This is a genomic window from Actinocatenispora sera (assembly GCF_018324685.1).
Classification (GTDB): domain Bacteria; phylum Actinomycetota; class Actinomycetes; order Mycobacteriales; family Micromonosporaceae; genus Actinocatenispora; species Actinocatenispora sera.
In genome coordinates, this window is sequence record NZ_AP023354.1 from 4772278 (window position 1) to 5002963 (window position 230686).

Consider the following 230686-nt stretch of genomic DNA (forward strand, 5'->3'; position numbering starts at 1 on the left):
GTCGTCGATGGGCGCCTCGTTGAACAGGAACCGGCGCGCCTCGTCGGAGATCGACGAGTTGGTCGACGACAGGCCGGGCGTGTCGACGACGGTGAGGTCCTCGAGCCGGTCGGAGGTGAGCGTGACGTCGACGAAGGCGACCTCGTCGCGGGGCACGCCCAGCTTCTGCGGGATCATGCCGGACTCGTCCAGCGGCAGGCTGGCCCGCGAGCCGTCCCGGCGTACGACGTCGATCCGATCGGTGGTGCCGTACCGGAACTGGGTGACCAGCCGGGTGCACTCGCCGACCTCGGTGGGGGCCACCCGCCGCCCGATGAGCGAGTTGACCAGCGTCGACTTGCCCGACTTGAGCCGGCCGGCGATCGCCACCCGCAGCGGTTCGCTCAGGCGGCGCGAGATGTCGACCACCGCGGCCTGAGTACTGCCGGCCAGTCGCGGCCCGCACTCGCCGCACAGCGCCTGGACCCGGGAACTGAGGGGACCCGAACTCATCGCAACACCCCGGAATCGCCATGTGTGACGACTCGAACACGGTGTGCCGCGAAACCCTCGGCGCCGTCCATGTCGGTCATGGCCGGTGGTACCTCCTACTACTCTGGTGGCAGGCCTGGTGTGCGTGGCCGACGCCTGCCGGCACTCACACTAGGCATATCCTCACCGACCTAGGATCCCGGATTCGTGCCAGCCCGCGGGGGGAGGCCCACGTGCGTGACGCGACTGCTGGTCAGACCGGCGCCGACGCGCCGAGACCCGACCAGCGGCCGACCGCGCCCGCACCCGACCCGGTCGCGACGGCGGCCGAGCGGTTGGCCCGGCCGGGACTGGTGGTGGTCACCGGCTCGCCCGGTGCCGGGCGCAGCAGCGCGCTGCGCGCGGTCGCCGACCGGTTCGGCGGCACCGTGTTCACCGGCGGCGGGCTGGCCATCCTGCGCGGCGTGCCCGGCCTCGCGCTGTCTCGCGCGGTGCGGGCCCGGCTGCCGGTCGAAGACGGCGCGCTGACCGCCGAGGCGGTCCGCTCCCGGGTCCGCGGCGGGCTGCTGGTGCTCGACGACCTGCAGTGGGCCGACCCGCTCACCCTCGTCACCCTGCCAGGGCTCGCGGCGCACTGCCGGGTGCTGGTGTCGCTGCGGACCCCGCACCGGCTGCCGGCCGCGGCGCTGGCGGCGTTGCGGGCGGCCTGCGACACCTGGCTCGCGCTGCCGCCGCTGACCCCGCAGCAGGCCACCGAGCTGGCCCGGCGCATCGCACCCGGGTTGGGTGCGGCCGGCCTGGCCGAGGTGGTGGCCCGCGCCGGTGGCGTACCGCTGGCGGTGGAGACGCTCGCCCGGCACGCGGTGGCGCACCCGGAGTCGGTGTCGCGGCAGCCGGAGCCCGACGACGCCGGCAGCACCGGCGCGGTGGCGCACGCGGTCGCCGAGGCGCTGGCCGACCTGACCCGACCGGCCCGGACCGCGATGGCGGCGCTGGGCATGCTGCGCCGGCCGGCGGCACGCACCCTGCTGGGTGCCGGCGTCGCCGAGCTGGCCGAGGCCGGGCTGGTGGTCGCGCCCCCGACGACGCCGAGGGCTCGCAGGTCGCCGCCGTGTCGCCGTACGTGGCGGAGGTCGCGGCGGGGCTGCTCAGCCCGGAGGAACGGGCCGGAGTGCACCGCCGGCTGGCCGAGCTGGTCCCCGACGCCGAGGCGGCCCGGCACCTGGCCGCGGCCGGCGACGACCAGCCGGCGTACGAGCGGGCCGTCGCCGCGACGGCCACCGCCGAAACGGCGGGGGAGCGCGCCGACCTGTTGCTGCTCGCCTGCGGATTGGACGGCGCGCACCCGCGCCCCGCGGTACGCCGGGACACCGCTGCGGCGGCGCTCGCCGTCGGCCGGCCCCGCGCCGCGCTGCGTGCCCTGGCCGATGCCGCCGACGCCGACAGCGCCGTGCTGCGCGGTGAGGCGCTGCTGCAGCTGGGCGAGGTGGACGAGGCGGTCGCCGCGGTGACGGTCGTCCCCGACGCCGCGGACCGTCAGGCGGTCGCCGCCCGCGACCGGGTGTTGCTGCTCGGCGCCCTGGCCCGCGACCGGGCCCGGGCCGCGGAGCTGGCCGAGGCCACCGTCCAGCGCCACGGCCGGCCGCCGGAGCACACCGGCCTGCGGGCCGCGCTGGCCGCGGTGGATGCCGCCGCCCGCCACGCCGGCTGGGAGCGCGAGCTGGCCACCGCGGCGGCCGCGGCCGGTGCCGGCGGTGACGCGCTCGCCGCCCGGTGGAGCGCCTGGCTGCTGGTGGAGACGCTCGCCGCGGACGGCCGGCTGGCCGAGGCGGCGGAGAACGCCCGGCTGGCCGCCGACGCCTGCGCGAGCGATCTGGCGTACTCGTGGCAGACCCGGTTTCTCGCCGCGGAGTTGTGGTGCACCGCGCTGCGCGGCGAGCAGCTCGACGACGTGGTGCGCCGCGCGGTGGCGCTGGTCGACCGGACCCTGCCGGCGGTCGCGCACGGCTACGCGACCGCGGCGGCGGCGCTCGCCGAGGCCGACGGTGGGCTGCTCGCCTCGGCGCGGGCCCGGCTGGGGGACCGACCGGCCCGCCCGGTGGCGAGCGTCGCCGGGCTGCTGGACTGGGTTGCGGCCGAGGCCGCCTGGCTCGACGGCCAGCCGGAGGCGGCGACGCCGACCCGCCCGGCCGGCCGGGCGCCGCTGCTGACCGGACTGGCGGAGATCACCGGCCGGTGGGTGGCGTACGACGCCGAGGACGGCCACGGGCTGCCCGCGCTCGACGGCGCCGACCTCGTCGGCCCGGCGCAGGCGACGCTGGCCGCCTGGCAGGCGGTGACGGTCGACCCGGCGAAGGTCGCCGAGTTCGATCCGGCGGCGACCGCCTGGCACGACGTGGCCCGCCGCGAGGAGGTGCGCTGCCTGCTCGCGCACGGGCTGTACGAGACGGACGCGTCCCGCGCGGTGCCGCCGCTGCTGCGCGCCGAGCAGGTCGCCGAGCAGGCCGGGCTGGTGGTGCTGCTGGGCCGCACCCGCCGCGCGCTGCGCCGGCACGCGGTGCGCCGCGAGACCCGCGGCCCGCGGGCCGGCATGGACCTGACCGACCGGGAGCGGGAGGTGCTGCGGCTGGTCGCGCAGGGCGAGCCGACCCGCCGCATCGCCGGGCTGCTGGGCATCTCCCGGGAGACGGTGGAGACGCACATCCGGGCCGGGATGCGCAAGCTCGGTGCGAAGACCCGGACCGAGGCGGCCGGCCTGGCGTTGGAGCTGCTGCAATGACCGTGACCGGGACGAGAAGGGCACGCCGATGAGCGGGCCGGCACCGCGCTACCTGGTCGCCTCGGCGGCGGAGGCGACGACCGTGCTGCGCCGGATGGCGCGCTCCGGCTGGCACACCCGGGAGGGGTTCGCGCTGCCGGAGGCGGCCTGGGACGTGGCCGAGCAGCGGCTGATGCTGTTCGGCCGGGTACCGGACATGGACACCGCGGCGCTCGCGGTGCTGGCCGCGGCGCGGGGCGCGGCGGTGGTGGTCATCGCCGACGAGCGTTCCGAGGCGGGCCGGGCGGTACTGGCGGATCTGTCCCGGATCGGGGCGGTGCTGCGCGATCCCAACGTCGACCCGGTCGACGAGGCCGTGGCGCAGGGCGGCGACGGGTTGCCGCTGACCGACGAGCAGCGCTCGCTGCTGGACCGGCTGGGTGCGGGGGAGACGATCGCGGCGGCGGCGGAGGCGGAGTTCCTGTCGCTGCGGACCGCGAACCGGCGCATCGCCGAGGCGCGCAAGGCGCTGGGGGTGCGTACCACCCGGGAGGCGGTGCTGACCTACCTGCGCGCCACCCGGGACGAATCCGCCTGACCGTTTTCCCTGGTCGGCGCGGCTTTCCGGGCTGAGTTCGAGCGGTTTGACCGGACTGGCGGCCACCCCTCCGAGCCCATTCTCTACGCCGTGTAGAATTTTCTACGTCGTGTAGAAGATATGGTCCGGGGGTACCCGTGGACACACTGGAACTGGCGCGCTGGCAGTTCGGCGTCACCACCATCTACCACTTCCTGTTCGTCCCGCTGACCATCGGCCTGTCGTTCCTGGTCGCCGGGATGCAGACCGCCTGGGTGCGCACCGGCCACGACCGCTGGTACCAGCTGACCCGGTTCTACGGCAAGCTGTTCCTGATCAACTTCGCGATGGGTGTGGCCACCGGCATCGTGCAGGAGTTCCAGTTCGGGATGAACTGGAGCGACTACTCGCGCTTCGTCGGCGACGTGTTCGGCGCGCCGCTGGCCATCGAGGGGCTGCTCGCGTTCTTCATGGAGTCCACCTTCCTCGGGCTGTGGATCTTCGGCTGGGGCCGGCTGCCCAAGCGCATCCACCTCGCCTGCATCTGGCTCGCCGCCATCGGCACCGCGCTGAGCGCCTACTTCATCCTCGCCGCGAACTCGTTCATGCAGCACCCGGTCGGCTACCGGATCAACCCGGCCACCCACCGCGCCGAGCTGACCGACTTCTGGGCGGTGATGACCAACTCCACCAACCTGATCACCTTCCCGCACACCATGGCCGCCTCGTTCCTGACCGGCGGCGGGCTGCTCGCCGCGATCGCGTTCTGGCACCTGCGCAAGCGACGCCGCGACGACGACGCCGCGGCCGACGGCCAGCAGGTCGCCTTCCGGTCCGCGGCGCGGGTCGGCACCGTCACCGTGCTGATCGCGGCGCTCGCGCTGGCGATCACCGGCGACATCCAGGGCAAGATCATGACCCAGCAGCAGCCGATGAAGATGGCCGCCGCCGAAGCGCTCTACCACACCGAGCAGCCCGCGTCGTTCTCGATCGTCACCATCGGCAGCCTGGACGGCAAGCACGAGGTGTACGCGGTGAAGCTGCCGCGGCTGCTGTCGTTCCTCGCCACCGGCAGCCTCGACGGCAAGGTCAAGGGCATCGACAACATCCAGGCCGAGTACCAGAAGCTGTACGGGCCGGGCTCCTACACGCCCATCATCCCCGTCACGTACTGGAGCTTCCGGCTGATGATCGGGCTGGGGATGCTCGCCGCCGCCATCGCGCTGGTGACGCTGTGGGCGCTGCGCCGGGGCCGCACGCCGCGCTCCCGGCTGCTGTACCTGATGATCGTCGCGCTGCCGCTGCTACCGCTCGCGGCCAACTCGTTCGGCTGGATCTTCACCGAGATGGGCCGCCAGCCCTGGCTGGTGTTCGGCCAGCTGCGCACCGCCGACGGCGTCTCACCCGGGGTGTCCGGCGGCGAGGTGCTGACCTCCCTGATCGCGTTCGCCGCCCTGTACGCCGCGCTCGCCGTGGTGGAGATCGGGCTGATGCTGCGCGGCATCCGCGCCGGCGTCGGCGAGGCACGGCCACCAGAACCCGACGACGCCGACACCGACGCCGTCGCGTTCGCCTACTAGAGCACGCATCCGGAGACTGCTGTGACCCTCACCGAACTCTGGTTCCTGATCATCGCCTTCCTGTGGCTGGGCTACTTCGTACTGGAAGGCTTCGACTTCGGCGTCGGCATGCTGCTGCCGCTCGTCGGCCGCGACGAGACCGACCGGCGGGTGGCGATCAACACCATCGGCCCGGTCTGGGACGGCAACGAGGTGTGGCTGATCGTCGCCGGCGCGAGCACCTTCGCCGCGTTTCCTGAGTGGTACGCGACCCTGTTCTCCGGGTTCTACCTGCCGCTGCTGCTGATCGTGCTGGCGCTGATCGTGCGCGCCGTGTCGTTCGAGTTCCGCGGCAAGCGCGCCGAGGCGCGCTGGAAGGCCGGCTGGGACGCGGCGATCATCGCCGGCTCCGCGGTACCCGCCCTGCTGTGGGGCGTCGCGTTCGGCAACATCGTGCGCGGCGTACCGCTGGACGCCCGGCACGAGTTCGTCGGCAGCCTCGGCAGCCTGCTCAACCCGTACGCGCTGCTGTTCGGGCTGACCACGCTGGCGCTGTTCGCCACGCACGGGGCGATCTTCCTCGCGCTCAAGACGCACGGCCCGGTGCGCGACCGGGCCCGCCGCATCGCGCTACCGGTCGGGCTGGTCGCCGCCGTCGCCGCGGTGGTGTTCCTGACCTGGACGCAGCTGCACACCGGCACCGTGCTGTCGGCGGTACTCGCCACCGGCGCGGCGGTGGCCCTGCTGGCCGGGCTGACCGCGAGCCGGATGGGCCGCGACGGCATCGCGTTCGCCGGTACCGCGGCGGCGATCGGGCTGGCGGTGGTCAGCCTGTTCGCCGCGATCTACCCCGACGTGCTGCCCGCCACCGACCCGGCCCACAGCCTGACCATCCACAACGCGTCGAGCACCCCGTACACGCTGCGGGTGATGTCCTGGGTGGCGCTGGCGTTCACCCCGTTCGTGCTCGCCTACCAGGCGTGGAGCTACTGGGTGTTCCGCCGCCGGCTGGGCCGCCACGACATCGCCGGGGCGGCCGAATGAGCGGGGTGAAGCCGCTGGATCCGCGGCTGATCCGGCACGCCCGCGCCACCGCCGGCCACCTCGCGGCGCTGGTGGCGCTGGGCGTGGGTACCGCGGTCACCGTGATCGCCGGCGCGCAGCTGATCGCCGACACCCTCGCCGCGATCGTGCACGGCGCCGCGCCCGGCACGCTGGTACGGCCGCTGGCGGCGCTCGCCGCGGTGTTCGCCGCCCGCGCGCTGATCGCCTGGGCCACCGAGGCCGAGGGCCACCACGCCGCCGCCCGGGTCAAGTCGGCGCTGCGGCGCAAGCTGCTCGCACGCGCCGTGGCGCTGCCGCCCGCCGACCGGCCCACCGCCACCGTCACCACCCTGGCCACCACCGGCATCGACGCGCTCGACGGCTACTTCGCCAAGTACCTGCCGCAGCTGGTACTGGCCGTGCTGGTGCCGGGCGCGATCCTCGCGCGGCTCGCGGTCACCGACCCGGTCACCGCCGTGATCATCGCGGTGACCCTGCCGCTGATCCCGATCTTCATGATCCTGATCGGGCTGGCCACCAGGGCCGCCACCCGCAACCGCTACACCGCGCTGACCCGGCTGTCGCACCACTTCCTGGACGTGGTCGCCGGGCTGCCCACCCTCAAGGTGTTCGGCCGCGCCGGCCACCAGGCGCACACCATCGCCACCATCACCGACTCCTACCGCCGCGCCACCATGCGCACGCTGCGCATCGCGTTCCTGTCCGCGCTGGTCCTGGAGCTGCTCGCCACCCTGTCGGTGGCGCTGGTGGCGGTCGGCATCGGGCTGCGGCTGGTCGACGGGCACATCGGGCTGGCCACCGCCCTGCTGGTGCTGATCCTCGCCCCCGAGGCGTACCTGCCGCTGCGCGCGGTCGGTACCCACTTCCACGCCAGCGCCGACGGCCTGGCCGCAGCCGAGGAGGTCTTCCGCGTGCTCGACACCACCCCCCGCGCCACCGGCGGCACCGCCCCGCCCGACACGATCACCGACATCCACCTCGACGGCGTCAGCGTCACCCACCCCGGCCGGCCCGCCGCCACCCCGCCGCCGGTCGAGCTGCACCTGCGGCCCGGTGAGCTGGTCGCACTGGCCGGCCCGTCCGGTACCGGCAAGTCGACGCTGCTCGCGGTGCTGCTCGGGTTCACCGCACCCACCGCCGGGCGGGTCCTGATCAACGGGTACGACCTGGCCGACTTCGACGCCGACGCCTGGCGGCACCGCATCGGCTGGGCCGCCCAGCAGCCCTACCTGCACCCCGGCACGCTGGCCGACAACATCCGGCTCGGCCGGCCGGACGCACCCGAGGTGTTCGTCGCCGCCGCGGCCCGCGACGCCTGCCTGGACCTGCCGCTGTCCACCCCGGTCGGCGAGCACGGCGCGGGGCTCTCCGCCGGGCAACGCCGCCGGGTCGGCCTGGCCCGGGCGCTGCTGCGCGACACCCCGATCCTGCTGCTGGACGAGCCGACCGCCGGCCTGGACCCGGCCACCGAGGCCGCCGTGCTGTCCCGGCTGCGGGCCCGCGCCGCCGCCGGGCGCATCGTCCTGATCGTCAGCCACCGGCCCGGCGCGCTGGCCGCGGCCGACCGTACCGTCACCCTCGCCGCCACGGCGGTCGGCTCGTGACGCACCGCGTACGGCCACGCCCGGCTCCCCACAGCGGGGAGCGCACGGGAAACAGCGGCGAGCCGCGCACAGGGAACGCCGGCCGGTCGCCTACGCGAAACAGTGGCGAGCCGCGCCCGGTGAACGGCGGCCGGCCGCGCACCGGGGACCGGGGCGGGCCGCTGCGCCGGGTGCTGCGCGCCGGCGGCACCGGCCGCGGCCGGCTGCTGCTTGCCGGCGCCGCGGGCGTGGGCGCTGCCGGGTCGGCGGTCGGGCTGGGCGCCACCGCCGCCTGGCTGATCGCCCGCGCCGCCCAGCACCCACCCGTGCTGTACCTGATGGTGGCGATCGTCGCGGTCCGCGCGTTCGGGCTGTCTCGTGGCGTGCTGCGCTACGCCGAACGGCTCGCCTCGCACGACGCGGCGCTGCGGGTGCTGTCCCGGCTGCGGGTCGGCGTGTACCGGCGGCTCGCCGCGCTGTCGCCGGCCGGGCTGACCGCCGACCGGTCCGGTGACCTGACCGCCCGGCTGGTCGGCGACATCGACGGGCTCGCCGACGTGTGGCTGCGGCTGCTGCTGCCGTACGTGACCGCCGGGCTGGTCGGCGCCGGCAGCGTCGCCCTGGTCGCGCTGCTGCTGCCCGGCGCCGGTGCCGCGCTGGCCGGCACGCTGCTGCTCGTCGCGATCGCCGCACCGCTGGTCGCCACCCGGCACAGCCGCCGCGCGCAGGCCCGCATCGCGCCGCTGCGCGGTGCGCTGTCGGCCGGCGTGGTGGAAACCATCGAGGCGGCCGACGAGCTGACCGCGCACGGCGCCGCCGACGCCGCACTCGACCGGCTGGACGAGCTGGACGCGGCGCTGACCCGGGCCGAGGCACGCTCGGCGGTCGGGCACGGCATCGGCGCCGCGATCGCCACCGCCGCCGGCGGCGCCGCCGTCTGGGCCGGCCTGGCGTTGAGCGCCCCGGCCGTCGCCGGCGGCACCCTCACCGGCATCCTCGCCGTTGTCGTGGTGCTCACCCCGCTCGCCGTGCACGAGGCGTACGCGGCACTGCCGGTCGCCGCCGCGCAGCTGCCGAGGCTGCGGGGCGCCGCCCGCCGGGTGTACGCGGTCACCGACCGTCCCGACCCGGTCGTCGACCCGGAGCGCCCCGCCGCCGACCCGGACGGGCCGTACGACCTGCTGCTGCGCGACGTGCACGCCGGCTGGCCCGGCGGCCCCGACGTGCTGCGCGGGCTGGACCTGCGGGTCCCGGCCGGCGCGCACATCGCGATCACCGGCCCCTCCGGTACCGGCAAGTCCACCCTCGCCGCGGTGCTGCTGCGGTTCCTGCCGGCGCGCGGCGAGCTGCGGCTGGCCGGTACCGCGCTGGCCGAGCTTTCCGGCGACACGGTGCGCCGGCACATCGGGCTGTGCGCGCAGGACGTGCACCTGTTCGACACCACCATCGCGCAGAACCTGCGCATCGCCCGCCCGGACGCCGACGCCGACACGCTGCACGCCGCGCTCGCCGCGGCCCGGCTGGACCGGTTCGTCGACAGCCTGCCCGACGGGCTCGACACGTTCACCGGCGAACACGGCCGGCAGCTGTCCGGCGGGCAGCGGCAGCGCCTCGCGCTGGCCCGGGCACTGCTGGCCGACGTGGACATCCTGATCTGCGACGAGGCCACCGAACACCTCGACGAGGACACCGCCGGCGCGCTGACCCGGCACATCCTGGCCGCCGCGGCCGGCCGTACCGTCGTGGTGCTCACCCACCGGCGCACCGACCTGCACCTGTTCGACGCGGTGTACGAGCTGGTCGACGGCCGGCTGCGACCCGCCGGCGTGTCGGCCTCGCCGCAACCGGTACCAGCCCGTACTTTCGTCCTGTGACGCAACCATCGCGGTGTGGCTGGTGCGGGGGAGAGCTACCCGCCGCCGGCAAACTCGGCCGCCCCCGCCGCTACTGCGGCCAACCCTGCCGGCAACGCGCCTACGAACACCGGCACATCACCTCCCGCGCCGGGCTCGACGACGACGCCGTCGTGGTCAGCGCCCGCGAGCTGCAGGACCTGCAGGACCGGCTGTTCGCGCTGCGCTGCGCGGTCGAGGACGTGCAGACCGCGCTGGCCGAGGACGCCACCCGTCCCGAGCTCGCCGCCACCGTGCGCAACCTCACCGACTCGGTCGGCACTCTGGACCGCATCTGGGTCGCCGCCCGCAACGGCGCACCGGTCAGCCGGACGCCTCGATGATGCGGATGTCGCGGACCGCGGCGTCCCCCAGCACCGTCAACGCGTGCTGGTAGGCCGGGCTACGGTAGGCGGCGACCGCGTCCTCGACGCTGGGAAACTCGATCAGCGTGGTGCGCTCGGCCACCCCTTCCTCGAACGCCGCGGCCGGTAGGCCGCGGGCGAGGAACCGTCCGCCATGGGCGAGCATCACCGCACCACCGAGCTCCGCGTACGCGGCCACCCGGTCGGGGTCGCGAATCACCCGGAACGTGTTGATCCAGTACGCCTTCGGCACCGTTGCGCCCTCCCGCCGTCTCGCACCCGTTGCCGCACCATCGTGACCCACCCCCGCCCTGGGCGACCGGCCGGGCCACCCACACCGCCGCGGACGCCCCCGCGCTGTGGCACGATTCCGGATGTGACCAGCACATCCGCGGCCACGCGGCGCCGCAGCGACCTGGCCCGGCTACGCCGGGTGCGCGACCGCATCGACCGGGAGTACGCGCAGCCGCTGGACGTCGAGGCGCTCGCCCGCGGGGTGAACATGTCGGCCGGCCACCTCAGCCGCGAGTTTCGCGCCGCGTACGGCGAGTCGCCCTACTCCTACCTGATGACCCGCCGGATCGAGCGGGCGATGGCGCTGCTGCGCCGCGGCGACCTGAGCGTCACCGACGTCTGCTTCACCGTCGGCTGCTCGTCGCTGGGTACCTTCAGCACCCGGTTCACCGAACTGGTCGGGGTGGCTCCCAGCGTCTACCGCCGGCAGTACGCCGACGCCACCGAAGGGATGCCGTCCTGCGTGGCCACCCAGGTCACCCGGCCGGTCAGGAATCGAGAAGTACCGGCACCCTCACGCCGCTAGCGTGACCGGCATGGACATCACCATCGCCGAGGCGTTCCTGCCGCACGACGACCCGGACCAGGCGCTCGCGTTCTACCGCGACACGCTCGGCTTCGAGGTACGCAACGACGTCGGCTACAACGGCCTGCACTGGATCACCGTCGGCCCGCCCGGCCAGCCCGGCACCTCGATCGTGCTGTACCCGCCGGCCGCCACCCCCGGCCTGACCGACCAGGAGCGCCGCACTGTCGAGGAGATGATGGCCAAGGGCACCTTCACGATGATCAACCTGGCCACCCCCGACCTGGACGGGCTGTTCGAGCGGCTCGCCGCCGCCGACGTCGAGATCGTGCAGGAACCCATCGAGCAGCCGTACGGGCGCCGCGACTGCGCGGTCCGCGACCCCGCCGGCAACATGATCCGCATCAACCAGCTGCGCTGAACCGCCTCAGAACCTCGCCGCGACACCCAGCCGGCCGAGCGCGGCGACACCCCGTGCGGCGTCCTCGCCGCCGGCCAGCAGCAGGCTGCGCGCCGCCTGGTACCGGCAGCCGGCCGCGGCCAGCGCGGCCGAGGTGGCAAGCACCGCCGCCCGCTCGCCGGCCAGCAGCGCCGCGGCACGCGCCACCATCGCCTCGGCGACCGGGTTGCCGGTCACGATCCGCGCGGCCGCAGCGACCCGGTCCCGGGCCTCGCCGGCGCCGGCGAGCACCGCGGCCTCGGCTCGCAGCGCCACATACCAGTGCAGCCACAGCCACGTCACCCACCGCCACACCCGGTCGGGCTCGGGCGCCAGCCGCTCGGCCGCCGCGGCGGCGTCGCCGCGATGCAGCAGCAGCATCGCGTCGAACACCGCCCCGTAGCCGTGGCTGCGGCCCGGCGCCGCACCCAGCCGGCCCAGCACCGCCCGCCACTCGTCGGCCGCGGCCCGATCGCCGCGCAGGCCATGGATCATCGCCACCCCCGCCACCGCCGACCCCAGCGCCGGCTGCGCCGGGCTGCCGGCCCGCCGCCAGCCGTCGCGGAACCGCACGCTCGCGGCGAGTACCTCGTCGACGTCGACGGCCAACGACCCGGCCACCAGCAGCCGGCTGGTCGCCCGGTGACCGTCCTCGGCCAGCAGCGGATGCGCCGCCAGCCGCCGCGCGAAGCCGCGGGCGGCGGGCAGATCGCCCACCCCGAGGCTCGCCTCCGCCGCCTCACCCAGCGCATCGGTCAGCTCGTGCGCCGCCGCCGGAGTCGCCGCCAGATCGGTCACCAGCACGATCCGGCGCCGGGCGGTGTCGGCCGCAGCGAACGGCGCCCCGTCCCAGCTCTGCGCGCTCAGCAGCGCCTCCAGCGCGGCCGACTCGGCCAGCGGGTCGCCGGTCGCCGCGGCAAGCCCCACCGCCCGGTGTGCGGCGGACAACGCCTCCGGCACCGCGATGGTCGCCGGCCCGTCCGCACCCCCGTACGCGTCGGCAAGCACGCCCGCCTCGGCCAGCGCCACCGCCGCCCGCGCCGCCGGATCACCACCCGCCGACTCCCGCGCCGCATCGACCAGCGCCACCACCCGGGCAGGCTCCGGCGGCCGCACGAACGACCCCGCGAAGCGGTAGGCGTCACTGGCCGCACTCGCCGTGTCCACGGCCGCGGCCGCCGCATCCCCGGCACTGCGCGCCGCCGCCGCGGCGGCCAGCCGCAGCCGGTACGCATCGTCGCCGCGCATCCGGCAACCCGCCACCGCGGCCGCCGACCGCAGCGCCGCAGCGGCCAGCGCCGGATCGTCGGCCAGCGCCGCGGCCTGCTCGTACAGCGCCTGCGACTCGCCGACCAGGTTGCGCCCGAACGTGAGCCCGGCCAGCTCCCGGGCCAGCCGGTACGCCGCCGCGCGCCGCGCCGGCCGCCCCGCCGCCCAGCCCAGCGCCGCCCGCAACTCGTCGGCGACCGCATCGAACCGGGCCCGCCAGCCCGGCCCCACCACCGTCAACTCACCGGCCACCGCCAGACACCAGTCCAGGTGCCGGTCGCGCGCCTCGACCTCCCCACCGGCCTCGGCGAGCCGCCGCAACCCGTACTGGCGGATGCTCGCCAGCGCCCGGTACCCGGTGCCGCCGGCCACGGTCGTGACCTGCAACAGGCTCTGCTCGGCGAGCCGGCCCAGCCCGTCCGCCACCGCACCGGCCGGGGACCCGCACACCTGCGCCGCCGCCGGCACGCCGAACGGCCCGACGAACACCGACACCCGGTGCAGCAGTTGCTGGTCGGCCGGCGCCAGCAGATCGTGGCTCCAGTCCAACGCCGCGGCCACCGAGGCGTGCCGCGCCGCGGCACGCCGGCCGCCCGCGAGCAACCGCAGCTGGTCCGACAACCCCGCCGTCAGCCCGTCCAGCCCCAGCGTCGGCCACCGGACCGCCGCCAGCTCGATCGCCAACGCCACCCCGTCCAGCCGGCCACACAGCGCCGCGATGCCCGCCGCCAGTTCCGGACCCGGCCGCCGGCCGGCCGCCGCGCCAGCCCGCGCCACAAACAGGGCCACCGCCTCGGAATCGGCCCCACCGGCCAACGACAGCGGCGGCACCCGGTACACCTGCTCGTACGGCGCCGACAGCGGCGCCCGACTGGTCGCCAGCACCGTCACCCGCGGGCAGGCCGCCAGCAGCCGCTCCACGAATGGAGCCACCGCCTCGCGCACCTGCTCGCAGTTGTCCAACACCAGCAGCATCCGCCGATCGGCCAGATCCGCCAGCACCGACTCGACCATCCCGACACCAGGCCGCTCACCCAGCCCGCATGCATCGGCCACCGCCGCCGCCACCAGCCCCGGCTCGGTCACCGGCACCAGATCCACGAACCCGACCCCGTCGGCGTACCCGTCGGCCAGCTGCGCCGCCACCGAAAGCGCCAACCGGGTCTTGCCCACCCCACCCGGCCCGACCGCCGTCACCTGCCGGTGCTCGACCAACAGCCCCGCCAGCTCCGCACGCTCCCGGCCCCGACCAACCAGCGAGGTCACCGGCGCGGGAAGCGGTGCCCTGCCTCCCACCGGGGGCGCGTACCGGGCCAACGCCCGCCGGTCCGGCGCATCCAACTTGCGCAGCAGCGACGACACGTGACTTTCCACCGTGCGTACCGAAATGACCAGCCGGGCGGCGATCTCGGCGTTGCTCAGATGCTCGCCGAGCAGCCGCAACACCTCCGCCTCCCGGGCCGACACCGCCGTGTTCACCAGCCCATCCTCCCGTACCGGCGGCCACCGGCCCCGGCTGCGTGGACGAATCCGTGGTCAGCACGGAGGCGCGACACCCCACCGGCCGGCGATGCTGACCGCAGTCCACCGACAGGAGCACCGATGCCCACCATCCGACCGCACAGCGCGGTCCCCGCCGCGTACCGGCCGGTGCTCGCCCACCCGCCCGTACGGCGGCTGCTGGCCGGCCTCGCCGTCTCCGCCCTCGGCGACGGCATGAGCTTCGTCGCCGTCGCCTGGCTCGCCCTCACCCTCGCCCCACCGGCCAGCGCCGGACTGTGGGTCGGCGGCACCGTCGCCGCCTACACCCTGCCCGGAGTCGCCGGCGCGCTGCTGCTCGGCCGCCGCCTGCGCCGGCTCCCCGCCCGCCGGCTGGTCCTCGCCGACGCCACCCTGCGCGCCGCGTTCCTCGGCCTGATCCCGCTGACCTGGCTGACCGGGCACCTCACCCTGCCCCTCTACGCGACACTGCTCGCGATCTCCTCGCTGCTGCACGCCTGGGGCAGCGCCGGCACCTACACGCTGCTTGCCGAACTGCTCCCCGCCGACCACCGGCTCGCCGCCAACACCCTGGTCAGCTCGCTGACCTTCGCCGCCACCATCGCCGGCCCCGCCCTCGCCGGGCTGCTCGTCACCTCCCTGCACCCCGCCCTGGTCCTCGGCCTCGACGCGGCCAGCTACCTCGCCCTCGCCGCCGCCGTCCTGCGCACCCGGCCCGACCACCCCACACCCCCCGCACCCGATCCGGCCACCACCCACGGCGGCGCCCGGCTGCTGCGCACCCACCCACACCTGCTCGGACTGCTCGCCCTCACCTGGCTGTTCAACCTGCTGTACGGCCCCGTCGAGGTCGCCCTACCGCTGCACGTCACCGCCGACCTGCACGCACCCGGCACCCTGCTCGGCACCTACTGGATGCTGTTCGGCATCGGCGCCCTGCTCGGCGGCCTGACCGTCGGCACCCTGCGCCGGCTGCCCCTGTGGCCCACCACCCTGGCCATCGTGCTCGGCTGGGGACTGACCCTGCTGCCGTTCGCCGGCCACCTGCCCACCGCCGCCACCATCGCCTGCTTCACCCTCGGCGGCGCCATCTACGGCCCGTTCGTCCCGCTGTCGGTGACGCTGATGCAGCAGACCGCACCGCCACAACACCTGGCCACCCTGCTCGCCGCCCGCAGCGCCGTCCTGCTCACCGCCGCACCCCTGGGCACCGCCCTTGGCGGACCACTGACCACCGCCCTCGGCCCCGCCGACACCCTCGCCGCCTCCGGCCTCGCCACCGTCACCCTCGGTACCGCCGCCGCCGGCGTGCTGCTGCTCACCCGCCGCCACCGACAGCCCGTCAGGAATCGAGAAGCCCGACCCGCCACCCGCACGTAGCGTCGATACCAGCCCGCCAACCGGCAGCTGACCAGCACAAACAACGAAAGGAACCGATCATGAGCGAAACCCAGGGCATCAAGACCGTTCTGCACCCGGTGACCGACCTCGCCGCCGCCACCAAGGTCTACGCCGCGCTGCTCGGCACCACGCCCACCGCCGAAGCGCCCTACTACGTCGGATTCGACGCCGCCGGCCAGCACATCGGCCTGGTACCCAACGGCGCCGAGCAGGGCATGACCGGCCCCGTCACCTACTGGCACGTACCCGACATCGAAGCCAAGATCGCCGAGGTCACCGCCGCCGGCGCCACGCTCGCCGAAGCCGCGCACGACGTCGGCGGCGGCCGCCTGGTCGCCACCGTCACCGACCCCGACGGCAACATCCTCGGCCTGCTCCAGGACAGCTGACCCACACCAACCAGGCAAGATGGTACGGCCGGCGGCACCGCCGCCGGCCGTACCATCCGCGCACACGCAGGGGGAGACGATGCGCACCGCCACCAGGACAGACCGCACGCCGCCAGCACGACACGTCGCCGACAGCCACGACCTGATCCGGGTACACGGAGCGCGCGTCAACAACCTGCGCAACGTCGACGTCGAGATCCCGAAACGCCGCCTCACCGCCTTCACCGGCATCTCCGGCTCCGGCAAGAGCTCCCTGGTGTTCGGCACCATCGCCGCCGAATCCCAACGGATGATCAACGAGACCTACAGCGCGTTCATCCAGGGCTTCATGCCCACCCTCGCCCGCCCCGACGTCGACGTCCTCGACGGGCTGACCACCGCCATCATCGTCGACCAGGAACGCATGGGCGCCGACCCCCGCTCCACCGTCGGCACCGCCACCGACGCCAACGCCATGCTGCGCATCCTGTTCAGCCGGTTCGCCACCCCGCACATCGGCTCACCCCAGGCGTTCTCGTTCAACGTCGCCTCCATCTCCGGCGCCGGCGCCGTCACCATCGAACGCGCCGGCCAGAAGATGAAGGAACGCCGCAGCTTCAGCATCACCGGGGGCATGTGCCCCCGCTGCGAGGGCCGGGGCAGCGTCACCGACATCGACCTCACCCAGCTCTACGACGAGAGCAAGTCACTCGCCGACGGCGCCCTCACCATCCCCGGCTACAAGGCCGGCGGCTGGAACTACCGCCTCTACGCCGCCTCCGGCCTCGTCGACCCGGACAAGCCGATCCGCAACTACACCAAGAAACAACTGCACGACCTGCTCTACCACGAACCGGTCCGGATGAAGATCGAAGGCATCAACATGACCTACGAGGGGCTCGTCCCTCGGGTCCAGAAGTCGATGCTCGCCAAGGACAAGGAGGCGATGCAGCCGCACATCCGAGCCTTCGTCGACCGCGCCGTCACGTTCGCCACCTGCCCCGACTGCCACGGCACCCGACTGTCCGAACTCGCCCGCTCCGCCACCATCAACGGCACCAGCATCGCCGACGCCTGCGCCATGCAGATCTCCGACCTCGCCGGCTGGGTACGCGACCTGCACGAGCCCACCGCCGCGCCACTGCTGGCCGCGCTGGGGGAGACCCTCGACTCGTTCGTCGAGATCGGCCTCGGCTACCTGTCCCTGGACCGACCCGCCGGCACCCTGTCCGGCGGCGAAGCCCAACGCACCAAGATGATCCGGCACCTCGGCTCGTCGCTCACCGACGTCACCTACGTGTTCGACGAACCCACCATCGGCCTGCACCCGCACGACGTCCAGCGGATGAACACCCTGCTACTCCGCTTGCGCGACAAGGGAAACACCGTCCTGGTCGTCGAGCACAAGCCGGAAACCATCGCCATCGCCGACCACGTCGTCGACCTCGGGCCCGGCGCCGGCACCGACGGCGGCACCATCTGCTTCACCGGTACCGTCGCCGAGCTCAAGGACAGCGACACCGTCACCGGACGCCACCTCGACGACCGCGCCCACCTCAAACCCACCGTCCGTACCGCCACCGGCGCGCTGGAGATCCGCGACGCGCACACCCACAACCTGCGCGGCGTCGACGTCGACATCCCGCTCGGCGTCCTCGTCGCGGTCACCGGCGTCGCCGGCTCCGGCAAGAGCTCCCTGATCGACGGGTCGGTCGCCGGCCGCGACGGCGTCGTCACCATCGACCAGAGCCCCATCAGGGGCTCCCGGCGCAGCAACCCCGCCACCTACACCGGGCTGCTCGAACCGATCCGCAAGGCGTTCGCCACCGCCAACGGCGTCAAACCCGCCCTGTTCAGCGCCAACTCCGAAGGCGCCTGCCCCACCTGCAACGGCGCCGGAGTCGTCTACACCGACCTGGCCATGATGGCCGGCGTCGCCACCACCTGCGAGGAGTGCGAGGGCAAGCGGTTCCAGGCCGCCGTGCTCGACTACCACCTCGGCGGCCGCGACATCAGCGAGGTACTCGCCATGTCCGTCACGGAGGCCGAACGGTTCTTCGCCACCGGCGACTCCCGGGTACCGGCCGCGCACAGGATCCTCGGCCACCTCGTCGACGTCGGCCTCGGATACCTGCGCATCGGCCAGCCGCTGCCCACCCTGTCCGGCGGCGAACGGCAACGCCTCAAGCTCGCCACCCACCTCGGCGAGAAAGGCGGCATCCTCGTCCTCGACGAACCCACCACCGGCCTGCACCTCGCCGACGTCGAACAACTGCTCGCCCTGCTCGACCGGCTGGTCGACGCCGGCAAGTCGGTGATCGTCATCGAACACCACCAGGCGGTCATGGCACACGCCGACTGGATCGTCGACCTCGGCCCGGGCGCCGGCCACGACGGCGGCCGCATCGTGTTCGAAGGCACCCCGACCGACCTCGTCGCCGACCGAAGCACCCTCACCGGCCAACACCTCGCCGGCTACATCGGCACCTGACCGGGCGTTATGTCCGATTTCGCCAGGGGGAGTGGTCCGGGACACGGGGAGCACCAGCCCGCCTGCGTACCAGGACCGTCAACGGCGCGGCACGGCAGGCGAGCGCCCGGCGCGCCCAGCGCGTCGCGTTCACCGGATCGCCGAGAGAACACGAGACCGCCGGGGTTTCGATACCGGGCCGCGCCGGAGCGCCAGCCCGTCCGCACCCCGCACCGACGGCGCAAAGCTCGCTGAGCTGCGAATCGGGGTGCTTCCCCGCACTGTCCCGAAGCGCCGATAATGAACATTATGTCAACTAGAATCGACGGGAGTCACGGAAGGGGCTTCCCCGGGCCGTCATGAACGCACCGCGCGGATCAGGTACGTCCCCGGCCACCGGGCCGCCGCCGGGCCCGCACCGTACAACTCCGGTACCGGATGCTCGACGACCAACTCGATGCGCAGGCCGGCACGCGCCAACGCGGTCACCACGTCACCCAGCGGCCACAGGAACGACACGAACGAACGGTCTGGCACCGCCGCCCGCGGCCGCCGCGTGGGATCCAACCCCGCCACCGGCGTCGAACGCCCGAAGTAGTCGGCCACCGGCCGCAACGCGTCCGGCGCACCGGCCGTCGCCTCCCACACCGGATGGTGCTCGTACAGCAGGAACCGACCGCCCGGCCGTAGCCGACCCGCGACGGTCCGCGCCCAGCGGTCCAGGCTCGGCAGCCAGCAGACCACGCCACTGCTCGCGTACACGACATCGAAACCGACCAGCTCGGCCGGCAGGTCGTACACGTCGGCCGCGACGAACCGGGCGGCCAACCCGGTCTGCGCCGCGCGCTCGGTGGCCAACCGCACCGCCACCGCACTGATGTCCACCCCGACCACCTGCGCACCGCGTACCGCCCAGGACAGCGACTCATTGCCCGACGCGCACTGCAGGTGCAGTAGCCGCTGCCCGGCCACGTCCGGCAGCGCCTCTGTCTCGCAGTCGTCGAGCGTCGACCCACCCGCCGCGAAGAACTCCGCCGGCTCCGGTGCGCGCGCCGGCGCGATCTGGTCCCAGCAGACCCGGTTGTGTTCGGTGTAGCTGCGGGTTCGGTCCATGCGCCGGACGCTAGCGACCGGGATGGCCGCCTGCGAGTGGATTGTCCCGGCGCATGCACAGCCGGGGCCAGCGGTCCAGACCGTGTTCGGCCTCGGTGCGGCGGATGCGCCGCAGCCCCGGCGTCTCGTCGGCTTCCGCCAGGTCGCGGAATCCGAGCCGCCGGTAGTACGGCGCGTTCCAGGGCACGTCGCGAAACGTGGTCAGGGTCAGCGCCGGGAAGCCCGCGGCGTCGGCGGTGTCGATCAGCTGCCGGCCGATGCCCCGGTGGGCGTACTCGGGTCGGACCGAGACCTGTTCGATGTGCAGGCTGCCGTCGACCGGCTCGGCGATCAGGTACGCCGCCGGCTGCGGATCGGCGGCCACCCAGGCGTACCCGGCGGCGCGGTAGCGCTCCAGTTCGTCGATCGACGCCGGCTCGTCGGCGGCGATCTCGGGCATGCCGATCGCGGTGAACTGTTCGCCGGCGGCCCACTCGATGTCGCGCAGGATCGGCAGGTCGTCCGCGCTCGCGGGCCGGATCAGCATCGTCTGCTCCCCTGGGCGATCGAGTCGGGCTGGTCGCCGCAGGCTAGCGACGTCGACGGCACCGCGCGACCGAATTCGATCATGCCGCCATCATGGGCGTATGTCTATTTTGTACGCATAATAACGCTTATGTGCAAATCCTGGATGTCGCGGCCCCCGCCGCGTGGCCTCACCGCCCAACGGCCCCCGGCGGCCCGTCATCGCCGTCGGTGCGGCCATCGTGCCGGCCGGCCCGGGCGAGGTGGTGCCCCTCCCCTACCGGTCCGCCGCGCCGACCTCGTCGGCACGGGGCGCGGCGGTGCAGGACACCGGTCCCCCGTCGTCGTCCGGAGCGGCTCCGGCGTGGTGCGGGTTCCACAGCGTGTCGGCAGTGCCGGCGGCGAGGTGCCGCTCGTACATCCCGATCTTGTACCGGGTCAGCTCCAGCGCGCGGGACAGCTCGGCGAGGCGGTCGAGGACCCGGGCCTCGTGTTCGCGCAGCAGCTCGAGGCGCTCCGTCTCGTTGCCGTCGCCGTCGCGGACCAGTTCGGTGTAGCGGCGGATCTGGTCGACCGGCATGCCGGACGCGCGCAGGCTGACACAGATGGTCAACCACTCCAGGTCGGCCTCGGTGTAGACGCGACGCTCGCCCTGCCGGTGTACCGGGGTGGGCAGGAGTTCCTGGCGCTCGTAGAAGCGCAGCGCGTGCACGCTGAGCCCGGTACGTTCGGCGACCTGGCCGATGCTGAGTCCAGTGGTGTGCTGTCCGGTCATGCGCTCGATGCTAGGGCGTGCCGGTGGAGGTTCCGCTCGGTTGTGGCGCTCGATCGAGATCTGTCCGTGCACCGCTCCCCTGCCGTCGGTGGTCGGACGCCTGTAGTGCGTCGACTCATCGAATACGCAGCTGTGCGGTATGTCGCCCAGAAGGCCGGGCTGAACCGGGCGATCCTGGACAAGGGCCGGCACCGGCTGGAACGTGCCCTGCACAGCGCGGCCCGTTACACCGATCATGCGGACGTGAACGCGGCCAAGAACATCCTCGCGGCAGGGCCTGCCGTGTCAGCCTGTGGAGACCGCGGCGGTGTCCGGTCTGTGCAGCAGGAACCAGCGTCCCCGCGCGGGAGCACGTACCAACCTGCCGCATGAGCGGGTTGGAATCCCCTCGGCTTCAGCCGTGGGGTGGAAGCCAATGTGTCGTAGCCTCCGGCGACGATGATCATGTGACGGTGACGAGCGTGGCGGCGGCGGTGCAGACGTTCTTCGTGGCCCGCGCGCCGCGGAAGGACTCGCCGCACACGACCGCCGCGTACCGGCGGGACCTGGCGGCGGTGTCGGCGATCGTGGCGGAGCAGTTGGGCCGGGAGCCGGTGGTGTCGGATCTGTCGGCGCCGGTGTTGCGGGCGGCGTTCGCGGTGTTCGCCGCGGATCGGGCGGCGGCGTCGGTGGGCCGGGCGTGGTCGGTGTGGCGCACGTTCTGCGAGTTCCTGGTGGCCGAGGAGTTGTTGCCGGGTAACCCGATGTCGGGGGTGGCGCGGCCGCGGCGCCCGGAGCGGGTGCCGAAGCCGTTGCAGGGTGACGGCACGCCGGAGGAGTTGTTGGCGGCGGTGGCGGCCGGGGCGCGGCGGGCGCGGGATCCGTGGCCGGAGCGGGATCTGGCGGTGTTGGCGGTGTTGTTGCTGACCGGGGTGCGGTCGGCGGAGTTGCTGGCGTTGCGGGTGTCGTCGTTGTCGGGGCGGCCGGGTGAGCGGCGGTTGGCGGTGGCGGGCAAGGGCGGCCGGTTCCGGTACGTGCCGGTGGAGGAGCCGCTGGATGTGTTGCTGGCGGCGTATCTGGGGTCGCGGCGCTCGCGGTTGGGTGCGCGGTCGGTGGTGCCGGGTGCGCCGTTGTTCGTGGCGGGGTCGGGTGCCGGGTTGACCCGTAGCCAGCTGCGCTATCTGGTGGAGCAGTGTTACCGGCATGCGGGGGTGCGGGACCGGGTGCAGCGCGGCGCGCTGGTGCATGCGCTACGGCACACGTTCGCGACGCGGTTGGCCGAGGACGGTGCGTCGATCACGGAGATCGCCCGGTTGTTGGGGCACGCGTCGGTGGTGACGAGCGAGTGGTACATCGCGTCGACGGCGGTGGCGCAGCGGGAGGCGGCGCGGGCGAACCGGACGTATCGGGTGGTGGCGCAGTTGTCGGCGGATGCGGAGCGGGTGTCGGACTGAGGGGTGGTCGGGGCGCGGGCCGCGGCGGCGCCGGTGGTACTGGTCACGTACTGTGGGCGCGGTTCGGGGTTGTCGGGCTGGTCGTCCGGTTCGGTGGGGCCCGGGTGGCCGGTGGTGTGCGTGTGGGTACTGCCGGTGGTGGTGCGTTGGTGGGAAGCGACATCGTTGTGGCCGCTGGCCGGTCATAGTGTCACTCTGGAAGGGTTACCGTGCGTCGTGCGCCCCGGCTGGGTGGGGTGTGCCGGCGGGCGGGAATCATTCGACGTCCCCGGTCGTTTCGATCGGTGGATTGTAACTACCTCGGAGGGAAGAGCCGACCATGGGCGAGCGGATGTTGCGCGGCAGCCGCCTGGGAGCCGTCAGCTACGAGTCTGACCGCAACACCGAGCTGGCGCCGAGGCAGAACCGTGACTACGTCTGCGCCAGGAACCATCGGTTCACGGTGCCGTTCGCGGTGGATGCCGAGATCCCGATGACGTGGGAGTGCAAGTTCGACGGCACGGTGGCGAAGCTGGTCGACGGCGAGGAGCCGGAGCAGAAGAAGCAGAAGCCGCCGCGGACGCACTGGGACATGCTGTTGGAGCGGCGCAGCGTGGGCGAGCTGGAGGACATTCTCGCCGAGCGGCTGCAGGAGCTGCGGGCTCGGCGCGGGCGTACTGCCTGAGGGTTTCGAGCGTTCGTCGGGGCGGCGCATCCGGTTTCGGGTGCGCCGCCCCGCTGCGTCTGGCGTCGGTGATATCGGGTCGCTGGCGGCGGGTGGGGCGGTTAGCGTCGTCGGGTCGAGGACCTACGACGTGCAGGGGTGAGACGGATGGCTGTTCGGGTCTCTGCGGCGCCGGTGGCGCCGCAGACGGTGCCCTGTTTCGCTCCTGTTGACGTGAGGAATCCTCGACGTGGATCTGTCCCGTAGGTATCACATTCGTGAGAGCAGTCATCGCATTCACAACCCGTTGACCGATGAGCAGCTGGCGACGTTGGGTCGCGTGTTGCGGTTGGTGCCGGGTAGCCGGCTGTTGGATCTGGCCAGTGGTTCGGGCGAGTTGTTGTGCACCTGGGCGCGTGATCACGGCATCACCGGTACGGGGGTGGACATCAGTACGGTGTTCACGGCCGCGGCGCGGGCGCGTGCGGTGGAGCTCGGGGTGGTTGACCGGGTGCGGTTCGTGCACGACGATGCGGCCGGTTTCGTGGCGGCCGAGCCGGTGGCGGTGGCGTGTTGTGTGGGTGCCACCTGGATCGGTGGTGGCTTCGACGGTACGGTCGCGCTGCTGCGCCGCAGTCTGGCGGCGGAGGGTGTGATCGTGGTGGGCGAGCCGTACTGGCGGCGGGAGCCGGATGCGGAGGTCGTGGCCGGTTGCGGGCTGGGCCCCGATGACGAGTTTCGTTCGTTGCCGGGTCTGCTGCGTCATGTGGGTGAGCTCGGCTACGACGTGGTCGAGCTGGTGGTTGCCGATCAGGACGGCTGGGACCGGTACGAGGCGGCGCAGTGGCGCAACATCCGGGACTGGCTGGTTGCCAACCCCGACGACGAGTTGGCCGCGGAGATGCGTGCCGAGCTGTCGACGCAGCCGGAGGGGTATGCCCGCTACCGGCGGGAGTACCTGGGTTGGGCGGTCGTGGCGATGATGCCGCGCTGATCTGGTGGTGAGCAACGCGCCCGGCACGGTGGTGCCGGGCGCGTTCGTGTTGCCGGGTCGGCCACCACTGACGCGTTCTGTCGGTGTGGTGGGGTGTGATGGTGGCGGGTCCGCCGCCGGGTTGACTTGAAGTTCACATCAGGTTTTAGTGTTGCGCGGTCCGGTCGGGATGCCCGGCCGCCAGCAGTGCGAGGCAGAAGGAGCCCCACGGTGAGCATGGAATCGACCGCCTGGAGCCAGCTGTACCACGTGCGGCACCAGCAGCAGGCCAGACCGTTCTCGGCCGCCACGCTGCGCCGGGTGCTGGCGTTCGCCCGGCCGCACCGGCGGCGGGTGCTGGCCTATCTGGTGCTCAGCGTGGTCACCGCGATCACTGCGGTGCTGACCCCGATCCTGGCCGGCCGGGTGGTCGACGCGATCGTGGGTCATGCGGCGAGCCGGGTGGTGGTGGGGTTGGCGCTGGCGATCGCGGCGATCGCGGTCACCGAGGCGGGTGTGGGGATCGCGTCGCGGCTGCTGTCGGCGCGCATCGGTGAGGGGCTGATCCTGGACCTGCGCACCACGGTGTACGACCACGTGCAGCGGATGCCGATCGCGTTCTTCACCCGGACCAGGACCGGGGCGCTGGTCAGCCGGCTCAACAACGACGTGCTCGGCGCGCAGCGCGCGTTCTCCGACACGCTGTCCGGGGTGGTCAGCAACATCGTCACGCTGATCCTGACGCTGGCCGTGATGCTCACCCTGTCGTGGCAGGTGACGGTGTTGGCGCTGGTGTTGTTGCCGATCTTCGTGCTGCCGGCGCGGCGGATGGGCCGTCGGATCGCGCAGCTGGGCCGGGAGGCGGCCGATCACAACGCGGCGATGAGCAACCAGATGACCGAACGGTTCTCCGCGCCGGGCGCCACGCTGGTCAAGCTGTTCGGCCGGCCGGACCGGGAGTCGGCCGAGTTCGCCACCCGGGCCCGCCGGGTGCGCGACATCGGGGTGCGCACCGCGATGGTGCAGTGGGTGTTCGTGGCGGCGCTGACCCTGGTCTCGGCGCTGGCGTTGGCCCTGGTGTACGGGGTGGGCGGGGTGTTGGCGCTGGCCGGCACGCTGCAGGCCGGTGCGGTGGTGGCGCTGGCGCTGCTGCTGACCCGGCTGTACGCGCCGTTGACCTCGCTGGCGTCGGCGCGGGTCGAGGTGATGAGCGCGCTGGTCAGCTTCGAGCGGGTGTTCGAGGTGCTGGACCTCAAGCCGCTGATCGCCGAGCCGGCGGAGCCGACGAAGCTGCCGGACGGTCCGGTGTCGGTCGAGTACGACCGGGTCGAGTTCGGCTATCCGGCCGCCGACAAGGTGTCGCTCGCGTCGCTGGAGGAGGTGGCCCGGCTCGACGAGCGCGGCGGTGAGACGGTGTTGCACGACGTGTCGTTCACCGCCGAGCCGGGGCAGCTGGTGGCGCTGGTGGGGTCGTCCGGCGCCGGCAAGTCGACGCTGGCCTCGCTGCTCCCCCGGCTGTACGACACCGACGGCGGGGCGATCCGGCTGTCGGGGGTGGACGTGCGGGAGCTGTCGTTCGACACGATCCGCGGCGCGGTGGGCATGGTCACCCAGGACGGGCACCTGTTCCACGAGTCGGTACGGGCGAACCTGCTGCTGGCCGCGCCGGAGGCGAGCGAGGCGGAGCTGTGGGACGCGCTGCGCCGGGCCCGGCTCGACGAGCTGATCGGCTCGCTGCCCGACGGGCTGGACACCGTCGTCGGGGAACGCGGCTACCGGCTGTCGGGTGGCGAGCGGCAGCGGCTGACGATCGCCCGGCTGCTGCTGGCGAAGCCGCGGGTGGTGATCCTGGACGAGGCGACCGCGCACCTGGACTCCACCTCCGAGGCCGCCGTACAGGAGGCGCTGGGGGAGGCGCTGGCCGGGCGTACCGCGATCGTGATCGCGCACCGGCTGTCCACGATCCGCGCCGCGGACGTGATCCTGGTGGTCGAGGACGGCCGGATCGTGGAGCGCGGCAGCCACGCCGAGCTGCTCACCGCCGGCGGCCGGTACGCGCAGCTGCACGCCACCCAGTTCGCCGACGCCACCGAGACGGCGGCCTGACCGCCGGTGGTACGGCCGGTGGCCGGCTCCGGTTGTCCCGGAGCCGGCCACCGGGCGGTCAGGCCGGGGTGTTGACCCGGCTCAGGTGGCGGGGCAGGAACCCCTCGTCGAGGCCGACCCAGCGGATCCGGCGGTGGTCGCCGGGGTTGGCGTGCAGGGTCTTCTCCTCCGAGGCGAACGCGTCGAACAGCTCGATGCAGGACTGCCGGTCGACGTACTGGTCGTCCCAGGGCAGCAGGTACTGCACCGGGACGGTGATCTGGCGGGCCGCGGCGAGCAGTTGCTCGTACACGAAGAAGCCGCCGCCGAAGATCGCCGCGCGGATGCGTGGATCGGCGGCGGTCAGCGGGATCCCGATCGCGGTACCCAGGGAGATGCCGCCGCCGTAGCCGATCGGTGCGTCGGCGCCGATCTCGGGCAACTCCTGGAGGGCGTCCAGGGTGGCCTGCCATTCCGGTACCGCGCGCTGGGCCAGGTCGAGGGTGTAGCGGACGCTGACCGACTCGAACCGGTCGGCGTCTCCGCCGGTGACCGCCTCCCGCATCTCGGTACGGGCCCGCTCGTCGTCGGCGCTGCACGGGCGCTCGCCGTGCCCGGGCGCGTCGATCGCGGCGACCGTGTAGCCGTGCGAGGTGACCAGGTCACGGGCGCGCGCCGCCTGTGCCGGGGTCTTCTTGTGCAGGCCGCCGCCGTGGCCCATCAGGACCAGCGGTGCGTGCGCGGAGCCGGCCGCCGGCGACCAGAGGACGCCGGGGATCTCGCCGACCAGGAAGTCGCGTTCGACCACGCCGTCCGACGAGGTCTCCGCGGTGAAACGAACAGAATGCATGGTGTGGTGCCTTTCGCCGAGTGCCTGAATGTCGAGGCTCCCCGGCGGCGACCACCTCAGCCGCGCGACCGTGACGACGAGGGGAGCACCCACTTCGATCGAACGTTCACGGGTCTCACCTCCTCGCGTGTTGCCACAGTCGTCGGAGAGACTACCACGGGTGCCGGTGGGCCATCGATCAGACCGGCCGCCCGGCACCCGGGCATCGGTCAGCGGCGCCCGGCCCGATCGGCGGGCCGGGGCGCCGGACGGGTACGTGCCGACGCCGACTCGGCGCGGGCCAGGGCGACGATCGAACCGGCCAGCACCACCATCCCGGCCAGGCTCGCCGCGCCGAGCCGTTCGCCGAGCACGGTCACCGCGAGTACCGCCGCACACAGCGGTTCGGTCAGCGTGACCACCGCGGCGGTCGCCGCCCGTACCGCGCTTGTGCCGGCGAAGTACAGCGGGTAGGCCACCGCCGTGGTGACCACGACCACGTAGCCCAGCAGCAACGCCAGTTCCCCCGGATGGGCCGTGTGCGGTAGCGGGCCGGTCAGCCAGGCCAGCGGCGCGAGCAGCACCGCCGCCACCCCGAACGACACCAACGTCAGCGTGTACGGGTCGGCCAGCCGCCGCCGCCCGAGCTCCCGGCCGACCAGGGTGGTCGCCGCGTAGCCGGCCGCCGAGGCGAGCGCGAGGCCGACGCCCGACGCCGCGACCGAGCCCGGCCCGCCGCCCGCGACCAGGATCGACAGGCCCACCACCGCACCGGCCACGGCCGTGACCGCGCCGGCACCGAGCCGCTCGGCGAGCAGCAGCCGGCCGCCGAGCGCGGCCAGTACCGGCGCCGCGCCGAGCGTGACCACGGTGGCCAGCGCGACCCCGGTGTGCTGCACGGCGGCGAAGTAGGCCGCCTGGAACAACGCCATCCCAGTGCCAGCGGCGGCCAGCAGCCCGGTCCGCTGCCGGCTGGTTCCTCGTGCCGCGGGCCGGTGCGGTGCGGTTTCCGGCGCACTCACGGGTACGACACGACGCCGGCGGATCCGGCGCAGGGCGACCACGGGCGCCAGTACCGCGATCGCGCCGAGCAGCCGCCACAACGACACGGCGACCGGGCCGGTGTCGCCGAGCCGGAAGATCAGCGCCACCGCGACGCCGGTGGTACCCCAGCAGGTACCGGCGACGGCGAGCGCCGCGATCCCGCGTCTGGCGCTGGCGGTGGCGGGTGAGGTGGGCAGCGTCGAGCGCCGCCCAAAGGTCGAGGACACGATGCGTTCTCCCGCACGTGAGAAGGGAAGTCTTCACCAGCTGCGGGCACGAACAGGCAGCGCACCGGGGCAAACCGGGTGCGCGTCGAGACAGCCCGCCTCAGCGGGCGGGAGGCGACAGGATGCCGGAACGCATCCCGCCACCCTAGAGGGGCGTCGTCGACGCCAGCCACCCGGTTCGACCGGGCGGAGCCATGGCGAGATCGCCCTGGCCGACTCGCCGCCGGCCTTGTCGGCAAAACGGCTGGACCGCTCGCCGGTGCCCGCCTACCGTCCGGCAGGCGGGCACCGCCCGCCGGACCCTGGCCGCGCTGCTTGCCGAGTGACGCGGACGGCCGCTGTCGCCGACCGGGACGGCCGCGCTGCCGAGGTCGGGGCCGGCCGGTCTCGCCGACGGCGCCACGCCGACGGTTCGCCGCCGTACCGCAGGTGTCGCCGTGGCGGTGCAGCTCGATCGAGGCGGCGTGCGAAAATACCGGCGTCGATGGATTCGCGCGCGGCTGCGCGCCCGGCCGTGGGAGGTGAGACCCGTCAACGCATGGTCCGACAGGGTGCCTCCGCTCGGCACGGCACCGGCCCGGTGACCCCGGGCGGGCACCCGGCTGCATCCACCGGAAGGTCGTCATGCCCGTCCCACCACCGTCCGATCTGATCGCCACCCTCCGCGCCGCCGGCTGCGTGTTCGCCGAGGACGAGGCGCGGCTGCTGTGCGCCGCCGCCGACAGCACCGGCGAGCTGACCACGCTGGTCGCCCGCCGCGTCAGCGGGGAACCGCTGGAACAGGTGCTCGGCTTCGTCGAGTTCGCCGGCCGCCGGCTCGCGATCGCGCCCGGCGTGTTCGTCCCCCGCCGCCGCACCGAACTGCTCGCCCGACTCGCCGCCGACGCCGCCCCGCCCGGGGGCGTGCTGGTCGAGCTGTGCTGCGGTGCGGGCGCGGTCGCCGCGGTGGCCGCGGCCGATCCGAGCCTGTCGATACACGCCGCCGACATCGACCCGGCCGCCGTGGCCTGCGCGCGCCGCAACGTGCCGACCGGGCGGGTGTACCAGGGTGATCTGGACGCGCCGCTGCCAGCCGGGCTGCACGGCCGGGTCGACGTGCTCGTCGCGAACGCACCGTACGTGCCCTCCGGCGAGATCGGGCTGCTGCCGCCGGAGGCGCGCGAGTACGAGCCGCTCGCCGCGCTGGACGGCGGGCCGGACGGGCTGTCGGTCCAGCGCCGGGTCGCCGCGGCCGCGCCGCGCTGGCTGGCACCGGGCGGGCGGCTGCTGATCGAGACCGGCGCGCACCAGTCGGCCGGTACCTCCGCCGCCATGGCCGCCGCCGGCCTGACCACCTCGGTGGTCGCCGACCCGGAGCTGGCCGCCACCGTCGTGGTCGGCGTCCGCCCGTCACACCCCGTAGCGTCCTGATCGCACCGCAGCTCGGTACCACGCCGCTCCCGATCGACCGGCGGCGAGGCACCGGCGCTCGCCGCAGTGGCGCACCGAACCCGCCTGACCGGCCTGTGGTCGGGCGTCCGGAGCCGCACCTGCCAGCAGAGCGGTGACCGGCCCGTCTGCGACCGGCAACCCGTCGGGGGGGGCGCGCAGAATGGTCGGGTGCCCGAGGGAGACACGGTGTGGCTGCACGCCCGGCAGCTGGACGCGGCGCTGGCCGGTGAGGTGCTGGCCGGCACCGACTTCCGGCTGCCGGCGCTTGCCACCGTCGACCTGACCGGCTGGACCGTCCCGGAGGTACGCAGCCGGGGCAAGCACCTGCTGCTCCGGCTCGTCGCCCCGGACGGTCGCCGGGCCACCCTGCACTCGCACCTGCGCATGGACGGCACCTGGCGCATCTTCCGCCCCGGCGAACGGTGGGGCGGCGGGCCGGCGCACACCATCCGGGTGGTGCTGACCACGGCGCGTTCGGTGGCGGTCGGGTACCGGCTGCACGACGTGACGCTGCTGCCCACCGCCGAGGAGAGCCGGCTGGTCGGGCACCTGGGCCCGGACCTGCTCGGCCCCGACTGGGACGCCGCCGAGGCGGCCCGCCGGCTCGCCACCCACCCCGACCGGCCGATCGGCGCGGCGCTGCTGGACCAGCGCAACCTCGCCGGCGTCGGCAACCTCTATCAGTGCGAGCTGCTGTTCCTGCGGGGCGTCTCGCCGTGGACGCCGGTCTCGGCGGTGCCCGACCTGCCCGGGCTGGTCGAGCTGGCGCACCGGACGCTGCTGGCCAACCGGGACCGCTGGGCGCAGAGCACCACCGGCTCGCTGCGCCGCGGCGACACCACCTACGTGTACGGGCGGCGCGCCCAGCCGTGCCGGCGCTGCGGCACCGGAATCCGCCGCGACGGCACCGGCGAGCGGGTCACCTACTGGTGCCCGCACTGCCAGCCGGGCCCCGCCCCGGCCTGATGCACGGTCCGGAGCCGGCCCACGGTCCGCGCCGGTCTGAGCCATGTCCGGCGCGGCCGGCGTCAGGCCGGGGTGCGGCGGCCGGTGCGCAGGCCCAGCAGCAGCACCAGGCCGACGAGCAGGTGCAGGCCGATCAGGGCAGCGACCGTACCGCCGCCAACGGCGCTGCCGACCGGCCCCAGCAGAGAGAGTGCCAGGACGGTCGCGGCGATCACCGTCCATACCGTGCGGGCCCGGCCGGTCAGCCGGTCCAGCAACGCCCGCAGCCCCCACCCGGCGAGGCCGACGACCAGCGTGGCCACGATGACGGCGGCGGCGCCGATGCGCTGCTGCCCGGTACCGACCGTCACGATCAGGTCGAGACCGGCGACCGGGGCGAGTACCGCCCAGCCGAGGACCGCGGCGACGACGGCGGTCGCGACGGTGAGTGCCCGGGCCCGGGCCGGGCGGGTGGTGCTGGCCATGGGTTCCTCCACGATGTCCTGCGCCGGAAGGTCCGGTCGCGACAGCCACCCTCCCCGGCGGCTCGGTCCGCCAGCATCGGCCGGCCGGTACCGGCGGGGCCCCCTCCGGTCGGCGGGCACCGCGACTTTGGTCGGTGTCGGGTGCGCGCGGCCGGGCGCTACGGTCACCGCGTGTGCAACCCGACCTGGCCCGACGAGCTGCCGCCGACCCAGCGCCACCGGATGCCGACCCTGGTCGGGGCCGTGATCCTCGCCGCGGCGATGGCGGTACTGACGGTCGTCACGGTGTGGTCGCGGTTCCTCGCCGACACCGACGCGTTGCGCTGGCTCGACGTGGCGGTCGGGGTGCTGGCGGTGGCCGCGGCACCGGTACTGCTGTGGCGGCCGGTACCGGCCGCGGTGCTGCTGACCGCCCTCGCGGTGCTGTCGCCGGCGGCGACCCCGGCGGCGTCGACCGCCGCGCTGCTGGTGGCCCAGCGGCGGCCGTTCCCGGTCGCGGCCGCGGTCGGGGCCGGCGGGATCGCCGCGCAGGCGGTGCAGGGCGCGTGGCGCCCGCCCGGCGGCCTGACGTACGGGTGGTGGCTGGTGCTGATCGTCGCCGCCTACGGTGCGCTGGTCGGCTGGGGTGCGCTGGCCCGGGCGCGCCGGGCGCTGATCCGTTCGTTGCGGGAGCGGGCCCGCCGGGCCGAGGCCGAGCAGGGTCGCCGGGTGGCCGAGGCGCGGGCCGCCGAACGGGCACGCATCGCCGGCGAGATGCACGACGTGCTCGCGCACCGGCTGTCGCTGATCGCCACCTACGCCGGCGCGCTGGAGTACCGGCCGGACGCGTCCGCCGAGCAGCGCACGCACGCCGCCGGGGTGATCCGTACCGGGGTGCACCAGGCGCTGGAGGAACTGCGCGAGGTGATCTCCGTGCTGCGCGACGACGAGCACCCGGACACCCCGCCGCAACCCACCCTCGCCGACCTGGCCCGGCTGGTCGAGGAGTCCCGGGCGGCGGGAATGCGGGTACGGCTGGCCGACGAGGTCGCCGACGCCGGCGCGCTGCCGGCCGCGACCGGGCGCACCGCGTACCGGGTGGTGCAGGAGGCGCTGACCAACGCCCGCAAGCACGCTGCCGGCGAGCCGGTGCAGGTCACGCTGACCGGCGCCCCGGGCGACCGGCTGGTCGTCGAGGTGACCAATCCGCTGCCGGCGACCCCGGGCACGCCGGTCCTGCCCGGCACCGGTACCGGCCTGATCGGGCTCACCGAGCGGGTCCGGCTCGCGGGCGGCGAGCTGGACCACGGTGCGGCGGCCGGCTGGTTCCGGCTGCACGCCTGGCTAGCATGGCCCCGTGAGCCCACCGGTACGGGTACTGCTGGTCGACGATGACGCGCTGGTCCGCGCGGGGCTGTCGATGATGCTGGACGGCGCGCGCGGCATCCGCGTGGTCGGCGAGGCCGCCGACGGCGCCGAGGTGCCGGCCGCGGCCGACGCGCACTCGCCCGACGTGGTGCTGATGGACCTGCGGATGCCGTGCGTCGACGGCATCACCGCCACCCGCCGGCTGCGGGCCCGCCCGTCGCCGCCGCAGGTGATCGTGCTGACCACCTTCGACGCCGACGAGAACATCCTGCTGGCGCTGCGGGCCGGCGCGAGCGGCTTCCTGCTCAAGGACACCCCGCCGGACCGCATCGTGGATGCGGTCTGCCGGGTCGCCGCCGGCGAGCCGATGCTGTCGCCGGGGGTACTGCGCCGGTTGATGGACCGCGCCGCGCACCAGGCGTCCCGGTACGAGCAGGCCCGCGACGCGGTGGCCACGCTCAGCCAGCGGGAACGTGACGTCGCGGTCGCGGTGACCCGGGGCCGCAGCAACGCGGAGATCGCCGCCGAGCTGTCCATGAGTGTGGCCACCGTCAAGGCGCACGTGTCGCACATCCTCACCAAGCTCGACCTGGACAACCGCACCCAGATCGCGCTGCTGGGCCACGACGCCGGCCTCTGACCAGCCCGAATCGCGGTTGCCCCGGCGGCCGGCGACCACCACACTCCCCCGCGTGGACAGAGCCGACCTTGCCCGTCACTGGGACCTGACCGTACGAGAGCTGGCGCCGCTGGGCGGCGGGATGAATTCGCAGACCTGGACGGCGACCACCGACCAGGGCCGGTACGTGGTGAAGGCGGTACCCGCCGCGCAGGCGACGCCGCTGGCGAACGGCCTCGCGCTGGCGCGCCACGTGGACCGGGCGGGCATCGCGACCGGTGCCCCGCTACGGACCCGAAGCGGTGAGCTGACGGCCCGGCACGACGGTTCGGCCGTGGCGGTGCTTCGCTTCGTCCCGGGCAGGCCGCTGACCGCGGCGGATCAGGACGTCATCGGTACCACTCTCGGACGGGTCCACCTGATGCTGCGCGACGCCGTTGCCGAGTGGCAGCCGTTCCCGTGGCTCGCCGAGGATGCCGGGCACCTGTCGGTGCAACCGTGGATACGGCCGGCGGTGTCCGGCGCCCTGCGCGCGTACCGCGAGCTCGGCCCCTTGACGACCGGCGCGCTGCACGCCGATCCGGCGCCGGAGGCGTTCCGCCTCGATCGCGGCCACTGCGGCTTGATCGACTGGGCGTCGGCCCACCGCGGTCCCCTGCTGTACGACCTCGCCTCGGCGGTGATGTACGTCGGGGGCATGGCCGCGGCCGGCACTCTGATCGCGGCCTACCTCGAAACCGGCGCGCTGGAGCGTCGGGAGGTCGTCGCGGCGTTGCCGGTGCTGTGGCGATTGCGGTGGGCGGTGCAGGCCGACTACTTCGCCCGCCGGGTGTCGACGGGCGACCTGACCGGAGTGGACTCGATGGCCGACAACGCGGCGGGGCTGGCGGACGCGTGCCGGGCGCTCACCGGCTGACTCCGCTTGCCCGCGGCGAAGGGCCGGACCGCCGAGCCGCTCGGGTCACCCGCGCAGCTGGGTGTTGAGGCGGGCGGCCTGCCGGGTGAGGTGGTCGCGCTCGGGCACGTTGGTCGCGGCGCGGGCCGCAGCGGCGTAGAGCCGGGCCGCGGTGGCCGCATTGCCGGCCCGTTCGTGCAGGTAGGCCGCGGCCGCGGGGTACCGGGGCAGGGCCTCGTCGAGGTCGGCCAGGGCGGCCAGCCCGGCCTGCGGGCCGTCCGCCTCACCGACCGCCACCGCCCGGTTGAGCCGCACGATCGGGCTGTCGGTGAGCGCAACCAGCTCGTCGTACCACTCGACGATCTGCACCCAGTCGGTCTCGGCCGCGGTGGCTGCGTCGGCGTGCAGGGCGGCGATGGCGGCCTGCACCTGGTACTCGCCGAGCCGGTCGCGGGCCAGCGCGGCCTGCAGCACGTCGACACCCTCGGCGATCAGTCGGGTGTCCCACCGGCCACGGTCCTGCTCGGCCAGCGGAATCAGCCGGCCGTCGGTGCCGGTACGGGCCGGGCGGCGCGCATGGTGCAGCAGCATCAGCGCGAGCAGCCCGGCGGCCTCCTCGTGCATGGTGCGGGTGGCGAGCTGCCGGGTGAGCCGGATCGCCTCGGCGGCGAGGTCGACGTCGCCGGAGTACCCCTCGTTGAACACCAGGTACAGCACCCGCAGCACGGTGGCCAGGTCGCCCGGCTGGTCGAACCGGACCGTGGCGACCGTGCGCTTGGCCCGGCTGATCCGCTGCGCCATCGTCGCCTCCGGCACCAGGTACGCCTCGGCGATCTGGCGGGTGGTCAGCCCGCCGACGGCGCGCAGCGTCAGTGCGACGGCCGAGGCCGGGGTCAGCGACGGGTGCGCGCACAGGAAGTACAGCTGCAGGGTGTCGTCGGTGGCCGCGACCGGTTCGGCCGGCCGCTGCTCGTCGATGCGTTCCTCCCGCCGGCGCCGGGCGGCGTCGGCGCGGGCCAGGTCGAGGAACTTGCGCCAGGCGACGGTGACCAGCCAGGCCTTCGGCTCCCGCGGCGGGTCGTCCGGCCAGGCTCCCACCGCCTCGATCAGGGCTTCCTGCACGGCGTCCTCGGCCGTCGCGAAGTCTGCTCCGCGGCGGACGAGGACGCCGATCACCGCGGGAACCAGCTCCCGCAGCAGCGACTCGTTCACTCGGTGGTGTCCGCGTGGTCGGCCAGGAACGGGCGCAGCTCCAGCCACTCGTGGATCGGCTTGCCGCCGGCGCCCGGCGCCGCGGACAGCTCACCGGCCAGCTCCACCGCCCGCTCGTAGCTGTCCACGTCGATCACCATCCACCCGGCGATCAGGTCCTTGGTCTCGGCGAACGGGCCGTCGGTCACCGGCGGGCGGCCCTCGCCGTCGTAGCGCACGAACGAACCCTCCGGCGACAGCGCCACCCCGCCGACGTACTCCCCGTCGCGCTCCAACCGCTTCGCGAAGTCGTCCATGTACTTCAGGTGCGCGCTGACCTCCTCGGGCGTCCACTGGTCCATCGGTACGTCGTTGACCGCCGCCGGCGCGCCCCGGTAGTGCTTGAGCAACAGGTACTTGGCCATCGCGTTCTCCTCGATCCGGTACGGCCGCCTCCGGCCGCGTTCACCCCAGGGACGCAGCCGTCCGCGCGATCTCGACATCCACCGCAGAACCTTTCCAACTTTTCACGGCTGGACCTCGTCGAACAGCGCGATGGCCGCGGCGGGGTCCGGGCTCACCAGGCGCTCCAGCCCCGCCTGCGTGATCGTGGCCCACGTGGTCGCCCGGGTCCACATCCGTTCCTCGAACGCCCGGACGGCCCCGTCCAGGTCCGCCGGGTCGGCGGCGATCGCCTCGGCGAGCTCGGCGCCCTCCAGCAGCGCGAGGTTCGCACCGACGCCCAGCGGCGGCATCAGGTGGGCGGCGTCCCCCAGCAGCGTCACCCCGCTCGCGTGCGTCCAGGTGTGGTCGACCGGCAGCGTGTACAGCGGGCGGTGGGCGAACGCGCGGCCGAGCCGCAGCAGATCGAGCAGCGGAGCGGCCCAGCCGTCGAACAGCGCCAGCAGCCGCGACTGTACGGCCTCGGAGTCGGCCGGGTCCAGGTCGGCGTGCCAGTCCTGGACCGCCCGGAACTGCGCGTACACCCTGACGCGGCCGCCGCTGTTGCGTTGGGCGACGATCCCCCGGTTCACCCCGTACACGGCCAGCGCCCCGTCGCCGATCATCCGGGCGAGGTCGGGGTGCCGGCTGTCGACGTCGTCCAGGGCGGTCTCGACCGTGGTGACACCGGTGTAGTGCGGCGTCACCGCCGAGACCGCCGGGCGGATCCGGGACCAGGCGCCGTCCGCGCCGACCACCAGGTCGTACCTCTCGGCCCGCCCGTCCGCGAGCTGCACCACGACGCCCCGGTCGTCCGGGACCGCCCGGGTCACGCCACACCCCCACCGGACGTCGAGGGGGCCGAGCAGCAGGTCACGCAGCTGCCCGCGGTCGATCTCCGGGTTGGCGTCGTCGCCGGGGCGGGGTTGCCAGTCGCGCAGCACGGTGCCGTCCACGTCCAGGATGCGCATGGCCTGCCCCTCCGGACGAGACAGCGCCCGGAAGCGCGGCAGCAGCCCCGCCTTGTCCAGTGCGAGCTGTCCCAGCCCCTTGTGCAGGTCCAGCGTCCCGCCCGGAGGACGTGCGGCGGGGCCGGAGTCACGTTCGAGGACGTCGACCGGGTGGCCATGACGGTGCAGCACGCGGGCGAAGGCAAGGCCGCCCGGCCCGGCACCGACCACGGCAATACGTTGTCTCATTCAATACACTGTATCGGCACGCCTTGGCGCGGCGTTGAGCAGGCGCAGCGGTGTCGGGTGTACGCCGCAGGTTGATCGCTCATTCGGCGATGTTGCCGACGAAAGCGGAAGCTGCGGTGGTTCGGCCGGTACGGGGCCTTGAGACCGTCACGGGTCAGCTCGTCGTGCTGCGGCAGATCCTGTCTATAGTGTCGGCAGTCTGTTGGCCCGGACACCCTTCGGCCCCGGCGGCCAAGCTGCTGGCGGATCCCCGTGGCTTGCGAATCCTGCTCGCAGCCTGTCGTCAGGGGTGTCTGTCATGCTCTCTCGCGGTCTGCTCCGGCTGCTGGCGGTCACCTGCGGTGTCACGATCGCCAACGTCTACTACGCGCAGCCTCTGCTGCACACCATCGCCTCCGGCCTGCGCGTTAGCCAGTCGGCTGCCGGGGTCGTCGTCACGGCGACCCAGCTGGGGTTCGCTGCTGGGCTGATACTCGTGGTTCCGCTCGGCGATATCGTGGCCCGCCGCTCGCTCATCAGTACGCTGCTGGCCGTCGAGGCGGCGGTGCTCGCGGCCAGTGCCGTGGCGCCCAACCTTGGCGTATTGACGGCGCTGGCGGTACCGGTGGGTCTCTGCTCGGTCGTGGTGCAGATGACCATCCCGTTCGCCGCGACGCTGGCCCGGCCGCAGCAGCGTGCCAGCGTGATCGGCACGCTGATGGGCTCGGTGCTGCTGGGCATCCTGGCATCCCGGACGTTCGCCGGGGTACTGGCCGGCGTCGCCGGGTGGCGTGGCGTGTACGGAGCGGCGGCCGGGCTGATGGCGGTCACCGCGATCGTGGTGGCCCGTGCACTGCCGGGCGCTGATTGGGAGGTCAGCATCGGCTACCTCGCTCAGCTTCGGGCGGTGGTACGGCTGGCCCGGAGCGAGCCCGTGTTGCGGACTCGCGCGCTGATCGGCGCTGCGCAGTTCGCCGCGTTCAGCTGTTTCTGGACGACGGTGACGTTCCTGCTGGCCGGCCCGCGGTACGGCTTCTCGCAGGCCACCATCGGGCTGTTCGCGCTGGTCGGCGTGGCCGGTGCGGGGTGCGCATTGGCCGGTGGCCGGCTGCTGGACCGGTACCGGCACCGGCGGTGGGCCTCACCACGGTCTACATGACCACATACTTCCTCGGCGGCGCGCTCGGCACCGCGACAGGGACAGCCGCCTACGCACGGTACGGGTGGGTCGGCGCCTGCGCGATCGCAGCCGGCTTCTGCAGCATCGCGGGCCTGGGGTGGCTGGGGGCGCGGCGTCGTGAACAGCCGAAACCGATCAGGCCCGAGGCTCCGGCCCGGACAGCGGCGCGGTGATCGCCGACGGTCGGCAATGCCACGTCGATCCCGTCACGATGACCGCCTCGTCGTCGCTGTAGGCCACGAACGGGATGTCAGGATGCGCGGCGATCAGCCGGGCGTACCGTTCCTGCCGGCCGCGATTGGCATGCACCAGCGGGAAGAACCGGACCAGGCCCAAGCCGTCGGTACCGTTCACCCTGCCCGGATCGTCGGGCGTGCGATAGAGCTCCAGGTCCGGCGCGGTCAAGATCGCGCCGGCTGAGACACCGGCGTACGCAAGCCTGCCGGCAGACACGGCATTCCGGACCGCGGGAACGAACCCGCTGCGGTGTGCATGCTCCAGCAGGAAGATCGGATCACCACCCGTGACGAACACCAGGCCCACCCGATCCAGCATGGCCTCCACGACGGTCGGTGACGCGCCCTCCAGATCCAGCGTCTCCAACTCCAGTCCACATCCCGTCAGCACGCCGATCGCCACATCCACCCAGGGCGTGGCGGCGATCCGGTTGCCCGCCGTGGGTATCAGAACCGCCCGCTCCGGCCGGCGCGGCAACTCGTCCAACCAGCCCGACAGCGCGCCAAGCCCCTGACTCCCCAGAAACGCCCGCACATCTGACACTCCGACACTGTATGTCCGCGCACCGCGAAACCCGCACCGCCTTCGGGGACGCACATAGACAGTGTCTACGGGCAGCTGGTAGACAGTGTCCATGGAGTCCGAGAGTTCCGTCCGGGACCGCCTGGTCGACGCCGGCGTCGAGCTGGTGTGCGCCGCGGGCGCGGAGTCGGTGGGGCTGCGCGAGATCGCCCGGCGCGCCGGCGTCTCGCACGGTGCACCCCGCCGGTACTTTCCCACTCACCGCTCGCTGCTCGCCGCGATCGCCCGCCGAGGCTTCACCGAGCTCGCCGACCGGATCGCCGAGGGCACCGACCGCTCGGCGGCACCGCGGCAGCAGCTGGCCGCGGCCGCACACACCTACGTGCGGTACGCGCGGGAGCGGCCCGGCATGTTCGAGCTGATGTTCCGGCACGACCTGCTGCACGGCGAGGCGGGCGCGGCCGGCGCCCCGGCGCTGCGGGAGACGAGCATGCCGCTGTTTCGCCACCTGGTCGCGCTGATCGACACGGACCGGCCACGCCACGACGCGCCCGCTGCCACCGTCGCCATCGCGCTGTGGACCAACCTGCATGGCGTGGCGCAGCTCGGCCGCTGGGGCGCCGTCGGTCTCGCGCTCGGCGACGACGACCCGGACCACGCCGCCGCCCAGACCGACCGGCTGGTCGACACGGTGCTGACCGCCCACCTGGGCCCGGACGAGCGCACCGGCCAGGGCCCGCGGTGAACGCCGGCCATCTCGACACCGGGACAGGGCCGCGGTTCGCGAGACCACGCTGGTGGGGGTCGCGGTGACCGCGGCGCTCGCGCGGTCGGCGGCGCTGGTCGCGAGCGTCGCCGGCGCGATGATGGTCGCGCTGGACGGCACGCTGCTGTTGTTGGCGCAGCCGGCCCTGCAGCGCGACCTGCACGCCTCCCTGGCACAGGTGCAGTGGACCGGAACCGGCTACCTCGTCGCGGCGGCCGCGCTGCTGGTGGTCGCCGGCCGGTTCGGCGACCGGTACGGGCATCGGCGGTTGCTGGTCGCCGGGGTGCTGGGGTTCGGCGCCGCGTCCGCGGGCATCGCGGTGGCGCCGACCATCGGCTGGGTGGTCGGGCTGCGGGTGGTGCAGGGCGTGTTCGGCGCGCTGCTGCAACCGGCGACGCTGGCGTTGCTGCGGCTGCGGTACCCGCCGGAGCGGCTGGCCGCGCCGGTCGCGGTCCGGACCGGCGCCATCGGGATCGCTGGCGCCGCCGGACCGCTGCTCGGCGGGGTGCTGGTCGCGCAACTGGGCTGGCGCAGCGTGTTCGTGCTCAACGTGCCGGTCGCGGTGGGGATCGCCGCGGTCGGGTTCGCGGTCCGGGTGCCGGCACAGCACCGTAGAGCGACCCGCGCCGACCCGGGCGGCGCGCTGCTGCTCGCCGCGGTACTGGCGCTCGGGGTGTACACGCTGGTGGGGGTGCCGGCGCACGGCTGGACCGGGCCGACCACGCTGCTCGGCGCCCTCGGTACGGCGGTGGGCGGCGCGGCGTTGCTGGCACACGAGCGCCGGGCCGCCGCGCCGATCGTGTCCCGTACCGTGGCCGCGTCGCGCCCGGTGGTCGCGGCGATCGGGTTGCTGCTGGCCACCGCCGGCGGGCTGTTCGGCGCGCTGTTCGTCGCCACGTTCTGCCTGCAGGGCGTGCTCGGCCTCGACCCGCTGCGGGCCGGGCTGCGGGTGCTGCCGCTGACCGTACTGATGGTGCTCGGCGCCCCGCTGTCGAGCCTGGCGCTGCGCCGGTACGGGCCGCGCCGGGTCGCCGCCACCGGCGTCGTGCTGGTGGTACTGGCGCTGGCCGGGCTGGCCCGGTTCGCGCCCGCCGGCGACGGCGTCGCGGTCGGGCTGACCTGCGCGCTGCTCGGCGCCGGGTTCGCGGCCGTGTTGGTCACCGCCACCGGCACCGTCGTCGGCGACGCACCGGCCGGGTACGCCGGGGTCGTCGGCGGGTTGAAACAGACCGCGATGAACGTCGGGCCGACGGTCGGCATCGCCGTCGCGGCGAGCGTGCTGCAGGCCGGTCGACCCGCCGGCGCCGCGCTGCCAGCCACCGCGGCGACCCCGGCGCTGCTCGCCCTCGCCGGGATCGCCGCCGCCGGCCTGTACCCTGCGCTGCGGCTACCGGCGATCCGCCCGCGCGCGGGCAGGCAGGAGGACACGTGGCGCCGTACGACATCAAGCGCGAGCTGAGGCAGCTCTACGCGCCGCGCAACACCGGCTGGGCGCTCGTGGACGTGCCCGAGCAGCGGTTCCTCGCCGTCGACGGCGCCGGGAACCCGAACACCGCCCCGGCGTACGCGCGGGCGGTCGAGGCGCTGTACGCGACCGCGTACACGCTGAAGTTCGCCGCGAAGCGCACCGGCGACGACTTCGTCGTCGGCCCGCTGGAGGGGCTGTGGTGGGCCGACGACCCGGCGGTCTTCACCGCCCGCGCCAAGGACGCCTGGCACTGGACGATGCTGATCAGCTTGCCCCCGTCGGCGACACCGGAGCAGGTCGAGCACGCCCGTACCGCGGCACTGGCGAAGAAGCGCAACCCCGCGATCGCGCAGCTTCGGCTGCACAGCCTGCACGAGGGGCGCAGCGCGCAGGTGCTGCACGTCGGCTCGTACGACGACGAGGCACCGATCCTGGCGCACCTGCACGACGACTATCTCGACGCGCACCGACTGCGACCGCGCGGCCAGCACCACGAGATCTACCTGAGCGATCCGCGCCGTACCGCGCCGGAGAGGCTGCGGACCGTGCTGCGCCAGCCGGTCGAACCCTGCGACTGACCGCCGCGACCTGCCGCCCGGCCGTGGCGATCACAGCGCGAGGGCCGAGTCGATCGCGGCGTCCAGGTACGCCAGGGTTTCCCGGCGCCGGGCCAGCGGGTTGCGGTAGCCGCGGCGCCCCTCGGCCCCGCCGGTACGCAGCGCCAGGCACTCGTCCACGATGCGGTGCCAGCGCGGCCCCAGCGCCGTCCGTGCGTACCGGCCGGCGCCGGACTTGGAGGTCAGCTCGCCGGTGGCCAGCGTGTAGTGCAGCCGGCTGACCCCCAGCACCGTCCACACCGGGTACCAGCCGGTCAGCCCGACCGCGTACCACAGCGGGCTCGGCCGGCGACCACGGCGCCAGGCGGGACGCCAGTACGAGCGGAGGTTGTCGGCGGTGAACGCGCGCAGCGCGGCCGCATCGTGCCAGACGTCCAGCTCGACCGGCGCCGGGCCGCGCACCGCGATGCCGTGCCGGGCCAGCTCGCAGAACGTCACCGGGTTGATCCCGAACCGCCCGGCCGGCAGGAACCGGCCCGACTGCGAGCACGGCACGTCCGGGCAGCCGTCCGGCCCCGCCGCGAGTTCGTCGACGGTCAGGAAGCAGCCGTCGAACGACGGGCGTGGCTGCCCGGCCGCGAGCCGGGCGTGCGCGCCCGCCAGTACCGCGGTGTCCGCGCCGGTGCGCCGGGACAGCACCGCGACGAAGTCGATATCGCTTGCGGTACCGAGCTGGCCGCGGCCGACCCCGGTCGGCCGGAAGTCGCCCAACGCCACCGATCCGACCAGGTAGAACCCGGTGACCAGGCCCGGTGCCGCCGCATCGACGGTGGCCAGGAACACCGATACCGCCCGCTGCACCTCGGCCGGCAGCTGCTCGTCCGTCATGCGCGGCACGCTACCCGGCGCGACCCGACGCCCGCCCCGGTCGGTGCGATCGGTGCCGGGCGTCGAGCGCCGGCGGGCATGTCGCCGGGCGACCGGGCTACTGTCCGGTACGGCCGTCGATGCACTCGCGGAGCAGGTCGGCGTGGCCGGCGTGCCGGGCGTACTCCTCGACCATGTGCACCAGCACGTCGCGGACGCTGACCGTGTCGTCGCGGCCCAGCGGTACCTCGCGGCCCAGCTCGGCCTCGTCGAACCCGGCGAGCCACGCGTCGGCGCTCGCGATCTGCTGCTTCCAGCTGGCGAACGCCTCGTCCACCACCGCCTGCTCACCGATCGCGCCGTTGAAGTCGGCATCCCGGTCGTCGGCGGTGCGGTACAGCCGGGGTAGGTCGGCATGGCCCTGCAGGACCCGCTCGAACCAGTGGTGTTCCACGCTGGCCATGTGCCGGATCAGCCCCAGCAGGCTCATCGTGCTCGGCGGCACCGAGCGGCGGGCGAGCTGCTCGGGGTTCAGCCCGTCGCACTTCATGCCCAGCGTCAGCCGGTAGTTCGACAGGTACCCCTGCAGCGTCGCCTTCTCCCCCACCGGGTTGCCGTAGTCGCGGGGATCCTCGGCGCCCTCGGCCCACATGTCACTCATGGCGTCGAGCCTGCCCGGTGACGCAACGTGGCCGCAAGCGGATTGGGTCAGCGGCCCGCCGTACCGCGTGGCCGGAACAGGTAGTTGTTGGCGTGCACGCACACCGCGTCGACCGGACGCCAGCCGCGACGCCACGCGTACATCTGGTAGTCACGCTCGGTCAGCCAGGCGGCGACCTCGCCCGCGGCGTACTCGTACCGGGCGGTGTGCCGCGCCTCGATCTCGACCAGCAGCGTCGGCCGGTACCGCTCGATCACCTGCCGGCCGCCGTGCAGGACGTGCAGTTCCCCGCCCTCGACGTCGATCTTGAGGAAGTCCAGCCGGGTCAGGTGGCCGGCCGCGGCCAGCCCGTCGAGCGTCTCGACCGGCACCGGCACGTCCACGTGGTACGGGTACTCGGCGTTGGAGCCCACCCCGTGGGTGTGCCAGTCCAGGAACGACCGGCTGGTGGCCGGGCCGCGGTCGTCGAACGGCACCCGCATCGAGCGCCGGCCCGGCTCCGCGCCGACCGCCGCCGGGTGATGGCACACGTTGCCGCGCCGCTGCGCACCCAGTACCCGCGACCACACCGGATGCGAGAAGGTCACCGGCTCGAAGCTGTGCACCCGGCCGGTCGGCCCGGCCAGCTGCGACATCGCCTGGCAGTACAGGCCGGCCGCGGCACCGACGTCCACGCAGACGTCGCCGGGGCGCACCAGCGCGGGCAGCGTGTACAGCTCGGTGTCCAGGTACGGAGTCCAGCGGGCGAGCAGGTTGGCCACCGTGGCGGTCACGGCCGGCCGGTCGAGGCGGTGCATCGGTCTCCTGACATCGAGGGAACGACCCGGCGTCGGGCCGGCCCGGTACGGGTCGGCAGCGGCGCGGGCCACCGGCGTCCACCGACCGGTCGGGGCTCGACGCTAGGCGCCGGCCCGGTCGCGCGGCATCGGCGCACCGGCGTACGCCTCGCGGGCAGTCGCGGCCCCCCGCGGTAGCCGCCGGGCCGATGCCGCGGTGCCCCGGCGCGCCGCACACTCTGGCAGGTGAGTACGTCGACAGTCGTTGTCCGGCAACGCATCCCGCGCGCCCAGGCCAACCTGACCCGGGCGATCGCCACCGCCGGCCGCCCCTGGCCCGACGGCAGCCACCTCGGACCGCCGCGCCGCCCGGGACCGGTCGAGGTGGCGCCGCAGGCGGTGCACGACTACCTCGCGGCGCTGACCGAGCCGGCGCGACGGCGGCTCGTGGCGCGCTTCCCCGCCGCGGTCGGCGCCCTGGACGGCGCGCCGCCGGCCATGCGGTACGCGGCGAACCGGCGGCGGATGCGGCCCACCCGGTTCGGTACCTGGACCGGCCAGTACCTGCTGTTCGATCCGTCCCCGCCCGGCCGGGTTGCCCTGGTGTACGGGGACCTGACGACCGCCGAGCGGGTCGCGGTGCTGGTACCGGGCGCCGACAGCCGGCTCGCCGACTTCGCCCGCGGCCTCGGCGGCCACCCGCACCGGGCCCCCGCGGTACAGGCGGCGAACCTGTACCGGGCCGCCGACGCGCTGCGCCACCGGGTCGCCGTCATCGCGTGGCTCGGCTACCGTGCCCCGCGCGGCCAGCGCATCGAGGTCGCCCGCCGGCGACTCGCCGCCGCCGGCGCCGCCGACCTGACCCGGTTCGTCCGCGGCCTGACGGTGGTCGCGCCGCACGCGACGATCATGCTGCTGGGCCACAGCTACGGCTCGGTCGTCGTCGGCCTCGCCGCGGCCGCACTGCCCCCGCAGGTACGCGACATCGCCGTGTTCGGCTCACCCGGCCTCGGCGTCGACACCGCCACCGGGCTGGGCGCCACCGCCCGGATCTGGGCGGCCTGCGCGCCCGGCGACTGGACCCGGTTCGTACCCGGTGTCCGTCGCTGCGGGTTCGGCCACGGCCGGCGCCCGACCGACCCCGCGTTCGGCGCCCGACGGTTCTGCACCGCGGGCGTCGCCGACCACGACCACTACCTCGCCCCCGGTACCGGCTCGCTCACCGCCCTGGCCGGCATCCTCACCACCTGACCACCGTTGGCCGACCCTCAGTCGCCGAGGATCCGCTCCCACAGCAGGCCGTCCCGCCAGCGCCCGTCGAGCAGGATCGCGGCGTGCGCGACCCCGTACGGGTGGAAGCCGTTGCGGCGCAGCACTCGTTGCGACGGCAGGTTCTCCAGGTTGGTGGACGCCTCGGCGCGATGCAGCCCGAGCTCGTCCGCCATCACCCGCAGCAGCAGCCCGACCGCCCGCCCGGCGTGCCCGTGGTTCTGCGCCACGCTGCCGATCCAGTAGCCAACGGAGCCGCGGCGCAGGTGCGGTTGCGCCAGGATGCCCCCGACGGTCACCTGCCCGACCACCTGGCCGTCGGCGAGCACCACCCCCGGCCAGACCGTACCGGCCCGGTACCCGGCCAGCAGGCCGTCGATCCGCTCCGCCTGGCCCTGCGAAGTGAAGAAGTCGGCCGGGCGGGCCGGCTCCCAGGGCCGGAAGGCCTCGGCGTCCCGCGCCCGATGCGCCGCGATCGCGGCTGCGTCGGCGGGTTCGATCAGGCGGATCCTGGTACTGCCGGGCATGGTTGATCCTCGTCGCGCGCCATGATGAGACGACCAGCCTAAGCGAGCCCACCGCAGGCCCCGGCAGCCGGCACGGCTACGGCTGGGCGCGGGTGGTGAGGTAGGTGTCGAGGTGGGCGGCGCCGGTGAGCAGGGCCCGGCTGCGCGCGGCGATGCGTTCCTGCCAGGAGTCGAGGAACGCGCGCAGCGGCTCCGCCCCGCCGGCCTCGTGCAGCGACTCGACGAACCGGGCGACCCGGTGCAGCGGGTACCCGCCGCGGCGCAGCTGCCGCGCGATCTCGGCGTCCCGCACGGCGTCCGGCCCGTACCGCCGGTAGCCGGTCGCCCGGTCCCGGTCGGGGTGCAGGATGCCGTCGGCCTCCCAGGTACGCAGCGTCGCCGCGTGCACGCCGAGGCGGCGGGCGAGTTCCCCCACGGTCAGCGGCTGGCCGCGCAGCGGCGCCGGCGTGGTACCGGACAGCTCGCCGAGCGCGGTCGCCACCTCGGCGCGGGTGTCGCGTTCGGCGCCGAGTTCGGCGTGCGCCGCGTCGATCAGCCGGTACACGGTGTCGGTGTCGCCGCGGTTGACCGCACGCATGATGTCGACCGCCGCACGGTGCCCGTGGCCGCGGTGCAGCGCCAGGAACGCCCGGAGCGCCTGGGCGTGCAGCGGGGTGTACCGCCGGTACCCGGTGGCGGTGCGTTCGGTCGGCGGGAGCACGCCGGCCGCGTCGTAGTTGCGGACCGTCTGGGCGGACAGCCCGTGCTCGCGGGCCAGGTCGACCGGTCGCACCGCACACCCCCGATCGAGGCTCCGGCCGAGAGAACCCCGGTGATGTTCCGAGAGCCCACCAGATGCTTCGACGATAACGTCCAAGGCAGAGCCGGCTGGACGGGCGCGGGTCAGCGGCGCACGTGCAGCCCGAAGCCGGTTCGGCCGGCGGGTTCCAGACCGGGCTTCAGGTGCAGCGACGGGATCTCGTAGTCACCGAAGTTCTGCGGCCGGAACGCGATCGGCGCGGTCGACTCCAGCGTGAGCAGCCGCTCCTGCCAGGCCTTCGCGACGTCCGGGTAGTCCTCGGCGGTCATCCGGTCGGCGCCGTACAGCACGAACGGCGGCAGCACCTCGATGCCCGGGTAGTACAGGATGCCGTGCTGGATGGGGAACAGCAGATCGTCGATCGGGCCGTTGATCCCGCGGGGCCCGTAGTGCGACTCGGGGCCGCCCGCGGTCACCGACAGCAGGGCCCGGCGACCGGCGAGGGTACCTTCGCCGAAGCGTTCCCCGTACCGGGTCTCGCTGTGCTCGCCCACCCCGTACGCGAAGTGGTAGGTGAACACCCGGTCCACCCAGCCCTTCAGGATCGCGGGCATCGTGTACCACCACAGCGGGAACTGGAAGACGATCGTGTCCGCCCACAGCAGCTTCTCCTGCTCGGCGACGACGTCCGGGGTGAGTGTGCCGGCGTCGAACGCCCGACCGGAGTCCGCGGCGACCTGCAACCGGCGCACGGCGTCGGTGCCGTAGTCCGTGGCGTCCACGGCCGCCTTCCAGTTCATCGCGTACAGGTCGCTCACCCGGACCTGGTGCCCCACGGACTCCAGGGTGGTCACCGCGAGGTCCTTCAGCGAGCCGTTGAGAGACCGGGGCTCCGGGTGGGCGTAAACGATCAGCGTCTTCACGGGTACTCCTTCGGATCGGCTGGGCTCGATCCTGGCCGCGCCCGCGCCCGCCGTTCAGGGCCGCCGGTACCGTCGGACGCGACTTCCTGGTAACGGCAGGACCACCTTCACCGCAGCCACCGGCGCCATACTCGGGGCATGGACGACCTCGCGGGATTCCTTCGCACCCGGCGTGCCCGGGTCGACCCCGCGCTCGTCGGCATCCCCACCGACACCCGCCGGCGGGTCGAGGGGCTGCGCCGCGAGGAGATCGCGCACCTGTCCGGGGTCAGCGTCGACTACTACGTACGCCTGGAGCAGGGCCGCGCGACGCAACCGTCCGAGCAGGTCCTCGACGCGCTCGCCCGGGTCCTCGGCCTCGACGAGACCGAGCGCGGCCACCTGTACCGGCTGGCCAGGCAGCGCCGGCGCCGCACCAGGACGCCGGTGGGCCGGGTCCGGCCGGAGCTGCTACGGGTCCTGACGCTGGTCGCCGACGCACCCGCGCTGATCATGGACCACCGCCTGGACGTGCTGGCCGGCAACCACCTCGCCGGCCTGCTCTACGGCCAGCCGATGCCGGGTTTCAACACCGCCCGGCACCTGTTTCTGGAGGAAGCCGCCGACGGCTTCTACGCCGACTGGGCGAACTGCACGCTCGACGTGGTCGGCCACCTGCGCCTGGCCGCCGGCAAGTACCCGGACGACCCGCAGCTGGCGTCGCTGATCGGCGAGCTGGCGATGGGCAGCGAACGGTTCCGCCGGCTCTGGGCCCGCGCCGACGTGCGGGCCCGCGGGCACGGGCGCAAGGCGTTCCGGCATCCGCTGGTCGGGCTGCTGGAGCTGCACCAGGAGAACTTCGCGTTGCCGGACGGGTCAGGGTTGGAGCTGCTGGTGCTGTCCGCGGCCGCCGGCAGCCCCGCCGAGGACGGCCTGCGGCTGCTCGCGAGCCTCGATGCCGCCGCCGACGCCGACCGCTGAGCTGGGCTCTGTTGTCCTTCTGCGCACCGCGCCGCGGGCGACGGCGGTGGCGGAGAGCAGGGTCGCGGCGGCCAGACCGCCCCAGAGCGCGACCGCGCCGTGCGGAGCGACCGCGGTGATGACCGCCGGGGAGGCGGCGAGGCCGAAACCGGTGGAGAGCTGGAAGCGGGCGAGGGCGCGGCCCCGGACGCGGGCCGGGGCCAGCGCGGCGACCAGCGCGGTGGCGCTGCCGGCGTAGCAGATCTCGCCGAGGGCGCACAGCACCGACACTGCGGCGACCGCCGGCGGACCCCAGCCGTGCCCGAGGGAGCTGGCCGCGAGGAAACCGAGGTAGGACGCGGTGAGTACCACGCCGGCGATGGCCAGGACGAGCCGGCGGGGGAAGCGGGACATCAGGACGGTGACCGGTACCTGCAGCGTGACGACCAGTACCGTGTTGGCCACGAAGATCACCGCCGACCACACCGGGGAGGCGTGCAGCTGCGTCACCAGTACCAGCGGGAGCGCGACCTCGGTGACGTTGAGGCAGAACGCGTAGATCACGTTGGCGGCCAGCAGGGTACCCAGCCGGGGCGCCGGCTCGTCGCGCCCCGGCGCGGCGGCGGCCGCGGGATCGTCGCGTACCCGGGTCGACCACGCCAGGCTCGCCGCGGCGAGGTAGGCCAGCCCGGTGCCCGCGGCGAGCACCTGCAGGGCCCCGGTACCGCCGGCGAGGCACGCGGTGGCGAGCAGCGCGCCGACGCCCAGCCCGCCGTTGCGTACGGAGCGGCCGGCGGCGAGGGCGGCGTCGCGTTCCCGGCCGTGCGCGACGCTCGACACGAGGGCGGCGTGGGCGGCCGGCCAGGTCTGGTTGCCGATGCCGAGGAACAGCGCCGCGGCCGCGAACAGCCAGACGTTTCGGGTCGGGGCGGCGAGCAGCAGTACCACGCCCAGCACCCGGACCAGCATCGATGCGGCCACGACCGTACTGCGTGCACCCCGGTCCAGCCACCGCCCGACCGCGGGCATGCACACCAGGCCCGCGACGACGCCGATGGTCATCGCGCCGCCGGTGACCGGCGCCGACAGCCGGAGCACCGTCATCCCGTAGAGCAGCAGGAAGGGCCGGAGCAGGCCGGTGCCGAGCGCGTCCACGGCCAGGGCACCGGCGTACCGGGGGCCGCCGGAGGCGCGCAGCAGGGCGCGGGGACGGATTCTGGTCGTGGGCGCCATGGCGTCCACGGTGGAGTCCGGCGGCCGGTGGTGGCACGTCGGTTGACGGACATCGTCAACCGACGCCGTCGGCGGCCGCGGTAGCAGCGATGATGGGGCCATGGCGCTGCGCATCGACATCACCGGGGTGCGGGCCGAGCAGCTGCGGTTCGTCGCCTCCCCGCTGGCCGAGCTGACCGCGATGTTGCACGTGCTGGCCGAGCCCGGGCATCACCCCCGGTTGGCCGTCTGGGCGGGTGAGGTCTGGGCCGGGATGCCGGCGGAGCTGGCCGAGCGGCTGCGGGAGGCGGAGTTTCTCTGGCGCTCCTCCCGGGCCGACTTCCTGGTCCCCGCCCGGCCCCGGCACAGCCTCGCCGAGGAACTGGACGATGTGGACCGGATCGACGACGAGCAGTACGTGACCTCCGCGCTGACCACCACGTGTGGCAGCAACCGGGTCCGCTTCGGCGCTCCGTCGCCGCTGGCCGATGCCGCCGCACGAGAGCGGGCACTGGATCTGGCCCAGGCCCGCGGAGCCGTCCAGGAGGCGTTCGCCGAACGGCTGCTCGCCGACCCGGCCGCCGTCCGAGCCCGGGTACGCCACACCCTCCAGCAGTGCGGCGAGGCGTTCTTCGACGCCGCCTGGACCGGCGTCGCCGCGCACCTGGCCAGCGATCTGCGGCTGAAGAACGAGCTGCTCAAGCGTCGAAGTGTCGCAGCGGCACTCGCGTCGGTCTCCGGCGCGGTGAGCCTGGCGCCGGATGGCGACCACATCGTGGTGGACAAGCTGCAGGACGCCGCGACGACCGCCGACGGCACCGGGATCACGTTCATCCCCAGCGCCTTCGGCCGCCCGCACCTGGTGGCGATCCACGCGCCGGGCTGGCAGCCGGTGGTGCAGTACCCGGTGGCCGAGCCGAGCGCGGCGGATCCGGTACCGATGGAGACGGTCGCGCGCCGGTTGGAGGCGCTCGCGCATCCGGTCCGGCTGCGGCTGATGCGCACCCTGGCCCGCGGCCCGCACACCACCGGCGAACTCGCGCGCGCCTGGGAGCTCTCGTCCCCGGAGGTCTCCCGCCACCTCGCCGTGCTGCGCCGCGCCGGCCTGCTCACCGCGCAGCGGCGCGGCCGCTACGTGCACTACACCCTCGACTCGGCGGAGCTGGCGACGCTGGGCACCGACCTGCTCGCCGCCGTGCTGCGCTGACCGCCGCGGCGCCCGGTCTCGTCCGGTCGCCGGTGTTCGTTCCCTCTGATCTGCGCGTGGGTCGACACCGCCCGGTGATGCGCTGCCCCATCATGCCCGGCACCACATAACGGGAATTATGTGGTGTCGCCCGAGCGCAGTATTTCTGCATATTACTGGTTAACTAGTATTGATAATCCAATAAATAGCAACGGGATTGCCCGAGAGATCCCCGGCAGATTCGTCAGTTACGTAACTGGACGGGTGCTTCGGCACGACTGTTCCGACGCCGTCCCGGACGCGGTCCGGGGTGTCCCGGCGGGTTCGGTCAGTGGCGGACCTCCCGCGGATCCGGCTGTCCGGGGGCAACCATCGGCTGTACCTACTGGTATGTACACTGCGACGGTGGACACGCAGGAGCGGCTGATCGAGAGCACCCGGGAGCTGCTGTGGGAGCGCGGGTACGTGGCGACCAGCCCGAAGGCCATCCAACAGCGGGCCGGCGCCGGGCAGGGCAGCATGTACCACCACTTCGCCGGCAAGCGTGAGTTGGCGCTGGCCGCGATCCGCCGGACCGCCGAGCAGCTGCGGGCCGCGGCCGACGCGGAACTGTCCGCTCCCGGTACCGCGGCGCAACGGATCACCGGCTACCTGCGGCGCGATCGCGAGGTGCAGAAGGGCTGTCCGATCGGCCGGCTGACCCAGGACCCGGACGTGATGGCCGATCCGCTGCTGCGCGAGCCGGTCGAGCAGACCTTCGCCTGGCTGCGTACCCGGCTCGCCGAGGTGCTGGCCGCGGGCCGCGACGCGGGGGAGTTCGATCCCGGCCTCGACCCGCGGGCCACCGCCGCGGTGGTCGTCGCGGTACTGCAGGGCGGCTACGTGGTGGCCCGCGCGGCAGACCGGGACGACCCGTTCGACCAGGCCGTCACCGGCGTCCTGGCGCTGTTGACCCGACCCACCACCTGACCCACCGGAGAGGACTCGATGGACCACCAGCAGCACTCCCCCGCCCCGATCACCCGTACCGTGCTGATCGACCAGCCGCTGCCGGCGCCGCTGCCGGTGCAGCGGGTCGAGGTGCGGCGCATCGTGATCGCCCCGACACCGCCGGCGGGCTGCACCGGCACAACGGCCCGGTGTTCGGCTCCGTAGAGTCCGGCTCGGTGGTGTACCAGATCGACGGGGAACCCGAGACCGTCCTCAGCGCCGGCGACACCTTCTACGAACCGGCGGGGGCGCGCATCGCCCGGTTCGACGCGCTGGAGTCCGGCGTGACGTTCCTCGGGTACTTCCTGCTCACCGCGGGCCAGCAGGCCGAGCTGGAGTTCCTCGATCGCTGAGCGGCCATCGCCTCCGGGCGCGAGTGGACACCGTGGCGTCCGGACTTGTAGCGTTCGGTGGACCGTGACCTCGGCCGGGGAGGTGAGACCCATGTACGCAGCATCGGCGTGGGTGCTCCCCGTTCCCGTCCCGGTCGGCGACTGACGTAGGTGTCGCCGGGAGCGCCCCCAGGTACTCCCGGAAGGCACGACCATGAACCCTGTCGCCGCACCGCGCTCGCCCGACCCCGCCGGGCGCGGTCACCACCCCGCCGGTCGATCGCCAGGCGACCACGACCGGACGCCGATCGACCACGACGTGGTCATCGCCGGCTGCGGACCGACCGGCGCGATGCTGGCCGCCGAACTGCGGCTACACGGCGTACGGGTCCTCGTCCTGGAACGAGACCGCGAACCGGTGCCGGTGGTGCGCATCGTCGGGCTGCACATCCGCAGCATCGAACTGATGGCGATGCGCGGCCTGCTGGAGCGCATCCGGCCACACGCGCGGCAGCGCCCGGCCGCCGGCTTCTTCGCGGCCATCGACAAGCCGGTACCGCCGGGGCTGGACTCCGCGCACGCCTATCTGCTGGGCATCTCGCAGCCGGTGCTCGTCCGCCTGCTCGCCGGGCACGCGATCGGCCTCGGCGCGACGGTACGGCGCGGCGCCGCGGTGACCGCGGTCGAGCAGGACGACGAGGGCGTCACCGTCGTGCTCTCCGGCGGCGAACGGCTGCGTTCCCGCTTTCTGGTCGGCTGCGACGGCGCGCACAGTACCGTGCGCCGGTTGCTCGGCGTCGGTTTCCCCGGCGAGCCCGCGCGCACCGAGACGCTGATGGGCGAGATGCAGCTTGCTGCCCCGCCGGACCTCATCGCCGCCCGGGTGGCCGAGGTCGGCGGGACCCGGCACCGTCTCCAGCTTCGACCCACTGGGAGTGGTACCTACAGTGTCGTGGTCCCCGCCGCGGAGGTCAGCGAGCGCGCGGCACCGCCCACCCTCGCCGACTTCGCCCGCGAGCTGCGCACCGTCGCGGGAACCGACTTCGGGGTGCACTCGCCGCGCTGGATGTCGCGGTTCGGTGACGCCACCCGCCTGGCGGAGCGCTACCGGATCGGGCGCGTGCTGCTGGCGGGCGATGCGGCGCACATCCATCCGCCCACCGGCGGGCAGGGCCTCAACCTGGGCATCCAGGACGCCGTCAACCTCGGCTGGAAGCTCGCCGCGCAGGTCCGCGGCTGGGCGCCGGATTCGCTGCTGGACACCTACCACGCCGAACGTCATCCGGTCGCCGAGCAGGTGCTGGACAACACCCGGGCGCAGATGGAGCTGCATTCCACCGAGCCGGGCCCGCAGGCCGTCCGCAGGCTGCTTTCCGAGCTGATGGACTTCGACGAGGTGAACCGCTACCTGATCGAGAAGCTCACCGCGATCGACATCCGGTACGACCTCGGCGACACGCGCGAACCGAGGTATCGGCCGGACGGCGAGGCTCGCGAGCGAAACGATCGGCACCGCGGCGAGGCTGGCGAGCCGGGTTCTCGGCACCGCGGCGCGGGTCGCAAGCAGCCCGGCGGTCCGGGTGCCGACCTGCTCGGCCGCCGCCTGCGCGACGTCGACGTGCGAGACGGGCGGCTCTACGATCTGCTGCATCGCGGCCGTGGCCTGCTGCTGGACCGCACCGAACGGCTGACCGTCGGCGGCTGGTCGGACCGGGTCGATCATCTCGCGGACCGCACCGCGGCGGTGGACGTGCCGTGCCTGCTGCTGCGGCCCGACGGCCATGTCGCCTGGATCGGCGACGACCAGCAGGAGCTGGACGACCACCTCGGCCGCTGGTTCGGCAGTCCCGCCGCAGCGGCGACCGGGTCGGTCGGCTAGCGGGCGGGCCGTGGCCGGCCGCCGGTGGCAGTGCGACGGCGGCGCAGGAGGAGCGACGCGGTGACGACCGAGTACCCGGACCGGGCCCGACTACGTCGAGCAGTTCCACTCGACGGCGAGCCTGGCCCGGCTGCACCTGTCGGCCGCCGAGGCGGCGGAGTTCGACGCCGCGGTGACCCGGCTGGTCCGGCCGTGGGCCGTCGAGGGCCGGCTGGAGCTGGCCGTCGACGCGACCGTGTCGTGGGGCCGGCTGCGCTCACGCTGCCTCCGGGGCGACCGGCGAGGACGGGTAGTCCGCGACGGTCATCGAGTCGTACAGCCGGGCGCTGTTGGTGGCGAGGCGCAGCACGGCGCGGCCGGCGCGGGTGGGCAGTGCGGCGACCAGCCGGGAGACCTGGGCCAGCCCGGTCACGCCGAGCCGGGAGGTCGGGATCAGGGTCTTCGCCGCGCTGAGTGCCGACGCCTGGCTGCCGCGCACGTACGGGGCCATGATGCGCTCGTAGGCGCCGAACGCGCGCCGGTGGTCGCCGCCCGCCGCCGCCAGCTCCCCGGCCAGCACGTACGCGCCGAGCACGGCCAGGGTGGTGCTGCCGCCCACAGCCGGGCCGGGGCTGTAACCCGCGTCGCCGACCAGCGTCACCCTCCCCCGCGACCAGGTGTCCATCTTGAGCTGGCTGATCGAGTCGAAGTAGAACGACGGGGTGCGGTCGAGTTCGTCCAGCCAGCCGTCGACCTCGGGGTCGAAGCCGGCGAACGCGTCGCGCAGCAGCTGCCGCTGCCGGTCCGTGTCGCGGTGCCGGTAGTCGAGTTCGCGGTCGCTGCGAAACAGGAACAGCACGCGCGCGTCGCCGAGGTGCGCGGCGCCGTACATGCCGGCGGTGCGACCGACGCCGACGTGGATGCGCAGCTCGCGATCCAGCCCGGGGTTGGGCAGGCTCAGCACCCCGAAGTACGCGCCGATGAAGGAGCGCAGCGGCGCCTCGTCGCCGAACGTCAGCCGGCGCACGGTCGAGTGCAGCCCGTCGGCGCCGACGATCAGGTCGTACCGGCGCGGCGCGGCGTGCTCGAACCGCACCTCGCCGTCGGCGCCGATCGCGGTAATCGAGTCGCCGTAGCGGTACTCGACGTCGTCGCGGGTGGCGTCGCGGACGATCTCGCTCAGGTCGTCGCGCATGATCTCGACGTGCCGGGCGGACGCGGCGCCGAAGATCTTGGCCAGGTCGACCTGCACGCCGCGCCGCGCGCCCTGCGGGTACAGCGTCATCCGGTTGGTGCCGGTGGCCCGCTGCTCGACCTGGGCGAGTACGCCCATCCGTTCCACGATGTCCACCGCGGGACGGAACAGGTCGACGGCGTGGCCGCCGGTGCTGCGTGGCGCCGGCGCCCGTTCCACGACGGTGACGGTGAAACCGTGTCTGGTCAGCCAGTACGCCAGGACCGGCCCGGCGATGCTGGCGCCGGAGATGAGAACCCGCATGGGCATGCCTCCTTACTTACCGATAGGTAAGCGTACCCGTTTACCTATCGGTAAGTAAGGTAGGGTGGCCACATGCCTCGCCCGTCCGACACCAAGCAGCGCATCCAGCGCACCGCCCGGGAGCTGTTCGCCCGGCAGGGCGTGCACCGCACCAGCCTGCAGGAGATCGCCAACCAGCTCGGCATCACCAAACCGGCGCTCTACTACCACTTCTCGTCCCGGGAGGAGCTGGTGCGCAGCATCGTGCAGCCGATCATCGACGAGGAGGAGGCGTTCCTCGCCGCGCAGGAGGCGCTGCCCGAGGTCGACCCGTACGTGCTGCTGAACGGGTACTTCGACTTCCACTACCGGCATCGCGCCGAGATCATGCTGATGCTCAGCGAGCTGACCACCTTCGCCGAACTGGGCCTGATCGAGGTCGTGCTGGCCTGGCGACGCCGGTTCGGCCGGCTGCTGCACGGCGCCGACCCCACGCTGGAGCAGGCCGCCCGGGCGGTCGTCGCGTTCGGCGGCATCCAGGACTGCACGATCCAGTTCCCCGACGTACCGGAGGAGCAGCTGCGCCGGGCGGCCCTCGACGCTGCGTGCGCGGCGCTCGGCCTCCACCCGCCGCGCCCGGCCTGACCTGGCTCGCCGCGCCTGGCGCCCACTCCGCCCGGCCGCGGCACGCTACCGGGGACGGGCGGGTCCGCGGGCTGAACAGGCAGCAGCGGAGCCCGGGCGAGATCTACCCGCCGAACGACATCGCCCGGGAACTCGCCGCTTCCCCGTAGCCGGGGTCCATCGCGGCGGCCAGGCGCAGTTCGCCCGCGGCGTCGTCGGCGCGGCCCTGCCGCTGCAGGGTGCGGCCGAGCAGCAGCCGCCCGTACGCGTCGTCCGGCCGCGCGGCGACCAGCTCGCGCAGCACCGCCTCGGCCCGGCCCAGCTGCGCCGAGGCGAAGTACGCTCGGCCGGCGAGCTCCAGCACCGCCGGCTCCCGGTGCTCGGCGAGCACCGGTGCGAGCAGCCGCAGCGCACCGAGCGGATCACCGCCGGCCAGCAGCGACTCGGCCCACCGGTACCGCTCGACCGGGCCGTCTTCGCTGTCACCGGAATCGACGTCGCCGGATTGGGCTTGGCGGAGCAGGTCGAGGATCGCCTCCGGCGGCTGGGCACCACGTAGCGCGAAGCGGCCGACCACGATGGTCGGCGAGGCGACGATGCCGCGCGCCCGGCCCACCAGCAGCGCGTCGGCCACCTCGTCGGCGCCCGCGCCGTCGGCGAGCACGTCGGCGGCGAGCCCGGCGTCGGTGGCGATGCGCGCGAGTACCGCCGGGTCGCTGATCGGCTCGCCGGCGACGAAGTGCGCGTGCAGCAGCGCTTCGACGACCCGGCCCTGCATTGCCGCGCCGCCCTGCCGGTACGCGAGGGCGACCAGCCGGTGCGCGTCGGTGGGATCGACCCGCCAGGCGGCACCGAAGCGGGGGCCGATGCCCTCGTCGGCGGCCGCGGCGGCGGCTCGCATCCGGGCGGCGGCCGGCGCCTCGTCGGGATCCGGACCGCAGCTGGCGAGCGCGGCGGCGACCTGCGGGTCCTGCAACGCCTGCCCGAGCCGCACCGGCCGTGGCGGCGCGGTCGGGTCGATCCGGTACGGGCGCCAGTGCAGCTCGGGTGGCTCGCCCGGCCAGTCGGCGAGGGCGCGCTCGATCCGCCGCTTCGCCACGTACGCCCAGCCGCAGACCAGGTCGGCCCAGATCTCGATACGCATGCCCACCACGGTAACCGACAACTGTCGTTTAGCCAACAGGTGTCGTATAGTGGTGGCGTGAACCCCGCTGACCCCCGGGCCCGCCGCACCCGCGCCGCGCTGCGAAACGCGGCGCTGGCCCTCGCCGCCGAACGACCACCGGCCAGCGTCACCATCGCCGCGGTCGCCGCCGCCGCCGGCATCAACCGCGCCACCGTCTACCAGCACTACCCCGACCGGGACGCGCTGCTCGCCGACGCGATGGGCGACGCGGTCACCGCGGTCGTCGACCAGGCCGCGCTGTGCCCGCTGCGCGCACCCGGCGACGTACCGCCCGAACCGCTGGTGCGGCTGTTCGAGCAGATCGCCGCCCGCCGCGCGCACTACGCCCGGCTGCTGTCCGCCGACGGCTCGGCCCGGTTCGCCGCCGACCTGCGTGACCGTCTCGCCGCGGCACTGCGCGACCGGTTCGCTGCCGGCCAGCGGCCCACCGTCGGCCCCCAGGTACCGGCCACGGTGCACGCCGCGTGGCTGGCGGGCGCGCTGGTCGGTGTGATCGCCGACGCGTCGGCCGCCACCCCACCGGTCGAACCGGAACGGCTCGCCACCGCCTGCTGGGCGCTGATCACCAGCTGACCGGCAGTCCGGACGCCGCCCGCGCGTACCGGCGCCACGTCGACGAGCGCCGCGTGCTCGGCACGGCGCCTCGCCCGGTACCCGTGCGCAGGCCGCGGCTGAACCGCGAGCCGATCATGAGATGGCGACCGCTGTGCCGCAGGGGGCTGCCAGCGTCCAGGGTGGCCCCGGCACCGTGGTGCCGGCCTGCCGACCCCGCTCGGCGCATCCCGGCGACCAGCCTGCTCGACATCACCATCGGCCACCGCAGCGCCGGCGGTCAGGGCCGGGCGGCGCGGGCGTACCGATCGGCCAGCGCCGCCACCGCCGTCACCAGCTCCGGCGGGTCGACGACCTCGAAGTCGGCGCCGAACATCCCCAGGTAGACCGCGAGCATGTCGATGTTGTCGGCCCCGGTGCGCAACAGGCAGCTGTGTTCGTCGACCGGGTCGATCTGCCCCGCCGACGCCGGCATCCGCGCCGCGAGCTCGTCCGCGCCGATCAGCACCCGTACCGTCGCCTGGTAGCGCCACGGCGCGGTCGACACCCGCCGCGCCACGTACTCGGCGAGGTCGTCGGCGGGCAGTGGGCGGGGCGAAAACCGCGGCCCGGTCGGGGTGCGCGGGGTGATCCGATCCACCCGGAACGTGCGCCAGTCGTCGCGTTCCAGGTCGTAGGCCACCAGGTACCAGCGGCGGCCCCAGGCGACCAGCCGGTACGGCTCGACCGTGCGCACCGTGTCCTCGCCCTCGTGGCTGCGGTAGTCGAACCGAACCCGCTCGGTGTCCCGGCACACCGCGGCCAGCGTGGTCAGCACCTGCGGGTCGACGGTCGGCCCGGCCGCGGTCGGTACCCGTAGCACCGACACGTTCAGCGCCCGCACCCGGTGCCGCAGCCGCGGCGGCAGCACCTGCTCCAGTTTCGTCATCGCCGACAGCGCGGTCTCCTCGATCCCGGTGACCGCGCCACCGGCCGCGGTGCGCAGCGCGACCCCGACCGCGACCGCCTCCTCGTCGTCGAGCAGCAGCGGCGGCAGCGCCGCACCGGCACCCAGCCGGTACCCGCCGAGCGTGCCGGTCGCCGCGGCCACCGGGTAGCCCAGCTCGCGCAGCTTGTCCACGTCGCGGCGCACCGTGCGCACGCTGACGCCGAGCCGCTCGGCCAGCTCCGGGCCGCCCCAGTCGCGCCGCGACTCCAGCAGGGACAGCAGGCGCAGCAGCCGCGCCGAGGTTTGCAGCATGAGACGCAGTGTGGCACCCGCTGCGGCCAGGATCCGACCGCAGGCCGGTGCGCCGCGGTACCTAGACTTGGCCGACATGGCCGACCCTGCCGCCGAAACCGTCGCCGACCTCAGCCCGGCCGACGCGCCGACCCGGCCCTGCGCGTACTGCGGCAAGCCGGTGCCGCAGCGCATCGGCGCCGGCCGCCCGTTCCGGTACTGCCGGGACAACGACGGCGCCTGCCAGCGCGCGGCCCGCAACTCGCGGATGCGGGAACGCAACGCGCCCGGCCTCACCGGCCAGATCGCCCGCTCGTGGGAGCTGGTCGACCGGCTGGAGCAGCTGGCCGACACGCTCGCCGAGTCGCTGCACGCCGAGCTGTCGCCCGCCGGCGTCGAGCGCCAGGTCGCCCAGGTACGGGCGGAGACCTCGGCCCAGCTGGCCGCGGCGCACGCCGAACGAGACGAGGCCCGTACCGAGGCGCAGGCGGCACGGCAGGGCCACCGGGACGCCGAGACGCGCGCCGCGCAGGCGATCGAGGCGGCGGAGACCGCCGCCACCGAGGCCGGTACGGCGCGCGCGGAGGCCGATGCGGCCCGGGCCGAGGCGAGCGCCGCACACACCGAGCTGGGTACCGCGCTGGGCGAGCGGGACGCCGCCCGCGCCGACGCCGTCACCGCGCGGGCGTTGCACGCCGACACCGTGCAGCAGCGCGACGCCGCGCGCGACGAGGCCCGTGGCGCCGCCACCGAACGCGACCGGCTCGCCGAGCAGCTCGCCGCCGTGCAGCGGGTCGAGCAGCAGCAGCGGGACCGGGCCGAGGCGGCCGAGGCCGGGCGGGACGAGCTGGCCGAGCGGCTGGCCGCCGAACGCGACGCGCACGCCGCCGCCCGGGCCGCCGCCGCGGACGCGGAGCGTACCGCCCGGCAGCACGAGCAGCGGGCGCAGGAGGCGAGCGCCGCCGCACAACAGGCCCGGGTCGAGGCGGCCGAGGCACGCCGGGCAGCCGAGGCCGCCACCGCCGAACGGCAGGCGGCCGCCTCCCGCGCCCAGACCGCCGAGTCCGCCGCCGCCGCCGCGGAGACCCGGCGCGGCGAGCTCGCCGACGAGCTCGCCACCGCCCGCGCCGAGCTGGCCGGGCTGCGGGCCCAGTCGACCCAGCTGACCGAGCAGGTCACCAACCTGACCACGGCGCTGGCCCGGCTGTCCGCACCCACCGCGAACGGTTCCCGACCGCCGGACCCGGCCGGCGCCGACCGCTAAAAGAACATCAGCCCGCCCAAAGGGTGTACAAAGATCACCAAGGCGGCCGCCTTGCGGCCGCCGCACCATGCTCGTCGATTCCGTCGACTCGGATGGGGTGGTCGCCGATGTGGACCACGCAGGACACGCTGCTGATGGTCTCCGCGCTCGCCGCGATCGTGCTGGTGATCGTGCTGATCACCACGAAGATCAAGATGCATGCGTTCCTCGCGCTGATGATCGGCTCGTTGTTCATGGGCCTGCTCGCGGGCGTGGTCACCGACAAGCTGTCCCCCGAGAAGGTCGCCCTCTCGTTCGAGGTCGGCGTCGGCTCGGTGCTGGGCAACGTCGGTGTGGTCATCGCGCTGGGCACGATGCTCGGCAAGTTGCTGTCGGAATCCGGTGGCGCCCAGCAGATCGCCGACACCCTGCTGCGGCACGCCAAACCCCGCTCGGTGCCCTGGATCATGGCGCTGGTGGCCGGCATCATCGGCATCCCGATGTTCTTCGAGATCGGCCTGGTGCTGCTGCTGCCGTTGATCCTGACCATGGCGCGGGAGGTGCAGCACCACTTCGAGGGCACCGATCAGGAGGGCGCGGTACGCCGCAGCAACGTGTACATCATGGTCGGCATCCCGGCGCTGGCCGGCCTGTCGGTGCTGCACGGGCTGGTGCCGCCGCACCCCGGGCCGCTGGTCGCCATCAGCGCCATCCACGCCGACCTGGGGCAGACGCTGCTGATCGGGCTCATCATCGCGATCCCGACGGTGATCATCGCCGGCCCGCTGTACGCGCACGTCGCGGCCCGGTTCGCGCACCCGCACCCGACGCAGAAGCTGCTCGACCAGGTGGCGCAGACCCGCCGGGTCGACAACCCGCCGAGCTTCGGTACCACCCTGTTCACGATCCTGCTGCCGGTCGCGCTGATGCTGCTGCGCACCCTGGCCGAGATCACCCTGCCGAAGAACTCCGGCCTGCTCAAGTGGGCCGAATTCGTCGGCGAACCGATCGTGGCGCTGCTGATCTCGCTGATCGTCGCGATGTTCACCTTCGGCGTGTCCCGCGGCTTCGGCGGCAAGAAGATCACCGAGTTTCTCGGCGACGCGCTGCTGCCGGCCGCCGGCATCCTGATGATCATCGGCGCAGGTGGCGGCTTCAAGCAGGTCCTGATCGACTCCGGCATCGCCGATGCGATCAAGAAGGCCGCCGAGAGCAGTCACCTCTCGCCGCTGCTACTGGCCTGGGGCGTGGCGGTACTGATCCGGCTCGCCACCGGTTCGGCCACTGTCGCCACCGTCACCGCCGCCGGCATCATGGCCCCGCTGGTCGCCTCCCCCGACATCACCGTCAACAAACCGCTCGTGGCGCTCGCGATCGGCGCCGGCTCGCTGTTCTTCTCGCACGTCAACGACGCGGGGTTCTGGCTGGTCAAGGAGTTCTTCGGGATGAGCGTCGGGGACACGTTCAAGAGCTGGTCGGTGATGGAGACGATCATCTCGGTGGTCGGGCTGGGCTTCATCATGCTGGCCAGCCTGATCCTGTGAACGGGTACGTAGCGGACTGATCGTCGCGATGTCGCAGGCTGCTGGTATCAATCAGCACGACCCGCGAAACACATCACGATCAGGAGGTTGGGTGCCATGGCCGCCCCCCGAGGACTGTCGGTAGACGACATCGAGACACTGCGCAGCGCGGTCTCATCCGGGCGGCGCCCCAAGGTGGTGTTCACCGCCGCCGCCGGACAGATCGCCGGACAGACCGGGCAGGTCACCGCGGTGGGTGACCCGGCCGGCGCCGACGAGTTCATCAGCGTGCGCTTCGGCCGCGACAAGCTGGAGTTCGCCCCCGGCGACCTGCAACTGCCCGGCAAGGCGCCGCGCCGCCCGGCGAAGCCGGCCGGTAAACCGGCCGCTGCCACCCCGGCACCAGCGTCCGACGCCTCCCGCCCGGCCGCCGCCAGCACCGCGAAACCGGCCGCGACCGCCACCGTCACCACGCCGCAGCCTGCCGCCCCGGCCGCGAAACCCGCCGCGGACACCGAGCCGAGGCCGGCCGCGGCCCGTCCGGCGGCACGGCGCGGCAAGGCAAAGGGGCCGGCCGAGCTGTCCGTGACGCTCACCTGGCAGGACGGCGACTGGTCGGTGCAGGCGCAGCGGGGCTCCCGGGTGCTGGCCAAGCCGACACCCGTGCGTGCCGCGGACGCGCTGCGGATGGTGGAGATGCTCGACGCGCCGGCGGTCAGTGACGCTGTCGGTGAGATCGTCGCTGCGGCGCGTGACGCCGCCGCGGAGCGGGCCGAGCAGCTGCGGCGCGAACTGGCGGAGGTGGAGGCCCGGCTGGCGGAGCTGCCGCAGATCGACTGAAGCGCGGCTGCGAGCCGTTTCACCACCGGTACCCGCGTGGCCGCGCCGCCCGCACCGGCACGCCCTACACTGTGCCAGATTCGGTGGCCGCTGCCGCCGGCGTTCCCACACCCCCAGGGAGGCGACGTGCCGCGTGGCAACCACGCCAAGGGCGGCCTACGCTCCCACCGGCGTAGGATCGGCAAGCACCTGATCATCGCACCGTGGATCATCATCACCGCGATCTGTGCGCTGGTCCTGGCCGGCCTGACGACCACCTGGGTGGTGCTGGTGACCCGCGGCTGCGGCGGCAGCGCGGTCACCGCCACCGTGTACGCCGACCCGGCCGTGTCCAGCATCATCGACAAGCAGGCACAGACCTGGATGCAGGGCAGCCCGGCCGTCGACGGGCACTGCGCGAAGATCAGCGTCGTCCCGCGTGATTCCGCCTCGGTCGCGGCGGCGCTGGCACCCAGCTGGGACCCCCGCACCGACGGCACCCGCCCGGACGCCTGGGTGCCCGAGTCCAGCCTGTGGATGCAGCTGGCGGCGTCGCGGCCGGATGCGGCGCGGATGCTGCCCGAGCGGCGCCCCAGCCTGGCCCGCAGCCCCGCAGTGATCGCCATGCCCAAGCCGATGGCCGAGGTGATGAAGAAGGTCGCCCCGAAGCTGACCTGGAACCAGCTCGCCACGCAGTACGCCGGCAAGGTGTGGGCGAAGTACGGGCACCCCAGCTGGGGCGGCATCCGGGTCGACATGACCGACGCGACCACCTCCACCGCCGGGCTGCACGCGGTGACCGCGATGGCCGACGCCAACGACGACGGCGACATATCCACCGCCGAGCGGCTGAGCCTCAACCAGATCTGGCAGGTCGGTGCCGCCCACCCCACCGACACCCAGCAGGTGATCCAGAAGCTGGAGTCGGCCGACTCCAGCAGCACCACCGCGGTGCTCAAGACGGTGTCGGCGTTCCCCGCCCTGGAACAGGACGTGATCAGCTACAACCAGGACGGGCCGAAGGTGCCGCTGACGGCCGTGTACCCGTCCGACGGCAGCGCCGACGCCGACTTCCCCTACCTGCGGTTGAGCTGGTCACACCAGACGACCCCGGGCATCAACGACGACGCGCAGCGGGTCCGCAGCGACATCGCGCGCACGTTCCTCACCGACCTGCGCTCGGCCACCGCGAAGAAGGCGTTCCGCGACGCCGGCTACCGGGACGCCTCCCGCCGGCCCGGCCCGCTGATGACCGCCGCCAACGGCGTCGACCGCAAGGTACCCACCCTGCCACGCAAGGTGATGAGCCCCGACTCGGTGTCGCAGACCGTGTCGATGTGGACGTCGATCTCCCGGGACAGCAACGTGCTGCTGATCATGGACGTGTCCTCGGGCATGGGGCAGAAGGTCGCCGGCACCAACAAGACCAAGCTGCAGCTGGCCGGCGACGCGGTCGCCGAAGCCATCACCCTGTTCGGGCCGGGCGCGCGGCTGGGCCTGTGGGACTACGCCAGCCACGTCAAGGGCGACTCGGCCGACTACGAGCAGATCGTGCCCGTCGACACGCTCAACGGCACCTACCAGGGCACCACCAGGCGGGTCGCCATCAACAACGCGCTCGACCAGCTGCAGCCCGTCGGCGAACCCACCCTGTACGACACGGTCGCCGCCGCCTACAAGATGATGCGCAAGCACTACCAGAACGACGCCAGCAACCGGATCGTCGTGGTCACCGGCTCCGGCAACGACTCGGCCAGCAAGACCGGCCTGGCCGAACTGACCAGCACCCTGAACGCTGGCGCGGACAAGAACCATCCGCTGCCGGTCGTGACCGTCGGGTACGGCAGCGGCGTCGACCTGTCGTCGCTGCAGACCATCTCGCAGGCCTCCGGCGGCCGCACGTACGCGGCGAGCAGCCCCACCGAGGTGTCCAAGGTGCTGCTGACCGCCCTGTTCAGCGGCGCCCCACCCACCTCCGACTGACGACCCGCTAGCACCACGCACCGTGGCGGGCGCGGCGAACCGCGGGCACGGCACCCGATCGGGCGGATCCGGACCGTCACCCGCGGCCGCGTCATGTCGTTCGGTTGAAGGGACACGCCACCATGAGGCGTGCACGGCGCCCGGTCCGCGGCGCGCCGCCGTCACCACGGGAGACCACACCATGTGTCAGCACCAGCCACCCTGCCCGGCCGCCGACGACCCGGCGCGCGACGCGGCCAGAATCCTGTTCACCCACCCCGAGCAGGGGTGGAGCCTGCTGTGCAACGGGGTGGTGCTGTTCGACGACACCGGCCAGCTGCTGCCCGACGGCAGCTCCATCACCCCGCACCGCGGCCCCGCGCCGCACCGCAGGCCGGCGCACGCCGCCTGACCCACCCGCCGGCGGGCCAGACGGCGGCCCGTGGGTTCACTGCGTGAACGCCTCCGGCGGCGGGCACGAACACACCAGGTTACGGTCGCCGAACGCACCATCGATCCGGCGCACCGGCGACCAGTACTTCTGCCGGGCCCCGTCCCCGTTCGGGTAGCCGGCCTCCTGCCGCGAATACTTGTGCGACCAGTCGTCGGCGGTCAGCATCCGCGCCGTGTGCGGCGCGTTGACCAGCGGATTGTCCTCCGCCGACCACTCACCCGACTCGACCTTGGTGATCTCGCGGCGGATCGCGATCATCGCCTCCACGAACCGGTCCAGCTCCGCGAGATCCTCGCTCTCGGTCGGCTCCACCATCAACGTCCCCGCCACCGGGAACGACATCGTCGGCGCGTGGAACCCGTAGTCGATCAGCCGCTTCGCCACATCGTCCACGCTGATCCCCGACGACTTCGTCACCGGCCGCAGATCCACGATGCACTCGTGCGCCACCAGCCCGTTCGCCCCCGCGTACAGCACCGGGAAGTGCGGCCGCAGCCGCGCCGCCAGGTAGTTGGCCGCGAGCACCGCCGCCCCGGTCGCCGCGGTCAGCCCGTCCGGGCCCATCAGCCGCAGGTACGCCCACGAGATCGGCAGGATCCCCGCCGACCCGTACGGCGCCGCCGACACCGTCGGCCGCTGCGGGTCGTTGCCGTCCAGCATCGGATGCCCCGGCAGGTACGGCGCCAGGTGCGCGCGCGCCGCCACCGGACCCACACCCGGCCCGCCGCCACCGTGCGGGATGCAGAACGTCTTGTGCAGGTTCAGGTGCGACACGTCCGCGCCGAACCGGCCCGGCTTCGCAAACCCCAGCAGCGCGTTGAGGTTCGCCCCGTCCACGTACACCTGGCCACCGGCGTCGTGCACCTTGCCGCACAGCTGCGCGATCTGCTGCTCGTACACCCCGTGCGTGGACGGGTAGGTCACCATGATCGCCGCCAGCGAGTCGGCGTGCGCGGCGATCTTCGCATCCAGGTCGGCCAGGTCCACGTTGCCGTCGTCGTCGCAGGCCACGACCACCACCCGCATCCCGGCCATCACCGCCGACGCCGCGTTCGTCCCGTGCGCCGACGACGGGATCAGGCACACGTCGCGCTGCGACTCGCCCCGCGCCTGGTGGTAGCCGTGGATCGCCAGCAGCCCGGCCAGCTCACCCTGGCTGCCGGCATTGGGCTGCAGGCTCACCGCGTCGTAGCCGGTCACCTCGGCCAGCCAGCGGCACAGGTCGTCGATCAGCTCCCGGTAGCCCTCCGTCTGGTCGGCCGGCGCGAACGGGTGAATCGACGCGAACTCCGGCCAGGTGATCGGCTCCATCTCCGTGGTCGCGTTCAACTTCATCGTGCACGACCCCAGCGGGATCATCCCGCGATCCAGCGCGTAGTCCTTGTCGGCCAGATCCCGCAGGTAGCGCAGCATCGCCGTCTCCGAGCGGTGCGCCGCGAACACCGGATGCGCCAGATAGCCCGCCGAACGCACCAGCGCCGCCGGCAGCGGCTCGGCGCACCGCGCATCGACCTCGCTGATCGACGGCACGGCGATACCGAACGCCCGCCACACCGCCAGCAGATCACCGTCGCCGGTCGTCTCGTCACACGCGATCCCGACCGTGTCCGCATCCACCAGCCGCAGGTTGATCCCCGCGTCCCGGGCCGCCGCCACCACCTGCGCCGCGCCACCCGGCACCCGCGCCGACACCGTGTCGAAGAACGCCTCGTGCACCACCTCGACCCCACCGGTACGCAACCCGGCCGCGAGGATCGTCGCCAGCCGGTGGGTGCGCGCCGCGATGCGCCGCAGCCCGTCCGGACCGTGATACACCGCGTACATGCTGGCCATCACCGCCAGCAGCACCTGCGCGGTACAGATGTTGCTCGTCGCCTTCTCCCGGCGAATGTGCTGCTCCCGGGTCTGCAACGCCAACCGGTACGCCACCTGCCCGTCGGCGTCCTTGCTGACCCCCACCAGCCGGCCCGGCAGCATCCGCTCCAGACCCTTGCGTACCGACATGAACCCGGCGTGCGGGCCACCGAAACCCATCGGCACCCCGAACCGCTGCGCCGACCCGACCACCACATCCGCGCCGACCTCGCCCGGCGGGCGCAGCAGGCACAGACCCAGCAGGTCCGCCGCCACCGTCACCAGCGCGCCCCGCTCATGCGCCGCGGCACACAGCGCCTCGTGGTCGACCACCCGGCCCGACGCACCCGGGTACTGCGTCAGCAGGCCGAAGAACTCCCCGTCCGGCAGCCCCGCCGCCAGATCCGCCACCCGCACCTCGATACCCAGCGGCAGCGCCCGGGTCCGCAGCACCGCCAGCGTCTGCGGGAACACGTCGGAATCCACCAGGAACACCGGCGAGGTCGACTTCTTGTTCGCCCGGCGGGCCAGCGTCATCGCCTCCGCCGCCGCCGTACCCTCGTCCAGCAGCGACGCACCCGCCACCGCCAGCCCGGTCAGATCCTCGATCACCGTCTGGAAGTTCAGCAGCGCCTCCAACCGGCCCTGACTGATCTCCGGCTGGTACGGCGTGTACGCCGTGTACCACGCCGGGTCCTCCAGCACGTTACGCAGAATCACCGCCGGCGTGTGCGTGCCGTAGTAGCCCAGACCGATCATCTGCACCATGGTGCGGTTCGCGTCCGCCAACCGGCGCAGCTCGCCGGTCACCTCCGCCTCACCCGCCGCCGGCGGCAGCCTCAGCGCCTGCCGGGTCAGGATCGTCTCCGGCATCGCCGCCGCAAGCAGCTCCGCCACCGAGGAGTACCCCACCTCGGCCAGCATCCGCTGTTGCTCGGCCGCACCCGGCCCGATGTGCCGGGCCGCGAACGGCACCGCCGCCACACCGCCCAGGCCAGCGGTCTCGTCAATCTCCGGGCCGCGTTGCGCCGGTGCCCGATCGGTCATCACGATCTCCAGGAGGTCGCCACCATGCGGGCACACGCCCGCGCCAGCGTCCTCCCCCTCTGTCCACGAAACCTGAGAGCTTCACCCGCATCGCGGACTTACCCCGTCGGTGAGGCGGCCACCGGCCACCTACTCTCCAGAGACGCCTACCCGAGCGGTCCTTTTGCCTGAGAGGTTCCGGGGAGGAATTGCCCCTTCGGCGCCCCCCGACCAACCGGCCGGGCGGTCTCTCCCACACGGGTCAACAGCTTTCCTGAACCGTACCAGCGGCGCCGACCGACCGGCCCGCCACACCCGCCGCAGCTCAGCCCGCGTGCCGGCGCGCCGCACGCCGCGCGGCCAACTCGTCACCCGCCGCCGACACCGGCGCATCCACCCCGGCCGCAGGCTCCGCCGGCAACGTGGCCAACGAGCCCCGAATCTCCGAGAACGCACCACCGATCGCGATCCCGAACACACCCTGGCCGCCCTGCAACAGGTCGACCACCTCTTCCGGCGAACGACACTCGTACACCGTCGTACCATCGGAAATCAGCGTGATCTGCGCCAGATCACCCACCCCGCGCGAACGCAGCTGATCGATCGCCTTGCGGATGTTCTGCAACGACACGCCCGCATCCAGCAGCCGCTTGACCACCTTCAACACCACGATGTCGCGAAACGAGTACAGCCGCTGACTACCCGAACCCGCCGCCGGCCGCACACTCGGCACCACCAGACCCGTCCGCGCCCAGTAGTCCAACTGCCGGTAACTGATCCCCGCCGCATGGCAGGCCGTCACCCCGCGATAACCGACATCATCACCGTCGAGCTCGTCGCCCACGGAGGCGAACAACACACCCTGGGCCACGCCACCATCAGTCGCATGCTGCCCGGATCGCCGCTCGTCCATGTGACAACCTCCCCGCACCACACTGCCGGGCGCACCAGCCCGACCACGAAGCGTCGCGCCACCCTCGACGGTAGAAACACCGCGGCGCGGGGTCAACCAGATGCCAGAACCCGCGACAACCGAACCCTATACCGCTGGTTGAGGCCAGCCCGCCGCTCGACGACGCGACACGCCGACAACCCGAGGCGACCCGGCCGCGGCGCGCCACCCTAGCAACAGCAGCCACCTCAGCCGGCGAAATCCTCCGGGCTCACCTGATCGAGAAACTCGCGGAACCGCTCGACCTCGTCCTCCTGCTCGTCCGGAATCACGATGCCGACCGCATCAAGCACCTGCTCCGAACACTGGATCGTCGCGCCCACCCGCAACGCCAACGCGATCGCATCCGACGGCCGAGCCGACACCCGCACCCCATCACCGATCACCAACTCGGCATAGAACACCGTGTCCTTCAACTCGGTGATCTCCACCAGCTGCAACGGAGTCCCCAACGCCGTCAACACATCCCGCAGCAGATCGTGCGTCAGCGGCCGGGCCGGCTTCACCCCCTGCTGCTCGAAGGCAATCGCCGTCGCCTCCACAGCACCGATCCAGATCGGCAGATACCGATCCCCCGAGGCCTCTTTCAGTAGGACGATCGGTTGGTTGCCCGGCAACTCCACCCGGACACCCACCACGCTGAGCTCCTGCACCGCCGCCTCCGTCGTTCCCGGACGTCCCCACCCGCACGGCCAACCGGGACCGACACCAACGCCACCGCACGCATCCGTCACCGCCACGCTTTCGGACCGGGCAGCCAACGAACAGGGAAATCCCGCGTCTCCCTAGCACGGTACACGCCGAGCCCGGCCACCGTCCGGCCCCGCCCCAACGGCCCCAAGCCGACACGAACCAGCCCCGACAGGGACGATCGACTACCCGCCCACCGAGCCGCGCAACCCCGCCTGCACCAACGCCGCATGCAACCGCAACGACAACGCCGCCAACTCCCGCACCGTCTCCGCAGCCGCCGCCCGCGCCTGCGGATTCCGTTGCCGCGCAAGAGGAGCAACCACCTGCTCGAACAACCCGATCTCCCGATCAGCCGCCGACCGGTACGCCCGCAGATGCCGCGGCTGCACACCGAACGGCGCCAACAGACCGACCACCTTCGCGATCTCCACCGCGTCCGCGTCGTAGTAACCCGACCGCGCCGACACCAACCCGAACTGCTCCAACTCCCGCAGCTGCGCGTCGTCGATCCCGGCCTGCTCGGCCAGCTCCGCCCGAGACAGCCGAACATCCCCCGACGCCGGCCGAAAATCCTGCGCCGTCGGCAGCTGCTCCACCGCCACCAACGGCGGCCGCGACACCACCGCACCACCCGGCGGCAGCCGGCCCTCGTCCAGCGCCGCCAGATGCTCCCGGATCACCCGCAACGGCAGGTAGTGATCGCGCTGCGCGGTCAGGATGTAGGTCAACCGGGACACGTCGTCCCACGAGTACTTCCGGTAACCCGACGGCGTGCGCTCCGGCTCCACCAGACCCTCGGACTCCAGGAACCGCAACTTCGAAATCGTGGTGTCCGGGAACTCACCCCGAAGATGAGCAAGCACCTCACCGATGCTCATCGCCGCACGCGCCCCATCGGACACCCGCGCCGACGAGCCCTCGGACCCGGCCACTGCGCCCCCTACGCGTCGTCCGCCCTCGGACCGGCGATCAGAACCAACCGGAACTTACCGATCTGTACCTCATCGCCATTGCTCAGGGTAGCCGTCTCGACCCGCTCCCGGTTGACATACGTCCCGTTCAAACTGCCCACGTCACGCACCGCGAACGCACCGGACTCCCGATGGAACTCCGCATGCCGGCGAGACACCGTCACGTCGTCGAGGAAAATGTCGCTGTCCGGATGCCGGCCACTGGTCGTCACATCGTGATCGAGCAGGAACCGCGCACCCGCATTCGGGCCCCGGCGCACCACCAGCAGCGCCGTCCCCGGCGGCAACGACCGCGCCAGCCGGGTCGGCACCACCTCGGCCTCGGCCGCGCTGTCGAGCATGTCCTCCAGCGCACCGATGTTCAACGTCGAGGTGACGTCGAGTGGGGGGAACTCGTCGTCGGGCCGGGTCATCGGACCACCTCAAGACCATCGCGATCCTCGGTGGCCCGCACACCAGCCACCGCCTGCACCGGGCGGACCCGGCCCACGCCGGAACCAACCAGCAGCCCCAACACTACGCGCGGCCAGCCTCCGACGGCACCTCAGCCTTCGCCGGTGACCTTCTCGTACGCCGCCGCATCCAGCAGCCCGTCCAGCTCCGCCGGATCCGACACCTCGATCTCCAGCATCCAACCCTCGCCGTACGGCTCGCGGTTGATCAGATCCGGCGAATCACCCAACGCCTCGTTGCGCGCCGACACCGTGCCGGTCACCGGCGAGTACACGTCCGACACGCTCTTGGTCGACTCGATCTCACCCACCGCCTGGCCCGCGGTCACCGCAGCACCCGGCTCCGGCAACTCCACGAACACCACATCACCCAGCGAGTCCTGCGCGAAGTGCGTGATACCCACCCGCACCGTGTTGCCCGAGGCCCGCACCCACTCGTGCTCCGCCGTGTACCGCAGATCGTCGGGAATCACCGCTGTGTCCTCTCAACGCACCAAGGCCGCCGCCGCACCCGCGACAACCGGGCCACCCCACCACCGGCCTGCGCCGGCGAACCCCGTCAATGTACGACAACCAGCGGCTACGACACCGGGCGGGCATACCGCGCTGCGGGCGCCGACCGGGTCACCGACACCTGCACCACCGACGGCTGCCGCACACTCACCCTGCCGCCCGCCTGGCGCACCGTGTCCACCACCCCACCCGGGATGTTCAACGCCGCCTGCATCGTCGAAGCGTCCCCGATCACCGACAACGTCAACGGCGCCGACAACCGGTTCCCGTCCACCAACAGCGACCGACCCGAACCGTCCACGAACGCCGTCGACGCCACGATCCGCACCGCACCGCCGGACGAACCCTCGACCTGCATCGCCTCCGCGCCCGCGCCCCGCAGCTCCTCCACCGCATCCAGCAACACGCTCGCCCCGACGCCGTCCTTGCCACCGGAGAACTCCACCGCCAACCCCGGCCCCTCCGCCGGCAACGTCCCGGCCAGGATCCCCAGATCGTCCGCGCGCTGCCGCGCCTCCTTCAACGCCTCCGCCCGACCCTGCTCGGTCGACGAGATCTGCTGCCGCTGCGAGTTCAACGACGCGATCTCCTGCTGCAGCCGCTCCTTGCGCGAGTCCAACGTGTCCAGGATCCGCACCAGATCCTCCTGCCGGGCACCGGCCAGCGCCTGATCGGAGTCGTTGCTGTTGACCTGCACCGCCAGCGCGAACCCCAGCAACGCCACCAGCACCCCGATCAGCGCCGCCGACCGGCGCGGCAACCGGTGCGTCCACCACCGCACCGGCGGCAACTCGTCCCGGTCCGCCACGCCGTCCGCGCCGTCCGCGCCGTCCCGCGGCTCCGCCTCCGCCGAGTCCTCGGCCGCAGCCTCGTCCGGTTCCTTCGGCGACCCCGGTTTTGGAGCCCCTGGCTTCGGCGAGCCGGCGACCTCCCGCGGTTCCTCGTGTTCGGCCATCGTCACGCCTTGAACAACGTCTGCCGGATCGCCGCCACGTTCGCGAAGATACGCATCCCCAACACCACCACCACACCGGTCGACAGCTGCGCGCCCACACCCAACTTGTCACCCAGGTACACCATCAGCGCCGCCACCAGCACGTTCGACACGAACGAGATGACGAACTGCTTGTCGTTGAACTCCTTGCGCAGCCACGCCCGCACCCCACCGGTCACCGCATCCAGGGCGGCCACCACCGCGATCGGCAGGTACGCCTGCAGGCCCGTCGGCACCGTCGGCTCCAGCGCGAACCCGACGACCACCCCGACCACCAGCGCGATCAACGCGATCATCGGCCGCCCCCGGTACCCGACGCCGAAGGAGACGACGACGGCGACGCCGACCCGCCGGGACGCACCGGGTGCGCGTACCGCAGCTGCTGGTCGGCCGCCGCCGGCAGCGTCAACTGCGCCGACCGCTGCACCGCGAACCCCATCTGGTACCGCTTCACGAACCCCTCGTACCGCGCGTCGGTGGCCGACGACCCGAACCGGTCACCCATCGAACCCGGCCCGATCACCGTGATCTTGTACGGACTGTTCACCGGCCGGAAGTCCACCAGAATCGCCTCCCCCGCGGTACGGATCGTCGAGGTGGCGCCCAGCCGCTGCCCGTCCACGGCCACCGCCTCCGCCCCGTCGCGCCACAGCTCGTTCACCACCTCCTGGATGTCCACATCCAGCACCCGGCCCAGGTTCTCCGAACTCTCCTTGCCGGTCACCGGATCCTTCGGCGTCGGCGCATCGGTCAACGTCACCGTCAACCCCGGCCCGCGGACCCGGTCCAACCCGTTCGCGGCCTCCAACGCGTGCAGCCGGTCCGCCTCGTCCCCGCCGGCCAGCGACAGCGCCTCGTCACGCTGGTGCGACACCTGTGCCCGCAACCGATCCGCTCGCCGTTGCAACGCATCGGTGTCGGCGCGCTGGCTCTTCACCTCACCAACGAGCTGATCGTGGGTGCGATGCGATTCCGGTTCCGCGGCCACCGCGTGCCGGTAGGTCACCGCCATCAGCACCCCGAACAGCAACGCCATCGCCGCCGTACCGGCCTTGCCCAGGCGCCGCGCGAACGGCCGCTGCGGGCCCTCCCGCCGCCGCTTCTCCGCCGCGGCCGCGTACCCCGGCTCCAGCGATGTCTCGTACAGCCGGGCGAGCAGGTCGGCGCCGAACGCCTTGCCCCACGTCCGGCCGGTCGGGCCTGGCCCGGCCGGCTCGCCCTTCGGCGGGTCCAGCGGATCGCTCACCGCAGGCTCCGCCTCGCCGCGCGCACCACCTGCGCCGCCTGGATCAGGTACAGCACCCCGGCGTACCAGTAGAGCGCCGCGCCCCACAGCGCCAGCGCCCAGCCCACCGGCAGCGCGACCGCCTGTACGACGCCGCCGACGGTGGCGAGCAGCAGCACCGGGAACGAGAACATCAGCACGAACGTCGCCGTCTTGCCCAGGTAGTGCACCTGCAGCGGCGCCTGGTACCCGTGATGCCACAGCACCGGGAACGACAGTGCCAGCACCGCCTCCCGGGCGACGAGTACCGCGGTCAGCTGCCACGGCACCGCGCCGGACACCGTCAGGGCGAGCACCGTGACCACGATGTACGCCCGGTCGGTGATCGGGTCCAGCAGCTGACCGAGCCGGGTGACCTGGTTGAGCCGCCGGGCCAGCTGCCCGTCGACCCAGTCGGTGGACGCGCCGACGGCGAGCACCACCAGGGCCGCGATCGTTTCGTGGGCGACCAGCAGCAGATAGACGAACAGCGGCACTCCGGCGAGCCGGATCAGGCTGACCAGATTCGGCAGGGTGAAGACCCGGTGCGACACGACCTGCCCCGTACCGGCCGCGACCGACGAGGTCGACACCGACCGGCGCGCCATCTGGCCTCCCCTCCGCGGCCCTCCCGGCCTTGCTCGGGGCCAGCACCCAGGACGCGCCCGGCTGGACGCCCCGCTCCCCCCGTTAGCGACGCCATCGTAGCCGTGTCGATCGGCCGGGCACGCATTCGGTGCCGTCGCTGGGTGCTCGGTAGGTGTGGTGCGGATCACTGCACCTCATTGCTTCCTAGGTAGCTGGTTGGATGGCAGAGCGGATGGGATCACAGCACGAACCAGGCGGGCGCGGCCGGGCCGGCGGGGCACCCGGCCGGTACGCAACCGGGCCAAGCACGGCGACGGGTGTCCCCGGCGGACTATCGGGACGCGGCTACGCTACGCTGTGATGGCCGCGGCAGCGCGGCCTCGGGACGTGGCGCAGCTTGGTAGCGCACTTGACTGGGGGTCAAGGGGTCGTGGGTTCGAATCCCGCCGTCCCGACAGCACCGAAGGGCCGTTGACCATCGCATAACGCGAGGTCAGCGGCCCTTCTACTTGTCCACTGTGGACTACTCCCCTACCTCACACGACCCGCAGGTGGGGACCACTTGGGGACCGTTTGGCCGTCAAGTGGGCGCTGAGCGCCCGTCCGGCGTCGTCGATCGACTGCCGATCGGGGTGCAGGTACCGCTGCGTCGTGGTCAACGAGCCGTGCCCGGCGATCTTGCGCAGAACGTGCACCGGCACCCCTGCATCCGCTAGCCACGTCAGCCCGGTGTGCCGCAGATCGTGCCGCCGCAAGTGCTCGTGCCCAAGCGCGTTCACCACCTCGTCCCAGTGCGTCGCATCCCGCAGGACGGCCGTGCTGATCCGACCGCCACGCGGTCCGGCAAACAGCCGCGCGTCCGGGTCGAACTCGCCGTTCTCGTCCACGGCGGCGTTCATCCGAGCCGACACCATCGGCCGGACTTCCTCGATCAGCGGCACGGTGCGGGCGCGCTTGCCCTTCGTGCCCTTGTCGATGAGTCCCCCCGGCCCCGGCGTGGTCTGGCGTCGCACCGTCCACATCCAATCGACACGGTCGATATCACCGGCGCGTACGCCGGACACCTCACCGATACGGGCGGCAGTGCACGCCGCGAATACGACGACATCGCCCCACCCCCGGTACTGGCCAGACGAGCGGGCAACCAGCGCGTCGGCCAACTCGCGCAGCGATTCCCAGCTCGGTAATGCGAGTGATCGCGGATCGTCCAACTCATCCTCGGCACGGGCGAACTCGTGTTGCCAGCCGGTCACGCGCGCCGGATTCCGGTCGATAATCCCGTCCCGCATTGCCTGTTCCATGACGCGCACCAGGACGGCAATGCTGTTCTTCACCGTCGACCGGCTGCACTCGTCAGCAATCCAGGCGTGCACAGCTCGATCAACCGCGCCGTTTGTAACCATTCGAACCGATATATGCCCAAGCGTCGGAACTACGCGCTTTCGCCAGCCGGCGAGGTACGGGTCAAGGGTCTTCTTTTCCAGCCCGCGCATGGCGAGGTTCAGATACGCGGCGCCGTATTCGGCAAGCGGCATGGTGGCGGCCCCGGGATCGACGCCACCCCGCGCGGCCTTTTCCATGTCCGCGATCCACGCGTCGGCCTGGTCAATGTCTGCCTTTGACTCAGACCGTGATCGCCTTTCCCCGGTAGTCGGGTCGGTCCAGCGAACGCGGGCGCGAAACGGGCTTCGTCGGTCGGGCCGGTGCTCAATGTCGGTCGACAGCTCAACCCCGATTGGCGGCGTGATCTTCTTGGCCATCAGGCGGCCACCTCGCCAGTGCTGATGCGCCGGGAGCGCAGCCACGTCATCACGTCGTCGGCGTGGTACATGACCACACGGTCCGACATGGGGATGAACGGCGGCCCCTGCACCGGGCTGGCGGTCCGCCATCGCCGCAGCGTGGACGAGTCAACGCGCAACATACGGGCGACTTCCTCTGTGGTCAGTAGGGCTATCTCGGTGGCCGACGAGAGCGGTTCGGTGGTGGCGGTGGTCACGGCGGCGGTGGCCTCTCTGTCTGTTGGTACGCGTAGCGGTAGCGCGCTGGCGAGTGGTGGCGTCCGCACTCCCCCGCCTGGCGCGCCCGGGGGTCTGGCCGGTGCCGCTACTCGCTACTGGGCCGCACTGTCCCTGGTCAGAGCGCGGATCGGCAGTAGCGGGCGCCGGTAGCGGGGCCGCTACTGGTAGCGGGGCGGATAGTGGCGGGACGGTGGTCACCTGGTCGACGGCCAGGGGGCGTGTTCGGTCACCTGGCGCGGTGGCGCCGCTATCGGCTATCTGGCTGGTCATGGGGCTAGCGGCGGGGCTATCGATTGCGGCGGGTGGGGCTATCCGATAGCCCCGGGGTGGGCGGGTCATGCGGCGCCTCCGATGGTGTCGGCGGGGAGGGGTACGCCCTCGTCGCGGAAGCCGCCGGTGATGGCGGCGCGGATGTCGCGGTCGGTCTGTTCGGCGGCGCGGCCGGCGTCGGTCAGTTCGGCTACGGCGGTGGTGGTGTCGAGTGCGCCGGTCGCGACGATGCGGGCCACGCCGCGCGCGACCCCGTACAGGGTGGTGCGGCGGCGGCCGACCGGGGCGGTGGTGATGCGCCGCAGGTTGGTGGCCAGTAGGGCGGCGGGTGATGAGATGCCCCCTCCCCCGGCGTGCGGCGTGGTCGGGGTGGTTGGGCGGTGTGCGGGTCGGTGCGGTGCGGGCGCGGTCGGCCGGTCCACGATGGCCGCCAGGCGCGGGGGCATCTCAACCACCGGCCCGTCGTGCACGGTGCGGTACGGGCGGCGGGTGACCGGGTGGACCGATGGCGGGGCGACCACGTAGCCGCCGTCTGCCTTGATGTCGACGCCGGCCCGGTCGGGCATCGGCCGGGACAGCACGGGGTGGCCGGGGTGGGCGTAGTACAGGTGCCAGCCTCCGGAGCCGGTCGCGACGGTGTAGGTGGGCACCATCACCGACCGATCGAGCTGCCCGCCGTGCTGGGGGTCGATGTCGACCACCACCAGCCCGGCCGCCGCCCCGGTCCGGATGGCCAGCAGCCCGGCGGGGACGGCGGACAGCATGGCGGCGATGCGGTGCGGGTCGGTGGTGGCGGCGTAGAACCCGTGGCACGTCAGGCAACCACACGCTTCGCGGTCGTGTCCGGGTCCGGCGTCGTGACACTGTGGACAGTTGGCCACGGGCCGTTTGGTGCGGCCCAGCACGAACACCGGCCAGCCGCGCCCGGCGGCGGCCCGTGCCGGCCGGTGATAGCGGCTCGTCGGGTGGGTCATCGCGTTACCTCGATTCGGCGGGTTGGGCGGGTGTCGGTGTCGGTGCTGCTAGCTGCTACCGGGCAGGTCACGGCATGGTTTGGCTGCTAGCAGGGCTGCTATCGCTAGCAGGCAGGGCTGCTAGCGATAGCAGCCGTCGGCTAGCTCGGTGGGCGGCCCGTGCCGGTCGGTGCGCAGGACTCGCAGACGGTCTGCCGGCCCGGCCGGACCCGTGCCGGTCGGCCGCATCGTTCGCACGAGCCGATGCCGGGCACGTCGACCGGTAGCGGCACATCGACCGCGCCATTCGCGCCACCATCCGTGCCACCATTCGTGCCAGTGGCACCAATGGCGTGACCTGCGCTTATGCCATTCGTGCCATTCGTGCCACCGGGAGGGGTGGCCGGCACGGATGCGGGCGCGTCAGGCAGTCGCCAGACGGTGCCACCGGCGAACCCGGACCGGTCGGCGATGACACCTTCGGACTCCCGCGCCCGACCGACTGTGCGCCACGGCATCCCGGCCTGTTCGGCGGCGGCCTTGACCTCTGACGACGGGGCTTGCCCGCCCCGTTCGGTCAGGAACTCCACCAGCCACGCCGCCGCCCGGTTGCGTGACGCGGCCCGGTCCTGATCGGCGGCCGGGTCCCGCAGCAGGTCGGCGGCGGTGTAGTCGACGGTGCCGTCCCACTCGATGCGGGCGCATCCGTGGTCGGGCGCGTCCACCAGGCGGTAGGCCAGGGCGGGCGGCATCACGGCGATGTTGGCTTTGGTCGGCGCGACGATCACCCGGCCCTCGTCGCGGGGGTCCTTGGCCACCGCGTAGCCGAGCCGGGCGGCACCGATGATGCCGATCGAGCCGCCGCCCCGGTAGATCGGCGACGGCCCGCCACCCTTGGTGAAGTGCCGCACGAGCACGATCGCGCATCCGGTCTTCTCCGCGGTCTTGATCAGCGGCGTGAGCGCACGGCGGACGTCCTTGTCCTGGTACTCGTTGACCTTCTCCCCCAGGTAGGCCATCAGCGGATCGACCACCACCAGGGCGGCGCCCACGGCGGCGATCGCGTCGGCCACCATCCCGGCGTCGTCGGGCAGCGTCACCAGCCGGTCCACCCACGCGGCATCGCGTGCGTCCCACTCGGTGACGCTGGTCAGCGCCACCACCCGCGCCGCATCCGCCCCGGCCGCGTCCAGCCGGGGCCGGATGGTGTCGGCCGGGTCATCCTCGGCAGACAGCAGCACGACCCCGGCTGGGCCGGTGCCGGGCTGCCCGTCCGGCCACGGCTTGCCGGTCGTGATACGGGCGGCCAGATCGGTGGTCATGGTCGACTTGCCGGTACCCGGATCACCGTCGATGACGTGCAGCTTGCCGGCGGCGAGGTAGCCGGGCCACAGCCACGTGATGCGCTCGGGGGTCACGTCGGCCAGGCGCACCAGACGCGGCCGGGCACGCGGCAGCGCGTCCGGGTCCGGGTCCGGGGCGGGTTCGAGTGGCGGCCGGGTCTGGGTGAGACCGGGTTCGCCGGGGTGTGCGGGCAGCATCGACACAACTCCTGTCGCGTCTGGTCGGGCGGGTTCGGCGCCGCGTTGCGGGCGGTGCCGGACCCCGGTCACGGGGCCGGGTGCGTCCGGGTCGTCTCGCTGGTCAGCGACCGCGCGGACTCACCCGGCCGGCCGGGTCTGCGCGCCATGCGCGCCGCGTCCGGTGCCGGGTTCGGCGCCGGTGCTGTACCGGTGCGCACCTGCGGGTTCGTCCGCGACCGGGCGGCCATCTCACGCCGCCTCGGCCGCGGTGTTGGCGCGGGCGGCGACCATCTTCTGAATCACCGCGTACTGCGCCGGCGTGCAGCCACGCCCCGGGGTCCCGGACGCGCGGCGCTTCAAGGTGCGCTGCGCGATGTGCCACGACGAATCGACCTTCGTCTTGGTCCATCCGGTCTGCTCGATGATGTCCATCGGACGCAGCCCGGACAGCCGCAGCGTGGCCACCTGGCGCTGTACCGGCGGCAGCTCGGCAACCTCGGTACTCAACCGCTCGCGCATCGCCTCACGCTGCCGGTCGACCGGCTCCAACAGCGGCGGCGCGGCCACCTCCGCGTACTGCCAGAACGTGTCGTCCACCGCGCTTTCCTTGCTGTGCCGGCTGAAGTGCCGCAACGCCTGGTAGCGGGCCATCCCCCGCAGCCACCGCCCGAACCCCGGCCCGTCCGGCCCGCGGTCGGCGAACTTGGCCAGACCGCCGGTCAGCAGTTCCTCCCAGGTGTTCTGTGCGATGTCCTCGGCCGTGGTCGCGCCGCCGTAGGAGTTGCGGACCACCGATCGCAGGTAGCGCACCAGATCGGCCGCGTGCCGCGCGTACAGCACGCCCACCGCGTCCCGGTCGCCGTCCTGCGCCGCCGCCACCAACCCCGCGTCGGTCATCTCCACCAGGTGCGCGCGCATCACGCCACCCCCAGCACGGCGTGAGCCGGACGGGTCGACACCGGGAAGTACCGGCCGGTCGCGTCCCGCGACACCTGCCCATCGGCGGCCATCCGCGTGCACGCACGCCGCACCGCCTGATACGAGATCCCCAGCGCGTCGGTCAACTGCTTGGGCGTCATACCCGGCTGCGCAGCCACCCGCCGCGCGATCGCGCGCCGCGTCTCCTGCATCGGCCGACCGGCGACCGGCCCGGCGGCGAACACGTCGGCCAGGCGGCGCCGGCAGACCGCCAGCCACGCGGCGTCGACCGTGCCCGCGGCGATCTCGGCGCACAGCCTCTCGGCGCGCTGCCGCACCGCGGTCAGGCCCTCGGTCGCGACCGCCAGCACCAGGGCGTCGCGCACGTCCTGGTCGTGCACCAGGTCGTCGGCCACAAGATGCAGCTCGTAGTAGAGCGCGGCGGCCATCTCGTCGGCGGTCAACGGCAACTCGATCCGAAGCCGCACGGTCGTTTCGGGCGTGACCTCGAACAGCGGGGCGCTCATCTCAGGCCACCTCGCCATCGACGCTGGTAGCGATGGCGGCGAGGAACGCTTCGAACGCCTGCCGGGTGATCCGCAACCCGCCCCGGCCCGCACCGACCCGCAGCGCCGCCAGGCGGCCCGACTCGATCGCCCGGTACACCGTCGCCGGGTGCACATCCAGCAGCTCGGCAACCTGCTTCACGCGGTACGGCCGCACGGCGGGAACGGTGCTCACGACATCTTCGGGGCTACGCTGGTCCTGCATCTTCACTCCTCCGACAGCAACGGATGGGGATGCCTGGCCCGGCTGGTGCGCCAACACCGGTCGGGCCGTTTTGCTGCGCTGGCTGCAACGTGTGCGACCAACGTTGGTGCTGATATTAGTGCTGAAATTAGCTGTGTCAAGCGACGCTTGCGAAACCTGCGACACCTGGGGGTCCTTCCGGCTACCTGGCAGCGATCGAGGCGCCTGGTACGGCATCGGCCGGGCTGATGCGGCAAGCTAGTATCAGTGCTGATACTGGCGTCGGGAGGCCACTGTCATGCCCAACTGGGAAGCCGTCAGCGTCGCGATGACCGACCGCATGGCGGAACTCGATCTCACGCAAGCCGACGTGGCGAGCAAAGCCGGCGTCGCGCTGATGACCGTTCGAGAGCTTCAGCGGAACCTGACGCCACGTCGGCGTAGTCCGCGCACCTTGGCGGCGCTCTCAGAAGCGCTTGGCTGGCCGCGTTCGCGGCTCGAAGACCTCTCCAACGGGGATCGCGGCGAGGAGCCGACACTTCCGGGCACGGACGTCACGCGAGAGCTGGGACGTCTGCGCCAAGAGCTAGCGGAGTTGTCCGCCCGCGTCGATGCGATCGAGGCCAACGGCGAGAGATCGCGGTAGTGGACATGCGCTTGACGTTGCCGTACCGCCTGGTCGTTCGTCATCGCCCCGGTCACCGTCCTTTGTGGTTCGTGCGATGTCCCCAAGTCAACCGGTCGCGACCGGAGCTAACCAGGCATCGCATGCGCAGCCTGCGAAGCCCCGACAGCCGGACATGGCGGCGGGACGGCGGCGGCGTGGCAGTCAGTGCGCAGAGGCGGCGGCATGTCGGGTGAGGGCATCGACCAGTGGACCGGCCGGCATGCTTGCGCGCTAGAAGCGGCGCTCAGGCTCACTCAAGAGCAGTTCGCCGCGAGGCTTGGCGCCGGTCGTCGGACGGTGACGGACTGGCACAAGCGACCCGACATGGTGATCACCAAGGGCTTGCAGGCCGAACTCGACCACCTGTACGAGAGCGTTGACGACGGCGTACGGGCTCGGTTCGCAGCACAGCTCGGACCCGACGTGGCAGAGCCCGACGAACCGGAGCCGATCGCCGCGCTGACGGTCGCTATCGCCGTGGTGTTCGAGGCGGACCGCGTGCTGATCGTGTGCCGTCGTGACGAGGACTCGTCAGGCATCACCTGGCAGTTCCCCGCTGGGATCGTGAAGCCCGGATCATCGGCGCAGACGACGGCCGTCCGGGAAACGCTGGCTGAGACCGGCGTGCGATGCGTTGCGAGGAAGCCGCTCGGTGGACGCATCCACCCTGTGACCAGGGTGCGTGCCGAATACTTCATGTGTGAGTACTTGGCCGGCGAAGCCGAGAACCGCGACCCGGCGGAAAACGTCGACGTAATATGGGCGCCGCGAACGAGCGTTACTCGATTCATTCCGGCGGATCGAATCTTTCGGCCCGTGTTGGACCTACTGGAGGGAAAGCAATGACCACGCCCCAGGAAGCGCGCCCACCGATCGCCGCCGCCATCATCGTTCAAGACGGTCAGGTTCTGATGGTGCAGCGCCGCGTCAAGGAAGGTTCGCTCTCGTGGCAGTTCCCCGCGGGGCAGGTTGAGTCTGGCGAGACCTGCTCGGACGCGGCCGTGCGCGAAACTCAGGAAGAAGTCGGGCTCACCGTCGAACCGGTGAAAGAACTCGGCGAGCGTGTTCACCCGGCAACGAAGCGAACCATGATCTACGTGGCGTGCCGCGCGGTATCCGGTACCGCGCGGCTCGTGGACGACGACGAGTTGGCCGCCGTCGAATGGTGCGATCGGCCGAAACTCTCGGAGTACGTCCCGTACCCGTTCTACGAGCCTGTACAGGAGTACCTCGACGCAGCGCTCGCTTAGCTCTCCTGCGGCTCTGGCAGTAGGTGCGCGAACCTCGACCGCACGACGCCATCGTGTAGGCGCTCCGGAAGCTCTATCCCACCGATGTTCAGGCGGCGGGTTGTGACCTCTTCGAGCGTGTCGGCCGAAATCGATTCCGCGTGATCGAGGCACTTGATCGCGTATTTTTCCGCATTCGGAATGTCGGCGCGCCAACGGTAAATCTCCGTTAGCGCATAAGCATACTCCATTGCGGACCGATGATCAGCCGCGATAACGGACTCGTCGTACTCGCGGATTAGCTCATCCGGCCGGGCTGTAACCTGCATTGCATCCTCAGAAAGTGAATCGTTCCGCGGCGGTCTGGTAATCGAAGAGCTCGTCAGGCGAGAACCACAGATCTACTTCATACTTTGCCTCGTCAACGTTTCCGGACGCGTGAACGAGGTTCAGAACGGGCTTGTGGTTTTCCTGAGTGAACGCCTTCGAGGTGTGGACGAAGTCGCCTCGAATAGTGCCGGCGGGAGCTTCGTTTGGGAAGGTATTTCCTACGAGCCGGCGGACGTTCGCAACGGCCTCGACCCCTTCGAGCACAAACGCGATTACCGGCCCGCTCTGCATGAATCCGGCGATCGCGTCGTACACCGATTGACCGGCGCGCTCTGCCAAGTCGAAGTAGTGCTTCTGTGCGAAGTCGGCGTCAATGACCTTCATCTTTGCGCCAACGATCTTCAACCCGGCGTCCTCGAACCGCTGCATCAGCCGTCCGACCAGTCCGCGGGCAACCGCGTCCGGCTTCAGCACCACGAGGGTGCGTTCGATCCCGGCCACCTGGTGTTCTCCTTCGCTGTCGAGAGGTGTCTAGCTACCAGCCTGCCCTACAGCATTCAAGCCGCCTGGGCCGACCTCACCGGGCGTGTGCCGGACCTCGATCGTGCCAGACCCCCTCCCCGGTGGCACGAATGGCACGAATGGCATAAGCGCAGGTCACACCATCGGTGCCACTGGCACGAATGGTGGCACGGATGCCCGTGACGGAATCCGCCTGGCGGGTTCTGTCACCCGGTCCGCCGCACGCGTGACGCAACGGCCGCGGTGAATACGTCACCAGGCGCACCCGGACTGAGATGCCCCCGCCGCCGCGGGCGGCCGGTCGCGGCGGCGCGGGCATCTCGCGATGCGGCGACGAAACACCGTCGACGGTGTTTCGTCACTCGTGGCCGCCTGCCTGGTAGGTGACGGATGGGCCCTCAGCCGGCGCGAGACAGCCTGACGCCCTTCAGGACACTTCCGGTGCACGAGCGCGGCGACGCTCTCTCTGAGAGCAAACTAGCGGCCTCTGAGACGGCCATAGACGGCCGAAATCGGCTCGGTGGTGGTCCAGTAAGGGCCGACAGCTAGACGCTAGGTCCCTGGTAGGCGGCAGGAAGTGCGGCTAGCGGCCCCGCTAGGTCTAGCGGCACGACCCGCTAGGTCTAGCGGGCGGGGGCGACGAGCGGACCGACGAGCGGGGACCAAGCGGGGACCACACGCCATGCACGCAATCGGCCGGCACGCTCGCCAGCGCCCGGCGTCCGGGTCGCTGTATTCGCATGACCTGCACGTTTAGCTACCCGCCCGTCCTGGGGGTCAAGGGGTCGTGGGTTCGAATCCCGCCGTCCCGACAGTTTCTCAGATGCCCCTCCACCAGCGGAAACGTTGGCGGAGGGGCATCGCCGTCCCAGGGGTACCACTCCCCTGACAGCAGCCGTTGACAGCAACGTGTCAACTCTCGTCGGCCATCACGGCGCCGATCTTGTCGAGCGCCGACCGCTTGTCGTCCAACGAGACGTGGGCGTAGGTGTTCATGGTCATTTCCAATGTGGAGTGTCCGAGGATCTCCATGACGGTGCGCGGCGGCACCGCGAGCTGTAGTAGGACACTGGCGCATCCGTGGCGAAGGTCGTGCAGGCGCACGGTGGGCAGACCCGCATCGGTGCACATCTCCCGGAACAGCCGGGAGCAGTTGCGCGGGTCGATCGGGGTGCCGATCGAGGTAGTGAAGACGTAGCCGGAATCCGGGTGCCGGTCGTCGAGGTCGATGCGCTCGACGAGCGTCTGGTACCAGTGGTCACGGAGCGCGCGAAGGACGAGCGCGGGCAGGGGCACGGTCCGCACGGACCGGCGAGTCTTGGTTGGCAGCCGTTCGAGGCCGGCCACGGTGCGTTGCAGGCTCGCGGACACGCGAAGCACACCGTTCGTCAGATCTACATCGTCCCACCGGAGCGCCAGGGCTTCACTGCGACGCAGGCCCAACAGAGCGAGGACGACGAACAGCGCGTACAGCCGGTAGTCACGAGTATGCCGGAGCAAGGCTTTGACCTGCTCAACGGTCAGCGGCTGCCGTTCCTGTTTCGGTGGTGCAGGCACACGCACCAGCCGGGCCACGTTCCGCGAGATGATCTCTTCGCGCATGGCATCTTCGAGAGCGACGCGAAGCGTCGTGTGAACGTATTGCACCGTGCGGGCACCGGTGCCCCTCTTGGCAAGTCCGTCGAGGAACTGACGTACTTCTCGTACGTTCAGTTTGCCGAGCTTCCGCCGACCGATTCCGGGAAGGAGATATTGCTCAACCATGATCCGATACGTCTCAAGCGTATTCGGACGTACCCGCTTGCTCACTACCTCGGTGAGCCATTCGGTCAGGTACGCATTCAGCGTCAGTGTTCCCGAGGCAAGCGGCACTCCTTGCTGCGCGTGCTTTCGCAGCTCCGCCAATTTGTCTTCTACCTCGGTCCGAGTTTTGCCGTACACAGGCTTACGGCGACGAGTTCCGTCGGGTTGCGGGTAGTACAGCTCAGCGACCCACCGGCCATCTTTCCGTTGGTAGATCGTGCCTTCGCCGTTCCGGCGCCGCTTTCCCGGTCCGCTCATAGACTCACCTCTTCTTCCGCGTTGGCCACCAGCCGATCGACCAGCTCCCGACATGCGTCCGCCGGGATCAGCCGACGCTTCCCGATCTTGACCGACGTCAACAGGCGCAACCGGATCAGGTCATAGATCGTGCTCTTACACAGGTTCAGCACCTCGCCGGCCTCATCCGGCGACAACAACAGCTTCTCCAACCGTCGCTCCCTTCATCCAAGGCGGTCTGTCCAAACAGGACTCCTTTCGTTGACACGCACGTGTCAATCGGTCATTGACTGAGCGTGCGCGAGTTCTTCCCGGCCTACCCGTTGCTGCTCGCGGGCCAGGGCGGCCGACGTGTTGGCGAGCATCGCGTCGCCCAGGGTCCGCCAGCCGGACCCGGAGTAGGTCAGGTTGCCGACCACGAGCGTGGTTTCCCCGTCGGTGTCCGTCGCGGGGTCGGCGTCGACGGTGCGCCGCCAGATCACCCGGGTGTCGCGCAGGATGCGGAAGGTGATCGAGTAGCGGCGCGACTTGGTCAGGAAGTGGCCGCCGAAGCCGAGCATGTGCGCCCAGCGCCGCAGCCGCCGCCACTCCGGGACACGGCCCAAGTACCAGCAGGCGTCGATGAGTCGTTCGGTGTGAGTGCCGTGCTCGTTGGCGTACAGGTCGATGGTCTCGGTGTTGAGCCGGCGCGACACGTGCCCTGTGGCCTCGGTGGACTTGGTGGCGTACTTGGCCAGGTAGCCGGCCACCAACGAGTCGGTAACCTCCTGGTCTCCGGACAGCTTGACCGGGATCGGCTTGAACTGCTCCCCCCAGGCCAGGTGCCAGCCGTTCGGTTGGTCCGGGTGTGGGGCGGTGGTGAACGAGGTCCCCGCGGCGGCGAAGGCCAGGGCGTCGGTCAGGTCCACCACGTCCAGTTCGGCTGGCGGGGCGGTCGCGTCGCCGGTGTCGGGGTCGATGCCGTCGAGGCGGAACACCGCGTGGTAGTGCACCACCCCGCGGGTCTGGAACTCCGCCACCTTGCAGCAGGTCGCCCGCACCTCCCCGAGCCCGGAGCGGGAGGCGAGCCGCGACAGGTAGCGGTTGACCGCGATCGTGGTCCGGCGCCACAGCTCCGAAGCGCAGGCGTTGAACGCCACCTGCCCGGCGTAGTCGTAGCAGTCCAGACACAGCGGCATCCCCAGCACGTGGGCGCCCTTGTCGTGGAGGGCATGGCAGGCCAGCTCGACCCCGTGCGGGCACACCTCGGGATTGCGGCGAGGTCGGCACGGCAGCGGCTGCCCAGCCTTGGACGTGCGGCGGGTGTGCACCACGCCGAACGAGGGAGCGGTGAGGGTGGCGAACACCGCCGGGCGGATTGACACGCACGTGTCAACACCCTTCCCGCCGACCATCCCAGCCCGGATGAGCTGGAAGGCATCCCGCCGGTAGACCTCGGCGCAGTGCGGGCACACCGACGAGCGCCGGTTCCCGCACGCCTTGTAGATCGCCCCGTCGGGCATGTCCTGCGTCGAGGTGGTGCCGAGCAGCGCGCCGGTAGCGGCGTCGATCCTGTCGATCGATCCCGTCAGCCGAACCGGGTTTGAGCAGCCGGCAGCCGAGCGCACATGCCCCAGCCACGCCTCCACATCACCCGAGGCGGCACGTTCGATCGCAGTACGGGTCGCACCACCCCGCGACCCTGAGCCGAGCGTGTCGTCCAGGGTGCGCGACAGCCGGAACGACGCCCGTGTTTCGGCGCACGCACCCGCATCCGAGACCACCGCCAGGGCAGCCTCGGGTGCGAGTGTGACCGTCGAACTGGTCACGCGTCACCGCCCAGAGCGCGGGACATCAGATACCGGAAGTAGCCCGGTACCGGCTCACGCAGGTTCTCCCACAAGAAGACCTGCCGGGCCATCAGCCAGGTGTCCGGCAACGCCAGACCCTCACGACCGGCCAACACCTTCATCCGGCCGATCAACTGCACCGGCTCCCACCCACGCGACAGGCGCGCGGACCGGTACGGATTCGTTGCGGCAGCAGCCATTCAGGCCACCACCCGCAACGTGGAGGCAGGCGCAGCCTGCACCAGGTCCGCCTGATCGAACAGGCACTCGAACGCCAGCCGGTAGGCGGTCACCAGACCACCACCAGGAAGCCGACGCGCGTGCATCACCGGCCACGCCGGCGCCGGGCAGCCTTCCAGGGCCGACCGCACCATCATGTCGTCGTCACCGCGCACCAGCACGGTCGACAACGGGCACGCCGCACGAGCCAGCGTGACGTTGGCGTAGCCGAGCAACGGAGCGTAGAAGCGCTCCAGCCACTCCACCCGCGACGCGGGCGTCTGCCGAGTGGCGTACTGCCGGCTGGGCAACACGACCCGCACCGCCACGCCCGAATCGGCGCGATCGGCCAACAGGTCGACCAGACCCGGCTGGGCGAAGTCGCCCTGAACATCGATGCCGACCGTGGCCGCCTCAAGCAGCCCGGACAACAGCATCGCCGGAACCTCGGTCAGACCGGCGTAGAAGCCGACCAGCTCCGAGGTCGGTGCCACCTCAGCCTTGGGCTGCCCGAACGACGGCCACAGGTTGTTCGGCTGGGTGTGGAGCAGCCGCGCGACGGCGACCGCGATACGCGGGTGCGGAACCCGCCCGTTTTGGACCCACCGCTGTACGGTCTTCGGGTCCACCTGAGCCTTCTCGGCCAGGGTGTTGTACGACTCCCCGGCAGCGGTCAACGCCGCGTACAGCCGATCATTGCGGACAGCCATCACGCCACCGCCAGACCGGCCTGAGCCATGTTGGCCAAGTCGATCTCGTCCGGCTCGAAGCCGGGGTTCTCCAGGATCTGGTCCCGCGGGACGAACACCCGCTGATACACCGCGATCTCCGCGTTGAGATCCCGGATGTACTGACGCAGCTCCGCCGCGTCACAGCAATCCATGTACAGCTCGAGGTTGTCACCCTCCAACGGAGTGGTGTAGTAGTCGTTCGAGCCGCTGACCGGCGCCAGCACACACGGCCGCCCGGCCTCACCTGAGGTACGCTCAGCGTGCATCGTAAACTCCTTTGGCTAGGACGATGCGTAGGGCCTCGGTGGGTTGCACCCCACCGGGGCCTCTTCGTGCCAGGCTCATTTGGCTACTGCCGGAGCTGCGCGAAGAGGCCAAGGTTTCTTGCCCGCTTCCATCACACCCCAACGGCCAGCGGTTGTGCAGATGACAGTGGTTAACAGAATCTCGTTAACCCTTGTTAACCCCGTTAATGCCGTGGCACTCTTGGTTCACCATCACGCATCGACCGAGAGGTTCGCCGTGGCCGGCACGCAGATCAAGGCAGCACGTCTGACCCGCAACATGACGCAGAGCCAGGTCATTCACGAGCTCGTTCGTCGCGGTCAGGCATCGGGCCTGAACATCGCGAGCGCGGCGAGCCTTAAGACGCTGCTCTCCATGTGGGAGAACGGCCGACGAAGCGTCGGTGAGGAGTACCGCCCGCTTCTTCGTGCCGTCTTCGGGATGACTGACGAAGAACTGTTCGGCACGAGCCACCACGAGGATTCATCCGAGTACGACCAGCTCGCACGCCGGATCGCCTCAGCCCGGACGATTGACGCTGCTGCAATCGCCACCCTGTCTCAGCAGACCGACCTACTGCGCAACATGGACCGTTGCCATGGCGCCCCCGCCTTGGTCGATCAGATGACATCGCATCTGTCCACATTGGAGGAAGCGATGTCGCACAGCTTTCTGCCGCGCCACCGAGAGCCGATCGCCGCAATCCTCGCCGACGCCGCTGCTCTGGCTGGCTGGCAAGCACTAGATGTCGGAGCGATGGACCGCGCGTGGTGCTATCACGAGACCGCGCGACGCGCCGCTCTTGAGTGCGGCAACAGGACGCTTCTGGCACACGCCATGGCCCAGCAGGCTCTCGCCCTGGTCGACGTCGAAGAGTACGGGTCGGCGGTCGAGCTGGTGCAACAGGCGCGCCTAGCCGCTGGATCGAGCACACCGGCACGGTTCCTCGCATGGCTGTGGGCGAGCGAAGCCGAGGTGCTAGCTGCGGCAGGAGAGATCGAGTCCTGCCGTCGAGCACTCGACCATGCCACCGAGGCGCTGCCGGCGGGGCCAGACGCGACCGAGCCGGACATGCCCTACATCGTGCTCAATGACTCGCACCTGGCACGGTGGCGTGGCAACGTCCTAGCTCGGGTGGGCGACGGGGCCGCCATCGAAGACCTGTACAGGGCGCTCTCCACGCTGGACACGACGACGAGTACCCGCGCGGAAGCCTCGCTTCACTGCGACCTCGCGTACGCGCACAGCAGCCGCGACGAGGCCGACGAGGCGCGACGCCATGCCGGCGAGGCACGTCGTCTGGCGAACCGGGCCGGGTCGGTCCGCCAGCGCCGTCGGCTCAGCCTGTTGTCGAGGAACCTCTAGAAGCGAGGTAGTGCAAGAGGCCGACCAGGGAGCCGGAGCCCAGGACCTCGCCCTTACTCGCGAGATCAACGACCGACGAAAGCGGCAGCCAGTCGATTCGGGCAGCCTCTTCCTTGTCCGTGGGTTCCGAGACATGCTCGGCACCCTCTGCGACGTAGACGGAGTGCGGCGTGTCGACCATGCCCGGCATCGGCTGAAAGCTGATCAGGTGACGCATGGAACCCGGCTCCCAACCGGTCTCTTCGCGCACCTCACGAGCAGCCGTTGCAGCAGCATCCTCCCCTGCATCAACGATGCCGCCGGGAAGTTCCCAGCCCCATTCACCGGTCACGAACCGATGCCGCCACATCATCAGCACTTCGTCGCGATCGTTGACGACGAGTCCGAGTGCCACGGTCTGAAGGCGCACCACGTGGTGTTCGAATCGATGCCCGTCTGGCGGTTCGATATCGACCAGCGTTAGACGCACCCAGGGATTGTCGTACAGGCTTCGTTCGCCGTAGATCTTCGTCCGAAGCTCGTCCGGATGCGCTTCACCGCTCACGCAGCCAACGCTACCGATCACCATGCTCAGTCCGCTATCCATCTAGGTCCCTCCCTAGGGCCGTTGTTCTGGTGAGAACTTTCTGTACGGGTTCAAGGCGGCCCTGACGGGCCGCGCGCGCCGGCCGTTCGGGCACGCGCCCGGCCCGCTCCGCTGTCGCTACGCGACCGGACGCTCAAGGCCCGCGGCAGGCGCGCACACCACAGGGCCGCCACCGTTCGGCAAGTTCTCACCGAGAGTGACGTCCCATGATCGGGATATCTGGCCGCCGACGGAGCCAGGGAGTCAAGGGACGCCCGGTGACCTGCCGGGCGCCGGGTCGTTGGGTGGTACCGGTTACTGCGCCTCCGGCGGGGGCGCTCAGGCTCCGGGATGGCCGGGGACCGCTGGCCGGCCGGCGGGTTGCTGGGTGGTCACCGGCCGCCATCCCGTCACCGCCGCCCCAGGCACAGCCGAGCAGACCGCCGCCGGGGCCGCCAGCGTGGGCGAGCACGTCCAGGCCGTCGGCGGGTGGCGGCCCCGACACCGGCCCGCTCCCCGGAGGGTGGGACGACGGTGACGGGATGGCTCGCACGAGCGAGCCGGCTGCTGTCTGACAGCAGCAGTTGACAGCAACTCGTACCGCCGTTCGGCTCCGCCCACCGACACGAAGGGCTGCCTGACCAGCCCCTGCCACCACAGCAGTGCCGGTGATCTTGACTCGGCAAGCCTGGGGGTCAAGGGGTCGTGGGTTCGAATCCCGCCGTCCCGACAGCACCGATGGGCCGTTGACCATCGCATCACGCGAGGTCAACGGCCCTCGTCGGGTCGGGGCGAGCGGCACTCCCCCTCGCGGCGAAACCGTCTCCCCGGCACTGGTGCCGGGCGCCTCAGAACATCAGCAGCTCTTCCAGCTCCGCCAGCCGGCCGAACAGGTCGGGCAGGCCACGCACGCCGTTGCGCGCGGACTCGTGCGACAGCGCGAGGTCGGGTCCGGTGCGCGCCTCGACACCGGCCAGGCACCGGAAGATGTTCCACCTCGTGTGCCCCAGCCAGCCGCCGATCATGAACGCGAACCAACCGGGACCCCACGGCGGCAGTGTCCCACCCGCCGCCGCGTAACCGTCGAGGACCGCGTGGAAGACGGCGGGCCGGATGTCGTCGAAGCCGGGCCCCTTCGCGAGGCTCAGCGCGGTCGAGCCGAGCTCACCGGACACCTCGAGCATCCCGGACAGCTCCCAGTCGAGCACGACCGGCCGACCCTGCCGGGACAGCAGGTTCCACGGCTGGATGTCCCGGTGGGTCAGCACGAGCGGGCCCGGTCGCTCGCAGGTGTCGACGAAGCGGGCGATCGCGAGGAACGCCTCGACCCGGCCGGCGAGCTCGGCGGCCCACGGCTGCCCGGTCGCCGTCGCCCGCTCGGCGAGCTCGGGCCAGTCCCGCGCCGGCGGCTCCTCGACCGGTACGCCGGGCCACGCGACATCGAGCGCGTGGATGCGCGCGAGAACCTCACCGACCTCGAACGCGTACGCCGCGGGCACCGGTTCCTCGGGCACCCTCTCGCCGTCGACCCATCGATGGACCAGCGTGTCGGCGCTGGCCGAGATCGGCTCTGCCATCGGCACGCCGGCGGCGAAGGCCGCCTGTTCGAACCGGAACACGTCGTCGGCACGGTAGGTCCACCGGCGGTCGAGGAGGTTCAACTCCTTCACCGCGAACGCCCCCTGCTCGGTGTCCAGCCGGTACATCCGGTTGGCGAAGCCGCCGTGCACACGGGTCAGCGGGCCGGTCGGCGTGCCGAGACGGGAGAGGTCCACCGACGCAATCTACGCTGGGCTGCCCCGAGCGCGACCTCCTGCCGAACCCGACGGCGGGCACCCAACGGCCCCGCCCGCGGCCCGGGTCAGTCCGGGGTGGTGTCGAAGACGACGTCGTAGCGGTCGCCGCGGTAACGCGAGCGGCCCCACTCGATGACCAGTCCCGCCTCGTCGTACGCGGTGCGTTCGATCAGGAACGACGGCAGCCCGGTAGGCACGTCCAGCAGCGCCGCGTCGGTCTCGGCCAGCACGATCGCCGAGACCCGGTGCGTGGCGGTCCGCACCCGCACCGCCCACCGGTCCGCCAGCACCCCGTACAGCGAGACGTCGTCGGTGACGAGCGCGGCCAGGCCGGGGAACCGGGCGCCGGGCAGCCGGGTCTGCTCGACCGCCATCGGTACGCCGTCGGCGGAGCGCAGCCGGTTGAGCGTGACGACCGGGTCGCCCTCGGCGATTCGCAGCCGCTCGGCGACCAGCACCGTCGCCGGCTGCTCCCGTACCGAGATGACCCGGGCGCCGGGGGTCAGCCCGCGCTGCCGCATGTCGTCGCTGAACGATCCGGCAGTGGTGCTGTGCGAGACCCGCGGCTCGGCGACGAAGGTACCGGTGCCCATGGCCCGGCGGACCAGCCCGCGGGCGGCCAGCTCGTTGATCGCCTGCCGTACCGTCATCCGGGCCACGTGGAACCGTTGCGCGATCGAGCGTTCCGAGGGCAGCAGGGTTCCCGGCGGCTCCGTGGCCACCATCGCTTCGAGGATCTCCCGCAGCTGGTCGCCCTTGGCCCGTTCGCTGTCGAACGCCTCGGGCAGCGGGATCGCCGGGAACGTGTCGTGCCGGGTACGTGGCATCCGTCTTCCCTTGTCGGGGCTCGGCGGCTGGTTCGGGCGCTCGATCGCTTGGGCGAGTGGCTCGAAAGCTCACCCGACAGTCTCTCAGGCGTCGCCCAGTCGGACCCGGCTGCCGTAGCGGGCCAGCAGGTCGGCGTTGTGCTCGTCGTTTCCCGGCGCGTTCAGGGAGCGGAACAGCGGCGGTGCCGCACCGGCCGCGACGTACCGGCCGGCGACCTCCGCCACCAGGAGGTTGGCGGCCAGTACGCCGGTGAGGTTGGACAGCGGGCCGACCTGGTCGCCACCCGGCAGCGCCACGGCGGCGTCCCCGTACGGGGCGCAGTTGTCGATCACCACGTCGGCCAGGTCGGCAAGCCGTTGCCCGCTGGGATGGCGCGGCGTGATCGACCGGGTGTGCGCCAGCGAGGTGATCGCGATCAGCGGATGACCGCGCCGGGTTGCCAGCTGGGCCATCTCCACGACGGCCGCGTTGCCGCCGGAGTTGGAGGCGACGACGAACACGTCGACCGGCTCGATCCGGGCCAGCTCGAGGATCCGTTGCGCCAGCCCGGTCTCCCGCTCCACCAGCGGATCGAGGATGTCACCGACCGTCGCGTCGCCGTAGTACACGAGGTCGCGGATGCCCAGCTGGTTCGCCGGCACCAGGCCGCCGGCGCGGCCCACCAGCTCCAACGCGACTGAGCGGGAATGGCCGGTACCGAAGGCCTGCAGCACTCCCCCGTCGAGCAGCGACGCGGCCACCAGCCGGCCGGCCTCGGTGATCGCGTCCCGTTGGGTGGCAAGGAAACGGGTGATCGTCGCGCGGGCAACGGCGGCGTACGAGTCCTGGTCGATCACGGTCGAGCTCCGTCCAGTTCGGTGAGCAGGTCGGCGGCGAGCTCGGCGAGCCGCTCACCGGAACCCGGTGCGGCGGCGGTGGCGAGCACCTCGTACCGGGGGTGGTGGTAGGCGGCGCGGGTCGGCAGGTAGCCGGGGTAGCCGTTGGCGTAGCCCAGTACGGCGGTGGGGCCGGGCCGGCCGCGGCGCACCGTCTCGGCCAGGGCGAGGAACGGTTCGCCGGGCAGGGCCGCGAGCGCGAGCGACCCGATCCGGGCAGCGGCCACCTCCACCGCGATGTCGTGGCCGGGCGCGTCGACGGTACTGGCCAGCAGGGCACCGCTCAGGTCGCCCTCGGCGATGCGCAGCGCCGCCGGGTCCTCGCCGGCCCGGGCGGCCGCCACCGCCGCGGTCGCGGCCTCGACGGCGTCCGCGCCGGTCGGCGGTTTCGGCGCCACCCGCGCCGGACGGCTGCGCCAGCTCAGGCGGTCGCCGGCCTGCCAGGCGGGTACCGACGGTCGGTCCAGTTGGGCCAGGCAGTGGTCGGCGACCACGGCGCCCAGCCGGCGCAGCTCGGCCGGGTCGTGGCCCCGCCGGGTGTGCCGGGTGCTGATGTCGCCGGCGGCACCGGTGGCCACCGCGACCCAGGTGTCGGGGCCGAGCCGCGCGGCCAGCGCCGCCCGGGCCGCGCCGACCAGATCGGCGCTGATCAGCAGGTTGTCGGCGGGTAGGACGGTCGGGTGGACCGGCAGGACGACCAGCACACCGGCCCGGCGGCCGGCACCGTCGAGCACCTCGACGAGGTCCAGCGGCACCTCCGCCCGGTCGGGTGTGGCGCTGCGGACGGCGCCGACCTCGCGCAGCGTGCCGTTACGCCACCGGCCGGTCGCATCGGTCTCGGCCCGCACCGCGGCGTCCACGGCGGCTGCCACCGCGGCCGGTATCCGGTGCGACCAGGGCGGCGGTGTCGCCGCACCACCCGGTACGCAGCCGGTCTCGGGGCCGGCGTGGGTGTGGCTCGCGGCCAGCCACAACGCGTCGACCCGCGGGGTCGCCGCCCTGGCCGCCGCGACCAGGTCGGTGTTGACGCAGATCAGATCGGCCAGCACGAGGGCGAGCCGGTGCCTGCCGTCGAACCAGGTCAGGGCGCTGATCCGGAGCGGGTCCAGGGTCCCCTGCGCGGTACCGGTCCGGGCGGCGTAGCCGCCCATCGGGGTCGGCTCGTCGACCGGCAACGGCACCGAGGCGAAGCCGACCCTCATCGCGTCACCACCCGCACCAGCCCGGTGTACGGGCCGAGTTCGGCCGCGGCGGCGAGCGCGGCGGCGCCGTCCAGCCCGTCGCCGACCGGTTCGGACAGCCGTGCGGACGGTCGCCGCCGGCGCAGCGCGGCCTCGAACTGCCGGCGAAGCCCCTCGTGGCGCAGCAGCCGCCCGGTCCAGGACACCGAGTCGCCACTCGCGGTGCCGGGAGATTGGCCGCGGGGAGCGGCACCGGAAGGTTGGCCGAAGGGTTGGTCGGCGCCGGCGGCACCGGAAGGTTGGTGAGCCCCCGAAGCTTGGTAAGCCCCGGAAAGTTGGTCGGCGCCGGCGGTGGCGGTGGTGGCGGCCAGCTCGTCGGCGGCGGCGGTCACGATCGCGGCGGCGACCGGGTCGCCGGCGGCCAGGTCGAGTACGTGCCGGGCGAAGCCGGCCACCTGCGCCACCCGGTCGTCGGCCGGGTACAGCCGCTCGGTGAGCCCGGCCAGGTCGCCGAAGACCTCGGCGGCGCGGGCGGTCAACGGACCGGGTTCCGCCCGGCCGTCGTATCCGCGCAGCGCCGCGTCGAGTCCGGCTCGGCCGATCCAGAACCCGCCGCCGGCATCACCGTAGAGGTAGCCGCCGCCGTCGACGCTGCGGTGTCGCCCGTCGGCGGTCACGCCGAGCGCGATGGCACCGGTACCGGCGGCGAGCACGACGCCGGGGGCCATCGCGAGCGCACCGGCATGCGCGGTCACCACGTCGCCGCAGAGCAGGACCCGCCGGGCGCGGAACCGGTCCCGCAGCGCCTCGGCGAGCGCCCGGTAGTCGGCGTCGCGGCGAAGCACGCTGGTCAACCCGAGGCACAGCGAGTCGACCGGGTCGTCGGTCACCAGCCGTTGCACGGGTTCGGCGAGCCGGTCGAGGATGCCGGCCGGGCCGCCCGCCCGGTCGTAGGTCAGGCCCGGAGCGTCGGCGCGGCGGAGCAGCACTCCGCCGCGTGCCACGCCGAACCGGATGCCGGTCTGGCCGGCGTCGATCGCAAGGTCCACTGTGTCGGGCACGCCGCCATCCTAATAGCGGTCTATACCGAAAAGAGCAACGGGGACCCTGGCGGTGCCGCGTCGCCGTCGCCGGCGCCAGCGCCAGCGCCGCGACCAGATTGGCCGCTCGACGCCATCTCCCGGCGTATCTGGGCTAGTTCAGAACCGCGTCTCACCGATTCGGTCTAGACCAGTATTCGCCCGATGCGCAGCCCTGCCGACCATCCCCACGATCCCCGGACGACCGCCCCGGTCGCCGGCACCCGCCGCTGCCCCCATACCCCGCCCGACCAACCGGTTGCTGCCCGTCGACGACGCCGGCCGCCCGCACCACAGCCCGACACCGATCCACGCCACCGGCCGACCCGTAGACCGACCGGGCCGGTGGCACGGCCGCGAACCCCTCGCCGCACCTCGTTGTCCGGAGGAGACATGCCGAGAACGGCATCCCGCGTCCTGATCCTGCTGGCGGCCGTCGCCGCGCTGTTGACCAGCGCGGTGGCACCGGTCCGCGCCGCCACCACGACGTACTCCGGTGGCCTGCTGTTCCGGCTGCCGTACCCGGGGCAGTCAGGTCGAGAAGATCCCGCTGCGGGCTCCCGATACCGCCGATGATGCGTAGGAAGGTGCATCGGCATTCTCGGTGGCGGAATGGTCGTGCAGCTTGGGCTTCGGAGTACCACGGGGACAGTGGTGGACCTGGCTCAGATGCCGGGTCCCGGGCTCTGGCTGCCCGCGGCGGTGCTATCGATGCCGGTCTCGGTCGGCGGCGCTTCGACGGGGAAGAGGATCGGGCTGATCAGGTACTGCGTGCGGGCGGGTGATGGCTCGTTGGCCAGGTGGGGGGCGATCGCCTCCCGCATCCCGTCGATCATCCCGTGCAGTTCCCCAGGACTGAGCCAGACGGCATGCTGCCGGTAGCCGACCAGGTCGGCTACCGGGTCGGCCGTGTCACGGCCGAGATACGCGGTGAATTCGGCAGTAAGGACCGCCAGAGCGGCGGCGAATGCGCTGCGATGGTCGTCCAGCGAGAGTGAACTGGCCGTTGCTGTATCGATCCCCGCGCGGTCGCGGCGCAGCCGGTAGCGGCGCTCGACCGCGCCGCGCACGCGCCGCTCCAGGGCGACTTCCAGGACCCCGCCGGCTGCGAGCAGGTCGACGTGCCGGTAGACCGTGGCTTTCGAGACGTCCCGGATGCGGTCGCACAGGTCGGCGGTGGTCAGTTCCCTGCCGCCGCGCATCGCATGAACCACTCGCAACCGCACCGGGTGTGCCAAGAGTTCGAAAGCATCCATCCCGCAATGATCTCACGTTATGCTAACGTTCGCAGTCCTTGCGAAAGGTTGTGATGGGATGCCTGATGGTGCTGCGACAGAGTCCATGACCGGCTCAGAACTCGCTTGGGTGCCACCGCCCTATGCCGAGCCCGGGCGCTTCAGCGAGCACGGGGTCACCGTCGGCACCGGCCCACTCGCGGTGTCAGGCACGGTGAGCGTCCCCAGCGGGCAGGCTCCCGGCCCCGGCGTGGTGCTGCTCGCCGGTGGTGGGCCGTTCGACCGCGACGAGACCAGCGGCCCGAACAAACCGCTCAAGGACCTGGCCTGGGGGCTCGCCAGCCGCGGGACGACAGTGCTGCGCTTCGACAAGGCGACCTACGCCCACCGCGACGTGGCCGCGGCCTCGGACCTGACGATGACGCAGGAGTACGTGCCGCATGCCGTCGACGCGGTCGATCTGCTCCGTAGCCACCGCTCGGTGGACCCCGAGCGGGTCTTCGTCCTCGGCCACAGCATGGGCGGCAAGGTTGCCCCCGCCGTCGCCGTCGCCGCACCCACGGTGGCTGGCCTGGTGATCATGGCCGGTGACACGCAGCCGATGCACCACGCCGCTGTCCGCGTCGTCAGCTACCTCGCCACCCTGCTTCCCGACCAGGTCCCACCCGCGGTCATCGAGACCTTCCAGCGGCAGGCCGCCCTGGTCGACAGCGCGGAGCTCACGCCCTCGACCCCCGCAGCAGATCTACCGTTCGGCCTGTCCGCGCCGTACTGGCTCGAACTGCGTGACTACGACCCGGTCGCGATCGCGGCCGGACTCAGCAAGCCGATGCTCATCCTCCAAGGAGGACGCGACTACCAGGTCACCGTCGCCAACGACCTCGTGCGATGGCGGACGGGCCTGGCCGGCCGCCCGGAAGCCGACATCCGTGTCTACGAAGCCGACAACCACCTGTTCTTCCCCGGCGCAGGACCATCCACCCCCGCCGAATACGGAACTCCGCAGCATGTCGACCCCGCCGTCATCGCCGACATCGCCCACTGGCTGAGCCACGGCCAGAGATGAGCGTTCGCGCCGCCTGTTGACCAGCAGTCGGCAATCAGGCCGGAGTGCCGCCACTCGTGCAGATCCCAGCCCGTGCCCGGCCCACCACCGAGGGCGGTGTGCTCGTCCAGCAACATCCGGGCCCGCCCGTACGAAGGACGCGCGAGCCCGATGTCCGGACGGACATCGGCGGTCTTGCCCACCCCGCTCCCGTAGTTGCGGACCGTGTTCGGGTTGCCGAGCGAGTCGAGGAAGACATCGGCCGCCGCGCGGACGGTCGGCGCCTTCCCGGCGGGCAGCTGTATGACGGCGGGCACCGTTTTCCCCTTACCGCAGACAACAGGGCCGCTTCCTCTACGGCCGGCGGCTCGCTGCACACCCACAACCTGCGTACGCATGCGTTGCGCGACACCGGGTCCGGCATCGACAGCAGCTACGGTACGCAGGACATGGCGCTGGTGATGGCCCCCCGGCACCGGTTCGTGGTGGTCGGTGCGACCCAGGGGCCTGGCGGCGTACGACGACCGCGTCAGTGCCCGACGAGCCGGTGCAGCGCCTGGAGCTGGGCGTCGACCAGGGTCGCCAGCTCGTCCGGCGACAGCGCGTCGAGCTGGTGCAGGCTCCACTCGTCCATCGCCTGCAGGACCGCGAGCGCCATCGCGGCCTGCAGCGACGCCGGCAGGTCGGTACGGACCGCGCCGGCGTCGCGGCCGGCCGCGAGCGCCGCGGCCAGCCAGCCGTCGATCCCCGCCCGCAGCCGGGCCAGCGCGCTGCCCGGCCCGGTCGGCGCGTCCGGCAGGTAGAACAGCGTCCACAGCATCCGGTCCTGCGGCCCCACGAGCCGCACCGCGCCGGCAATCAGCTCGTCGATCCGGGTCCAGAAGTCCGGCCCCGCAAGGTCTGCCGGGGCGGGCACCGGTAGCGCGGCGAGCAGCCGCTGCGCCGCGTCCAGCACGGTGGCGTCGAACAGCGCTTCCTTCGAGTCGAAGTAGTGGTAGAAGGAGCTCTTGCTCATCCGGCAGGAGCGGATGATCCGGTTCAGCGAGGCGCGCTGGTAGCCGGCGCCGGCGAACTCCCGCGCCGCCGTGGTCAGCAGCGCCTCCCGCCGCGATGGCGGCAGTACCCCGGTCTCGGCACCCGGCACGACTCCCCCTTCGACCAGCCCGGTTCGGCGGTGGACCGGTGCCCTCGTGACCCCGGCGTCAGTCGCTCCGGGACAGTGCCCGGCGGGCCGCCGCGTCCGGGTCCGGCCGCGCGTCCAGCAGCCGCCGGATCGGCTTGAGCACCGAACGGACGCTGAGCAGCCGGGCCGCCACGTCCCGGCACACCGCGAACGCCCTCCCGTCCCGGAACATCATTCTCGCCAGCGTTCGCGAGTTGTCCTGCGCCGCCTCCACCCGGGGCCGCTGCAGCTTTTCGTACGCGTCGAGCAGGGTGGCGAGGTTCGCCCGGTCGGCGTGCACCAGCAGCCGGGACAGCACCCACGCCGACTCCATCGCCATCCCGGCGCCGATCCCGGCCGTGGGCAGGAAGCCGGCGGCGGCGTCACCGACCAGTACGGCGTGGCCGGTCACCCAGCGGGCGGTCCGCACGTCCCGAAGCGGCCAGTAGTACGGCCGGTCGGTGTCCAGCACGGCACGCAGCGCCCGGCTGGTCCGGCCGGTGCGGGTGCGCAGCTGCCGGTCGATCGCGGCGACCAACCGCTCCGGGCCGTCCGCGGTCGCCGCGTCCGGACCGCCGAGGAACACCCCGATGCGGTCCCGCACCGGGTAGCTGCCGAGGAAGAATCCGGCGCCCCACAGTTCCTCGCCGAGGTCCTGCTCGTCGTCCGGCGGCGCCCACGCCACCCAGCCGCCCCAGCCCGTGTCCAGCCGGCCGATCGGACCGACGTCGAGCAGCCGGCGGGTACCCGAGCCGATCCCGTCGCTCACCACGACCAGGTCGAACTCGTACTCCCCGGTGTGGTCGCCGCAGGCCAGCTGCACCATGGCGGCGCCGGCGGTCTCGGTGAGCGCGGCGAGGGTGGTCCCGAACGAGACCGGGCAGTCGGCGCCGGACAGCACGTCGAGCAGCTCGCCGCGGCCGATGCCGCGGTAGTCGCCGTAGTCGGCGAGCAGCTCGCCCATCGAGTCGGTGCGCACCGGGCGACCGTGGTGCGCGCACAGCCGGTACCGGCCGAACGCGACGGCGCGTTCCCGGTACTCCGGCCACAGGCCCAGCTCGTCGAACACCGGCCCGACCATCGGCATCAGCGCCAGCATGTAGCCCTCGGCGGCGCCGGCGGCCGCGCGCTCGATCAGCACCGGGTGCAGCCCGTTGCGGCGCAGCAGCCGGGCGGTCGTCACGCCGGCAACGCCGGCCCCGACCACCAGGACGCGCAGCGGGTCGTGGCGGGCGTCCTGGTACTGCGTCGCTGCGTCGGCCGCGTACGGCATGGCACCTCCGTCAAACGTGTGGACCGATCGGTCCACACGAATCTAACATCGTGTGGACCGGTCGGTCCACTCGATGTTTCCGAGATCGCGTGACCCTCTGCCGCCGCCGAGAGGTGGTGGCATTCGCCGGGGTCGGCCCGACATGTCGACCCCATGACTACGATCGGTGTCCATGGAAGTACTCATCGTCGGCTCCGGCCACATGGCCCGCGGCATCGGTACCCGGCTGGTGGCCGGCGGGCACCAGGTCCGCATCGCGGCCCGCAACCACGACGCGGCCCGTACCCTGGCCGCCGAACTCGACGGCGACGCGACCGGCGAACCGATCGGGCGGCTCGGTGCCGCGTCGGTCGTCGTGCTCGCGCTGCCGTACCCGGCGACCCGGATGGTGGCCGAACAGCTGGCCGGTGAGCTGGTGGGCCGGGTCCTCGTCGACATCGCCAACCCGGTCAACATCGGTACCTTCGACGACCTCGTCACGCCGCCCGGCGTCTCGGCCGCCGAGCAGGTGGCGAAGGCGGTACCGGGAGCCAAGGTGGTCAAGGCCTTCAACACCACGTTCGCCGCGAACCTGACCGCCGGCGGACCGCTGGACGTGTTCATCGCCGGCGACGACGAGACCGCCTGCGACCAGGTCGCCGCGCTCACCGCGGACGGCGGGATGCGGCCGATCCTCGTCGGCGGTCTCCGGCACGCGTACACCTTGGAGTCGTTCCAGCTGCTGCACATGAAGGTGCAGGACCAGATCGGCGGGAACTACACCACCTCGCTGGAACTCGACCGCCGGCAGTGAGCGGCGCTCAGTCGGCGACGCGCAGGTCGGCGAGCGCGGCCCGGTGGTCGCTGCCACCGGTGTCAGCGACCGACGCGTCGGTGGCCGACAGCCCGCGATAGAGCACCTGGTCGGGCCGGGTCATCGGAAACCGGGCCGGCCAGGTGAAACCGAACCCGCTGCCGGCGGCGCGCTGCGCGTCGGTCAGCGGTGGGCTGAGCTGGCCCAGCGCCCGGTCGGTGGTCGCGGTGTTCAGGTCGCCGAGCAGCAGCAACCGGGGCGACCGGTCGGCCCGTACCGAGTCGGCGAGGCGGGTCAGCGTGCGGTCCCGGCTGCCGTCCGCACCGGGCCGGATCGACCCCAGATGCGCCACGTACACCCGGACCTGCCCGTGGTCGGTGTCCACGTCGGCACGCAGCGCGCGGTTCCAGCCCAGGCCGAGATCGACCGGTGCGCCGTCACCCATCGGGTACCGGCTCCACAGCCCGACCGTGCCGACCCGCAGCTGGTGCGGGTACGTGTCGTCGAGCAGCCGCGCGGCGTCGTCGTTCGCCAGCTCCTGCACCGCGACCAGGTCCGGGTGCAGCGCCACCAGCTGGCGCACGGTCGAGGTCGGATCCGGATTCGCGGCATCCAGGTTCTGGGTCGCCGCGCGCAGCTGGCCGTCACCGCCACCCCGGGGCAGCAGCACCGGTCCGAACATCCCGGCCCACACGACGACCGGCAGCAGCAGCGCGAGCGCACCGAGCCGGGACCTGGTGGCGAGCGCGAGCAGCGCCACCGGCACCACCAGCAGGCCGAACCAGGGCAGGAAGCTGTCCAGCGCGGTACCGGCCCCGTGCCCGTCGGGCACCAGCCGATGGCCCGCGAGCAGCACGGTGACCAGCAGCGCGGCCAGCACCGCAGGCACGTCGCTCAGCCCGACCGGCCGGCGGCGCGGCGCCGTCCGGCGCACCGCGACCCGGCCGCTCACCGGCAGCCCACATCCGGCTCAGCATTCATCGCACCATCATGACCGGTACCGGAACGGTCCAAGGCGCGGACCCGGCACCCGCTCCCGGACCGCGTGAACGAACCCGGACCGGTACCGTCCTGGTCCGTTCACGCTCGCCGGTTCAGCCGGTGACGGGGCTGAGCCTGTCCGCCGCCGGGTCGATGACCAGTACCGGTCGGCCGGCATGCCGGGAGACCTCGGCGACCACGCTGCCGCCCAGCAGCCCGTGCAGCCCGGGGTGCGACGACGAGCCGATCACCACCGCCGGCGCGGCGAGCCGGACCGCCCGGTCCAGGATCAGCCGGGCCACCTCCGGATGCGTACCGACGCTCACGACGATCTCGCCGTCGGCGGTCACGCCGGCCGCGCGCAGCTGCGCCAACCGCTCGCCGAGCAGCTGCTCGGCGTCCACGTCACCCTCCAGCGCCACCGCGTCGTCGCCGACCACCTCGGTCTCCCGCACGTGCAGCAGGTGTACGGCGAGGCCGCGCTGCGCGGCGACCTCGGCGGCGTGCCGGACCACCGCGGTGCCGGCCGGGCCGGCGTCCACCGCGACGAGCAGCCGGCCGGCGTCGGCCGGCGTCGGCGCCGGCTCCTCCGGCTCGTCCACCCGGGCCAGCACCTTGCGGCCGCTGGCGAGGACCAGGATGCCGATCACCACGCAGCCGGCGCCAACGTAGAACGGCAGGTTCGGGCTGATCTGCTCGCCGAGCTTGCCGGCCAAGAACGGTGCGATCGCCCCACCGATGAACCGCACGAAGCTGTACGCCGCGGACGCGACCGGCCGCTCGACCGGCGCCGCCTTCATCACGGCCTGGGTGATCAGCGTGTTGTTGATGCCCAGAAACAGCCCGGCGATGATCACCGCGAGGATCAGCGTGAGCTTCGACTGGGTGCCGATACCCATCACGACCAGCGTCAACGCGATCAGGCCCTGCACCACGTACAAGGTCTTGACGGTGCCGAACCGCACCTGCAGCCGCGGCGCGACGAACACCGAGGTGACCGCGAGGCACAGCCCCCAGCCGAAGAACACCAACCCCAGCTGGTGGGCCGACAACCCCATCGGGAACGGCGTCCAGGCCAGCAGCGTGAAGAACCCGTAGTTGTAGAACAGCGCGGTCAGCGCCGTGGTCAGCAGCCCGCGGTGGCGCAACGCCTTGAACGGGTCCGCGAGCGACGAGCGGCGCGTGGGTTTCGGTGAGGTCGGCAGCAGCGTGATCACCGCGACGAACGCGATCGTCATCAGTACCGCGACGCCGATGAACGGCCCGCGCCAGCTGATGCCGCCGAGCAACCCGCCGAGCAGCGGCCCCACCGCGATGCCGACGCCCAGCGCCGCCTCGTACAGGATGATCGCGCCGCCGACGCCGCCGGACGCGGCGCCCACGATCACCGCGAGGGCGGTGGCGATGAACAGGGCGTTGCCCAGGCCCCAGCCGGCCCGGAAGCCGATGATCCCGTTCACGCCGTCGGCCGAGCCGGCCAGCGCGCTGAACACGACGATCAGGACCAGGCCGGCGAGCAGGGTTCGTTTGGGGCCGATCCGGCTCGACACCCAGCCGGTGATGACCATCGCCACACCGGTCACCAGCATGTAGCTGGTGAACAGCAGCTCGACCTGGCTGGGGTTGGCGTGCAGGTCCTTGGAGATCGCCGGCAGGATCGGGTCGACGAGTCCGATGCCCATGAAGGCGATCACACACGCGAACGCGACCGCCCACACCGACTTCGGTTGGCGGAGGATACTGCCGCCCTCGCCGTGGCTCATTGCTGTTCTACCTTTCGCCAGGTGTCGAGGAGTTTGTCGAGCGCCGGGATCGCGCGGGCGAGCGCCTCCCGGTCGGCGCCGTCGAGCTGGTCCAGCCGGCTCGCGAGCGCCGCGGTTCGCATCCGGCGGATGCCGCGCAGGGTGTCGCGACCGGCCTGGGTGAGTTCGATCGTCACGACCCGCTGGTCGTGCGGGTCGGCACCGCGCACCACGGTGCCCTCCTCGACCAGCCGGCGCAGCAGGCCGGTCATCGTCGGCTGTGCCACCCGAGCGATCTGGGCCAGCTCGCTGACCCGCTTCGGGCCGTCCCGATCGAGGGTGGCGAGCACGGCGGCCACGGTCGGGCTGGCGGTGTGGTCGCCGACGCGGCGCAGCGCGTGCGTCAGGTCGCCCAGCCGGCCGGCCAGTTCGGCCGCCAGCGCGTCGGTCGACACCGGATTCATATTCATAGCCTAACTATGTTTCTGCCCGGGTAGTCGGCGCTGTGAGCGGAGTAACGCCCGCGCCGGTGCGGGGCGAGCCGGACCCGATGCGGGGTGGCCGGCCGCCCTTCGCGGCATCGATCGATCTCGTCCCCGATCAGGCCCCGGCGCGCGCGACGCAGTGCCGGTCACTCGCCGGCACGCGCACAGACCTCGCCAAGGGCGCCGGGTCGGCGGCTGATGGTCGCCCCGGACCGACCGAGTTCTTCCCGAACGGCTCGGCCCTGGCGCGCCCGGCTCGGGACAGCACCCGCCATCGCGGCAGCGCCCGGCCTCACGGCAGCGCCTGGACGACGCCGCAGGGAGGCCGGGCAGCGCCCGGGATGACCGCGGGAGGCTCAGGCGATACGGCGGAGCAGGGCGAGGAACATCGCGTCGGTGCCGTGCCGGTGCGGCCACAGTTGCACCGTCGGGCCGTCTCCCAGCTGCGGCAGGTCCGTACCGAGCGCGGGCCGGGCATCCACGGCGGACAGCGGTACCGGCTGGTCCGCGAGCAGCGCCCGCACCTGCTCTCGGGTCTCCGCCAGGTGCGGCGAGCACGTCACGTAGCCGAGCACACCGCCCGGGCGGACCGCGCGGCACGCCGCGACCAGCAGCTCGCGCTGCAGCTCGACCAGGTCGGCGAGATCGGTCTCGGACCGGCGCCAGCGTGCCTCCGGTCGCCGGCGCAGCGCGCCCAGGCCGGTGCACGGTGCATCGAGCAGCACCCGGTCGAAGCCGCCGGCGGGCAGCTCCGGCCGCTCCCCCACCGCCCGGCCGTCCGCGTGCAGCACCGTCACGGGCAGTCCCGCGACCGCCGCCCGGACCAGCGCCGCCCGGTGCTCGGCCGCCTCGACCGCGGTCAGCCGCCCGCCGCGGCCGGCGACCAGCGCGCCCAGCAGCGCGGCCTTGCCGCCCGGGCCGGCACACAGGTCCAGCCAGCTCGTGTCGGTGCCGTCGAGCGGCGCGGCGGCGAGCGCGGTGGCCACCAGCTGGCTGCCCTCGTCCTGTACCCGGGCCAGCCCGTCGCGCAGCTCCGGCAGCTCGCCCGGGGCACCGCCGGGCAGGTACACCGCGTACGGCGAGTACCGGCCCGGTTCGCCGCCGACCCGGCGGGCCAGCTCCGCGGCGTCGATCGCGCCCGGCCGGGCGGCGAGGTGCACCACCGGCCGATCGTTGTCGGCCGCCAGCGCCGCGCGCAGCTCGGCACCCGCCGCCCCGGCGGCTGCCGGTGTCGCGGCCGGGTCGGCGCCCGGCGTACCGGCCTCGTCCGGAGCAGCGTCGGCCGGAGCGGCGTCGTCCTCGGTCGCGCTCCGACCGGCATCGTCCTGGGCCGCGTCCCGAGTTGCGTCGGCCGGGGGCGGGACGTCGTCGAGTGCCGCGGCGAACGCGCGGACGATCCACTCCGGATGGGCGTAGCGCACCGCGAGCGCTCCGATCGGATCGGCGCCGGCATCCGGCGCGATCCGGTCCAGCCAGGTGGCCAGCTCGGCACCGGCGACCCGGCGCAGTACCGCGTTGGCGAAGCTGGCCGAGCCGGCGCCGGCGGTGGACCGGACCAGACCGACCGTGGTGGACACCGCGGCGTGTGCCGGCACCCGGGTGTAGAGCAGCTGGTAGGCGCCGAGCCGCAGCGCGTCCCGGACGGTGTCGTCCATCTTGGCCAGCGGCCGGTTGGAGCCGGCGGCAAGTACCGCGTCCAGGGTGCCGGTCGCGCGCAGGGTGCCGTAACACAGCTCGGTGGCGAACGCCGCGTCCCGTCCGGCGAGCGACCAGTCTGCGAGCAGCTTGGGCAACGCCAGGTTCGCGTACGCGTCCTGCTCGTGCACCTGCCGCAGCACTTCGTACGCCGCGCGCCGGGCACGGTCGGTCGGTTTGGCGCCCGCCACGGGCCGGACCGGCGCCGGCCGGGGCGCACCGCGCCGGCGGGGGCGCGGTGGTTTGCCGCCGCGGCGGCGCGGTGGGCCGCTCACGAGTGCCCCGCCCGGCTCGGCCCGGGAGTGACGCGGGCCGCATGGCGTGCCTGGCTCCGCCCGGGGACGACGCGAGCCGGGCCCGGCCCCGGGGCGACGCGGGCGCCACGGCGTGCCCGGTTCGGCCCGGGCGCGAGGCGGATCTCGTGGCGTGCCCGGCCCGGCCCGCTCGGGTACCGGCGGTTCACGCGAACCGGTCCCCGGCAGCCACCCGGGCGCCGCGGGCCCAGTCGGTCGCCGCCATCGGCTTCTTGCCGGCCGGCTGCACCTGGCCCAGCCGTACCGCCGAGGACGCGGTGCCTACCAGCACCTCGGCGCGGTGCACGGCGAGCTCGCCCGGTGCGAGCGCCACGTCGAACTCGCCGAGCGCGACCGGCAGTACCTTGATTCGCTCGTCCCGGAAGGTGGTCCACGCGCCGGGCGCAGGCGTGCACGCGCGCACCCGGCGGTCCACCGCGAACGCCGGATCGTCCCAGCGCACCCGGGCGTCCTCGACCGTCACCTTCGGCGCCAGGCTGACCCCGTCGGTCGGCTGCGGTACCGCGTGGGCGGTGCCGTCCTCGATCGCGTCCAGCACCGCCACCAGCAGCCCGGCACCGGCGGTCGCCAGCCGGTCGAGCAGGTCGCCGGAGGTGTCGGTCGGCCGCACCCGTTCGGTGAGCGATCCGTACACCGGGCCGGTGTCCATCCCCTTCTCCAGCTCGAACACGCTCGCTCCGGTCACCTCGTCGCCGTGCAGCACCGCGTGCTGCACGGGCGCCGCACCACGCCAGGCCGGCAGCAGCGAGAAGTGCAGGTTGACCCAGCCGTGCGCCGGGATCTCCAGCGCGGCCTGCGGCACCAGCGCGCCGTAGGCGACGACCGGCACGCAGTCCGGCGCCGTGTCGCGCAGCCAGGCGAGGAACTCCTCGTCGGACGGCCGGCGCGGGGTCCGCACCTCGATGCCGTGCTCGTCCGCCCAGCTGGCGGCCGGCGAACGCAGCACCCGCCGGCCGCGGCCGGCGCGGGCGTCCGGCCGGGTCACCACACCCACCAGCTCGTGCCGCGACTCGGCGATCGCGGACAGGCTCGGCACCGCCACCTCGGGCGTACCGGCGAAGACGAGGCGCACGTCGTTTCCTCTCAGCCGAGCCGGCCGTGGATGTGGTGCGGGCTGACCTTGACCGTCGGCGCGGCCTCGCCGGACCAGTCGGCGTCGCGGATCGCCCGCATGGCCTCTCGCCGGGTCGCCGCGTCGAGCCGGTCGACGAACAGCACGCCGTCCAGGTGGTCGGTCTCGTGCTGCAGGCAGCGCGCCATCAGCCCGGTGCCCACCACCTGCACCGGATCGCCGTAGGCGTTGAACCCCTTGGCGACGACGTTCTGCCGGCGCTTGGTGTCGAAGTACAGCCCGGGTATCGACAGGCAGCCCTCCGGGCCGTCCTGCTCGTCGTCGTCCGGGAAGTCCAGGCCCGGGTTGACCAGATGGCCGCTGACCCGGCCGTCGGGCCCGGGCACGTCGAACACGAACACCCGGGCCGACACGCCGATCTGCGGCGCGGCCAGGCCGGCGCCGCGCTCCTCGGCCAGCGTCCGGGTCAGGTCGCGCACCAGCGCCCGCAGCTCCGCGTCGTAGCTCGCCACCGGCTCGCACTCGGTGCGCAGCACCGGGTCGCCGAACAGTCGCAACGCCCGCACCTGCGCGTCGGCCAGGTCGGCCGGCGCGAGCTGCACCGACCCGGTGACCACGGCGCTCGACGGCCGCGGCTCGGCGACGGCCGGTTCGATCCGCGCCGGTGGCGTGGCGGCCGGTTCGCGGGGCGGTGCCGGCGCCGACGGCTCAGCAGGTGCGCTCACGACCCGGTCCTCTCCCACCGACGACGATCATCAACCCCAGTCTACGGACCGGCGGACACGCCCCGTGACCAGCCGGCGTTACCGATCGGCGAGCGTGCCGCGCCGGTGGCTACAGCAGGTCGAGCGGGTCGATCTGGACCCGCACCGGGTCGGCTCCCTTGCGGGCGCTGCGTACCGCGGTGGCGGCGCGCAGGGCCGCCGCGAGCGCCGGCGCCTGCGGTCGCGGTACCCGCAGCAGCAGCCGCTCCCGTTCCGGCGCGTCGGGCGCCGCACGGGGGGTCGGGACGGGTACCGGGCCGAGCTCGTCGGTACCGTCCGGCAGCGTCGCCGCGGCCAGCAGCTCGGCGATCGCCGGCGCCGTCCCGGTGAGGCTCGCCATCCGGACCGCGGGCGGGAACCCGAGCGCGCGCCGGTCGGCCAGCTCCCGCTCGGCGAAGCCGGCGGCGTCGAACCGCACCAGTGCCTGCACCACCGGCACCGACGCGTCGGCGACGACGACCACTCGGCCACCGGCGTCGGCCGGGCGGGCCAGCACCGCGGCGGCGAGCCAGCGGCGCAGCGTCTCCTCCGCGGCGCGCAGGTCGGCGCGGGTCAGCAACGCCCACGAGTCCAGCAGCAGTACCGCACCGTAGCCGCCGACGGCGACCGGCTCGGCGCCCGGTGTGCTGACCACCACGGCGGGTTCGGCGTGGACGGTGGCGAGCACCCCGTCGCGCCCGGACGTGCGTACCACGGCGCCGGGGAAGGCCCGGCCCAGCTCCTCGGCGGTACGCCGGGCGCCGATCACCGCGGCCCGCAGCTCGCGCCCACCGCACTCCGGGCACCGGTACCCGCCGGCGGTGTGGCCGCACCACCGGCAGACGGGGAACCCACCGGCCGCCGGTACGGCCAGCGGGCCGGCGCACCGCGGGCACCGGGTGCGGGCCCGGCAGCGCTGGCACACCACCACCGGCAGGTAGCCGCGCCGCGGCACCTGCACCAGTACCGGGGTGCCGGCCGCGAGTGCTTCCCGGGCGGCGCGGACCGCGACACCGGGCAGCCGGGCTGCCGCGGCGGACGGATCGCGGGAGAGCTGGAACTCGTCGCCGGTGGCGATCACCCGTGGCGCGGCGGCCCGCAGCGCGGCCCGGTCGGCGTCGATCGGCTTGGCCCAGCCGGTGGCGAGCAGCAGCTGCGCCTCGGCGCTGCGCGCGTACCCGGCGAGCAGCGCCGCGGCGCCGGTCTGCTGGGCACGGGTGAGCAGCACCTCGCGGGCGTGCGGGTACGGCGCATGGTCGTCGGCGTGCAGGTCGTCGCCGTCGTCGAAGATCGCGACCAGCCCCAGCGCGGGTACCGGCGCGAACATCGCCGCCCGGGTGCCGATGACCACCGGCACCTCGCCGCGGACCGCCCGCAGGAACCGCCGGTACCGCTGCTCCGGGCCGAGCGAGGCGGCGATCGCCACGTGCCGGCCGGTACCCAGCCGGGCGGTCAGCGCGGCGTCGAGCCGGTCCAGGTCGCGCGCGTCCGGCACCACCGCCAGGCCGCCGCGCCCGCCGGCCGCGACGGCGGTCAGCGCGTCGGCGAGCCGGGCCGCCCAGTCGTCACCGGGCAGCGCGGTGAGGACCGCCCGGGGCGCCCGGCCGTCCGCCAGCGCCCGCAGGTACGCCGGTCCCGCCGGGTAGCCGCGCCAGCCGTGGCCGTCCGGCGGTGCGACCGGGCCGATCGGCGGCGGCTCCGGCTTCGCCCGTTCCGCCCGGGCATGCCGCGGCGGTACGGCCAGCCGCAGCACGTCGGCGAGCGTGCCCCCGTACCGGTCGGCGACGGCGCGGGCCAGCTCCACCACCTCTGGCGCGAGGACCGGCACGGCGGAGACGACGCGTTCCAGGAAGCCGAGCCGGCCGGTGAAGTCGGTGTCGGCGACCCGCGCCAGCACGAACCCGTCGGCGAGCTGCCCGCCGAACCTGACCCGGACCCGGCAGCCGGGCACCGCGGCCTCGGCCAGGTCGGCCGGCACCAGGTAGTCGAACGGTCGGTCCAGGTGGGCCAGCCCGACGTCGACGGCCACCTGCGCCACCGGCAGTTCGGCCGCCGCCGTCCTGGCCCGCGTCGGGCGCCGGGCCGGCGCCCGACGGGCCGGTGTGCGGGTCGGCGGGGTGGGCGCGCCGGGCAGCGGCAGCGTCTGGTCGTCGCTCACCCTGCAGTCCTACCTCGCCGACGTCGGTGCGCCGGCACGAACCGGGGCGTGTCCCGGCGAGCTGCCGTGGACACGCCCCGAAGTACGCGTGGCGCGAGGGAACCCGTGCGGTCCTACTTGGTGGCCGCCGACTTGAGCTCGTCGACCCGGTCGGTGTGCTCCCAGGTGAACTCGTCCAGCTCCCGGCCGAAGTGGCCGTACGCGGCGGTCTTCGAGTAGATCGGGCGGGCCAGGTCGAGATCGCGGATGATCGCGGCCGGACGCAGGTCGAACACCTCGGCGACGGCCTTCTCGATCCGCTCCACCGGCACCGTGTTGGTACCGAAGGTCTCGATGAACAGGCTCACCGGCTGCGCCTTGCCGATCGCGTACGCGACCTGCGCCTCGCACCGGTCGGCCAGACCGGCGGCGACCACGTTCTTCGCCACCCAGCGCATCGCGTACGCCGCGGACCGGTCGACCTTGGACGGGTCCTTGCCGGAGAACGCGCCGCCGCCGTGCCGCGAGTAGCCGCCGTAGGTGTCGACGATGATCTTGCGGCCGGTCAGGCCGGCGTCGCCCATCGGGCCGCCGATCTCGAACCGCCCGGTCGGGTTGACCAGCAGCCGGTAGTCCTGCGACTCCAGGTCGAGCTCGGCCAGCACCGGGGTGATCACGTGCTCGCGCACGTCCGGGGTCAGCAGCGACTCCAGCGAGATGTCCGGCGCGTGCTGGCTGGAGACCACCACGGTGTCCAGCCGCACCGGGCGGAACCCGTCGTACTCGATGGTGACCTGCGTCTTGCCGTCCGGCCGCAGGTAGGGGATGGTGCCCTCGTGCCGGGCGGCGGCGAGCCGCCGGGACAGCCGGTGCGCCAGCGCGATCGGCAGCGGCATCAGCTCGGGCGTCTCGGTGCAGGCGAAGCCGAACATCATGCCCTGGTCGCCGGCACCCTGCTGGTCCAGCGAGTCGTCACTGGAGCCGGCCCGCGTCTCGTACGCGGTGTCGACGCCGACCGCGATGTCCGGCGACTGGGCACCGATCGACACGCTCACACCACACGAAGCCCCGTCGAAACCCTTCTTCGACGAGTCGTACCCGATCCGCAGGATCGTGTCGCGCACGATGCGCGGAATGTCGGCGTAGGCCTCCGTGGTGACCTCACCGGCCACGTGGACCTGGCCGGTGGTGATCAGAGTTTCCACCGCGACCCGGCTGCGCGGGTCCTGCGCGATCAGGGCGTCCAGAATCCCGTCGCTGATCTGGTCAGCGATCTTGTCCGGATGGCCTTCGGTGACCGACTCCGATGTGAACAAGCGGCGTGCCATCGTACTCCCCGGAGTGTGCGATTTGATGAACGGCGAGTCTAGCCGGACGACTGCGAGGCGAACTCGCGGGTGGCCACGCCGCAGGAACTGACCACGAGACTACTCATGCCCGGCGCCCCGGCCCAGCACCCCGAGCCGGGAAACAACCAGGTCCAGTACCTCGTCGGCCAGTTCGACCTTGCTCATCTCGGTCAAATCGGTGCGACCGCCGTCGGCGTCGAGCACCGTTGCGGCATTGGTGTCGGTACCGAACCCGCGGTCCGGCCCGACCCGGTTGGCCACGATCAGGTCGGCGCGCTTGCGGGCGAGTTTACCGGCGGCGTTCTCGAGCAGGTCGTCGGTCTCGGCGGCGAACGCGACGAGCACCTGCCCCGGCCGCTTCGCCGCACCGAGCTCGGCCGCGATGTCGGGGTTGACGGCCAGCTCCAGCGGCGGCGTGGTCCCGTCCGGGGTCTTCTTGATCTTGCTGGTGGACGGGTGCGCGGGCCGGAAGTCCGCCGGGGCCGCCGCGAACACCATCGCGTCCGCGTCGCCGGCGGCGAGCAGCGCCTGCCGCAGCTGCTCGGTGGTCTCCACCCGGACCAGCTGCGCCCCGGCCGGCGTGGGCAGCGCGACGTTCGCGGCGACCAGCGTCACCCGGGCACCGCGGGCCAGCGCGGCGCGGGCGAACGCGTACCCCTGCTTACCGCTGGACCGGTTGCCGATGAACCGGACCGGATCCAGGTACTCCCGGGTACCGCCGGCGCTGACCACCACGTGCCGCCCGGCCAGGTCGTGGCGCTGCCCGTACCGGCCGGCGAGCACCGCCTCGACCACCTCGTACAGCGCGGCCGGGTCCGGCAGCCGCCCCTTGCCGGTGTCCGGCCCGGTGAGCCGGCCCACGTCCGGTTCGACCACGATCGCGCCGCGCGAGCGCAGCGTCGCCACGTTGGCCACGGTCGCCGGGTGCTGCCACATCTCGGTGTGCATCGCCGGCGCGAACACCACCGGTCCGCGGGCGGCGAGCAGGGTGGCGGTGAGCAGGTCGTCGGCCCGCCCGGTCGCGGCCCGGGCGAGCAGGTCGGCGGTCGCCGGTGCGACGATCACCAGATCGGCGCGCTGTCCCAGCTCGACGTGTTCCACCTCGGGTACGTCGTCGAACACACCGGTGTGCACCGGCTGCCCGGACAGCGCCTCCCAGGTCGGTGCGCCGACGAACCGCAGCGCGGCCGGCGTGGGTACCACCCGGACCCGGTGACCGGCCTCGGTGCACCGCCGCAGCAGCTCGCACGCCTTGTACGCGGCGATGCCGCCGGCGACGCCCAGCACGATGTTTCGGCTCATACCGCACACTCAACCGCACCGGTGCCGCCGCCGTCACGTCGACCGGGTGATCGGCGGGTCCGGTCACCACGGGCCGGACACGCCAACGGCGCCGCATCCGCCACCCGGGTCAGCGGGTGGGATGCGACGCCGTGAAGGTGGCGACTCGCCGTCAGGCCTCGTTGGTGGGCTCGGCGGTGAGCAGGCCGGCGTTGATCTCCCGGAGCGAGATCGACAGCGCCTTCTCCTGCGGGGTGGTCTCGACCAGCGGCCCGACGTACTCCAACAGACCCTCGCCGAGCTGCGAGTAGTACGCGTTGATCTGGCGGGCGCGCTTGGCGCCGAAGATGACCAGGGCGTACTTCGACGGCGTCTTCTCGAGCAGCTCGTCGATCGGGGGGTTGGTGATTCCTTCGGGACTGGCCACGGTTCCGGACACGCGGATCGACCTCAATGCCTGCGATCGTTGGGTGGGCGGCGACAGTGTCACATGTCGACCGATGCCGACGGGGCGGCGACTGACACCATTGTGAACGACCGATGGTAGCAACAGGTTGTGACCATCGGCGAGGCAATCGCGGGGCACCGTTCGCTTTCTGTGACCGAAGACACGAAGTGGTCAGTCAGGCGCGGTGCGTGGCCGACGCGGCCGGATCCAGCAGCGCGACGAGCTCGTCGGCCGCCTGGTCGATCGAGTGGTTGACGATCGTGACGTCGAACTCGGGCTCGGCGGCGAGCTCCTCGCGGGCCAGCCGCAGCCGCCGCTGGATGGTCTGCTCGTCCTCGGTGCCGCGGCCGACCAGCCGGCGGACCAGCTCGTCCCAGCTCGGCGGGGCCAGGAACACCAGCCTGGCCCCCGGCATCGCGGCGCGGACCTGGCGGGCGCCCTGCAGGTCGATCTCCAGCAGCGCCGGCAGCCCGGCCGCCAGCCGCTGCTCCACCGGGCCGCGCGGGGTGCCGTAACAGTGGCCGGCGTACTCGGCCCACTCGAGCAGCTGACCCGCGGCCACCATCCGGTCGAACTCGGCCCGGTCGACGAAGTGGTAGTGCCGGCCGTCCACCTCGCCGGGGCGCGGGGTGCGGGTGGTGACCGACACCGACAGCCAGACATCGGGATATCGCTGCCGCACCCGCGCGTACACACTGCCCTTGCCGACCCCGGACGGACCGGACAGGACGGTGAGGAAGGCGGGATGCGGCGCGGCGGCGCGGTCAACGGTCACTGCTTGTTTCTACCGAACATGCTCCAGGCACGTGCAGGGAACTCCGGCGCCAGTGGCGTCCGGTGCCCCGCAGCGCCAGTCGTCGGGTGTTGCCTCGATCGTCGAACTGGGTCGAACTGCTCGGAGGGTGTGTCGGTCAACCGCACCGACACACCCTCAACCTACCTACTCGGCAGCGCTGAACTCGGCGAGCAGCGAGGAACGCTGGTGCTCGCCGAGGCCACGAAGCCGCCGGCTGTCCGCGATGTGCAGCCGCTCCATGATCTGGGCGGCGCGCACCTTGCCAATTCCGGGCAGCGCCTCGAGCACCGCCGACACCTTCAGCTTGCCGACCACCTCATTGGCGTCGGCCTGCTTCAGAACGTCGGCGAGGCTCGTGTCCCCCCGCTTGAGCTTTTCCTTCAGCTCAGCGCGGGCCTTGCGCGCGGCAGCCGCTTTCTCCAGCGCGGCAGCACGCTGCTCAGGGGTGAGCGACGGGAGCGGCACGAAGGTCTCCTTGGGTTGCGTGTGTGAAGAAACGAAACGGATGAACTACCAGCGCGGGAAACCTAGCGGGCAATCGCACCAGGAAGCAACGCCGGCACGCGCGAGCGGTACCCGCTAAATGGTGTCATCGATGTCACATTCTTGCGGAACAACTCACGCGCTTCGACTCAGCACGCTAGCGCAAGAGCGCCACACCGTGTCGGCGGAGGCACGCAACGCATCCACAGACGGTCCGGTTTGGAGTATTTCACGGGAGTATGCGGGCAGGACCAGCGGCAATGCCGAGCCGAACAGATCGGTCAGGTCCTCCGGCCGACCGCCCTGCGCACCCAGGCCGGGTGCCAGCAACGGGCCGTTCACCTTCGCCAGATCGTGACCGATTCCGCCCGCCGCGGTCGCGCCGACCACGGCGCCGAGCGACCCGAACGGGGTGGCCCCGGCGTTGCGGGCGGCCAGTTCGTCCAGGATCGTGCCGGCCACCGTACGGCCGTCCGCGGCCACCGCGCGCTGCACCGCGGCGCCCTCCGGGTTCGACGTCAGCGCCAGCACGAACACCCCCTTGCCGTGCCGCGCGGCCAGCTCGAACATCGGCTCCAGCGAGCCGAACCCGAGGTACGGGCTGGCGGTCACCGCGTCACCGGCGAGCGGGCTCGCCGGGTCGAGGTAGGCGTCCGCGTACGCGGCGACCGTGGAACCGATGTCGCCGCGCTTGGCGTCCACGAGTACCAGCGCGCCGGCCGAGCGGGCCTCCGCGATCACCGTCTCCAGCACCGCGACGCCGCGCGAGCCGTGCCGTTCGAAGAACGCCGACTGCGGCTTGAGCACGGCGACCCGGTCGGCGAGCGCCTCGACCACGGTACGGGCGAACCGGTCCAGGCCGGCGGCGTCGTCGCGCAGACCCCAGGCGGACAGCAGACCGGGATGCGGGTCGATGCCGACGCACAGCCCCGGGCGGGTGGCGCCGGCTTCGGCCAGCCGGGCGGCGAACGACGTCTGCGAACCGGTCATCGCGTCTCCTGCCTGCTGTCCGCGGTTACCCGCGGTCGGTACACGGTCTGGCCGACCGCGCGGTTGATCTGGTGGACCAGTTCCGGCCCGCGGTAGATGAAACCGGTGTAGAGCTGCACCAGGCGCGCGCCGGCGTCCAGCATCCGCAGCGCACCCTGCGGATCGAGGATGCCGCCGACCCCGATCACCGGCAACCGGCCACCGGTCTCGCGGTACACGAAATCGACCAGCTGCACGGCGCGCTCGTGCAGCGGCCGGCCGGACAGGCCACCGGCCTGGTCGCCGACCGCGGCGTCGGCGACGGCGAGCCCGTCGCGGGCCAGCGTCGTGTTGGTGGCGATGATGCCGGCCACCCCGGCGTCGGTGCAGACCTGCAGCAGCTCGGCCAGGGCCGGCTCGGTCAGGTCCGGCGCCACCTTCACCAGCAGCGGGCGCGGCGCCGCGTCGCCGGCCAGTACCCGGGACTCCGCCGACAGCGCCGCGAGCAGTTCCGACAGCGCGCCGGCGTCCTGCAGCGTGCGCAGGCCCGGGGTGTTCGGCGACGAGACGTTGATCGCGAAGTAGTCGCCGTGCCGGTACAGGGTGCGCAGCGAGGCGAGGTAGTCGTCGACCGCGTCGGGCAGCGGCGTCACCTTCGACTTGCCGATGCTGATGCCCAGCGGTACCGGCAGCGGCCCCAGGGCGGCCAGCCGGGCCGCCAGGGCGGCCGCTCCGGCGTTGTTGAAGCCCATCCGGTTGATCAGGGCGTCCGAGGCCGGCAATCGGAACAGGCGCGGTTTCGGGTTGCCCGGTTGCGGATGCCGGGTGACCGTGCCGACCTCGACGAAACCGAAGCCCAGCGCCGGCCAGGCCGGCAGCGCAACGCCGTCCTTGTCCAGCCCGGCGGCGAGACCCACCGGGTTCGGGAACCGGACACCGAACGCCTCCACCGGCGCCGACCGGGCGTGCTTGCGGTAGCGGGCCGTCGCGGCCCACAGCGCGGTGAGCCGGGCCGGCCCGCCGGCGAGCCCGGACAGCACCCGCAGCGTCGCGGTGTGCGCCACCTCGGCGTCCCCGCCGCCCAGCCGGAACAGCGCCGGACGCAGCAGCTGCCGGTACATCAGGCGCCGCGCCGGGCCGCGTGCAGCGCCTGCAGCGGCCGTACCGTCATCTCGCCGCGGATCAGCGCCTCGATGCCCATGATCGCCGCCGAGGCGCCCTGCACCGTGGTGATGCACGGGGTGTCGGTGGTGACCGCGGCGCTGCGGATCTCGTACCCGTCGACGCGCGGCCCCGACCCGTGCGGCGTGTTGATCACCAGGGCCACCTCGCCGGACTCGATCAGCTCGACCGCGTTCGGCCCGGCGTCGCCGGCCGGATCCTCGAAGTGCTTGCGCACCACCCGGGTGGCGATGCCGTGCCGGCGCAGCACCTCCGCGGTACCGGCGGTCGCGACGATCTCGAAGCCGAGGTCGGCGAGCCGCTTGACCGGGAAGATCAGTGCCCGCTTGTCCCGGTTCGCGGCCGAGACGAACACCGTGCCGGCGGTCGGCAGCGACCCGTACACCGCGGCCTGCGCCTTGGCGAACGCGTGGCCGAAGCTGGTGTCGATGCCCATCACCTCGCCGGTGGATTTCATCTCCGGCCCGAGCAGCGAGTCGACCCCGTGCCCCTCGAGGGTGCGGAACCGCTTGAACGGCAGCACCGCCTCCTTGACCGCGACCGGCGCATCGGCCGGCAGGGTGGCGTTGTCGCCGGTGGCCGGCAGCATCCCCTCGCCGCGCAGCTGCTCGATGGTGGCGCCGAGCATGATCCGGGCCGCGGCCTTCGCCAGCGACACCCCGGTCGCCTTCGACACGAACGGCACCGTACGGCTGGCGCGCGGGTTGGCCTCCAGCACGTAGAGCCGGTCGTCCTTCAACGCGTACTGCACGTTGAGCAGCCCGCGCACCCCGACCCCGTGCGCGATGGCCTCGGTGTAGCTGCGGACCTGCTCGATGTCCGAGGCGCCCAGGGTGATCGGCGGCAGCGTGCAGGACGAGTCGCCGGAGTGCACCCCGGCCTCCTCGATGTGCTCCATCACGCCGCCCAAAAACACCTGCTCGCCGTCGCACAGCGCGTCCACGTCGATCTCGATCGCGTCGTCCAGGAACCGGTCGACCAGCACCGGATGCTCCGGCGACGCCTCCGTGGCGCGGTCGATGTAGCCGCGCAGGGTGGCCTCGTCGTACACGATCTCCATGCCGCGCCCGCCCAGCACGTACGACGGGCGCACCAGCACCGGGTAACCGATCTCGTCGGCGATCGCCTTCGCCTCGTCGAACGAGGTGGCCGTGCCGTACTGCGGGGCGGCGAGGCCGGCGTCGGTGAGCAGCTTGCCGAACGCGCCACGGTCCTCGGCCGCGTCGATGCTCGCCGGGCTGGTACCGACGATCGGGACGCCGGCGTCCGCCAGCCGCCGGGCCAGCCCCAGCGGCGTCTGCCCACCCAGCTGGACGATCACCCCGACCACGCCCGGACCGCCGGCCGCCTTGCCGGAGGAGTCCTCGGCGTGCACGACCTCCAGCACGTCCTCGAAGGTCAGCGGCTCGAAGTAGAGCCGGTCGGCGGTGTCGTAGTCGGTCGACACCGTCTCCGGGTTGCAGTTGACCATCACCGTCTCGTACCCGCCGTCGCCGGCAGCGTCGTCGCGCAGCGCCATCACCGCGTGCACGCACGAGTAGTCGAACTCGATGCCCTGCCCGATCCGGTTGGGCCCGGAGCCGAGGATCAGCACCTTCGGCCGCGGCGACGGCGCGACCTCGGTCTCCGCCGCCGGATCGGTCTCGTACGCTGAGTAGTGGTAGGGCGTCGTCGCGGCGAACTCGGCCGCGCAGGTGTCCACGGTCTTGTACACCGGGCGCACCCCGAGGCGGTGCCGCAGCCGGCGCACCCCGTCCTCGCCGGCGAGCTCCGGGCGCAGCGCGGCGAGCTGCCGGTCGGACAGTCCGGCCCGCTTCGCCCGGCGCAGCAGCGCCGCATCCAGCACCGCCGCCTCGGTGATCTCGGCCCGCAGCTCGACCAGCGCGGCGACCTGGTCGACGAACCACGGGTCCATCCCGGACGCTTCGCACACCTGCGCCACGTCGGCCCCGGCGCGCAGCGCCCGTTCCACCGTGTACAGCCGGCCGTCGTGCGGGGTGCGCAGCGCGGTCAGCAGCTCCTCGACGCTTCCCGGTGCGCCGTCGCGGGTCCAGAAGCCGGCGGCCTTGGTCTCCATCGACCGCATCGCCTTGTTCAGCGCCTCACCGAAGCTGCGGCCCAACGACATGGCCTCGCCGACCGACTTCATCGTCGTGGTCAGCTCCGGGTCAGCGCCCGGGAACTTTTCGAACGTGAACCGCGGGATCTTGACCACCACGTAGTCCAGCGTCGGCTCGAATGCCGCCGGGGTGGCCTTGGTGATGTCGTTCGGGATCTCGTCCAGGGTGTAGCCGACGGCGAGCTTCGCGGCGATCTTCGCGATCGGGAACCCGGTCGCCTTCGACGCCAGCGCCGACGAGCGGGACACCCGCGGGTTCATCTCGATCACGATCATCCGGCCGTCGACCGGGTTGACCGCGAACTGGATGTTGCATCCCCCGGTGTCCACCCCGACCTTGCGCAGCACCGCGATCGCCAGGTCACGCATCTGCTGGTACTCGCGGTCGGTCAGCGTCATCGCCGGTGCCACGGTGACCGAGTCGCCGGTGTGCACGCCCATCGGGTCGACGTTCTCGATCGAGCAGACGACCACGACGTTGTCGTTGCGGTCGCGCATCAGCTCGAGTTCGTACTCCTTCCAGCCGAGTACGGACTCCTCGATCAGCACCTCGTGGGTCGGGCTCGCGGCCAACCCCGCACCGGCGATGCGCTCCAGCTGCTCGGCGTCGTGCGCCATGCCGGAGCCCAGCCCGCCCATGGTGAAGCTGGGCCGGATCACGACCGGCAGGCCCAGCTCGGCGACGGTGGCGCGGACCTCGGCCATCGAGTGACACACCGCGCTGCGCGGCACGTCCCCGCCAACCTCGCGGACCACCTGCTTGAACTTCTCCCGGTCCTCGCCGCGGCCGATCGCCTCGATGTCGGCGCCGATCAGCTCGACCCCGTGCTTGGCGAGGATGCCCTGCTCGTCCAGCGCGACCGCGGCGTTCAGCGCGGTCTGGCCGCCGAGCGTGGCGAGCAGCGCGTCGATCGGATGGCCGTTCGCCGCCTCGGTCGCGATCACCTGCTCGATGAACTCGGTGGTGATCGGCTCGACGTAGGTGGCGTCGGCGAACTCCGGGTCGGTCATGATCGTCGCCGGGTTGGAGTTGACCAGCGTGACCCGCAGTCCCTCGGCCCGCAGCACCCGGCACGCCTGGGTGCCGGAGTAGTCGAACTCGCAGGCCTGGCCGATCACGATCGGCCCGGAGCCGATGACCAGGACGTGCTGGATATCGGTACGCCTAGGCATCCGCCGGCCCCCCTTGCGTTGCGGTGGCCGGACGCGCCTGCCCCTCGATCAATGCGGTGAACCTGTCGAACAGGTAGTCGGCGTCGTGCGGACCGGCCGCCGCCTCCGGGTGGTACTGCACCGAGAACGCCACGGTGCGCCCGCCGTCGGCGACCCGCAGCCCCTCCACCACCTCGTCGTTGAGGCACACGTGGCTGACCTCGACCCGCCCGTACTCGGTGTCGGTCGCGCCCTCGCGCGGGGCGTCCACGGCGAACCCGTGGTTGTGCGCGGTGACCTCGACCTTGCCGGTCGTGCGGTCCTGCACGGGCTGGTTGATGCCGTGGTGGCCGTAGGCCAGCTTGTACGTGCCGAAGCCCAGCGCGCGGCCGAGGATCTGGTTGCCGAAGCAGATGCCGAAGATCGGTACCTTGCGGGCCAGCAGCGCGCGGGTCAGCTCGACCTGCTCGTCGGCGGTGGCCGGATCGCCCGGCCCGTTGGACAGGAACACCGCGTCCGGGCCGGTCGCCAGCACGTCCTCGACGGTGGTGGTGGCCGGCAGTACGTGCGTGGTGACGCCGCGGGCCGCCAGCCGGCGCGGCGTGTTGCGCTTGATGCCGAGATCCAGCGCCGCCACGGTGAACCGGTGTGTGCCCTCGGCGGCCACCGAGTACGGCTGCCGCGTGGTGACCTCGCCGACCAGGTTGGCGCCGACCATCGCCGGCGCGGCCCGCACCTTGGCCAGCAGCGCCGCCGGGTCGGTGTCCACGCTGGAAACGCCGACCCGCATCGCGCCGCGCTCGCGCAGGTGCCGGGTCAGCGCCCGGGTGTCGATACCGGCGATGCCGACCACGCCCTGCTCGACCAGCCGGTCGGCGAGCGAGCCGGTGGACCGCCAGTTCGAGGCGATCCGGGCCGGGTCGCGGGCCACGTAGCCGGCCAGCCACATCCGGTCGGACTCGTCGTCGGCGTCGTTCACGCCGGTGTTGCCGATGTGCGGCGCGGTCATCGCGATGACCTGGCCGCGGTACGACGGGTCGGTCAGCGTCTCCTGGTAGCCGGTCATGCCGGTGTTGAACACCGCCTCGCCGAACGTCTCGCCGATCGCGCCGAACGGCTCGCCGGTGAAGGTACGGCCGTCCTCCAGGACCAGGATCGCGGTCTTGTCCGTGCTCACAGTTGCGCCTTCCCGTCCAGCACCGTTGGCGTACCCGCCAGGAACGTCGCCACCACGCGGCCGGGCAGGGTGCGCCCCGCGTACGGCGTGTTGCGGCTGCGCGAGGCGAGCTCGCCGCCGTCTACCGTCACCCGCGCCGCCGGGTCCACCAGCGTCAGGTTCGCCGGTACGCCGGGGGCCGGGTCGAGGCCGTGCTCGGCCAGGCCGGCGATGCGCGCCGGGCGCCGGCTCGTCCGCTCCGCGACCCCGTCCCAGTCGAGCCGCCCCGCCTCGGTCCCGCCGGGCGTCTCGGCGCCGGGGCCGTCGAGCCGCGCCGGGTCGAGCATCGTGTGCAGGACCACCGGCAGGGCGGTCTGCAGGCCGAGCATGCCGGGCCGCGCGTACGGCCACTCGCACTCCTTGTCCTCGACCGTGTGCGGGGCATGGTCGGTCGCGACCACGTCCACGACGCCCTCGGCCAGCGCGGCCCGCAGCGCGGCCACGTCGGCGTCGGTCCGCAACGGCGGGTTGACCTTGAACACCGGGTCGTAGTCGCGCGCCAGCGCATCGGTCAGCAGCAGGTGATGCGGGGTGACCTCGGCGGTCACCCGGATGCCGCGGGCCTTGGCCCAGCGCAGGATCTCCACGCTGCCGGCGGTGGACACGTGGCAGATGTGCAGCCGGGCGCCGACGTGCTCGGCCAGCAGCACGTCGCGGGCGATGATCGCCTCCTCGGCGACCGCCGGCCAGCCGGTCAGCCCCAGCCGGGCCGACCACTCCCCCTCGTGCAGCTGCGCGCCGGCGGTCAGCCGCGGCTCCTCGGCGTGCTGCGCGATCACCCCGTCGAACGCCTTCACGTACTCCAGGGCGCGGCGCATCAGCCGCGGATCGGACACGCAGTGGCCGTCGTCGGAGAAGATGCGGACCGCCGCGGCCGAGTCGGCCATCGCGCCCAGTTCGGCCAGCCGCTCGCCGGCGAGCCCCACGGTCACCGCGCCGATCGGCTGCACGTGTACCAGCCCGGCGTCCCGGCCCAGCCGGTACACCTGCTCGACCACGCCGGCGGTGTCGGCCACCGGGTCGGTGTTGGCCATCGCGCACACCGCGGTGTATCCGCCCAACGCCGCCGCCCGGGAGCCGGACTCGACCGTCTCGGCGTCCTCCCGGCCCGGTTCGCGCAGGTGGGTGTGCAGGTCGACCAGGCCCGGCAGGGCCACCAGGCCGTCCGCGTCGATGCGGGTCGCGCCGGGCGCGGACGCGCCGGGGCCCACCTCGGCGACCACCCCGTCGGTGATCACGATGTCGGTCTTCTCGGCGCCCAGGATCCGGGCACCGGCCAGCACGAAGCTGCTCACGACTTTCCCCCCAGCAGCAGGTAGAGCACGGCCATCCGGACGCTGACCCCGTTGGCCACCTGTTCGACGATCGTGGCCCGGGCCGAGTCGGCGACCTCCGGGGCGATCTCCATTCCGCGGTTCATCGGCCCCGGGTGCATCACGATCGCGTGCTCGGGCAGCCGCGCCGCCCGCGCCACGTCCAGGCCGTAGCGCCGGGCGTACTCGCGGGCCGACGGGAAGTACGAGTCGTTCATCCGCTCCCGCTGCACCCGCAGCATCATCACCACGTCGACGGCGCCCAGCACCGCGTCCAGGTCGTACGAGACCGCGCAGGGCCAGGTGTCGACCCCGACCGGCAGCAGCGTCGGCGGGCTGACCAGGGTGACCTTCGCCCCGAGGGTGGCGAGCAGCAGCACGTTGGACCGGGCGACCCGGCTGTGCAGCACGTCACCGACGATCGCCACCCGCAGCCCCTCGAGGGTGCCGAGCCGGGCCCGCATCGTGTACGCGTCGAGCAGCGCCTGGGTGGGGTGCTCGTGGGTGCCGTCACCGGCGTTGACCACGCTGCCGTCCACCCAGCGGGCCAGCCGGTGCGGCGCACCGGACGCGGAGTGCCGGATGACCACCGCGTCGGCGCCCATCGCCTGCAGGGTCAGCGCGGTGTCCTTGAGCGACTCGCCCTTGGACACGCTCGAGCCCTTGGCGGAGAAGTTGATCACGTCGGCACTCAGCCGCTTCGCCGCCACCTCGAACGAGGTACGGGTGCGGGTGGAGTCCTCGTAGAACAGGTTCACCACGGTGCGCCCGCGCAGCGTCGGGAGCTTCTTCACCTCGCGGCCGGCGACGGTGGCCATCTCGGTGGCGGTGTCGAGCACCAGCGTGGCGGTGCTGCGGTCCAGGTCGGCCGCACTGAGCAGGTGGGTGATCATCGGCGCTCCCCTCCGGCGGCCGGGACGGTGTCCTCGCTCGGGCCGGCCAGCAGCACCGCGTCGGCGCCGTCGACCTCGCGCAGCAGTACCCGGACGCTTTCGGCGAGCGAGGTGGGCAGGTTCTTGCCGACGTAGTCGGCGCGGATCGGCAGCTGCCGGTGGCCTCGGTCGACCAGTACCGCGAGCTGCACCTGGCTGGGCCGGCCGAGGTCGTTGAGCGCGTCCAGCGCGGCGCGCACGGTGCGGCCGGAGAACAGCACGTCGTCGGCGAGGATCACCCGCTTGCCGTCGATGCCGCCGGGCGGCAGATCGGTCGGACCGACCGCGCGGGTGCGCTGCAGCCGCAGGTCGTCGCGGTAGAGGGTGACGTCCAGGGTGCCGACCGGCACCTGTACGCCCTCGAAGGCGGCGATCCGGTCGGCCAGCCGGGCGGCGAGCGGGACGCCACGGGTCGGGATGCCCAGCAGTACCGTGTCGGTGGCGCCGCGGGTCTTCTCCAGGATCTGGTGGGCGATCCGGGCGGTGATGCGGGCGAGATCCGATCCGGTCAGGATCGGTCGATGATTTCCGGGATCGGCCGCTTCGGTGGAATCCGACCTGTTCGCGGCATCGTGATCCGGCCGGCCTTCAGGCAGGCCGGCGGGTGGTGCGGTCATGTTCCAGACTCCTTCCCCGCCTCACCGGACGGGCCTTAAAGGACGCCATACGCGCGCTCAACAGTACCAACACTCAAATTGGCGCAAGTTTTCGGGTGACCAGCACTTGACCGACCGTCGCCCTTCCGAATACCGTCACGCTCCGTAGCGATTGCTGGGGAGAGACCTCGGCCATGTGAGTGGGAGTCAGCGCATGCCGTCTGAGTACGCGAAGTCCCTCGGCGCCCGACTGCGCGCCATCCGCCAGCAGCAGGGGTTGTCCCTGCAGGGGGTGGAGGAGAAGTCGGGCGGCCGCTGGAAGGCAGTGGTGGTCGGTTCGTACGAGCGCGGGGACCGTGCGGTCACCGTGGCCCGGCTGGCCGAGCTGGCCGACTTCTACCGGGTTCCGGTAGCGGAGCTGCTGCCCGACGGCGGCGGCACCCGGCAGGAGTCCGCCGGCAAGATCGTCCTGGACCTCGAGCAGCTGTACGAGCACACCGCCGACGAGCTCGCGCCCGTCGCCCGGTACGCGCGGGCCATCCAGCAGCAGCGCGGTGACTACAACGGCCGGGTGCTGTCGATTCGGGCCGACGACCTGCGGGCGCTCGCGATCGTGTACGACACCTCGCCGTCCGGCCTGGTGGAGCGGTTCACCGAGCTGGGCGTGCTGGTCGCCGACCCGCGCGCGCTGTTCGGCGGCTGAGCCGCAGCGACCCGACGAAACGGCCCACCGGAGGTTTCCGGTGGGCCGTTTCGTCGGTCGAACGGTCAGTTGCCGCCGCGCAGCGCCTCGGCGATGCTGCCGAGCAGGCCGTTGACGAACTTCGGCGACTCGTCCGTGGACAGCGCGGTGGCCAGCTCGACCGCCTCGCTGATCGCCACCGCGTCGTCGATCTCGTCGCGGTGCGCCAGCTCGAAGATCGCCACCCGGACGATGTTGCGGTCCACCGCCGGCATCCGGGACAGCGACCACCCCTGCGCGTACGTCGCGATCAGGTGGTCGATCTCCTCGGCGTGCCGCTGGTAGCCCTCCACCAGGGTCACCGTGTACTCCCGGACCGGGGGCTCGGCCCACTCGACCCGGCGGCGCAGCACCACCAGCGGGTCCTCGCCGCGCAGATCCGCCTCGTACAGCACGTCGAGGGCACGCTTGCGCGCCTTGGTGCGGGTCGACATGCCCGCGGGCGACGCCGGGCCGGATTCGGTCACCGTCGTCACGCTCAGACCCGGCCGAGGTAGCGGCCGTCGCGGGTGTCGACCTTGATCTTGTCGCCGATGTTGACGAACAGCGGCACCGGCACGTTCGCCCCGGTCGCGACCTGCGCCGGCTTGGTACCGCCGGTGGAGCGGTCGCCCTGCATGCCCGGCTCGGTGTAGGTGACCTCGACCTCGATCGAGGTGGGCAGCTCGATGTAGAGCGCGGTGCCCTCGTGGAAGCCGATCGTGACCTCGGCGTTGTCCAGCAGGTACTTCGCGGCGTCGCCGACGGTGGTGCCGGGCACGTTGATCTGGTCGTAGTTCTCCGAGTCCATGAACACGAAGTCCTCACCGTCCGCGTACAGGTACTGCATCGTGCGCTTGTCGACGGTGGCGGTCTCGACCTTGGTACCGGCGTTGAAGGTCTTGTCGACGACCTTGCCGTTGAGCACGTTCTTCAGCGTGGTACGCACGAACGCACCGCCCTTGCCGGGCTTGACGTGCTGGAACTCCACGACGGTCCACAGCTGCCCGTCCAGGTTGAGAACCAGGCCGTTCTTCAGGTCATTCGTGGTGGCCATACGCTTGGATGTCTCTTTCGTCTCGAATGCCGGGAACTCCGGCGGGGTGATGGCGGCTGGATACAGCAAACCCTGGGAAGTCTACCGAGCGGCTGGAGGCACGCCGCGGCCCCCGACTCGACCGTAACGGTCGATCGGGGCATGATCGCGACGGTGGATCGTAAGGAGGACGGATGACACAGCCGCAGGCGGCGCCCGACGAGCCCGGCGGAGGGGCCGGCAGCGAGGCGGGTCCCGTGCCGCCGGCCCGGATCCGACGGACCGTGACCGCGCCGACCGAGCTCGTCTGGCGTGCCTTCACCGACCCGAACGCGCTGGCGGCCTGGTTCTGGCCGCGCCGGCTCGCGCCGCGGGTCACCGCCGACGCCCGCAAGGGCGGCCGGTACCGCATCGTCGGGGCCGCCTCCCGCAGCATGACCACCGCCGTGGGCGGCGAGTACCTGCGGGTCGACGAGCCGACGTTGCTGGAGTTCACCTGGTGCTGGGAGGGCGCCGAGGAGACGGCCACCGTCACGGTGCGGCTGGCGACGTGCGACGACGGTACCGAGCTGGACGTCGAGCACGCCGGCTGCGTCGACGAGGAGGACCGGCAGGCGCAGGAGCGCGGCTGGCGCGACTGCCTGGAGCGGCTACCGGAGTGGCTCACGGTGGCCCAGCGCGCCGGCTGAGCCACCGCGAGCGGGGCGCAACCGGCACGGGGGTGGCCGAGTACCTCAGGACGGCCGAGTACCTCAGGACGGCCGGGCGGCGAGGTGGCGCAGCGCGAGGCGGTAGCCGTCCAGGCCGAGGCCGCAGATCACCCCGGTCGCGATCGGCGAGATCAGCGAGGTGTGCCGGAACGCCTCGCGGGCGTGCACGTTCGACAGGTGCACCTCGATCAGCGGGCCGGTCAGCATCGCGCAGGCGTCCCGCACCGCCACCGAGTAGTGCGTCCAGGCGGCCGGGTTGAGCACCACCGCGGCGCCGGTGTCCGCCGCCTCGTGCAGGAAGCCGAGCATCTCGTGCTCGGCGTCGGTCTGCCGCACCGTGACCGACAGCCCCAGCTCGGCGCCGGTGGTCTCGCAGGCGGCGACCAGCGCGGCGTAGGTCTCGGTCCCGTACACGTCGGGTTCGCGGTGTCCGAGCCGACCCAGGTTCGGCCCGTTCAACACGTCGACCCGCCGCTCCGCCGCGCTCACCGGCGCACCTGCCTGGGCACCCGCCGAGTCACGATCACTGCTCCCCCTCCGGTACGCAGACGTCCAGGTAGGTGGCGCGCAGCTCGGCCTCGGACAGGTCGGCGACCACGGTCGGCTCGGCCAGCCCCGCCAGCAGCACGAACCGCAGCGTCGACCCCTGCGCCTTCTTGTCCAGCCGCATCGCCGGCAGCAGCGCGTCGAACGCATCCGCCCGGTACCGGGTGGGCAGCCCCACCGAGGACAGCACCGCGGTGTGCCGGTCGGCGGTGGCCGCATCGAGCAGGCCGCGGCGGCGGGCCAGCTGCGCCGCATACACCAGGCCGACCGAGACCGCGTGGCCGTGCCGCCACCGGTACCCCTCGTGCCGCTCGATGGCGTGGCCGAGGGTGTGGCCGTAGTTGAGGACGATGCGCCGGCCGGACTCGCGCAGGTCCTCGCCAACCACGTCCGCCTTGACCCGCACGGACCGCTCGACCAGCTCGCGCAGGACCGGGCCGGCCGGGTCGGTCGCCGCGGCGGGGTCGGCCTCGATCAGCTCCAGGATCCGCGGGTCGGCGATGAAGCCGCACTTGACCACCTCGGCCATGCCGCCGGTCAGCTCCTCGGCGTCGAGGGTCGCCAGGGTGGCGAGGTCGCACAGCACGGCGGCGGGCGGGTGGAACGCGCCGACGAGGTTCTTGCCGGCGGCGGTGTTCACCCCGGTCTTGCCGCCGATCGCGGCGTCGACCATGCCCAGCAGGCTGGTCGGTACCTGCACCAGGCGCACCCCGCGCAGCCAGCAGGCGGCGACGAAGCCGGCCAGGTCGGTCACCGCTCCCCCGCCGACGCCGACCACCGCGTCGGTACGGGTGAAGCCGGCGCGGCCCAGCTGCGCCCAGCACTGCTCGGCCACCGCGACGCTCTTGCCGTGCTCGGCGTCCGGCACCTCCAGCCGCAGCGGCTTGCGCCCGGCCGCGGCGAGGACCTCGCAGAGCCGGTCCACCAGCCCGGACAGCGGCGGCGCGTGCACCAGCGCGACCTGCGCGGCGCCGGGCAGGGTGTCCGGCAGCCCGTCGAGCAGGCCGGCGCCGACGAGCACCTCGTACGGCGCGGAGCCGGCCACCTTGATCCGGGTGGTCGGCGCGGTCACGACTGCGCCCGCAGGTCGTCCAGTGCGGACAGGACCGTCTCGGTGACCTGGTCGGGGTCGATGCGATCGGTGGGTACCACCACGTCGGCGACCTCCTCGTAGAGCGGGCGACGCTCGGCGAGCAGCTGCCGCATCGTCGCGCGGGGGTTGATCGCGAGCAGCGGCCGGGCGGCCGACAGCCCGGTCCGTTTCGCGGCGTCGGGCAACTCCACCGACAGGAACACGACCAGGTGGCCGAGCAGCAGTTCGCGGGTCGACTCGGCCAGCACGGCGCCGCCACCGAGCGCGAGCACCCCGCGCCGGGTGGCGAGCGCCTCGGCGACCGCGGCCCGCTCCAGCGCCCGGAAGTGGTCCTCACCGTCGTCGACGAAGATGTCGGAGATCGGCTTGCCGGCGGTACGTTCGATCTGCTCGTCGGTGTCGGCGAACTCGACGCCGAGCCGGGCGGCGAGCAGCCGACCCACCGTGGTCTTGCCCGCGCCGGGCGCGCCGACCAGCACGCACACCGGCCGGTCGACGCCGGGTACGCCGGTCACCTCGGCGCCCGGGTCGGCATCGGCGGGTGCGGGATCCACCGGGGTCACGAGATCACCAGTTCCTTCCGGTAGGCGTCGAGGTTGCGGCGCAGCTCGGCCACCGAGTCGCCGCCGAACTTCTCCACCGCGGCGTCGGCCAGCACCAGCGCCACCATCGCCTCGGCGACCACCGCGCCGGCCGGCACCGCGCACACGTCGGAGCGCTGGTTGATCGCGGTGGCCGGCTCGCCGGTGGCCACGTCGACGGTGGACAGCGCCCGGTTGAGCGACGAGATCGGCTTGAGGGCGGCGCGCACCCGCAGCGGCTCGCCGATCGACATGCCGCCCTCGACGCCACCGGCCCGGTTGGTGCGCCGGCGCACCCCGCCGGCGGTCGGGTCCATCTCGTCGTGCGCGACCGAGCCGCGGCTGCGCGCCTGGGTGAACCCGTCGCCGACCTCGACGCCCTTGACCGCCTGGATCGACATCAGCGCGGCGGCCAGCCGGGCATCCAGCCGGCGGTCCCACTGCACGTGGCTGCCCAGGCCCGGGGGCAGCCCGTACGCGACGACCTCGACGATGCCGCCGAGCGTGTCGGCGTCCTTGCGAGCCGCGTCGACCTCGGCCACCATCGCCGCGGACGCGTCCGCGTCCAGGCACCGCATCGGGTCGGCGTCGATCGCGGCGGCGTCGTCCGGGGTGGGCAGCCGGTCGGCGGGCGCGGCGACCGCGCCGATCTCCACCACGTGCGACACCAGCCGCACCTCCAGAGCCTGGTCCAGCAGCGCCTTTGCGACGGTACCCAGGGCCACCCGGGCGGCGGTCTCCCGGGCGCTGGCGCGTTCCAGGATCGGCCGGGCGTCGGTGTGCCCGTACTTCTGCATGCCGGCGAGGTCGGCATGGCCGGGGCGGGGCCTACTCAGCGGCGCGTTGCGCGCCTGCCCGGCAAGCTCCGCCTCGTCCACCGGGTCGGCGCTCATCACCTGCTGCCACTTGGGCCACTCGGTGTTCCCGACCCGGACGGCGAACGGGCTGCCCAGGGTGCGCCCGTGTCGCAGCCCGCCGATCACCTCCACGGCGTCCTGTTCGAACTTCATCCGCGCGCCCCGGCCGTACCCCAGGCGGCGGCGGGCCAGCTCGGACGCGATTTCGGCACTGGTCAGCTCGACCCCGGCCGGCACACCCTCCAGGATGCCGACCAGCGCGGGCCCGTGCGATTCCCCGGCAGTCAACCAACGCAACACAACCAGAGAGTCTGTCACGGACCGCGGTCGCGCCGGTGACCAGAGGCGTACGGTCCCGCTGGGCGGGCCGCCGCGACGAGCGGGCGGAGCGTTCTCGCCCAGGCGGGCGAAGCAGGCGAAGCAGGCGAAGCGTTCTCGCCGAGACGGACGCAGCGGGCGGGCGCAGGGTCCTTGACGGGCGGGCGAAGGGTGCTGGGCGCGGGTGCCGGGGTCAGAACGCCAGATATCCGGCGGCGAGCCAGTCGCCGGCCAGCACCGCGGTCAGCGCACCGGCCAGCATCGCCGGGCCGAACGGGATCCGGGTACGCAGCCCGGCCCGGCGGGAGGCGAGCAGCACCAGCGCGTACCCGCCGCCGTAGCCGAACCCGAGCACCACCCCGACCGCCAGCGTCGGGAGGGACAGCCAGCCGAGCGCGAGCCCGAGCAACCCGGCGAGCTTCACATCGCCGAAGCCGAGTTGCGAGCCGGGCGCGAGGCACAGCAGCAGGTACAGCCCGGCGGCGGCGACAGCGCCGATGGCGGCCCGGGCCAGCTCCGCCCACCCCGGGCCGCCATCGATCGCACTGGCCACCGCAAGCAGCGCCGCGACCAGCGGGTACGCGGGCAGGGTGATCGCGTCGGGCAGCCGGCGCAGGTCGGCGTCGATGACACACAGCAGCACGCCGGCCGCGGCGAGCACCAGGAATGCGGGCAGCCCGTACCGGCGGACCGGGTCGGGGACCAGCCCGACCGCGACGCCACCGAACGCCACCGCGGTCAGCACGCACACCACCACGGTGCGCCGGCCGCCGGCGGCGACCCCGGGCAGCCGAGCCGCGGTGGCAGCCAGCGCGGGGCCGACCGCGGCCCCCGCGAGGGCGCATCCCAGCGCGGCCAGCGAGACGGTGAGCATCCCGGCCGCCTCAGCCGGCCGCGGACGACAGCGCCGTACGCATCGCCTCGGCCGGCGCGGGCACGCCGGTGAACTGCTCGAACTGGCGGACGGCCTGGGCGAGCAGCAGGTCCAGCCCGCCCACGACGCGGGCGCCGGCGGCGGTGGCCACGGCGGCCAGCGCGGTCGGCCACGGCGAGTACAGCACGTCGAAGACGGTAGCGTCGCGCCGCCACCGTACGGTCGGCGCGAACGCGTCCGCCGCGCCCGCGGGCAGCGTGGAGACCACCACGTCGGCGCGCCCGGCCGGCTCCGGGTCGGCGAACCCGGCGTGCCTCAGCGTCAGCCCCAGCGCGTCGGCAACCGGCCGCAGGTCAGCGACCGCGGCCGGTCGGCGGGCGTAGACGGTGACCGCGGCGGCGCCGAGGGTCGCCGCGGCGTACAGGCCGGCCCGGGCGGTGCCGCCGGCGCCGAGGATCGTGACCCGCTCGGCGGCCGCGGTACCGGCCCGGGCGAGCGCGTCGACCAGCCCGGGCGCGTCGGTGTTGTCGGCCCGGCGCCTGCCACCGGCCAGGACCAGCGTGTTGGCCGCGCCCAGCAGCCGCGCGGTGTCGGTCACCTCGTCGGCCACGCTCAACGCGGCCTGCTTGAGCGGCATGGTCAGCGACAGGCCGGCCCACTCGGGTCCGAGCCCGGCGACGAAGCCGGCGAGCTCGTCGGCCTCGACCCGGTACGCGGCGTAGCGCCAGTCGGCCAGCCCGGCCGCGGCATAGCCGGCATTGTGGAGCACCGGTGACAGCGAGTGCTCGACCGGGCTGCCCAGCACCGCGGCCCGGTGCCGGATGCGGACGTCCGCGGCGCTCACCCCGCGGCGCCGTTCTCCCTGGCCTTCTCCTCGTTGGCCTTCTGCTGGTCGTAGTTGTCGGCGAATGCCGACTTGCCCGACTTGTCGATCCGGACGAAGTACAACCACTTGCCGTCGGCGGGGTGCGCCGCGGCCTTCATCGCCGTCGCGCCCGGGTTGTCGATCGGCCCCGGCGGCAGCCCGGCGTGGGTGTGGGTGGAGTACGGGTTGTTCTTGTCGTGCAGTTCGGCGTAGGTCAGCTGGCTGGAATCCTTCGCGCCCTTGCCCTTCAGGTCCAGCCAGTAGTTCGTCGTCGAGTCGAACTGCAGCTTCTGCAGCCACGGCTGATCGGTGTCGCCGAGCCGGTTGTACACCACCCGGGTCACCTTCGGCATGTCCGCGTTGATCGCCTCGGCCTGCGCCAGTGACGCCACGATCAGCGCCTCGTACGGCGCGATGCCCTTCGGTTTGTCCAGCCCGCTGTCCGCGGCGGCCTTCATGAAGTGGGAGACCATCTCGCTCAGCGCGTCCTTGGCGCTGGTACCCGGGTCGAACAGGTACGTGTCCGGGTACAGGAAGCCCTCGGCGCTCTTCGCCGCCTGCTTGTGGTCGTCGCGGTCGAACCAGCCCTTGTCGATGCCCAGCGCGGCCGGGTCCTTCGCCGCCTTCTGGAAGTCCGACAGCGGCAGCTTGAGCCCCTTCGACAGCCGGCTCAGCGTCGCGTTCATGGTCAGGCCCTCGGGGATGGTGACCTTGGTGGCGATCCGGTTCTTGAGGTCCAGCAGCGCGGTGACCGCGAGTGACGCCTTCATCTGCTTGTGCAGCTTGTACCAGCCGGGCTGGATGGCGGTCGCGTTCGGGTTCTTGTTGGACGCGTCCACGAACGCCTTCGCGCTCTTGACGACGTCCTTGTTGTACAGCGCGTTGGCCATGTCGCTCAGCCCGTCGCCGGTCTTGATCTGCACCTGCACCGAACCGTGGCCGGAGCCGGAGTAGTCGGGTGCGACCAGGAACCCGCGCAGCGCGTGGTAGCCGAGGTAGCCGCCGCCACCCAGCACCCCGAGCAGCACGACCACCAGCACCAGCGCGAACAGCGACTTCCCGCGGCCCGACTTTCGTCGCCGGTGCCGGCCGGGGCGCATCGCGGCATCGCCGTCGTCGTCGTACCCCAGGTCCAGCCCATCAAGCATCCGTCCGCCTCCGGTGCGCATCGAGCCACGACTGCAGGATCTCCACGGCGGCGGCCTGGTCAACCACCGCCCGGCGACGCTTGCCGCGCACGCCACGATCGGACAGCCTACGGGTTGCCACCGCGGTGGACATCCGCTCGTCGGCGAACACGATCGGTACCGGCGCGATGCGGTCGGCCAACCGCGCCGCGTAGGCCCGTACGTCTCGCGCGGCGTAGCTTTCCTGGCCACTGAGTGTGACCGGCAGGCCGACCACCACCTCCACAGGGTGATACTCCTCGACGAGATCGGCAAGCTCCGCCAGATCCCGCGCGGCGGGAGTGTCGGCGTCCCGGCCCCGATCGCGCAGCACGGTGACGACCGGCGAGGCGAGCAGGCCGGCCGGATCGCAGCTGGCCACGCCGATCCGGACGGTGCCGACATCCACCGCGAGCCGCACCCCCGGGACGAACCCGGCACGATCGTCGTTGGTCACCACACCGCCCCCGAACCGGCCGCCACGACGCGGCCCGGGCCGGGGGCGGCCGGGTGGCTCAGCTCGGCGCCGAACGGCATCTCAGGCGGGAACCGCCGCGGCGACCAGCTCCCGGATCGACGCCAGCAGCGCCGGCGCCTGCTCGGCCGGCACTCCGCCACCCTGGGCCAGGTCGTCGTTGCCGCCGCCGCGCCCGGACAGCGCCGACTTCACCAGATCCTTCGCCGACAGGCCCTGCTCGCGGGCCGCCTTGTTGACCGCCACCACCAGCGACGCCTTGCCGCCGTTGGCCGCGGACACCACAACCACCCCGGCCCGGCCGGCGGACAACCGGCCACGGATCTCCTGGACCAGGGTGCGCACGTCGCCGCTGGACGCGCCACCAGGCGCCTCGGTGGCGACCAGCGCCACGCCGCGCACGTCCTCGGCGCCCGACGCGAGGCCACCGGCGTTCGCCAGCACCATCTGCGCCCGCAGCTTCTCCAGTTCCTTCTCCGCGTCGCGCAGCTGCGAGATCGTCTGCGCGACCCGGTCGCCGACCTCCTCCGGCTTGGCCCGGAACGTGTCGGCCAGCTGCGAGACCAGCAGGTGCTCGCGGGCCAGGAAGTTGAACGCGTCGATGCCCACCAGCGCCTCGACCCGGCGCACACCGGCACCGACCGACGCCTCGTGCAGGATCTTCACCACCCCGAGCTGGCCGGATCGGGCCGCGTGGGTACCGCCGCACAGCTCGCGGGCGTAGTCGCCGACCTCCACGACCCGCACCTCGTCGCCGTACTTCTCGCCGAACAGCGCCATCGCGCCGAGCTTGCGCGCCTCGGCCATCGAGGTGACGAACGCGTGCACCTCGAGGTCTGCCATCAGTACCTCGTTGACCTGCTGCTCGACATCGTTGAGGACGCTGGCCGGCACCGCGCCGGGGGTGTTGAAGTCGAACCGCAGCCGGCCCGGCGCGTTCAGCGAACCGGCCTGCGTGGCCGACTCGCCGAGGAAGTTGCGGATCGTCTGGTGCACCAGGTGCGTGGCGGTGTGCGACCGGGAGATCGCCCGGCGCCGCCGGATGTCGATCTCGGCGAACCCGGTCTCGCCGGTACGCACCTCGCCGCGCAGCACCTTCGCCCGGTGCACGACCAGCCCCGGTACCGGCTGCTGCACGTCGTAGACCTCGACCTCGCCGCCGCCGAGTTGGATGCGGCCCCAGTCGGCCTGCTGGCCACCGCCCTCGGCGTAGAACGGGGTGGTGTCGAGCACCAGCTCGACCTCGTCGCCCTCGCCGGCGCCGGCCAGCGGCGCACCGCCGGCCAGCACCGCACGCACCGTGGACTCGCGCGACACCTCCGCGTACCCGGTGAACTCGACCGCGCCGCCGGCGTCCAGCACCGCACGGTAGGCGGAGGTGTCGGCGTGGCCGGTCTTGCGGGCCTGCGCGTCGGCCTTGGCCCGGGTGCGCTGCTCGCTCATCAGCCGGCGGAAGCCGTCCTCGTCGACCGACAGGCCCTGCTCGGCGGCGATCTCCAGGGTCAGGTCGATCGGGAACCCGTACGTGTCGTGCAGCGCGAACGCCTGCGCGCCCGACAACGTGGAGCCGCCGGTCTTCTTCGTGTCGGCGATCGCGGTGTCCAGGATCGTGGTACCGGACTTCAGCGTCGCAAGGAACGCCTCCTCCTCGCCGTACGCGTACTGCGAGATGCGGTCGAAGTCCGCCGCCAGCTCCGGGTACGACGGGGCCATGCAGTCGCGCGCCACCGGCAGCAGCTCCGGCATCGCCGGCTGCTCGAACCCCAGCAGCCGGACCGCCCGCACCGCCCGGCGCAGGATCCGGCGCAGCACGTACCCGCGGCCCTCGTTGGACGGGGTCACCCCGTCACCGATGAGCATCAGCCCGGTGCGCACGTGGTCGGCGACCACCCGCAGCCGCACGTCGTCGGGATGCGACTGGGCCGCGATGTGGCTCGTCGACACGCCGTAGCGCTTGCCGGTCAGCTCCGCGGCGCGGTCCAGGATCGGCCACACCTCGTCGATCTCGTACAGGTTGTCGACGCCCTGCAGGTAGGCGGCGACCCGCTCCAGGCCCATCCCGGTGTCGATGTTCTTCGCCGGCAGGTCACCCAGGATCTCGAAGTTCTCCTTGCCGACCCCCGGACCCCGCTCGTACTGCATGAACACCAGGTTCCACAGCTCGACGTAGCGGTCCTCGTCGACGGTCGGGCCGCCCTCCGCGCCGTACTCCGGGCCGCGGTCGACGAAGATCTCCGAGCACGGGCCGCACGGGCCGGGGACGCCCATCGACCAGAAGTTGTCCTTCTTGCCCCTGCGCTGGATGCGCTCGGCCGGCACCCCGGCCACCCGCCGCCAGATCTCGTACGCCTCGTCGTCGTCGACGTAGACGGTCGGCCACAGCTTGTCGCCGTCCAGCCCCAGCCCGCCGTCGGCGACCGAGCCGGTCAACAGCTCCCAGGCCAGCTTGACGGCGCCTTCCTTGAAGTAGTCGCCGAACGAGAAATTGCCGTTCATCTGGAAGAACGTGCCGTGCCGGGAGGTCTTGCCGACCTCGTCGATGTCCGGGGTACGCACGCACTTCTGCACGCTGACCGCGCGCGGGAACGGCGGCGTCACCTGGCCCAGCAGGTACGGCTTGAACTGCACCATGCCGGCGTTGACGAACAGCAGGTTCGGATCCTCGAACGGCAGCGGCGCGCTCGGCACCACCGTGTGGTCGTTGTTCTCGAAGTGCGCCAGGAACCGACGCTTGATCTCCGCGGTACGCATGGGGTTTCGCCTGCTCGCTTTCGTGTGCGCTGCTGCCGGGTGTCGGGTCAGTCGTGCGGCCGGGCGCTGCGATCCTGGCCCGCCGCGACGGCGTCGAGGATCTGCTCTTCGCGCTCGGCCATGGAAGCTCGCACGTCGGACACGAACGACCGGACCTCGTCCAGCGCACCCACCGCCGAGGACTGCAGCGATGCGGCGACACCCTGCGGCGAGTACGCCTGCGCGGTCTGACTGATCTTGCGCACGGCCACGACACCGACCGCGACGCCCAACCCCAGCCAGAACAGTCGCCGCATCACACGTCCCTTTCCCCGACTCCCGCACCGACGGCAGCCCGCTTGCCGCTCACCCGTCGGAACAACCCGCGACCCGCCGACGCCTTGATCAGCCCACGGCCGACCGCCGCCGCACCGGAACTCCGCTGCCTCACCAGCCTGCCACGGCCGGCCTGCCGGCCGGCAGCCGACCGGGGTTGCCCGGCACGACGGGCCGCGGTGGTCTTGCGCACGCCGTACCCGAAGGCGGCGGCCTTGACCAGCGGGCTGCGGGTGGCGCCGGTGACGATCGTGGACACCTCGGCCACGTTGCCGGACACCTGCGCCAGGTGACCGCTGATCACGTCCAACCGGGCCAACTGCGCGTTCACCCCGTCCAGCGAGGTGTGCACCTGCTCGATCGCCGACCCCATGCCGTCCAGGGTGCGCTGCGCGTCGGACAGGATCGGGCCGCTGCGGTCGGCCAGCTCGGTCAGCGCCCGGGTGGCGGCGTCCACGGTGCGTCGCAGTTTCAGTATCGGCACCAGCAACGCGCCGACCAGCAGCAGAAACGCCAGCGCCGCGATCAGCGCCGCGAGTTCGGTCCCGGACACCTGTTCCCCCTCGTTGCGATTCTCGCCGGACCGGGTCGACCCGGCGGCGTTCGCCCCGGCGCCTGCGACGAACAGACCCTACCGCCCGGCGCCGCCGGTATCGGGATTGGCGTCCGGGTTGGGCGAGTCGGCGCCGGCCGCCTTGGCGTCGGGCGCCCGCACCTCGCTCAACGACCCGCCGCCGGGCGGCGACGCGGTGCCGCGGACGATCTGCCGGATCTTCGGCAGCCGGTCGGCCACCGCCCGCTCCGCGCCGTGCCGGGACGGCGTGTAGTAGTCGCGCCCGGCCGCCTCGTCCGGCGGGTACTGCTGGGTGACCACCCCGCGCGGATCGTCGTGCGGGTAGCGGTAGCCGGTGCCGTGGCCGAGCCCGCGGGCACCGGAGTAGTGCGCGTCGCGCAGCGCCCGCGGCACCAGCCCCGTGCGCCCCGCCTGGACGTCGGCGATCGCGGCGCCGACCGCGGCGGTCACCGAGTTCGACTTCGGCGCGGTCGCCAGGTGCACCACCGCCTGGCCGAGGTTGAGCTTCGCCTCCGGCAGCCCGACCCGGTCCAGCGCCTCGGCCGCGGCGACCGCCACCGGAAGCGCCTGCGGATCGGCCATCCCGACGTCCTCGCTGGCGAAGATGATCAATCGGCGGGCGATGAACCGCGGGTCCTCGCCCGCCACGATCATCCGGGCGAACCAGTGCAGCGCGGCGTCCACGTCCGACCCGCGCAGGCTCTTGATCAGGGCGGACGAGATGTCGTAGTGCCCGTCGCCGTCCCGGTCGTAGCGCACCGCGGCGGTGTCCACCGCCGCCTCGGCCGTGGCCAGGTCGATCTCCACCGGCTCGACGCCGCCGGCGCCGTCCGGCTCGGCCCTGTCCGGCTCGGCCCTGTCCCGGCCGGTACCGGCGCCGTCCGCCCCGTCGCCGTCCGCCCCGGCGCCGTCCGCCCCGTCGGCGGGTCCGTCTGCGCCGTCCGGGGCCGGCCCGGCGTGGGTGGCCAGGGCCGAGCCGGCGGCCGCCTCCAGCGCGGTGAGCGCCTTGCGGGCGTCCCCGCCGGACAGCCGGACCAGGTGGTCCTCCGCGTCCGGCGCGAGCCGGACCCGGCCGGCCAGACCCCGCTCGTCGGTGACCGCCCGGCGCACCAGCTGCCGCACCGAGTCGGACCCGAGCTGCTGCAGGGTGAGCAGCACGCACCGCGACAGCAGCGGAGAAACGACGGAAAAGTAGGGATTCTCGGTGGTGGCGGCAAGCAGCGTGACGGTGCGGTCCTCCACCGCGGCGAGCAGGGAATCCTGCTGGGTCTTGGTGAAGCGGTGCACCTCGTCGATGAACAGCACGGTGGGGTCACCGCCGCGACGGCGCGCCGCGCGAGCGGTCGCGATGACCTCCCGCACCTCCTTGACCCCCGACGACAGCGCCGACAGCGCCACGAAGCGTCGGTTGGTCGCCGCCGCCACCAGGTGTGCGATCGTGGTCTTGCCGCTGCCCGGCGGACCCCACAGAATCACCGACAGCGGCGCGTCACCCTCCACCAACCGGCGCAGCGGCGCACCCGCCGCGCGCAGGTGGTCCTGCCCGACCAGCTCATCGATGTCTCGCGGACGCATCCGCACCGCCAGCGGCGCGTCCGCCGACGACACCGCCGGGTCGGACCCCGCCAGGTCGGGCCGCACCGGAGCGGCCACCGGGTCAAGATCGAAAAGGCCGGCCGATTCCACACGGCGACCCTACCCGGGCCCACCGACAACCCCGAACGAGCGCGCGCCGCCTCCCCCGCTACCGCGCCGGCCGGCACGGCCGATCGGGGCGCCGGCGGCGACCGTCAGTCGGCCAGGGCGGCGCGGACGCCGGCCAGCAGCGGTGCGGCCATGCTCAGCTCGGCGACACCCGCAGCCTGCAGCAGCGCCGCGTACTCCGGGTCGCCGGCCAGATCGCCGCACACCGCCACCGGCACGCCGACCGGCGCGGCCGCGGCGACCAGACCCGCCACCAGCTCGGGCACCAGCGCCTCACCCGCCCGGTACACCGCCGCCACCTCGGGCACCGTCCGATCCGCCGCGGTCAGGTACTGCACCAGGTCGTTGCTGCCGACCGAGACGAAGTCCACGTCGGGCAGGAACGGCGCCGGCCGCAGCGCCGCGGTCGGGATCTCGACCATGATCCCCACCGCGGTGGGCTCGGCGTGCGGGGTCCGGTCGGCGCGCAGGCTCGCCGCCGCCGACCGCAGCGCCGCCCGGGCCGCAGCCAGCTCGGCCGGCTCGGTCACGAACGGGAACATCAGCTCGATCGGCCGCACCGCCGCCGCCCGCAGCACCGCCCGCAGGTGGGTAGCGAACAGGGCCGGCCGGGCCAGGCACAGCCGCAGCCCGCGCTCGCCCAGGAACCCGTGCCGCACCGGATCCAGCCGCAGCCCCGGTACCGGCTTGTCGCCGCCCAGATCGACGGTGCGCACCACCACCGGGCCGTCCGGGCAGGCCGCCAGCACCGCCGACAGCCACGACACCTGCTCGTCCTCGTCCGGCAGCGCCGACCGGCCGGTGAACGCGAGCTCGGTACGCACCAACCCCACGCCGGCAGCGCCCGCCGCCACCGCTGCCCGGGCGTCGGCCTCCGACCCCACGTTCGCCGACAGCCGCAGCTCGCCGCCGTCGGCCCGGCGGATCCGGGCGGTACGCGGCACGGTCCGGACCAGCGGCGCCACCTCGGCGGCCGGCTCGTCCGGCGCCACCACCACCTCGCCGGTATCGCCGTCGACCAGAACCGGTGTGCCGTCCGGTACCGCGTCCAGGGTGTCGCCGGCCGCCACCACCATCGGCACCCCGGTCGCCCGGGCCAGCACCGCGGCATGCCCGCGCACCCCACCGGCACGCAGCACGAAGCCGACCACGCCCGCCTCGACCAACTCCGGCACCAGCGACGGCGCCAGATCGTCGGCCAGCAGCACCGCACCGGCCGGTACCTCGGGGCGCACCGGGCGGCCGAGCAGCGCGCCCAGCACCCGCTGGCCCACGTCGACCACGTCCACCGCCCGGCCGGCGATCACCGCGTCGCCGCTGGCCGCCAGCTGCTCGGCGGTCCGGCGCACCACCCGCCACCAGGCCGTGGCCGCCGGCACCCCGGTGGCGATCAGCTCGTCGGCCGCGCCCGTCAGCTCCGGATCGGCCAGCAGGACCCGATGCGCTTCGGTGATGTCGCCGCCACCGACGAGCTGCTCACCGGCCTGCCGGAGCGCGCCGGCCAACCGGCCCCGCTCGGTCGCCGCACCGGCGAACGTCTCTGCCGGCGGCTCGATCCCGGCGGCGCCCGGGCGATGCAGCGGGCCCGACCGGCGACCCGGCGCCGCACCGACCGCACCCGGCCTGGTCGCGACCGCCTCCGCCGGCCCCACCGCACCGGTCGCCGACGACAGAGCCGCCACCACCCGCGGTACCGCGAGCGCCGCGTCCGGGCCGGACCCGGCGACCAGCACCTCGGTACCCACCGGGGCGGCGAGCCGCAGCAGCGCGGAGAGGCTGGCCGCAGACGCCTCCGCCGCGCCGGCCGCGACGGTGACCGTCGCGTCCAGCCCGGCCAGCGCCCGCACCACCGCCGCCGCGGGCCGCGCGTGCAGCCCGGCCGGGTCGGTCAACACCACCCGCTCGGTGACCGCCGCCTCGCCGGTCGTACCGGCGGCGGCATTCGTCGCGGCGCTGTCGGTGGCCACAGCCGGCACAGCGTCATCGATCGCCGAGCGCCCGGCGGACTCCGCGGCGGTGGTCTGCCCGGCGGCCGCGACCACCTGGTCCAGCGACTGTCCGCCGGCCGCGGCGGCGCCGGCCGCGACCGCACCCTCCACGAACGACGCGTCCACCAGCCGGGTCCGGTCGGCGAGCTCCGGCTCGGCGAACTCCAACGCCAGCTCGGCGGCCATCCGGGCGCTGCCCAGGTCGTACAGGACGACGACGCCGGCACCCCGGTCGGCCGCCGACATCGCATCGGCGACCCGGTCCGCGCTGGTACCCAGGCCGCCGTCGACGTCGCCGCCGGCCGGCACCACCGGTACCGCCGGCGCCATCTGCCCCACCAGCTCGGCCAGGCCCGTGGCGAGCGCCGTGCTGTGCGAGACGAGGACCAGTCCGATCACGTGGCCGCCCAGGCCGCGAAGCAGTCGAACAGCAACCGGCTGGAGACCGCGCCGGGATCCCGGTGGCCCTGGCTGCGCTCGCCCAGGTAGCTCGCCCGGCCGCGCCGGGCCTGCCACGGCACCATCTCCTGCTCGGCGCCGCCGGCCGCGGTCGACGCCGCGGACAGCACCGCGGGCAGCCCGTCGGCCACCGCGGCGTCGGCGGCGGCACTCGCCGCGGTCCACACGTCGTACATCGTCTTGTCCCCGGCGGCGCACTTGCCGCGCTCGGCGATACCGGTGGTGGCGTCCCGGACCACCGCGGCGAACCCGGCCGCGTCCAGCGTCGACGCCGCCCCGGCCGCCTTGGCGGCCCGCAGGAACGCCGTGCCGTACAGCGCGCCGGACGCGCCGCCGACGGTACTGACCAGCCGCCGGCCGACCAGGTTGAACACCGCGCCGGGAGTGTCCGGCGGGGCGGCGTCGAGCGCCTCGGTCGCCGCGCGCATGCCGCGGTCGAGGTTCGTCCCGTGGTCGCCGTCGCCCACCGCCGTGTCCAGCTCGGTCAGCAGGTCCCGGTCGCGTTCGACCGCCTGCGCGAACCCGTGGAACACCGCGGCCACGTCGGTCGCGGAAAGCCGTTCGGCCATGTCACGCCCCCCATCGCAGCGCCGCGGTGTGCACCGGCGCGTCCCACAACTCGACGAGCTGTTCGTCGAGCACCAGTACCGTCAGCGACACGCCGAGCATGTCCAGCGACGTCATGTACGACCCGACGAGGTTGCGGGCCACCCGCAGCCCACGCCGGTCGAGCTCCTGCACCGCCCGGCGGGCCACGATCGAGCACTCCAGCGGCGTGGCCGAGCCGAGCCCGGTGACGAACAGCAGCACCTCACCGGTCAGTACGGCCGGATCGAAGTCGGCGCAGATCGCCGCCATCGCCCGGTCCACCAGCGCATCGACCGGCTCCATCGGCCGGCGCTCGCGCCCCGGCTCGCCGTGGATGCCCACGCCGAACTCGATCTCGTCGTCGGGCAGCTCGAAGCTGCGTCGACCGGTCGCGGGCACCGTACCGGCGGTCAGCGCGAACCCGAGCGAACGGCTGCGCGCGCACACCCGCCGGCCCAGCTCCGCGACCTGCGCCAGCGAGTCGCCCCGCGCCGCGGCGGCCCCGCAGACCTTCTCCACCAGTACCGTCGCGCCGACGCCGCGCCGCCCGCTGGTGTACGTGGAGTCCTCGACCGCCACGTCGTCGGCGACCAGGACGGTCTCGGTGTCGACGCCGTCGGCGGCGAGCAGCTCGGCGGCCATCTCGAAGTTCATCACGTCGCCGGAGTAGTTCTTCACCACCAGCACGGTGCCGGCGCCGGCGTCGACCGCCCGTACCGCGGCCTCGACCTGGTCGGCGGTGGGCGAGGTGAACACCTCCCCCGGGCAGGCGGCCGACAGCATGCCGGGGCCGACGAAGCCGACGTGCATCGGCTCGTGGCCGGACCCGCCGCCGGAGACCAGCGCGACCCGGCCGGCGACCGGTGCGTCGACCCGCGCCACGTACGTCGGGTCGTGGGCCAGCCGCAGCAGTTCGGGATGGGTCAGCGCGATCCCCTCCAGCGCTTCGGACACCACCGTGCCGGGCGAGTTGTACAGCCTCTTCATCGGCCCACCTGCCTGTCGCCTCATCCGTGGCCGCCCATCATTCCAGCCCCGGACGTCCGGATCGGCGCGTGGTGTCCGCCGCGCCGGGTGGCCGTGCGCTGCGGCACACCCCGCATTGCTTCCTAGGTAACTGAACTGATGACGAAGGGCCCGGGCGCGGCAGGCGCCGGCCCGGTCCGCGGTCGCACCACCGCCGAGCCGGGTGGCCGGAGCACTCAGCCCGCCGCCGGCGGGCCGGAGCGGACCGCCAGCCGCAGCGCGGCGTCGCGCAGCCAGACCAGGTGATGCACCTGCCCGAGCCGGCCGGCCAGCCGGGACATCCGCACGATGCGCTGGGTGCGCCGCCGCCGGAGCCGGTCGTACGCGGCGAGCCCGGTCGCCGCGTCCACGCCCTCCGCGAGGCAGTCCGCGAGGGTCACCGCGTCCACGATCGCCTGGCAGCCGCCCTGGCCGAGATCGGGCGTCATGGCATGTGCTGCGTCGCCGAGCAGCACCACGCGGCCCGCCACGTACGACGGGAGGGGCGGGCGCAGGTCGACGATGTCGTGGCGCAGCAGCCCCGCCGGGTCGATTCCGGCGAGGATGGTCGGTATCGGCTCGGCCCACCCGCCGAACAGCCGCTTCAACTCGGCCAGGTCGTCGGCCGGCCGCCAGCCGGCCGGGGCGCGCGAGACCGCGTAGAAGTTGGTCCGGCCGTCGTGCTGCGGGGTGTAGCCGAACTTCGCCCCGCTCCCCCACACCTCGGCGCCCGACGGCAGCCGCAGCGGTACCGAGCCGCGCCAGGCGAGGGTGCCGACCGGGCGCGGCGCGTACCGGGGACCGAACGCGGCGGTACGCACCGTGCTGTGCACCCCGTCGGCGCCGACCACCAGGTCGTACTCCGCCCGCAGCGCCGTGAGGTCGGCCACCGGCGCGCCCAGCCGTACGGTTCCGGAGGGGAGCGCATCGAACAGCAGCCGCAGCAGCACCGGACGGGTGATCAGCCGGACCGGCTCGCCGACCCGCGCGGTGAGCGCGTCCATGTCGATCTCGGCGAGCGGCCTGCCGTCCGGCCGCAGCAACGCACCGGACGGTTGCGGCCGGCCCACCGCCCGCGCGTCCACGCCGATCCGCTCCAGCGCACGCAACGCGGCGGGCCAGATGCCCAGCGCGGTACCGGTGGCGGGCAGTTCCTCGGCCCGCTCGTACCCGGTGACCTGCCAGCCGGCCCGCCGCAGTGCGATCGCTGCGGTCAACCCTCCGATGCCGCCTCCGACGACGGCTGCCGTTCTCACCATGCCCCGACCGTACTACAGATGTAGTTGCCGAGACTACTGCTGTAGTGTCCGGTCGTGGTGACCGAGAGGCGACAGCGGATCTGCGACGCGGCGATCGACGTGCTCGGCGCCGGCGGCTCCCGGCGGCTGACCCACCGGGCCGTGGACGCCGCCGCCGGCCTGCCGCTGGGTTCCACCTCGAACGTGTTCCGCACCCGCGACGCGCTGCTGGCCGGCGTGCTGGACCGGCTGCTGGAACGCGAGACGGCGGGCTGGCAGCAACTGACCACCGCGGGCATGCCGCGCGACGTCGGCACGTTCGCGGCGCTGCTCGCCGGGCTGATCGAGGAGCTGACCGGGCCGCAGCGGATGCTGACGCTCGCCCGGCAGGCGATCTTCCACGAGGCGGCGTTCCGGCCCGAGCTGCAGCGACGCATCGACGCCGCGCAGCGCGACCTGCTGACCTGGGGCGGTGGGTGGCTCGCCGCGCTCGGCTCGACCCGGCCGGAACGCGACCTGCGCGCACTGCTGGCCCTCATCGACGGCGTACTGATGCTGCGGCTGGCCAACCCGCACGACGCGCCGCCGACGGCGCCGATGTTCGTCGCGCTGCTGCGAGGTCTGCGCGCCGACGTCTCCTGACGGGGACACCCGGACGGGCGATCGATACGACCGGGTTGCCCGTTGTGAGGTAAATCATGGCTGTAGCTTGGTTACAGCTCAGCAAATTCTTAAACTCTCTCCTTACCCTGCGGCTCGATGAAGGTTAAACAGAAGATCAACACGGCACTGGGACGCACCACCGGTTTCGAGCTGGTTCGGGTCCGCGGCCCGCGTCGCCGGCGCCCGGTCATCCGCGCCGAGCGGCTGCTGCGGCAGCCGGTGTTTCTGCTGTCCTCGGTGCGCTCCGGCTCCACCCTGTTACGCGTCATCCTGGACAGCCACTCGCAGCTGTACGCGCCGCACGAGCTGCACCTGGGCGACATCGAGGCGAAGGCCAAGGGCTGGTTCGCCGAGCACGCGATGAGCGACCTGGGCTTCGACAACAACGAGCTGACCGCCCTGCTGTGGGACCGGCTACTGGACGAGGCGCTGCGCCGCAGCGGCAAGAAGATCCTGGTCGAGAAGACACCCAACCAGGTGTTCCGGATCAAGCGACTGGTCGACATCTGGCCGGACGCGCGCTTCCTGTTCCTGCTGCGCCACCCCGCGTCGATCCTCGCGTCCTGGCGTGAGGCCCGCCCCCACCTGTCCCGGGAGGAGGGCATCGCCGACATCCTGCGGTACCTGACGTCGCTGCAGGAGGCGCGCGAACAGCTGACCGGCATCGACGTGCGGTACGAGGACCTCACCGAACGGCCCGAGGAGGAGACGCGCCGGCTGTGCGAGTTCATCGGCGTCGAGTGGGAAGCCTCGATGCTGGACTACGGCGACAACGGGCACACGCGCTTCCGGCGCGGCCTCGGCGACTGGAGCGAAAAGATCAACTCGGGTCGGCTGCAACCGGCCCGGCCGGTCCCCGACGACGTCCCGGACGAGTTCCGCCCGTTCTGTGCCGCCTGGGGGTACGCGGAGTCCGACTGACCGCCGGATGCGGCCGCGCCCCGGATGACCGATGATGGACGAGACATCCGGTCCTCCCGCGGAGGTGGCACGTGACCTGGTACGGCTCGGCAACCCCAGAACCGCCCCGGCCGACGGCCGACGAGGCTGCCGACACCCGCGGCTACGGAGAGCCGGAGGCGGCCCGGCCGCGGCGGGAGCCGTCGTTCTCGGCGACCCGGCTGTGGACCGGCGGCGTGGTGACCGCGGTGATCGCCGCGCTGCTCGCAGTGGTCGGATTCCTGATCGTCGGCAACGTGCTCGGCCAGAGCGTGCTCGGCGTCAAGCCCGGCGGCGACCCGTTCGCCCCGTCGATGCTCGCCTACGCGTTCTCCGGCGCGGTCGCCGCGCTGCTCGCCACAGCGGTGATGCACCTGCTGCTGGTCGGCACGCCGCGACCGCTGTTCTACTTCGGCTGGATCGGCGCACTGTGCACCGCGATCCTGGTGCTGATCCCGCTCGGCGTGCACACCCGCGAGGGCGGCTACCTCACGGTGCTGCCGACCGTGATCATCAACCTGATCGGCGGCATCGCCATCACCGCCATCGTGCGCGGCACCGCCGCGGCCAGCCTGACCCACCGCCGCGGCCTACCCCCGGTCCGCTGACCTCCACTGGGATCCGTTGCACCCCAACGTCATCGCTGGCCGAACAGCTCGCGCACCCCACGCACCCTGGTGGTCAGCAGTTCGGTGGCCAGCGTGGTGTCCAGACGGGTGTCCGCCGACAGCACCACGCCGCGATCCTGCGCCCGGGCGGCCGGGAGACGGGCCGGATCCAGCCCGTCGCGCTCGGCGATCAGACACCCGAGCTCGTGATAGCTGACCCGGTCCGAGCCGGCCAGGTTCACCACCCCGGCATGACCCGTACCGGCCAGCTCCAGCAGCGCGGCGGCCAGATCCGCGGCGTGGGAAGGCATCCGGTACCGATCGGTGAACAACGCACCGTCTTCTCCCGCGTGCAGCGCGTGGACGAGCCGCTCGTGTTTGCTGTCGCCGTCGCCGAGGATCAGCGACACCCGCGCGATCACCGCGCCCGGCGCGACCGTACGGACCGCCGTCTCGGCGGCGGCTTTCGCGGCGCCGTACCGGGTGACCGGGTCGGGCAGAGCCGTCTCGTCGTAGGGCGGGTTCGCGCCGGACAGAACGGCGTCGCTGGACACGTGCACCAGCCGTGCTCCCACGGCGGCCGCGGCGGCCGCGACAGCACCGGCCCCCTCGGCGATGACCGCCCAGTCGTCGCGGTCGCGGCCGGCGGCCGCGTGCACCACCACGTCCGGGGCGAGTTCGGTGAGCAGTCCCTCGACCATCGCCCGGTCCCGCAGGTCCAACCGGCGCCAGCCGACACCGGGCAGCTCCGGCTGAGCGGTGTGGAAGGTCCCGACCACCGTCCATCCCTCGGCGACCGATCGGGCCGCCACCCGCCGGCCCAGGTGTCCGCTCGCTCCGGTAACCAGGATTGTCCGCGTCATGGCGGCATGCTATCGGCGACCGACAGCGTGAACTCGCGGCCGCCGGTCAGCCGGCGAGGCCGTGGCGGTAGGCGTAGGCGACGGCCTGGGCTCGGTCGCGCACGCCGGTCTTGGCGAAGAGGTGGTTGACGTGCGTCTTGACCGTCGCCTCGCTGACCACCAAGGTCTGCGCGATCTCGGTGTTGGACAGGCCGGCGGCGATCAGCGACAGCACCTCGACCTCGCGCTCGGTCAGGCCGTCCGGTACCGGTCCCGCCGGACCGGGCGGTACGGGCCGGTGCGCCGGCAGCAGCTCCAGCAGCCGGCGCTGCACGTCCGGGTCGAGGTCGGCCTGGCCGGCGGCGACCCGCCGTACCGCCCGGGCCACCTCGTCGGCGCCGGCGTCCTTGGTCAGGTAGCCGCGGGCACCGGCGTGCAGCGCGGCCAGGACCGACTCGTCGTCGGCGAACGTGGTGAGCACGACGACCTGGGAGCGCGGATGGTCCCGGCGTACCAGCCGAGTCGCCTCCACCCCGTCGCAGCGCGGCATCCGCAGGTCCATCAGCACCACATCCGGGTCGTACCGGGCGACCGCGGCCACCGCCTGCTCGCCGTCGGCGGCGCTGGCGACCACCTCGACCCCGTCGGTGAGTGACAGCATCAGCTCGATGCCCTCGCGTACCACCCGCTGGTCGTCTGCCACCACGACCCGGATCGGCCGCCCGTCCACCGCACCCCCTCGATCAGGACCCCTCGATCAGGCCGGAATGCGCAGCCGGACCCGGAACCCGCCGTCCGCGAGCGGCCCCGCCCACAGCGCACCGCCCAGCAGTTCGGCGCGCTCCCGCATTCCGGCAAGACCGTACCCGCCGCCGGTGCCGGCAAGAGACACTACGGCCGGCTCGGCCCCGCCGGCGTCGACGGGTCCGGGCCCGCCGGCGTCGACGATCTCGACGGTGGTGGCGTCCGGGCCGTAGCGCAGCCGTACCGTCGTGGCGGCGCCGCGGGCGTGCTTGCGCACGTTGGTCAGCGCCTCCTGCACGGTGCGCACGATGGCCAGGGACGCCTCCGGCCCCAGGTCACGCGAGTCGCCCTCGCTGGTGTACCCGGCGCCCGCGTCGGCGGCGAGCGCCGGCAGCGTCTCGTCCAGCGGCCGGGACCGGCCGCGCAGCGAGTCCAGCGCGCGGCGGGTCTCGTCCAGGCCGTCCCGGGCCAGCCGCTGCGCCTGCTCGACCCGGGCCAGCACCGCATCGGGGTCGGCACCGTGGCGCAGCAGCATCCGGGTCCCCTCCAACTGCACCACCTGCGCCGACAGCGTGTGCGCCAGGATGTCGTGGATCTCCCGCGCCAGCCGCTGGCGTTCGGCGAGCACGCCGGCCCGTTCGGTCGCCTCGCGGGCGGCCCGTTCGGAGGCGAGCAGCCGCTCGGCGTCGAGCGCGCGCTGCCGGGCGCTGCGGATCGAGTAGGCCAGCACCGCGACACCCATGCAGGTGCTGAGCTGTCCGACGACCGCGGCGGGGCCGAGGGCGAACCAGCCGACGGCGACCATCGCGACCATCAACGCGACCGCGGTGATCAGCGCGAGCCGGCCGGGCAGCCGGACCACCGACCAGAACAGCGCGAAGACCACCGGCGCCCAGCCGACCCAGCTGGGCCCGATCGCGGTGAGGGCCAGCCCGGTCGCGGCGAACAGCTCGACGCCGAGGACCGACAGCCACCAGCGCCGGCGGCGGAACACGGTCGCGGTCACGATCACCACGGCACCGGCCACCGCGACCAGCACGCTGGTCACCGGGCGGTGCTCGGCCGGCACACCGAGCAGCGAGACCAGGATCCAGGAGGCCAGCGCGGCGACGCGGAACGCGATCCGGGCCGGGCTCGTCGGGCGACCCGGCAACAGCACCCCGTCGTCGTACCGGCCGCTGTCGGTCACTGCGGCACCCCGGTCAGGCCCGCTGCGGCACCGCGCCGAGCAGCCCGCCGCGACGGGCGATGACGAGGTTCTGCGCGCCGATCGTGATGGCGGCGAACAGCATCGCCTCGGCGGTGCCCTCCGGTGCGCCGAGCGAGGCGGCGCCGAACGCCAGGCCGACGCGTACCGCGATCGAAACCAGCCACAGGGCAATCGTCCACTTGTTGCTGCGCGTGATCACGGTGTTCTCGGGGCCGGGCCGCACCCCCATGGTGGCGGCGCGGGCGAGACCGAGCAGGACGGCGAGCACCAGACCGGCCGCGAACAGGCCGAGCGACAGCCCGGTGGACAGGTCGTGGCGCAGCGTCCTGGCGTTCACCACGGCGACGATCACGAAGATCAGCGGCATGATCGCCAGCCGCCGCGTCGTCCAGGTTCGCTGCCCCACCTGGCGGTAGATGATCCAGATCAGCAGGGCGAGCCCGAGCAGGCCGTAGAGCAGGTAGGACGTGGTCTCGGAGGACATGCGCCGCCAACTTCCGTGCAGAGTCGATCGCCAACGAACTCGACGCTACGGAAGGGCCCGCCCCGGCGGCATCGGCGCCGGGATGGGTTCGGCGCCTCCACCCGGGGGTGGAGGCGCCGCGACCGTCACTCCGCTTCTGCCGCCTTCGGCTTGGGTTTCGCGTCCACCCCGGCCTCGCGCCGCTGCTGCGGGGTGATCGGGGTCGGGGCGCCGGTCAGCGGGTCGAACCCGCCGCCGGACTTCGGGAACGCGATCACCTCGCGGATGCTGTCCAGCCCGCCGAGCAGCATGCACACCCGGTCCCAGCCGAACGCGATGCCGCCGTGCGGCGGCGGCCCGTACTGGAAGGCGTCGAGCAGGAAGCCGAACTTGTCGGCCGCGTCGTCCGGGGTGATGCCGAGCAGGTCGAACACCCGCTTCTGCACGTCGGCCTGGTGGATACGGATCGAGCCGCCGCCGATCTCGTTGCCGTTGCAGACGATGTCGTACGCGTACGCGGTGGCGCGCTCCGGGTCCTGCTCGAAGCGGTCCAGCCACTCCCCGGTCGGCGAAGTGAACGGGTGGTGCACCGCGGTCCAGGCGCCGGACCCGACCGCCACGTCGTCGCTGGACTCCACCGGCAGGAACATCGGCGCGTCGGTCACCCAGCAGAACGCCCAGGCGTTCTCGTCGACCAGGCCGCAGCGGCGGGCGATCTCGTTGCGGGCCGCGCCCAGCAGCTCCTGCGCGCCGATCCGGTCGCCGGCGGCGAAGAACACCGCATCGCCCGGCTTGGCGCCGACCACGTCCGGCAGCGCGGCCAGGTGCTCGGCGGACAGGTTCTTCGCCACCGGGCCCTTCGGCGCGCCGGTCTCGGCGTCGAACAGCACGTACGCGAGGCCCTTGGCGCCGCGTGCCTTCGCCCAGTCCTGCCAGCCGTCCAGCTCCTTGCGGGTCTGGCTCGCGCCGCCCGGCATCACCACGGCGCCGACGTACCCGCCCGCCGCGATGGCGCCGGCGAACACCCGGAACTCGGTGCCGCGCAACACCTCGGTCAGCTCGGTCAGCTCCACCTCGTAGCGCAGGTCGGGCTTGTCCGAGCCGTACCGGTCCATCGCCTCGTGCCAGGTGATCCGCGGGATCGGGCGCGGGATCTCGTAGGAGGCCAGCTGCGACCACAGCGCGGCGGTGATCGCCTCGCCGACCTCGATCACGTCGTCCTGCGTCACGAACGACATCTCGATGTCGAGCTGGGTGAACTCCGGCTGCCGGTCGGCGCGGAAGTCCTCGTCCCGGTAGCACCGGGCGATCTGGTAGTAGCGCTCCATCCCGGCCACCATCAGCAGCTGCTTGAACAGCTGCGGCGACTGGGGCAGCGCGTACCACGAGCCGGGCTGCAACCGCACCGGGACCAGGAAGTCGCGGGCGCCCTCCGGGGTGGAGCGGGTCAGCGTCGGCGTCTCGATCTCGACGAAGTCGCGCTCGGCCAGCACCGTACGGGCGATCCGGTTCGCGTCGCTGCGCAGCCGTAGCGCGCGTGCCGGGCCGGACCGGCGCAGATCCAGGTAGCGGTATTTCAGCCGGGCCTCCTCGCCGACCGACAGGTGCTCGTCGATCGGGAACGGCAGCGGCGCGGCGGCGCTGAGCACCTCCAGGCCGGTGACGGTCAGCTCGATCTCGCCGGTGGGCAGCTCCGGGTTCTCGTTGCCGGCCGGGCGGGCCTCGACGGTGCCCTCGATGCGCACGCAGTACTCACTGCGCAGCACGTGCGCGGCGGCCTCGGCGGCGTCCGCCTCGGCGTTGCCGCCGCGGAACACCACCTGGACGACGCCGGAGGCGTCCCGCAGGTCGACGAAGATCACCCCGCCGTGGTCGCGCCGGCGGGCCACCCAGCCGGCGAGCGTGACGTGGGTACCGACGTGCTCGGCGCGCAGCGTGCCTGCCCCGTGGGTGCGGATCACGAGCGTTTCTCCTTCGACAGATCGCGGTGTTCCGGGCTGGATGCTTCCGACGGCCCGGGACGATTCTTCCAGCCACCGACCGGCGGACGACCGGCGGCCGGGTACGGACTATTCGGTACTCAGCCGGGCGTGCAGGTCGTCGGCCGGCGGCTGCCAGCTCTCCAGCGTGACCGGCGCCTGGTCCCCGGACCGGATGTCACGGATCTCCACGCCGCCCTCGGCGTCGGGGAACGCCACGTACGGGATGCCGCGGCGCTGCGCGAACCGGATCTGCTTGCCGTACTTCTGCGCCGCGGGCGCCACCTCGGTGGCGATGCCGCGCCGGCGCAGTGTGGCGGCGATCCGGTCGCACGCCGGCCGCGACGCGTCGTCCGGCAGCGCCACCAGTACGCAGGTGGGCACGGTGCGGGTGGCGGTCAGCTCACCGCGGCCCAGCAGCCGGCCGAGGATCCGGGACACCCCGATCGACAGCCCCACGCCCGGGTAGCTCTCGGTACCGGCGCTGGCGAGGTTGTCGTACCGGCCGCCGGAGCAGATCGAGCCGAGCGCCTCGGCGCCGTCCAGGAACGTCTCGTACACGGTGCCGGTGTAGTAGTCCAGCCCGCGGGCGATGCGCAGGTCGGCGACGACCAGGCCGGGCGCGTGCTCGGCCGCGGCCTCCACCACCCGGGTCAGCTCCTCGACGCCCTCGTCCAGCAGCGGGTCGGACACCCCCAGCGCGGCCACCCGGTCGGCGAAGGAGCCGTCCGCGGTGCGGATCTCGGCCAGCGCCAGGCACGCCTTGACCTGCGCGTCGGAGGCGCCGAGCTCCTCGGCCAGCGCCGCGCCGACACCGGCCGGGCCGATCTTGTCGATCTTGTCGACGATCCGGACCGCGGCCATCGGGTCCGAGAGACCCAGCCCGGTGTAGAAGCCCTGGGACAGCTTCCGGTTGTTGACGTGCATGGTCGCCTTCGGCAACGGCAGCGCGCCCAGCGCGTCCGCGATCACCAGCGGCAGCTCGACCTCGTAGTGCGGCGACAGCGTGTCCCGGTCCACCACGTCGATGTCGGCCTGCCAGAACTCCCGGTACCGGCCCTCCTGCGGCCGCTCGCCGCGCCAGCACGGCTGGATCTGGTACCGCCGGAACGGGAACTGCAGCTTCCCGGCGTTCTCCAGCACGTACCGAGCGAACGGTACGGTCAGGTCGAAGTGCAGGCCAAGACCGGAGGCGTCGGCTGGGTCGTCACTGTCGGCCTGCAGCCGGCGCAGCACGTACACCTCCTTGGAGGTCTCGCCCTTGCGCAGCAGCTGGTCCAGCGGTTCGACCGCGCGGGTCGACAGCGGCGCGAACCCGTGCAGCTCGAAGGTACGGCTCAGCGTGTCGATCACCTGCCGCTGCACGAGCTGCCCGGCCGGCAGCCACTCGGGGAATCCGCTGAGCGGGGTGGGTTTGCCCTGGCTCATGGTGTGTTCAACGCTCCTCGGCGTACGACGCGACTCGACCCGGCGGACCGCCGGTGACGCGCGAAACGGATTGTCGACGACGGGTCAGGCGGTCGTGAGCACGCCCGGATCCAGCAGGTACGGATTGGTGCGGCGCTCGCGGCCGATCGTGGTGTGCGGCCCGTGCCCGGGCAGGACGGCGACGGTGTCGGCCAGCGGCAGCACCCGGCGCCGCAGGCTGTCGGCCATCGCCGCGGCGGACCCGCCGGGCATGTCCACGCGTCCTACCGAGCCGGCGAACAGCACGTCCCCGGCCAGGCAGACCTCGCTGGCCTCGACCAGCTCGGCCGCACCGGGCGGCAGCTGCGCACCGACGCGCCGCACGCCACCGGGCAGACGGAACATCACCGACCCCTCGGTATGGCCGGGCGCATGGTCGACGGTCAACGTCAGCCCGGCGAGCGAGAGCGTCGCGCCGTCGGAGAGCTCGGCCACGTCGGCCGGCTCGGTCTCGACGGTGCCGTCGGGCAGCTGGTGCAGCGCCGCGACCAGCTCCGGCGACAGCCCGATCGTCGGGTCGGCCAGCATCGCCCGGTCGGCCGAGTGCACGTAGGCGGGGACGTCGTTCGCCTTGCAGACCGGCACCACCGAGAAGGTGTGGTCGATGTGCCCGTGGGTCAACAGCACCGCAACCGGGCGCAACCGGAACTCGGCGACCACCTCGGCCAGCTCGTCCGCCACCCGGTAGCCCGGGTCGACGATCACGCACTGCTCGCCGATCGCCGGCGCGAGCAGGTAGCAGTTCGTGCCGAACGCGGCGCTGGGGAACCCGGCGACGAACATGGCGTCCTTCCTGTACCCGCGGCGCGGGGCGCCGGCGATCCCGGCGCGACCGGCCGGTGCGCGCGGACGCGCGGTAGGCGATGCGATACCCGGCCAGCCTACCCAGCGGCGACGCCGGGCCGGGCACGGGTGGAACGACGAGGCGCGGGAGGGAGCGCGCCGAGCGCGGGTGGCCGGCCGTCCGGGCACCTTCGGGAGATCCGTTACCCATTTGTTCCGCCCGGTCCGCGCGCGCTCCGATCACAGTTGGTTAACCTTTGACGCTGGGTCTCGCCGCGCGTGCGGTGACATCCGCGGTACACCCGGCACAACCTCCACGTTCGGCCCTCCCGCCGGCGGCAGACGCGCCGTTTCGTACCATTCGAGTCCCGTAATGTCCTTGCAGTCCGACCGGGGAGGGGAGCTGACGTTGGCTTCCAGTAGGAACCGCCAGCGCGCGTTGGCCCGCGCCAAGCTCGAGCGCCAGATGGCCCGTCGCGCCGCGGCGGCGCGCAAGCGCCGACAGGTCCTGGCCATCGTGGGCATCGTGGCCGCCGTGCTCGTCGTCGGCGGCGGTACCACTGCGCTGGTCGTGTCCTTGAACGGCAAGGACAGTGGCAAGGCGAAGGCGAGCAGCACCGCCAGCGCCAAGGCCACGGAGGCGGCCGGAAGCTGCTACACGAAGGCCACGGCGCAGAGCGGGCAGAAGCTCAAGGACGTCGGCATGCCGAGCAACAGCGACGTGCCCAAGTCCGGTACCCAGACGATGACGATCAAGACCAACCAGGGTGAGGTCGACGTCAAGCTGGACACCGCCAAGGCGCCCTGCAACGTCAACAGTTTCGCCTACCTGGCGAGCAAGAAGTTCTTCGACAACACCACCTGCCACCGGCTGACCACCAAGGCCTCCGGGCTGGAGGTGCTGCAGTGCGGTGACCCGTCCGGCACCGGTTCCGGCGGCCCGACGTACACGGTGAAGGACGAGAACCTGCCGACCGGCAAGAAGCCCACCTACCCGGCGGGCACCGTGGCGGTGGCGAACACCGGCCAGCCCGGCAGCGGCTCCAGCCAGTTCTTCATCGTGTACGGCAACAGTGACCTGCCCGCGTCGTACTCGGTGATCGGGACCGTCAGCAAGGGCCTGGACAAGGTTCAGGCGATCGCGAAGAAGGGCGTCACCGGCGCCAACGCGAGCAAGGGCGACGGCGCGCCGAAGGAGAAGGTGAAGATCTCCTCGATTCGCGTCTCCGCTCCGTCGACCTCGTCGCCGACCCCGTCCACCTCGGCCAGCAACAAGAGCTGACCTGTTCGACCGGAAGGGCCGGTGCCGCTGCCGCGGTACCGGCCCTTTCCTCTGTCCAGGACCGCCCCGGTCCAGGACCGCCCCGAGTCCAGGACCGCCGGTCCCGCAGAGTCCAGGACCGCCGGTCCCGCAGAGTCCAGGACCGCCGTTCCTCAGAGCTCGGTGTGCAGGTGGTGCAGGATCGCGGCGAGCTCGCCCTCGTCCGGCCCGTCGGCGTCCGGCGCCCGATGGTTGCCGGTCCGGGTGGGGGCCCGTCGCGGCAACGCCGGCCGGGCCGCCGGATCGGTGGGACCGGGAGTGGTCTGCTCACGGTCCTCACTCATGCTCGCCTCCGAACTCCACCGATGGTCACGGATCGTCCATCGTAGGTGGTCGATGCAGCCTGGAGCGAGCGCACACGCTGTGACGAGCCCTAGAGATCAGGACCCGGACGTGACCCGGTAGGCGTCGTACACCCCGTCGACCTTGCGCACCGTCTTCAGCAGGTGACCGAGGTGTTTCGGGTCGGCCATCTCGAAGGTGAACCGGCTGACCGCGACCCGGTCCCGGGTGGTGGTCACCGTCGCGGACAGGATGTTGACCTTCTCCTCGCTGAGCACCTTGGTCACGTCGGCGAGCAGCCGGTGCCGGTCCAGCGCCTCGACCTGGATCGCCACCAGGAACGTCGAGGCGGCGCTCGGCTTCCAGGCCACCTCGACCAGCCGGTGCGGCTGGCGGCGCAGCTCGGCCGCGTTGGTGCAGTCGGTGCGGTGCACGCTGATGCCGCCGGAGTGGGTGACGAACCCGAGGATGTCGTCGCCGGGCACCGGGGTGCAGCAGCGGGCCAGCTTCACCCACACGTCGCTGATGCCGGACACCGTCACGCCCGGGTCGTACGACCGGCCGTGGTTGCGCGGTGGGCGGGTCGGCACCGCGGTCTCGGCGATGTCCTCGACCGCGCCCTCTTCCCCGCCGTACGCGGCGACCAGCCGCTGCACGACGGCCTGCGCCGAGACCTGGTTCTCCCCCACCGCCGCGTACAGGCTGGACACGTCGGTGTGGTGCAGGTCGCGGGCTATCGCGGTGAGCGCGTCGGCGGTGAGCATCCGCTGCAGCGGCAGCCCCTGCTTGCGCATGGCCCGGACGATCTCGTCCTTGCCGGTCTCGATCGCCTCTTCCCGGCGCTCCTTGTTGAAGTACTGCCGGATCTTGGTGCGGGCCCGCGGGCTGGCCACGAAACCGAGCCAGTCGTGCGACGGGCCGGCCGTCTCGGACTTGGAGGTGAAGATCTCCACCACGTCGCCGTTGGACAGCTGCGACTCCAGCGGCACCAGCTTGCCGTTGACCCGGGCACCGATGCACTTGTGCCCGACCTCGGTGTGCACCGCGTAGGCGAAGTCGACCGGCGTCGAGCCCTTCGGCAACGCGATCACGTCGCCCTTCGGCGTGAAGACGTACACCTCCTGGCTGGACAGGTCGTAGCGCAACGAGTCGAGGAACTCGCTCGGGTCGCTCGCCTCCCGCTGCCAGTCGAGCAGCTGCCGCAGCCACGCCATCTCGTCGATGTGCGCCGGTGGGCCGACGATCGTGGCGTCCTTGTTCTCCTTGTACTTCCAGTGCGCGGCGATGCCGTACTCCGCGGTGCGGTGCATCGCGAAGGTGCGGATCTGCAGCTCCACGGGCTTGCCGGTCGGGCCGATCACGGTGGTGTGCAGCGACTGGTACATGTTGAACTTCGGCATCGCGATGTAGTCCTTGAACCGGCCCGGGACGGGCTGCCAGTTCGCGTGGACCACGCCGAGCGCCGCGTAGCAGTCGCGCACCGTGTCGACCAGCACCCGCACCCCGACCAGGTCGTAGATGTCGGTGAAGTCGCGGCCGCGCACGATCATCTTCTGGTACACGGAGTAGAGGTGCTTGGGGCGCCCGACCACCTGCGCCTTGAGCTTCGCGCCGCGCAGGTCGGTCTTGACCTTCTCGGTGACCTCGTTCAGCAGCCCGTCGCGCTGCGGGGTGTGGTCGGCGACCAGCCGGGCGATCTCCTCGTACCGCTTCGGGTAGAGGGTCGCGAAGGCCAGGTCCTCCAGCTCCCACTTGATCGTGTTCATGCCCAGCCGATGTGCCAGCGGCGCCAGGATCTCCAGCGTCTCGCGGGCCTTCTGCTCCTGCTTGGGCCGGGGCAGGAAGGTCAGCGTGCGCATGTTGTGCAGCCGGTCGGCGAGCTTGATCACCAGCACCCGCGGATCCTTGGCCATCGCGATGACCATCTTGCGGATCGTCTCCGCCTTGGCCGCGTCGCCCAGCTTGACCTTGTCGAGCTTGGTGACGCCGTCGACCAGCAGCGCCACCTCGCCGCCGAAGTCGCGCTGCATGTCGGCGAGCGTGTAGCTGGTGTCCTCGATCGTGTCGTGCAGCAGCGCCGCCACCAGCGTGGTGGTGTCCATGCCCAGCTCGGACAGGATCTGCGCGACCGCCAGCGGGTGGGTGATGTACGGATCGCCGGACTTGCGGAACTGGCCGCTGTGGTACCGCGCGGCCACGTCGTAGGCGTGCTGCAGCTCCCGCACGTCCGCCTTGGGGTGGCTGGCCCGGTGCGTCGCGACCAGCGGCTCGAGCACCTCGGAGACCTGCGGTGTCTGCCAGGGCGCGTTGAACCGGGCCAGCCGGGCGCGCACCCGCCGGCCGGTCGGCGCGCTGGACAACGCGGACGGGGAGGCGGGCGGCTCGTCGGCCGGCGCGCCGCTCGGGGACGCCGGCGGCGCGGCGGCGGGGCCCGCCGCCTCGGCGCTGCGGTCCGGCCGCACGCTGCGCTCAGACACCGGGCTCTCCTGAGCTCTGCTCGGTCAACACACACCCCTGGGAAGGCGACGCGGTGCGGCCCACGGTCTGCTCCGCGGATCCGGGTGCCCATCGTATCCCGCGGGCCGGTCGACACCACGAGGTCGGCGACAAGCGGGCCGGGACGGCACTCGGGCGGGCGTCACCGGCAAGCCGGGCATGCCCGGCGGGCCTGCTCAGACGGTCAGCAGCGCATGCACCTGGCGAGGCGCGAGCCGCTGCCGGCCGTGCAGGAAACCCAGCTCCAGCAGCACGCTGAAACCGGCGACCCGGCCCCCGGCGCGCTCCACCAGCTGCAGCGTCGCCTCCGCCGTTCCGCCGGTGGCGAGCACGTCGTCGACCACGAGGACCCGCTCACCGCGATGGAACGCGTCCTCGTGCACCTCCAGCGTGGCCGTGCCGTACTCCAGCGTGTACGACGCGGAGACGGTGCGGCGGGGCAGCTTGCCGGCCTTGCGCACCGGCACCACCCCAGTGCCGGTCGCGTACGCGACGGCGGCGGCGATGACGAACCCGCGCGCCTCGATCCCGGCGACCACGTCGAACGAGTCCGACCCGTGATGCTCGACGACGGCGTCGATCACGTGCCGGAACCCGTCCGGGTCGGCGAACAGCGGGGTGAGGTCCTTGAACGTCACCCCGGGTTCGGGAAAGTCCGGTACGTCCAGTACGTGGGAGGCGACCCCGGCCGCCACCGCCGCGCCGCTGTCTCCGTGCGGCGCGGCACCATCGGCCCGGGCACCGGCCGGGTCGGTTGCAGCGTCCGGCTCGTCGCCGGGCTCGATGCCTGGGTCAACCCGGGTCACCTGGCGTACCTACCCTCGTGCCGTCGTGGTCAGGACTTGCGCTTGGTACCCGGGCGGTTGCCACCACCGCGACCGCTGCGCCGACGCGCGGCGGGGCGGTTGGTCGGGCGGGCGCCCGGACGCGGCGCCGAACCCGCCAGCACCCGATCGGTACCGGGCGTGTCCTCCGCCGTGTCGTCGCTGCTCGCCGACTCCTCGGCGGTCGACTCCCCGTCCGCCTTCGCCTTGTCGGCCACCTTGTCGGCGCGGCGACGGCGACCACCGGTGTCGCCGGCCGCGCGCCGGGCCAGCACCCGAGCCGCGTGCGCCCGGTACTTGGGGTCGCGCATCTTCAGGTCGACCAGGATCGGCGCGGCCAGGAAGATCGACGAGTAGGTACCGGAGAGCATGCCGACGAACAGCACCAGACCCAGGTCCTTGAGCGTGCCGGCGCCGAGCAGCCCGGCACCGATGAACAGCAGACCCGCGACCGGCAGCAACGAGATCACCGTGGTGTTGATCGACCGCATCAGTGTCTGGTTGATCGCCAGGTTGGTGGCCTCGCCGTAGGTCATCCGGCTGCTCGCGGTGATGCCGCGGGTGTTCTCGTGCACCTTGTCGAACACCACGACCAGGTCGTACAGCGAGAAACCGAGGATGGTGAGCAACCCGATGACGGTGTTCGGGGTGACCTCCCAGCCCACGATCGAGTAGACCGCGGCCGCCACGAACAGGTCGTGGACGATCGACGCGAACGCCGCGACGGCCATTCGCCACTCGAACCGGAAGATCAGGTAGACGACCACCAGGGCGAGGAACACCAGGAGCGCGATGCCGGCCTTCTGGGTGATCTGCGCACCCCAGGCCCCGGACACCGAGTTCTCGCTGATCTGGTTGGCCGGGATCTTCAGGTCGCTGCTGATCGTGTCCTTGACCTTGACCGCCGCGCTCTCGCTCAACGGCTCGGTCTTGATCAGGTACGTCGGGTGGGTGCCGCCGACCGACTGACCGGTGATGACCACCGCGCCGCCGTCGGTGACCGCCTTCTTCGCGTCCTCGAGGCTGACCGAGGACGTCTTCGGGATCTGGAACTGCTCGCCACCGCGGAAGTCGATGCCCAGGTGGAAGCCGCGGATGAAGAAGCTGGCCAGGCCCAGCACCAGGATCACCAGGGTGATCAGGTAGAAGACCTTGCGCCGGCCGATGATGTTCAGGCCGGCCTGCCCCATGTAGAGCCGATGTGCGAGGCCGTGCCGCTTCTCGCTCATCTCAGGCCTCCTTCGTCTCGGTGCGGCCGGAGCGCCGACGGGTCGGCTTCTCCTCGGCCTGGTGCCCTTCGAGCACCCGGCCCAGACCGGACACCCGCGGCGACAGGAACGCCTTGCTGCGGGCGAACAGGGTCATGATCGGGTGCCGGAACAGGAACACCACGATCAGGTCCAGGATGGTGGCGAGCCCCAGCGCGAACGCGAAGCCCTTCACCGACCCGGCGGACAGGAAGTACAGCACCGCGGCACACAGCACGGTGATCGCGTTGGCCGAGATGATCGTCCGGCGCGCGCGGGCCCAGGCTCGGGGCACCGCACTGCGCGGACTTCGGCCGTCCCGGATCTCGTCCTTGAGCCGTTCGAAGTAGATGACGAACGAGTCGGCAGCCACACCCAACGACACCACGAATCCCGCGAAGCCGGCAAGGGTCAGGGTCAACCCGGGGTTTCGCCCGAGCAGGATCAGCGCGGCGAACACCAGCAACCCGGACAGCACCAGGCTCAGGAAGATCACGATGCCCAGCAGCCGGTAGTAGAACAGCGAGTACAAGATGACGATCAGCAGGCCGATCGCGGCGGCGATCAGCCCAGCCTCGAGCTGGCTGGTCCCCAGCGAGGCCGAGACCTGGTTCGCCTCACCCTGGTGGAACGTCAGCGGCAGCGCGCCGAACTTGAGCTGGTTGGCGAGCAGCGTCGCCTGCGACTGGCTGAACCCGCCGGTGATCTCCGCGTCGCCGGCGATGACCGAGGTGATCTGCGGCGACGAGACGACCTTGGTGTCGAGCACGATAGCCACCCGGCAGTGCCCCTCGGCGCCGAGCGCGGCCTGCTCACACTTGTTCTTTCCGGAGTTGTCGAAGGCCTCCTTGGTCAGGTTCGTCCACTTCGACTGACCGTGACCCTTGAACGACAGCGTGACCTTCCAGCCGCCGGCCTGGTTGTCGTAGGTGTAGTCGGCGCTCTTGACGTCGGTACCGAGCACCTTCGCCTGGTCCAGCAGCAGCTTCTGCCCGGAGTCGCAGGAGACGACCTGCTCCTTCTCCTTGTCGATCGAGCCGGCCGGCCGGTTGTCCAGCTGCTTGCAGCTGATCTGCGGGATATTGAACTGCATCGTGGTCGGCAGCACCGCGACTTCGGCCGGGCTGAGCTTGCGGAACGCCTTCAGCGCCTCCTCGGCCTGCGCACCGCCCTGCGCCACCTGGTCCGGGCTGGTCACCTGCTGCGCGAGCTGGTAGGTCGCACCAAGCTTCTTCTGCACCTTGGCCAGCAGCTTCTTCTTGGCCGTGCCGTTCACCGCGACGTCGTCGTTGTCGCCGCTCGGGCTGGGCGCGGCGGACGGGGTGCTGCTCGCCGACGGGCTCTTGCTGGCCTTCGCGCTCTTGCTGGCGGACGGCTTCGACGACGGAGTCTTGCTGGCCGACGGCTTCGCGCTGCCCGACGCCTTCGGCTTCGTGCTGGCGCTCGCGCTCGGCTTCGGGGTGGCCGGGGCCTTCGGACCCTGGTCCTGCGTCGCGTTGAGGACCTTGCGGAACCGGAGCTGGGCCGGCTGGCCGACCTGCTTGATCGCGTCGCTGTTCTGGCCCGCCACCGACACAACGATGTTCTGGTCGCCCTCGGTGACCACCTCCGGCTCGGCGATGCCGAGACCGTTGACCCGCTGCTCGATGATGTTGCGGGCCTCTTCGAGGCTGGTCTTCGGCGGTGCCTTGCCGTCGTCGGTCTGCGCGATCAGCGTCAGCGTCGTGCCACCGACCAGATCCAACCCGAGCCGAGGCTTCAGCTTCTGATGGACGTCGCCGATGGAGCCCGGCCCGGTGAAGAACACCAGCGCGTACAGAACGACAAAGATGCCGCCAAGCACGGCCAGATAGCGGGACGGATGCATCCGACCCTTCGGAGGTGGTGCCACGACGTGATGTCTCCTAGCTAGGTCCCCAGATGGTCACCCGGCCCCCGTCCACCCCGAGCGGGGACCGGCCGGGCATGCGCCGAAAGTTGCCCGACGCGACGTTCAGAGCTGATTGTGCAGTATCGCCGACGACGCCGGCGCACCGACCGGGCTCACCGTGCACCACCCGACCGCCGACGTCGGCGGGTGGACGCGGCGGCGGGCCGTGATCGGCGGTTCAGTTGGCGGTCGGGTCGCGCGGCAACGCCTGGTTGCTGGCGGCGACCTCCTCCTTCTTCTTGGTCTTCGTGGCCGGCGAGTCGTCTTCGTCCGACTCCTCGACGACGTCGGCCAGCTCGGGCTCCACCGCGGCGTCCGACTCCTCGACGTATTCCTCGTCGATCTCGTCGTCCTCATCGACCTCGTCGGCGACCTGGTCGGCCGGGGTGACGACGCGGGCGATCGCACCCTTCGCGTACCGGTTGGTGACGCCGGGGGCGACCTCGATGGTGATCGACTCGTCGTCGGTGTCGACGATCGTGCCGTAGAGCCCGCCGAGCGTCATGATCTCGGCGCCGATTCCGGCGTTGGACTGCATCTGCTGCTGTTCGCGCTTGCGCTTCTGCTGCGGGCGAATGAGCAGGAAATACATCGCGACGATCATCAAGACAAACAGCAGGATCATGGTCCAGCTGCTGCCACCGCCGCTGCTAGATGCCGCCAAGGGCTGTGCGAAATGCACTGGTGACCTTCCCAATAATTCTTTGGTGTAGACCGGCCGGAGTCTAGCCGGTCAGACTTCGGGAACCCTGAACGGCGTAGGTCACGGTCCGATCACGCCTCACGTATCGAACAGATCTGGTTGTTCGTCCGGTGCGCCCGGATCCGGCGCGGCACCGAACGTGCCTGGCGGCGGTGTGCGGCCCAGATGTGTCCAGGCTGCCGGTGTCGCCACCCGACCACGGGGTGTCCGCGCCAGCAGGCCCGCACGGACCAGGTAAGGCTCACACACCTCCTCGACAGTATCCGGTTGCTCGCCGACCGCCACCGCCAAGGTGGTCAGCCCCACCGGACCGCCGCCGAACGAGGCGACGAGCGCGGCCAGCACCGCCCGGTCCAGCCGGTCGAGGCCCCGTTCGTCCACGTCGTAGACGCGAAGGGCGGCATGCGCCACCTCGCGGGTGATCACCCCGTCCGCCCGTACCTCGGCGAAGTCACGGACCCGGCGCAGCAGCCGGTTGGCGATGCGGGGGGTGCCCCGGGAACGGCCGGCGATCTCCACCGCGCCCTCCGGGGTCAGCGCCACACCGAGGATGCGGGCCGAGCGCACGAGCAGCGCGTCGAGCTGCTGCGGGGTGTAGAAGTCCAGGTGCGCGACGAACCCGAACCGGTCCCGCATCGGGCTGGTCAGCAGACCGGACCGGGTGGTCGCACCGACCAGCGTGAACGGCTCCACATCCAGCGGGATCGCGGTCGCGCCGGGCCCCTTTCCGACGACCACGTCGACCCGGAAGTCCTCCATCGCGCTGTACAGCAGTTCCTCGGCCGGGCGGGCGATCCGGTGGATCTCGTCGATGAACAGCACGTCACCCGGGCCGAGGCTGGTCAGCAGCGCGGCGAGATCACCGGAGCGTTCGATCGCCGGCCCGCTGGTCACCCGCAGCGCCGCGCCCAACTCCGCGGCCACGATGTTCGCCAGGGTGGTCTTGCCGAGGCCGGGCGGCCCCGCGAGCAGGATGTGGTCCGGGGGGTCGCCGCGGCGGGCGGCGCCGGCCAGCAGCAGCTGGAGCTGCTCGCGGACCCGGTCCTGGGCGATGAACTCGGCCAGCCGCCGGGGACGGACGTTGACCTCGGCGTCGCGCTCCTCGTCCGCCGCGTACGCCGAGACCGGGCTCGGCTCGCCGTCGCCGCTCATCGACCGCACCCGCCGGTCACTTGGTCCGCCCCAGCTGACGAATCGCCTGGCGCAGCAGGACCGGCATGGCCGGGACCGGCTCGCCCTCGGGCAGCGACTCGGCCACCGCGGCGATCGCGGCCGCGGCGTCCCGGCTGGACCAGCCGAGACCGACCAGCCCCTGCGTCACCTGGTCCTGCCAGGCTGCGGCGGGCCCGGCGAGGGTGGCCGGCGCCGGGTCGGCCGACGGCACCGGGCCGATCCGCTCGCGCAGTTCCAGGATCATCCGCTCGGCGGACTTCTTCCCGACCCCGGGAACCCTGGTCAGGGTGGCGATGTCGCCGCTGGCCAGCGCGCGCCGCACGGTCAGCGGGTCGAGCACCGCGATGATCGCCTGGGCGAGCTTGGGCCCCACCCCCGACGCGGTCTGCAGCAGCTCGAACAGGCCGCGCTCGGCCGGTGCGGCGAACCCGTACAGGGTGAGCGAGTCCTCCCGGACGACCAGGCTGGTGTGCAGCGTGGTCTCGGCGCCGACCTGCAGGGTCGCCAGGGTCGCCGGGGCGCACTGGACGGAGAAGCCCAGCCCGCCGGCCGCGCCGCCGATGTCGACCACCGCCTCGTTCGGCCCCACGGCGGTGACCCGCCCGCGAACGCTGGAGATCATCGACGCCCTCCCCATCCTCGACCCGACCGTGCCCCGCCGCCGGCCGCGGCGGCCAGCCTCGCCTTCGCGCTGCCCCGCCAGATGTGGCAGATGGCCAGCGCCAGTGCATCCGCCGCGTCGGCCGGCCGGGGCGGATCGGCGAGTCGCAGCAGCCGGGTCACCATCGCGGTGACCTGCGCCTTGTCCGCGGTACCGGAGCCGGTGATGGCGGCCTTGGCCTCGCTCGGTGTGTAGGTGGTGACCGGCAGGCCGGCGCGCGCCCCGGCCAGCACCGCGACCGCGCTGGCCTGCGCGGTACCGATCACGGTCTGGGTGTTGTGCTGGCTGAACACCCGTTCCACCGCCACCGCGTCGGGCGCGTGTTCGGCGACCAGCTCGCCGAGCCGGCGGTCCAGGGCGAGCAGCCGGTCCGGCAGGTCGGCGTCGGACGGGGTGCGGACCACCTCGACGGCGACCAGCGAGCAGGACCCGCCCGGCCGACCGGTCACGACACCGACACCGCACCGGGTCAGGCCGGGGTCGATCCCGAGCACCAACACGACGAGTCCTCCTCGAACGAACGTTCGAGGAGGACTGTACCGGTAACGGCGGGGACGGCCGCCGGTGCGACACGCGATCGGCCGGCCCGAGTCAGTCGATCGCGGCCAGCACCTCGTCGGACACGTCCGCGTTGGTGTAGACGTTCTGCACGTCGTCGCAGTCTTCCAGCGCGTCGACCAGCTTGAACACCTTGCGGGCGCCGTCCGCCTCGAGCGGCACGTTGACGCTGGCGAGGAAGCTCGCCTCGGCCGACTCGTAGTCGATGCCGGCGTCCTGCAGCGCGGTACGCACTGCGACCAGGTCGGTGGCCTCGCTGACCACCTCGAACTCCTCGCCGAGGTCGTTGACCTCCTCGGCGCCGGCGTCCAGCACCGCGAGCAGCACGTCGTCCTCGGACAGCTCGCCCTTGCCGACGATCACGACACCCTTGCGGTTGAACAGGTAAGAGACGCTGCCGGCATCTGCGAGGTTGCCGCCGTTGCGGGTCAGCGCGGTACGCACCTCGCCGGCGGCGCGGTTGCGGTTGTCGGTGAGGCACTCGATCAGCAGCGCGACGCCGTTCGGGCCGTAGCCCTCGTACATGATCGTCTGCCAGTCGGCGCCGCCGCCCTCCTGGCCGGAGCCGCGCTTGACCGCCCGGTCGATGTTGTCGTTCGGGACCGAGTTCTTCTTGGCCTTCTGGATGGCGTCGTACAGCGTGGGGTTGCCGGCCGGATCACCGCCACCGGTGCGCGCCGCGACCTCGACGTTCTTGATCAGCTTGGCGAACATCTTGCCGCGCTTGGCGTCGATGACCGCCTTCTTGTGCTTCGTCGTGGCCCACTTGGAGTGCCCGGACATTCACCTCTCCGTCCCCGACGGCGCCCACCGTCTTCGCGCGCAACAGCATGCCATATGCCGCTCGCACGGCGTTTCCGCCCTCGTGATCATGCACGCCACCACGTGCCCGCGCCGCGTCGTGAACGACGCCAGGCCGGATCAGTGCGTGCGTGCCGCCCGCGCCGCCCGCGCCATCTGCACGAAGTGCCGGTGCACCCGCAGGTCACCGGTCAACTCGGGATGGAATGCGGTGGCGAGCAGGTTGCCCTGTCGTACCGCAACGATCCTACCGTCCGCGGGGCCGCCGGCCACGCGGGCGAGCACCCGCACCTGCGGCCCGACCGATTCGACCCACGGCGCCCGGATGAACACCGCGTGGAACGGCTCGCCACCGATGTCGGCGAACTCCACCGTGCTCTCGAACGAGTCGACCTGCCGGCCGAACGCGTTGCGCCGCACCACCATGTCGATGCCGCCGAAGCTTCGCTGGTCCGGGCGGCCGTCCAGGACGGTGTCGGCGAGCATGATCATGCCGGCGCACGAGCCGTAGGTGGGCATGCCGGCGGCGATGCGCTCGCGCAGCGGGTCGAGCAGGTCGAACGCGATCGCGAGGTTCGACATGGTGGTCGATTCCCCGCCGGGGATCACCAGCGCGTCCACCGCGGCGAGTTCACCGGGTCGGCGCACCGGCAGCGTGGTCACGCCGTCGCCGCCGATCGCGCGCAGGTGCTCCCGAACGTCGCCCTGCAGCGCCAGGACCCCGACCACCAGCGGGTCGTCGACGCCGCCGGCGCCGGCATCGGCGGCCAGGCTCGTGCTGGTCACCAGCCGCGCTCGGCGAGCCGGTGCGGCTCGGGGATGTCGTCGACGTTGATGCCGACCATCGCCTCGCCCAGCCCGCGGGACACCTTGGCGATCACGTCCGGGTCGTCGTGGAAGGTGGTCGCCTTGACGATCGCGGCGGCGCGCTTGGCCGGATCACCGGACTTGAAGATGCCGGAACCGACGAACACGCCCTCGGCGCCGAGCTGCATCATCATCGCCGCGTCGGCCGGGGTGGCGATACCGCCGGCGGTGAACAGCACGACCGGCAGCTTGCCGGTGCGCGCGACCTCGGCGACCAGCTCGTACGGCGCCTGCAGCTCCTTCGCGGCGACGAACAGCTCGTCGCCGCTCATCGAGGTCAGCCGGGCGATCTCGGCGCGGATCCTGCGCATGTGGGTGGTCGCGTTGGACACGTCGCCGGTGCCCGCCTCGCCCTTGGAGCGGATCATCGCCGCACCCTCGGTGAGCCGGCGCAGCGCCTCGCCCAGGTTCGTCGCGCCGCACACGAACGGCACCGTGAACTGCCACTTGTCGATGTGGTTGGCGTAGTCGGCCGGGGTCAGCACCTCGGACTCGTCGATGTAGTCGACGCCGAGCGACTGCAGCACCTGCGCCTCGACGAAGTGCCCGATCCGGGCCTTGGCCATCACCGGGATCGACACCGCGTTGACGATGCCGTCGATCAGGTCGGGATCGCTCATCCGGGCCACGCCGCCCTGTGCCCGGATGTCGGCCGGCACCCGCTCCAGCGCCATCACCGCGACCGCGCCGGCGTCCTCGGCGATCTTCGCCTGCTCGGCGGTCACGACGTCCATGATCACGCCGCCCTTGAGCATCTCCGCCATGCCGCGCTTGACGCGGGCGGTACCGGTGCCGGGCGCGCTGTTCGCGCCGCTTTCGGAAGTGGGCTCGGTGGTCACGACCGACGCGCTCCTTTTCCTGATCGCCGATGTCTGCCGGTGTCCGGCCTGCGCCGAACGGGTGGCCTGCCCGCCCGGACCGGACCGGACGTCGGTACCGCGGGGCTCGCGATGCCGGGGCGCCTGGTCGGCCGCGCCGACAGCAGTTTCATCCTACCCATCGCGGCGGATCACCCCAGCCGTGAGAGGCGCGCCTCACAAGCCACTCGCCGGGCGCTGAACAGGCCGAACCCCGACGAACCCGCCCGCCGGGTCACGGGGTGGGCAGCGGCGTGGCCGGGGCGACCGGCCCCGGGTCGTCGATGTCGAAGTAGCTGGGCCGCGGATGGCGGCGGGCCAGCCGCAGCAGCCGGACGACCCGCTGGGTGCGCACCGCGAGCGCGTCCCGGACCAGATCGGTGTGTACCTGCCGGGCGAGGGCCACCCGGCGCGACGCGGCGTCGAGGGCCGCGACGTCCGGCTCGTCCGGCCCCAGCGGCAGCTCGCGCAGTAGCCGGGTCAGGTCGTTCTCCGCGGCCTCGCGGTCCGGCGGGGCGCTGTCCACCGCGACCCGGGCGGCACCCCGCACCGCGACCGCCTGCCCGGCCCACGCGTCCCCGCGCTCGCGCAGGGCCGCCTCGGCGAGCCCCGCGACCAGCACCGCGCGGCGGCGCAGCTGAGCATCCAGGGCCGAGCTCGCACCGGCGGCACGCGCGTGCAGTCGATCGACCCGGGCCGCGAGCCAGGTCAGGTAGGTGGCGACCAGGACCACCAGGACGACGACTCCGACCAGCCACCTCACGTCGGGAATGGTAGCCGGCCGGCCGGTACGGGCACCGCCCGCGGCGCGCCGAGCCACCCGTCGGGGCTGGTGACGCGGCTGAATCTCGACTCAGCGCTGCCGGGTCGTCGCCCGGCGCAGCCGGCGGCGCGGGCTGCGCCGGCCCTCGTCCCAGCCGTCGGGGCCCGGCTCGCCGTCCGGCGACAGTGCACCCGGCTCGCCGTCCGGCGGCAGCGCACCCGGCTCGCCGTCCGGCGACAGTGCACCCGGCTCGCCGTCCGGCGGCAGTGCACCCGGCTCGCTGTCGCGCAGGACCGCGGCGAGCCGCTGGCTCAGCGTCGGGTCGTCGCCGCGCACGGTCGGCGCGTTGCTCGTGGCCTCGATGGCCGAGTTGTACACCTCCAGCACCCGCTGGGCCACCGTCGGCCAGTCGTACCCGGCGACCACTTCGCTGCCCCGGGCGGCGAGGGCCGCCCGGCGCGGCGCGTCGTCGAGCAGCGGGCCGAGCTCTGCCGCCAGCGACTCCGCATGCCCGGTACGGAACAGGGCGCCGGCGCTGCCGTTGTCGAGTACCCGGCGAAACGCGTCCAGGTCGCTCGCGAGCACCGTGGTGCCGGCTGCCATCGCCTCGGTCAGGATCATCCCGAACGACTCGCCGCCGGTGTTGGGGGCGCAGTACACGTCGACCGAGCGCAGCATCCGCGCCTTGTCGTCCTCGCTGACGCGGCCGAGGAACGTCACCCGGTCGCGCAGGGTCGCGGGCAGCCGCTGGTACAGGTCGTCCTCCTCGCCGGGGCCGGCCACCAGCAGGCGCAGCCGGGGGCGCTCGGTGGCGAGGCGGGCCATCGCCGCGGTCAGGATGTCGAACCCCTTGCGCGGTTCGGTGAACCGGCCGAGGAAGCCGACGGTGGTCCCGTCGTGGTCCCAGCCGGGCAGCGGCTCGGCATGCGCGTACCGGTCGATCAGGACGCCGTTGGGGATCTCGACCGCACCGCCGCCGAGGTGCTCCACCTGGGCGCGGCGGGCCAGCGCGCTGACCGCGATCCGGGCGGTGATCTTTTCCAGTACCAGCTGCAGCCCGGCCTGCGCGGCGGCGAGCGCCTTGGACCGGCCGCCGGTGGCGAAGTGGAACGTCGCGACGACCGGGCCGCGGGCGGCCAGGCAGGCCAGCAGCGACAGGCTCGGCGACATCGGCTCGTGCACGTGCAGCACGTCGAACCGGCCTGCCGACAGCCACCGCCGTACCCGGGTCGCCGAGATCGGGCCGAACGAGACCCGGGCGACGGAACCGTTGTAGCGCAACGGAACCGCACGCCCGGCCGGCACGACGTAACCGGGCAGGTGGGTCTCGTCCTCGGCCGGGGCAAGCACGCTGACCCGGTGCCCGAGCGCGATCAGCGTCTCGGCCAGGTCACGCACGTGCCACTGGACTCCCCCGGGTACGTCGAAGGAGAAGGGGCAGACGATGCCGACGCGCATCCTCACCGCACCCCGGTCGAGGTGTCCCGGCCGGCTTCGTCGGCCACCGGCACCGTCCGGGGGCTCGCCGCGGCATCGGCGGGCGCGCCGGACGCCGACTCATCGACGGATCGGCCGGCGATCGGGGCATCGTCGAGGCCACCGTCCTCGACGACAGCGCCGTCGGCCGCGGCGGCCGGGGCCTGCTGCCCGCGGGCGTCGCCGGCGGTGGTCGGGGCCTGCTGGCCGGGGGCGTCGGCGGCGGCGCGCGGCCGGTCGTCGAGCCAGAGCCGGGAGAGCATGTGCCAGTCGGCGGGATGGGCGGCGATACCGGCGGCGAGTTCGTCGGCCACGCGCTGGGTGAGCGTGGCGACCCGCTCGGACAGGGCGCCCTCGGCCGGCACCGGCAGCGGACCGGTCAGCTTCGCGTACGTCCCGTCGTCGCCGAACCACAGCGACACCACGATCAGCGGCCGGCCGGTCTGGATCGCGAGCAGCGCCGGGCCGGGCGGCATCCGGGTGGGGTGGCCGAAGAACGTCACCGGGACGCCCCGGCTGGACATGTCGCGGTCGGCCAGCAGCGCGACGACCCCGCCGTCGCGCAGCCGCTCGGCGAGTGTGTCGATGGTGGCGCGGTCGGGGCCGCGGGTCGGCAGGATCTCCATCCCGAGACGCTGCCGGTAGGCGACGAACCGCTGGTAGAGCCCCTCGGGCTGGAGCCGCTCGGCGACCGCGGTGAGCCGGATGCCCTGCGAGGTCGCCCAGACACCGGCGTGCTCCCAGTTCGCCGCGTGCGGCAGGGCGAGCACGCAGCCACCGGCGACGGTGTCCAGCAGCTCCGGCGTGGTCAGGTGGAACGTCTCGGTCATCACCTGTGGCGGGACGGCGGGCAGCCGGAAGGCCTCCAGCCAGTACCGCGCGTAGGACCGCATGCCCGCGCGCACCAGCTCGGCGAGGTCAGCCTCGCTGGGGCCGGGGCCGACCACCCGGCGCAGGTTGCGGGTCAGCTGCCAGACGCCGCGGTTGCCGCGGTGGGTCAGCTGGTCGGCGGCGGCCCGGAAGATCCATCGGGCCAGGCCGGCCGGCATCAGCCGGACGAGCTTCCAGCCGGCCGCGTACGCCAGTTCGACGCCGCGGCCGCTCACGCGCCGGCCCCGCTGCCCGGCGAGGAGACCGGGTCGCCGGAGTCACCGTCGGCGGTACCCGCGGTGCCGATCGTGCCGGTGGTGGCTGCGGTGCCGGTGGTACCGGCCGGATCGGTGCCGGCGCGCTCGGGTGCCGGTGCGCTCGCGCCGCCGGTGCCCAGCGGGGTGCGCATCCCGGCGGCCTGCTTGCGCACGTACAGGATCCGCTGCGCGACGGTGATCAGCGACAGCACCGCGAGCACCCAGATCGCGATCCAGAAGACGATGTCCAGGCCGAAGATGTAGAACAGGCCGCCGACGCCGACGATGACCAGCCGCTCGGCCCGCTCGGCGATGCCGACGTTGCACTCGATGCCGACGCTCTGCGCCCTGGCCTTCGCGTACGAGATGACCTGGCCGGCGGCGAGGCAGATCAGCGCGCCGATCGCCGGCAGCGGGTGGCCGGTGTTGCCGAGCCAGAACGCCAGCGAACCGAACACCGCGGCGTCGGCGATGCGGTCCATGGTCGAGTCGAGGAACGCGCCGAACGGCGTCGAGTAGCCGCGGGCCCGGGCCATCGCACCGTCGAGCATGTCGGTGCAGACACTGAGTGTGATGATGATCAGCCCGGTGAGGATGTGGCCGCGGGCCACGAACCCGAGCGCGCCGACCAGCACCGCCCCGGTACCGATCAGGGTCACGACGTCCGGCGTGACACCGGCCCGCAGCAGGGCCTTGCCGACGGGGGCGGCGACACGAGCGGCGCCGGCCCTGCCCAGAACGCTCAAGATCTTCGCCATGCTCCCGCCAGGATGTTGGGAAATCCGCCCCGGTGCACCCGCTCCGGCCGGACGCCCGCACCCGCCGGCGGGCGCGGCTTCCCACCTTAACGGGTAGTCGACCATGCCGTGCAGCGCACCGTACCCGGCACTCAGCGTGTTGCCAGGAGGGCCGGCGTCGCCTCGCGCGAGCGCCGGCCCGTACCGTTCTCGGCGCCGCTGTCCGGCTGGCGCGTCGGGGTTGTGTCGATACAGGTGTGGGTGTGTGATCGGCGGCAGGCGGTGCGTGAGCAACGCGCCGCGGCGATCGTAACGGCCCGGCACGGGAGGTAGCAGGATGGCACAGCGAGGCACGGGCCCGCAGAAAGGGTCCGAGAAGGGAGCCGCCGGCCCTGGGCCGGTGGTCGATGATCCGCGCAACCTGCGCAACGTGGTGGTGGTCGGGCACTCCGGCGTCGGGAAGACCACGCTGGTCGAGGCGCTGCTTACGGCCACCGGCACGATCGACCGCGCCGGTACCGTCACCGACGGCAGCACGGTCTGCGACGCCGACCCGGCGGCGGTGCGGCAGCAACGTTCGGTCAACCTGGCGGTGGCGCCGGTGCTGGTCGGCGACACGAAGATCAACTTCCTGGACACGCCCGGCTACTCCGACTTCGTCGGCGAGCTGCGGGCCGGGCTGCGGGCGGCGGACGCGGCGCTGTTCGTGGTCTCCGCCGTCGACGGGATGGACGCGGCCACCATCGCGCTGTGGGACGAGTGCGCCGCGGTGGGCCTGCCCCGCGGCGTGGTGGTCACCCGGCTGGACGCCGCGCGTGCCGACTTCGACGAGACCGTCGCGCTGTGCCAGCGGGTGTTCGGCGAGGGCGTGCTCCCGCTGTACCTGCCGGTGCACGGGGAGCGCGCCGCCGACGCGCCGGAGGATGCCGGTGAGCCGGTCGTCGGGCTGATCGGGCTGATCACCCAGACGGTGTTCGACTACAGCAACGGGTACCCGCCGGCCGAGCAGCCGGCACAGGCCGCGCACGTCGAGGCGATCGAGGAGGCGCGCAACGCGCTGATCGAGGGGATCATCGCCGAGAGCGAGGACGAGACCCTGATGGACCGCTACCTGGACGGGGAGGCGATCGACGAGGCCACCCTGATCGCCGACCTGGAGAAGGCGGTGGCGCGCGGCTCCTTCTACCCGGTGATCCCGGTGGACGCGCCGAGTTCGGTGGGTCTGGACTCGGTGCTGTCGGGCATCGTGCGCGGCTTCCCCGGGCCGACCGAGCACAACCTGCCCGCGGTCACCGACCTGGACGGTTCCCCGCGCGACCCGCTCACCGCCGACCCGTCCGGGCCGCTGGTGGCCGAGGTGGTCAAGACGACGATCGACCCGTACGTCGGCCGGGTCTCGCTGGTCCGGGTGTTCTCCGGCACGCTGACCCCGGAGGTGGCGGTGCACATCGCCGGGCACGGCCTGGCCGAGCGCGGCCACCCCGACCACGACGCGGACGAGCGGGTCGCCCACCTCTACTCCCCCCTCGGTACCGCGCTGCGCGAGGTGCCGCGCTGCATCGCCGGCGACGTGTGCGCGGTGACCAAGTCCGGTACCGCGGAGACCGGCGACACGATCTCGGCGAAGTCCGATCCGCTGCTGATCGAGCAGTGGCAGATGCCCGAGCCGCTGCTGCCGGTGGCGATCGTGGCGCACACCCGTTCGGACGAGGACGCGCTGGCCCGCAACATGGCGCGGCTGGTGGCCGGCGATCCGACGCTGCGGCTGGAGCGCAACGCCGAGACCCGGCAGCTGGTGCTGTGGTGCATGGGCGAGGCGCACGCCGACGTGGTACTGGACCGGCTGCGCGCGGGTGGCGCCGAGATCGACACCGAGCCGGTACGGGTGGCGCTGCGGGAGACGTTCGCCGGCACCGGGGCGGGTCACGGTCGCCACGTCAAGCAGTCCGGCGGCCACGGTCAGTACGCGGTGTGCGACATCGAGGTGACGCCGCTGCCCTCCGGGAGCGGCTTCGAGTACCTGGACAAGGTCGTCGGCGGCGCGGTGCCGCACCAGTACATCCCGAGCGTGGAGAAGGGCGTGGTGAACCAGCTCGCGGCGGGGCTCGCGGCCGGGTTCCCCGTGGTGGACGTGCGGGTGACGTTGACCGACGGGAAGGCGCATTCGGTCGACTCGTCGGACGCGGCGTTCCAGACCGCCGGCGCGCTGGCGCTCAAGGACGCCGCGGCGCAGGCCGGGGTGACGCTGCTGGAGCCGCTGGACGAGGTCGCCGTGCTGGTGCCGGACGGCCACGTCGGTACCGTGCTGTCCGACCTGTCGAGCCGCCGCGGCCGGGTGCTCGGGACCGAGCAGGAGCCGGGCGAGCGCACCCTGGTGCGGGCGGAGGTGCCGGCCACCGAGCTGCTGCGGTACTCCGTCGAGCTGCGCTCGATGACCAGCGGCACCGGCAGCTTCACCCGACACTTCGTCCGGTACGAGCCGATGCCGGCGCAGCTCGCGGACAAGATCCGGGCCGAGCACGCGGCACGCTGACGACCGCGGGCCGCTTCCGGTCGGCGTCCCCGGCCGGATGCGGCCACGTGCGCGGGCGAACGGCCACCCGCGGCGACCGCGGAGGTCGCCGCGGCGCGGTCAGTCGTCGCCGGTCAACGCGTGCAGTGCCGGCAGCGCGGCCCGCAGCGCCGCCCGCTGCTCGTCGGTCAGCGCGGCGATGCGCTCCCGCAGTACCCGGGAGCGCGCCGACCGGTTGCCCTTGATCAGCGCGACACCTTCGGCGGTGGCGCGCACCAGGCTGGCCCGGCCGTCGGCCGGATCGGGCTCGCGGATCGCATAGCCGCCGGCCTCCAGGCCGGACAGCACCCGGGTCATGGTCGGTGCGCTGACGCCCTCCCGGGCGGCGAGGTCGCTGGGCCGCAGCGGCCCGAACCACACCACGGTGGCGAGCGCCGCGACGGCGGAGTGACCCAGCTGCGCCGGCGCCTTGCGGCGCACCAACCGGTTGAGCCGGGCCATCGCGACGAACAGGGCGGCGGCGTCGGCCGCGTACGGCTCGGCGGGGTCCGCGTCGGGCACGGTGTCGGCAGCGGCGGCCGTGGCGGGCTTGTCGGACACTGCCTTCCCCCTCTTCCCGGATCGCGGATGCCCCACCCTAGGCCACCGTGCTGTTACGCATCCGCCCTGGTGGGATCGGTGTCGGCGCGGCGGGCACGGCGGCCGTCGAAGGTCGACGCCACGGCTCCGACGATCATCATGATCGCCGCGGCGGTGAACACGACGACCAGCCCCTGATGCACCGGGCCGGAGATCAGGTGCGGGAAGAACTGCTTGCCGAGCAGGGTGTGCTGCTGGTGCGCGGTCAGGTGGTGCAGCACGCTCGGCGGCACCAGCGTGCCGATCGGGTTGTACCCGAGGAACGCGGCGAACAGGCTGCCGACCGGTGGCAGGCTGCCCACCTGCTGCGCGGTCGCGGCCGGCACGCCCTGCTGCTCCAGCCCGTGTGTCAGGGTGCTCGGCAGGGTGGCCGCCAACCCGACGATCATCAGGGAGAAGAAGATGCCGATCGACAGCGCCTGGCCGGAGTTCTGGAACGTGCCGCGCATGCCGGCGGCGGCGCCGCGCTGGTGCGCCGGCACGCTGCTCATCACCCGCGAGGTGTTCGGCGAGGAGAAGATGCCCGAGCCGACGCCGTTGACGAACAGCAGCAGGGCGAACACCGGGTACGAGAAGTTCACCGGCAGCAGCATCATGCCGAGGAAGGTGCAGGCCACGATCACCAGCCCGCCGGAGGCGAAGATGCGCTGGCCGAACCGGTCGGACAGGTAGCCGGAGACCGGGCCGGCGAGCAGGAACCCGACGGTCAGCGGCAGCATGTAGATGCCGGCCCACAGTGGCGTGTCGACGAAGTCGTACCCGTGCAGCGGCAGCCAGATGCCCTGCAGCCAGATGATCAGCATGAACTGGAGGCCGCCGCGCCCGATCGCGGACAGCAGGACGGCGAGGCTGCCGGCGGAGAACCGCGGGATCTTGAACAGGCTGAGCCGGAACATCGGCTCGCGCACCTTGCTCTCGATGATGCAGAACGCGACGAGCAGCAGCACGCCGAGGATCAGCCCGGCGTCCACCTTGGGATTGGTCCAGCCGGTGGCGTGCGACCCGTACGGCTGGATGCCGTACGTGATGGCGGCGAGCAGCACCGACAGGCCCGCGGCGAAGGTGATGTTGCCAGGCCAGTCGAGCGACTCGCGCTTGCGCTGGCCCAGCTCCCGCAGCGAGGTGTAGGACCAGATCGTGCCGATGATCCCGATCGGCACGCTGACCAGGAACACCCACCGCCAGTGGTACTCCGACAGCACGCCCCCGATGACCAGCCCGACGAACGAGCCGGCGATCGCGGCGACCTGGTTGACGCCCAGCGCCATGCCGCGCTGCTTCTCGTCGAACGCGTCGGTCAGGATCGCGGTGGAGTTGGCGAACAGCATCGCGCCACCGACGCCCTGCACCACCCGCCAGCCGATCAGCCAGAGCGCGCCGGTGCTGGCGTGGAACGGGTCCAGCGACAGCGCGATGGACGCGACGGTGAACACCACGAAGCCGCCGTTGTAGATCTTGACCCGACCGAACATGTCGCCCAGCCGGCCGACCGAAACCACCAACACGGCCGAGACCAGCAGGAACCCCATGATCATCCACAGCAGGTAGCTGACGTTGCCGGGTTCCAGCGGGTTGAGACCGATGCCGCGGAAGATCGCCGGCAGCGAGATGATCACGATGGACGAGTTGATGGTGGCGAGCAGCATGCCCACCGTGGTGTTGGACAGCGCCACCCACTTGTAGCGCGGATGATCCCGATCGAACCGGTTTCGACGACCTGATGCGGCCTGCGACACGGCAGCCTCTGACATGCGTGCACAACCTCCCGCTCGTCATTCTAGTTGCTTGCTGCTAACTAACAGAGCGGCGGCGATCGATCCGGCGCGATCGGGATGCACGTCACGTCGGGCCCGGCGGAATGCCAGCTCCGTACCGGTCGCGCTGGGATGCTGGAGCCATGTCGGACAGGCCGCGCCCCGCCGCGTCGACGGGCCAGCTGCGCCGGCTGTGGCGCCGGGCCCGCCAGCCCGACGCGTACGGGGTGGTGCTGTTCGCCGTGCTGCTCGCGCTGATCTGCACCGGGTTCGGCGGCCCCGGTGGCGCCCTCGCGGCGGTACTGCTCTCGCTGACCCTGCTGTTCGCCGTGCGCACCGCCCGCTATCCGGTCCGCCTGGTCCGCGCCGCGGCCGTCGCCGGCGCCGTCGCGGTGCTCATCGAGGTCGCCGGCCTGCTCGCCGGGTACCGGCCGCTCGTGATCGCCGGTGACGCGCTGACGATGCTGCTCGTCGCCGGAACGATCGCGCTCGTCCTCGCCCGGGTCGGTCGGTCGCCGCGGATCACGCTGTCCACCGTCGCCGCCGCGCTGAGCGTCTACCTGCTCGTCGCCGTCGGCTACGCGGACGCGTTCGGACTGATCGACGCGGCCCGGCCGACGTTCTTCGCCGGCAGCAGCCCCGACCGGCCCGTTGACTTCCTCTACTTCAGCCTCATCACGATCACCACCACGGGCTACGGGGACCTGGTCCCGCGCGCCCGCCTCGGGCAGATGGTCGCCGCGTCCGAGGCGGTCATCGGCCAGCTGTACCTGGTCACCGTGGTGGCGATGGCGGTCGCCAACATCGGCCGCGCCCGCCGCCGGCGCCGGCCGCCGCGATCCTGACCGCCCCGACGCCAGCTGCGGCCCCGCGGGCGGGCGTCAGCCGACGATCGCGGACCAGGCGTCGGCGAGCAGGCTGCGGGTGTCGGCGAGCAGCTGCGGCAGCACCTTGGTGTGCCCGACCACCGGCATGAAGTTCGTGTCGCCCTCCCACCGCGGCACCACGTGCTGGTGCAGGTGGCCGGCGATGCCGGCGCCGCCGGCCGAGCCCTGGTTGATCCCGATGTTGAAGCCCTCGGCACCGCTGGCCCGGCGTACCGCCCGCATCGCCGTCTGGGTGAACGCGCCGAACTCGGCCAGTTCCGCGTCCGTCAGGTCGGTGTAGTCGGGCACGTGCCGGTACGGGCAGACCATCAGGTGCCCGGTGTTGTAGGGGTAGAGGTTCAACAGCGCGTACACGCTGGCACCGCGGGCGACGACGAGCCCCTCGGCGTCCGGCAGCGTCGGCACCCGGCAGAACGGGCAACCGGCCGGGTCGTCGGCCGGGCCGGTCGGCTTGTTCTCGCCCTGGATGTAGGCCATCCGAAACGGCGTCCAGAGCCGCTCCAGCTCGTCCGGATCGCCCGCACCGTCCTGCCGGATCACCTGCTCGTCACTCACGACCACCGATCCTACGGCCGCCGTCGACCGCGGCCAGCACGGCGTCGGAGACCTCGGCGAGGTAGCCGGCGCCCTCGTGGCCGGCGGTGAACACGTTGCCCAGGTGCACGAACACCAGGTCACGGGTGGGGTCGGCCCAGGCCAGGCACGCGTTGGAGCCGTTGTGGCCGAACGCGTCGCGGTGACTGGTCTGACCGAGCGGGTTCGCCGACGGCGAGCCGACAGACGCCGAGCCGAGCTGGAACCCGTACGCCCAGCGCACCGGCACGTGCAGCAGCCGGTCCAGCTCGCCGTCGGCGGTGGACTGCGCGCGGGCGGCGGCGACGCTGGCCGGCGCGAGTACCCGCGCGCCGTCGAGTTCACCGCCACGCAGCAACATCCGGTAGAACAGGGCCACGTCGCGCGCGGTCGCCGACACACCGGCCGCCGGGATCGGCGCCGCCCGCAGCGCGCTGCGGTTCAACCAGTACCGGGCCGGCAGGGTACGTCCGCGGGTGTGCACCGGCACCGCCCGGCGGTACAGCACGGCGGGCAGGCCGAGGTGGATGTCGCCCAACCGCAACGGATCCAGCAACTCGTCCCGCAGTACCGCGCCGACCGGGCGGCCGGTGACGCGGCGGACCAGCTCGCCGAGCAGGTAGCCGTAGCTGATGATGTGGTACGCCGGGACCGCGCCCGCCGCCCACCGCGGCCGGGCCCGGGCCAGGGCGCGCACGAACCGCGGTCCGTCGAGCATGGCGAGCGAGTCCGCAGCGATGCTGTGGTGCGCGAGTGGCAGCCCGGCCCGGTGCGACAGGACGTGCCGCACGGTGACGTGCTGCTTGCCGCGGGCCGCGAACTCCGGCCAGTACCGCGCGACCGGCTCGTCCAGACCCAGCAGCCCCCGCTCGGCCAGCCGGTGTACCAGCAGCGCCACGAACGGCTTGCTGGTGGAAAACAGCCAGAACAGCGAATCCGGCCGACAGCCGAAGCAGCGGTCGATCAGCACCCGGTCGCCGTGCAGCACGCACAGTTGGGCGCTCCCGCCGCGCTGCGCCACCAGCCGTACCGCCCGGGCCAGCGGATCGGGATCGATGCCGGCCCGCCGCGCCAGGCTCTCCGTCCAGTCCACCATCGCCGCACCTCACCGTCGCCGCCTTCGATGATGCGCCGGCCTCCGCCGGGACGACGGCGGATCGGCGACGTACGGCACGGCGTCAGCTCTGGCGGAGGGCGGGCATCGGGACCGGCACCGAGTACGCGGTGGCGCCGGCCCCGACGCCGCCCTCGCAGCTGTTCGGCGGATCGGTCGTCACGCCGCGGGTGGACGGAGCACCGGTAGGCGTTGGTCCGCTAGTTGTCGCGCTTCACGAACGTGCCACGCTGCGGGATGGTGACGACCAGGCCGCGCTCGCGCAGGTCCTCCATGGCGCGACGCACCGTGTTGCGGGCCAGGCCGAACTCCTGGCTGAACGAGGACTCGGACGGCAGCCGGCGGGTGTACTTCCCGCCGGCGATCCGGTCCTCGATCAGGGCCGCGAGCTGCTGCCAGGCGTACTCCGGCGCGTCAGGATCGATCGACATGAGCCGATGATTACAACCCAGCATGCTGCATGTCTGGCCGATACAACGTTAATCATCCCTAATCTGAACTAGACTAGTACCTAGTCGTTCAGCTAACGTAGGCGGCGAACCGCAGACAGGGCCGGGTGGCGTCCAGTCCACGCCGCCCGGCCCCTGACCGCTCGCGAAGGGAGCGGCTATGACGAACCTTATCCGGCGGCCCGATCGCCTTCCCCGGGCCGGACAGCTGGTGCACATCAGCCCGGCCGCCGGGGTCTACGGGGCGGGCGCCGCCTGGTGGCACGTGATCACCGCCGAACAGGCACTCACCAACGGGATGTGCTACCTGACCGCCGGCCCGCTCGACCCCAACGACAACGACGGCCGCGCCCGGGTGTTCTTCTGCCGCATCGACGGGCTGTTGGTCCAGGACGTGCGGTGAGACCGGCGCAGTCGTACCGACGGCCCCGGTGCTCGAACAGCGACACCCGGGTTTCCTTGGCGCCCAAGGAAACCCGGCAACGGGCTACTCGGCCTCGCCCGCCTCGGTGGACGGGCCGAGGTTGGTACGGGAGCGGACGATCTCGACGATGTGCGCCACGGCGTCGTCGAGCGGGACGCCGTTGCGCTGCGAGCCGTCCCGGTAGCGGAAGGAGACCGTACCGGCGGTCACGTCGTCGTCGCCGGCGATGGCCATGAACGGGATCTTCTGCTTCTGCGCGTTGCGGATCTTCTTCTGCATCCGGTCGTCGGCGGTGTCCACCTCGGCCCGGATGCCCTGCGCCCGCAGGGTGTCCACAAAGGACTGCAGGTAGCCGGCGTGGTCGTCGCGGATCGGGATGCCGACCACCTGCACCGGCGACAGCCAGGCCGGGAAGGCGCCGGCGTAGTGCTCGGTGAGTACCCCGAAGAACCGCTCGATCGAGCCGAACAGCGCCCGGTGGATCATCACCGGGGTCTGCCGGGTGCCGTCCGCCGCCTGGTACTCCAGACCGAACCGCTTGGGCTGGTTGAAGTCGAGCTGGATGGTCGACATCTGCCAGGACCGGCCGATCGCGTCCTTGGCCTGGACCGAGATCTTCGGCCCGTAGAACGCCGCGCCGCCCGGGTCGGGCACCAGCTCCAGGCCGGAGTCCTCGGCGGCGCGCCGCAGCGACTCGGTGGCCGCCTCCCACTCCTCCGGCGCCCCGATGAACTTGTCCGAGTCGTCCCGGGTCGACAGCTCCAGGTAGAAGTCGTCCAGCCCGTAGTCGCGCAGCAGGTCGAGCACGAACGTCAGCAGGTTGCGCAGCTCGCCCGGCATCTGCTCCTGGGTGCAGTAGATGTGCGAGTCGTCCATGGTGAGCCCGCGCACCCGGGTCAGGCCGTGCACCACCCCGGACTTCTCGTACCGGTACACGGTGCCGAACTCGAACAGCCGCAGCGGCAGCTCCCGGTACGAGCGGCCGCGCGAGTCGAAGATCAGGTTGTGCATCGGGCAGTTCATGGCCTTGAGGTAGTACTCCGCGCCCTCGAGCTCCATCGGCGGGTACATGGTGTCGGCGTAGTACGGCAGGTGGCCGGAGGTCTCGAACAGCGCGCCCTTGGTGATGTGCGGCGTGTTGACGAACTCGTAGCCGGCCTGCTCGTGCCGCTGCCGGGAGTACCCCTCCAGCTCGCGCCGGATGATGCCGCCCTTGGGGTGGAACACCGGCAGGCCGGAGCCGAGCTGCTCGGGGAAGCTGAACAGGTCGAGCTCGGCGCCGAGCTTGCGGTGGTCGCGCTTGGCGGCCTCCTCCAGCAGCTTCAGGTACGCCTTGAGCTCGTCCCGGGTCGGCCACGCGGTGCCGTAGATGCGTTGCAGCTGCGGGTTGGACTCATTGCCGCGCCAGTACGCGGCGGCGCTGCGCATCAGCTTGACCGCCGGGATCAACCGGGTGGTCGGCAGGTGCGGGCCGCGGCACAGGTCGGTCCAGACCAGGTCGCCGGACTTGCCGTCGAGGTTGTCGTACATGGTCAGCCCGCCGGCGCCGACCTCGACGCTGGCGCCCTCGGCCGCCTCGCCGGCCGAGCCCTTCAGCTCGATCAGCTCCAGCTTGAACTTCTCGTGCGCGAGCTCGGCGTGCGCGTGCTCGTCGGAGATCGGCCGCCGGTGGAACCGCTGACCGGACTTGATGATCGCGCCCATCTTCTTCTCGATGGCGGCCAGATCCTCCGGCGTGAACGGCTTCTCCGGCAGAAAGTCGTAGTAGAAGCCGTTCTCGACCGGCGGGCCGATGCCGAGCAGGGTGCCGGGGAAGATCTCCTGCACCGCCTGGGCCATCACGTGCGCGGCGGAGTGGCGCAGCACCTTCAGCCCGTCCGCTGAGTCGATCGACACCGGCTCGACGGCCGTGTCGGTCTTCGGCTGCCACTCCAGGTCCTTGAGCACGCCGTCGGCGCGGACCACCACGATCGCGGTCGGACCGGACGTCGGCAGCCCGGCCGCGGCGATCGCATCCGCCGCCGTCGTACCGGCCGGCACGAGGACGGAGGCGGTCTCACTCCCCTGGGCGGCGGTCGCTGCGGGCACGATGACTCCTCGTCAAGAAGGCTGCGGGACACCGGACCGACGACTCGGCCGGACCGGGTCGATGCTATCGGTCGCCCCGACCGCGACGTGCGCGGCCACCTGCTCATACCACCCATCGGCGACGGCGTCGCCCCGGCCGGGCGGTACCAGCCGGGGCGGCGAGCGACGAACGAGCCTCCCGGTACGGCGGGCTGGGAGGCGCCCCCCGCGCCAGAAGGAGCCCCGCCGGTCGGTACCGTCGTCCGGCCGGGGCGCGCGCTCAGCGCCAGAAGGAACCCCGCCGGTCGGTACCGTCCTCCGGCCGCCGGCGCCGACCGAAGCGGCGCGGCGCGGGCTCGGGCGCCGGCCGTTCCCCGGCGAACGCGGCGAGTAGGTCGATCGTGCGCTGCCACAGCCGGTCCAGCTCGGCGCCGCGCGGCGGCTCGTCGCCGTCGCAAGCGCGCAGGTCGGTCACCAGGGCGGCCAGCTCGGCGCGGCCGGTGACGCCGTCCGGCAGGCCGTCGACCAGCGCCGCCAGCCGGGTCCCGAGGTCGGCCAGGGCGCTACGGCGGTCGTCGGCCGGGGGCAGCGCGCGCAGCCGGCGCAGCTCCAGGTTCGCCTGCTGGCGGGCGCCCTCCAGCGGGTCGGCCGGCGGGCGGTGCCCCGGCGCGAACCCGGGCCCGCCGAAGACCGCCGGCCGGGCCCGCCGGGCGGACACGCCCGGTGCCGTGGCCGGAGCCGGGGCGCCCGGAGCGGGCGGCGCGGTGTGCGACGACAGCTTCATCGCCATCGGCATCATCCGGCCGCCGCCGCTGCCACCGGCGAGCGCCGCCGGCGGCTCCCAGCCGGACGGCAGCTCCACGGGCTGGGTCACCCGGCGCGGCGTGCCGCCCTCGGTGACTACCCGGCTGTCGACCGCCACGTACGCGGTGAACCGGCACAGCACGCCGAACCGCAGCGACGTGGCGACGATCCTCGCCTCGGCCGACGCGCGGTCGGTGGCACCGATCGCGTACTCGTCCTCGAGGTCACGCAGCCGACCACGGGCCCAGACCGCGGCCGCGGCCGGGTCCTCGCCGGCGACCAGCTCGGCGGTCGTGGACCACGGCGTGCCGTCCGGCCGGCGCGCGTCCACGCGCACCCGCCCGGCACCGGCCGCGCGCAGTCGCCCGGCCACCATGACCGGTGCACCGGGGAACAGATCCGGCATCCGGGCCGGAGTCAGCGTGTCGCCCACCAGCTCCGGCCCGTCGAACGTCAGCCGCAGATCGCGCAGTACCGGGGCGGAGATGCGCCGGTGGATCGCGGTCATCGCCTCGTCGAGCCGGTCCATCGACTCCACCAGCTCGCACCGGCCGCCACCGAGCGTCGCGAGCCGGCCGAGGAACCCGGCGTTCACGGCCCGGTCGATGCCGACGGTGTGCACCCGGACGCCGGCGAACCGGTCGGCGCTCGCGGCGACGATCTGGTCCTCGTTGCCGACCTGGCCGTCGGTGACGAGCACCAGCACCCGGTCCCGACCGGACTCCGCCAGCAGCGACAGCGCCTCGGTCAGCGGGCTGAGCAGCTCGGTACCGCCGCGCGCGTCGGTGCGGGCCAGCGCCTCGACTGCCGCGTACCGGCTCCGGTCGGTCGCCGCGACCAGCCCCTCCGGCAGCCCGTCCACGTGCTCGACCACGTGATCGAACCGCAGCACCGCGAACCGGTCGGCGTCGGTGAGGGTGTCCACGATGCGGGCGGCGGCCCGGCGGGCGGCGACCATCTTCCAGCCGTTCATGCTGCCGGAGCGGTCCAGCAGCAGCACCACGTCGCGCGGCCGCGGCGGCACGGCGTCGGTCGGCGGCAGCAGGGTCAGCCGCACGGTGGCACCGCCGTACTCCGTACCGTCGGTGCCGGCCGGCTCGTCCGGGGTGACGCTCGCCGCCGTGGCAACGGCCTGCTCGCCGTAGCCCAGGCGCAGCACGAAGTCCCGGTCGGCCCGCTCCCCCGGCGCGATCGCGAGCCGCACCCCGTCGTCGGTGCGCTCGGTGTCGACGGTGTGCAGGCTGGAGCGCACCTGCCGCAGCGGCAGCCCGCCCGCGTCGACGTGCACCGTCACCGACAGGTCGATCGGGTTCGGGAACCCGGGCAGCAGCACCGGCGGGGTGATCCGGGACGCGTCCGGCACCGCATCGGTGTCGGGCACCGTGCCGTCGCCGACCGAACCGCCGGGCAGCGGCGTACCGGGGATGTAGCGGGGGGCGACGACCAGCGGGAAGCGGAACGTGGCGGCGTCGTCGGCGTACGGCAGCAGGCCCTCGGTGGTCAGCTCCACCTCGACCCGCTCGCCGGGCAGGATGTTGCCGACCCGCATGGTGAACACGTCCGGCCGTTCCTGCTCGGCGATCGACGCCCGCTGCCCGGCCTCCACCGCCTTCTCGTACCGCTCGCGCGCGGCACCGCGTTCCTGCAGCTCGGCCTCGACGACCCGGTCGTCGGCGGTCATCCGCATCGCGGTCACCGCGGCCCGCGGCGGCAGCGGGAAGAGGTACGTCGCCTCCAGCGGCTCGTCGTACGGGTTGCGGAAGCTCTGCCGCAGCACCGTGTGCGCGGTCAGCCCGACGATGCGCGCGTCGACCGCGAGCGCGGCCAGCGGCAGGTTGCCGCGCGCCGTGGTCAGCGCACCGGCACCGGGCTCGTCGTCGGTGGTCGGCACCCCGGCCCGGCGCCCGCCGACCCGGTCGAACTCGGTGTCGCCGAGCGTGGTCAACTGCACGGTCATCGCGGTTCCTCCTGCGGGTCGCTCCGGTCAGTGTGGTCCTGCGGGCCGGCGGCCGCCCGGCTCTCGGCGCGGTGCGAGGCGAGCGCGGCGAGCAACGGCGCCGCCGCCGCACGCAGCGCAGCGGACTGCGCCTCGGTGGGCGCCGCGTCTCCCGGCGGCAGCAGCAGGATCGCGCCGTCACCCAGCGCCAGCCCGTGCACGGCGCCGACCGCGGCGGGCGCCCTCATCGCGCCGTACCCGATGCCCCTCATCGCGCCGTCGTCGACCGCGGCGGGCGCCTGCACCGCACCGTGCCCGGCGGCGGCCGGGCCGGGGCTCTCACCCGACGCGATCTCGTCGCCGGACGCGCCGGGCGCAGCCGGCGATTCGCCGAGTGCGGCCGGCGGCGGGGCGGCGGGCGCAGCGGCCGCGGGCTGGTCGAGCCAGAACCGACGGCGCACCGGCGCCTCCGGCCGCGTCGGCGCGTCGGCGGACCCGGCGAGCAGGTCGGGTGGGATCGCGGCGATCGCCGCGAGCTCGGCGTCGTCGGCGCCGGCCAGCTCGGCCTGGATGTCGGCGAGCCGGGCGCCCTGCGCCTGCCGGCGCTTGATCGCGACCAGCTGCAACAGCTGGCGGGGGCCGTAGAGCGCGACCCGGCCGCGCATCACGCCGGGGCGGTCGACCAGGCCGGTCGACGCGTACCACCGGACGGCGCGGCGGTCCGGCAGCTGCCGGACCCGGCCGTTCACGGTCGAGGTGGCGGCGGAGAGGGCGCGGCCGGCCCGCTCGACGAGTTCGTCGAGCGTCCAGAGCGGGTCGGCCCGCCGCGGCGGCGTGTCCATACAAGAACCATGACACTGTCATTGTGTCAGTGTCAACCGTCACAGCGAAGGTCTTGCCAGAAGAGTGCTAACGATATATCTTCGAAGACACGTGATAGAGCTGAGAATACAAAGGAGAAGGATCATGGAATACGCCATGGACCCACGAGCAGCACATCTGCGCAGCGCCCTCGGCCGCGGCTTCGCCCGCTTCGCCGAGTCCGAGCACCACCACGACGGCGGCCACAGCCACGGCCGCGGAGGCCGCGGACACGGCGGCGCCGAGCGGCGCGCGTACCACCGGGGCTGGCGCGGCGGAGGGCCGGGCTTCGGCCCCGGCTTCGGCGGCTTCGGGCCGGGCTTTCCGTTCGGCCCCGGCGGTCACCGCGGCGGCCGGCGCGGCTCCCGCGCGGCTCGCGGTGACATCCGGCTGGCCGCGCTGGGGCTGCTCGCCGAGCAGCCGATGCACGGCTACCAGCTGATGCGCGAGATCGCGACCCGCAGCGAGGGCGCCTGGCGCGCCAGCCCGGGCGCGGTCTACCCCGCCCTCCAGCAGTTGGAGGACGAGGGGCTCATCGAGCCGCAGCCCGGCGCCGGCAAGCGGGTGTTCACCGTGACCGAGCAGGGCCGGGAGTACGTCGAGGAGCACCGCGACGAGATCGACGGGGTGTGGCGCTCGGCGGCCGAAGGAGTAGACGAGAGCTGGCTCGCGCTGGCCGATACCGGCCGGCAGGTGATGCAGGCCTTCGGCCAGGTGGTCAGCGCCGGCAACCGGCAGCAGGTCGCGGCGGCCACCAAGCTGATGGCCGACACCCGCCGCCAGCTGTACCGGATCCTCGCCGAGGACGAGTCGGACGAGCCGGCCGACAGCGGACCGGCCGAGGAGGCCCAGAACGACTGACGGATCACTTCCGCGGTCAAAAACAGGACGCTGGCCACCGCGCCACGCGATCATGACAACAGCCGGACCCGGCCGGGTCCGGCTGTTGTGGTGAGGAGAGCGCAGATGACACAGATCCCGGACGGCCCGGTCGTGGTGGGCGTCGACGGGTCGCCGGCGGGCGGCGCGGCGATCGACTGGGCGGCGCGGTTCGCCGCCGAACGCAAGCTCCCACTGCGGTTGATCTACGTGTTCCCGTTCCCGTCGCTGGCCGCCTCGGTCGCGCCGGAGAGCCTGCCGACCGAGTCCGAGTTGCGCCCCGGCTTCGAGCGGATGGTCGGCGAGGCCGCGGACCGGGCCCGCAAGGCGGCCGGTGCCGAGCTGGTGGTCAGTGGCACCGTCATCGAGGGCGTACCGGCCGAGGCGCTGATCGACGAGTCGCAGCGCGCCGGGCTGGTGGTGCTCGGCAGCCGCGGGTACGGCGGCTTCCGCGGGCTGCTGGTCGGGTCGGTCAGCGTGCAGGTCGCGGCGCACGCGGCGAGCCCGGTCGTGGTGGTACCGCCGCGCGGCGACGGCGCCGGCACCGGACCCGTCGTGGTCGGCGTGGACGGCTCGGAACTGTCCGAGTCGGCGGTCGCGTTCGCGTTCGAGGCGGCGTCGTTCCGCAACGCCGAGCTGATCGCGGTCAGCGCCTGGCAGGTACCGGCCGGGCTCGACCTGGTGCCGATGCAGGTCGACGTGGACCAGTTCGGCGCCGACCAGGACCGGGCGCTGGCCGAGAGCCTGGCCGGCTACCAGGAGCGCTACCCGGACGTGCGGGTACGCCGGCAGGTGTCGCTGGGCAGCGCGGCGCAGGTGCTGCTGGAGGCCGCGGCGGACGCCCAGTTGATCGTGGTCGGCTCGCGCGGGCGTGGCGGCTTCAAGGGACTGCTGCTGGGCTCGGTCAGCCAGTCGGTGCTGCACAACGCGAACTGCCCGGTCGCGATCATCAAGGACCGCGCCACCGAGGAGTGAAGCCCGGCCGCCGCAGCCGGCACGCGGGACTCCGAAACAGACCCTAGCGGTCGGCGAGCAGCTGAACGTACTGGACCTGCCGGTGGATGGCGTACGCGTCCGCAGCGCTGCGCACCGGCAGGTCCACCACGTGCTGCCGGCTGCCGTCGGTGCCGCAGACCTGCACCACGCCGGTCGTCTGGTCCTGCCGGACCAGCAGGAACAGCAGCGACACGAACGGCACCACGAAGAAGCCGAGTACCGCGGCCACCACCGCCGCGGTCGGGATCACCCGGCGCGTCTGCCAGTAGTCGTAGCTGCGCCACACCGAACCGGACAGCGGGAAGCTTCCGCCCGGGGTACGCACCGTGTCGGCGGTGACGGCGAGCGGACCGAACCGCACCAGCACCTCGGTGGCCGGACCGTTCCAGCGCGGTGGACGCGGCGGTGCCGGCGCCAGGTCCGCGGTCAGCGCGGCGAACTGGGACCGACTGGTCGCCGCGTAGGCGGCCGCGGCCCGCCGGTCGAACTCGGCCAGATCCAGCCGCCCGGCGCCGACCGCCTCCCGCAGCCGCCCCACCAGCGCGTCCCGCTCGTCGTCGGTCGGTTGAACGCCCCCGCCCGGCCCACCGGCCGAGGTGAGTTCGGCGTCGGCGGGCCGCGGCGCCGCCGGAGTCTGCAGTGCCATGCCCCCCATGCTCGTCGCCGAGCCGGGTTCCGGCATCAGGCGCGGTACCCAGCTGTCCCCGATCCGTCCCTCAGGGATGACCCCGAGCCGCCGGCGCTTCCGCGTCCGGTTCAGGCCACCTCGGAGGTGGCGAGCCGGCCGGGGACCACGGCCGGGCCGGACGCGGACCGCTCGTGCACGCCCAGCGCGGTCACCGCGGCCGCCACCAGCGCCACGCCGAGCCACTGGGTCAGCGCGAACTTCTCCCCCAGCGCGAACACCCCGACCAGCGCCGCCGTCGCCGGGAACGCCAGCTCGGCCAGCGTGGCGCGCGACGCCGCGGTGCGCCGCAACCCGCGGTAGTAGAGCATCAGCGCGAGCAGGCCCGGGATCAGCGCCAGCGCGACCACCGCCGGCCAGTCCGCCGGCGCGACCCGCCACGAGGTACCGGTCGCGAGCGCGATCAGCACCGCGGTGGGCAGCCCGATCGCGAACCGCAGCACGGTCAGGGTGGTCGGGTCCAGGTCGGCGGACACCAGCCGGCCCAGCACCGTACCGCCGGCCCACAGCGCGGCGGCACCGACCGCGAGCAGGGCCGCCTCGGCGCTCGCCAGCCCGACGTGCAGCGGGTCCGGGAAGGTCAGCAGCCAGGCGCCGGCGAGCGCCGGCACCACGAACAGCAGGTACCGGCGATGCAGCCGCTCGCCGAGCAGCAGCCCGGCCAGCCCGATCGCGAACAGCGGCTGCAGCTTCTGCAGTACCAGCGGGGTGATCGCGTCGCCCTTGGTGAACGCCAGGGTGAACAGCGTGGTCGCCAGCGCCGAGGCGCCGGCACCGACGCCGATCATGGCGAGCCGCTGCCGGCCGGACAACCCCCGCCACCCGCGCCAGGCCCGCGGCAGCAGGGGCGACAGGATCGCCACGCACACCGCGTGTTCCAGTACGACGATCAGCGGCGTGGGCAGCTGGGTGGTCAGCGGCTTGCGCAGCAGCGCGTCGGTGCCCCACAGCGCCGACGACAGTGCCACCAGCCAGGTCAGGTCCCGGGTACGGGCTGCTCCGGTCATCGCTCGATCATGTCCTGTCGCCGGTGCCGGCCGCGAGCCGGCCGTGACCATCCGCCCATCATCACCCGGTGCGGTGAGCCGCCGCACGGCCGGTGCGGGCGCAGACGACCAGGTCACAGCGGCGCACGCCGCCGCCGACGACCGCAAACCAGACCAATACAGTCGGGTGAACCCCTCCCCTCGACCGGCAAGGATCCCGCATGGCCGCACCCCGCCCCGAGCACACCACCGCCACCCGGGCCAACCATCTCGGCGACTTCACCGTCGGTCGCCGGGTCCTGCTGCTGGTCGGCCTGGCGGTGGTCATCGGCGCGGTGAGCGCGGTGGTGGCCTTCGCGCTGCTGCGGCTGATCGGGCTGGCCACGAACCTGTTCTTCCACTTCCGGGTGGACACCGCGCTCACCGCGCCCGATTCGCCGCACCGGCTGGTGATCCTCGGTGTGCCGGTACTCGGCGGGCTGATCGTGGGGCTGCTGGCGCGGTTCGGGTCGGAGAAGATCCGCGGCCACGGGATGCCGGAGGCGATCGAGTCGATCCTGACCGGCGGCAGCCGGGTGCAGCCGCGGGTGGCGATCCTGAAGCCGCTGTCGGCGGCGATCTCGATCGGCTCCGGCGGCCCGTTCGGCGCCGAGGGGCCGATCATCATGACCGGCGGCGCGGTCGGCTCGGTGCTCGCCCAGCACCTGAAGCTGACCGCCGACGAGCGCAAGATCCTGCTGGTCGCCGGCGCCGCCGGCGGCATGGCCGCCACCTTCAACGCGCCGCTCGCGGCGGTGCTGCTCGCGGTCGAGCTGCTGCTGTTCGAGTGGCGGCCACGCAGCTTCCTGCCGGTGGCCACCGGCGTCGCGACCGCCACCGTGACCCGCTACGGGCTGCTCGGCTCGGCGCCGATCTTCGGCGTACCGGCGGTGCACCTGCACCTGGACCCGGGCGTGTACCTGCTGTGCGTGGTCGCCGGCTGCGTCGGCGGGGTGCTCGCGGTGCTCGCCACCAACCTGGTGTACCTGGCGGAGGACCTGTTCGCGAAGCTGCCGGTGCACTGGATGTGGTGGCCGGCGATCGGCGGGCTGCTGATCGGCATCGGTGGCCTGATCCAGCCGCGCGCCCTGGGCGTCGGGTACGACGTGATCCGCGACCTGCTCACCGGGCACGCCGGGCTGAGCCTGATCGTCGGCATCCTGGTGGTCAAGACGCTGATCTGGGGGCTGTCGCTGGGCTCGGGTACCTCCGGCGGCGTGCTGGCGCCGGTGTTCATGATCGGCGGCGCCCTGGGTGCCCTCGAGGCGCGGGTGTTCCCGCAGGTCGGGCCGGGCTTCTGGGCACTGGTCGGGCTGGCCGCCGTGGTGGGCGGGGTGATGCGCTCGCCGCTGACCGGGGTCGTGTTCTCGCTGGAACTGACGCACGAGTGGTCGGCGCTGCTGCCGCTCGCGATCGCGGCCACCGCCGGGTACGGGCTGTCCGCGCTGGTGCTGAAGCGCTCGGTGCTGACCGAGAAGATCGCCCGCCGCGGTCATCACCTGACCCGGGAGTACTCGATCGATCCGCTGGAGATCATGTTCATCCGCGAGGTGATGAGCAGCGAGGTCGTGACGCTGCGGGCGGACAGCCCGCTGGCCGCGGTCACCGCGACCTTCCTGTCTCCCGAGCACGTGCAGGTACGCGACCGGCAGCACCGGCAGCGGCTGTACCCGGTGCTGGACACCGAGGACCGGCTGGTCGGTGTCGCGACCCGGCGGGACCTGCTGGACGCGGCGCTCAACCCGCCGCAGTCCGGCACGGTCCGCGACATCATGGTCGCCGACCCGGTGGTGGCGCTGCCGGACGAGACGCTGCGCGAGGTCGCGAACCGGCTCGCCACCTCCGGCGTCACCCGCATCCCGGTGGTCGACCGCACCGACGCGAGCCGGCTGCTCGGCGTCGTGTCCGTCGGCCAGCTGCTGCGGGCCCGGCTGGTCGACGTGCGCGAGGACCAGCACAGCGAACGCATCCTGCGCCTCCCCCGCCGCCGCACCGCCCCGGCCGAACCGGTGGCTGGCTGACCCGACCGCGCACCGGACGGTGCTGCGTCGATCAGGCGACCGCCCGCGTTGATCAAGGGGTTCGGCCCCGTCGTCCCAGGAAGCCGTGCCGCAATCCCTTGATCAACTTGGGGTGGCGGCGCGGACGACGTGGGACAGCAGGGTGGCGGTGGTGACGGGGCCGACGCCGCCCGGGACCGGCGTGATGGCGGCGGCGACCTCGGCAACCTCGTCGGTACGCACGTCGCCGACCAGGCCGCCATCCGCGGTCGGGTTGGTACCCACGTCGATCACGACGGCGCCGGGCGCGACGTGTTCGGCGCCGAGCAACCCGGCCCGGCCGACCGCCGCGACCAGGACGTCGGCCCGCCGGGTGTGCTCGGCGAGGTCGCGGGTACGGGAGTGGCAGACCGTCACGGTGGCCTGCTCGGCGAGCAGCAGCGTCGCCGCCGGCTTGCCGACCACCGTCGAGCGGCCGACCACGACCGCGTCGCGGCCGGCCAACTCGACGCCCTCGGCACGCAGCAGGTGCAGCACCGCGGCGGCGGTCGCCGGCGGGTAGGCGGTCGCGCCGGCGGCGAGCAGCCCGGCCGAACGCGGATTGGCGCCGTCGACGTCCTTCGCCACGTCGATCGCGCTGCCGGCCTGCACCGCGGTGATCCCGGCCGGCATCGGCGTCTGGCACAGCACCCCGTGCACCGTGTCGTCCGCGGACAGCTCGGCGAGCCGGGCGACGAGCTCGTCGGCGCCGACCGGCGGGCCGACCACCCGGCACTCGATGCCGAGCCGGTCGGCGGTGCGGGACAGCTGCCGCACGTACCAGGCGGTGCCCTCGTCCGGTGTCGGCACGACGATGGCCAGGCACGGCCGTACCGGCGCGGCGGCGACCCGGTCGGCCAGCTCGGCGCGCAGCGCGGCGGCGATCGCGCGCCCGTCGATCATCCGCGCGGTCACGAGGACAGCTCCGCGCGCAGCCGGGCGGCGAGCTCGCGGGCCGGGCCGAGGTGGTCGGTCGCCGCGGCGAGCTCGGTGGCGAGGGGTGCCCGGTCCGGCTCGGGCAGCGCGGACAGGTTGATCTCGACGTTGATCGCGGCGGACTCGATCGCCGCGGCGGCCGTGCTTGCCGCGACGGCGACGTCGGACAGCACGGTCCGGTTCGACCGGCCGGGCAGCTCCGCGGCCAACTCGGCGACCTCGGCGGCGAGCGCCGCGATCGCGAGTGGCGGCTCGGCGGCCGCCACCGTCGCCGCCCGGATCGCCGCGGCCCGTCCAGGGTCGGCCTTGTCGATCCCGTAGGTGGCCATCAGTTCGCGAAAGGCGCTCGCATCCCGCTCGATCAGCCCGACCGCCTCGGCCCGCAACTGCCCGGCGCGGACCAGGATCCGGGCGGTGTCCGGCTCGTACTGCGCGTACCTGGCGCGGCCGGTGGTCAGGTGGGCCACCATCTCCACCAGGCCGGCGGCGATCGCCGCGGTCATCGCCGCGGCCGCGCCACCGCCCGGTGCGGGCGCCGCGGACCCCAGTTCGGCGAGCCAGTGGTCGACACTCTGCATGCCGCCGAGCCTACGTGCCGAGCGGGCGCCGGGGGTGCGGAAGAGGTCAGCGCCGGCGGGGTGCGAAGCGCCCCGCGCCGACCGCGATCAGTCCGGTCAGCACCGCCACCACCACGAACGAGACCGACAGCGACGTGGCGCCGGCGATGCCGCCGATCACCGCCGGCGCGGCGAACCCGGCGCCGTACGAGATGGTCGCGACGCCGGCGATCGCGTGCCCGGGATGGGTGGTGGCCGCACCGGCGGCGGTGAACGCCAGCGGTACCACCACCGACACGCCGACGCCGAGCAGCGCGAAGCCGAGGATGCCCGGTACCGCCTGGCGGGAGACCGCGACGAGCACGGCGCCGGCGGCGGCGAGGATGCCGCCCAGCCGTACCGCGCCGACCACGCCCAGGCGGTTGACCACGCCGTCGCCGACCAGTCGACCGGCCGCCATCGCGAACGCGAACCCGGTGTACGCCCCGGCCGCGATGCCCTGTGGCGCGTGGGCGATGTCGGTGAGGTACTTCGCGGCCCAGTCCGAGCCGGCGCCCTCGCCGAACACCGCGCAGAAGCCGAGCAGACCGATCAGCAGCACCGGCCGCGGGGGAAGCGCGAACGCGGGCGGCTCCACCGCGCCCGGCCGGGGCCGCACCGGTGGCAGCAGCCGGGCCGCGAACTGGCCCAGGACCAGCAGGATCGCCGCCATGATCGCGAAGTGCAGCCGGCCGTCCACATCCAGGCTCGCGGCCACCACACCGACCCCGGACGCCGCGAGGCCGCCGATGCTCCACAGTCCGTGCAGCCCGGACATGATCGACCGGCCGACGGCCTGCTCGACCGCGACCGCCTCGGCGTTCATCGCCACATCGGCCATCCCGGACGCCGCGCCGTAGACCAGCAGCGCCGCGCACAGCAGCGGCAGGTTCGGCGCGAGCGCCGGCAGGATCAGCGCCGCGCACCAGCAGCCGAGCAGGATCCGGGTGACCAGCCGACCGTCGTAGCGGTGCAACAACCGTCCGGTGAACGACATCGCCGCGATCGCGCCGATGGCCGGGAACAGCAGCGCCAGGCCGAGCTGGCCGGTGCCGACACCGACGTGGTCGGCGAGCCACGGCACCCGGGTGGCGAAGGTACCGGTGACCGCGCCGTGCACGGCGAACACGCCGGACGCGCCGAGCCGATCCCGCCGCATCTGCGCCCTGCCCCCCTCACGCCGTCGAACCGCGCGGCCGATGACCGCGCGGGGTACCGGTCGATCATCGCCGCCGTGGCGCCCACCGGCCGCATCCGCCACACCCCGGTGCGACCGCAGCCACAGTCCGCCGCCGCCGGGCCGGCACCCACCAGGGCAGCACCGCCGGCCACCCCGGCACGCCGGGCCAGACGCAGCCGGCACGCGCCGGCGGAGTCCGGCCGGGATCGTTACCGGCTGAGCCGGTTCGGGATGCGTTACCGGCTGAGCCGGTCCGGGATGCGTTACCGGGCAACGCATCCCGGGCCGAGGTCAGCCGCGGCGCAGCCGCAGGGTACGGATCTGGAACGGGCGGAACGCCAGGTGCACGGCCCCGTCGGTGTCGAGCAGGTCCGTGCCACCGTCGGCGAGTGGACGTTCCAGCAGGTCCACCTCGGTCACGCCGGCCGCGGCGAAGCCGGGGCGCAGCGTGGTCTGCGCGCGGCCGCCGCACGACTCGTACGCCCGGACGATCACGTCGCCGGAGCCGTCGTCGGCAAGCTTGACCGCCTCCACCGCCACCGCCGGGTTGTCCAGCCGTACCAGCGGGTCCGGCGTGGCGTTCGCCGCCGCGACCCGCAGCGGCAGGTTCAGCGCGTACCCCTGGGCCACCGCGTCGCCGATCTCGGCCCCCGCCACCAGCGCGTAGCTGAACGTGTGGGTGTCGATGTCGGTGTGCGGGTCGGGGCTGTGCGGCGCGCGCAGCAGCGACAACCGTACGGTCGTGGTGGTGCCGCCGGTCTCCCGGGTGGCACGGTGCACGTCGTGGCCATAGGTCGAGTCGGTCACCAGCGCGACGCCGTAGCCGGGCTCGCCCACGTGGATCCAGCGGTGCGCGTACACCTCGAACCGGGCCGCGTCCCACGACGTGTTCGTGTGGGTGGGCCGGTGCACGTGGCCGAACTGGATCTCGGCGGACTCCCGCTCGGCATGCACGTCGATCGGGAACGCGGCCTTGAGCACCTTCTCCGACTCGCGCCAGTCGATCTCGGTCCGCACGTCCAGCCGGCGGCTGCCCGCGGCGAGCACCAGCGTCTGGGTCGCGGTGGACTCCCCGAACCGGCGTACCACCCGGATCGCGGACACCAGCGGGCCGTGCTCGACCACCTCGACCGACTCCGCGTCGGTCAGGTCGGTGTGCCGGTGCAGGTAGTGCTTGTCCAGGTCCCAGGCGTCCCACTTGTTCGGGTGGTCGGGGTGCAGCTGCAGCAGGTTGCCGTAGCTGCCGGGGGCGAGCACCTCGCGGCCGTGCGCGTGGTCGTACACCGAGGTGACCAGGCCGCGCTCGTCGAGCGTGACCCGCAGCAGCCCGTTGTCCAGCACCAGACCGTCCACGGTGGACGGTGTCACGGCGCCGTCGGCCGGCAGGTCCGGGTCGAGCGTGCCGACGCCCAGCGCCGGTACGGTGGCGAACGCGGCGACGCTGCCGTCGGACAGCTTCTGCGCGGCTTCCGCCGCGAGCCCGCTCGCCGCGGCCAGATCCGCCGGTACGGCGGTGACCTCGGTGCGGTCGGTCGGCGCGGCGTTGAACACCCGCAGCCCGCCGTCGCCGCCGCCCACCGCATGGGTGGCCGAGTCGATGATGCCGGTCAGCTGCTCCCGAATCTTCGCGTAGGTCTCCCGCGCCTCGCGGTGCACCCAGGCGATCGAGCTGCCCGGCAGGATGTCGTGGAACTGGTGCAGCAGCACCGTCTGCCACAGCTCGTCGAGTTCCTGGTACGGGTAGTCGGCGCCGGCGTGCACCGCCGCGGTGGCCGCCCACAGCTCCGCGGTGCGCAGCAGGTGCTCGCTGAACCGGTTGCCCTGCTTGGTCTTCGCCTGCGAGGTGAACGTGCCGCGGTGCAGCTCCAGGTACATCTCGCCGGACCACACGGGCGCGTCCGGGTACTCCGCGCGCGCGGCGGCGAAGAACTCGTCCGGGTGCTCGATGGTGACCTTCGGCGAGCCCTCCAGGTCCCGCAGCCGGCGGGCGCGCTCGAGCATCTCGCGGGTGGGGCCGCCGCCGCCGTCGCCGTGCCCGAACGGCAGCAGCGAGATCGTGCCGGCACCCTTCTCCGCGTAGTTGCGCACCGCGCGCGCCAGCTCCTCGCCGGAGAACGTCCCGTTGTACGTGTCGGCCGGCGGGAAGTGGGTGAAGATCCGCGTCCCGTCGATGCCCTCCCACCAGAACGTGTGGTGCGGCATCTTGTTGACCTGGTTCCAGGAGATCTTCTGGGTCAGGAACCACTCCAGCCCGGCCAGCCGGGCGATCTGCGGGAACGCCGCGGTGTAGCCGAACGAGTCGGGCAGCCAGATGCCGCGGGTGTCGACGCCCAGCTCCTGCGCGAAGAACCGCTTGCCCTGGGTGATCTGGCGGACCAGCGCCTCCCCGCCGGGCAGGTTCGCGTCCGACTCCACCCACATCGACCCGACCGGCGCCCAGTTGCCGGCCGCGACCGCCTTCTTGATCCGCTCCCAGACCGCCGGCTGCGCCTTCTTCACCCACGCGTACTGCTGTGCCTGCGAGGCGGCGAACACCAGCTCCGGGTACTCCGCGGCGAGCGCGGTGACATTCGCGAACGTCCGGGAGGACTTGCGCACCGTCTCGCGCAGCGGCCACAGCCAGGCCGAGTCGATGTGCGCGTGACCGGCCGCCGAGATCCGGTGCGCCGAGGCGTTGGCGGGCCGGGACAGCACCTCGGCCAGCTCGGCGCGGCCCGCCGCGGCGGTACCGGGCACGTCGTGCAGGTCGAGCGTGTCGAGCATCCGCTCCAGCGCGCGCAGGATCTCGTGCCGGCGCGGATCGCCCACGCTCAGCTCGTGCATCAGCTCCGCCAGCACGTCCACGTCGGCGACCAGCGCGAACACCGTCTCGTTCAGCACCGCCACGTCGGCCGACCGCAGCTGGTAGAGCGGCGCATCGCCGGCGGTGTACTTGTCGCCGAGCAGGGTCTGCTCGATGCCCATCGAGACCTGCGGGTTCGCCGCCGCCTCCAGCAGCAGGTCGACCCGCTCGCCGCCGGCCGCCGGCCGGGCGACCGGCACGTACCGGTTCAGCGGATGCAGCGCCTTGATCGGCACCCCGGCGGTGTCGTAGGCCATCGCCTCGGCGGAGAAGCCCGGCCCGCCGCTGAAGCCCAGGTCGAACACCGCCTCCACCCGCTCGCCGGCGAACGACGCCGGTACCTCGCCGCGTACCCGCAGCCAGCTGGTCGACCACGGGCGACCCCAGGCGGTACCGACCGGCATCGGCGCGTACTCCGCGGCGAGCGCCTCGCGCACGTTCACCGGGTCCGCGGCGATCGGGGTGCCGTCCGGGCCGGGTACGTCCGGCACGTGCCAGACCTCGACGGTCAGCGGCGCGGTGGCGGTGTAGATCGCCGGCCGGATCCACTGGTTCATCGCCCGGTCGAGGCGCGCCTCGACCAGGACACGATCGTCATGCACTGCTCAGATCCCCCACACGCTCTCAGAGGTCATCGTTGTCATCGGGCATTCCGCGCCACGCTATGTCACCCGCGGCCGGTGGCGCCAGGGTCCGATCATCTCGTCACGCCGGAACCACACGCTGCGTCGTTCGTGCCAGAATGTGCCCGTGCCCAGCCCTCCCCCGACGGCGCGGCCACGGCCCGTGACGCTGGTTGCGGTGCTCGTCGTCCTCGTCGCACTGGGTGCTCTCGTCGCCGCCTCGCTGAACGCGTTCCTTGGGCAGAGCCACCACCCGGTGCGGGTACCGGCGGAGCACACCGGCGTCGCCGCCGCACGCCCCGACGTACCGGCGCCGCCCGTCTCGACGATCGCCGTACCCGCCGAGAGGTCGCTGCGGCTCGCGGCGACCGCGCTCGCCGAGGCGTACGCGGGTCGCGGGCTGCGCCGCCCGACGGTCGGCACCGGCACGGCGGCGACCGACGCGATCGTCGCCCGGATCGACCACCGGTCCGGGCTGACCGGCGAGGCGTTCCGGTTGCGGCGCTCCGGCAGCCGGATCGGCGTCACCGCGGGGACCGCAGCCGGCGCGCGGGCCGGGCTGTACACCCTGGCCGACCGGGTCCGGTCGGCCCGCACGCTGGTGCCCGCCGCCGAGCAGGGTACGCTCCAGCGTCCGCGGCTGGGCCTGCGGCTGACCGACGCCGGCGCCGTCGGGCTCGACGACGACGCCGCCCGGTTCGCGGCCGGCGACGACTACTCGCTGGGTACCGGGCGCACCGCACCGGCGATGCTGCCGGCCGCGCCGTGGGTGGATCCGACGGCCGCGGCGCGGATCGCCGGCCAGTTCCGGGCGTTCGTGGACCGGTCGCTGGCGCAGGGCTACAACGCCGTGGTGGTGGACGGCTTCCTGGAGTACGTCACATTCGACCGGCTCGGCGTCTACCCGGCCGGCGATCCGCACCCGGCGCGGGCCCGGGCGATGGTGCGTACCTTCGGACCGGTCTGGAAGTACGCGCACGACATGGGGATGAAGGTCTACCTGTCCACCGACATGCTCGCCACCGACCCGCCGCTGGTGCGGTACCTGGAGCGGCGGGTCGGCGGGCTCGACGTCGGCTCGCCGGCGCTGTGGTCGGTGTACCGGGCCGGGGTCGCCGAGCTGTTCGGCAACCTGCCGTATCTCGCCGGCATGATGATCCGGGTCGGTGAGGGCGGCAGCGACTACGACGTACCGGGCTCGGACTACTCGTCCGCGCTGGTGGTCACCACCGCCGCGGCGGTACGCAGCATGCTGCGCGCAGTCCTCGCGCCGGCCGCCGCGGCCGGCAAGGACGTCATCTTCCGGTCCTGGACCGTCGGCGTCGGTCCGGTCGGCGACCTGCACACCAACCCAACGTCCTACCAGCAGGTGCTCGGCGGCATCCACGACCGCCACCTGATCGTGTCGACCAAGTACAGCGCCGGCGACTTCTACAGCCACCTCGCGCTGAACCGCACGCTCGCGGTCGGCGACCAGCGGCGCATCGTCGAGATCCAGTCCCGGCGCGAGTTCGAGGGGCTCGGTGCGCTGCCCGACGACCTCGGCGCGCTGGACCAGACGGCGCTGCGCCGGCTGCTCGCCGCCAACCCGCACATCGAGGGGATCTGGGACTGGTCGCAGGAGGGCGGCCCGCTCTACGCCGGCCCGCGCGACATGTACCTGCGGCACGGGTTCTGGCAGCTGTGGGACCTCAACGTCTACCTCGCCGCGCGGCTCGCCTGGCGGCCCGAGGACGACCTGTCGCAGGCCCGGGCGGACTGGGTGCGCCAGACGCTCGCCACCGATCCGGCCGCGGTACGGGCGATCTCGGCGGCGTTCGCGCTGTCGCGCACCGCGATCACCGACGGCCTCTACATCGGCCCGTACGCCGACCAGTCGGTCACCGCGCTCGGCCTGCACCCGCCGCCGATGATGTGGATCTTCGAGTGGGACATCGTCTCGGGCGACTCGGCCACCTTCGACACGATCTACCAGATCTCCCGGGACCACCTGGACGCCGCGATCGCGCAGGGGCGGACCGCGGTACGGGTGGTGCGGCGGATGCGCGCGATGGTCGCCGGCACCGAGCCGGCCGGCTGGGTCGATCCCGCGCTGCGCAGCCGTTTCCTCGCCGCGCTGGACTACGAGCAGAGCCTGCTGCGCGCCCTGGCCGACTACCGCGCACTGGTGTTGCGGCATGCGCAGTGGCTGGACACCGGCTCGCGCCCGGCGTACGACGCCTGGCACGCGGCGCGGCGCGACTTCACGAAACACCGCGCGCAGCACCAGGCCCGCTACTGCGACTCGCGGGCGCTGCCGGCGTACAACTTCACCGCCGCCGACATCGGGCTGGACCGCGCCGACCGGGACGTCGGGATGGCCTGGCTGTCCCGGGCACTGTTGATCGGCACGCTGCTGGCGCTCGCCGCCGGTGCCTGGGGCCGCCTCCGCCGCCCCGGCGACTGGGGCCGCCTCCGCCGCCCCGGCGGCATCGCGCTGCGCGCGCTGTGGCTCGGCGCGACCCGGCCGTGGCGGCTGGCCGACCTCGATCCGCCGCGGTCGCGGACCGACCGGATCGGAGTCTGGGCGCTCCCGGCCGGCGTGCTGGTACTCAGCCGGGCCGCGTACAGCTGGTTCGCCTCGCCGGTACACCTGGCCGGCACGCTCGGCGCCTGGTTGCTGTACGCGGCGGTGCTGCGCGCGCTGCTCGGCCGCCGTGGCGGCTTCCGGCTGTGGGCCGCGCTGGGCGGGGTGGCGCTGCTGCGTTCGGCGCTGCTGCTCGCGGTGCTGTCGGTGCGCGGCCCCGGCCGGTACTGGTTCGACTTCTGGACCCTGCCCGGTCGGCGCGACGCCTACGTGGTCCTCGCGGTAGCCGCGTTCGGCTGGCTGTTCGTGGCGAGCTTCGGGGCACTGCGGGCCGGGTACCGCCTGCGCCGGCGCCGCGCGGTCGGTGCCGTGCTGCTCGCCGCCGGTACGCCACTCGCGATGTTCGGCGCGCTGGTCGCCGCGATCGGCCTGGAGACCGTGGCGACCTGGTGGAACGACCAGCTGAACCTGCTGCCGTGGGGGTTGTCCCGGATCCTCGGCCTCACCGTCTACCTGGGCGTCCCGGCGGCGCTGCCGACCGCGGTCGCCGCCGCGGGCGCGGTGCTGGCCGTGGCCGGCGGCCTGCTACTCGTTCGTTACCGCCGACCGGCCACCGCGATCGCTCCGCCGGCCCGGGCCTGACCGAACCGGCACCCGCGAGCCTGACCGATCCGCCACCCGCGAGAGCGGTCCTGGGCCGCCCCGACGGCCACGGCCCGGACCGGTGCGGGTCACTGGGTCGGGCAGCCGGACGGCTTGCCGTTGTACTCCTTGGTGTAGACGCGCACCAGCATCCTGGTGTTCGCGTACTCGGTCAGCGTCCACAGGTGCGCGTTGCCGGCCGAGTCGTGCCAGTACGCCATCGACTCGGTGTCGTCGACGAACGTGCCGGGCGTCGGGCACACGCCGTCGCTGTCCTGCTCGTACCACAGTTCGCTGCCGTGGCCGCCGGGCAGCGTGCGGGCGATGAAGTACTCCTGGTGGCCGGTCGTGGTGTTCGGCCGGGAGACCACGCCCTGGATGCCCTCGAAGTTCGTGGTGGCCAGCGACGCCGCGGTCACCGGCGTCGAGGTGCCGTGCTGGATGCGGTCGACCAGGTCGCTCATCCGCCAGTTCACGATCCGCACCGGGGCGCCGGACGCGGTCATGTCGGCCGTACCGCGGTACTCCGCGGTGACGAGCTGGTTGCCGGACCACTGCAGCGCCAGCGACGAGAAGCACAGGCCGGCGTCGACGTCGTCCGGCGTGGTGGAGCAGCCGGACGGGCTGGTGTGGAAGCTGCCCACCTCGAACATCACGTACCGGTAGCCGGCGGCGCACAGCTGGGCGCCACCGGACGGGTTCGTCACCTGGCCGACGTCGTTGGGCGTCGAGGCCGCGCCGTCCGGCCCGCAGGTCGTCTCGTTCGGGATCAGGTACGTGCGGCGGGTGTCGAACACCATCACGCCCGACCCGTGCCGGGCGACGAACAGGTACGGGCCGAACCAGCTCGCGCCGCCGCCGTGCACGTCGCAGATCGGGCTGAAGGTCAGCCCGGCGGAGTTGGGCGCGCCCGGCACCACCAGCAGCACGTGCCGGAACGCGCTGTGCGTGCCGTCGGTGTACGGCCGCTGGATGAACGTGGCGCGCAGGCCGACCGACCGACCGGTGTCGTTCGGTACCCCGGGGCAGCGGGCCCGGTCGTCGGACAGCGCCTCCTGCCGCCACACCGTGACCACCTCGTCGCCGCCCGCGTCGTACCCGGACGACTGCTCGGCGTCCTGCGAGCTCGTCACCGCCTGCGGCAGCCACCGGTTCGAGGTCTCCTCCGACCCGTCGAAACACCAGGCGGCGAGGGTGTACTTCGCGTCCGCGGCGTCGATCGCCGACCGCGCGCCGGCGCACTTGGCGTTGCTCTTGTAGTACATCTGGTGGTTGGTGTGCGCGTACACCTGGGCGAGGCCCGGCGACCCGTCGGCGGACAGCTGGCCCGCGGCGTACGCCGGGTCGATGCCGCTGGTGTCGGTCGGGGTGAAGACCAGTTTCTGCAGGTCGGCCGCGGACTGCCCGCCGTTCACGTACGGCTTGACGCCGTCCCAGCCGATCGCCCGCGCCGTCGTCGGCAGCGCGAGCGCGGCCACCGCTGCCACGATTCCGACAATGCCGCCGATTCCTCGTCGAACGCCCATCGGTTGCCCCTTTCGGCGACAACGACACTATCGGGCGATCATGGCATGTTCTCGGCGGCGGCGACAGCCCTCGGCGGCCACGACAGCGGCGGTAGCCACGACGGCCGCGCGGGCGCCAGCGGCGACGACGGCCGCGCGGGCGCAGCGGTAGCGACCGGCGTCCCGCGCGGCGACCACGGGTGCCCGCTGCGGCGCGGGGTCAGCTGCGTTCGCGTTCGTCGGCGAAGAACAGCCGGCGCCGGTAGACCGACCGGCGCGGATCGCGGGCGAACAGCCGGATCTCCTCCCGGGCCAGGTCCGCGGCGCCGATCAGGCCCGCCTCGTTGCCCAGGGTGGCCCGCACGATCCTCGCCTCGGGGCGGAAGCCACGCCCCGACAGGGTACGCCGGTACGCCTCGCGGGCCGGGTTGAGCAGCAGGTCGCCGGCGTCGGAGACACCTCCGCCAATGACGAAGCAGCCCGGGTCCAGGGCGCAGGCCAGGCCCGCCATACCGACGCCGAGCCAGTGCCCGATCTCGTCGAACAGCTCGATCGCGGTCGGGTCACCGGCCATCGCCGCCTCGGTGACCAGCGGGCCGGTGATCGCCGCGACGTCCCGGCCGGCCCGGTCGAGCAGCGCCTGGGCCACCGGCGACTCCGCCGCCGCCAGCTCGCGCGCCTCCCGCACCAGCGCGTTGCCCGACGCGTACTGCTCCCAGCAGCCGCGGTTGCCGCACTCGCACCGGTGCCCGCCCGGCACCACCTGCATGTGCCCGAACTCGCCGGCCACCCCGTACCGGCCGCGCTGCACCAGGCCGTCGACCACGATGCCGCCGCCGATGCCGGTACCCAGGGTGATGCAGATCAGGTGGTCCTCGCCCTGCCCGGCGCCGAACCGCCACTCCGCCCAGGCGGCGGCGTTCGCGTCGTTCTCCACCACCACCGGCAACCGCAGCCGCGACGACAGCGCCTCCCGCAACGGCTCGTGCCGCCAGGACAGGTGCGGTGCGAACAGCACCGACGAGCCGGTCGCGTCGACGAAGCCGGCCGCGCCGATGCCGACCGCGGCCACGTCGTGCCGGCCGGTCAGCTCGTCGACCACGTCGGCGATGGTCTCCTCGACCTCGCGCGGGCTCTTGGACAGCCCCGGCGTGTCCCGGCGGGTACGGTCCAGGACCCGGCCGGCGGAGTCGACCACGCCGCCGGCGACCTTGGTACCGCCGATGTCGATGCCGACGGTGAGCCGGCGCAGGAACCTCGACGGCGGCCGGTTGCGGTACCGGCGGGCCGTCGGCTGACGCGATGCCATGAGTGCATTGAAACCCATGATCGGCTGCGCCCGGCCGCAGGGCCGCCGATCGGTGCGCCCGGTCATGTCCGGTATGTCAGGCTCCGGACATCAGCAGATGAAACAGTCGGCGAAGAAATCTTGCTTCTGCCCGGAGTCGGTTGAAAGATGAGTCCAGTCTGCCATGTCCCCGGGTCACTCCCTGGAGGAGTCGCCGTGCGCGCATCGCCGCTTCGCCGCCTGCTGTCCGTCCTCGCCGTGGCACCGACGCTCGTCGCCGTCGCCCTCGCCGGGCCGTCCGCCGCCGCGCCGGCACCCGTGGACCGCACGGCGCCGGTCACCACGGCGGCGTCGCACTCCGACGCGACCGTCGGGTACGTCGACGTCGCCGCGGCCACCCTGTGGGTCGACCCGAACAAGGACCGCAAGGTCGACGCCGACGCCACCGGCAACCCGGTCGACCTGCGCGCCTGGACCGACGGGCTCACCATCGACCAGCGGCTGTGGCTCGTCGGCGAGCTGGAGACGCAGGCGCTGTACGGGACCAAGGTGACCATCCTCGACCACAAGAACGGCTGGTCCTACGTGGCGGTCGACGGGCAGCCGACGCCACGCAACCCGCTCGGCTACCCCGGCTGGGTCCCGGACGTGCAGCTGAGCACCGATCCCGCGTTCGGACAGCACGCCGGGCAGCCGTTCGCGCTGGTCACCGCGACCACCACCGGGCTGTACAGCGACGCCGCCCGCACCCAGCGCAGCATGGACGTCGCGCTGGACACCAGGCTGCCCGTGCTCGGCAACGACGGCTCCTCGATCGAGGTCGCCACCCCCGACCGCGGCCCGGCGTACCTGGACGAGTCCGCCGCCACGGTGTACGGCTCGGTCACCGACATCCCGGCACCCACCGGCGCCGACCTGGTCGCGACCGCGAAGCGGTACGTCGGCCTGCCGTACGTGTGGGCCGGCACCTCGTCCTGGGGCTTCGACTGCTCCGGCTTCACCCACACCGTGTACGACGTGCACGGCGTCACGATCCCCCGGGACGCCGACGCCCAGTACGCCGCCGGCACGCCCGTCGCCGACAGCGACCTGCAGCCCGGCGACCTGCTCTTCTACGCACACGACAACGGCTTCGTGCACCACGTCGGGATGTACATCGGCGACGGGTACGAGATCGACGCGCCCAACAACACCAGTACCGAGATCAGCACGGTGGAGATCGTCAAGGTCGCCGAGCACCGGTACGCCGACGAGTACGTGGGCGCCCGCCGGTTCCTCTGATCACCGCCGCCGGCGCCGGACCGGCCGGCGCGGCGTGCTGCTTCCGGTCCAGCGCGGTGTGCTGCTTCCGGTCGGCGCGGTGTGCTGCTTGCGGTCCAGCGCGCGGCGTCCCGTTCGGCGGAGCCCGGCGTCCTGCTCCCGGTCGGCCGGCGCGGCGTCGCATCGGGGCGCGGGCCGGCGACGGTGGCGACACACTGGGCGGATGAGTGATCCGCTGCCCCGGCTGCGCGCGGCGTGCCTCGCCCTGCCGGAGGTCACCGAGCGCGTGAGCCACGGCGAGCCGTGCTGGTTCGTCCGGGACCGCCGGCTGTTCGTGATGTACGCCGACCACCATCACGACGACCGGCTCGGCTTCTGGTGCGCGGCGCCGCCCGGCGAGCAGGAGGCGCTGGTCGGCGCCGATCCGGGCCGGTTCTTCCGGCCGCCGCACGTCGGGCACCGCGGCTGGCTCGGCGTGTACCTCGACGTGCCGGCCGACTGGGACCAGATCGGCGAGCTCGTCACCGAGGCGTACCGGGTGATCGCCCCCAGGACGCTCGTCGCCCAGCTCGACCGCTGAAGCGGCGCCGTCGCAGCCGGCCGGGCCGAGCGGCGGTACCGCCGGCGCCGGTCAGGGCGTGGGCACCGGGGCCGTCTCATGGTGCAGGGCGCGGCCGGCGGCGGCGCCGGCGGCGAAGGCGGTGACGGCGTCCACGGCGCCGTCGGCCGCACCGCCGACCACCCGGTACGGCAGGGCCAGCTCGGCGAGCACCGGCCGCAGCGCATCGGCCGGGAGCTGCCCGGCGGCGACGACCACGGTGTCGGCCGGCACCAGCTCCGGTCCGTCGTCGCCCGCCAGCAACACGCCCGCCGGCGTGATCCGGTCGTAGCGCACGCCGGTGCGCAGCAGCACGCCGCGCCGGCGCAGCGCCGCGAGCAGCGCCCAGCGGGTCGTCCGGCCGATGCCGGCGCCGATGCGGGGCCCGCGGCGCAGCAGCGTGACGTGGCGTCCACTGGTGATGCCGACCGGCTCGGCCAGCCCGTGTTCGGCCCGGAACCGGGCCCGCTCGTCACCGTCGGCGTGGCCGTGGCTGAGCAGGTGTGCCAGGTCGACGGCGATGCCGCCGCCGCCGACGACCACGACCCGCTCGCCGAGCCGGTCGGCGGCGGCGAACGCCTGCGGGTAGGTCAGCACGTTCGGGCCGTCGACGCCGGGCAGGTCGACCGGCCGGGGCACGACCCCGCTCGCCAGGACGATGCCGGCGCAGCCGGCGAGCTCGTCCCGGTCACCCGGGCCGACCGGGTGGGCGAGCCGTAGCTCGGCACCGAGCGCGGCGAGCTCGGCGGTGTAGTACTCGATGGTGGCGCCGTAGTCGGCCTTCCCCGGTACCAGCCGGGCCAGCCGGAACTGGCCGCCCGGCTCCTCGCCCGCCTCGTACAGCACGACGTGCGCGCCGGCGGTCGCCAGGGCGTGGGCGGCGGCGAGCCCGGCCGGCCCGGCGCCGATCACCGCGTACCGCCGGCGATCCCGGCCACGTCCCTGCCCACCGCCGGCGAGCACCGCGTCCGCCGCGCCCGGGCCGGCGGGTTCGGCAGTCGCGGGGAGCAGCTCCAGTTCGTGGCCGGCGGCCGGGTTGACCAGGCAGGAGACCGCCTCGTCGGTCAGCGACCGGTCGATGCAGGCCTGGTTGCAGCCGATGCACACGTTCACCGGCCGCGCCGCGCGCGAGCGGGCGACCAGCTCCGGGTCGGCGAGGAACGGCCGGGCCAGGCTGACCAGGTCCGCGGCGCCGGCGGCGAGCAGCCGCTCGGCCTGCTCGAGCCGGTTGATCCGGTTGGAGGCGATCACCGGTACCGCACCGGCGACGGCGGCCCGGATCCGCGCCGGGTACGGCGCCCAGGTGCCGGGCGGCACGACCGCCTGCACCGTCGGTACCCGGGACTCGTGCCACCCGATGCCGACGTTGAGCGCCGCGGCGCCGGCGTGCGCCAGCGCCGTCGCCAGGGCGAGCACCTCGTCGGAACCGGGTGCACCGTCCATCAGGTCGGCGCCGGACATCCGGTAGAGCACCGGGAAGTCGGCACCGGCGGCGTCCCGGACCGCGGCCAGTACGGCCAGCGGAAACGCGCGGCGCCGCGCCGCGTCCCCGCCCCACCCGTCGTCGCGCCGGTTGGTGACCGCCGAGGTGAACTGGTTGAGCAGGTAACCCTCCGAGCCCATCAGCTCGACCGCATCGAACCCGAGCCGCCGCGCGGTCGCCGCGCCGCGGGCGAAGTCGTCGATCGTCGCCGTCACCTCGGCGCCGCTCAGCGCCCGCGGCGGGTCCGGCGAGAACCGGCTCGGTACCGGCGACGGCGCCACCGGCTGCACCCCGAACGACGCGGCGAAGGCGTACCGCCCGGCGTGGAACAGTTGCAGCGCGATCAGCCCGCCGGCCGCGTGCACCGCGTCGGCCACCCGCGCCAGCCGCGGCGCATCGGCCGCCTCGTTGACGAAGCTGTAGTGCACGCCGCCGGCACCGACCCGGCTGACCGCCGAGCCGCCGGTGACGATGAGCCCGGCGCCGCCGGCCGCCCGCGCAGCGTAGAACGCGGCCAGCGCGGCGCCGCCGTCGTCGCGGTCCTCGATGCCCAGGTGCATCGAGCCCATCACGACCCGGTGTGGCAGCGCCAGCCCGCCGAGCGTCACCGGGCTCAGTACCCGGGCCAGCGCGGCCGCACCGGCCGAGCCGGCGCCGGACGGTACGGGGACGACCCGATCAGCCATCGGTGGTGCGGCGGGTCGGCGCGGCCGGCGGTACCTCCGGCAGCCGCAGCGGTGGCGCCGTGTCGGCGTGGAACGGTGGGGCGATGGTGGACAGCCCGCCGTCCACCACGATCGACTGGCCGGTGATGTAGCCGGACGCCTCCGACAGCAGGAACAGCACCACGTCGGACATCTCCTTGACCGAGCCCATCCGCCGCTTGGGCACCAGCCGCAGCACGTCGTCGAGCGCCGGCATCCCGGGCACGTCGTAGAAGTACGCCGACGAGTCGGACTCGATGATGCCGCCGTTGACCGCGTTGACGTTGATCCCGTACTGGGCGAACTCGACCGCCATGTAGCGCACCCACGCCTCGATCGCGGCCTTCGCCGAGCCGAGGTTCGCATAGCTCGGGTAGGCGCGGATCGAGCCGTAGCTGGACAGCGTGACGATCCGCCCACCGTTGCGCATCAACGGCACCGCGCGCTGCGCGCCGAGCACCAGCGCCCGGACGTTCATCGCGTACGACCGGTCGAGATTGTGCGCCTTGAGCTCCATGATCGGCTTGAACGAGCTGGCCGCCGCGTTCGACACGAAGTGGTCGATCGTGCCGTACGTGCTCTCCACGACGTCGAACAGCCGGTCGATGTCGTCCGGCTCCTCCACGTCGGCGGCGACCGTGATCCCCTTGCCGCCCAACGCCTCCACCTCGGCCAGCGTCTTCTGCGCCGCCTCGGTGTTGCGCTTGTAGTTGATCACCACGGTGCCGCCGGCCGCGGCCAGCGACAGCGCCAGCGACCGGCCGATGCCCCGCGAGGCCCCGGTGATGACCGTGACCGTGTCGGTGAATTCGCTCATGGCCGTTCCTCCTTCGTCGGAACGCCCATGAGGCACCCACGCACGATGCCCATGATTCGCTCGCCTCGCTCACTCATGGCCGTTCCTGTCTCGCCGCGAACTCGCGCAGTACCTCGCGGGCGATCACGGTCTTCTGGATCTCGTTGGTGCCCTCCTCGAACCGCTGCGCCCGGGCGTCCCGGTACACCCGTTCGATCGAGCTGGTCGACCAGTAGCCGATGCCGCCGTGGATCTGCAACGCCTTGTCGGTGACCCGGGTCAGCATGTCGACCGCGGTCAGCTTCGACGCCGACGACAGCACCGCCGAGTACGGGCTGCCGGCCTCCCACTCGCGCGCGGCGTGCAGCGTCAGCGCCCGGGCCGCCTCGATGTCCGCCGCGTTCTCCGCGATCGCGAAACTGATCGCCTGCCGCTGGGCGAGCTTCTTGCCGAACGTCTCCCGACGCAGCGCGTGTGCCATGGCCAGCTCGTGCGCGCGGCGGGCCAGCCCCACGCAGCTCATCGCCACCGAGATGCGGCTCGGCTGCAGGAACCCGCCGAGCGCGACCTCCAACCCGCGGCCCTCCGCACCGAGCCGGTTCGCCACCGGCACCGGCGTACGGTCGAACGTCAGGTGCGCGTGGTCGGTGCCGTGCACGCCCATCGTCTCGGCCATCTCCTCGACCGTGACCCCTGCCGCGTCCCGGTCGACCATCAGCGCGACGGTGCCGTCCTTGCCGGTGGTGCCGGCCAGCCGGGCGAACAGCAGCCACCAGTCGCAGTGGACGCCGAAGGTGATCAGGTGCTTCTCCCCCGACAGCAAGTACGTGTCGCCCTCCCGCGTCACGCTGCACCGCAGGTCGGCACCGGTACCGGCGGTCGGCTCGGTCAGCGTGAACGCCGCCCTCCGTTCCCCCGCGATCACCGGTAGCACGAACCGCGTGCGCTGCTCGTCGGTGGCGAACTGGTCGATCGCCCGCCAGATGCCGTTGACCACGTGCACGATCATCCGAATCGACGCGTGCGACATGCTGAACAGCTCCATCAGCTCCAGGTACCGGGAGAACGGCACCCCGCGGCCGCCGTACTCCACCGGCGCGGCGAGCGACAGGTAGCCGCGGTCGCGCAGCTGCGCGAACACCTCGTCGGGTACCACCCCGTCGGCCTCGATGCGCTGCGCCCACCGCTCGGCCGGCCCGGCCACGTACTCGGCCACGTCCGCCTTGAGCGCCGCGAACTGTTCCTCGTCCACCGCGGGGGCGAGGCTCGGGGGCTTGGTCTGGGTCACGTCGTACTCCTCGTCGCAGGGGTCTGGCTCAGCGGCAGCACCGCGCCGGGATGCGTCGCGGACGACACCGCGCCGGGGCGCGTCGCGGACGGCGCCGCGGGCGGCGGGATCGGGGACGGCGTCACTGGACACCGTCGCGTTCCGGGCGCAGCGCGCGGGCCCGCTCGCGCAGCAGGTACTTCTGGATCTTGCCGGTCGGGTTGCGGGGCAGCTCGTCCACCAGCTCCAGCCGCTCCGGCCAGTACGTCTTCGCCACCTGGTGGGTGTTCAGGTACTTCTGCATCGCGCCGAAGTCCAGATCGGCGTGCGGTGCCGGTACGACGAAGGCGCAGGCACGCTCCCCCAGCCGGGGGTCGGGCATCGCCACGATCGCGACCTCGGCCACCGAGGGATGCTCGTAGAGCAGCTGCTCGATCTCCGACACCGGTACCTTCTCCCCGCCGCGGTTGATCACGTCCTTGACCCGGCCGGTGATGCGGATGTACCCGGACTCGTCGATGATGCCCAGATCCCCGGTGCGGAAGAAACCGTCGGCGGTGAACGCGTCCGCGGTCCACTCCGGATGGTCCAGGTATCCCTCGAAGAACGTCGGCGACCTGAGCTCGAAGTTGCCCTCGACGCCCGGCGGCAGCTTCCGGCCCTCGTCGTCGACGATGCGGATGGTGATGCCGTCCAGCGCCCGCCCGTCGGTACCCCAGGTCTTGGCCGGCTCGTCACCCGGCGCGGCGAGCGTGCCGAGGCACGTCTCGGTGGTACCCCAGGCGCCGCAGACGGTGGTACCGAGGACCCGGGTCGCGCGTTCGGCGAGGCCGCGCGGCACGGCGGCGCCGGTGGCCACGAAGATGCGCAACGACTCCGGCGCCCGGTCGCCGTCCTCGACACCCTTCACCAGGTCGGCCAGGAACGGCGTCGCCGCCTGGACGAAGCCGACCCGGTGGTCGCGCATCGCCCGCAGCGCCCGCGACGACGACCACTGCCCCTGGATCACCTGCGGTGCGCCGAGCACGAACGCCAGCCACATCCCGTACAGGAAGCCGGTCTGGTGCGCCAGCGGCGACGGGATGAACACGGTGTCGTCGGTGCCGAGCCCCAGATGCCGGACCTCCATCAGCGCGGCGGCGGTCAGCGAACGACCCTGCATCAACGCAGCCTTCGGCTCCCCGGAGGTACCGGAGGTGAACAGCAGCTGTGCCGTCGCGTCCGCGCTGGGCCGGTGCGCGCCGAGCCGGGTGACGTCGATGGTCACGTCCCGCAGCAGCTCCGGGTAGCTGTGCCAGACGGCGCTGCCGCCGTCGGGTAGCCGCAGCCGATCGGCACCGCTGTCGCTCGCCGGGACCACGACGACGTCGGTCAGCGCGTCGAGACCCGGCCCGGCGTCGGCCGGCGCGGCGTCCCCGACGCTGCCGGACATCCCGGCACCGAGCAGCGCGGCCACCTCCTGCCGATGGTCCCGGCCCCGGAAGCTGTCCGGTACGAACAGCACCTTGGCACGCGAGCGGCGCAGCGCGAACGCCATCTCGCGTTCCCGGAAGATCGGCATCAGCGGGCAGCACACCGCCCCGATGCGCAGGGTGGCGAGCGAGATCACCACGAACTCGAACCAGTTCGGCAGCTGGAAGGCGACCCGGTCACCGGGCCCGACACCCAGGTCGAGCAGCAGCGTGGCGACCCGGTCGGCCTGCTCCATCAGCTCCTGCCAGGTGTGCGTGTGCATCGAGCCGGGCCGCACGTCGACCACCGCGGTGGCGTGCGGCCGTTCGGTGGCCCAGCGTTGCACCCACTCGCTGATCGGTACCTGCGCCGAGGCCGGCGCCTGGCGGCTGCGGGGCCGGCGCGGCCGGCCGGTGCCGCTGCCGTCGGCGACCGACATCGGGATGCCGATGCCGTTCATCGCGGTCAGGAACTCCGGATAGGAGATCCGGTACGCGTTGGGGTAGGTGAGGCTGGACCGCCCCGCCGCGCGGGAGGCCGCGACGGCGAGCGACATCAGTACCCGGTGGTCGTTGAACGACGACATGCTCGCGCCGGTCAGCGCCGGGACGCCGTGCACGCGCAGGGTCGAGTCGGCCAGCTCCAGCCGGCCGCCCATCCGGTTGAGCTGCAGCATCGCCGAGGCGCGGTCGGACTCCTTGAGCCGGGCGTGCCCGACGTTGCGCAGCACGGTGGTACCGCGGGCGAAGGTCGCCATCGTGGACAGCACCGGCAGCATGTCGGGCAGGTCCCGGCAGTCGACCTCGGCCGCGGCGAGCGGCGAGCCGTCGTGCCGGACCCGGACCGCACCGGCGGCGGCGTCGTAGTCCAGGTCGAGGCCCATCTCGGCCACGATGGACAGCAGCTCCGCCTCGGGGTGGTCGGTGTCGGCCGCGGCGGTGCTGGTCAGCCCGTGGAACAGCACATCGGAGCGGTGGATCGCGGCTGCGGCCAGGCCGAACGCGGCGGAGCCGATGTCCGGTGGCAGGGTCACGGTGGCGGGTACGGCCTGCTGGTTCGGCTCGACCGTGAAGGTGCGCCAGTCGTCGGCGACATCGACCGCCAGGCCGAACCGGCGCATCATGTCGACGGTCAGCCGCAGGTAGGTGCGTTCGTTGAGCTCGCCCTCGACCTCGATGACCGTGCGGCCGGTGGCGAACGGCGCGAGCAGCACCAGGCCGGAGATCCACTGGGACAGCGTGCCGGGGATCTGCACCCGGCCACCGGTCGGCCGGTGCGGCTGCACCTGGATCGGCGGGCAGCCGTCGGCCGACGACAGCCGTACACCCATCTGCTCCAGGGCCCGCAGCAGCGGGGCGACCGGGCGGCGCTGGAAGTACTTCTGGCCGGTGACGGTGACCGGCGCGTCGGCGAGCGAGGCGAGACCGATCATGAAGTACAGGGTGGTACCGGAGCTGCCGGCGGTGACCGTCTCGCGCACCGGGTGGTAGCCGCCGCCGTGCACCACGAACGTGTCACCGCTGATCTCGACCCGGACACCGAGCGCGCGCAGCAGCTCGACGGTGTAGTGCACGTGATGCGCGTCGGAGAGGCCGTGCACGGTGCTGGTACCGGGCGCGAGCGAGGCGAGGATGAGCGCCCGGTGCGCGTGGTACTTGGAGTTCGGAACGACGACCTCACCGGTCAGTGGCTCGCTCGTCCCGGCGACTGACAGATGCACGTGACCTCCCAACCAACCGCCGGCAAGCGGAGGTCGCAGGTTCGGCGCGGTGGTGGCGGTCGTATCGACTTGTGCTGCACTCGAACACAGCCGAGCGGTCGGGAACCCTCGCGCCAGAGGAATCGGTGCTGCGATCTCGCCTACGGGCACGTAACCTACGGTTCCGTAGATCCGATGGGGAACTTACACCCGTCCGGACCGGTTACCAGGCAGTACGGCCAGGTGTCTGCTCGGTAACAAGAGTCACACCAATTGTAGTGATAACTGGCGCTCGAGGGGATCGTTGAACCGCGTCCGTTTCATCCGGACCGCCGGGTTGCCTACTCGGCGTGCCGGTCCAGGAACGTGTACACGTCGGTCTCGTCCACGCCGGGGAACGTGCCCGGCGGCAACGCCGCGAGGATGTGCGAGTGCGCCCGTGCCGACGGCCAGGCGAGCTGGTCCCAGCGCCGGGACAGCTCCGCCGGCGGCCGGCGGCAGCACTCACCGTCCGGGCATGCCGATTTCGCCGTGGTGGTCGTCTCCCGGCCGCGGAACCAGCGCGAGTCGGCGTAGCGCACGCCGAGCGTGATGGCGAAGTTGCGGTCCCGGCTCGGATCGACGTACGCGGCGCACCAGTGCGTGCCGTTCGGCTTGTCGGTGTACTGGTAGTAGATCGAGAACCGGTCCGGCGCGGCGAACACCTGCCGACCCGACCAGTACCGGCACATCCGCTGGCCCTCGATCGCACCCGTGGCGTCGGTCGGGAACACCAGCCCGTCGTTGGCGTACGCCTTGTAGATGATTCCGGACTCGTCGTTCTTGGTGAAGTGACACCGCAGGTCCAGGTGGCGGGTGGCGAGGTTGGTGAACCGATGGGCGGCCATCTCGTACGAGGTGGCGAACACGTCACGCAGGTCCTCCACCGACAGTTCCCGCGCCTTCTTCGCCTGCTGCAGGTAGGGCACCGCGGCCGACTCGGGGATCAGCACCGCGGCGGCGAAGTAGTTCGCCTCCACCCGCTGGCGCAGGAAGTCGGCGAAGTCGCGCGGCTGGTCGTGGCCGAGCAGGAAGTGGCCGAGGGTCTGCAGCAGCACCGTGCGCGGGGTGTGCATGCCGAAGCTGGCCCGGGCCAGGTAGATGCGCCGGTGCCGCAGGTCGGTGACCGATCGCACCGAGTGCGGCAGGTCCGCCACGTAGCGCAGGGTGAAGCCGGTGTGCGCCACCAGCGCCAGCAGCAACCCCTCCGAGACCGCTCCCCCGCCGTACCCGACCGCCTCCAGCGACTGGGCGGCGAGCCGTTCGATGCCGGCGAAGTAGTTGTCCCGCTCGCGCATCTCGGTGCGCAGCGCGGCGTTCGCGATCCGCGCCTCCTCCGGGGTACCGGTCGGGCGGGCGTCCCGCCGCTTCAGCTCCCCGTACAGCGCGACGAGGTGTTCCAGCACGTCGGTGGGCACCCGCCGGGAGACGTGCAGCCGGGGCAGCCCGAGCGCGCCGTACAGCGGGTCGCGCTGGGCGGCGGCCAGGGCCAGTTCGAGCTGGGCCCGCCGGGTCGGCGGTTCGCCGGACAGCAGGTCGTCGAGGCCGCAGCCGAGCTCGGCGGCGAGCGCGGTGAGCAGCGACAGCTTCGGCTCGAGGCGGCCGTTCTCCAGCATCGACAGCGCGGACGGTGAGCGGCCGACCCGCTGGCCGAGCTCGGCGAGGGTCAGCCCGGCCTGGCCGCGCAGGTGCTTCAACCGCTGGCCGAAGGTCGCAAGATCGAGCTCAACGGTGAAACTCTGATTTTCTTTCGGCTGCAACTTCGCCATCGCTTCACGATAGTTGAAATTCTGCAGATCTTCACCTCACATTCCGCTGGGGTCGCGGTCCCCCGGCCCACAGACTCGTCGGTATCGCGAGGTGGCGCGGCAGCGTCGTCGTCCGCCTCGCGGCCGGCAGCCACGCGACGAGCCCAGCGCTGTGCCAGCACCGCGTCGGCGATCATCAGCGCACCTTGCAGGAGGCAGCGACATGTCGACCAGCAGCACGCACACCCCGGAGACCGGACAGACCCGCACCGCCGCGACGGCGCGGAACAAGGCAGCCCAGCTGGAGCGGCACTGGCGTACCGACCCCCGCTGGTACGGCGTGGCCCGCGACTACACCGCCGCCGACGTGGTGCGGCTGTGCGGTTCGGTGCAGGAGGAGCACACCCTGGCCCGGCTCGGCGCCCGGCGGCTGTGGCGGCTGCTGCGCTCGGAGCGCTTCGTGCCGGCGCTCGGCGCGCTCACCGGCGGTCAGGCGGTGCAGATGGTGCGGGCCGGCCTGCAGGCGATCTACCTGTCCGGCTGGCAGGTCGCCGCGGACGCCAACCAGGCCGGCCAGACCTACCCGGACCAGAGCCTGTACCCGGTGAACTCGGTGCCGACCGCGGTGCGCCGGATCAACAACGCGCTGCTGCGCGCCGACCAGATCGCCTGGGCCGAACGGCAGTCCGACGGTGCCGACCCCGGTGACGAGGCCGACGTGCACTGGCTCGCGCCGATCGTCGCCGACGCCGAGGCGGGCTTCGGCGGCCCGCTCAACGCGTACGAGCTGATGAAGGCGATGATCGCCGCCGGCGCGGCCGGGGTGCACTTCGAGGACCAGCTGGCCAGCGAGAAGAAGTGCGGGCACCTGGGCGGCAAGGTGCTCGTGCCGACCGGGCAGCACATCCGTACCCTCAACGCGGCGCGGCTGGCCGCCGACGTGGCGGGCGTGCCGAGCGTGGTGATCGCCCGGACCGACGCGCAGGCGGCGACGCTGCTCACCTCCGACGTGGACGAGCGCGACCGGCGGTTCGTCACCGGGGAGCGCACCGCGGAGGGGTTCTTCAAGGTCAGCAACGGGCTCGACGCATGCGTGGCCCGGGGCCTCGCGTACGCGCCGTACGCGGACCTGCTGTGGATGGAGACCGGCAAGCCCGACCTCGGCGTCGCACGGCGCTTCGCCGAGGCGATCAAGCGGCAGTACCCGGACCGGATGCTCGCCTACAACTGCTCGCCGTCGTTCAACTGGAAGCGGCACCTCGACGACGACACGATCGCGCGCTTCCAGCGGGAACTCGCCGCGATGGGGTACTCGTTCCAGTTCATCACGCTGGCCGGGTTCCACGCGCTCAACCACTCGATGTTCGATCTGGCCCGCGGGTACGCGCAGACCGGGATGAGCGCGTACGTGACCCTGCAGGAGGCGGAGTTCGCCGCCGAGGCCGAGGGGTACACGGCGACCCGGCACCAGCGCGAGGTGGGCACCGGGTACTTCGACCTGGTCTCGACCGCGATCGCGCCGAACTCGTCCACCACGGCGCTGGCCGGCTCGACCGAGGCCGAGCAGTTCGGTACCACCGAGAAGGCGCCGGCCGCCTGACCCACCCCGCACGCGTTGATCAAGGGATTCGGCCACGTTTCGCCTGGAGCACATGCCGCAATCCCTTGATCAACGCCCCGGGGATGCACGGGGGCGAGCGGTCGGCCGGCGGGGGCGCCGCCGGGGTGCTGTACTGAGCGCACCGAACCCGGGGAGGCGATCGTGCACGTACTGGGCATCGACATCGGTGGCAGCGGCATCAAGGGCGCGCCGGTCGACGTCGGCACCGGCGAGCTGGCCGGCGAGCGGTACCGGATCACGACACCGCACCCGCCGACCCCGGACAACGTCGCCGACGTGGTCGCGCAGCTGGTCCGGCACTTCGAGTGGGACGGCCGGGTCGGCGTCACGTTCCCGGGCGTGGTCAACCACGGCGTCATCGCTACCGCGGCCAACCTCGCCCCGGCGTTCGTCGGCGTCGACGCGCACGCCCTGTTCGCCAAGGCGACCGGCCGGCCGGCGACGGTACTCAACGACGCCGACGCGGCGGGCGTGGCCGAGATGCGGTTCGGCGCCGGGCGCGGCCGGCCCGGCACCGTCCTGCTGCTCACCTTCGGTACCGGGATCGGCAGCGCGCTGTTCGTCGACGGCACGCTGGTACCCAACACCGAGTTCGGTCACCTGGAGATCGACGGGCACGACGCGGAGAAGCACGCCTCCGCGGCCGCCCGGGAACGCGACGACCAGGACTGGTCGCACTGGGCGCACCACCACGTCCACCCGTACCTGAACCACGTGGTGGCGCTACTGTCCCCGGAGCTGGTGATCATCGGCGGCGGGGTGAGCAAGAAGGCCGACAGGTTCCTGCCGGAGCTGGCCGAGGTGCACACCGAGCTGCGGCCGGCCGAACTGCGCAACGAGGCGGGCATCGTCGGCGCCGCCCTCGCCGCCGGCACGCACTGACCGCAGCGCCCGCCCCGGCGGTACGGTCGATCGCGGCGCCGGCGCCCAGCCACGGCCACGACCACGGCCACGGCCACTGGACCGTCCGCCGGACCACGGTCCGATCCGGCCGACCGCGGCGCCGGACTCCGGCCCGAGCTGCCGGACCGCCGGACGCGGCCCCGTCCGGGGTACACCGGAGGCGTCGGACATACGACACCCGATCGGGTCCGGCATGACACTTCGTGTCCGCTGATTCCCCGCAGGCAGCGCGGTGTCGCGGCCCGGCCGCGGTACCGCCACCGTGGGTGACCGGGACAACGATCGAGGTGTCCTGCGCAGGACACCGCAGCGCGGCCCGAGCAAGCACGATTGCGCCAGGCGACACAGTTGCCGCCGAGTAGTCCAGCGGGTCACCGGGGACCTGTGGAAGGAGCGCACGCGCCATGCCGACCGTCGAAACCGCAGCCGTTGCGGCTGCCACGTACGTGGCGCTGTTCGCCGGCCACCACCTCGGTGACCACCCGCTGCAGAGCCCCGCCGCCGCGGCCGGCAAGGGCGCGCCGAGCCCGATCGAGCTGGCCCGCGGTGCCAACCCCTGGCGCGGCTGGAGCTGGTGCCTGCGCCACGTCCTGGTCTACACCGCCGTCCAGGCGATCTGCCTCGCGCTGGTGGCGGTGGTCGCGCCGGTCGGGCTGGCCGGCGTCCTGGCCGCACTGATCGTCTCGGCGGCGAGCCACGCGGTGATCGACCGGCGCTGGGTCGTGCAGTGGTTCCTCGCCGCAAAACGCGCGGACGACTGGTCGGAGGGGCCGTACCTGGTCGATCAGTCGCTGCATCTGGGCCTGCTACTGGTCGCCGCGGTGGCCGCCGCGAGCGTCCGGACCTCCGGCGGGCTCGCCGCGGTCGCCTGCGCCGGCGCCGCGCTGGTGGCGGCCGCGCTCGTGGTGGAGCGCCGCCGGGCGGCGCACGCCGCGACCCCGGCGGCCGTGTCCGCGCACCGCTGAGCCCGGCGGGCGCCGGCCCCGCACGGGTGCGGGACCGGCGCCGACTGCGGCGACCGTACGGCCCGATCGGTCGGACCGGCTCAGTGCCGGGTGGCCGCGCCGGTCCTCGGGTCGAGGATCAGTGGCCGGGTGTCCGGCCGGTGCCGGAAGTCGAGCATCCCGGTCAGGCTGCCCGCCCGGCTGTCGAACGAGTGGTCACCGATCCGGCCGGTGTGCCAGTTGTCCTCGATGAACCGCAGTACCGAGGTCTGGTCGGTGCGGGTGTGGTCGACGTGGTTGCGCTTCGCGTACGGCGAGAGCACCAGCAGCGGCAGCCGCGGCCCGTAGCCGCACCGGTCGGCGTACCCGCCGCTCGACGGCTTCGCGGTGCATGCCGCCTGGTCCTGGGCCGAGTCGGCCGAACCGTTGAGCACCGTCGGCGCGACGTGGTCGTACCAGCCGTCGGAGTCGTCGTAGGCCAGCACCACCGCGGTCGACTTCCACTCCTTCGAGCGCTGCAGTTCGTTCAGCGTCCGGACCACGAACCGCTGTTCGTCCAGCGGATCGGAGTAGCCGGCGTGCCCGTCCTGGTACTCGGACGCCTTCAGGAAGCTGACCGCGGGTAGGTTGTCCGCCGCGAGACTCCGGTCGAAGTCGGTCAGGTCGTACTGGTGGTTGGCCTGGTCGGTGTGCCCGATCGCGCGCACCGACGACGGCGGCAGGTGCTTCGGATTCGACGTCGACTCGTAGTACTGGAACGGCTCGTGGTGCGGGCTGTAGTCGACGACCTGGGTACCGCCGATGTTGGCGTGCGTGGCGCCGCACACCGCGTACCCGTTGGCGGTGCCGGTCGGCCGGAACCCACCCTGGAACCAGCCCCAGGTCACGCCCGCCTCGTTGAGCCGGTCGCCGATGTTGTCGCCGGTCATCACCGCGAGGTTCTCGTCGGCGGTGTGGTTGTGGTCCGAGCAGTCGTCGAACGCCGGGTCCGGGTCGTTGATGACCGTGCCGACGCCGTCGGCGTCCGGCGAGGCCACCACGTAGGAGTCGGACGTCTTCTCGTGCGTCACCGGGTCGACCGCGTAGCCCCCGTGCGTCTGGCCGGAGATCAGGTTCAGCGCGCCCGGCGTGGACGGCCCGTAGGTGGTGTTGAACGAGTTGTCGCTCAACGAGTACCGCTGGGCGTAGTTCCACAGCGCGGTGACCGTGTTGCCGTCGTAGTAGTCCATCACCAGGCCCGGCTCCCCGAACAGCAGCGGCTGCCCGGTGCAGGTGTCGGTCTCGGTGTACTCGACGAACTTGTCGGCCTTCCCGCCGTCGTACGCCTTCTGCTCGGCGCCGTAGCCGTGGTTCTGGTCGCAGGTCAGTGCCTGCGATCCGGACAGCCGCTTCGGGTCGTACTGGTTCGGGTTGTTCGTCAGCAGCTCGTGCGACAGGCCGTCCACCGACGGGGTGTGCGCCGCGGCGTGGAACGGGGTGCCGTCGGTGTTCGCCGCGTGCGGGTAGGTGCCGAAGTAGTGGTCGAACGAGATGTTCTCGCCGAAGATCACCACCACGTGCTTGATCGGCGTCGCGGTGTGCACCGGACGGTGTCCGTGGCCATGGCCGTTGCCGTGGCCGGCCCAGCTGACGGACGTACCGGCGACCACGGTCACCGCGGCGAGCGCCGCCGCGGTGACCACCGCCAGCTTGGCACTGCGGGTATGGATGCGGGCTTTCACGCCCACTCGCCTCCTTGCGCGGAGCGGAAGGCCGGCCGTGTGGCCGGCGGCGACCCGGCGGTCCGGGTACCGACCGCACTCTGACGGCCGCCGGTGGCCGCCGGCCCAACGCCGGTTGGCCGGCGGGTGAAGAGGTCACCGATCCACAGTGGACTAGCTGAGCAGGGCGCTGCCGTAGTGGTCGTGGTCGTCGCGCACGCCGGGCAGGGCGAAGAAGTACCCGCCGCCGAACGGCGTGATGTAGTCGACGAGCGGCTCGTCGATCAGCCGGGTCTGCACCGCCTCGAACTGCGCGGCCAGATCCCGCTGGTAGCAGACGAACAGCTGCCCCATGTCCAGGTCGCCCACCGCGTCCACGCCCCGGTCGTAGTTGTACGGCCGGCGCAGCAGCACCGAGGACGCGGTCTTCGCCGTCCGCGGGTTCGCCCGCCGGATGTGCGAGGTGAGCGGGATCGCCGAACCGACCGGGTCCTTCGCGTACTGCGGGGCGTCGTGCTCGTGGGTGCCGTCCAGCGGTGCGCCGTTGTCGCGCCGGCGGCCGAACAGCAGCTCCTGCTCGGAGGTGGAGATCCGGTCCCAGAACTCCAGGCGCATCCGGATCAGCCGCACCACCTGGTAGCTGCCGCCCCGGGTCCAGGCCGGCTCGCCGGCTTCCCGGCCCAGCCAGACGACCTGGTCCATCCGGTGCGCGTCGGCGGCGTCCGGGTTGGCCGTACCGTCCTTGAACCCCATCAGGTTGCGCGGCGTGCCGGACGGGCGCGGCGGCGGCACGAACCCGTCCAGCTTCCACCGGATCTGCATCGCGCCGCGGGTGGCCCGGGTGACGTCGCGCAGCGCGTGGATCACGGTGTCGCGGTTCGGCGCGCAGAACTGCACGCTCAGGTCACCGTGGCACCAGGCCGGGTCCAGGTCGTCGTTGGGGAAGGTGCGCATCGGCCGCAGGTGCTTCGGGCGCCGGTCGGCCAGCCCGTACCGGTGGTCGAACAGCGAGGCGCCGACCCCGACGGTGACGGTGAGCCGGTCGGCCGGCACCTGCGGGCCGAGGATGCCGGAGTCGTCCGGCGGCGCGGTGATGCCGGGATTCGGCGGGGTACCGCCGGCGGTCAGGAACCTGGCCCGCCCGGTGATGGTGGTCAGCAACTCGGCCAGCTGCGGGCGATCGGCGGCCAGCACGTCGAACGAGACGAACGTGCTGTGCGCCGGTGCCGCGTCCACGATGCCGGCCTGGTGCGCGCCGTGGAACTCGACGTGGTCGGGCTGCGCCGGTTCGTCGGCGTGCGCGTACCGCTGGCTGCCGAGGGTGGCGCCGACGCCGGCGACCGCGCCGGCGCCGACCCCGATCGCCCCGGTCAGCAGCTGCCGGCGGGGCCAGCGGGACTCACTCATCGGCGTTCCTTCCTCGTCGCGACCCCGGCGCGGCACCCGAACGCGCGCTGCCCGTGGTCCGCTGGCTCACTGCGCCCTCCGTACCTGGGCCAGGGCGGCGATCGGGGCGAGCCGCTCCAGCGCCTCGCCGGCGGCGCCGTCGATCGCGCGGCGCTGCGCCGCGGACAGCTCGTCGACCGGCGTCCAGATGCCGTGCCGGTACTGCGCGTCCAGCAGCGTGCGCAGCTTGTGCAGCGCGGCGTCCGCCGCCGGCAGCCCGCGGAACCGTGACTTCAGCACCGGGCGCAACGCGTCGAGTACCGCGACGGTGCCGTCGACGTTGGCCCGGGCGGTGGCGAGGGTGGTGCCCGACCCCTGGTCGGCCTCGCCGGTCAGCTCGAACTGCAGGGTCATCTCCAGGATCTCGTGCGCGCGCAGCGGCAGATCGTTGGGATCGACCCGTTCGGTGCGGAACTGCGCGACAAGCTTCGTCACGTCGGCCGACAGCGCGTCGGCCGGCCTGCGCAGCGCGGGCAGCGACTCGCCGTGCCACAGCCCGTACTCGATCCGGTGGAAGCCGGTGAAACCCGGGTCGTGGACGCCCTTCGGCAGGCCGGCCGGCAGCCGGTCGATCGCGTCGGCCAGGTCGCCGAACGTGCCGTACGCCGCGCCAAGCCGCTCGTAGTCCAGGTGGGCCGGCAACCAGGCCCGCCGGGCCGCGGCCCGGTCGCCGGCGCGGACCGCGGCCGCCAGCCGGCGCACATCGCGCCGCAGGGTGGGGAACGCGTGCTGCACGGACGACCGGTAGGTGTCGACCGGGCCGCGCAGCACCTGCTCGTCGACCGGGACGATCGCCGGCGCGCCGCGCTTCGGGCCGTCGGTCACGGTGACGGTGGGGCTGGTGATGGCGTCGGTGTCCTCCGGCAGGCAGCGGAAGGCGTACCGGCCGCGGCCGAGGGTGACCTGCATCGGCCGGGTCGCGCCGGGGCCGAGGTTCTCCAGCTCGGCGTAGACGGCGCCGTTGGCCGGGTCGACCAGCTCCACCTCGGTGGTGTTGATGCCGACGTTGTGCACCCGGAACGTCTGCTCGCCGCCGTGCGGGTCGTGCCACTCGGTGGCGCAGCCGGACCGGGACACGGTCAGCGCCACCTCGCCGCGCTCGTGCCCGGTGCATCCCGCCAGGGCCAGCAGCGCCGTCGCGGCGACCACCGCCGTTCGTCGCGCGCGCCGCACCGCCACCGTCCTTCGCCGTCGTGCCCCGTCGGTGCCACAGCCTAGGGCCGCGGCCCGCGCGACTGCACCCCCGCCGCCGGGATGTTCACGGCCCGGCCACCCGCCGATCATCCGGTGACGGCGAAGCCGTCGAACCCGACCAGGCCGACCGACGGGTCGTGCGCGGTGACGAACACCGCCGCGTCCTGCTCGTCCGCCGCCCGCGGCACCGTCGCGGTGCCGACGGGCCGCCAGCTCGTACCGTCGGTGGACCAGGAGCCGGTCGCACGGGTGCCGGCGCGGGTCAGCCGCAGCCACACCGGCCCCGACGTGCCCGCGTCGGCGCGGGCCACCGACTCGACGTACCCGTCGCCGTCGGCGTCCCACATCAGCAGCAGGTTGCCGGACGGCTTCACCGCGAGTACCACGTAGCCGCCGGACGCGCCGGCGCCGGTCACGTCGTCGCGCAGCATCAGCCCGGCCCGCGCGTCCGGGCTGGTCGCCTCCTGGCTCGCCACCCGTACGGTCAGCGCCGCCGCCGGGCCGGCCGCGGCCGCACGGTAGATCGCCCCGTACTCGTCGGCGTGCGTCCACAGGTCGCTGCCGGCGGCGGCCACGGCGAGCGTGTCGCCGCGCTGCCCGAAGTACGCCTGGGTGCCGGCGAACGTGCGGTACGGCGCGGCGACCGGGGACTCGACGTACACCGTCGCCGTCGCCGCGTGACCGGCGCCGGTGGCGGTCAGGGTGGCGCGGTGCAGCGCGTCGGCGCTCTCGGGTGGGGTGGCGTGCCAACCGGCCGCGACCCCCTCCCCCGGCGGTACGGTGTCGAACCGGGTCGGTGTGGTGGCGGTGACCGCCCAGCCCGGTGCCGTCAGCGCCAGCGTCATGTCGGTCAGCGGGTCGGAGGTGGTGTTGCGCAGCGCCGCGGTGGCCGTCGCGGTGTCGCCGTGCTCGACCGCGCGGTCGGCGACGAGCGACAGCGGCCCGGCCGGGGCCGGCCAGCCGAGCAGCGCGCCGTCGGCGAGCAGCTGCGCCCGCAGCGCCGGGTAGTCCAGCTCCTGCAGCGTCGTGCCGGCGGCGATGGCCTGCACCACGGCGGTACCGGCGGCCTGACCGAGGATCATGAACACCGGTTCCATCCGTACCGAGCCGTACCCGATGTGCGACGCCGACATCGCCACCGGTACCGCGAGGTTCGTGCAGTCGGCCGCCCGCGGCACGATCGAGCGGTACGACACCGGCCACGGCCCGGGGATGTGGGTCTCCACGTTGCCCTCGTTGCGGGCGTGGCCGTCGATCACGATGCGCTGCGCGTTGTGCGCGTCCATCGTGTACGACGCGAGCCCGACCGGGTCGGGGGCGACCACCCGGCCCAGGCAGTCGTGCTCGGTGACCACGTAGTCGGAGACCATCCGCCGGCCCTCCCGCACGTACAGCTCGTGCGGCCAGCCGCCGGTGGCGGTGAACTCGTCGGCGGGCAGCCCCCAGGCGCCGACCGCGGCCCGCACGTCGGCGCTCACCCGCGGGTCGTTGGCCAGGAAGTACACCAGGCCCTGCTGGTAGCGCAGGTGCTGCTGGAAGATGCGCTCCCGCTGCCGGTAGGAGCCGGTCGGCCAACCGTCGGCGCCGCCGACGAAGTCGGTGGCCACCGCGCCGTTGTTGTTCAGGTCGGTCTTGCCGTTCGGCATCGTGCGGTTGTTGCCGAACACGTCGAACACGCCGGCGTCCAGGTAGCGCAGCAGCAGCTCGTACCGGTCCGGCCGGTAGCCGGCCGGCCTCAGCCACGGCAGCCGGTCGGCCGCCCGGGTCAGGCACAGCCGGAAGTTGTACGCCTGGACGCGCCGGTCACCGCCGCCGGTCGCGCCCGGCGTGCGGTAGGGGTCGACCGGGACCTTGAACTGGTGGTTGACCGCCACGTGGTAGCCGTCCCACGTCTCACGGTAGACCGCGTCGGCCTCCCGGCCGACCGTCCACCGCACGCCCGCTGCGGCCATCAGGTCACCCTCGTACGTGGCGTCGACGTACTGCGCGGCGGTCACCGCGAGGCCGCCCTCCAGCTCGATCGCATCGATGCGGCCGCCGTGCCGGCGGACCCGGACGAGATGCTGGTCGCGGTACACGGTGACGTGCCGCTCGACCCGCCAGTCCTCGAAGATTTGCTCGGCGACGTGCGGTTCGAAGGTGAACTGCGCGCCGCCCGCGCCGTAGTGCGCGCCGACACGCTCGTAGAACCGGCGGGCCAGGCCGCCGATCGCGGCGGAGACGCCCACGTCGGTGGCGCCCAGACCGCTCGCGGTGATGCCACCGACGTGCCGACCGAACGCCAGTAGTACCACCGATCGGCCCAGCCCGGCGGCGGTGACGGCGGCGATCACCCCGGCCGAGGTGGCCCCGTACACGCACACGTCGGCGCTCACCCGTCGCGGCCGGCCCGGTGCCGTGCGCCGGTAGTAGTACGGGCCGGGCGGCTTCGGGCCTGAGCTGGCCGGCTCCGCGGGATCCGGGCCGGACGCGGACGCGGAGCCGGGGGCGAGCAGTTCGGCGCCCAGCACGCCGGCGCCGAGCGCGCCGCCGGCCGCCAGCAGGCCCCGGCGGCGCAACCCGCCGCTCACCGCGCACCTCCCCGTACGGGGGCGGGCCCGGTCACCGCCGGCCGCGCCGTCGACGTGCGCCGAGCACCGGCCGCGGATCGCGCCACGAGAGTAGGCATGTCCGCACCCTACGGTCACGAACCGCCCGAGAACAGACATCGCTCGCAGCGTGGGACGCCGGGGCGGGGTCAGAGCGACGGGCCCAGCTCGGTGGGGTCGGCGTCGGTGGGGTCGGGTTCACTGTCGTCGGCCGACTCGTCGGTCCGGCAGCGGCGGACGATCTCGGCGAGCTGCTGCTGCCCGCTCGGCGGCGCCAGCCCCAGGTGGTACAGGTGCAGTTCGGTGGCGCCGGCCCCGAGCAGCGCGCCGGCGTGGTCCACCACCCGGGCCGGGTCGGCCGGCGGCAGCACCGTCAGGTACGCGCCGAGCGCGACCTCGTCGGGCAGCACCGACCTGGTGTGCGCCAGCGCCTCCACGCTCGCCGCCGTGGTCGGCCAGCACGCGGTGAGCACCGCGTCGACCATCGGCACCCCACCGGCCCGGTCGCCGCCGGTCCGGTCGCCGGTGGCGGCCTGGTCGGCGCCGCCGATCCGGTCATCGATGGCGGTCCGGTCAACGGTGGCGGTCCGGTCGGCGCTGGTCGCCGGATCGGTCGTAGCGGCAGCCGGGCGGACGGTGTCGGCGTCGACCGCGACGTCGGGGCTGGTCGCCCACGGGTCGGCGCGGCCGTGCAGGGTGATCCGGGCGGACGGGGCGTGCCGGTGCACCGCCGCGAGCACGTCGGCGCGCAGCGCGGCGGCGAAGTCGCGCCGGGTGGCGAGAACGATCTCCGCGATCCGGTCGCCGACCAGCTCGGCCATCGGCGCGTCGGCCCCGTACGTGCCGGCGAGCACGCCGCCGACCGCGGCGGACAGCCGTTCGGCGACCTGGTCCGGGTCCTGGCCGCGGCGGATCCAGTCGGCGGTGCAGTACCCGCAGCAGCAGACCGACAGCGCGCGCTGGGCGGCCGGCGGGAACACCCCGGCGGTCTTCTCGTGCCGCCCGTTGTGGGCGATGCCGAGCTGCCCGCACGCCTCCAGCGAGACGCCGTCGACCGGCACGCCGCGTACCGCCTCGGCGGCGAGCGTCGCCGCGTACTGCCGGACCTCGGGGTTGGCCGGGCACAGCGCGTACGGGTAGCAGTCGCCGCGATGGTTGCGGACGGCGACGTCGGGGTGTGCGGTACCGAGGTGGGTGGCGTGCGCCAGCACGATCCAGGCGGTGACCGAGATGCCGGCGGCGCGCAGCCGCACGGTGGCGGCGCCGAACGGGTCGTCGCCCGGCACCCAGTCGGCGGCGAGCGGGACGAGCCGGTGACCGGCCCAGGCGCGCTGCCGGACCGGGCGGTACAGCGCGGCCTCGCGCGCCTCGACGACCAGGTGCTCGGGGTGCAGCGGGGTGGCGGCGCGGGTGGCGTGGTAGCTCGCGGCGAGCGCGACCTCGGTGACTCCGAGGGCGCGGACCCGGGAGACGAAGGCGGGATCGCCCAGCACGTCCCACGGGTACGCGTAACCCACCACCCGCGCGGTCACCATGCGGCGACCCGTTTGCGGAACTCGGGCTGCACGGTGCGCAGGTAGCCGGCGTCGTCGCGGCGGGTGATGCCGCAGTCCAGGTACTGCCGGTGCAGCCGGGCCAGCGCCGCCTCGTCGAGCGTGACGCCCAGTCCAGGCGCGTCCGGCACCGCGACCGAACCGTCCACAATGGGCAGCGGGTTGGCCACCACGTCGTCGACCGCCCACGGGGCGTGCGTGTCGCACGGGTACGACAGCGCCGGCGCGGCGGCCGCCAGATGCACCATGGCGGCCAGACTAATGCCCAGGTGCGAGTTGGAGTGCATGGACAGGCCGATGCCGAACACGTCACACATCGCCGCCAGCCGGATCGAGGCGCGCAGCCCGCCCCAGTAGTGGTGGTCGGCGAGGATCACCTGCGCCGAGCCCAACCGTACGGCCTCGGGCAGGTGGTCGAAGGCGACCACGCACATGTTCGTGGCGAGCGGCATCGGGGCGCGCGCGGCGACCGCGGCCATCCCGTACCGGCCGGGGGTCGGGTCCTCCAGGTACTGCAGGTCACCGGCGAGTTCCCGGGCCACCCGGTGCGAGGTGGCGAGCGTCCACGCCGCGTTCGGATCCAGCCGTACCGGCAGCTCGGGCAGCGCCGCGCGCAGCGCCCGCACCGCGGCGATCTCGGCATCCGGCTCGAACACCCCGCCCTTGAGCTTGAGCGAGCGGAACCCGTACCGGTCGACCATGGCGCGCGCCTGGGCGACGATGCCGTCGGGGTCCAGCGCCGCGCCCCAGCCGTCCGGCCCGCCGCCGGGATGCCGGTCCCACTTGTAGAACAGGTACGCGGCGAACGGGATGGCGTCGCGCACCCGGCCGCCGAGCAGCGCGTGGACCGGCCGGTCGGTGCGCTGGCCGGCCAGGTCCAGCATCGCCACCTCGAACGGCGACACCACCCGGGCCAGCGACTTGCTCGGGCTGGACGCGCCGGTCAGCCCGTGCGCGTCCGGCGCCTCGGCGCCGCGCAGCTCGGCCGCGAGCCGGACGGCCATCCCGTTGGTGTCGAACAGGTCCAGCCCACGCAGCGCCGGTGCGGCGCGACGCAGCAGGCCCAGGTGCGCCGCGTCGCCGTAGGTCTCGCCCAGCCCGGTCAGCCCGGACACCGTGCGCACCTGCACGATCGAGCGCAACGCGTACGGCTGGTGCACGCCGGCGGCGTTGAGCAGCGGCGGGTCGGCGAACGCGACCGGGGTGACCACGACCTCGTCGATCCGGTCACGGGAGGCTCCGGCGGGCTCAGCCACGGCGCACCTCCGCCAGCGTGTCCCGGCCGGCCGCGACGATCGCGGCGAGGCGCTGCTCGTGCTCCGGCGACGGATCGCACAGCGGCGGTCGTACCCCGCCGACGTCCTGGCCGGACAGCCGGGCGCCGGCCTTGACCAGCGCCACCGCGTACCCGGGCGCCCGCGCGCGCAGCTCCGCGAACGGCAGGTAGAACGCGGCCAGCAGGGCGCCGGTGGTCGCCTCGTCGCCGCCGGTGACCGCGGCGTGGAAGGCGGTCGCGAGGTCCGGGACGAACGTCAGCACCGCCGAGGAGTAGGCGGCGACCCCGATCGCGGCGTACGCGGCGGCGGACAGCTCGGCGGTCGGCAGCCCGTTGAGGAACCGGAACTCCGCCGCCCGCCGGTGGCCGCTGTGCCGGATCGCGGTGACGATGCGCAGCATCGCGTCCACGTCACCGCGCCCGTCCTTGATCCCGGCCACCTCGTCGATGTCCAGCAGCGCGACCGCCGCGGCGGGGTCGAGCACCGCGTTGGCCCGCTGGTACACGATGACCGGCAGGCCACCGCCGGCGGCGACCCAGCGCACGTGCTCGACCAGGCCCGCCGGTGTCGACTCCACCAGGTACGGCGGGAGCAGCAGCGCACCGTCCGCGCCGGCCCGCCGGGCCGCGGCGAGGTTCTCCCGGGCCACCTGCGGCCCGCCGCCGACCCCGGCAAGCACCGGCACCCGGCCGGCGGTCACCGCGACCGCGGTGCGCACCACCCGCTCGTACTCGGCCGGCGACAGCGCGGTGAGCTCACCGGTACCGCAGGCCACGAACAGCGCGGCCGGACCGGCGGCGAGCTGGCGTTCCAGGTGGTCGGCCAGGCTCGGCCAGGCGACGTCGGCACGGTCGGCGGTGAACGGGGTGAGCGGGAACGAGAGCAGCCCGTCGAGTCGCATCGAACCTCCCGCGTCCACATATGTGGACAGCATCCAGTATTCAGATCGTCATTCGTGATGACGTTAGGGCCGGCCGAACGGCAGGGTCAAGGCGGCGGCCCCCACCGGTGACGAACCTCCGCCTGGTGAGCGGCCGAACCGCGGCTACTCGTCGTTCGCCCACTCGGCCCGGCGGGCGGGCAGCAGCAGGGTGAACACCGGCGGCGCCGGCCGGGTCAGCCGCAGCCGGCCGCCCTCCGCCTCGGCCAGGCTGCGGGCCAGCGGCAGCCCGATCCCGTGCCCGGACGCCGCGCCGCTGCGCCGGGCGAACAGCAACTGCTCCGACGCCGCGGTACCGGCACCCTCGTCGGCCACGTCGATCGCGAGCGCGCCGCCGGCGTTGCGGGCGGTCACGGTGACCTGCCCGGCGCCGTGCACGGTCGCGTTGTCCAGCAGGACGGACAGGATCTGGCGCACCGCGCTCGCCGACGCGGCGCAGCGCGGGATGTCCCCCTCCACCACCACCAGCAGCGACCGGCCGGTGGCGGCCAGCGTCGGCAACCGGTCCGCCCGCAGGTCGGCCAAAAGGCCGGCGACATCCAGCGGCTCGTTCGGCGGCGGGACGTCGCGGGCCAGATCGAGCAGGTCGTCGACGATGCGCTCCAACCGGTCGGCGTGCTCGATCGCGGCGATCACGTCCGGCCGCAGGTCGCCGTCCGGCTTCTCCAGCGCCATCTCCAGACCGAGTCGCAGCCCGGTCAGCGGGGTCCGCAGCTGGTGCGAGGCATCCGCGGAGAACGCCCGCTCCCGGGCGACCAGCCCACCGAGCCGGTCGGCGGTGGAGTTCAGCGACCGGGCCACCGAGTCGATCTCGGCGATGCCGATGGTGCGGGCCCGGACGCTGAAGTCGCCGTCACCCAGCCGCCGGGCCGCACCGGCGAGCCGCTGCAACGGCTCGGCCAGCCGGCCGGCCTGCCACCGGGCGAACACGGTCGCCGCGACGATGCCGACCAGGGCCAGCCCGGCCATGGTCAACCACGTCGGTACGGTGCGCCAGTAGACCTGGCTGCGCGAGGTTGAGGCACGCACCGCGCCGGCGACCCGCTCCCCCTTCTCCACCGGTACCGCCACCACCAGCTCGCCGGTGTCTTCGCCGGTGGTGACCTGGCCGCCAGTCATGGCCGAGCGCACCGCGCTGTCCGCCCGGGCCGGCCCGGCACCGTCGGTGAGGTGGCCGTCCGCGTCGTACAGGCCGAGCACGATGCCGTGTTTCGAGTGCGGAATCGACTCCGGGGTGCGCCGGGTGGCGTAGTCGGCGGTGATGTCCACCGCGGTCCGGTCGGCGACCCGCTCCATCTCGGCCCGCGCGTCGGCGACCTGCAGCTGGCCGAGCACCACCGCGAACGGGATGCCGAACAGGCCCGCGGCGAGGATCGCGGCGAGCAGCCCGACCGACAGGATGCGCTGACGCACGACCTACCTCCTGCACCCGGCCGGCGGCACACCGACCGGCCGCTCGCCGGTCAGTCCGCCTCCATCCGGTAGCCGCGGCCGCGCAGGGTGGTGATCCGCGGCGCCGCCACGCCGTTGTCCAGCTCGCTCTCGGTGTCGGCGAGCCGCCGTCGTACCGCCGCCATGTGCACGTCCAGCGTCTTCGTCGAGCCGAACCAGTTCTCGTCCCAGACATCCGACATCAACCGCTCCCGGCTGATCGCCACGCCGGGCTCGGCGGCCAGCCGGGCCAGCAGGTCGAACTCCTTGGCCCGCA

General features: G+C 73.0%; 206 protein-coding genes, 1 tRNA gene, 5 pseudogenes and 2 riboswitches (2 of these 214 running past the window's edge). Of the genes and pseudogenes, 66 read left to right on the plus strand and 146 right to left on the minus strand.

All coding sequences use genetic code 11. The features are described 5' to 3' along the window. On the minus strand, nucleotides 1-492 hold the 5' end (the start) of the coding sequence (locus Asera_RS22685; RefSeq protein WP_030446009.1) for a dynamin family protein. Its footprint begins 1014 nt before the window's first position; only the first 492 of its 1506 coding nucleotides appear in the window; its start codon is at nucleotides 490-492; its stop codon lies beyond the left edge, outside the window. A gap of 212 nt (nucleotides 493-704) precedes the next feature. Here Asera_RS22685 and Asera_RS22690 point away from each other — a divergent pair, with 212 nt between their 5' ends. The 8 genes from Asera_RS22690 (at nucleotide 705) to Asera_RS22725 (ending at nucleotide 10249) form a co-directional block, all read left to right on the plus strand. Continuing rightward, on the plus strand, nucleotides 705-1982 hold the full coding sequence (locus tag Asera_RS22690) for a P-loop NTPase family protein (RefSeq protein ID WP_212804709.1): 1278 nt from the start codon (nucleotides 705-707) through the stop codon (nucleotides 1980-1982). 1079 nt (nucleotides 1983-3061) lie between these two features. Continuing rightward, nucleotides 3062-3250 (plus strand): response regulator transcription factor, encoded by a 189-nt coding sequence (locus Asera_RS22695; RefSeq protein WP_212804819.1) that lies wholly within the window; start codon nucleotides 3062-3064, stop codon nucleotides 3248-3250. 28 nt (nucleotides 3251-3278) lie between these two features. Next, the gene (locus tag Asera_RS33650; RefSeq protein WP_030446011.1) at nucleotides 3279-3827 is read left to right on the plus strand and encodes a hypothetical protein; all 549 of its coding nucleotides are present in this window, start codon (nucleotides 3279-3281) and stop codon (nucleotides 3825-3827) included. 137 nt (nucleotides 3828-3964) lie between these two features. Beyond that, complete coding sequence (locus Asera_RS22705; RefSeq protein WP_030446012.1) at nucleotides 3965-5386, plus strand: cytochrome ubiquinol oxidase subunit I; 1422 nt, start codon at nucleotides 3965-3967, stop codon at nucleotides 5384-5386. Nucleotides 5387-5407: 21 nt separating this feature from the next. Next, nucleotides 5408-6409, plus strand: coding sequence for a cytochrome d ubiquinol oxidase subunit II (gene cydB / locus Asera_RS22710; protein WP_030446013.1), 1002 nt, complete (start codon nucleotides 5408-5410; stop codon nucleotides 6407-6409). After that, nucleotides 6406-8034, plus strand: coding sequence for a thiol reductant ABC exporter subunit CydD (gene cydD, locus Asera_RS22715; protein ID WP_211255563.1), 1629 nt, complete (start codon nucleotides 6406-6408; stop codon nucleotides 8032-8034). The genes cydB and cydD overlap by 4 nt, the downstream gene beginning before the upstream one ends. 119 nt (nucleotides 8035-8153) lie before the next feature. Further along, a complete protein-coding gene (cydC, locus tag Asera_RS22720; protein WP_169745832.1) occupies nucleotides 8154-9887 on the plus strand; it encodes a thiol reductant ABC exporter subunit CydC in 1734 nt (577 codons plus the stop codon). Continuing rightward, a complete protein-coding gene (locus Asera_RS22725) occupies nucleotides 9884-10249 on the plus strand; it encodes a hypothetical protein (protein WP_051802174.1) in 366 nt (121 codons plus the stop codon). The genes cydC and Asera_RS22725 overlap by 4 nt, the downstream gene beginning before the upstream one ends. Here Asera_RS22725 and Asera_RS22730 read toward each other — a convergent pair. Then, the gene (locus Asera_RS22730) at nucleotides 10230-10523 is read right to left on the minus strand and encodes a DUF1330 domain-containing protein (protein WP_030446017.1); all 294 of its coding nucleotides are present in this window, start codon (nucleotides 10521-10523) and stop codon (nucleotides 10230-10232) included. The two genes, Asera_RS22725 and Asera_RS22730, sit on opposite strands and share 20 nt — an antisense overlap. 123 nt (nucleotides 10524-10646) lie before the next feature. On the opposite strand from Asera_RS22730, the gene Asera_RS22735 reads away from it, so the two are divergent. Next, nucleotides 10647-11090 carry a helix-turn-helix transcriptional regulator gene (locus tag Asera_RS22735; RefSeq protein ID WP_030446018.1) on the plus strand — a complete coding sequence of 148 codons (444 nt, stop codon included), beginning with the start codon at nucleotides 10647-10649 and terminating at the stop codon, nucleotides 11088-11090. Nucleotides 11091-11100: 10 nt separating this feature from the next. After that, on the plus strand, nucleotides 11101-11511 hold the full coding sequence (locus Asera_RS22740) for a VOC family protein (protein ID WP_030446019.1): 411 nt from the start codon (nucleotides 11101-11103) through the stop codon (nucleotides 11509-11511). Nucleotides 11512-11517: 6 nt separating this feature from the next. Here the strand turns inward: Asera_RS22740 and Asera_RS33655 are convergent, their stop codons facing one another. Next, nucleotides 11518-14277 carry an ATP-binding protein gene (locus Asera_RS33655; RefSeq protein WP_157034786.1) on the minus strand — a complete coding sequence of 920 codons (2760 nt, stop codon included), beginning with the start codon at nucleotides 14275-14277 and terminating at the stop codon, nucleotides 11518-11520. Between the two features lie 123 nt (nucleotides 14278-14400). On the opposite strand from Asera_RS33655, the gene Asera_RS22750 reads away from it, so the two are divergent. From Asera_RS22750 to Asera_RS22760, 3 genes are all read left to right on the plus strand, one after another. After that, complete coding sequence (locus Asera_RS22750) at nucleotides 14401-15678, plus strand: MFS transporter (RefSeq protein WP_051802175.1); 1278 nt, start codon at nucleotides 14401-14403, stop codon at nucleotides 15676-15678. A gap of 59 nt (nucleotides 15679-15737) precedes the next feature. Continuing rightward, nucleotides 15738-16088 carry a VOC family protein gene (locus Asera_RS22755; RefSeq protein ID WP_030446022.1) on the plus strand — a complete coding sequence of 117 codons (351 nt, stop codon included), beginning with the start codon at nucleotides 15738-15740 and terminating at the stop codon, nucleotides 16086-16088. A gap of 79 nt (nucleotides 16089-16167) precedes the next feature. Next, on the plus strand, nucleotides 16168-18558 hold the full coding sequence (locus tag Asera_RS22760; RefSeq protein WP_030446023.1) for an ATP-binding cassette domain-containing protein: 2391 nt from the start codon (nucleotides 16168-16170) through the stop codon (nucleotides 18556-18558). A 336-nt stretch (nucleotides 18559-18894) separates the two neighbouring features. Here the strand turns inward: Asera_RS22760 and Asera_RS22765 are convergent, their stop codons facing one another. The 3 genes from Asera_RS22765 to Asera_RS22775 form a co-directional block, all read right to left on the minus strand. Further along, the gene (locus tag Asera_RS22765) at nucleotides 18895-19650 is read right to left on the minus strand and encodes a class I SAM-dependent methyltransferase (protein ID WP_035296390.1); all 756 of its coding nucleotides are present in this window, start codon (nucleotides 19648-19650) and stop codon (nucleotides 18895-18897) included. A gap of 10 nt (nucleotides 19651-19660) precedes the next feature. Beyond that, nucleotides 19661-20176 carry a GNAT family N-acetyltransferase gene (locus Asera_RS22770; protein ID WP_030446025.1) on the minus strand — a complete coding sequence of 172 codons (516 nt, stop codon included), beginning with the start codon at nucleotides 20174-20176 and terminating at the stop codon, nucleotides 19661-19663. A 255-nt stretch (nucleotides 20177-20431) separates the two neighbouring features. Then, entirely contained in the window at nucleotides 20432-20929 is a 498-nt protein-coding gene (locus Asera_RS22775) for a MerR family transcriptional regulator (protein WP_084131379.1), read from the minus strand. Nucleotides 20930-21390: 461 nt separating this feature from the next. Here Asera_RS22775 and Asera_RS22780 point away from each other — a divergent pair, with 461 nt between their 5' ends. The 4 genes from Asera_RS22780 (at nucleotide 21391) to Asera_RS22795 (ending at nucleotide 26084) form a co-directional block, all read left to right on the plus strand. Beyond that, nucleotides 21391-22362 carry a tyrosine-type recombinase/integrase gene (locus Asera_RS22780; RefSeq protein ID WP_425305988.1) on the plus strand — a complete coding sequence of 324 codons (972 nt, stop codon included), beginning with the start codon at nucleotides 21391-21393 and terminating at the stop codon, nucleotides 22360-22362. A 319-nt stretch (nucleotides 22363-22681) separates the two neighbouring features. Continuing rightward, nucleotides 22682-23026: an RNA polymerase-binding protein RbpA gene (locus Asera_RS22785; protein WP_030446028.1), complete on the plus strand. Its 345-nt coding sequence runs from the start codon at nucleotides 22682-22684 to the stop codon at nucleotides 23024-23026. A 319-nt stretch (nucleotides 23027-23345) separates the two neighbouring features. Continuing rightward, complete coding sequence (locus Asera_RS22790; protein WP_342344425.1) at nucleotides 23346-23999, plus strand: SAM-dependent methyltransferase; 654 nt, start codon at nucleotides 23346-23348, stop codon at nucleotides 23997-23999. A gap of 216 nt (nucleotides 24000-24215) precedes the next feature. Continuing rightward, nucleotides 24216-26084: an ABC transporter ATP-binding protein gene (locus Asera_RS22795; RefSeq protein WP_211255573.1), complete on the plus strand. Its 1869-nt coding sequence runs from the start codon at nucleotides 24216-24218 to the stop codon at nucleotides 26082-26084. A gap of 58 nt (nucleotides 26085-26142) precedes the next feature. Here Asera_RS22795 and Asera_RS22800 read toward each other — a convergent pair whose 3' ends face one another. Next, complete coding sequence (locus Asera_RS22800) at nucleotides 26143-26913, minus strand: dienelactone hydrolase family protein (protein ID WP_030446031.1); 771 nt, start codon at nucleotides 26911-26913, stop codon at nucleotides 26143-26145. A gap of 209 nt (nucleotides 26914-27122) precedes the next feature. After that, nucleotides 27123-28163: a DMT family transporter gene (locus tag Asera_RS22805; protein ID WP_035296392.1), complete on the minus strand. Its 1041-nt coding sequence runs from the start codon at nucleotides 28161-28163 to the stop codon at nucleotides 27123-27125. A gap of 624 nt (nucleotides 28164-28787) precedes the next feature. Between Asera_RS22805 and Asera_RS22810 the strand changes: the two genes are divergently transcribed. Together Asera_RS22810 and Asera_RS22815 are read left to right on the plus strand one after the other, a co-directional pair. Continuing rightward, complete coding sequence (locus Asera_RS22810; protein WP_030446033.1) at nucleotides 28788-29573, plus strand: putative protein N(5)-glutamine methyltransferase; 786 nt, start codon at nucleotides 28788-28790, stop codon at nucleotides 29571-29573. Nucleotides 29574-29762: 189 nt separating this feature from the next. Next, nucleotides 29763-30560: a DNA-formamidopyrimidine glycosylase family protein gene (locus Asera_RS22815; RefSeq protein ID WP_030446034.1), complete on the plus strand. Its 798-nt coding sequence runs from the start codon at nucleotides 29763-29765 to the stop codon at nucleotides 30558-30560. A gap of 62 nt (nucleotides 30561-30622) precedes the next feature. On the opposite strand, the gene Asera_RS22820 is transcribed toward Asera_RS22815, so the two are convergent. Further along, complete coding sequence (locus Asera_RS22820) at nucleotides 30623-31024, minus strand: DUF6069 family protein (RefSeq protein WP_030446035.1); 402 nt, start codon at nucleotides 31022-31024, stop codon at nucleotides 30623-30625. A 171-nt stretch (nucleotides 31025-31195) separates the two neighbouring features. On the opposite strand from Asera_RS22820, the gene Asera_RS22825 reads away from it, so the two are divergent. Genes Asera_RS22825 through Asera_RS22835 form a run of 3 tightly spaced genes read left to right on the plus strand, consistent with a single transcriptional unit; the run spans nucleotide 31196 to nucleotide 33906 of the window. Continuing rightward, nucleotides 31196-32398, plus strand: a complete 1203-nt coding sequence (locus Asera_RS22825) for a sensor histidine kinase (RefSeq protein WP_244843994.1) — start codon at nucleotides 31196-31198, stop codon at nucleotides 32396-32398. Beyond that, on the plus strand, nucleotides 32361-33011 hold the full coding sequence (locus tag Asera_RS22830) for a response regulator (protein ID WP_030446037.1): 651 nt from the start codon (nucleotides 32361-32363) through the stop codon (nucleotides 33009-33011). The genes Asera_RS22825 and Asera_RS22830 overlap by 38 nt, the downstream gene beginning before the upstream one ends. Before the next feature lie 52 nt (nucleotides 33012-33063). Beyond that, a complete protein-coding gene (locus tag Asera_RS22835; RefSeq protein WP_157034787.1) occupies nucleotides 33064-33906 on the plus strand; it encodes a phosphotransferase enzyme family protein in 843 nt (280 codons plus the stop codon). Between the two features lie 45 nt (nucleotides 33907-33951). Here Asera_RS22835 and Asera_RS22840 read toward each other — a convergent pair whose 3' ends face one another. The 3 genes from Asera_RS22840 to Asera_RS22850 form a co-directional block, all read right to left on the minus strand. After that, nucleotides 33952-35097 carry an RNA polymerase sigma factor gene (locus Asera_RS22840; protein WP_030446039.1) on the minus strand — a complete coding sequence of 382 codons (1146 nt, stop codon included), beginning with the start codon at nucleotides 35095-35097 and terminating at the stop codon, nucleotides 33952-33954. After that, nucleotides 35094-35501 carry a YciI family protein gene (locus Asera_RS22845; RefSeq protein ID WP_030446040.1) on the minus strand — a complete coding sequence of 136 codons (408 nt, stop codon included), beginning with the start codon at nucleotides 35499-35501 and terminating at the stop codon, nucleotides 35094-35096. The genes Asera_RS22840 and Asera_RS22845 overlap by 4 nt, the downstream gene beginning before the upstream one ends. Before the next feature lie 102 nt (nucleotides 35502-35603). Beyond that, complete coding sequence (locus tag Asera_RS22850) at nucleotides 35604-36716, minus strand: FAD-dependent oxidoreductase (protein WP_030446041.1); 1113 nt, start codon at nucleotides 36714-36716, stop codon at nucleotides 35604-35606. A gap of 298 nt (nucleotides 36717-37014) precedes the next feature. Between Asera_RS22850 and Asera_RS22855 the strand changes: the two genes are divergently transcribed. Then, nucleotides 37015-37854 carry an MFS transporter gene (locus Asera_RS22855; RefSeq protein ID WP_051802178.1) on the plus strand — a complete coding sequence of 280 codons (840 nt, stop codon included), beginning with the start codon at nucleotides 37015-37017 and terminating at the stop codon, nucleotides 37852-37854. 156 nt (nucleotides 37855-38010) lie between these two features. On the opposite strand, the gene Asera_RS22860 is transcribed toward Asera_RS22855, so the two are convergent. Then, nucleotides 38011-38655 carry a Type 1 glutamine amidotransferase-like domain-containing protein gene (locus Asera_RS22860; protein ID WP_169745833.1) on the minus strand — a complete coding sequence of 215 codons (645 nt, stop codon included), beginning with the start codon at nucleotides 38653-38655 and terminating at the stop codon, nucleotides 38011-38013. A 91-nt stretch (nucleotides 38656-38746) separates the two neighbouring features. On the opposite strand from Asera_RS22860, the gene Asera_RS22865 reads away from it, so the two are divergent. Genes Asera_RS22865 through Asera_RS22875 form a run of 3 tightly spaced genes read left to right on the plus strand, consistent with a single transcriptional unit; the run spans nucleotide 38747 to nucleotide 41446 of the window. After that, nucleotides 38747-39379 (plus strand): TetR/AcrR family transcriptional regulator, encoded by a 633-nt coding sequence (locus tag Asera_RS22865; RefSeq protein ID WP_030446044.1) that lies wholly within the window; start codon nucleotides 38747-38749, stop codon nucleotides 39377-39379. Between the two features lie 52 nt (nucleotides 39380-39431). Then, a complete protein-coding gene (locus Asera_RS22870) occupies nucleotides 39432-40859 on the plus strand; it encodes an MFS transporter (protein ID WP_211255564.1) in 1428 nt (475 codons plus the stop codon). After that, entirely contained in the window at nucleotides 40829-41446 is a 618-nt protein-coding gene (locus tag Asera_RS22875) for a GyrI-like domain-containing protein (protein ID WP_030446046.1), read from the plus strand. Before Asera_RS22870 ends, Asera_RS22875 begins: the two co-directional genes overlap by 31 nt. 30 nt (nucleotides 41447-41476) lie before the next feature. On the opposite strand, the gene Asera_RS22880 is transcribed toward Asera_RS22875, so the two are convergent. From Asera_RS22880 to Asera_RS22890, 3 genes are all read right to left on the minus strand, one after another. Next, a complete protein-coding gene (locus tag Asera_RS22880) occupies nucleotides 41477-42313 on the minus strand; it encodes an aminoglycoside adenylyltransferase domain-containing protein (RefSeq protein WP_051802193.1) in 837 nt (278 codons plus the stop codon). Nucleotides 42314-42410: 97 nt separating this feature from the next. Next, nucleotides 42411-42953 (minus strand): DinB family protein, encoded by a 543-nt coding sequence (locus tag Asera_RS22885; protein WP_030446048.1) that lies wholly within the window; start codon nucleotides 42951-42953, stop codon nucleotides 42411-42413. Between the two features lie 47 nt (nucleotides 42954-43000). Continuing rightward, nucleotides 43001-43750, minus strand: a complete 750-nt coding sequence (locus tag Asera_RS22890) for an FkbM family methyltransferase (protein WP_051802180.1) — start codon at nucleotides 43748-43750, stop codon at nucleotides 43001-43003. A 225-nt stretch (nucleotides 43751-43975) separates the two neighbouring features. Here Asera_RS22890 and Asera_RS22895 point away from each other — a divergent pair, with 225 nt between their 5' ends. Continuing rightward, complete coding sequence (locus tag Asera_RS22895; RefSeq protein WP_051802181.1) at nucleotides 43976-44980, plus strand: alpha/beta hydrolase; 1005 nt, start codon at nucleotides 43976-43978, stop codon at nucleotides 44978-44980. A 17-nt stretch (nucleotides 44981-44997) separates the two neighbouring features. Here the strand turns inward: Asera_RS22895 and Asera_RS22900 are convergent, their stop codons facing one another. The 3 genes from Asera_RS22900 to Asera_RS22910 form a co-directional block, all read right to left on the minus strand. After that, nucleotides 44998-45525, minus strand: coding sequence for a GNAT family N-acetyltransferase (locus Asera_RS22900; RefSeq protein WP_030446051.1), 528 nt, complete (start codon nucleotides 45523-45525; stop codon nucleotides 44998-45000). A gap of 76 nt (nucleotides 45526-45601) precedes the next feature. Then, nucleotides 45602-46297, minus strand: coding sequence for a MerR family transcriptional regulator (locus tag Asera_RS22905; RefSeq protein WP_030446052.1), 696 nt, complete (start codon nucleotides 46295-46297; stop codon nucleotides 45602-45604). Nucleotides 46298-46407: 110 nt separating this feature from the next. Next, nucleotides 46408-47187 (minus strand): NAD(P)H-dependent oxidoreductase, encoded by a 780-nt coding sequence (locus tag Asera_RS22910; protein WP_030446053.1) that lies wholly within the window; start codon nucleotides 47185-47187, stop codon nucleotides 46408-46410. Nucleotides 47188-47325: 138 nt separating this feature from the next. Between Asera_RS22910 and Asera_RS22915 the strand changes: the two genes are divergently transcribed. After that, nucleotides 47326-48147, plus strand: a complete 822-nt coding sequence (locus tag Asera_RS22915; protein ID WP_030446054.1) for a helix-turn-helix transcriptional regulator — start codon at nucleotides 47326-47328, stop codon at nucleotides 48145-48147. Here Asera_RS22915 and Asera_RS22920 read toward each other — a convergent pair. Next, nucleotides 48043-49359, minus strand: coding sequence for an MFS transporter (locus Asera_RS22920; protein ID WP_084131434.1), 1317 nt, complete (start codon nucleotides 49357-49359; stop codon nucleotides 48043-48045). The two genes, Asera_RS22915 and Asera_RS22920, sit on opposite strands and share 105 nt — an antisense overlap. A 100-nt stretch (nucleotides 49360-49459) precedes the next feature. On the opposite strand from Asera_RS22920, the gene Asera_RS22925 reads away from it, so the two are divergent. The 5 genes from Asera_RS22925 to Asera_RS22945 all read left to right on the plus strand — a co-directional run bounded on the left by Asera_RS22925 (nucleotide 49460) and on the right by Asera_RS22945 (nucleotide 53725). After that, on the plus strand, nucleotides 49460-50545 hold the full coding sequence (locus Asera_RS22925) for a DUF5937 family protein (RefSeq protein WP_030446056.1): 1086 nt from the start codon (nucleotides 49460-49462) through the stop codon (nucleotides 50543-50545). A gap of 384 nt (nucleotides 50546-50929) precedes the next feature. Continuing rightward, entirely contained in the window at nucleotides 50930-51493 is a 564-nt protein-coding gene (locus Asera_RS22930; protein ID WP_157034788.1) for a TetR/AcrR family transcriptional regulator, read from the plus strand. Between the two features lie 18 nt (nucleotides 51494-51511). Beyond that, nucleotides 51512-51679 carry a hypothetical protein gene (locus tag Asera_RS22935; RefSeq protein WP_212804710.1) on the plus strand — a complete coding sequence of 56 codons (168 nt, stop codon included), beginning with the start codon at nucleotides 51512-51514 and terminating at the stop codon, nucleotides 51677-51679. Then, the gene (locus Asera_RS22940) at nucleotides 51664-51867 is read left to right on the plus strand and encodes a cupin domain-containing protein (protein ID WP_212804711.1); all 204 of its coding nucleotides are present in this window, start codon (nucleotides 51664-51666) and stop codon (nucleotides 51865-51867) included. The genes Asera_RS22935 and Asera_RS22940 overlap by 16 nt, the downstream gene beginning before the upstream one ends. Before the next feature lie 331 nt (nucleotides 51868-52198). Further along, complete coding sequence (locus tag Asera_RS22945; protein WP_244844215.1) at nucleotides 52199-53725, plus strand: FAD-dependent monooxygenase; 1527 nt, start codon at nucleotides 52199-52201, stop codon at nucleotides 53723-53725. Between the two features lie 256 nt (nucleotides 53726-53981). On the opposite strand, the gene Asera_RS22955 is transcribed toward Asera_RS22945, so the two are convergent. Beyond that, nucleotides 53982-55202, minus strand: coding sequence for an FAD-dependent monooxygenase (locus Asera_RS22955; RefSeq protein ID WP_030446060.1), 1221 nt, complete (start codon nucleotides 55200-55202; stop codon nucleotides 53982-53984). Between the two features lie 72 nt (nucleotides 55203-55274). On the opposite strand from Asera_RS22955, the gene Asera_RS22960 reads away from it, so the two are divergent. Further along, complete coding sequence (locus Asera_RS22960) at nucleotides 55275-55826, plus strand: TetR/AcrR family transcriptional regulator (protein WP_030446061.1); 552 nt, start codon at nucleotides 55275-55277, stop codon at nucleotides 55824-55826. Between the two features lie 103 nt (nucleotides 55827-55929). On the opposite strand, the gene Asera_RS22965 is transcribed toward Asera_RS22960, so the two are convergent. Continuing rightward, nucleotides 55930-56949: a DsbA family protein gene (locus Asera_RS22965; RefSeq protein WP_030446062.1), complete on the minus strand. Its 1020-nt coding sequence runs from the start codon at nucleotides 56947-56949 to the stop codon at nucleotides 55930-55932. A gap of 57 nt (nucleotides 56950-57006) precedes the next feature. On the opposite strand from Asera_RS22965, the gene Asera_RS33660 reads away from it, so the two are divergent. Beyond that, the gene (locus tag Asera_RS33660) at nucleotides 57007-57564 is read left to right on the plus strand and encodes a TetR/AcrR family transcriptional regulator (RefSeq protein ID WP_035296397.1); all 558 of its coding nucleotides are present in this window, start codon (nucleotides 57007-57009) and stop codon (nucleotides 57562-57564) included. A gap of 259 nt (nucleotides 57565-57823) precedes the next feature. Here the strand turns inward: Asera_RS33660 and Asera_RS22975 are convergent, their stop codons facing one another. Further along, a complete protein-coding gene (locus tag Asera_RS22975) occupies nucleotides 57824-58783 on the minus strand; it encodes a helix-turn-helix transcriptional regulator (protein WP_030446065.1) in 960 nt (319 codons plus the stop codon). A 76-nt stretch (nucleotides 58784-58859) separates the two neighbouring features. Here Asera_RS22975 and Asera_RS22980 point away from each other — a divergent pair, with 76 nt between their 5' ends. The 5 genes from Asera_RS22980 (at nucleotide 58860) to Asera_RS23000 (ending at nucleotide 64721) form a co-directional block, all read left to right on the plus strand. Then, complete coding sequence (locus Asera_RS22980; protein ID WP_051802183.1) at nucleotides 58860-60026, plus strand: coiled-coil domain-containing protein; 1167 nt, start codon at nucleotides 58860-58862, stop codon at nucleotides 60024-60026. A gap of 107 nt (nucleotides 60027-60133) precedes the next feature. Beyond that, the gene (locus Asera_RS22985; RefSeq protein WP_030446067.1) at nucleotides 60134-61549 is read left to right on the plus strand and encodes a GntT/GntP/DsdX family permease; all 1416 of its coding nucleotides are present in this window, start codon (nucleotides 60134-60136) and stop codon (nucleotides 61547-61549) included. A gap of 96 nt (nucleotides 61550-61645) precedes the next feature. After that, nucleotides 61646-62368, plus strand: coding sequence for a hypothetical protein (locus Asera_RS22990; RefSeq protein ID WP_030446068.1), 723 nt, complete (start codon nucleotides 61646-61648; stop codon nucleotides 62366-62368). 126 nt (nucleotides 62369-62494) lie between these two features. After that, nucleotides 62495-64330, plus strand: a complete 1836-nt coding sequence (locus Asera_RS22995; protein WP_030446069.1) for a substrate-binding domain-containing protein — start codon at nucleotides 62495-62497, stop codon at nucleotides 64328-64330. 181 nt (nucleotides 64331-64511) lie between these two features. Further along, the gene (locus tag Asera_RS23000; RefSeq protein ID WP_030446070.1) at nucleotides 64512-64721 is read left to right on the plus strand and encodes a DUF5999 family protein; all 210 of its coding nucleotides are present in this window, start codon (nucleotides 64512-64514) and stop codon (nucleotides 64719-64721) included. A gap of 36 nt (nucleotides 64722-64757) precedes the next feature. Here Asera_RS23000 and gcvP read toward each other — a convergent pair whose 3' ends face one another. From gcvP to Asera_RS23050, 10 genes are all read right to left on the minus strand, one after another. Next, complete coding sequence (gene gcvP, locus Asera_RS23005; protein ID WP_030446071.1) at nucleotides 64758-67601, minus strand: aminomethyl-transferring glycine dehydrogenase; 2844 nt, start codon at nucleotides 67599-67601, stop codon at nucleotides 64758-64760. Between the two features lie 112 nt (nucleotides 67602-67713). Continuing rightward, a riboswitch (glycine riboswitch) is annotated at nucleotides 67714-67809 on the minus strand. Next, nucleotides 67810-67909: riboswitch (glycine riboswitch) on the minus strand. A 59-nt stretch (nucleotides 67910-67968) separates the two neighbouring features. Continuing rightward, nucleotides 67969-68556 (minus strand): MerR family transcriptional regulator, encoded by a 588-nt coding sequence (locus Asera_RS23010; RefSeq protein WP_084131397.1) that lies wholly within the window; start codon nucleotides 68554-68556, stop codon nucleotides 67969-67971. 227 nt (nucleotides 68557-68783) lie between these two features. After that, nucleotides 68784-69248, minus strand: coding sequence for a bifunctional nuclease family protein (locus Asera_RS23015; RefSeq protein WP_030446073.1), 465 nt, complete (start codon nucleotides 69246-69248; stop codon nucleotides 68784-68786). Between the two features lie 222 nt (nucleotides 69249-69470). Further along, the gene (gene ftsR / locus Asera_RS23020; protein WP_051802194.1) at nucleotides 69471-70166 is read right to left on the minus strand and encodes a transcriptional regulator FtsR; all 696 of its coding nucleotides are present in this window, start codon (nucleotides 70164-70166) and stop codon (nucleotides 69471-69473) included. 62 nt (nucleotides 70167-70228) lie between these two features. Further along, nucleotides 70229-70672 (minus strand): oxoglutarate dehydrogenase inhibitor Odhl, encoded by a 444-nt coding sequence (gene odhI, locus Asera_RS23025; RefSeq protein ID WP_030446075.1) that lies wholly within the window; start codon nucleotides 70670-70672, stop codon nucleotides 70229-70231. Between the two features lie 131 nt (nucleotides 70673-70803). Further along, nucleotides 70804-71184, minus strand: coding sequence for a glycine cleavage system protein GcvH (gene gcvH, locus Asera_RS23030; RefSeq protein WP_030446076.1), 381 nt, complete (start codon nucleotides 71182-71184; stop codon nucleotides 70804-70806). Between the two features lie 107 nt (nucleotides 71185-71291). Continuing rightward, the gene (locus tag Asera_RS23035; RefSeq protein ID WP_030446077.1) at nucleotides 71292-72179 is read right to left on the minus strand and encodes a DUF881 domain-containing protein; all 888 of its coding nucleotides are present in this window, start codon (nucleotides 72177-72179) and stop codon (nucleotides 71292-71294) included. Nucleotides 72180-72181: 2 nt separating this feature from the next. After that, nucleotides 72182-72514 carry a small basic family protein gene (locus Asera_RS23040; RefSeq protein ID WP_030446078.1) on the minus strand — a complete coding sequence of 111 codons (333 nt, stop codon included), beginning with the start codon at nucleotides 72512-72514 and terminating at the stop codon, nucleotides 72182-72184. After that, nucleotides 72511-73464, minus strand: a complete 954-nt coding sequence (locus Asera_RS23045) for a DUF881 domain-containing protein (RefSeq protein WP_051802184.1) — start codon at nucleotides 73462-73464, stop codon at nucleotides 72511-72513. The genes Asera_RS23040 and Asera_RS23045 overlap by 4 nt, the downstream gene beginning before the upstream one ends. Continuing rightward, entirely contained in the window at nucleotides 73461-74075 is a 615-nt protein-coding gene (locus Asera_RS23050; protein ID WP_030446080.1) for a CDP-alcohol phosphatidyltransferase family protein, read from the minus strand. The genes Asera_RS23045 and Asera_RS23050 overlap by 4 nt, the downstream gene beginning before the upstream one ends. 376 nt (nucleotides 74076-74451) lie before the next feature. Here Asera_RS23050 and Asera_RS23055 point away from each other — a divergent pair. Beyond that, nucleotides 74452-74525: transfer RNA gene (locus tag Asera_RS23055), tRNA-Pro, on the plus strand. Between the two features lie 81 nt (nucleotides 74526-74606). Here Asera_RS23055 and Asera_RS23060 read toward each other — a convergent pair. The 7 genes from Asera_RS23060 to Asera_RS23090 all read right to left on the minus strand — a co-directional run bounded on the left by Asera_RS23060 (nucleotide 74607) and on the right by Asera_RS23090 (nucleotide 80526). Further along, nucleotides 74607-75830, minus strand: a complete 1224-nt coding sequence (locus Asera_RS23060) for a site-specific integrase (RefSeq protein WP_030446081.1) — start codon at nucleotides 75828-75830, stop codon at nucleotides 74607-74609. After that, entirely contained in the window at nucleotides 75830-76069 is a 240-nt protein-coding gene (locus Asera_RS23065; protein ID WP_244843995.1) for a helix-turn-helix transcriptional regulator, read from the minus strand. Before Asera_RS23065 ends, Asera_RS23060 begins: the two co-directional genes overlap by 1 nt. Nucleotides 76070-76426: 357 nt before the next feature. Then, nucleotides 76427-77335: a bifunctional DNA primase/polymerase gene (locus tag Asera_RS23070; protein WP_212804712.1), complete on the minus strand. Its 909-nt coding sequence runs from the start codon at nucleotides 77333-77335 to the stop codon at nucleotides 76427-76429. 140 nt (nucleotides 77336-77475) lie between these two features. After that, nucleotides 77476-78855, minus strand: a complete 1380-nt coding sequence (locus Asera_RS23075) for an ATP-binding protein (RefSeq protein ID WP_169745864.1) — start codon at nucleotides 78853-78855, stop codon at nucleotides 77476-77478. Between the two features lie 231 nt (nucleotides 78856-79086). Continuing rightward, nucleotides 79087-79755 carry an RNA polymerase sigma factor gene (locus Asera_RS23080; protein ID WP_030447284.1) on the minus strand — a complete coding sequence of 223 codons (669 nt, stop codon included), beginning with the start codon at nucleotides 79753-79755 and terminating at the stop codon, nucleotides 79087-79089. Then, the gene (locus tag Asera_RS23085; protein ID WP_030447285.1) at nucleotides 79755-80282 is read right to left on the minus strand and encodes a MarR family transcriptional regulator; all 528 of its coding nucleotides are present in this window, start codon (nucleotides 80280-80282) and stop codon (nucleotides 79755-79757) included. The genes Asera_RS23080 and Asera_RS23085 overlap by 1 nt, the downstream gene beginning before the upstream one ends. Before the next feature lies 1 nt (nucleotide 80283). Next, on the minus strand, nucleotides 80284-80526 hold the full coding sequence (locus tag Asera_RS23090; RefSeq protein ID WP_051802540.1) for a helix-turn-helix domain-containing protein: 243 nt from the start codon (nucleotides 80524-80526) through the stop codon (nucleotides 80284-80286). A 277-nt stretch (nucleotides 80527-80803) separates the two neighbouring features. Between Asera_RS23090 and Asera_RS23095 the strand changes: the two genes are divergently transcribed. The 3 genes from Asera_RS23095 to Asera_RS23105 all read left to right on the plus strand — a co-directional run bounded on the left by Asera_RS23095 (nucleotide 80804) and on the right by Asera_RS23105 (nucleotide 82422). After that, nucleotides 80804-81151 carry a transcriptional regulator gene (locus tag Asera_RS23095; RefSeq protein ID WP_051802491.1) on the plus strand — a complete coding sequence of 116 codons (348 nt, stop codon included), beginning with the start codon at nucleotides 80804-80806 and terminating at the stop codon, nucleotides 81149-81151. 204 nt (nucleotides 81152-81355) lie between these two features. Then, entirely contained in the window at nucleotides 81356-82018 is a 663-nt protein-coding gene (locus Asera_RS23100; protein WP_030447288.1) for an NUDIX hydrolase, read from the plus strand. Continuing rightward, nucleotides 82015-82422 (plus strand): NUDIX hydrolase, encoded by a 408-nt coding sequence (locus Asera_RS23105; protein WP_030447289.1) that lies wholly within the window; start codon nucleotides 82015-82017, stop codon nucleotides 82420-82422. The genes Asera_RS23100 and Asera_RS23105 overlap by 4 nt, the downstream gene beginning before the upstream one ends. A 315-nt stretch (nucleotides 82423-82737) precedes the next feature. On the opposite strand, the gene Asera_RS23110 is transcribed toward Asera_RS23105, so the two are convergent. The 7 genes from Asera_RS23110 to Asera_RS23140 form a co-directional block, all read right to left on the minus strand. After that, complete coding sequence (locus Asera_RS23110; protein ID WP_030447291.1) at nucleotides 82738-83232, minus strand: nucleoside-diphosphate kinase; 495 nt, start codon at nucleotides 83230-83232, stop codon at nucleotides 82738-82740. Between the two features lie 933 nt (nucleotides 83233-84165). Then, entirely contained in the window at nucleotides 84166-85314 is a 1149-nt protein-coding gene (locus Asera_RS23115; RefSeq protein ID WP_030447292.1) for a tyrosine-type recombinase/integrase, read from the minus strand. After that, nucleotides 85311-85505 (minus strand): helix-turn-helix domain-containing protein, encoded by a 195-nt coding sequence (locus Asera_RS23120; protein WP_030447293.1) that lies wholly within the window; start codon nucleotides 85503-85505, stop codon nucleotides 85311-85313. The genes Asera_RS23115 and Asera_RS23120 overlap by 4 nt, the downstream gene beginning before the upstream one ends. A 63-nt stretch (nucleotides 85506-85568) precedes the next feature. Beyond that, complete coding sequence (locus tag Asera_RS23125) at nucleotides 85569-86996, minus strand: replication initiator (protein WP_051802541.1); 1428 nt, start codon at nucleotides 86994-86996, stop codon at nucleotides 85569-85571. Between the two features lie 101 nt (nucleotides 86997-87097). Further along, nucleotides 87098-87262 (minus strand): hypothetical protein, encoded by a 165-nt coding sequence (locus Asera_RS23130; RefSeq protein WP_157034934.1) that lies wholly within the window; start codon nucleotides 87260-87262, stop codon nucleotides 87098-87100. Between the two features lie 60 nt (nucleotides 87263-87322). Continuing rightward, nucleotides 87323-87970, minus strand: a complete 648-nt coding sequence (locus Asera_RS23135) for a phospholipase D-like domain-containing protein (protein WP_157034935.1) — start codon at nucleotides 87968-87970, stop codon at nucleotides 87323-87325. A gap of 80 nt (nucleotides 87971-88050) precedes the next feature. Then, on the minus strand, nucleotides 88051-88338 hold the full coding sequence (locus Asera_RS23140; RefSeq protein ID WP_157034936.1) for a hypothetical protein: 288 nt from the start codon (nucleotides 88336-88338) through the stop codon (nucleotides 88051-88053). A 256-nt stretch (nucleotides 88339-88594) separates the two neighbouring features. On the opposite strand from Asera_RS23140, the gene Asera_RS23145 reads away from it, so the two are divergent. After that, nucleotides 88595-89722 (plus strand): helix-turn-helix domain-containing protein, encoded by a 1128-nt coding sequence (locus Asera_RS23145; protein WP_030447298.1) that lies wholly within the window; start codon nucleotides 88595-88597, stop codon nucleotides 89720-89722. Here the strand turns inward: Asera_RS23145 and Asera_RS23150 are convergent. From Asera_RS23150 to Asera_RS23175, 6 genes are all read right to left on the minus strand, one after another. After that, a complete protein-coding gene (locus Asera_RS23150) occupies nucleotides 89697-90308 on the minus strand; it encodes an NUDIX hydrolase (protein WP_084131925.1) in 612 nt (203 codons plus the stop codon). The genes Asera_RS23145 and Asera_RS23150 overlap by 26 nt on opposite strands. A gap of 827 nt (nucleotides 90309-91135) precedes the next feature. After that, a complete protein-coding gene (locus Asera_RS23155; protein WP_030447300.1) occupies nucleotides 91136-92062 on the minus strand; it encodes a phosphotransferase family protein in 927 nt (308 codons plus the stop codon). An 86-nt stretch (nucleotides 92063-92148) separates the two neighbouring features. Then, the gene (locus Asera_RS23160) at nucleotides 92149-92910 is read right to left on the minus strand and encodes a GntR family transcriptional regulator (protein WP_030447301.1); all 762 of its coding nucleotides are present in this window, start codon (nucleotides 92908-92910) and stop codon (nucleotides 92149-92151) included. A gap of 84 nt (nucleotides 92911-92994) precedes the next feature. Next, on the minus strand, nucleotides 92995-93747 hold the full coding sequence (locus Asera_RS23165; protein ID WP_030447302.1) for a sugar isomerase domain-containing protein: 753 nt from the start codon (nucleotides 93745-93747) through the stop codon (nucleotides 92995-92997). After that, a complete protein-coding gene (locus tag Asera_RS23170) occupies nucleotides 93744-94988 on the minus strand; it encodes a hypothetical protein (protein WP_030447303.1) in 1245 nt (414 codons plus the stop codon). Before Asera_RS23170 ends, Asera_RS23165 begins: the two co-directional genes overlap by 4 nt. Further along, nucleotides 94985-96028, minus strand: coding sequence for an N-acetylglucosamine kinase (locus Asera_RS23175; RefSeq protein ID WP_084131927.1), 1044 nt, complete (start codon nucleotides 96026-96028; stop codon nucleotides 94985-94987). Before Asera_RS23175 ends, Asera_RS23170 begins: the two co-directional genes overlap by 4 nt. 411 nt (nucleotides 96029-96439) lie before the next feature. Here Asera_RS23175 and Asera_RS23180 point away from each other — a divergent pair, with 411 nt between their 5' ends. Then, the gene (locus Asera_RS23180; RefSeq protein ID WP_157034937.1) at nucleotides 96440-96622 is read left to right on the plus strand and encodes a hypothetical protein; all 183 of its coding nucleotides are present in this window, start codon (nucleotides 96440-96442) and stop codon (nucleotides 96620-96622) included. Nucleotides 96623-96711: 89 nt separating this feature from the next. Here Asera_RS23180 and Asera_RS23185 read toward each other — a convergent pair whose 3' ends face one another. Continuing rightward, nucleotides 96712-97302 carry a helix-turn-helix domain-containing protein gene (locus Asera_RS23185; protein WP_051802494.1) on the minus strand — a complete coding sequence of 197 codons (591 nt, stop codon included), beginning with the start codon at nucleotides 97300-97302 and terminating at the stop codon, nucleotides 96712-96714. Nucleotides 97303-97387: 85 nt separating this feature from the next. On the opposite strand from Asera_RS23185, the gene Asera_RS23190 reads away from it, so the two are divergent. Beyond that, a complete protein-coding gene (locus Asera_RS23190; protein ID WP_212804714.1) occupies nucleotides 97388-98347 on the plus strand; it encodes an alpha/beta hydrolase family protein in 960 nt (319 codons plus the stop codon). A 508-nt stretch (nucleotides 98348-98855) separates the two neighbouring features. On the opposite strand, the gene Asera_RS23195 is transcribed toward Asera_RS23190, so the two are convergent. Both Asera_RS23195 and Asera_RS23200 read right to left on the minus strand, forming a co-directional pair. Continuing rightward, on the minus strand, nucleotides 98856-99470 hold the full coding sequence (locus tag Asera_RS23195) for a TetR/AcrR family transcriptional regulator (RefSeq protein ID WP_051802496.1): 615 nt from the start codon (nucleotides 99468-99470) through the stop codon (nucleotides 98856-98858). Nucleotides 99471-99528: 58 nt separating this feature from the next. After that, nucleotides 99529-100761 (minus strand): FAD-dependent oxidoreductase, encoded by a 1233-nt coding sequence (locus Asera_RS23200; RefSeq protein WP_051802497.1) that lies wholly within the window; start codon nucleotides 100759-100761, stop codon nucleotides 99529-99531. Nucleotides 100762-100933: 172 nt separating this feature from the next. On the opposite strand from Asera_RS23200, the gene Asera_RS23205 reads away from it, so the two are divergent. Beyond that, nucleotides 100934-101554 carry an NADPH-dependent F420 reductase gene (locus Asera_RS23205; RefSeq protein ID WP_030447309.1) on the plus strand — a complete coding sequence of 207 codons (621 nt, stop codon included), beginning with the start codon at nucleotides 100934-100936 and terminating at the stop codon, nucleotides 101552-101554. A 7-nt stretch (nucleotides 101555-101561) separates the two neighbouring features. On the opposite strand, the gene Asera_RS23210 is transcribed toward Asera_RS23205, so the two are convergent. From Asera_RS23210 to pyrR, 19 genes are all read right to left on the minus strand, one after another. Next, on the minus strand, nucleotides 101562-102506 hold the full coding sequence (locus Asera_RS23210) for an endonuclease/exonuclease/phosphatase family protein (RefSeq protein ID WP_244843997.1): 945 nt from the start codon (nucleotides 102504-102506) through the stop codon (nucleotides 101562-101564). Nucleotides 102507-102648: 142 nt separating this feature from the next. Further along, complete coding sequence (locus Asera_RS23215) at nucleotides 102649-104298, minus strand: MFS transporter (protein ID WP_030447311.1); 1650 nt, start codon at nucleotides 104296-104298, stop codon at nucleotides 102649-102651. Then, nucleotides 104295-104741: a MarR family winged helix-turn-helix transcriptional regulator gene (locus Asera_RS23220; RefSeq protein WP_051802498.1), complete on the minus strand. Its 447-nt coding sequence runs from the start codon at nucleotides 104739-104741 to the stop codon at nucleotides 104295-104297. The genes Asera_RS23215 and Asera_RS23220 overlap by 4 nt, the downstream gene beginning before the upstream one ends. A 377-nt stretch (nucleotides 104742-105118) precedes the next feature. After that, complete coding sequence (locus tag Asera_RS23225) at nucleotides 105119-106648, minus strand: RsmB/NOP family class I SAM-dependent RNA methyltransferase (protein WP_035297337.1); 1530 nt, start codon at nucleotides 106646-106648, stop codon at nucleotides 105119-105121. A gap of 268 nt (nucleotides 106649-106916) precedes the next feature. After that, nucleotides 106917-107843, minus strand: coding sequence for a methionyl-tRNA formyltransferase (gene fmt, locus Asera_RS23230; protein WP_030447313.1), 927 nt, complete (start codon nucleotides 107841-107843; stop codon nucleotides 106917-106919). An 11-nt stretch (nucleotides 107844-107854) separates the two neighbouring features. Continuing rightward, nucleotides 107855-108409, minus strand: a complete 555-nt coding sequence (gene def / locus Asera_RS23235; RefSeq protein WP_030447314.1) for a peptide deformylase — start codon at nucleotides 108407-108409, stop codon at nucleotides 107855-107857. A 268-nt stretch (nucleotides 108410-108677) separates the two neighbouring features. Beyond that, nucleotides 108678-110615 carry a primosomal protein N' gene (locus Asera_RS23240; protein WP_030447315.1) on the minus strand — a complete coding sequence of 646 codons (1938 nt, stop codon included), beginning with the start codon at nucleotides 110613-110615 and terminating at the stop codon, nucleotides 108678-108680. A 242-nt stretch (nucleotides 110616-110857) separates the two neighbouring features. Next, entirely contained in the window at nucleotides 110858-112051 is a 1194-nt protein-coding gene (gene metK, locus Asera_RS23245; RefSeq protein WP_030447316.1) for a methionine adenosyltransferase, read from the minus strand. A gap of 99 nt (nucleotides 112052-112150) precedes the next feature. Next, nucleotides 112151-113374, minus strand: coding sequence for a bifunctional phosphopantothenoylcysteine decarboxylase/phosphopantothenate--cysteine ligase CoaBC (coaBC, locus tag Asera_RS23250; RefSeq protein WP_030447317.1), 1224 nt, complete (start codon nucleotides 113372-113374; stop codon nucleotides 112151-112153). Between the two features lie 151 nt (nucleotides 113375-113525). Beyond that, on the minus strand, nucleotides 113526-113792 hold the full coding sequence (rpoZ, locus tag Asera_RS23255; protein WP_030447318.1) for a DNA-directed RNA polymerase subunit omega: 267 nt from the start codon (nucleotides 113790-113792) through the stop codon (nucleotides 113526-113528). A gap of 184 nt (nucleotides 113793-113976) precedes the next feature. After that, nucleotides 113977-114576 (minus strand): guanylate kinase, encoded by a 600-nt coding sequence (gene gmk, locus Asera_RS23260; protein WP_035297339.1) that lies wholly within the window; start codon nucleotides 114574-114576, stop codon nucleotides 113977-113979. 165 nt (nucleotides 114577-114741) lie between these two features. After that, nucleotides 114742-115062, minus strand: coding sequence for an integration host factor, actinobacterial type (mihF, locus tag Asera_RS23265; RefSeq protein WP_030447320.1), 321 nt, complete (start codon nucleotides 115060-115062; stop codon nucleotides 114742-114744). 153 nt (nucleotides 115063-115215) lie between these two features. Then, a complete protein-coding gene (pyrF, locus tag Asera_RS23270) occupies nucleotides 115216-116070 on the minus strand; it encodes an orotidine-5'-phosphate decarboxylase (protein ID WP_030447321.1) in 855 nt (284 codons plus the stop codon). Beyond that, nucleotides 116067-117173 (minus strand): quinone-dependent dihydroorotate dehydrogenase, encoded by a 1107-nt coding sequence (locus tag Asera_RS23275; RefSeq protein ID WP_051802545.1) that lies wholly within the window; start codon nucleotides 117171-117173, stop codon nucleotides 116067-116069. The genes pyrF and Asera_RS23275 overlap by 4 nt, the downstream gene beginning before the upstream one ends. Next, the gene (gene carB, locus Asera_RS23280) at nucleotides 117170-120523 is read right to left on the minus strand and encodes a carbamoyl-phosphate synthase large subunit (RefSeq protein ID WP_030447323.1); all 3354 of its coding nucleotides are present in this window, start codon (nucleotides 120521-120523) and stop codon (nucleotides 117170-117172) included. The genes Asera_RS23275 and carB overlap by 4 nt, the downstream gene beginning before the upstream one ends. Next, nucleotides 120516-121679 carry a glutamine-hydrolyzing carbamoyl-phosphate synthase small subunit gene (gene carA / locus Asera_RS23285; protein ID WP_030447324.1) on the minus strand — a complete coding sequence of 388 codons (1164 nt, stop codon included), beginning with the start codon at nucleotides 121677-121679 and terminating at the stop codon, nucleotides 120516-120518. The genes carB and carA overlap by 8 nt, the downstream gene beginning before the upstream one ends. Then, nucleotides 121676-123013 (minus strand): dihydroorotase, encoded by a 1338-nt coding sequence (locus Asera_RS23290; protein WP_030447325.1) that lies wholly within the window; start codon nucleotides 123011-123013, stop codon nucleotides 121676-121678. Before Asera_RS23290 ends, carA begins: the two co-directional genes overlap by 4 nt. After that, nucleotides 123010-123924, minus strand: a complete 915-nt coding sequence (locus Asera_RS23295; RefSeq protein ID WP_030447326.1) for an aspartate carbamoyltransferase catalytic subunit — start codon at nucleotides 123922-123924, stop codon at nucleotides 123010-123012. The genes Asera_RS23290 and Asera_RS23295 overlap by 4 nt, the downstream gene beginning before the upstream one ends. After that, nucleotides 123921-124580 carry a bifunctional pyr operon transcriptional regulator/uracil phosphoribosyltransferase PyrR gene (pyrR, locus tag Asera_RS23300; RefSeq protein WP_051802499.1) on the minus strand — a complete coding sequence of 220 codons (660 nt, stop codon included), beginning with the start codon at nucleotides 124578-124580 and terminating at the stop codon, nucleotides 123921-123923. Before pyrR ends, Asera_RS23295 begins: the two co-directional genes overlap by 4 nt. 193 nt (nucleotides 124581-124773) lie before the next feature. Between pyrR and bldD the strand changes: the two genes are divergently transcribed. Next, nucleotides 124774-125262, plus strand: a complete 489-nt coding sequence (gene bldD, locus Asera_RS23305) for a transcriptional regulator BldD (RefSeq protein WP_030447328.1) — start codon at nucleotides 124774-124776, stop codon at nucleotides 125260-125262. Nucleotides 125263-125327: 65 nt separating this feature from the next. Here bldD and nusB read toward each other — a convergent pair whose 3' ends face one another. Then, nucleotides 125328-125735: a transcription antitermination factor NusB gene (gene nusB, locus Asera_RS23310; RefSeq protein WP_030447329.1), complete on the minus strand. Its 408-nt coding sequence runs from the start codon at nucleotides 125733-125735 to the stop codon at nucleotides 125328-125330. 44 nt (nucleotides 125736-125779) lie between these two features. Continuing rightward, a complete protein-coding gene (gene efp / locus Asera_RS23315) occupies nucleotides 125780-126337 on the minus strand; it encodes an elongation factor P (protein WP_030447330.1) in 558 nt (185 codons plus the stop codon). A 173-nt stretch (nucleotides 126338-126510) separates the two neighbouring features. Between efp and Asera_RS23320 the strand changes: the two genes are divergently transcribed. Then, nucleotides 126511-127005, plus strand: a complete 495-nt coding sequence (locus tag Asera_RS23320) for an SRPBCC family protein (protein WP_051802500.1) — start codon at nucleotides 126511-126513, stop codon at nucleotides 127003-127005. 63 nt (nucleotides 127006-127068) lie between these two features. Here the strand turns inward: Asera_RS23320 and aroQ are convergent, their stop codons facing one another. The 16 genes and pseudogenes from aroQ to Asera_RS23400 form a co-directional block, all read right to left on the minus strand. Next, nucleotides 127069-127515, minus strand: a complete 447-nt coding sequence (gene aroQ, locus Asera_RS23325; RefSeq protein WP_030447332.1) for a type II 3-dehydroquinate dehydratase — start codon at nucleotides 127513-127515, stop codon at nucleotides 127069-127071. Between the two features lie 34 nt (nucleotides 127516-127549). Next, nucleotides 127550-128644: a 3-dehydroquinate synthase gene (aroB, locus tag Asera_RS23330; RefSeq protein ID WP_030447333.1), complete on the minus strand. Its 1095-nt coding sequence runs from the start codon at nucleotides 128642-128644 to the stop codon at nucleotides 127550-127552. After that, a complete protein-coding gene (locus tag Asera_RS23335) occupies nucleotides 128641-129180 on the minus strand; it encodes a shikimate kinase (protein WP_030447334.1) in 540 nt (179 codons plus the stop codon). The genes aroB and Asera_RS23335 overlap by 4 nt, the downstream gene beginning before the upstream one ends. Nucleotides 129181-129224: 44 nt before the next feature. After that, nucleotides 129225-130403: a chorismate synthase gene (gene aroC / locus Asera_RS23340; RefSeq protein ID WP_030447335.1), complete on the minus strand. Its 1179-nt coding sequence runs from the start codon at nucleotides 130401-130403 to the stop codon at nucleotides 129225-129227. 211 nt (nucleotides 130404-130614) lie between these two features. Beyond that, a complete protein-coding gene (locus Asera_RS23345; protein ID WP_084131935.1) occupies nucleotides 130615-131295 on the minus strand; it encodes a prepilin peptidase in 681 nt (226 codons plus the stop codon). Nucleotides 131296-131305: 10 nt separating this feature from the next. Beyond that, nucleotides 131306-132139, minus strand: a complete 834-nt coding sequence (locus tag Asera_RS23350) for a shikimate dehydrogenase (RefSeq protein WP_244843999.1) — start codon at nucleotides 132137-132139, stop codon at nucleotides 131306-131308. Then, nucleotides 132136-133308 carry an endolytic transglycosylase MltG gene (mltG, locus tag Asera_RS23355; RefSeq protein ID WP_030447338.1) on the minus strand — a complete coding sequence of 391 codons (1173 nt, stop codon included), beginning with the start codon at nucleotides 133306-133308 and terminating at the stop codon, nucleotides 132136-132138. Before mltG ends, Asera_RS23350 begins: the two co-directional genes overlap by 4 nt. Beyond that, nucleotides 133301-133783 carry a Holliday junction resolvase RuvX gene (gene ruvX, locus Asera_RS23360; RefSeq protein WP_030447339.1) on the minus strand — a complete coding sequence of 161 codons (483 nt, stop codon included), beginning with the start codon at nucleotides 133781-133783 and terminating at the stop codon, nucleotides 133301-133303. The genes mltG and ruvX overlap by 8 nt, the downstream gene beginning before the upstream one ends. A gap of 81 nt (nucleotides 133784-133864) precedes the next feature. Further along, on the minus strand, nucleotides 133865-136552 hold the full coding sequence (alaS, locus tag Asera_RS23365) for an alanine--tRNA ligase (RefSeq protein ID WP_030447340.1): 2688 nt from the start codon (nucleotides 136550-136552) through the stop codon (nucleotides 133865-133867). A 74-nt stretch (nucleotides 136553-136626) separates the two neighbouring features. Next, nucleotides 136627-136848: pseudogene (locus Asera_RS23370) on the minus strand (hypothetical protein); the annotation flags it as partial. Next, nucleotides 136848-137420 carry a DUF948 domain-containing protein gene (locus tag Asera_RS23375; protein WP_084131937.1) on the minus strand — a complete coding sequence of 191 codons (573 nt, stop codon included), beginning with the start codon at nucleotides 137418-137420 and terminating at the stop codon, nucleotides 136848-136850. The gene Asera_RS23375 and the pseudogene Asera_RS23370, both read right to left, overlap by 1 nt. Before the next feature lie 78 nt (nucleotides 137421-137498). Next, complete coding sequence (locus Asera_RS23380) at nucleotides 137499-139127, minus strand: replication-associated recombination protein A (RefSeq protein WP_084131940.1); 1629 nt, start codon at nucleotides 139125-139127, stop codon at nucleotides 137499-137501. Nucleotides 139128-139231: 104 nt separating this feature from the next. After that, nucleotides 139232-141532, minus strand: coding sequence for a dihydroxyacetone kinase phosphoryl donor subunit DhaM (dhaM, locus tag Asera_RS23385; protein ID WP_051802501.1), 2301 nt, complete (start codon nucleotides 141530-141532; stop codon nucleotides 139232-139234). After that, nucleotides 141529-142161, minus strand: coding sequence for a dihydroxyacetone kinase subunit DhaL (gene dhaL, locus Asera_RS23390; RefSeq protein WP_051802502.1), 633 nt, complete (start codon nucleotides 142159-142161; stop codon nucleotides 141529-141531). The genes dhaM and dhaL overlap by 4 nt, the downstream gene beginning before the upstream one ends. 1 nt (nucleotide 142162) lies before the next feature. Next, nucleotides 142163-143167: a dihydroxyacetone kinase subunit DhaK gene (gene dhaK / locus Asera_RS23395; RefSeq protein WP_030447346.1), complete on the minus strand. Its 1005-nt coding sequence runs from the start codon at nucleotides 143165-143167 to the stop codon at nucleotides 142163-142165. Between the two features lie 215 nt (nucleotides 143168-143382). Beyond that, nucleotides 143383-144444 (minus strand): FAD-dependent monooxygenase, encoded by a 1062-nt coding sequence (locus Asera_RS23400; RefSeq protein WP_030447347.1) that lies wholly within the window; start codon nucleotides 144442-144444, stop codon nucleotides 143383-143385. Nucleotides 144445-144501: 57 nt separating this feature from the next. Between Asera_RS23400 and Asera_RS23405 the strand changes: the two genes are divergently transcribed. The 3 genes from Asera_RS23405 (at nucleotide 144502) to Asera_RS23415 (ending at nucleotide 146633) form a co-directional block, all read left to right on the plus strand. Beyond that, nucleotides 144502-145065 carry a TetR/AcrR family transcriptional regulator gene (locus Asera_RS23405; RefSeq protein WP_030447348.1) on the plus strand — a complete coding sequence of 188 codons (564 nt, stop codon included), beginning with the start codon at nucleotides 144502-144504 and terminating at the stop codon, nucleotides 145063-145065. Between the two features lie 117 nt (nucleotides 145066-145182). Continuing rightward, on the plus strand, nucleotides 145183-146007 hold the full coding sequence (locus tag Asera_RS23410; RefSeq protein WP_030447349.1) for a sulfotransferase family protein: 825 nt from the start codon (nucleotides 145183-145185) through the stop codon (nucleotides 146005-146007). A 71-nt stretch (nucleotides 146008-146078) separates the two neighbouring features. Further along, nucleotides 146079-146633, plus strand: a complete 555-nt coding sequence (locus Asera_RS23415) for a hypothetical protein (protein WP_051802503.1) — start codon at nucleotides 146079-146081, stop codon at nucleotides 146631-146633. Between the two features lie 29 nt (nucleotides 146634-146662). On the opposite strand, the gene Asera_RS23420 is transcribed toward Asera_RS23415, so the two are convergent. From Asera_RS23420 to Asera_RS23450, 7 genes are all read right to left on the minus strand, one after another. Then, complete coding sequence (locus Asera_RS23420; RefSeq protein WP_030447351.1) at nucleotides 146663-147496, minus strand: sugar nucleotide-binding protein; 834 nt, start codon at nucleotides 147494-147496, stop codon at nucleotides 146663-146665. Nucleotides 147497-147542: 46 nt separating this feature from the next. Continuing rightward, nucleotides 147543-148205, minus strand: coding sequence for a response regulator (locus Asera_RS23425; protein ID WP_030447352.1), 663 nt, complete (start codon nucleotides 148203-148205; stop codon nucleotides 147543-147545). A gap of 27 nt (nucleotides 148206-148232) precedes the next feature. Next, the gene (locus Asera_RS23430) at nucleotides 148233-149408 is read right to left on the minus strand and encodes a sensor histidine kinase (RefSeq protein ID WP_051802504.1); all 1176 of its coding nucleotides are present in this window, start codon (nucleotides 149406-149408) and stop codon (nucleotides 148233-148235) included. A gap of 13 nt (nucleotides 149409-149421) precedes the next feature. Next, nucleotides 149422-149913 (minus strand): hypothetical protein, encoded by a 492-nt coding sequence (locus tag Asera_RS23435; protein WP_030447354.1) that lies wholly within the window; start codon nucleotides 149911-149913, stop codon nucleotides 149422-149424. A 125-nt stretch (nucleotides 149914-150038) separates the two neighbouring features. Continuing rightward, the gene (gene aspS / locus Asera_RS23440) at nucleotides 150039-151853 is read right to left on the minus strand and encodes an aspartate--tRNA ligase (protein WP_030447355.1); all 1815 of its coding nucleotides are present in this window, start codon (nucleotides 151851-151853) and stop codon (nucleotides 150039-150041) included. 108 nt (nucleotides 151854-151961) lie between these two features. Beyond that, the gene (gene hisS, locus Asera_RS23445; RefSeq protein WP_030447356.1) at nucleotides 151962-153299 is read right to left on the minus strand and encodes a histidine--tRNA ligase; all 1338 of its coding nucleotides are present in this window, start codon (nucleotides 153297-153299) and stop codon (nucleotides 151962-151964) included. Nucleotides 153300-153383: 84 nt separating this feature from the next. After that, nucleotides 153384-154121, minus strand: coding sequence for an MBL fold metallo-hydrolase (locus Asera_RS23450; RefSeq protein ID WP_030447357.1), 738 nt, complete (start codon nucleotides 154119-154121; stop codon nucleotides 153384-153386). A gap of 409 nt (nucleotides 154122-154530) precedes the next feature. Between Asera_RS23450 and Asera_RS23455 the strand changes: the two genes are divergently transcribed. Further along, nucleotides 154531-155403: a peptidylprolyl isomerase gene (locus Asera_RS23455; protein WP_425305952.1), complete on the plus strand. Its 873-nt coding sequence runs from the start codon at nucleotides 154531-154533 to the stop codon at nucleotides 155401-155403. Between the two features lie 152 nt (nucleotides 155404-155555). Here Asera_RS23455 and Asera_RS23460 read toward each other — a convergent pair whose 3' ends face one another. The 16 genes and pseudogenes from Asera_RS23460 to pgsA all read right to left on the minus strand — a co-directional run. After that, nucleotides 155556-155726, minus strand: coding sequence for a hypothetical protein (locus Asera_RS23460; protein ID WP_157034938.1), 171 nt, complete (start codon nucleotides 155724-155726; stop codon nucleotides 155556-155558). A 96-nt stretch (nucleotides 155727-155822) separates the two neighbouring features. Beyond that, the gene (locus Asera_RS23465; RefSeq protein WP_425305989.1) at nucleotides 155823-158186 is read right to left on the minus strand and encodes a RelA/SpoT family protein; all 2364 of its coding nucleotides are present in this window, start codon (nucleotides 158184-158186) and stop codon (nucleotides 155823-155825) included. A gap of 210 nt (nucleotides 158187-158396) precedes the next feature. Then, nucleotides 158397-158915: an adenine phosphoribosyltransferase gene (locus Asera_RS23470; RefSeq protein WP_030447360.1), complete on the minus strand. Its 519-nt coding sequence runs from the start codon at nucleotides 158913-158915 to the stop codon at nucleotides 158397-158399. A gap of 140 nt (nucleotides 158916-159055) precedes the next feature. Continuing rightward, the gene (gene secF / locus Asera_RS23475; protein ID WP_030447361.1) at nucleotides 159056-160273 is read right to left on the minus strand and encodes a protein translocase subunit SecF; all 1218 of its coding nucleotides are present in this window, start codon (nucleotides 160271-160273) and stop codon (nucleotides 159056-159058) included. A 1-nt stretch (nucleotide 160274) separates the two neighbouring features. After that, on the minus strand, nucleotides 160275-162158 hold the full coding sequence (secD, locus tag Asera_RS23480; protein ID WP_030447362.1) for a protein translocase subunit SecD: 1884 nt from the start codon (nucleotides 162156-162158) through the stop codon (nucleotides 160275-160277). Nucleotides 162159-162561: 403 nt separating this feature from the next. Beyond that, a pseudogene (gene yajC, locus Asera_RS34050) lies at nucleotides 162562-162846 on the minus strand (preprotein translocase subunit YajC); the annotation flags it as partial. Nucleotides 162847-163002: 156 nt separating this feature from the next. After that, entirely contained in the window at nucleotides 163003-164076 is a 1074-nt protein-coding gene (gene ruvB / locus Asera_RS23490) for a Holliday junction branch migration DNA helicase RuvB (RefSeq protein WP_030447364.1), read from the minus strand. Nucleotides 164077-164092: 16 nt separating this feature from the next. Continuing rightward, complete coding sequence (ruvA, locus tag Asera_RS23495; protein ID WP_030447365.1) at nucleotides 164093-164719, minus strand: Holliday junction branch migration protein RuvA; 627 nt, start codon at nucleotides 164717-164719, stop codon at nucleotides 164093-164095. Further along, nucleotides 164716-165258: a crossover junction endodeoxyribonuclease RuvC gene (gene ruvC, locus Asera_RS23500; RefSeq protein ID WP_030447366.1), complete on the minus strand. Its 543-nt coding sequence runs from the start codon at nucleotides 165256-165258 to the stop codon at nucleotides 164716-164718. Before ruvC ends, ruvA begins: the two co-directional genes overlap by 4 nt. Before the next feature lie 91 nt (nucleotides 165259-165349). Then, the gene (locus Asera_RS23505; RefSeq protein ID WP_030447367.1) at nucleotides 165350-166099 is read right to left on the minus strand and encodes a YebC/PmpR family DNA-binding transcriptional regulator; all 750 of its coding nucleotides are present in this window, start codon (nucleotides 166097-166099) and stop codon (nucleotides 165350-165352) included. Nucleotides 166100-166237: 138 nt separating this feature from the next. Then, complete coding sequence (pdxT, locus tag Asera_RS23510) at nucleotides 166238-166849, minus strand: pyridoxal 5'-phosphate synthase glutaminase subunit PdxT (RefSeq protein ID WP_030447368.1); 612 nt, start codon at nucleotides 166847-166849, stop codon at nucleotides 166238-166240. Nucleotides 166850-166899: 50 nt separating this feature from the next. Further along, the gene (pdxS, locus tag Asera_RS23515) at nucleotides 166900-167823 is read right to left on the minus strand and encodes a pyridoxal 5'-phosphate synthase lyase subunit PdxS (RefSeq protein ID WP_030447369.1); all 924 of its coding nucleotides are present in this window, start codon (nucleotides 167821-167823) and stop codon (nucleotides 166900-166902) included. Between the two features lie 253 nt (nucleotides 167824-168076). After that, nucleotides 168077-168613: a hypothetical protein gene (locus tag Asera_RS23520; protein ID WP_035297413.1), complete on the minus strand. Its 537-nt coding sequence runs from the start codon at nucleotides 168611-168613 to the stop codon at nucleotides 168077-168079. Between the two features lie 342 nt (nucleotides 168614-168955). Continuing rightward, a pseudogene (locus Asera_RS23525) lies at nucleotides 168956-170062 on the minus strand (glycosyltransferase family 4 protein); the annotation flags it as partial. Nucleotides 170063-170268: 206 nt separating this feature from the next. Continuing rightward, nucleotides 170269-171186, minus strand: a pseudogene (locus Asera_RS23530) (phosphatidylinositol mannoside acyltransferase); the annotation flags it as partial. A 146-nt stretch (nucleotides 171187-171332) separates the two neighbouring features. After that, nucleotides 171333-171965, minus strand: a pseudogene (gene pgsA, locus Asera_RS23535) (phosphatidylinositol phosphate synthase); the annotation flags it as partial. Between the two features lie 316 nt (nucleotides 171966-172281). On the opposite strand from pgsA, the gene Asera_RS23540 reads away from it, so the two are divergent. Next, nucleotides 172282-174477, plus strand: a complete 2196-nt coding sequence (locus tag Asera_RS23540) for an elongation factor G-like protein EF-G2 (RefSeq protein WP_030447374.1) — start codon at nucleotides 172282-172284, stop codon at nucleotides 174475-174477. Nucleotides 174478-174576: 99 nt separating this feature from the next. On the opposite strand, the gene Asera_RS23545 is transcribed toward Asera_RS23540, so the two are convergent. Both Asera_RS23545 and Asera_RS23550 read right to left on the minus strand, forming a co-directional pair. After that, nucleotides 174577-175056, minus strand: coding sequence for a MarR family winged helix-turn-helix transcriptional regulator (locus tag Asera_RS23545; protein WP_211255637.1), 480 nt, complete (start codon nucleotides 175054-175056; stop codon nucleotides 174577-174579). A gap of 53 nt (nucleotides 175057-175109) precedes the next feature. Next, the gene (locus Asera_RS23550) at nucleotides 175110-176846 is read right to left on the minus strand and encodes an MFS transporter (protein WP_084131950.1); all 1737 of its coding nucleotides are present in this window, start codon (nucleotides 176844-176846) and stop codon (nucleotides 175110-175112) included. 146 nt (nucleotides 176847-176992) lie between these two features. On the opposite strand from Asera_RS23550, the gene Asera_RS23555 reads away from it, so the two are divergent. Next, on the plus strand, nucleotides 176993-177694 hold the full coding sequence (locus Asera_RS23555; protein WP_030447377.1) for a potassium channel family protein: 702 nt from the start codon (nucleotides 176993-176995) through the stop codon (nucleotides 177692-177694). Nucleotides 177695-177730: 36 nt separating this feature from the next. Here the strand turns inward: Asera_RS23555 and Asera_RS23560 are convergent, their stop codons facing one another. The 3 genes from Asera_RS23560 to Asera_RS23570 form a co-directional block, all read right to left on the minus strand. Further along, entirely contained in the window at nucleotides 177731-178213 is a 483-nt protein-coding gene (locus Asera_RS23560; protein WP_084132039.1) for an HIT family protein, read from the minus strand. A gap of 70 nt (nucleotides 178214-178283) precedes the next feature. Beyond that, on the minus strand, nucleotides 178284-179405 hold the full coding sequence (locus tag Asera_RS23565; protein ID WP_030447379.1) for a serine hydrolase domain-containing protein: 1122 nt from the start codon (nucleotides 179403-179405) through the stop codon (nucleotides 178284-178286). 218 nt (nucleotides 179406-179623) lie between these two features. Continuing rightward, a complete protein-coding gene (locus tag Asera_RS23570; RefSeq protein WP_030447380.1) occupies nucleotides 179624-179854 on the minus strand; it encodes a winged helix-turn-helix domain-containing protein in 231 nt (76 codons plus the stop codon). A gap of 178 nt (nucleotides 179855-180032) precedes the next feature. On the opposite strand from Asera_RS23570, the gene Asera_RS23575 reads away from it, so the two are divergent. Beyond that, a complete protein-coding gene (locus Asera_RS23575; protein WP_157034939.1) occupies nucleotides 180033-180275 on the plus strand; it encodes a hypothetical protein in 243 nt (80 codons plus the stop codon). 84 nt (nucleotides 180276-180359) lie between these two features. Here the strand turns inward: Asera_RS23575 and thrS are convergent, their stop codons facing one another. From thrS to Asera_RS23590, 3 genes are all read right to left on the minus strand, one after another. Next, nucleotides 180360-182384 carry a threonine--tRNA ligase gene (gene thrS, locus Asera_RS23580; RefSeq protein WP_051802508.1) on the minus strand — a complete coding sequence of 675 codons (2025 nt, stop codon included), beginning with the start codon at nucleotides 182382-182384 and terminating at the stop codon, nucleotides 180360-180362. 259 nt (nucleotides 182385-182643) lie between these two features. Next, nucleotides 182644-185124 carry a VIT domain-containing protein gene (locus Asera_RS23585; RefSeq protein WP_084131954.1) on the minus strand — a complete coding sequence of 827 codons (2481 nt, stop codon included), beginning with the start codon at nucleotides 185122-185124 and terminating at the stop codon, nucleotides 182644-182646. Beyond that, nucleotides 185121-185945, minus strand: coding sequence for a hypothetical protein (locus tag Asera_RS23590; RefSeq protein ID WP_051802509.1), 825 nt, complete (start codon nucleotides 185943-185945; stop codon nucleotides 185121-185123). The genes Asera_RS23585 and Asera_RS23590 overlap by 4 nt, the downstream gene beginning before the upstream one ends. 124 nt (nucleotides 185946-186069) lie before the next feature. On the opposite strand from Asera_RS23590, the gene Asera_RS23595 reads away from it, so the two are divergent. Both Asera_RS23595 and Asera_RS23600 read left to right on the plus strand, forming a co-directional pair. Further along, nucleotides 186070-186825 carry a PadR family transcriptional regulator gene (locus tag Asera_RS23595; protein WP_084131956.1) on the plus strand — a complete coding sequence of 252 codons (756 nt, stop codon included), beginning with the start codon at nucleotides 186070-186072 and terminating at the stop codon, nucleotides 186823-186825. Nucleotides 186826-186930: 105 nt separating this feature from the next. Then, nucleotides 186931-187818, plus strand: coding sequence for a universal stress protein (locus tag Asera_RS23600; protein WP_030447386.1), 888 nt, complete (start codon nucleotides 186931-186933; stop codon nucleotides 187816-187818). Between the two features lie 43 nt (nucleotides 187819-187861). On the opposite strand, the gene Asera_RS23605 is transcribed toward Asera_RS23600, so the two are convergent. Both Asera_RS23605 and Asera_RS23610 read right to left on the minus strand, forming a co-directional pair. Next, on the minus strand, nucleotides 187862-188485 hold the full coding sequence (locus Asera_RS23605; protein ID WP_051802511.1) for a DUF1707 SHOCT-like domain-containing protein: 624 nt from the start codon (nucleotides 188483-188485) through the stop codon (nucleotides 187862-187864). 110 nt (nucleotides 188486-188595) lie between these two features. Further along, entirely contained in the window at nucleotides 188596-189531 is a 936-nt protein-coding gene (locus Asera_RS23610; protein WP_030447388.1) for a DMT family transporter, read from the minus strand. A gap of 200 nt (nucleotides 189532-189731) precedes the next feature. On the opposite strand from Asera_RS23610, the gene Asera_RS23615 reads away from it, so the two are divergent. After that, nucleotides 189732-191570 (plus strand): chloride channel protein, encoded by a 1839-nt coding sequence (locus Asera_RS23615; protein WP_035297349.1) that lies wholly within the window; start codon nucleotides 189732-189734, stop codon nucleotides 191568-191570. A gap of 102 nt (nucleotides 191571-191672) precedes the next feature. Here the strand turns inward: Asera_RS23615 and Asera_RS23620 are convergent, their stop codons facing one another. From Asera_RS23620 to Asera_RS23635, 4 genes are all read right to left on the minus strand, one after another. Next, complete coding sequence (locus tag Asera_RS23620; RefSeq protein ID WP_244844000.1) at nucleotides 191673-192503, minus strand: bifunctional 5,10-methylenetetrahydrofolate dehydrogenase/5,10-methenyltetrahydrofolate cyclohydrolase; 831 nt, start codon at nucleotides 192501-192503, stop codon at nucleotides 191673-191675. Beyond that, nucleotides 192500-193102, minus strand: a complete 603-nt coding sequence (locus tag Asera_RS23625) for a cyclodeaminase/cyclohydrolase family protein (RefSeq protein ID WP_030447391.1) — start codon at nucleotides 193100-193102, stop codon at nucleotides 192500-192502. Before Asera_RS23625 ends, Asera_RS23620 begins: the two co-directional genes overlap by 4 nt. A 46-nt stretch (nucleotides 193103-193148) precedes the next feature. Next, complete coding sequence (locus tag Asera_RS23630) at nucleotides 193149-194279, minus strand: MFS transporter (protein WP_084131960.1); 1131 nt, start codon at nucleotides 194277-194279, stop codon at nucleotides 193149-193151. 312 nt (nucleotides 194280-194591) lie between these two features. Beyond that, nucleotides 194592-197744 (minus strand): alpha-mannosidase, encoded by a 3153-nt coding sequence (locus tag Asera_RS23635; protein ID WP_030447393.1) that lies wholly within the window; start codon nucleotides 197742-197744, stop codon nucleotides 194592-194594. A 148-nt stretch (nucleotides 197745-197892) separates the two neighbouring features. Here Asera_RS23635 and Asera_RS23640 point away from each other — a divergent pair, with 148 nt between their 5' ends. After that, complete coding sequence (locus Asera_RS23640; RefSeq protein WP_157034940.1) at nucleotides 197893-200973, plus strand: hypothetical protein; 3081 nt, start codon at nucleotides 197893-197895, stop codon at nucleotides 200971-200973. Nucleotides 200974-201062: 89 nt separating this feature from the next. Here Asera_RS23640 and Asera_RS23645 read toward each other — a convergent pair whose 3' ends face one another. Both Asera_RS23645 and Asera_RS23650 read right to left on the minus strand, forming a co-directional pair. Further along, a complete protein-coding gene (locus Asera_RS23645; RefSeq protein WP_157034941.1) occupies nucleotides 201063-202460 on the minus strand; it encodes a hypothetical protein in 1398 nt (465 codons plus the stop codon). A 238-nt stretch (nucleotides 202461-202698) separates the two neighbouring features. Further along, complete coding sequence (locus Asera_RS23650; protein WP_051802551.1) at nucleotides 202699-203787, minus strand: ROK family glucokinase; 1089 nt, start codon at nucleotides 203785-203787, stop codon at nucleotides 202699-202701. A gap of 195 nt (nucleotides 203788-203982) precedes the next feature. Between Asera_RS23650 and Asera_RS23655 the strand changes: the two genes are divergently transcribed. Next, nucleotides 203983-205047, plus strand: a complete 1065-nt coding sequence (locus Asera_RS23655) for a C40 family peptidase (RefSeq protein WP_211255638.1) — start codon at nucleotides 203983-203985, stop codon at nucleotides 205045-205047. A 202-nt stretch (nucleotides 205048-205249) separates the two neighbouring features. Continuing rightward, on the plus strand, nucleotides 205250-205606 hold the full coding sequence (locus Asera_RS23660) for an MmcQ/YjbR family DNA-binding protein (RefSeq protein WP_030447398.1): 357 nt from the start codon (nucleotides 205250-205252) through the stop codon (nucleotides 205604-205606). A gap of 51 nt (nucleotides 205607-205657) precedes the next feature. Here the strand turns inward: Asera_RS23660 and Asera_RS23665 are convergent, their stop codons facing one another. The 5 genes from Asera_RS23665 to Asera_RS23685 form a co-directional block, all read right to left on the minus strand. Next, nucleotides 205658-207793, minus strand: a complete 2136-nt coding sequence (locus tag Asera_RS23665) for an oxidoreductase (protein ID WP_084131966.1) — start codon at nucleotides 207791-207793, stop codon at nucleotides 205658-205660. Beyond that, complete coding sequence (locus tag Asera_RS23670) at nucleotides 207786-208628, minus strand: SDR family oxidoreductase (protein WP_030447400.1); 843 nt, start codon at nucleotides 208626-208628, stop codon at nucleotides 207786-207788. Before Asera_RS23670 ends, Asera_RS23665 begins: the two co-directional genes overlap by 8 nt. A 73-nt stretch (nucleotides 208629-208701) precedes the next feature. Then, the gene (locus Asera_RS23675) at nucleotides 208702-209895 is read right to left on the minus strand and encodes an acyl-CoA dehydrogenase family protein (RefSeq protein WP_211255639.1); all 1194 of its coding nucleotides are present in this window, start codon (nucleotides 209893-209895) and stop codon (nucleotides 208702-208704) included. Between the two features lie 121 nt (nucleotides 209896-210016). After that, nucleotides 210017-213046: a 3-phosphoshikimate 1-carboxyvinyltransferase gene (gene aroA, locus Asera_RS23680; protein WP_030447402.1), complete on the minus strand. Its 3030-nt coding sequence runs from the start codon at nucleotides 213044-213046 to the stop codon at nucleotides 210017-210019. A gap of 320 nt (nucleotides 213047-213366) precedes the next feature. Next, nucleotides 213367-214833: a helix-turn-helix transcriptional regulator gene (locus Asera_RS23685; protein ID WP_051802512.1), complete on the minus strand. Its 1467-nt coding sequence runs from the start codon at nucleotides 214831-214833 to the stop codon at nucleotides 213367-213369. Between the two features lie 202 nt (nucleotides 214834-215035). Between Asera_RS23685 and aceA the strand changes: the two genes are divergently transcribed. The 3 genes from aceA (at nucleotide 215036) to Asera_RS23700 (ending at nucleotide 218301) form a co-directional block, all read left to right on the plus strand. Then, nucleotides 215036-216412: an isocitrate lyase gene (gene aceA / locus Asera_RS23690; protein WP_051802513.1), complete on the plus strand. Its 1377-nt coding sequence runs from the start codon at nucleotides 215036-215038 to the stop codon at nucleotides 216410-216412. A gap of 162 nt (nucleotides 216413-216574) precedes the next feature. Further along, nucleotides 216575-217315, plus strand: a complete 741-nt coding sequence (gene ppgK, locus Asera_RS23695; RefSeq protein ID WP_030447405.1) for a polyphosphate--glucose phosphotransferase — start codon at nucleotides 216575-216577, stop codon at nucleotides 217313-217315. A 425-nt stretch (nucleotides 217316-217740) separates the two neighbouring features. Beyond that, nucleotides 217741-218301 (plus strand): DUF3307 domain-containing protein, encoded by a 561-nt coding sequence (locus Asera_RS23700; RefSeq protein WP_084131968.1) that lies wholly within the window; start codon nucleotides 217741-217743, stop codon nucleotides 218299-218301. A gap of 80 nt (nucleotides 218302-218381) precedes the next feature. Here Asera_RS23700 and Asera_RS23705 read toward each other — a convergent pair whose 3' ends face one another. From Asera_RS23705 to Asera_RS23745, 9 genes are all read right to left on the minus strand, one after another. Next, nucleotides 218382-220001 carry a phospholipase C gene (locus Asera_RS23705; RefSeq protein WP_244844001.1) on the minus strand — a complete coding sequence of 540 codons (1620 nt, stop codon included), beginning with the start codon at nucleotides 219999-220001 and terminating at the stop codon, nucleotides 218382-218384. A 153-nt stretch (nucleotides 220002-220154) separates the two neighbouring features. Then, nucleotides 220155-221387 carry an iron uptake transporter deferrochelatase/peroxidase subunit gene (gene efeB / locus Asera_RS23710; RefSeq protein ID WP_030447408.1) on the minus strand — a complete coding sequence of 411 codons (1233 nt, stop codon included), beginning with the start codon at nucleotides 221385-221387 and terminating at the stop codon, nucleotides 220155-220157. A 66-nt stretch (nucleotides 221388-221453) separates the two neighbouring features. Beyond that, on the minus strand, nucleotides 221454-222599 hold the full coding sequence (locus tag Asera_RS23715; RefSeq protein ID WP_169745866.1) for an EfeM/EfeO family lipoprotein: 1146 nt from the start codon (nucleotides 222597-222599) through the stop codon (nucleotides 221454-221456). Nucleotides 222600-222706: 107 nt separating this feature from the next. Continuing rightward, the gene (locus tag Asera_RS23720; RefSeq protein WP_211255640.1) at nucleotides 222707-225190 is read right to left on the minus strand and encodes an FAD-dependent oxidoreductase; all 2484 of its coding nucleotides are present in this window, start codon (nucleotides 225188-225190) and stop codon (nucleotides 222707-222709) included. Between the two features lie 167 nt (nucleotides 225191-225357). Continuing rightward, a complete protein-coding gene (locus tag Asera_RS23725) occupies nucleotides 225358-226743 on the minus strand; it encodes a hypothetical protein (protein ID WP_051802516.1) in 1386 nt (461 codons plus the stop codon). Then, the gene (locus Asera_RS23730; RefSeq protein ID WP_030447412.1) at nucleotides 226737-228017 is read right to left on the minus strand and encodes an enolase C-terminal domain-like protein; all 1281 of its coding nucleotides are present in this window, start codon (nucleotides 228015-228017) and stop codon (nucleotides 226737-226739) included. Before Asera_RS23730 ends, Asera_RS23725 begins: the two co-directional genes overlap by 7 nt. After that, nucleotides 228010-228939 (minus strand): 5-dehydro-4-deoxyglucarate dehydratase, encoded by a 930-nt coding sequence (locus tag Asera_RS23735; RefSeq protein WP_030447413.1) that lies wholly within the window; start codon nucleotides 228937-228939, stop codon nucleotides 228010-228012. The genes Asera_RS23730 and Asera_RS23735 overlap by 8 nt, the downstream gene beginning before the upstream one ends. A 144-nt stretch (nucleotides 228940-229083) precedes the next feature. After that, a complete protein-coding gene (locus Asera_RS23740) occupies nucleotides 229084-230391 on the minus strand; it encodes a sensor histidine kinase (RefSeq protein ID WP_030447414.1) in 1308 nt (435 codons plus the stop codon). Nucleotides 230392-230441: 50 nt separating this feature from the next. After that, nucleotides 230442-230686 carry the final stretch of a response regulator transcription factor gene (locus Asera_RS23745; protein WP_030447415.1) on the minus strand. Its footprint extends 457 nt past the window's final position, so the window shows 245 of its 702 coding nt (coding positions 458-702); its start codon lies off the right edge, out of view; its stop codon occupies nucleotides 230442-230444.

Bases quoted from the DNA above. Each gene is read 5' to 3' on its own strand.
- Asera_RS22695 (WP_212804819.1), top strand. From the start codon at position 3,062: ATGGACCTGACCGACCGGGAGCGGGAGGTGCTGCGGCTGGTCGCGCAG.
- Asera_RS33650 (WP_030446011.1), top strand. From the start codon at position 3,279: ATGAGCGGGCCGGCACCGCGCTACCTGGTCGCCTCGGCGGCGGAGGCG.
- cydD (WP_211255563.1), top strand. From the start codon at position 6,406: ATGAGCGGGGTGAAGCCGCTGGATCCGCGGCTGATCCGGCACGCCCGC.
- Asera_RS22740 (WP_030446019.1), top strand. From the start codon at position 11,101: ATGGACATCACCATCGCCGAGGCGTTCCTGCCGCACGACGACCCGGAC.
- Asera_RS22750 (WP_051802175.1), top strand. From the start codon at position 14,401: ATGCCCACCATCCGACCGCACAGCGCGGTCCCCGCCGCGTACCGGCCG.
- Asera_RS22755 (WP_030446022.1), top strand. From the start codon at position 15,738: ATGAGCGAAACCCAGGGCATCAAGACCGTTCTGCACCCGGTGACCGAC.
- Asera_RS22760 (WP_030446023.1), top strand. From the start codon at position 16,168: ATGCGCACCGCCACCAGGACAGACCGCACGCCGCCAGCACGACACGTC.
- Asera_RS22765 (WP_035296390.1), bottom strand. From the start codon at position 19,650: ATGGACCGAACCCGCAGCTACACCGAACACAACCGGGTCTGCTGGGAC.
- Asera_RS22770 (WP_030446025.1), bottom strand. From the start codon at position 20,176: ATGCTGATCCGGCCCGCGAGCGCGGACGACCTGCCGATCCTGCGCGAC.
- Asera_RS22775 (WP_084131379.1), bottom strand. From the start codon at position 20,929: ATGACCGGACAGCACACCACTGGACTCAGCATCGGCCAGGTCGCCGAA.
- Asera_RS22785 (WP_030446028.1), top strand. From the start codon at position 22,682: ATGGGCGAGCGGATGTTGCGCGGCAGCCGCCTGGGAGCCGTCAGCTAC.
- Asera_RS22795 (WP_211255573.1), top strand. From the start codon at position 24,216: ATGGAATCGACCGCCTGGAGCCAGCTGTACCACGTGCGGCACCAGCAG.
- Asera_RS22800 (WP_030446031.1), bottom strand. From the start codon at position 26,913: ATGCATTCTGTTCGTTTCACCGCGGAGACCTCGTCGGACGGCGTGGTC.
- Asera_RS22810 (WP_030446033.1), top strand. From the start codon at position 28,788: ATGCCCGTCCCACCACCGTCCGATCTGATCGCCACCCTCCGCGCCGCC.
- Asera_RS22820 (WP_030446035.1), bottom strand. From the start codon at position 31,024: ATGGCCAGCACCACCCGCCCGGCCCGGGCCCGGGCACTCACCGTCGCG.
- Asera_RS22845 (WP_030446040.1), bottom strand. From the start codon at position 35,501: ATGGCCAAGTACCTGTTGCTCAAGCACTACCGGGGCGCGCCGGCGGCG.
- Asera_RS22850 (WP_030446041.1), bottom strand. From the start codon at position 36,716: ATGAGACAACGTATTGCCGTGGTCGGTGCCGGGCCGGGCGGCCTTGCC.
- Asera_RS22855 (WP_051802178.1), top strand. From the start codon at position 37,015: ATGCTCTCTCGCGGTCTGCTCCGGCTGCTGGCGGTCACCTGCGGTGTC.
- Asera_RS22865 (WP_030446044.1), top strand. From the start codon at position 38,747: ATGGAGTCCGAGAGTTCCGTCCGGGACCGCCTGGTCGACGCCGGCGTC.
- Asera_RS22880 (WP_051802193.1), bottom strand. From the start codon at position 42,313: ATGACGGACGAGCAGCTGCCGGCCGAGGTGCAGCGGGCGGTATCGGTG.
- Asera_RS22885 (WP_030446048.1), bottom strand. From the start codon at position 42,953: ATGAGTGACATGTGGGCCGAGGGCGCCGAGGATCCCCGCGACTACGGC.
- Asera_RS22890 (WP_051802180.1), bottom strand. From the start codon at position 43,750: ATGCACCGCCTCGACCGGCCGGCCGTGACCGCCACGGTGGCCAACCTG.
- Asera_RS22900 (WP_030446051.1), bottom strand. From the start codon at position 45,525: ATGCCCGGCAGTACCAGGATCCGCCTGATCGAACCCGCCGACGCAGCC.
- Asera_RS22915 (WP_030446054.1), top strand. From the start codon at position 47,326: ATGGACGACCTCGCGGGATTCCTTCGCACCCGGCGTGCCCGGGTCGAC.
- Asera_RS22920 (WP_084131434.1), bottom strand. From the start codon at position 49,359: ATGGCGCCCACGACCAGAATCCGTCCCCGCGCCCTGCTGCGCGCCTCC.
- Asera_RS22925 (WP_030446056.1), top strand. From the start codon at position 49,460: ATGGCGCTGCGCATCGACATCACCGGGGTGCGGGCCGAGCAGCTGCGG.
- Asera_RS22935 (WP_212804710.1), top strand. From the start codon at position 51,512: ATGGACCACCAGCAGCACTCCCCCGCCCCGATCACCCGTACCGTGCTG.
- Asera_RS22945 (WP_244844215.1), top strand. From the start codon at position 52,199: ATGCTGGCCGCCGAACTGCGGCTACACGGCGTACGGGTCCTCGTCCTG.
- Asera_RS22955 (WP_030446060.1), bottom strand. From the start codon at position 55,202: ATGCGGGTTCTCATCTCCGGCGCCAGCATCGCCGGGCCGGTCCTGGCG.
- Asera_RS22960 (WP_030446061.1), top strand. From the start codon at position 55,275: ATGCCTCGCCCGTCCGACACCAAGCAGCGCATCCAGCGCACCGCCCGG.
- Asera_RS22965 (WP_030446062.1), bottom strand. From the start codon at position 56,949: ATGCGTATCGAGATCTGGGCCGACCTGGTCTGCGGCTGGGCGTACGTG.
- Asera_RS22975 (WP_030446065.1), bottom strand. From the start codon at position 58,783: ATGCTGCAAACCTCGGCGCGGCTGCTGCGCCTGCTGTCCCTGCTGGAG.
- Asera_RS22980 (WP_051802183.1), top strand. From the start codon at position 58,860: ATGGCCGACCCTGCCGCCGAAACCGTCGCCGACCTCAGCCCGGCCGAC.
- Asera_RS22985 (WP_030446067.1), top strand. From the start codon at position 60,134: ATGTGGACCACGCAGGACACGCTGCTGATGGTCTCCGCGCTCGCCGCG.
- Asera_RS22990 (WP_030446068.1), top strand. From the start codon at position 61,646: ATGGCCGCCCCCCGAGGACTGTCGGTAGACGACATCGAGACACTGCGC.
- Asera_RS23000 (WP_030446070.1), top strand. From the start codon at position 64,512: ATGTGTCAGCACCAGCCACCCTGCCCGGCCGCCGACGACCCGGCGCGC.
- Asera_RS23010 (WP_084131397.1), bottom strand. From the start codon at position 68,556: ATGGACGAGCGGCGATCCGGGCAGCATGCGACTGATGGTGGCGTGGCC.
- ftsR (WP_051802194.1), bottom strand. From the start codon at position 70,166: ATGAGCATCGGTGAGGTGCTTGCTCATCTTCGGGGTGAGTTCCCGGAC.
- odhI (WP_030446075.1), bottom strand. From the start codon at position 70,672: ATGACCCGGCCCGACGACGAGTTCCCCCCACTCGACGTCACCTCGACG.
- Asera_RS23035 (WP_030446077.1), bottom strand. From the start codon at position 72,179: ATGGCCGAACACGAGGAACCGCGGGAGGTCGCCGGCTCGCCGAAGCCA.
- Asera_RS23040 (WP_030446078.1), bottom strand. From the start codon at position 72,514: ATGATCGCGTTGATCGCGCTGGTGGTCGGGGTGGTCGTCGGGTTCGCG.
- Asera_RS23060 (WP_030446081.1), bottom strand. From the start codon at position 75,830: ATGGCCAAGAAGATCACGCCGCCAATCGGGGTTGAGCTGTCGACCGAC.
- Asera_RS23070 (WP_212804712.1), bottom strand. From the start codon at position 77,335: ATGACCCACCCGACGAGCCGCTATCACCGGCCGGCACGGGCCGCCGCC.
- Asera_RS23075 (WP_169745864.1), bottom strand. From the start codon at position 78,855: ATGCTGCCCGCACACCCCGGCGAACCCGGTCTCACCCAGACCCGGCCG.
- Asera_RS23080 (WP_030447284.1), bottom strand. From the start codon at position 79,755: ATGCGCGCGCACCTGGTGGAGATGACCGACGCGGGGTTGGTGGCGGCG.
- Asera_RS23085 (WP_030447285.1), bottom strand. From the start codon at position 80,282: ATGAGCGCCCCGCTGTTCGAGGTCACGCCCGAAACGACCGTGCGGCTT.
- Asera_RS23090 (WP_051802540.1), bottom strand. From the start codon at position 80,526: ATGCAGGACCAGCGTAGCCCCGAAGATGTCGTGAGCACCGTTCCCGCC.
- Asera_RS23095 (WP_051802491.1), top strand. From the start codon at position 80,804: ATGCCCAACTGGGAAGCCGTCAGCGTCGCGATGACCGACCGCATGGCG.
- Asera_RS23100 (WP_030447288.1), top strand. From the start codon at position 81,356: ATGTCGGGTGAGGGCATCGACCAGTGGACCGGCCGGCATGCTTGCGCG.
- Asera_RS23105 (WP_030447289.1), top strand. From the start codon at position 82,015: ATGACCACGCCCCAGGAAGCGCGCCCACCGATCGCCGCCGCCATCATC.
- Asera_RS23115 (WP_030447292.1), bottom strand. From the start codon at position 85,314: ATGAGCGGACCGGGAAAGCGGCGCCGGAACGGCGAAGGCACGATCTAC.
- Asera_RS23140 (WP_157034936.1), bottom strand. From the start codon at position 88,338: ATGCACGCTGAGCGTACCTCAGGTGAGGCCGGGCGGCCGTGTGTGCTG.
- Asera_RS23150 (WP_084131925.1), bottom strand. From the start codon at position 90,308: ATGGATAGCGGACTGAGCATGGTGATCGGTAGCGTTGGCTGCGTGAGC.
- Asera_RS23160 (WP_030447301.1), bottom strand. From the start codon at position 92,910: ATGCCACGTACCCGGCACGACACGTTCCCGGCGATCCCGCTGCCCGAG.
- Asera_RS23170 (WP_030447303.1), bottom strand. From the start codon at position 94,988: ATGAGGGTCGGCTTCGCCTCGGTGCCGTTGCCGGTCGACGAGCCGACC.
- Asera_RS23180 (WP_157034937.1), top strand. From the start codon at position 96,440: ATGCCGAGAACGGCATCCCGCGTCCTGATCCTGCTGGCGGCCGTCGCC.
- Asera_RS23185 (WP_051802494.1), bottom strand. From the start codon at position 97,302: ATGGATGCTTTCGAACTCTTGGCACACCCGGTGCGGTTGCGAGTGGTT.
- Asera_RS23190 (WP_212804714.1), top strand. From the start codon at position 97,388: ATGACCGGCTCAGAACTCGCTTGGGTGCCACCGCCCTATGCCGAGCCC.
- Asera_RS23200 (WP_051802497.1), bottom strand. From the start codon at position 100,761: ATGCCGTACGCGGCCGACGCAGCGACGCAGTACCAGGACGCCCGCCAC.
- Asera_RS23205 (WP_030447309.1), top strand. From the start codon at position 100,934: ATGGAAGTACTCATCGTCGGCTCCGGCCACATGGCCCGCGGCATCGGT.
- Asera_RS23215 (WP_030447311.1), bottom strand. From the start codon at position 104,298: ATGAGCCACGGCGAGGGCGGCAGTATCCTCCGCCAACCGAAGTCGGTG.
- Asera_RS23220 (WP_051802498.1), bottom strand. From the start codon at position 104,741: ATGAATCCGGTGTCGACCGACGCGCTGGCGGCCGAACTGGCCGGCCGG.
- metK (WP_030447316.1), bottom strand. From the start codon at position 112,051: ATGGCACGCCGCTTGTTCACATCGGAGTCGGTCACCGAAGGCCATCCG.
- coaBC (WP_030447317.1), bottom strand. From the start codon at position 113,374: ATGAGCCGAAACATCGTGCTGGGCGTCGCCGGCGGCATCGCCGCGTAC.
- pyrF (WP_030447321.1), bottom strand. From the start codon at position 116,070: ATGACCGGTTCGCAGACGTCGTTCGCCGCCCGGCTGGCCGAAGCCGGC.
- carB (WP_030447323.1), bottom strand. From the start codon at position 120,523: ATGCCTAGGCGTACCGATATCCAGCACGTCCTGGTCATCGGCTCCGGG.
- Asera_RS23295 (WP_030447326.1), bottom strand. From the start codon at position 123,924: ATGATCACCCACCTGCTCAGTGCGGCCGACCTGGACCGCAGCACCGCC.
- pyrR (WP_051802499.1), bottom strand. From the start codon at position 124,580: ATGACCGCACCACCCGCCGGCCTGCCTGAAGGCCGGCCGGATCACGAT.
- bldD (WP_030447328.1), top strand. From the start codon at position 124,774: ATGCCGTCTGAGTACGCGAAGTCCCTCGGCGCCCGACTGCGCGCCATC.
- nusB (WP_030447329.1), bottom strand. From the start codon at position 125,735: ATGTCGACCCGCACCAAGGCGCGCAAGCGTGCCCTCGACGTGCTGTAC.
- efp (WP_030447330.1), bottom strand. From the start codon at position 126,337: ATGGCCACCACGAATGACCTGAAGAACGGCCTGGTTCTCAACCTGGAC.
- Asera_RS23320 (WP_051802500.1), top strand. From the start codon at position 126,511: ATGACACAGCCGCAGGCGGCGCCCGACGAGCCCGGCGGAGGGGCCGGC.
- Asera_RS23345 (WP_084131935.1), bottom strand. From the start codon at position 131,295: ATGCTCACCGTCTCGCTGGCCGCGCTGGGATGCGCCCTCGCGGGGGCC.
- mltG (WP_030447338.1), bottom strand. From the start codon at position 133,308: ATGCTTGATGGGCTGGACCTGGGGTACGACGACGACGGCGATGCCGCG.
- alaS (WP_030447340.1), bottom strand. From the start codon at position 136,552: ATGCGTACCGCGGAGATCAAGCGTCGGTTCCTGGCGCACTTCGAGAAC.
- dhaL (WP_051802502.1), bottom strand. From the start codon at position 142,161: ATGGCCGAACGGCTTTCCGCGACCGACGTGGCCGCGGTGTTCCACGGG.
- dhaK (WP_030447346.1), bottom strand. From the start codon at position 143,167: ATGAAGAGGCTGTACAACTCGCCCGGCACGGTGGTGTCCGAAGCGCTG.
- Asera_RS23400 (WP_030447347.1), bottom strand. From the start codon at position 144,444: ATGGTGAGAACGGCAGCCGTCGTCGGAGGCGGCATCGGAGGGTTGACC.
- Asera_RS23410 (WP_030447349.1), top strand. From the start codon at position 145,183: ATGAAGGTTAAACAGAAGATCAACACGGCACTGGGACGCACCACCGGT.
- Asera_RS23420 (WP_030447351.1), bottom strand. From the start codon at position 147,496: ATGACGCGGACAATCCTGGTTACCGGAGCGAGCGGACACCTGGGCCGG.
- Asera_RS23435 (WP_030447354.1), bottom strand. From the start codon at position 149,913: ATGTCCTCCGAGACCACGTCCTACCTGCTCTACGGCCTGCTCGGGCTC.
- hisS (WP_030447356.1), bottom strand. From the start codon at position 153,299: ATGAGCCAGGGCAAACCCACCCCGCTCAGCGGATTCCCCGAGTGGCTG.
- Asera_RS23450 (WP_030447357.1), bottom strand. From the start codon at position 154,121: ATGTTCGTCGCCGGGTTCCCCAGCGCCGCGTTCGGCACGAACTGCTAC.
- Asera_RS23460 (WP_157034938.1), bottom strand. From the start codon at position 155,726: ATGAGTGAGGACCGTGAGCAGACCACTCCCGGTCCCACCGATCCGGCG.
- secF (WP_030447361.1), bottom strand. From the start codon at position 160,273: ATGAGCGAGAAGCGGCACGGCCTCGCACATCGGCTCTACATGGGGCAG.
- secD (WP_030447362.1), bottom strand. From the start codon at position 162,158: ATGCATCCGTCCCGCTATCTGGCCGTGCTTGGCGGCATCTTTGTCGTT.
- ruvB (WP_030447364.1), bottom strand. From the start codon at position 164,076: ATGAGCGGCGACGGCGAGCCGAGCCCGGTCTCGGCGTACGCGGCGGAC.
- ruvA (WP_030447365.1), bottom strand. From the start codon at position 164,719: ATGATCTCCAGCGTTCGCGGGCGGGTCACCGCCGTGGGGCCGAACGAG.
- Asera_RS23505 (WP_030447367.1), bottom strand. From the start codon at position 166,099: ATGTCCGGGCACTCCAAGTGGGCCACGACGAAGCACAAGAAGGCGGTC.
- Asera_RS23540 (WP_030447374.1), top strand. From the start codon at position 172,282: ATGGCACAGCGAGGCACGGGCCCGCAGAAAGGGTCCGAGAAGGGAGCC.
- Asera_RS23550 (WP_084131950.1), bottom strand. From the start codon at position 176,846: ATGTCAGAGGCTGCCGTGTCGCAGGCCGCATCAGGTCGTCGAAACCGG.
- Asera_RS23555 (WP_030447377.1), top strand. From the start codon at position 176,993: ATGTCGGACAGGCCGCGCCCCGCCGCGTCGACGGGCCAGCTGCGCCGG.
- Asera_RS23560 (WP_084132039.1), bottom strand. From the start codon at position 178,213: ATGGCCTACATCCAGGGCGAGAACAAGCCGACCGGCCCGGCCGACGAC.
- Asera_RS23565 (WP_030447379.1), bottom strand. From the start codon at position 179,405: ATGGTGGACTGGACGGAGAGCCTGGCGCGGCGGGCCGGCATCGATCCC.
- Asera_RS23570 (WP_030447380.1), bottom strand. From the start codon at position 179,854: ATGTCGATCGATCCTGACGCGCCGGAGTACGCCTGGCAGCAGCTCGCG.
- Asera_RS23575 (WP_157034939.1), top strand. From the start codon at position 180,033: ATGACGAACCTTATCCGGCGGCCCGATCGCCTTCCCCGGGCCGGACAG.
- Asera_RS23585 (WP_084131954.1), bottom strand. From the start codon at position 185,124: ATGACCGTGCAGTTGACCACGCTCGGCGACACCGAGTTCGACCGGGTC.
- Asera_RS23590 (WP_051802509.1), bottom strand. From the start codon at position 185,945: ATGGACACGCCGCCGCGGCGGGCCGACCCGCTCTGGACGCTCGACGAA.
- Asera_RS23595 (WP_084131956.1), top strand. From the start codon at position 186,070: ATGGAATACGCCATGGACCCACGAGCAGCACATCTGCGCAGCGCCCTC.
- Asera_RS23600 (WP_030447386.1), top strand. From the start codon at position 186,931: ATGACACAGATCCCGGACGGCCCGGTCGTGGTGGGCGTCGACGGGTCG.
- Asera_RS23605 (WP_051802511.1), bottom strand. From the start codon at position 188,485: ATGGCACTGCAGACTCCGGCGGCGCCGCGGCCCGCCGACGCCGAACTC.
- Asera_RS23610 (WP_030447388.1), bottom strand. From the start codon at position 189,531: ATGACCGGAGCAGCCCGTACCCGGGACCTGACCTGGCTGGTGGCACTG.
- Asera_RS23615 (WP_035297349.1), top strand. From the start codon at position 189,732: ATGGCCGCACCCCGCCCCGAGCACACCACCGCCACCCGGGCCAACCAT.
- Asera_RS23625 (WP_030447391.1), bottom strand. From the start codon at position 193,102: ATGCAGAGTGTCGACCACTGGCTCGCCGAACTGGGGTCCGCGGCGCCC.
- Asera_RS23630 (WP_084131960.1), bottom strand. From the start codon at position 194,279: ATGCGGCGGGATCGGCTCGGCGCGTCCGGCGTGTTCGCCGTGCACGGC.
- Asera_RS23650 (WP_051802551.1), bottom strand. From the start codon at position 203,787: ATGGCATCGCGTCAGCCGACGGCCCGCCGGTACCGCAACCGGCCGCCG.
- Asera_RS23660 (WP_030447398.1), top strand. From the start codon at position 205,250: ATGAGTGATCCGCTGCCCCGGCTGCGCGCGGCGTGCCTCGCCCTGCCG.
- Asera_RS23665 (WP_084131966.1), bottom strand. From the start codon at position 207,793: ATGGCTGATCGGGTCGTCCCCGTACCGTCCGGCGCCGGCTCGGCCGGT.
- Asera_RS23670 (WP_030447400.1), bottom strand. From the start codon at position 208,628: ATGAGCGAATTCACCGACACGGTCACGGTCATCACCGGGGCCTCGCGG.
- Asera_RS23685 (WP_051802512.1), bottom strand. From the start codon at position 214,833: ATGGCGAAGTTGCAGCCGAAAGAAAATCAGAGTTTCACCGTTGAGCTC.
- aceA (WP_051802513.1), top strand. From the start codon at position 215,036: ATGTCGACCAGCAGCACGCACACCCCGGAGACCGGACAGACCCGCACC.
- Asera_RS23700 (WP_084131968.1), top strand. From the start codon at position 217,741: ATGCCGACCGTCGAAACCGCAGCCGTTGCGGCTGCCACGTACGTGGCG.
- efeB (WP_030447408.1), bottom strand. From the start codon at position 221,387: ATGAGTGAGTCCCGCTGGCCCCGCCGGCAGCTGCTGACCGGGGCGATC.
- Asera_RS23725 (WP_051802516.1), bottom strand. From the start codon at position 226,743: ATGGTGACCGCGCGGGTGGTGGGTTACGCGTACCCGTGGGACGTGCTG.
- Asera_RS23735 (WP_030447413.1), bottom strand. From the start codon at position 228,939: ATGCGACTCGACGGGCTGCTCTCGTTCCCGCTCACCCCGTTCACCGCC.